The sequence below is a fragment of the Fenollaria timonensis genome, from assembly GCF_001457835.1.
Classification (GTDB): Bacteria; Bacillota; Clostridia; order Tissierellales; family Peptoniphilaceae; genus Fenollaria; species Fenollaria timonensis.
In genome coordinates, this window is sequence record NZ_LN898229.1 from 1 (window position 1) to 230686 (window position 230686).

The following is a 230686-nucleotide window of genomic DNA, read 5'->3' on the forward strand; positions in this document are numbered from 1 at the left end:
TCCTACAAGTCTTTCACTTTCTTTGGATGATTTTTCCAAGATCATTCGGATACTTTCTTAGTATTTCTTTAAGCGGGCTCTTTCCATTTCGCTCGCCGCTACTTTGAAAATCGATGTTTCTTTCTTTTCCTCGGGGTACTTAGATGTTTCAGTTCTCCCGGTATTGCCTCTATATACTATTTTATTCATATATAGATACTTAAGGTTTGCTTAAGTGGGTTGCCCCATTCGGATATCTCCCTTTCGTTTCTTGTTTGCAGATCTAGGGAGCTTTTCGCAGCTTTCTACGTCCTTCTTCGCCTCTTGGTGCCAAGGCATCCGCCCTGCGCTCTTAGTAACTTGACCTATTTTTTTTAAAATCCTTTAACGCTTATTGTTAAAATTTACTGTATTTATTTTCTTTATAAATGTCGTTTCGTTTTCATTTGATTATGGTTATTAAGTTTTATTTGGTTTTGGCTTTTCTTTTGAAATGCCATGGTGGAGATGAGGAGATTCGAACTCCTGACCCCCTGCTTGCAAGGCAGGTGCTCTCCCAACTGAGCTACACCCCCATAAAGCAGAACTCAAAGTGAAAAGAACTAATGTTCTCCTTAGAAAGGAGGTGATCCAGCCGCACCTTCCGATACGGCTACCTTGTTACGACTTCACCCCAGTCATTGACCCTACCTTCGACTGCTGCCTCCAATTGGTTAGCTCACAGGCTTCGGGTATTGCCTACTCCCATGGTGTGACGGGCGGTGTGTACAAGACCCGGGAACGCATTCACCGCAGCATTCTGATCTGCGATTACTAGCAACTCCGGCTTCATGATCTCGAGTTGCAGAGATCAATCCGAACTGGGATCGGTTTTTTGAGGTTTGCTTGATATCGCTATTTAGCTTCTCTTTGTACCGACCATTGTAGCACGTGTGTAGCCCAGGACATAAAGGGCATGATGATTTGACGTCATCCCCACCTTCCTCCGATTTGTCATCGGCAGTCCATCTAGAGTCCTCAGCACTACCTGTTAGTAACTAAATGTAAGGGTTGCGCTCGTTGCGGGACTTAACCCAACATCTCACGACACGAGCTGACGACAACCATGCACCACCTGTATCCAAGGTAGATAAATCTAGGGTTTTTATCTCTAAAAACTTTCCTTGGTATGTCAAGTCCTGGTAAGGTTCTTCGCGTAGCCTCGAATTAAACCACATGCTCCGCTGCTTGTGCGGGTCCCCGTCAATTCCTTTGAGTTTCATACTTGCGTACGTACTCCCCAGGCGGAGTGCTTAATGTGTTAACGTACGGCACCTACTCATTAAAAGCAGACACCTAGCACTCATCGTTTACGGCGTGGACTACCAGGGTATCTAATCCTGTTTGCTCCCCACGCTTTCGTGCCTCAGCGTCAGTTCAAGTCCAGAAAGTCGCCTTCGCCACCGGTATTCCTCCTAATATCTACGCATTCCACCGCTACACTAGGAATTCCACTTTCCTCTCCTTGACTCAAGCATATCAGTTTCAGATGCAATCTATGGGTTGAGCCCTTAGTTTTCACATCTGACTTAATTTGCCGCCTACGCACTCTTTACGCCCAATAATTCCGGACAACGCTCGCCCCTTACGTATTACCGCGGCTGCTGGCACGTAATTAGCCGGGGCTTTCTTCTATGGTACCGTCATTATCTTCCCATAGGACAGAGCTTTACGACTCGAAAGCCTTCATCGCTCACGCGGCGTCGCTGCATCAGGGTTTCCCCCATTGTGCAATATTCCCCACTGCTGCCTCCCGTAGGAGTTTGGACCGTTTCTCAGTTCCAATGTGGCCGGTCATCCTCTTAGATCGGCTACCCATCGCTATCTTGGTGGGCCGTTACCCTCACCAACTAATTAATGGGACGCGAGCTCATCTTACACCGAAATTCTTTAATCACTTCTTCATGCGAAAATGTGATATCATATGGTATTAATCCCGGTTTCCCGAGGCTATCCCTTTGTGTAAGGCAGATTGCTCACGCGTTACTCACCCGTCCGCCACTAATCCAGAGATTCTTCACTCCGAAGAGATCGGATTCTCTTTCATCGTTCGACTTGCATGTGTTAAGCACGCCGCCAGCGTTCGTCCTGAGCCAGGATCAAACTCTCGATTAAATGGTTATTTAATCCCAAGTTATCCTTGGCTCTTAAATTCGAAATTATTTATCAATAAAAATTGATTGGTTTAAATCGTTCTTTTCACTTTTATTCAGTTTTGCTTGTCATATGGTTTTTCCAGATGACTTATCCATTCTACCATTTAAAATCTTATTNCACTCTTGTGAGCAGACACCTAGCACTCATCGTTTACGGCGTGGACTACCAGGGTATCTAATCCTGTTTGCTCCCCACGCTTTCGTGCCTCAGCGTCAGTTCAAGTCCAGAAAGTCGCCTTCGCCACCGGTATTCCTCCTAATATCTACGCATTCCACCGCTACACTAGGAATTCCACTTTCCTCTCCTTGACTCAAGCATATCAGTTTCAGATGCAATCTATGGGTTGAGCCCTTAGTTTTCACATCTGACTTAATTTGCCGCCTACGCACTCTTTACGCCCAATAATTCCGGACAACGCTCGCCCCTTACGTATTACCGCGGCTGCTGGCACGTAATTAGCCGGGGCTTTCTTCTATGGTACCGTCATTATCTTCCCATAGGACAGAGCTTTACGACTCGAAAGCCTTCATCGCTCACGCGGCGTCGCTGCATCAGGGTTTCCCCCATTGTGCAATATTCCCCACTGCTGCCTCCCGTAGGAGTTTGGACCGTTTCTCAGTTCCAATGTGGCCGGTCATCCTCTTAGATCGGCTACCCATCGCTATCTTGGTGGGCCGTTACCCTCACCAACTAATTAATGGGACGCGAGCTCATCTTACACCGAAATTCTTTAATCACTTCTTCATGCGAAAATGTGATATCATATGGTATTAATCCCGGTTTCCCGAGGCTATCCCTTTGTGTAAGGCAGATTGCTCACGCGTTACTCACCCGTCCGCCACTAATCCAGAGATTCTTCACTCCGAAGAGATCGGATTCTCTTTCATCGTTCGACTTGCATGTGTTAAGCACGCCGCCAGCGTTCGTCCTGAGCCAGGATCAAACTCTCGATTAAATGGTTATTTAATCCCAAGTTATCCTTGGCTCTTAAATTCGAAATTATTTATCAATAAAAATTGATTGGTTTAAATCGTTCTTTTCACTTTTATTCAGTTTTGCTTGTCATATGGTTTTTCCAGATGACTTATCCATTCTACCATTTATTTTCTTACTTGTCAAGGGTTTTTTTGAAAAAAGTTAAACAATTTAAAAAATTTTTAAAATATAAATTGCAACAATAAGTTAGCCACCCAGACATCATATAGACTAAATGTATAGTATAGCTTAAAAGTATTTATTTTTATTAAACTAGATACTTTTAAGCTGTTTTATTTCCTTTATGAACTCTTCTTTTGCAGTTTTGTAATTAAAGATTTTTCTTGGCAAATTATTCATCCACTCGTTTATTCTGTATATTTTTTCTTTTGATACTTCTTCTATTGATGTGCCTTTTTGTATAAATCTTCGTATTAATTTATGTTGACATTCACTAGTTCCTCTTTCCCATGATGTATATGGATGACAAAAATATATATCTACATATTCTGCTAATTCTGATAAGCTTGAAAATTCTGAACCATTATCTGATGTTATACTTTTAAATATTTCTTTGTTTAACTGCGCATTATCTTTTAAGAATTTAAGTCCAATGTCTACTGCATCGGGTGTTTTTCCATGTATTTTTATCAGCTTTTCATATCTTGTTTTTCTTTCTACTAATGTAAGTAGTACTGGATCTGTCTTTTTCTTTTTACCTATAACTGTATCTATTTCCCAGTGGCCGAATTCTTCTCTTGTTTGTATTTTATCTGGTCTTTCTTCTATGGATATGCCAAGCTTTTTCTTGTTTTGTCTTGTTCTTCTTGTGCTATTTTTGTTTTTTCTCTTTACTTTTTCTAGTAGATCTATATTTTTTGTTTTCATTAGTGACTTATTTATCCAGTTGTAGAGGCTTTTTGTTGATGGTATTTCTGATGATGGAAAGAGTCTATTTGCTTTTGCGTATCCAACACATACATCTGGAGACCATTTATCTTTTAACATTTTATTGTCTGCCCATTTAAGAAATTCGACTATATCTATATATTTTGGTCTTCTTCCGCAAGAAGATCTATTGTTTATATATACCTCATAATTAGTTAAGGCAAAGTATTTTTCATCGTAGTAAGTATATGTTTTGTTATTACTTTTTATTATTCTCTTTTGCTTTACTGTGCCTTTCTTTATTGCGTTGTTTATTGTCTGCGGGGCTCTATTTAGCCTTCTTGCTATCTCTCTGTTGCTATGTCCATCTATTTTCCATGCCTGTATTAATGACATTTCATGTAGTGATAGATGTGAATTTTTCTTGCGTTCTGTAAATTCTATGGTATAATTTATATGAGTCATGTGTACCTCCGTATAGTTGTTTTTTTGTTTGTTACTAATACTATACCATATGTACACATGATTTTTTTATTTGGTGGCTAAGTTAATTATACAATCTTCCAAAATTTTTAAAAATATTTTTACATTAATATACAAGTCCTTTCTTTGCTACTATACATTGTTGTCAAGCAAATCAATTTACACTATTGTATCAATCGTCTCACACGAAGTACGTATCATAAATCATCCGCTCATCATCACCCGTCACACCCTTCTCCCAAATAAAAAAATACCCTCACTGACTCGCTCGTCAATGAGGGTTCATCTATTATTATTTATTCATCATATCTCTTTGTTCTTTCATCTTATCTAAGTACTCTTTCGTGCTCGGCGTGTAGTCTTCTTTCTTTATCTGCTTTTCAAGTATTGCGATGGCGCTATCAAGGTTGCCGCTGTTGTAGTTTGATATCGCAAGCTGATCCATGTACTGAGCGCTCTGCCTGTCCTTGCTCGCCTCTATCGCGTAGTCAAGCGCCTCTGTGAAGTTACCTGTCATGGTCATAACAACGCTTAAGTAGTAAAAGACTCTGTCATCTTTAGCATTGTCAATGTTTTGTATCAATACATCATATGCTTCCTTAAATTTTTTCACGCCTATATAGTACTCGGCTAGTTCAATTTTGTACTCTTCATAGTCAAGGCTCAAAACGCCCTGAACCTCTTCCTTTTTCTCAAGCTCGTCCTCAAGCTTAAGATATTTTTCGAAGTAGGCCTTGCTCCTGATGTAGTCCTTCTTATATCTATAGTAATATCCTAGCTTGTATAAAGCGTACTTCGCATTCTTATTATCAAGGTAAATCTTTTCAAAGATTTCTATAGCTTCGTCAATGGCCTTTTCTTTATACTTTTCTTCTAGAAGTGAAACATATAAATATACATAATTTACATCGTCGTAATTTTCTTTTAGATAATAGGCGTAGACTAACCTTATATCTATGTCATTGCCTTCGTTTAAACTTTCATGCAATAAGAATTTATCAAAGTCCTTCACAGTTTTGATTGCATCTTCATAAGCAGCTTTGTGCGTAAAATTATTATCGAGTGACAAAACTATGGGCATAGCTCTTAAAAATAGCTTTGCATCTATATCTTCTTTATTCTCTTTTACTATATTTCTCATGTCCTTGATAAGTACAGGATATTCAACGTTCTTTTTGAAGGCGCCATGCTCTTCTTTTAAGTCTATGAAAAATATTTCACTAAGTAAATATTTAAAACTATCGATATTCATTAGTCCATTCTCCTTCTAAATTCTCTCATTCTCATGGATGAATTGTCAAGTATTTTAAATAGGTGGCCTCTATATATAAAGATGATTGGCATTAAGACGTAGCTAACTAGGTCTTTCAAAATGATACCACTTGCAAATATATCACTGTTAAGCGCAAGGACTAATAGTATTGCTGCGAATAGCCATTGAAGGAAGTTATTAAAAAAGAATTTTGCTCCATATGTGAAGATGGCTATGCTATTATTGCCTGTTTGATAAAGTGTTTCAAACGATGCATTAAAAATGAAAACAACGATGAAGTTCACTAGCATTTTGGCATATAATAGGCTGTGGTCCACTTGATATGGATTTGTGAATGAGCCTGAGCTAAATACCATATCCAAAACTAAGCCAAATAAATAAGTAATGAAGACATAGTTAACTAGCTTTGTTAAGTAATACTTATAGCCCATAAATATGCTGTTTAAGCTAATCTTCTCGCCTTCAACTGCTCTTGATAATAGGCTTGCCACTAGTGAAAATTTCAAAAGCATAAGTATATACATAAAGAGACTTATAAGCATTGTGGTAAAGCCGCCTCCAAGCGTAATTACAAGTGCTCCAGCTATCAAGTTTGTCACATAATCAAAGGCAAATAGACCTAGCATCATGACTATAAGCACTAAAAAGTTCTCTTTTATTGTTGTGCCAAGCCTTTTAAACGCTTCTGTGTTTGTATAAATTATATCTTTGAACATAGTCATCACTAATCCTTTCTACGTCCTCGTCAACAAGGTAGGCCGCCCCATCCATAAGTATAATGGCGACTTTATTGACGATGTCTTTATTCTTCTCTTCTATATATTGCCATAAATAAGTTTTTCTAAACTCTTCATCTCGCAAAATGCTGTGTAGCTTGTCACCTCTAAGCTTTGTAAATGGCATAAAGTCAAGCGGTGCCTGTGATTTGACGTTCACCGCATAGTCAAGGCTCAGTGCTTTGACCAGTTCGTCTGATAGAATATTTTTAGCTTTTAAAAACTCATAGACAAGTCTATATAATTTTTCTTTTTTAATGGTCTTATCTACTCCAAAGTTTTCATCGATAAAATTTGCCAGGTCTTCAAACATTGCAAATGGGCTTGTGTACACTCTTTCAAGTATCTCGAGTGTCCTTTTAAAGCTTCCTTCATTATAAATTTTATCAACGACGTAATCAATTTTCTTTAGCTCAATAATTTCATCAGTTGATAAGAATTCATTTTTTAAAACCTCATAAGGTGCATAATCAGTGTACTCATAGACAAAAGTTTCCTCTTGAGAGCGCACTAATGAGCCCTTAAGCATCTTCAAAAAGCCGAGCTGAATTTTTTCTATCTTAAAATCATAAAGATAGTTAAAAGACTTTTTAAAACTATCAAAGTCTTCATAAGGAAGTCCTGCGATAAGGTCTATGTGCTGATGAATAGTCCCCAGCTCCTTAATCATTTTCGAGTGCTCTTTTATTTTATCAAGATCATTGTGCCTTTGAATCGCTTTGAGCGTTTGTTGGTTGATTGATTGAAGTCCTATCTCAAACTGCACCATATCCTTAGGAAGTTTCTTTAAAGTCTCGTAAAATCTGTCACTCATCCTATCAAGAGTGATTTCGAAGTGAAATTTTGTATTCGTTTTATTGTTTTCTAATATATGTTCGATTATATTGATGGCAAAGTCTTCGTTTGAGTTAAACGTTCTATCTATAAACTTAACTATAGACGGCTTCATAGCTATAAGCCTATCTAAATCCATTTTCACTAAGTCACTGGGCTTGTATCTAAGACCCTTTATTGCTGAAGATAAACAAAAAGAACACCTATATGGACAGCCTCTTTGTGCTTCATAATAGAGTGTTCTATGCTCCAAAGCCTCTTCATCTTCATAAGGAAAGCTAAGATCCTTCATGTCGATAAGGGGTGCTTCTTCAGTTTTAATGTATCTATTATCATTAATATAGGCTAGATTGTGAACCTCGTCAATACTTAGCTCGCCTTGCTTGTAAAGAATAAATTCCTTCATGGCCCTCTCGCCCTCGCCATAAATTATGTAGTCGCAAGCAGGGTTAGTCCTAAGAAAACTTTCTTTTTCAAAGCTCACCTCAGGTCCGCCTAGGACTATGGTATAGCTTGGCTTGATCTTTTTAAGCGATGTAATAACTTTTCTGACGTAATCGATATTCCAAATGTAAGTAGAAAACATAAGGACATCGGCGTCTTTCTTATGAAGTTCGTAGACAATCTTCTCCAAAGGCTCGTTTATGGTAAATTCCTCAAACGAAGAATCTACCATATCTTTAAGCTCATTGTTTAAATATCTTATAGCAATATTTGTATGTGAAAACTTTGCGTTAATACCTACAAATATGACTTTCATTACATTCTATCTGGAGTTTGTACTCCTATTAGGTTCATGCCTACTTTGATTGCTTTTTGAGTTATGTCAACTATAGCAAGTCTTGAATTTGTAAGCTTTTCGTCGTCTGTAATTATTTGATTTGCAGCGTAGTACTTGTTGAATGCCTTTGCTATGTCGATGATGTTTCTTGTTATATAAAAGGCTTCGTACTTTTCCATTGCCATAACTATAGTTCTTGGTAGGTCATAAACATATTTTAATATTTCATATGCTTCGTCTTTAACTAGATCAAAATCAACTTTCTCTGGATCAAAGCCGCCGTTCTTGTCGATTAGTGACTTACATCTAGCGTATGTGTATTGAGCGTAAGGACCTGTTTCTCCTTCGAAGGAAAGTGTCTTGTCCCAATCAAAGACATAGTCTTTGATTCTTTGATTGAATAGCTCTTGGAAAACTATAGCTCCAGTACCAACCATCTTAGCTACTTCGTCTTTATTTTCAAGATTAGGGTTTCTCTTTTCAATGATATCTCTAGTCTTTTCTATTGCCTTGTTTAAAACGTCTTCAAGTTTTAAAACTCTTCCTTGTCTAGTTGATAAAGCTCCGTCCTTAAGTGAGATTAAACCGAAGTTTACGTGGATACAGTCATCTGCCCACTCATCTCCCATTAGCTTAAGAACTTGCTTCCATTGTTGGAAGTGAAGGTTTTGTTCACTGGCAACTACGTAGATGTTTTTGTAGAAGTCATAAGTTTTCTTTCTATATCTAGCAGCAGCGATGTCTCTTGTTGCATAAGTTGTTGTTCCGTTGGACTTAACTATGATTAAAGGTGTTAAGTTATATGGCTTTAAGTCAACGATGTATGCGCCGTCGTCCATCTTACCGATATTCTTTTCTTTTATCTCTTCGATAACTGCTGGCATCTTGTCTGAGTAGAATGCCTCGCCCTTGTATGAGTCATATTTAATTCCAAGCATGTCATATACTTTTTCGAACTCAACTATTGACAATTGTTTCATCCAAGTCCAAATTTCAGTAGCCTCTTCATCGCCTTGTTCAAGCTTTTTAAACCAGTCTCTAGCAGTGTCTCTTGCAGCTGGGTCTAGCTCTTGAAGTTTATTGTATCTTACATATAAATCAAGAAGCTCGTCTATAGGATTCTTTTCGATAGCTTCTCTGTCGCCCCAAAGCTTGTAAGCAGCTATAAGCATACCGAATTGAGTACCATAGTCACCTAAGTGATTGATGGCAATTGTATTGTAGCCAAGGTGCTTAAAGATATGATAAAGAGCGTTACCAATAACTGTTGATCTTATATGACCTATGTGCATTGGTTTTGCAATGTTAGGAGATGAGAACTCAACTATAACGTTTTTGCCCTTACCCATATCTGATGAACCATACATTTCACCTTTTTCTTCTATCTCTTTATAAACTGTTTCAAGAAGTTTTTCTTTGTTAATAAAGAAGTTTACATATGGTCCTGCATTTTCTATCTTTTCAAAATATTCGTTATCCCCTAGTTTTTCTTTTATGTCTTCAGCTATAAGATTAGGTGCTTTCTTGTATGTCTTTGCAAGTCTAAATACTGGGAACGCGTAGTCACCCATATCAAACGATGGCGGTGTTTCTACTAGATTATCTATCTCTTCTTTAGATAGTTCTTCAATAACTGCGCTTAAAGCGTCGCTTACTTTTTCCTTAAAATTTATCATAATTACCTCCTACTTAATAACAGCTACGGTAGCTCCTGAACCGCCCTCCGTATAGTCTGCCTCTCTATATTCTATAACATGTTTGCTATTTTGTAAATACTTTCTTACTGCATCCCTAAGTGTGCCCGTGCCTTTACCGTGAATTATCCTGACCTCTTTAAGCCTTGCGAGGTAGGCATCATCAAGGTATTTGTCAAGTAAAAGTATCCCTTCATCAACCGTTCTTCCGATTAAATTAATTTCTGAACTTATATTTTTTGACTTAGCCTTGTTAATGGATTTAGTTTTCTTCTCTACCTTTACTTCCTCTTTTGATTCACTTCGCTCGATATCATTAATATTGCTTCTAACGCTCATGATGCCAACTTGAATATTTAAGTCGCCCTTATCATCAGGAAGCGTCTCTACTTCGCCAAACTTATCAATGCTAATGATTCTAACGCTTTCACCAAGCTTGATGTCCTTAGGAATTTCTTTTGTTCGCTTCTTATTGTCTTTTATCTTTAATCTATTTTCATCTTCAAGCTCCCTTAGATAGTCCTTTGCCTCTTGAAGCCTTCGTCTGTCCTCTTTTTTAGATAAGGATGAGATGTCTTTTAATTCGTCTATTATAAATGCGCTCTCGCTCTTCGCCTTCTTAACTATCTCTCTCGCTTCTTCCTTCGCCTTGTTAATGATGGCTTCTTGCCTATCTTCAAGCTTTTTGTTTTTATTCTCAAGCTTTTCTCTAAGCCTTTCTATCTCTTCGTTCTCTTCATTTATCTTAATTCTTTTGTTTTCAATCTCAGTTCTATCTTCTTCTATGGCCTTAAGAACATCTTCAAAGCGAGTGTCGTTCTCATTAAGGAGTTCTTTTGCGCTATCAATAATCTTTTGATCAAGGCCAAGCCGCTTCGATATTTCAAAAGCGTTTGACTTGCCAGGTATGCCTATGATGAGACTGTATGTTGGTGACAGTGTATCGACGTTAAACTCCATCGACGCATTCTTCACGCCCTCGCTCGTAAGCGCATAAAACTTGATTTGTGAGTAATGTGTCGTCGCCATGGTCCTAATTCTTCTCTCTCTAAAGAGCTTCAGTATGGATATGGCAAGAGCCGCGCCCTCAGTTGGATCAGTACCAGCTCCTAGTTCATCAAATAAAACTAAGTCGTTATACTCAGCGTTTTCAACTATATGAACAATATTTTTCATGTGCGAGGAAAATGTTGATAGTGACTGCTCTATCGATTGTTCGTCGCCTATATCAGCATAAACTTTATCAAATACTGCCACTGATGAATTGTTATCGCATGGTATATTTAAACCAGACTTTGCCATCAGCGTAATAAGTCCAACTGTCTTTAAGCTAACTGTCTTGCCGCCTGTGTTTGGTCCAGTGATTATAAGCGATGTGTACTCATCACCGAGCTCAACTGTTGTTGGCACTACCTTGTCTTTAGCTATTAATGGGTGCCTTGCGTTTTTTAGATTGACATAGCCTTTATCGTTTAAAACTGGCTCTGTCGCCCTCATCTCTCTAGCTAGCCTTGCTCTTGCAAATATAAATGAGATGCTTTTTAAAGCTTCTTCATTCGTTTCAAGATAGGCCTTGTACTCAGATACTTCGCTTGATAGCTCGTAAAGTATTCTCTCAAGCTCTTTTTTCTCTTCGTTTTCAAGTTCCCTTAGCTCGTTATTTAGTTTAACGACTGCCATGGGCTCGATAAAAACTGTTGACCCCTTTTGAGATATATCGTGTATCATGCCCTCAACGCTTGATCGGTACTCGTTTTTAACGGGTATTACATACCTTCCTTCACGCATAGTAACTATGGCATCTTGTAAATATTTTTTAGTTTTATCACTAGTTATATATGAATTTAATTTATCTTCTATTGCTTGATTCTTAAGTTTTTTGCTTCGCCTTATGCTCCTTAAAGTGCTCGAAGCATTGTCCGCTATCTCGTCTCTCGCTACTATAGTCATGCTAAGTTTTTTCTTTAGATCATCAAGTGAGGCTAGACTTTCATATAGCCCTCTTAAGTGCTTTAGCTTTAAGTTTTCATCTTCTATAGATGTTTTTAAATATCTCTTAATTGAGCTCACTAAGAAGATGTTTTGCATTATATCATATAAATCTTCTATAAAGAGCATGGACCCAAGGCTTGCCTTTGACACAAGATGCTTTATGTGCGTTGCGGATGAGTAATCAATGTCGCCGTACCTCACCAAAACCCTGTAGGCTTCTGATGTTTCCTCTTGCATGCGCCTTATCTCATCTATATCATTTGACGGCTCAAGCTTTTCTACCAAGTCTCTTGCAAGCTCGCCTTGAGTCAAGTCTAGTAGCATATCTATTATTTTGTCATATTCTAAAACTTTGAGTGCTTTGTCCATTTATTCACCTATAAAACTTTTTTGTAGTAATGCGCTCTAGTAAAACTTTCTATCGCGTCTATTCCATCTCCATTATTAATTCTTTCTATATATTCATTAATTTTTTTCTTATCGCTTTCATTATCAAGGTCTATGATAATGCTTGTAGCTCCTAATTTTTTGATTTCATCCATCTTATCAAGCATGAAAATTTTTTGCGAATTATAAATCTTTGTATAATTATTTTCGCGAGTAAAGATAAAACGCTCCTTATCCTCATAAACCAGCTCATTTGCCTTGTTTATAGGGCAGGCCTCACATCGTTGGTCACAGTCATCTCTAATATTTGCTAATGGGCAGGCCTTGCTCATCATTACGACTGGGTAACCATAAACCCATAGCCTTGTTTCGAGACCGCAGTTTATGATTTTTTCCATCTGTGCTAAAGTCATCTCAAGTGAGTAGGTAAAGCCTGAAAAATGGCTTTCGCTCATGTATTTAGCAGCTTCTGAGTTAAAGACGTTCATCATGTATGAAGCATAAATCTTTTTATTAAAGCTCTTTAGCCTTTGATAAGCACCTAGCTCACTTATTTCAATTGAGTCAATAGCTTCACCATATTCATTAAGTAAGTCATAGTACTCATCCAGGTCTTCATCAGTCGCCGCATTTGATGTGTAAACTTCTTTATTTATATTAATTTTACTTAAGTAAGTAAGATTGTCTTTGTTTAGATATAGGCTAAGTGTGTCAGCCCTATCTATATCAATGCCTTCAAGGTCTTTATATGAGGAGGCTCTCAGAATAATTATTGGCTGTAAAGCTTTTTTGTTTTCATAAGGAGTCAAGATATCTTTTTTCTTTCTATCTATGTTAACGCCCTTAAAATCTTTTTTAAGAAGCTCATCTATAAGCTCTCTTCTTAATGTTTTAAGCTCTTTAACTGGTATAAAGGCATCTTCATCAAGATCGAGTCTCACGTCTTTTACATTTAAAAAGTCTTTTCCAGTCTTGATGATTGGATCAATAATTTTTTCTCTATCAAGTGAAGCTGTCTTTGCTTTTTGCACTATGTATTCAGACTCCCCAGTATATTCTTCATTCATATAATGAAGAGTTAAAATTATTTTTTCGCCAATTTTTGCTTTTAAATCAAAACTTATATCTTTTTTTGCAAATGAAAAATCATTAAGCTCAAAACCGCCTTCGAAGCGCTTTTTCTCTCTGACAACCATCTTGTCCATACCATCTTTTAAGATATGACCTTTAGTAAAGCCTCTGTTAAATACTTCATCAGGTCTATGAGTATTCTCTATGCCTAAAACTTTATCCTTATATAGCTTAGTTATTAAGTATACATAAGAAGGATTTTTCATGCGGCCCTCTATCTTTAAGCTATCAACAGATCCCACAAGTTTATCAATTGAGTCCAAAGTGTTTAAATCGTACTCAGATATAGCATAAATTTTTTCGCTTAATAATTTTCCTTCGCTATAAACATCATAGATCTTACGGCATGGCTGTGCGCATGTGCCGCGGTTGCCAGACCTTTCGCCTATAAGTGAGCTCATTAGGCATTGACCAGAAACTGCATAGCAAAGCGCTCCATGAACAAAGGCTTCGAGCTCTATATCCTTTTCAGATGCTTTTTCTAAAAATCTGTAGTCCTTTTCGCGCGCTATGACCGCTCTTTGAAAACCATTTTCAATAGCCCAGTCAAGGCTAGATAGATTCGCGATGTTTAGCTGTGTTGACGCATGTACCTCAACGCCTGACAAATATTTTTTGACAAGCGATATTAAACCCAAATCAGTAATAATAAAGGCGTCGATACCCATATTTCTATACTGCTCCATCAAAAAAAGTGCGTCGACTACTTCTTTATCATCTAAAATGATGTTTACCGTCATACAAAGTTTGATACCATATAGCTTTGCTAGCTCTATCATCGATTTTATCTCATCATCTGTAATGCCCTTTGCAAAGCGCCTTGCATTGAATTTTTCACTGCCAAAATAAACCTCGTCAGCACCTGCTTTAAGCGCTGCAATGAACGCTTCGTAGGTGCCGACAGGGCTTAGCACTTTTGTCTTTTTATTTAACATTATTATTGTGATTATTATTGTGATTTTTATTGTGATTGTTTTTTATATTGCTCTTATTTGTAGTTTTTGCTTCACTGTCTTGACTTGTTCCCTCTTTGATACGGCTAAGCTGTTGATAAAGATCCTCTGTATTTAGCTTAGTCTTAACAAGTTCGTCCGCCTTGTTATTAAGCTCTTCTTGAAGCTTTTCTATCTTTTTAAGAGCTTCTTGATAAGCTTCATTGAGATCCATGTACTCCTCTGACTTGTTTATAGGAGTGTTCTCATACTCACTAAGCTTCTTTTGTGCTTTAAATAATTCATCGGTAACGTTGACAGTCGCAAGGGTTGTTGCCATAAGCGAGTCAAGTCTTGGATTATTAGCTAAAAGATCCTTTATTAACTTATTAACATAGTATGCTATATCTGAAACATACTTTTCATCATACTCCGAACGAATATTGAAATCTCTGCCGTTGATATGAACGGTTACTCTCTCTGGCATGTCCTACCTCCTTACTTCCTTAAGATGGCAGCGAATTTTTCTTCAAGTGAAGCCAAAATTTCGCTCTCAACTTTTTGTATATCTTTATCTTTAAGAGTCTTTTCGCCTTGATACTTAATCTTGAAGGCTAGTGACTTCTTGTCAGCTCCAAGCTTATCTGACTTATACACGTCAAAGATTTGTACGTCTTTAACGATATCAAAGCCATGCGATAAAATTTCTTTCTTCACATCGCCAAATGGAACAGCATCGTCTATAACTATGGCGTAGTCCCTCTTAACAGCTGGGAATTTATTTATCTTTACATATTTTCTCTCTAGATTAACTAGTGGATATATCTTTTCTAAGTCAAGCTCCATTACATAAACATCTGTTTTTATGGAGAAATTATCGCAAACAGCGTAGTCAATTTGACCAAGGCTTGCAAATTTTTCGCCACCCACGTAAAAGTCAGCACTTCTACCCTTATGGAATATGCTTGTCTCAGTACTTCTCTTCACTTCGTATCCTTCTATAGCAAGTCCCTCTAGTATTTTAACTAAGATGTCCTTAATCATATAGAAGTCACCATAGCCGTAGAAACCTACGGACATAGTCTTGTTCTCGATATACTTACTGCCTTCTTTTTCAAATGTGTTTCCAAATTCAAAGAAAGCGCCTTTTTCGTTCATATTATTGATGTTTAGTGATAAAACTTTAAGCATATTCGCGATAAGTGTTGTTCTCATCGCTCTAAAGTCTTCGCCAAGTGGATTGATTAATTCGATATATTTTCTAAACTCATGATCTTCTTTTAAATTTAGTGCATCATAGTTCTTTGGACTGACGAAGGAATAAGTTAGTATCTCATCCATGCCTTGTCCTATAAGTAAAGTCTTGATGTGCTTATCAATTTGTCTCTTGTAATCAAGCATACCAACTGATGTCTCTGACTTGATAGGTTTTGCTTCAATATTGTGGAAGCCATAGATACGACCAACTTCTTCAGCAATATCTTCTTCGATAGCAAGGTCAGTTCTGTAATATGGTGACTTTGAAATTAAAAGACCGTCTTCATATTTTGTTTCTATACAAAGTCTTGCTAAATTATCAAGCATTGTATCAGCGCTTAAATCGCTACCAAGTAAAGTATTTATTCTAGCTGGATCAGACTTAATCACTTCGTCCTTTTCTTCGTAGTTAACTATGTCGTAGTAACCATCAACTACTGTTCCTACGCCTAATAGCTCGATTAGATAAGCAGCCCTATCAACTGCTTTCTTTGACATTAGTGGTGAAATGCCTTTTTCAAATCTATTTGAGGCTTCTGTTCTTAGGCCAAGTCTCTTCGATGTGTATCTGATTTGAGATCTGTTAAAGCTAGCTCCTTCAAGCATGATAGTCTCAGTACTATCTGTAATAGATGAGTCAAGTCCACCCATGATGCCACCTAGAGCAAGATTGTCACTTCCGTCTGTTATAACAATGTCTTCAGGCTTTAAATCTCTTTCGATTTCATCAAGCGTAGTGAATTTTTCTTCCTTAGCATTTTTTATATGAATTTCTTTTGTTTTGATTGTATTTACGTCAAACGCATGTAGCGGTTCGCCTAGTTCTAGCATAACATAATTTGTTATATCGACTATATTGTTAATAGGTCTAACACCTGACTCCATAAGTCTTTGTTGCATCCAAAGTGGAGAAAGACCTACTTTTACATCTTTTACGACTCTTGCGTAATATCTTAAGCAGTCCTTTGTATCGATGGAGATGTCTTTGATATAATTTTTTATATCATCAGAATCTTTTGCCTCTTTATACTCAGGTTCTTTTAGTTCTTTATCAAACGTTGCCTTTGCTTCCCTTGCCATACCTAAAACGCTTAAGCAGTCAGGTCTGTTTGGTGTAATCTCTATATCTAAAACTTTTTCATCTAAAGCTAGAACTTCTCTTATGTCTTTGCCTATAGGAGTATCTTCGTCAAGAACTAAAACTCCTTCAGCTACTTTTTTATTGATTACGTTTGTGTCGTAGCCAAGCTCAGCTAGTGAGCAGAACATACCATATGAAACCACTCCTCTAAAGTCATGCTCTTCGATTTTATTTCCGCCAGCAATTATTGCTCCAACTGTAGCAAGTGGCACTATGTCGCCTTCTTCTACATTTGGTGCAGCAGTTACTATGACAATCTCATTCTTGCCATCGTCCACATAGCATACTCTTAATCTATCAGCATCTGGATGCTTTTCTATGCGTTTAATCTTAACAGTGATAACTCCCTCAAGTCCTTTAAACGAGTCAACTATACCATCTACATGAGAACCTGTTAAAGTGATGTCTTCAGCTAATTTTTTATTGTCGCAATCAATATTTACATAATCTTTTAGCCATCTAATTGGTAATAACATATCGTCCTCCTAAAACTCATCTAAAAATCTTTGATCGTTTTCGTAAAGCAATCTTATATCGTTGATACCGTACGAAACCATAGTGATTCTGTCAACGCCGAAACCGAAGGCAAATCCAGAGTACTTCTTTGGATCTATGCCGCAGTTCCTAAGTACATTCGGATGTACCATGCCGCAGCCAAGTAATTCCATGGACCAGCCAGTTCCTCCGCAAAATTCGCAGCCTTCGCCGCCGCACTTGTGACAAGTTACGTCAACCTCCATGCTTGGCTCTGTGAATGGGAAGTGATGCGGTCTATATCTTGTTTGTATTTTTTCACCTAAAAGCTCTCTAACAAATTGATCTATGGTAAATTTTAAATTTGCTAGAGAAATATTTTCGCCTACTACAAGTCCTTCCATTTGATAAAACATCGGTGAGTGAGTGTTATCAACGTCATCAAACCTAAATGTTCTTCCGCATGAAACCATCTTTAGTGGTGCTCCGTACTTCTTCATAGCTCTGATTTGTACTGGCGATGTTTGTGTTCTAAGTAAATTTTCTTTATCAATATAAAAAGTATCAGACATATCTCTTGATGGGTGGTCTTGTGGCGCATTAAGTAAGTCAAAGTTATTTTCTACAGTTTCTATCTCAGGTCCTTCTATAACCTTAAAGCCCATCCTCATAAATAAATCTTCAAGTTTTTCCTTAACCTTTATTAGTGGATGCTCATGTCCTAATGAAACTAGATCTTTGTCAATACTTATGTCCAAAGTCTCTTCATCTAATCTTTTTTCTCTTTCAAGAGCGTTTAAGTCGTCAAATTTATTCTTTAGAAGAGCCTCAATGTCTTCTCTTACTTCGTTTGCAAGTTGGCCCATAACAGGTCTTTCTTCAGGCGATAAGGAGCCCATCATCTTAAGTATAGCTGTTAAGTCACCTTTCTTGCCTAAAAATTTAACTCTTAAATCTTCTAAACTCTTTAAGTCCTCAGCCTTTTCAATCAAAGCTTTGGCTTCGTCTTTAATTTTTAATAGTTCTTCTTTCATATGCTTCCTCCGATACCTATATTATACCATATATTCTTACTATTGCATTAAATATCTTTCATATATAATAATCGAGCTCGCTACAGCTAGGTTAAGCGATTCAAGTTTGCCAGTATTGGCTATGGTGATGGTCTCATCACTCATCTTAAATGCTTCCTCTGTTGAGCCATTGCCTTCATTGCCCATGAGTATGAAGGCCTTTTCATCTGTATAGCGCGTGGTCTTGCCTCGTGGCGATGTCGAGTAAACTTTGTATCCCTGCTCTTTGAATGTATTTATTATACTTAGATCTTCATAATGAACGTCAACTAGAAATATGGCTCCCATCGACGCGCGTAAAACCTTTTCGTTGTACACATCGCAGGAGTTTTTTGATAAGATAAGGGTCTTTACTCCAAATGATGCCGCACTTCTAATTATCGTACCTAAATTGCCTGGGTCCTGAATATCTTCTAAGTATAAAACTGTTTTTTCATCAAAGTCATAAGCTTCATTTAAACTCTCTTTGCAAACGGCGATTATGCCTTGAGATGTAACAGTATCTTGTAAATTTTTAAATAAATTATTTTCGATTTTAATAATTTCATAAGACTTATCAGATATATATTCATCATCAAAGTCTTCGTTAATAACTATGTACACTATAGACGCAGAGCGTTCTATAGCCTCATAAACTAATCTTTTGCCTTCAAGAATAAACATAGAATTTTTCTTTCTATACTTTGGCTTCTTTAAGGAATTGATTAGCTTATAAATTTTGTTGTCCTTGGATGTAATTAGACTACTGCTCATTTTGAGAGTCCTTTTCCAAGGCACTTATATCATCAACTTGACCAAGAAGTACCAAAACGTCTCCTTGCTCAAGACCCTTATCTGGTTTTGGTGACACATCAATCTTGTCATCGTTCTTAATAGCAATAACGTTAACGCCGTAAATGTTTCTTAACTTAAGATCAAGCAAGGACTTGCCTACCCATGACTTAAGTATCTTTACTTCGGCAATAGAATATTCGCTAGAAAGCTCGATGTAATCAATGATGTTTTTGAATGTTAAGTTGTGTGCAAGCCTTGTACCCATATCTCTTTCTGGGAAGATAATTTTGTTTGCGCCTATCTTTGATAGTACTTTACCGTGTGACTCACTAGTAGCCTTGGCAATTATAGTCTTAATGCCAAGCTCTTTACAAGTAAGTGTAGCTATGATGCTTGCTTCAAGGTCAGAGCCTATGCTTATAACGGCAACATCAAAGTTAGATAAACCTATCTCCTTAAGTGCCATTTCATTTTTTGCGTCAGCTTCAACAGCGTGAGTAACATAGTCAGCCACTTCACTTATTAAGGCTGGGTCATAGTCTATCGCTAAGACCTCGTGGCCTATCCTTGAAAGCTCCTTTGAAAGTGCCATACCAAATCTTCCAAGTCCAATAATTACAAATGATTTCATATATCCTCCTATCCAACCATTAGGTTGCCTGGTGCGTTTCTAAAGTCTCTCTTCTTGTTTCTCTTAGCAAAAGCGTATGCCATAGTAAGTGGTCCAACCCTACCTATATACATAGTTAGAGTGATGACAAGCCTGCCAAGAGTGCTAAGCTTATCAGTTATGCCTGTACTTAAGCCAACTGTGCCAAAGGCCGATGTTGACTCAAAAAGCAGATTGATAAACTTGAAAGAGCTATCAGTAATAGTTAGTATGATTGCTGTTGAAAAAACTATAGCTAAGCCAATTAAAAATATAGATACAGCTCTCTTTATCGTTTCGAACGGTAGTCTTCTCTTTAAGCAGTTAACATCTTCCTCGCCCTTTACTACGGATATGGTAGTCAGTACTAGACAAGCAAATGTTGTTGTCTTAACTCCGCCGGCTGTTGATCCTGGCGATCCACCTATAAACATAAGCATAATCATTGAGAATATAGTAGTCTCCCTGATACTAGACATATCTACTGAGTAGAAGCCTGCTGTTCTTGGCGAAACGCTTTGGAAAATTGAGTTTGCTAGCTTCCTTGGGAAATTCATTGTACCTAAGGTGCCTGGATTTGTTCTTTCAAATAGAAAAAAGCTAAGTGTGCCTATAGCTAAAAGTGATCCAGTCATGATAAGCACTACCTTAGAGTGAAGCGTTAGCTTTCTTAGCTTATCCTTTGCTAGTAAATCCGCATATACAGTGAAGCCTAGTCCGCCTAATATAATTAATAGCGATAGTATTAATAAAACGTAGTAATCATTTTGAAAGATAATTAATGAATCTCCAAATATATCGAAGCCTGCGTTACAATAAGCGCTTATCGAGTGAAATATGCTAAATGCCAAGCCCTTTTCTAGTCCAAACATTGGTACAAAGCGAAGCGCTAATAGCAAGGAGCCCATAAGCTCAAGAAACAATGTATAGCCAATAACTTTCTTCATTAGTTTTACTATACCTTGTATTGATTCAGTATTTAGTTGCTCCTTAATCATAAGTCTTTCCTTAAAAGATATCTTCTTGCCCATGATTATGTAGCCGACTGTTGCTAGTGTCATTATGCCAAGGCCGCCAAATTGTATAAGTGTAATGATAACTACTTGGCCAAATGGCGTAAAGTCCTTTGCAGTATTAAGTACTGTAAGGCCAGTTACGCACACAGCAGATGCTGATGTGAACAAGCTGTTTACGTAGCCAATAGGGCTACCGCTAGTCGAGGCTATAGGCAAGTTTAAAAGTACGCTACCTATAAGTATTAAGGATAAAAAACCAAGCGCCAAAACTTGTGGCGGGTTCATTTTGTCTTTAAATAGTTTTTTTCTTATTTCCATATATCTATTTTACTACAAATCAAGAATTTTTGCCATATAGAAAAGAAAAAGTTCCCAAAATTGAGAACTTTAAGCATTCTTTGCCATATCAACTAAATTCTTAAAGCTTTCTTTATCATGAATAGCCATTTCGGAAAGCATTTTTCTGTTTATGTCAATATTTAATTTCTTTAAACCACCGATAAATTTGCTATAGCTCATATCGTTTACTCTGCATTCAGCGTTGATTCTAGCTATCCAAAGTTTTCTGAAGTCTCTCTTTCTGTTCTTTCTACCAATATATGCATAGCTTAATGACTTCATAACTGCTTCGTTAGCAGTTCTATATAGCTTGCTCTTTGCGCCAAAATATCCTTTAGCTTGTTTTAAAACTTTTTTATGATTCTTTTTAGAATTTACTGCTCTTTTTACTCTAGCCATTTTGTCCTCCTACTACATTACCATAGAGTCGATTCTCTTTTGATCGCCCTTTGATACTAATGATCCTTTTCTTAAGTTTCTTACTCTCTTAGCAGATTTCTTACCTGTTAAGTGTCCTTTGTATGCTTTGAATCTTTTTAATTTACCAGAAGCTGTTCTTTTAAATCTCTTTGCAGACGCTCTGTGTGTTTTCATCTTTGCCATTTCTATTCCTCCTAATTTTTATTATTTTGAATAACAGTCATCGACATGTTTCTACCTTCTAACTTTGGTGCTTTTTCAACCATAGCCTCAGGACCTAATAGTTCTAGAAATTGATCAAGAACTTCTCTTCCAAGCTCAGTGTGTCCCATCTCTCTACCTCTAAAGCGAACGGATACCTTAACCTTGTCTCCATTTTGAATAAATTTTTTTGTAGTTTTAACTTTAACGTTTAAGTCATGTTCTTCAATGTTTGGAGTCATTCTGATCTCTTTGATATTGATAACTTTTTGCTTCTTCTTAGCTTCCTTGTTCTTCTTTTGTTGCTCATATCTGTACTTACCGTAGTCCATAACTTTACAAACAACAGGGTCAGCGTTTGGAGAAACCATTACAAGGTCTAGTTTAGCAGCTTCTGCTATCTCTAAAGCCTTATTGTTATCGACGATACCATATTGTGTTCCATCTTCTCCTATAAGTCTTATCTTTTGATTTCTAATCTCTTCGTTGATTAGTAGCTCTTTAATTGTTTACACCTCCATTAAAAAAAACGGGCATGAAAAAATGCCCGTACAATTACAATTAATTAACCTTATGAACAACCGGTTATAAGGTGAGAAAGCATTTTCTTCTTGATAATTATTCTTTACTCATATAGTATATACTCATGCAGAGCATTTGTCAAGTACTTTTTTTGATTTTGCAAAAATATTTTACTATGACAATGGTACTAGAGTCATACTACTAATTTATATTAACATTAATTAGGCCACTTGTCAAGTCGTCGTGACTAATGATGAAACATATCCTTTCCTCTCTAGTCTTGTCTAGGTAGTCATATATCTCTTTCGTCGATTCCTTATCAATGTTTGAGCATATCTCATCCAAAACGAGTACGTCAGGATTTTTTAGTAAGGACCTTGCAAATGATATCTTTTGCTTTTCGCCTCCAGATAGATTTGAGCCGCCCATAAGTATCTCGTCGTCAAGGGACTTCTTCTCAAGTATGGATCTGATGAATTGATTTTCTTCTAAGTCAATATGGCTGCCATCATCAAAGTCAAGTAGAAGGTTCTTTCTTAGTGAGCCATTGACTATAGGTGCGTTTTGTACGACATATTCAATACGATCTCTTATGTCTTCGTTTTTACACTTCTCTATGTCTATGCCATTGACTTTAATTATCTTAACGTCTCTAAACTTTACTAGACCTTTGGCAAATGTACTCTTGCCACTACCATTGGCTCCGTTGATTCTGACTATGTCGCCCTTCTTAAGCTTTGCCTTTGCATTAAAGTCAAGCTTCATGTCTTTAATATTTATGCCATTGACATCAAGTTCTATATCATTAATCACGTCAATGTCTTCACTGCCATCGGCTTCTTTATTAGCTATGAGTTCTTTTTCAAAATCTTTTGCTATATCAAAATTTCTCTTCTCGATATTTGAATTAGTTATGGTCGATACATTGGCAAAGTAAAGTGGGAAGATTAAAGTAACAAGTATGATTGAGTAAATGCTGCTACTATGTGCCATGTAGTCATAAACAACTATTAGTAGTAGAAGCGTTTTTATAATCTCGTTAACGCCTTCTAAGACTACCGTCATCGATTGAGCGTACTCGTTGACGCTCGCCATGCTACCATAAACCTTTTCAGTCGCTGGCTCTAGCTTATTGTAAATCACAGACTTATCAGAAAGCTGCTTTACATAGTCGACCTCTTGTATATAAGAAAGTATTTCTTGAAAGCCCATGCCAGTCATCTTTTGCATCTCTTCGGACTTTTTCTTTAGCATTTTATTTAATAATTTATATCCAAAATAGTTTATAGGCAATGCTAAAAACATTATCAAGGCCAAATACAAATTTACATTTGCAATTAGAATCAAGCATACTAAGGCAACTAAAAGTGAGGAGAATATCTGTATGTAGCCACTCATCATGAAGGAGTAGATGCTGTTAACCGAGATTGATGCCCTCTCTAGTAAGTTCATAGCACCCTTTTCGATTATATGATCGTAATTCATATTGAAAATGTTTTTTATGTAAGAAATGAAATTGCCTTTGTTATACTCCTTCGCAAACTTTTCTCTAAATATTGTGAATAGTATCGTAAGCAGTTTTGAAGCAAGTATAAGTAAGACTATGAATACTATCTTCTTCGTATCAAGCGGCGTGCCATTTGCCTTCCACAGCTGAATGAATATCGGTGCAAGTAGTGCTGATATTGATGAACACAGTATCAAGATAAACATGATTATAAAAAATTTTTTGTACTTCATAAGATCCTCCCTTGTAATGATTTAGCAAAATAAATTCCTCTTAACTATATTATACCACCCCCCCCCTAAAAATTTGCAAGCATTATTATATATTAGTAAATCTTATACTTCCTTCATTAATTATAAGTCTTTCTTATATATGGGCAAAAGAAAACTGAGTAATCTCTTACTCAGCTCCCTCATATTAATTATTCTTCATTACAAAGTCTAAACTTATCGCGTTATTAAGTATCTCTATATACTCTTTATCGCTTACTAGCTCAAGTCTTAATTGCTGTTTGCCTTCAGTCGTTACATTTGTTGCATCCGCTGTAAGCTTAAATGTTTCTTCGTCTATCTTGTCTAAAATCGACTTATATCCTTTCAATGTCAAAGTGATATATTCTTCATTTGCATCGCTTAGCTCCAAATCATCTTTTAGATTATTAAGCTCTATATTAGCTAGAGGCACTTTAATTTCTCTTTCAGCTTCTTCCTCTATCTCATAAGTTACGGATATATTTACGTTCTCATCAAGAAGTGAAACTCCTTGTGGAAGTATTGGCTTAACAATAATTTCGCCTTCCTTCGGCTCGACCGCATCGTTAACCTCTATCTTCTCTGTCTTAATTGAGCTGATGGTGTCTAGACCATCTTGTCCTTTAATAACTATCTTTTGTGGACTAGTCTTGATATTAACTATCTTGTAATTGCTTGGCAGATGGCTTACGAAGTCTGTCTCTATATTAACTGACTTTGTCTTATCTATCTGTGCATTGATATTAACAACTTGTGGATATAGGCTCACTTGGTCTATCTGATTATCCTTGATGTCTACTGCATATAATTTACTTGATATTGTAAATGGCCTATCCTTATTTGTTAAATCGATTTCGGCTATGACTTTATCAACTTTTGCTAAATAGCTTTCTGGTCCAGTTAGCTTAACGTTTTCAACATCCATCGATAGCTCTGACAAAGCGTGATTTTCTTTTATCTCGCCTTTTTGCCTTATCTCTATAGGCTTCTTATATGATTCAACGCTGTCAAGGTTAAATAATACCTCATTTGGTCCTACCGATGTTACTTGCAAAGTATTGTATTGACCGATGATTTCGGCTTTGACTGGTATCCTAACTTGGCCTGCATCGTAGCCTCTAAAGTCAATAGCTGCCTTGATATTGTTTTCGTTAATATTATCAAGTTCACTCTTCTTACCCTTTACTTGAACTGTAACTTTTGCCTCATTTGGTCCGAGGTTGACAAGCTTAGTGTTATTAAGGTACTCAACATTTTTAAATGCTACGTTTATATTTCTATATGTTCTTGTTTCTTCTGGATTGACAAGTCCCATAACGTAGTACCAAAGGAAGATGGCAACGATGACTGAGACTATCTTAGCAATGATATTATTCTTGTTCTTGATCTTGAACTTCTTCATCTTGATCTTCATCTTTTGCCCTCCATTTAAATAATGCTTTATCCTCGCTACTTTCTGGTAAATAAACGCTAAGTAGTTTCTCTCTAAGTGTGTTCTCGTCTAGGTATCTTGAGATAACGCCTTCTTCCGCGGTAGATATAGCTCCTGTTTCTTCTGATACTATAACTGCAAGCGCGTCACTCATCTCAGTTACGCCAAGCGCCGCTCTATGTCTTGTGCCTAATTCTCTTGGAACGTTTTGATTGTCTGTTAGTGGCAAGAAGCATGCAGCGGCTCTTACCTTATCGCTCTTAATAACGACCGCCCCGTCATGAAGAGGTGTGTTCGGTATAAAGATATTGATAAGTAAGTCGCTTGATACAAGACCATCTATATCAGTTCCTGTATCAACTATCTCGTTAAGACCAGTTTTTCTCTCGATAACGATAAGCGCTCCTATCTTTTGTCTCGATAGTGATAGGCATGCGTCAACTATCTCATTAACTGTTCTTGAAAAGTTTTCCTTTTTAAAATCGGAAATGGATTTAGAAAAGAACTTCATCCTTCCTATATACTCAAGTCCACGCCTCAACTCTGGCTGAAATACAACAACTAAAGCGATTAAACCTACATTGAATAGGTTTTCGATAAGCCACCTAAGTGTATATAGGTGGAGTACTTCACTTAGCTTGGTAACTATAAGCAAGGCCAAGAAGCCTTTGGTTAGCTGCTCGGCTCTTGTTTGCTTAACAAGCTTGTATAGTTGATATATTATTAGCGCGATTATTGTGATGTCGACAAGGTAGCTTAGTTTAAAATTCGCAAATAGATCGCTAAATTGCTCGAACATAGCTCCTCCTACATAAGTTCTTCAAACTTATCCATGAACTCGTTAAATGTATCTAAACTGTTTAGTATTGGGTCCTTAGTAGTCATATCCACGCCAGCTTCTTTAAGTATATCGATTGGGTACTCGCTTGAGCCCTTTGACAAGAAGCCAAGATATTTTTCAACTGCTCCTTCTTCTTTAGAAAGCACTTTTCTTGCAAATTCAGTTGCGCAGCTAATACCTGTTGAGTATTGGAATACGTAGAAGTTGTAGTAGAAGTGAGGTATTCTAGCCCATTCGTACTTGATTTTCTCGTCAACAACTACATCGTCACCATAGTAGAACTTATTTAAATCATAGTAAGTCTTGTTTAAGAAATCCGCGTTTATAGTACCGCCTTCTTGAGCATATTTGTGAATTATATTTTCAAATTCAGCAAACATCGCTTGTCTATACAATGTAGTTCTGAATGTTTCAAGATAATTGTCTATGAAATATAATTTTTCTTCCTTAGTCTTAGCATTATCAATCATGTAGTGAGTTAATAGCGTTTCATTCATAGTTGAAGCTATTTCTGCTAAGAATATGCTGTAGTTAGCGTATTGAATCGGTTGAGTAGTGTTTGTTAAGTATGAGTGCATTGAGTGACCCATTTCGTGACAGCATGTGAATAGTGAGTCAACTGATTTATTATGGTTTAATAAGATGTATGGGTAAGTGCCCTTAACACCTGATGAGAAGGCTCCGCCTCTCTTGCCCTTTGTTTCATATACGTCAACCCATCTTGAATGATATCCCTTGTATGCAATGTCTTGATATTCTTTGCCAAGTGGAGCGATTGCTTCTTTGATAATTTCTGTTGCTTCTGGATAATCAATTTCAAATTTTAAGCTGCTAAGCATTGGCATATAGATATCATACATGTGTTGCTCTTTAAGGCCCATGTATTTCTTTCTAAGCTTCATATATCTATGAAGGTAATGAATCTTGTCATGAACTGACTCGATAAGATTGTCATAGATCTTTTCATCAACAGCATTGGCAAATAATGCAGCTTCTCTAGCGCTCTTGAAGTTTCTTACTTCAGCTCTGAAGATGTTTTTCTTAACAGCTGCCTTTAATGTAGCCGCAAGCATATTTATATGGTCAGCGTAATTGTCATAGTATGTGTTGAATGTATTTTTTCTTAATACTTCATCATCTGAAGCCAATAGCTTAGTGAACACGCCAGGGCTTAGTGGATGCATCTTGCCATCTTTATCTGCTACTGAATCAAATTTTAAATCAGCATATGAAAACATTTGGTAGATGTCATCTGGTGCGCTATATAGGTCGCCTGCTTTAGATAGAAGTGCTTCTTCTTTTTCGCTTAGTGTGTGAGCTTCGTATCTAAGTATGTCTTCGAAAGTCTTTCTATACTCTTCAAGACCTTTTTCTTCAGCTATAAAGTCTTCAATCTTCTTTCTTCCTAGCTTTAATATTTCAGGTGATTCAAAGGCTAAGCTTGTTGAAAACTTAATTTCAGCAGTTTGTGCCTTGCCTATAAGCTCTTGACTCTTAGTATCTGTAGTGTCTTGTGAAAATTTTAAGCTTGCATAAACATAAATTAATTCAAGTCTGTGAATTAAATCATATTTTAACTTAGTGAATTCATATAAAGTCTTTGCGCTTTCACCAAGTCTTCCTTCATAATCACTTAGCTTTGTAAAGTCTTTGCAGAAGCTGTCATACTCTTCAGCCCACTTTTCATCGCTTTCAAAGATTTTTGTCAAATCCCACTTAAATTGTTCGTCAATTTGATCTCTTGTTTTTAATTCGTCCATATTAACATCCCTTTCTATTTATTATAATTTTTTATTAGATAATCATTTATCATCTTAGTAATGCCTTGCATTTGATAGCCCATCTTCCTTTGGTCTTCACTCACAACGCAGATGCTGTAGTCAAGCTTATCAGACTGTATAAAGCTTACGAGCCAAGCGTTATACTTACCCTTTCCAAGCTCAGCCGTACCAGTTTTGGCACCTATTGTAAAGCCTTTTCTTTGTAAGGAGCTTGCTGTTCCAGTCCTTGCAGTCTCTATCATCGCCTCTTTAACCTTGTCGGCGTCCTCTTTCTTGCCTATGGTCTTGTATACTTCACTCTTAGTTGATTCAAGCAAAGTGCCCTTATTGTCCTTGACCATCTTGACTAAATAAGGCTTCATCATAACCCCTTCCTTGGCAATGGCACTCGTAGCCATAAGCATGTTGAGTGGACTAACGAGTATCGAGCCTTGGCCAATGGCGTCAGATGCAATCTCAGTTTTGCCGGCGTCTCTATTTAGCTTTGACTTAGCAAAAACTAAATCAAAATCAAAGTTCTTATCGATGTAAAACTCTTCAATCGTATCAAAAAATTCATCCTTATCCATATTCATAACTTTATTTATAAAATATGTGTTTATGGATTTGCTCATGGCAGTGTTTAGATTGACCTCGCCATATTTATTGCCGCCAGAATTTTTGAATATATATGAGTCGACGGTCTCCTTACCTGTATCTGTGTAGCTTAGGTCCTGCTTTGACTTAAGTATCGCCATAGCGCTAACAAGTTTAAATGTCGATCCCGGCTGATATAGGCCTTGTGTTGCTCTATTTAAGAGCTCGCCGTTATTTGAGTTAACAAAGTCGTCCCAGTTTTGATCTATGCTTGATGGATTAAAACCAGGATTTGAGTGCATTGCAAGTATCTCTCCAGTCCTATTGTCCATGACGATGACGGCGCCTTTTTCCCTAGCAAAGTTTTTCTCAATAAGCGCTTCTAAATTGTTATCTATAGATAAAACTAGTGACTTACCAGCTCTGTCGTTAAATATCTTTCTGATGTCCTTGAAGTAATCGTCCTTGTCAGTACCTGTCAAGACATCATTGAAGGTGCTTTCAAGACCTTGCTTGCCATACTTTTTGCTTGTGTAACCAATTACGTGCGAGTACCTTTGTCCAAATGGATATACCCTAGTCTTTTCTTCGCCCTTTACCTTTGTTTCGGCAAGAACCACGCCATTCCTATCGTAAATATTTCCTCTAATAACATTCTCTTCGTCGACCCTATTCCTTCTATTGTAAGGATTGTTTTTAATGTCCTTAGCTAAGAATAATTGGAAATATGTCAAGTAGACTATAATCCCAAAGAAGGCCGTTAAGAATATTAGTAGTGAAATAATAATTCTCTTATTCGTCCTATCCATCGACTTCACCTTCTATGCTCGAAAGCTGCACCATGGCTAGTACTATGAAGGACGCGAGGATCGACGTGCCTCCATAGGCAACGAAGGGCAAGGTAACCCCTGTCAGTGGTATTAGCTTAAGTACGCCGCCTAAAATCAGTAGCGACTGAATTGAAAATAATACCGCGCAGTTGAAGCTCAGCGCCTTGTAGAATGTGTCGTTCGACTTTAGTGATATCTTAAACATCCTCGATATTAGCATGATGAATAGCATTATGATTGCGATGCCAACTAGTGTACCCATCTCCTCGCATATAGCTGCGAAGATAAAGTCGCTTGTCGCAACGGGTATAGTCTTTGGCAGCCCTAGGCCAATGCCTGTTCCGACGAAGCCGCCTGAACTGATGGCGAAGAGCGATTGTGTTATCTGTAGACCTATGCCGTCCATGTAGTCCCATGGATTGATAAAGCTCAAGACCCTTATTCTTACGTGGCTAAATAGCTTGTAGCTCACAACACTCATCACGACTGCTAAAGCTAGGTTCACATACTTTATATACTTTTTCTTCTCAAAGACAAACTCGCTAAACATCATCATACCGTAGATGATAACTGCAGAGCCAAGGTCCTTTTGCAAGAAGAAAAACATTATGAAGCTATATGAGATAAGCGTGAATATCTCTGGTCCAAACTTGATTGAGGCGTACCTCTTATAATTTTTGTAGTAAATCGCCTGCAAGAATATATAGAGTATTTTGATGAACTCTCCCGGTTGAAACCTGATCTTGCCTATCCTAATCCAGTTTCTCGCCCCATACTTCGTCTTGCCAAAGACAAGCGTTATTATAAAAAGTATGTAGATGAGTGCCAAGACTAGGAAAAACATCTTATCAAATTTATTTTTCATTGCCGTCATTATGAAGATGGCTAGATAAAAAACAACTATACCTAAACTTATCCATATAATTTGTCTAAAGCCACTCGCCTCATCAAGCCTTAGTATTTCGAATGTACCTATTGAAAATAGCATTGAGACTATAAGGTTTAAGTAGCGATCCGCCTTTGGCGATATCTTTATAAGCAAAATATTAAGTAAATAGATAAGTACAAGTACGCCAGTCGTATAATATATAAAATTTTTCGTCGGCTTCATGTCCTTGTAAAAGAAGAATAAACTTAGTTCAAGTATTACAAACATGAAGACCAATAGTAAAGGCCTTGATATGTTTACTTTCTTTTTCATTTATATCTCCCTATTAACAAAAACAAATTTAATGTCATTAAGCTCAATGATGTCGCCGTCCTCTAAGATGACTTCGTCCTCGATCTTAGTGCCATTGACATAAGTACCGTTCTTACTATCAAGATCCGTTAAGTAATACTCTCCCTCGTCCTCTTCGATTATGAAGTGATTCTTCGACACAAACTTGTAGTCAAGCCTTATGTCCGAGTACCTATCACGGCCAACGCTTAAGCTCTCTCTGATTGGATATATCTTGTCCTTCTCCTCGTCATCGATGAGCATCAAGTAAGCGCCCTTCCTCGAGACTTGAGTAGACTTAATGTCTTGAAATATCATCTTCGCTATTTGAAAGACGAAGGCATATATAATTATGATGAATATATATTTTAATATCATAGACAGTATTGAAAAAAAGTCCACAGCTTTCACCTCACCTTTATTTTATCACAAATCAATAGTTTTTGCTATGGATATTGAAAAATATTTACTAATCTGTTAGAATTAATTATAGAGGTGTATCATGAACGAGAAAGCTTATAACTATGCAATTAAATATTTGAAGAACATTAAGACGAAGAAGGATGTCTACGATTACTTGATCAGAAAAGGATTCAATGATGAAGAAACGAGTGAGGTCTGTGACTACATAGAAGAAGTAGGCCTTGTCGATGACGATTTATATGTAAAGTTTTTTGTGGAAGATAGTTTTCGCATCAAGAACAAAGGCGCGAGAAAGATAGTCTATGAACTAAAACAAAGAGGCATCGATGACGATAAGATTGAAGAAGCAATAGAAGAAGCAAGTGATATGGAGTATGAGGCGCTTAAAGAGGCTTACGAGAGAAAGCTCGAGGCGACTAAGAGCGAGACTGACCCATACAAGAGAAAGAACAAGATTATTCGCTTTTTAATAAGCAGAGGCTTTGACTACTCCGACATCAAGGACATAGTCGATTTATAATGAATAAGCTTTATTATATCTACATGCTTAGGTGCAAGGACGGCTCCATCTACACTGGCTACACTGATAATATTTATAAGCGCATAGAAAAACATAGGAGCGGTAAGGGCGCTAAGTACACAAGAGGCCGCGGTCCTTTTGAGCTAGTTCACTACGAGAGCTTCCTTACTAAGGAAGAAGCGATGCAAAGAGAGGCAGCTATAAAGAAGCTTACGAAAGAAGCTAAATTAAAGTTAATAGAGGAAGACGCAAAAAAAGAGTAGGCAAATCTGTCTACTCTTGTATTTTTATATGATCTACTCTATTTACTTGTTTCTTCACTCTTAGCTCTTGTACTTACTCTGGTCTTCCTTGACTTTCTCCTCTTAGCCATCGACCCCATCGCTATAGCTACAAAGAGTGATGTAAATGCCGCCGTTAAGGAAATGATGGCAAGTTTCATATCAACGATTGACGCTTGCAATATACTTCTCTTATTGCCCTTTAATAAAACTACTGCAGCAAATATTATTAAGCCTATAGTCGGTATATACTTAACAAACTTATACTTCATAAAGGCTATGTGCAAAAATAAAACTAAAACAGCAAAGACAAGTGCAACTATAAATAGAAGCGATGTCTCTGTCATATACGGTTTTACTTCTGTAAGTATTTTTTCTAAAATTGATTTTATAGTACCCATTACTTCACCTTCGCTATGATTACTAATTATACTACATATGAGCCCTATTTGCAAGCTTAATTATTTTATCTTCTTCACACCAAGCGAGATAAATTTTTCTTTCCACATATCGCCGTATTGGCCGAGTGCCCACTCATTCATTATTATCTTTGAGTTTAAGTCAATGGAGAAGATCTCGTCCATAATCTCATCTCTATATACACTGTAAGCAGCGAGCGTCTTGTCCTTATATATCATGACCATGGACTTGTTTGGCGCACTAAAGGCGTCTTTAAGCTTAGGAAACTTCTCTTTCAATGTCTCGTAATTGAAGTAGAGCTCGTCGAAGCGCACAAGATTTTTATTTGGCTTCTTCATGACGTAGCTGTCCTTATATAGACCCGGATACTTCGTGTCATAGTCCCTCTGCTTAAGTATCCAGTAGCCGTTGTTCCTTACTACTGTTAAGTTTCTCGCATCGTTTAAGCTGTTTTTAAACTCATCCATGCTATAAGTCTTTGTATTATCTGTTTCACCCTCATCTATTAGTTCACGAAGCGCGGCTTTATTGTTTTGGCTGTAATTATCTAAGAAATATATACCTATGTCGCCATTGTCCCTAAGCTTTGACTCTATCTCATATGAGAAATAGTCGTTGCCAACGAAGAGTATCTTTCTCATCCTATCAAGCTCTTTTTCGTTTTGCGCGTCATAAAGTACAAGCGATTCAAAAGTATTGACATGGTCATTAATAACTAAGAAGTCTTCTTGATAGATACCGTCCTTTTCAATTTTGGCGCACTCAATCCTCGCAAAGCCATCACGCCTTGGCACTAGTAGGTAATCAAGCTCATAAGCTTCGCCCTTGTAAGGCTGCATGTATATAGTCTTATATGTCGATGCACCGTCCTTGTCCTCTCTAAGACCTAGTAAAAAGCCAATATTTTCATCTATGGCTTCGCTAGCACCTGCTTCAGTGCTATCAACAAGAGCAACTAGCTCCTTCATGTGCACTTCATCAAGCGCCTTGTCTGTCTTAGTAAGCGTGTAGAGGTACTTACCTAGCTTAATCATCATCTTGTCCTCACTTATGATGAGGTCATATCTAAAGCTATCATCTTCGTAGATGGAGTAAACATCTGCATCAAGGCCACCCGTATCATTAAGCTCTATCTTGTAATTAAAGAATAGATAGTCCTTCAAAGATACTTTTCTATATTTAGTCTTCGCGTCTTTGATGACGTCGTTACCTATAATGTAGTCATCGTCACTGATGTAGATGTAGTCATCTACCCTAAGTGCAGCGTCGACTTCTTTTTGCTTTTCCTCTACGTCCTTTATCTCTTTCACTTGCCAAACGCCATATAGGTCTGGGTTTGATATTGTATTTTTTGGCGCGCATGAAGCGAGTAAGAATGATACTATCACCAGGCTTATCAAGCTAAGAATCTTTTTCATCTTTAATCTCCTTCGCTAGCCTTAGAATAAACTTAGTGCCTTCGCCCGGCTTTGACTCAACGCCCACGCTTCCCTTATGAAGCTCGACTATCTCCTTGACTATGGCAAGGCCAACGCCCGTATGTGATTTAGATTTTTTGCCTGCATAAAATTTTTCGAAGATGTATTTGATTTCGTCTTCATCTATGCCGACGCCTTCATCTATGACTTCTATAAAGAAATTATCCTTATCTTGATATAGATTTATGGTGATAAGACCATGCTCTTTATTGAACTTAACTGCATTATCAAGAAGATTAATCATGACCTGCTTGATCCTATTCTCATCGCCATAATAAATGTAGGAGGCGTCAGATACATTAAGTTCGATTCTCTCCTTGTTCTTCTCAAGCTTTGGAAATACTTGCTTAGTAATATTTTCGACACAGATCTTTAAATCGAAATAATCTTTATTAAGTGAAATCTTTCCTGAGATAAGTCTTGAAAAATCAAGTAACTCTTCTAGTAATGAGCTAAGTCTTTCACTCTCGCTAATCAAAATGTCATGAGCAAGCTCTGTCGTCTCTTCATCGAGGTCACCGTCTTTAAGCGTATATGCCCAGCCAGTTAATGATGTAAGCGGCGTTCTTAGCTCGTGAGAGATGTTTGCGATAAATTCGTTCTTAAGCTCGTCATGCTTGATAATCTCGTCTGATAGTGTGTTCATCGCGTTTGATAGCTCACCTATTTCATTTTTTAGATCAAGCTTGGACTTCTCCTTGTAGTTGCCCTTTGACATGCGATTTGCTATCCTTGTTAAGTACTTAATTGGATTTACAATGGAATCACTTATAAAATTAGAAATAATAATACATAAAAACAAGACTAAAAGGCTTATTGCCGCTATGATGATAGATAGTTTACTAGTAAAATCATCAACTTGCCCTAAGCCGAAAAACAATCTTAAATAATATATAGGCTCCTCATTATGCTTGACAGCCGTACTAACAGTTAGGACCCTATCGCCGCTAGCTGAGTCACGTCCTATCCATGTCGCACTGCCATTATTAATAAGAGAATCAATCTCTGGAACGGCAGTGTACTTATATCCTTCCGAGTCAAATAGTACTGTGCCGTCAATGTCCAAGATCTCAAGCCTTTGATCGATGTTGTTGTAGAAGAGGTTTGGATGCTGGTTAATCGCTTCCTTTATCTTGTCATTGCTTGTAAAGCCATAAAACTTCTTGTCATAGTCCACATACATATCCAAAGTGTCCTTCGCGTTCTTTATGGTTTGCTTATAGTAAAAGCGCTTGAACATATATGAACTGAATATATTTATCAGCACAAGCGAGATAAAGACAAGTAAGATGAAGTTTTGCATCAAGCTCTTCTTCAAGCTATTCTTTGTACTCAAACGTAAATCCCTCTCCCCAAATAGTTTTTAAATGTTCAGGATTTGATGGATCCTTCTCTATCTTCTTTCTAAGTCTAGATATATTGACGTCGACAAGCTTAGTATCCATTAGGTAGTCGTAGCCCCAAACTGTTTTGACTATGTCCTTTCTCTTTACAAGCGTATTTGCATTTTCAATTAGATACTTAATTATGCCAAACTCAGTCGGTGTTAGCTCAATTAAATTGCCATCGACATAAAAATCTTTTAAGTTAAGATCAATTCTAAACTTGCCAAGAACAATTTCGTTCTCTTCCCTCTTGTTGTCTGTGATAAGCCTTCTGCTGATGGACTTGATCCTCAAGATAAGCTCCTTCGGGTTGAATGGCTTTGACAAGTAATCGTCGGCTCCTGATTCAAAGGCGTTTATCTTGTCAATGTCCTCGCTCTTTGCAGTCAGCATGATGATAGCCATGTGTGGATAAACTTCCCTAAGTATCTTTAGTAGCGTAACTCCATCCATCTTCTCAAGCATTATATCAAGGACTGCTATCTCAAAGCTTTGTGTCTTGCACGCCTCAAGTGCCTCCTCAGCGCTCGGAAAGTCGCTGACAAGGTAGCCTTCCTTCTCTAAATTTATCTTAACAAACTTTCTTATAGCCGCTTCGTCTTCGACTAAAAGTACTCTGTAACTCATATAATCTACTCCATATCGATTAATTTATCTCTTGATAGAAGGAATAATTTTGCCCTTGCCTCTTTTTTGAATATCGTCCTCGCAGCCTCCATATACATGGCCATTTGTGTAGCGTAAATGCTCTTTGCGCTTCTTTCGTCAAGGCTAGTGAGCTTGTAGTCGATTATTAGGGCGTGGTCATCGTATACATCCACTCTATCAATAACTCCTGTGTATATTATATCATCTTTAGTATAATAATACTCGAATTCTTTATATGTTTTGGCATTTGTAACTGTTTTGTAAAACTTTTCATAGTTTTTCGCGCATATCATTAGGACTTCTCTTTGCTTTTCGCTAAGCTTATAGCAATCTGCCGTCTCTCTTAAGACCTCGTCAAAGTCCTTGCCCTCATATGCCTCGCAAAATCTGTGAGCCGCTGAGCCAAGATTTTTATTATCATTACTAGCTCCTTCGATAATGTCGCGCTCATCGTCATATACCTTGAATGTGTTTGCACCGAAGTCATATGCGTAGGCAGCACTCGATGGCAGCGGCGCATATGGGCTCTTCCACTTGATCTCTTCCCTCGTTATAAGGTCCTCATCGCTCATAGAAATTTCTTCTTCATCTATATCTAATTCTCTTTCATTAAAGTCAGGCTCTTCACTTATCGCATCGAGCTTATCTATATATGGAATAAAACCGCTCTTGCCACCAGTCTTATAAACGATGAGCTGCTCCTTCGCTCTCGTTAGCATTACATATAGGTTTCTTATCTTTTCTTCTTCATATATGTCCTTGTCATCAGCTTGTGCTTCTTTAAAATTAGAGTAAAGCTCTTTAAATCTTAAAAAGATTTTATCATCAGCAAGTCTTGCAAAACTAAAATCACCAGATCTTTTAAAAGCCATTTGCGCGCAGATAACTACCTTCGCTTCAAGGCCCTTTGCCTTGTGTATGGTCATGATCCTTACTATATCATCTCTTTCGCTGATGTATGACGGCTCTGCTGCGCCTTTCTCGCGTAGTAGAAGAAGCTTATCTGCTAAGGCATCAAAATTCGTTTCGCCCACCTCATAGTAAGCGCTTATATTATCCAAAAAGCTGCGGACATTAGTGTAGCTTTGCGCGCCTCTCTTCCTTATAAGTAGCTTCTCAATATAATGAGTCTCGTCAAAGAAGGCTTTTAAAACCTCATCAAGCCTTTGCTCGTCCCTCATCTTAATATATTTATCTAGCTCTTCCTTGTAATATTTAAAGCCATCCCTATCCTTCGCTAAAAATATTTCGTCGTCATCGATGGTATAAAAGTTTGATCTAAGCAGTGCAATTAATGAAAGTTCGTCCTCATATCTAAGATAATGAATAAAGTTATATATGTCTTCCATTTCATCGCGCTCGTTCAGCGCCTTATTCGCCGTGTTATATACAGGCACTTTGGACCTCTTTAGCGCCTTTTCTATGGCAGCCGAGTCTCTATTGGCACGCACCAAGATAACGATGTCGCCAAAGTTAGTTCCTTGCGCATGCAAATCCATAATCTTGTTAGCAATGGCAGTCGCCTCAAGCTCTCTATCGTTTTTCTCGATGTATTTGATGACCCTTACTTCACTATTATTAATATCGCCCTTAAAAATTAAATCTTCGTACTCATGTATCTCCTCCGCAAAAAGTTTATTCACGCTTGAAATAATTTTTTCGCCAGTCCTATAATTTTCGTTCATGCTTATGGCTGTGGACCTAGTATCATTTAAAAAGTCTTCCTTAACTGACTGATAAAGACTTACGTCCGCGCCTCTAAATGCGTAGATTGACTGCTTAAAGTCACCAACGACGAAGAGCCTGTCTCCGCCAAGTGCCTCGTTAAGCAGATAATAAATTTCCTTTTGTATAGGCGATGTGTCTTGAAACTCATCGACCATGATGTAGCTAAGCTTAGTTTGAAGCGCCTCGCGTACTTCATCACGCTTAAGAAGGTCTCTAAAAAGAATCTCTAAATCGTTAAAGTCAAGTGCCGCCTCTTTCTCTTTAAAGCTCTTGTACTTATTGTGAGCGCTTTCTAATAGAGTAAAGAAATCTTCGTAGCGGCTAAGCATACCCGCTTCAAGCGCTTTAAGTACATAAGAAGCACTTTCTATGATGGCATCGTAATAATCTTTCTTTTTTGCGTTTACACCGATATTATAAGCAAAATCATTAAGCAGATTTAAATCAAGCTGCTCTATCGGCATCTCGCTTAAAGCGTCTATTTCGTCTTTATGTTTATCGATAACGCCATATAGCTTTGAATTTTCTTTTAAATCGTCCCTCACTTCATTAATGGCATCACACATCTTACTAAGAGCAGTTCTTATACTATCTTCATCATATATAGAGCCTACATAATTCAAAGTGTTTTCGCGCAGCTCAGCAAGGTCCATGCCCCTAGTCTTATTAATTATGCTCTTAAAGCTATTAAGAAAATTATCGTCGTAGTTCTTATCAAGTGCCTTAAATAAGTCTTCGTAATTTTTCTCATCAAGCGCCTCTCTCACTGCTCTATCAAGCAGCTCATCCGCTTCATCCTCTTCAATGACATTCGCTCGCGGGTCGATATTTGCAAGTAAAGGAAAGGTCTTTAGCATCTTGAAGGCAAATTGATGAACGGTCGAAACGTTTGCTGAGGGTATATTATTGTAGTAGCTCTTGAAGCTCTCATCAGTCTTTGCCTTCTCGTAGATTAGCTTTGCTACCCTCTCTTTAAGCTCGTTACTTGCCTTCTTTGTAAATGTGATGGCAACTATCGACGAAAGTACTTCGTCAGGCCTTATGCGTGAAAAGTCACCCTTGTCCAAGATATTTACAAATCTATTGACAAGGACAGTGGTCTTACCAGTGCCGGCCGAGGCGTCGAGCAAAACGTTTTTATCTATTGTATCTACAGCTAATTGCTGCTTTTCATTTAAGTTCATCACTCTCTCCCCTTCTTGCACATGCATCTATAATCACAAAAGACTAGGCATTTTTCGTCACTCGCCTCGTCAATGATATTAAAGCTATAAGTCTTAAGCTTTTCCAGTAAAGACCTTATCTCCTCTTCACAAGCATCGGCATCAGCCTTTTTAATATCAAGCTTGCCATTAAGCTTAGTCATAGTAATGAAAGCGGCATCAATATCTACGCCACTATGTTTATAGTAGAGGGCATAGGCCGATAGCTGAAGACTATCTTTATTGATATAATTGCTCTTTTTGTAGTCAAGGACAAGGAGCTTGCCAGACAAAGTATCCTCGTCGACCCTATCGATCTTGCCCTTAATCTTATAACCATCTACGTCTATAGTGATCATTTTTTCTACTTCTTTAACGATGTAATTCGAATTTTTCATTCGCTCTTCATCAAAGACGATAAAGTCCTTGATATAGCTCTCGATATTTTCAAGTTCAAAGCCATAGACATCGGCGTATTCATTAGTTTTTTTAATCATGCTCATGGTCCTATCTAAAAGAGCCTCATCATAGATGACTTTTTCCCCGATAAAGTTTCTGTAATAAAGCTCCAAAACTTTATGCATGTAAGTCCCGATGTTTCTCGCCTTCATATCGACTTCAGCAGGCTCTATGCCATAGATATAGCCAAGTAGCGCCGCATATGGACAGGTCTTGAAAGTCTCTAAAAACGATACAGTTAATTTATTTTTCACAAAATCATCCACCACGCTCATGGCTGAGTAGCTCTCGAGCTTGCCGTTATACTTCGAGATGACGCCCTCTGCCCTAAGCTTATTGATTTCGTCGTAGTTAATGAACTTCGCTGGGCCAATATTTTTGTAAGCATTAATGAATTTCTTTTGCTCATCGCTCGTAGCATGTGAGGCGCTCTTCTCGATAGCTCCAAGGCTCTTCACGCTTATCCACTCATCGATATGAAACTCATTAAAGAAAGATGAGGCACCTTGATCCGCGTCCGCACTCGTTCTTGCCGAGTAAGTCATGGTAATCTTTTCATCAGCTGCTTTAAAAAGTTTTTTCATGAGGTTCTTAGATAGCCTCGACATTTTTTCTTTCTTGTCAAAGCCAGTCTCTGCGTATATATTGTCAAGCAAAAAGTTTTCACTCATGCTCTTAGGAAAGCTATCCATATTCATGCCGATTATGTAGATTAGTTTATAGTGCCTTAGCGTATCAAAGTCAGCTGAGTATATGGATATGCCAAAAGGAAGTCTGTCCTTTTCTCTGTAAACTTCATATTTAAAAGCTAATTTGAGTAGCTCGATCCACTTCTCTTTGCTAATGGCCTTGCCATAGATATCTTCGATTGCGGCGATTATTTTTTTAAATTTATCTAAGAGCATTTCATCAGCTGTGTAAGTATTAATACGTTCAAAAATCGATTCGCCCGTCATATGGTATTCGCTCGGCATATGGCATTCGCCCGACATAAGGCTTCCGCTCGTCATAGGGCTTTCGCTCGCAGCAATATCGGCAAATAATTTATCTTGCCAAACTAGGTCCCTTAAGTGAAATACACTGTTCTTATTCACGGGCATCTCATAGGCGCCTAGCATATCCATTAAAGCTCTTTCCTCTGATTTATCCATTATGTAGATAAGGGCATCGCCATAAGCATAGCCGTCCTTCAATACCTTTTCCTTTATATCGGTCAAGGCATAGTCAAGCTCGGCCTCGATTGAGTCCGCGCGCACAAAATTTATTCCAGCTGTGTGGGTAATCTCTTTATTAAATAAATTTTTCGATATTTTTTCAAAATGACTGTCGCCTTCATCATCAAGATAAAATTCATTTGCTTTTTCTTTTAAGTAAGTGACTAGCTCATCTGAAGCAAAATCCTCTTCGATGAAAAATTTTACATTTTTGTCAAATTTTTTTGCCATATCAATCAAGTGCATTAGCTTTTTACTCATCTCGTTAAAGCCAATAAAGTATATGGCCTTTGCTTCTTTTATCTTTAAGTCATCAAGCTCAACGCTTTCATTCATGCCAAGGTAGCCGCCCTTCTTAAGAAATGCCTCGTAGTCCTCGTAAATCTTCTTGTACTCGCCGCCCTTTTCTAATAAGTCAATATCATTAGCGCTTGCATCCTTAATTGCTTCAAAGATCAAATCCATATACGATGGATAATTTAAAAATGGCATCTCGCCTTTGTTCATCTCAATCACTTGCTTAATGATTAGGCGCATACTAAGCTCAGATAGAAATTTGTAATTGCCCTTTGCTTCTCTTAAATAAAAGTCATCTACACTCAAAACACTTGTGTTTACAAGCGCGCCAAGCCTCTTTAGTCCCTCTTGCACTATGAAGTCTTTGTACTCAGTATTTTTAGTTATAATAATAGTTTTGCCGCCCTCATCCATTTGCATCGTGCTAAATAAATTTTTTACGTCTTTCTTCGTTTCATATACGGTCATCATTTGAACAAAACCTCCTTCACCTTATCATAAGCACTCCAGCTATTAGCATAGAAATCTTTATTCGATAAATAGCTAAAGAAACCATCTAGCTCTGGAAAAGCGATTTTGTATGAGTACAAAAGCTGATTGTTAATTATATGCGCAAGCCTTGCATTAAGCGCCGCATCGCCATACTTCCTGTCACCTACAATCGGGTGCTTAAGCGTTTTTAGATGGAAACGTATTTGATGAGTCTTGCCAGTTAATAAAAGTACCTCAAGCTCAGTAAAATTGTTTTTCATCGCTATGGTCTTAAAGTGCGTGATCATCTCAGCACCATCATCAGAGAGCTTCATCATATTCTTATTCTCGTTCTTTTCGTAGCCCACTTCAAATGTTTCGTCTACATCAAAATTACCTTTGACTATGGTTTTGTAATATTTATTAATCTTTCTATCTTTGATAAGCTTAGTCATCTCTTTAAGTGCTTCGTAGTTTTTGCAGCCAATCAAAAGACCCTTAGTGTTCCTGTCAAGCCTATTGGCAAGGGCGGGTCTAAAAGTATTTTCATTACGAGGAGAGAATTCTTTTTTGTCGATGAGATACTTTATAAAGCTATCGACAACGTTTTTCTCAAAGCCATCCTTAGTCGCGTGACTTAATACACCCTCATCCTTATCGATGATGGCTATGTTTTCATCCTCATAAACTATATTTAAATCAATGATATTTGTGTTGAACTTCTTTGGCGCCTCGCTAAATTTCTCGAAAGTCTCGTCCGAGAAAAATACTTTTATCACGTCACCTGTCATGACCCTCTTGTCACCACTCGCCTTTTTGCCGTTCAAAACTATATTTTTCTTCCTAAGCATCTTCATGAGGAAGGACTTCGTCGCGTTCGGAAAAAACTTCACAAGGAAGCGATCTAGTCTTTGATCATTATCATTTTCATTAATTTTTATCTCTTTCATCATTTTCACCTTTTATTTTGCTATAATATATGATATAATTATAATACAAAGTATAAAAAAAAGAAAGTTTCAAAATAAGAGGTGTAATAATGAATTTTTGGGAAAAATTTAAAGACTTTTTGTATAACTCGATTGATTACATAATTATGCTCATAGTAATCATAGCTGTTGTATGTATAATCAGCTGGAGACTTGACATCTTGTTTGTGAACAACGGTGCTAACTCTACTCTAACAAAAAACATTGAGAATAATAATGACGACAAAAAGGTCGTTGAAAATATAGACGGTAATCAAAACACTGAAGCTAATAGCGAAGATAATGGCGAAAAGCTTCCAGAAACTGCAGGAAACGCTGATGGATCAGATGAAGAAGCGCCTGTAGAAACAGCAGGGGACGAAAAGCCAGCTGATGAAGAAGCGCCTACAGAGACTGCAGGAGACACAAACGAAGAAAAACCAGCCGAGGAAAAACCTCAAGAAGAAAAACCAGCTGAAACAGGTGGAACTATCGAAGTTAATATACCTGCTAAGTCCTTGCCAGGCGAGATAGGTAAGATACTTGAACAACAAGGCGTTGTATCGAGTGCAACAGACTTCGTTAACAAGTGCGTTGAGCTAAAGCTTGACACAAAACTTAAATCAGGTAAATTCACTTTTAATAAGGGAGCAAGCCTTGACGATGTCGTTAAGATTATCGCACAAGTTAAGAAATAAGATAAAAGCCAGAGTTTAGTCTCTGGCTTTCTTAGTATATTACTTTTTGAGTGACTCGCGTATCTTTTGCCGAGTCATCTTTTTTATCTCCATGCTAATGGACTCGCTTGATAAAAACTCATCTACTTTAGCTTTGTCGGTGAAGTATAGCTCACAAAGTAGCCACGCCGCCGCCATATTGACATAGTAAGCGTCTAGGCTTATGCTCTTAAGCGCATCAAGAATTTTTTCTATGTGAGCTGAGTCATTATATTTTTTATTCATTATAACTAGGCCAAGGCGAATAGTGTATTCATCAGAGCTATGCACATAGCTTAGAGCCTTTTGAAAAGCTTTGTTAATATGTGCTTCATCAATAATTATTTCGCCTGCAATTAAGTCCGTCACTTCCCAGTTATCAATGTATGGCAGGAATGCATCGAGCGCGTCCATAGCTTTATCAAAGCTATCGCTCATCTTAAAAAGACATAAAGCATATAAAAGTTTTTCCTCTCTATAATAAAATTTCGCTTCATTAAATATATCAAGATTTTCTTCTTTCCTTATTTCACGAGCTAAGCGTCTTAAGTCCCCCATACGCACGCCGATGATAGTATCTTTCTCGATAGTCGGAACAAGTTTAGCTATAAAGTCCCTATACTTATCATCTGCATTTGCATTTAGCTCACGAACTACGTCTTTATAAGTCATCGTTTTACGCCTTCGCCTTGCAAGTTAAGTCTTTCACGCAAATTTTAAAAACGCGCGTCCTAGGTATAGCGGCTCTTGCATAAACAAATTTTTCACTCGGCATATGATACTTTTGCACTAAAATTTCAAGTGCCGCCTCTTTCTCATCATAATCATGAAGCTCATACACCTCGCCCCTACCTATGATGGACTCATAATTCATAGTGCAGTAGCCACGCTCCTTGTCCATGATAAGCTTGTGATTAGTACTCATTTGGAAGCTCACAGCCGCCCCGTCCTTAAGATAATCATACTTTTTTCCTTCAGTCGCACCGTGAATGTATAAAGTGATTTCGCCACTATTTTCACTCACGCCAAAGTTCACAGCTAAGATGTATGGAGCTACCTCATCATTAAAGGCAAGAACTACATCGTCACAGTCTTTCATTATTCTAAGTATTTCATTTATATCCGTAACTTCTCTATCTGCTCTTCTCATATTGTAACTCCTTAATTAATTTCAATTTTAAGTACCGCTTCAGCGCCCGATGTAACCTCTTTAATAATTTTGCCACCATCAAAATAACAAGCGCCGCCCTTAGATATATATGGCTCATCAAAATCGTAGCAAACAGAATTTACATATAGTACAGGCGATTTTAATTTCTCGGCTTGCACTGCGTACTCAAATTTATCTTCTTCGTTCCAAACGCGCGGCTCGAAGTCCGTATAAACCGGCCAAAGCACTAGATCCTTCTCAATGGCTCCCGCCTTTTCTATGAGCTCTTCGTGCCAAAAGTCACCGCATATACCGACAAGAACTCTTTTGCCACCAAAATTAAATGTGTGAAAGCCATCACCCTCCTTGTAGTGAGCGTCCGCTATTGGCTCCTTCCAGCCATCAGATACGCGTCTAAAGACATCAATTACATCACCAGCCTTGCCAATGGTGATCTGCGATGAGTAAAGAGCTTCATCCGATTTTTCTATCATACCAAAGCTCACCGCAATAGAATTTTCCCTCGCAGCAAATTTTATTTCCTTAATAATATCATCGTCTAGACCTATGGCAATGGTCTTGTCCTTTTCATAGTCCCAAGACAGAGCCTCAAAACCATGTAAGAACGACTCGCCAAAGACAAGTAGGTCCGCCTTGTGAGCGTATTCACGCATTGCTTTTATAATTATGAGTTTGTTATGTTCAAGGTCTTTAGTTTTAAACGCTAAAGACATTAGACTAATCTTCATACTATGACCCCCTTTTATTAATTATATCATAAATGGCATAAAAAATTCGTGAGACTTGCCCACGAATCTTTTTTACATTAAATTCCTACGAATATATTAACTATAGCATCAATCTTAGCAAGCACTTCGCCCTTTTTCTTCTCTCTTAGTCCGCCGCGTCTTGATGTTGGAGGAAGTATACTGTCAAGCTCATCGCCTGCGTAATCAACATATCCCTTGGCGATGGACTTTTCTATAAAACGTTTTGCGTCATTATTAAGCTTTTCATTGCTTATTAGCTCATCAACATTTTTTTCTTTTTCTTTTCTAGCAAATTCGTAAAAGCTTTCGACTATATCGTCATTAGTCTTTAGCTCAGAAAGCCTAGTCGAATTGATATAACTCATGATAAGTTCTTCCTTAGCTCTAGTACCAAGACTTGATCTAATAGCTCTTTTAACCTCGGCTTTAAGGACTTCTATGTCATCATGTTCCTTGTACTTTTCAAGTATAAGCTTAAGAATGTAATCGAGATTGATCTCATCAGTCTTAAGTAAATCGATTTGAAACTCAACGTCAGAGAAATCAATATCGGTTTTTTGTGCATCATCATAATTTCTTCTCTTAGTAATATTCTCTCTAATATCAACATAGACGCTCTTCATGTCCTGCATAAGTCTTTCGGATATAATCTTGTCAACATTTTGAAACTCATCGAAGTTTCTCAAGATGTTCTCAGACTTAAGCAGCTCTCCAAACAATTGAACAAATTCTTTTTTATCTGCGTCAAGCTCTATCTCAGTTGGTTCAGGGAATTTTTGAACAAGCTCATTAGATATTTCGATGTAGCCTTTAATCACCTTACCACTATCTTTATCTTTAAATCCATTCATATAGTCCTCAAAACTATTTTCTAAGATAATGTTTACGCTGTTCTCATCGCCAAAAGTTTTGATGGCGTCCTCAGTCGCTTTCTCTAAATCCCTAAAGCAAACAATGTTGCCAAAGGCTTTTACCTTATTTAATATACGATTAGTCCTTGAAAACGCTTGAATAAGTCCGTGATACCTAAGATTTTTATCAACAAAAAGTGTATTAAGTGTAGGTGCGTCAAAACCTGTTAAGAACATGCCGACAACGATAAGCAAATCGACCTCTTTCTCCTTAACCCTTCTTGATAAGTCTTTATAATAGTTTTGGAACTCGCCCGCTTCAGTTGAGTAATTAGTTCCGAAACTTTTGTTATAGTCAGCAATTATCCTGTCCAAAAACTCTTTTGCACTCGAGTTCATTGCACTTGGATTGAAATTTTCATCAGCTATTTCTCCGATGGATGCTTGCTCTTCATTAGCTTGAAAGCTAAATATACTAGCGACCTTTAATTTTTTATCCTCAGGCAAATCCATTTGCTGCTTTTCAAACTCTTCGTAATATAATTTCGCTGCTTCAACGCTTTGTACCGCAAACATCGCATTAAAACCAAAATACCTTTTTTCTTTTTTCTCGTAACAAACATTCCTGTGAGTTTTTATGTCATATACATCCAAAATATATTTACTAATCTCAGAAATTCTTTCAGGATGAAGAAGCATTTTGCTTTCGTATTTTTTAAGCTCTTTCTCATCGCTTTCTTTTTCAGCCTCTTTGAACTTGCTCTTAATATTGTTGTAGTCAACCTTAAATTTTAGAACTTTTCCATCACGAATCGCGTCAGTAATTACATACGAGTGCAGCTGAGCACCAAATATAGACGAAGTCGTTTCACCCGTTAAAGAGTTTTCTGCAAATATTGGCGTACCAGTAAATCCGAATTGGTAGTACTTTTTAAAACTTCTTCTAATATTTTTTTGTGCATCGCCAAATTGTGATCTGTGGCACTCATCATATATAAGTACACACTCTTTTTCATAAATCTCATGTTCTGGATATTTTTTAACAAATTCATTAAGCTTTTGAATGGTTGTCACCACTATCCTGTTATCATCCTTTTCAATGGATTTCTTTAGCTCTTTAGTATCCTTGCTGCCATTGACAGAGTCCTCTTGAAATTTTTTATACTCATTCATAGTTTGATAGTCCAAATCTTTTCTGTCAACGACAAAGAAAACTTTATCGATGAAGTCCAAGTCAGTCGCAAGCCTAGCTGTTTTAAATGAAGTTAGCGTTTTACCAGAACCAGTTGTATGCCAGATAAATCCGCCAGCCGCAGCTGAGCCATAGCTTTTATTTTCATGAGACGATTTAATCTTCCAAAGAATCCTCTCAGTCGCCGCGATTTGATATGGCCTCATAATCATAAGAACGTTTTGCGAGTTAAATACACAGTACTTAGTTAAAACCTCTAAGATGACCCTCTTCTCAAAGAAAGTCTTAGTAAAGTCGACTAAATCGTGTATAGACTTGTTCTTGGCGTCAGCCCACTCACAAGTGAACTCGTAATTATTTTTGTTTCTCTCAAGAGTGTTCGCAAAGTACCTTGTTAATGTGCCGTTGGATATAACAAAAATTTGTACAAACTTATATAAAGAGCTGTCAGCGTTAAAACTTTCTTTAGAATATCTGTGAATTTCATTAAATGCTTCCCTTATGTTGACGCCACGCTTTTTAAGCTCGATATGAACTAAAGGTAAGCCATTGACTAGTATAGTCACATCATATCTAGTCTTCTTTTTACCTTCTTGAGCAAATTGATTCATCACTTGCATATAATTATTATGAATATTTTTCTTATCAATGATTTTAATATTTTTCAAATCACCGTTATCAAATTTAAAGTCGTAGATGTAGTTCTCTTGAATTTTTCTAGTTTTTTCGACAATACCATCATTAGGCGCATCAAGATACTCACGAAGAAAACGTCTCCACTCGTCGTCAGTAAATGAAACCTTATTAAGCTTTTCAATCTTGTCCCTTAAATTCCTGTAAAGGTCCTCATTCGAGCTCGCCTTAAACCTTTCGTAGCCTTGAGAAATTAAATTTTCAATCAGTTCCCTCTCAAGATCCGCCTCGCTTTGGTATGCCTTGTCATGAGCCGAACTTTCTTTTTCATACTTAGCTAGTATGATGCCGCCCGTCATCTCGGCAATGGCAGACGAGCCATAGTTTTTTAATTCTTCGCTCATAAAATCACCTCATTTATTTTTCAAATGTCAATAGTTTTTCCCTGTAGTACTCATATTGTTTTTCACGTAATTCAATCTCGCGCCTTAAGCCCTCAGTAGTTGATTGGCTTAGCGCCTCAAATTTATCAAGAATTGATACAATATATTCTTGAATTGGCAATGGTGGAATTAATATTTTAATTTTTTCCATATCCTTAGTTGATAGTTCAATAACTTTAACACCTCTTGCCAACATATTCTTTTGTCTTATGAAATAATTTGCTCCATTAAATACATGTGACAAATACTTTGGATTTTCATTATGTCTAAATATAGCTGCATGTCCACCAGTTACAACACTTTCATTACCTAAATATGCCACAGTTTTCATTACATCTTCAATATTTTCAGATGTTTTTGCAATTACTAAATCGCCAGTATAAACTTTTTTAAGCTTCTCTGCATTTTGCACAGTTACTTTCACAATTGGGTTTCTTACACACAAATTATATCTAGTATATATATGTCCATAATGGATTGCTCCAACACTTCCTTTTTCGTTAAATATACTCTTAGGCATTCCCTTTCCATTTTCAAACGTGCCTATCTTACCTAATGATTTATATCTAAGTTCAAAAACTTTTGCTCCAACTAATTTGCCTGCTTGGGTCAATAGTCTTATGTAGTCACTACTTAATACTTGGTACCCCCCCCTAGTACGTTCAGTGTCGAATGTTAAGAGCTTTTCGCGGTAGTGTTCATATTGTTTTTGCCTTTTTTCAATCTCATCTGGAAGTAGTCCACTTACATTTTGAGTAAGCTCTTGAAATTTATCAAGAATTTCAACAACTTGATCTTGTATATAGATGTTTGGCAATGGAATTTTATAATTATCTGTAACCCCAGTTGCAATTTGTGGTAATTTTCCACTTATTGCATTATCCCTAAAATATTTTAAATTATTTTTTAAAATATAATATAAATATTTAATATTTAGCTTGCTCTCATCTAAACTTGAATAAGACCACATTTCATTCTTATGCGTAAATTCTTTATCATAATATTCAAAGTCAATATTACCTCTAGACTTAACAATGACGCTTGGCTTATTAATAACATTTTCTTCACCAACTTCATCTTTATTAAGCATAGCGCTTGTATTGCCCCCAGCAAATACTTTTACGCTTGAAAAATTATTATTTAGCTCATTCATTTCTTTAGCAGTTATCTTAATTCCTCTTTGTCTTAGACATATGTCAGTAATTTTTTCATAAGATAAATACCTTGTGTTATCAGATTTATAATAGTTAATTATTGCTTTATTTAAGTACTCTTCACTCAATAATTTGTCTCTATAAAACTCATACTGTTTATTTCTTAAATTAACTTCTTTTTGTAATTCTTGTTTAATATTTTCTTTATAATTAGTAAATTTATCAAGATAATTTACAATTTTTTCTTGTGTTTTTAATGATGGAATTGGAATTAAAATATTTTTTATAATACTTAAGTTTAAACTAGTAAGCGCACCTTGACCCATTTTTTTTATTTTTTCATAATTACTAGATATATAATAATTATAAATTGCAACAATAAGTTAGCCACCCAGACATCATATAGACTAAATGTATAGTATAGCTTAAAAGTATTTATTTTTATTAAACTAGATACTTTTAAGCTGTTTTATTTCCTTTATGAACTCTTCTTTTGCAGTTTTGTAATTAAAGATTTTTCTTGGCAAATTATTCATCCACTCGTTTATTCTGTATATTTTTTCTTTTGATACTTCTTCTATTGATGTGCCTTTTTGTATAAATCTTCGTATTAATTTATGTTGACATTCACTAGTTCCTCTTTCCCATGATGTATATGGATGACAAAAATATATATCTACATATTCTGCTAATTCTGATAAGCTTGAAAATTCTGAACCATTATCTGATGTTATACTTTTAAATATTTCTTTGTTTAACTGCGCATTATCTTTTAAGAATTTAAGTCCAATGTCTACTGCATCGGGTGTTTTTCCATGTATTTTTATCAGCTTTTCATATCTTGTTTTTCTTTCTACTAATGTAAGTAGTACTGGATCTGTCTTTTTCTTTTTACCTATAACTGTATCTATTTCCCAGTGGCCGAATTCTTCTCTTGTTTGTATTTTATCTGGTCTTTCTTCTATGGATATGCCAAGCTTTTTCTTGTTTTGTCTTGTTCTTCTTGTGCTATTTTTGTTTTTTCTCTTTACTTTTTCTAGTAGATCTATATTTTTTGTTTTCATTAGTGACTTATTTATCCAGTTGTAGAGGCTTTTTGTTGATGGTATTTCTGATGATGGAAAGAGTCTATTTGCTTTTGCGTATCCAACACATACATCTGGAGACCATTTATCTTTTAACATTTTATTGTCTGCCCATTTAAGAAATTCGACTATATCTATATATTTTGGTCTTCTTCCGCAAGAAGATCTATTGTTTATATATACCTCATAATTAGTTAAGGCAAAGTATTTTTCATCGTAGTAAGTATATGTTTTGTTATTACTTTTTATTATTCTCTTTTGCTTTACTGTGCCTTTCTTTATTGCGTTGTTTATTGTCTGCGGGGCTCTATTTAGCCTTCTTGCTATCTCTCTGTTGCTATGTCCATCTATTTTCCATGCCTGTATTAATGACATTTCATGTAGTGATAGATGTGAATTTTTCTTGCGTTCTGTAAATTCTATGGTATAATTTATATGAGTCATGTGTACCTCCGTATAGTTGTTTTTTTGTTTGTTACTAATACTATACCATATGTACACATGATTTTTTTATTTGGTGGCTAAGTTAATTATACAATCTTCCGATATATAATAATATAAATATTTATAATTTAATATTTTTTCATCATTTTCAATCGCTGCTACTGATTGATTACAAGAAGTGTGAAATTCAACAACTGCACTTCTTCCTACTGTAGCTCCAGTCATTGCTAAAACAACACTGTTAGGTCTAATCATTTTGGCTGAAGATTTATTTAAACCTTCTTCAGTAATATTTCTTTCAGAAGATTTAATTACATTAAAATTTATTTCCCCTGATCTTATCCATGGAATGTCCCCATCATAGTATGAGCTAACAGAAGTTTTTGGTGTTCCACCTGCAAAACAATTAGCAACATCCCCAAGCTTTTTCCATTCAACTTTTTCATTTTTTAGCATTTCATCTATTTTACTCATCTTTACAACCCTTTTCTGCAATTTGATTTATATTTTTTATCTCATCTAAATAATCCTTCTCAACTTGTGTTAATGTTTTGTTTTTATACTTAATATATTCTGCTTTAACTTTCTTCTCCATTTGACTTCTTGATATCTTTCCCTTATCTGGAAGTAAATCTTCGCCATTTACTTTCAATATATCATAAGTATAGTCAATCCAATCATTCATAGTCATAGGAATCTCTTTCTTTGCTCTTACCTCAGCAAAATCTAAATAACCCGACACTAAAAGGTTCAACTTGCTTAGCTCATCTTCTTTTAAATAGTTTTTTGCAATCTTTGCTTCACTTAGAGTTGGTAGTTCTCCTTTAAAGTTAGTAAGACCCATAAAAACTTTTTCTGAATCTACTCTTTCAACAATCATCTCACTTGCTGTACTTTGATGTACCGCATAGTGCATCATATTTTGAATAGTAGCAAAAAACCACTTTGCCTCATCTTTATGTGCATCATAATCTATGCTTGTTGCGAATATATCAAGAATTTGTCTATAGAAAACTTTTTCAGATGATCTAATATCTCTAATTCTTTCAAGAAGCTCTTTAAAATATTTCCCACCACCAAAGTTTTTTAGCTTATCATCATCCATTGCAAATCCCTTGATAATATATTCTTTTAATACTGTTGTCGCATATTGTCTAAATTGTACACCACGAACAGACCTTACTCTATAGCCAATTGCTAAAATCATATCTAAAGAATAATAAGCTACGTTATGTTCTTGGGTTTTTTCAGTCATAGCGCCATGTTGAGTGGTTGTCAACTTATAGTTGACAACCACTTTTTCATCTAATTCACCATCATTGAAGATATTATTTATATGCTTACTAATATTTTGTTTAGTAGTTTGAAAAAGTTCAGCGATTTCATTTTGATTTAACCAAACTGTTCCGTCATCATATTTTAAATTAATTTTTGACTTACCATCTTCAGTATTATATATTATAATTTGATTATTCATCTTCAAGCTCCTTAACTATCGCATCTATCGAAGCTCTTAGCTCATCTATCTTTTTAACGGTCTCTTCTAGCTCTTTATTAAGTACTTTTATATTGATTTTCTCTCTAGTGTCTTCTTTTTCAACGTAAGTCGAAACTGACAGGTTATAGTCGTTCTCTTCCACTTCCTTAACATCGACGTATCTAGAGAAGTGTTTTACTTCTTTTCTATCGACAAACTCGTTTAAAATATTGTCAATATTTTTATCTTCTAAAATATTGTTATTTGTTTCTTTTTTAAATTCTTTTGAAGCATCTATAAATAAAATTTTGTTCTCCGTCTTATTCTTCGCCATAACTAAAACGCATGTGGCGATGGATGTTCCGAAGAACAGGTTTTCTGGTAGCTGTATAACGCAGTCGATGAAGTTATTGTCAACTAAATACTTACGGATTGTTTTTTCGGCACCTTTACGATAAAAAATGCCTGGGAAGCAAACTATGGCTGCTCTACCCTTACTTGAAAGGTAGCTAAGCGCGTGCATGATGAAGGCGTAGTCAGCGTATGACTTAGGCGCAAGCTTGCCTGCTGGTGCAAAACGCACATCATTAATAAGTGTCGGATCCTTGTCACCTACCCACTTAATTGAGTATGGCGGATTTGAGACTATGGCATCGAATGGCTTCTCATCGTTATGAAGCGGATTTAATAAAGTATCTCCTCTTTTGATGGAAAAGTTATTGTAATTAACATTGTGCAAAAACATATTCATACGGCAAAGGTTAAAGTTTGTCATGTTTATCTCTTGACCAAAGAATCCCTCGTCTATTATATGTGCATTAAACTGCTTTTTCATTTGAAGTAATAGACTCCCACTGCCACATGTAGGATCATACACCTTGTTAATGGCTGTCTTGCCTTGCATAACAAGTCTTGCGAGTAATTTTGAAACTGTTTGTGGCGTAAAAAATTCTCCGCCTGATTTTCCTGCGTTACTTGCATAATTAGAGATTAAATAAAGGTAGGCATCACCAAAGGCGTCTATATCGTTATCTTCGAAGCGGCCAAAATTTATGCTGTTTATACCATTCAAAATATCTCTAAGCCTTTTATTTTTTTCGGCAACTGTCGCACCAAGTTTATTGCTTGTAGTGTCAACGTCTTCGAATAGTCCTTTTATGTCATCTTCTGACCTAAAACCTATGGCACTTGCTTCTATGGCTTTAAAAATATTAGCAAGGTCTGTGTTAAGGTCTTCATTAGTGCCCGCATCTTTAACGACATTTTCAAATAATTGGCTTGGCAATATAAAGAAGCCTTTGTCTTCAACTGTATTTGGTCTAAAATACTTTTCTGCCTCTTCGTCACTTATCTGTGCATAATCAAAGTCTGGGTCGCCTGCTTCGTGCTCAGCATTGTTAAAAAATTCTGTGATATTCTCTGATATAAAGCGATAAAAAAGTATGCCTAGTATGTATTGTTTAAAGTCCCAGCCATCGACAGCACCACGCACATTGTCTGCGATGGACCAGATCTTCCTGTATAGCTCTGCTCTTTGAGATGTCTCGTTATTCTCTCTAATCTCTGCCATAATTCTCTCCTTATAATTTAATAAAGTTCTACACAAATCAATTATATCACATATAGCTAAGTTTTTACATAAAAAAAACGAACCGTGGAATATTTCCTTGGTTCGTTTAATATATAAGATTTTAGTATTATTATTTTCTTTTGTATCTTCTATACTCAAATTTCATATCTTGATAAGAGTATTCTTCGCTTGTTTGAACTAGCTCAAATGCTTCGTCCTTATCGAGGTTTCTCATCACAGTATCATAAGGCTCGAAGTCTTTCTTTATAAATGTAATCTCTGCCTCGTCCACCTTATCTATGAGCTGGTCTATAAGGCTTGCGCCGCCAACTAAGAAAATTTTCTTATCTGAAAATTTTTCTTTTATCATCTCTCTTAAATCGTCAAGGCTATGAGCAATGTGAGCTCCCTCCATCTCCTTAAGTGAGCGTGATACGATGATCGTTTCTCTGCCAGGAAGTGCGCCTGTCGCGTCAAAGGTTTTTCGTCCCATGACTAAGACGCCGCCCATGGTCATCTCTTTAAAGTGTTTGAGGTCCTCGGGTATCCTTGTTAGCATGTCTCCTTTGTAGCCAATCGCCCATTTGGCGTCGACTGCCATTACGAGTATCATTATAAAGCTTGTTTTGCTGTGATTAAAGCAAGTTTGTAAACGTCGTCTGAGTTACATCCTCTTGATAAATCGTTAACTGGGCTATTAAGTCCTTGAAGTATAGGTCCTATAGCGTCGTAGCCGCCAAGTCTTTGCGCAATTTTGTATCCGATGTTACCTGCTTCTAGTGATGGGAATATGAATACGTTCGCATGACCTGCGATGTCTGAGCCCTTTGCCTTCTTTTCAGCAACTGTTGGTACGAAGGCTGCGTCGAATTGAAGCTCACCATCTACGGGGATGGATGCGTCTTTTTCCTTAACTATTTCAAGTGCCTTGATAACTTTTTCTGTTTCGTCTGACTTAGCGCTGCCCTTTGTAGAGAAGCTTAATAGAGCGATCTTTGGATCAACGCCGAAGCTCTTTGCTGTTATATTTGATAGTATAGCTGTTTCTGCGATGTCATTTGAGTCAGGTGCGATGTTGATGGCGCAGTCAGCGAAGATATATCTTTCGTCGCCCTTAACCATAACGAAAACGCCTGAAGTTTTTTTGTATCCTTCCTTCATCTTAATGATTTGAAGTGCTGGTCTAACTGTATCGCTTGTTGCATGTGCAGCTCCTGATACAAGGCCATCAGCCTTATTCATATATACTAAGATAGTTCCGAAGTAGTTAACGTCCTTAAGAAGTAGCGCCTTAGCGTCTTCTAGAGTTATCTTGCCCTTTCTTCTTTCAAAGAACTTTTGAGCCATATCATCTATATCCTTAGCTTCAGCTGGATCGATGAAATTGATATTAGCAAGGTCCTTGCCTATAGCCTTAGCAGTTTCCTCTACCTCGCTTCTCTTGCCTAGAACTATTGGTTCTAAGATATTTTCTTCTTTTAATCTGAAAGCAGCCTTTAAAACTCTTTCATCTTCACCTTCTGGAAAAACAATCGATGGATGTTTTTCTTTTACTTCAACTTTTAATTCTTCAAATAAATCCATAATAACCTCCTATTTCTATTTATTAATAAATTTATCTTTGCTTAAGGCAATCACAACGCCGCCAATGATGACGAAGATGGGATTGACATCTAAAAACACTACTATTAAAAAAGCTAATATGCTTATTGCGTACTCGAACTTGTTTAGGTGAGCCTTTTCAACTAAGCCTACGAGCGCTGCAAATACTAGTGCGCACACAACTGGTCTAACGCCTTTGAAGGCTGCTTGCACATATGGACTATCTTGCACACCCATAAAGAAGTGCGATATGACTAGTATGATCATAAAGCTTGGCAGTACCGCACCAAAAAAGGCAGCGATCGCACCCCAAAAGCCATATATTCTGTAGCCAACTAGTATCGAGATATTTGCTGCGATAGGTCCTGGTGCTGTTTGCGCAAGGCTTATCGAGTCTATGTACTCTTCGTCTGACATCAGCTTTTTCTTTGTAACTATCTCACGCTCAATGATTGGCAGCATGGGAAAGCCGCCTCCTAAAGTGAAGGCACCTATTTTAAAAAACGTTATAAATAAATCAAGTATCTTCATCTCATCACCTGTAAATCACTATGCCGACTAAAAAGCCTACAGCCATAAGAAGTATGGGGTTAAGCTTTTTGACTCTAACTAATACAAAGGCAACGATGGCTATGATTATAGACTTGTAATCGATGATGGCGCCCTTGCCAATGGTAACGACTGCGGCTAGGACAAGCGCTAAGACGACTGGTCTTATGCCTCTAATCGATACTTTGATTGCATTTGAGTCTCTAAATTTGTTTATCGTCAAAAATATTATGCTCATGATGATAAAGCTCGGTAGTGTTACTCCAAGTGTTGCGACAACGCTGCCCCAAAAGCCTGCTAGCTTGTTACCGATGAAGGTAGCCGAGTTAACTGCGAAGGGTCCTGGCGTTGTTTGTGCTATGGCAACTATGTCGATGAAGTCAGAGTAGCTTATCCAATGAAGTCCATTGATGATCTCCTTTTCAAAAAGTGGCATCATAGCATAGCCCCCGCCGAAGCTAAAGAGGCCTATCTTGAAAAACACTAAAAATATTTCGACTAATAAATTCATATACTCACCAAAGATTATTATAACACAAAGAAAAATATTTTTCTAGACTAGCAATGTAAATTTTAAGTAATATATTCATGCTCTTTGTGATATAATTTATATAAGGGGTGATGGCATAAGCTTAAAAGCTATTGATATGAAGGAGTTGAAATTTAATCCGATGACGCTGATCGGCAAAGAATGGATGCTTGTTAGCGCTGGTAATGAGAAGTCGTTTAACACGATGACTGCGCAATGGGGCCACTTGGGCGCTATATGGAACGGCGATATGCCTACGGCGGTCATCTACTTAAGACCGCAAAGGTACACGAGGGTCTTTGTTGACAAGGAAAACTACTACACGCTAAGCTTTTTTGATGAAGCGTACAAAAAGGACTTAATGTACCTTGGCACTCACAGCGGACGCGATGAAGATAAGCTTGCAAAGACATCTTTGACGCCTGTCTTTAGTGACGAGAGCGTTTACTTTAAGGAAGCAAAGATGGTTTTGGTCTGCAGAAAAGTTTATAAAGGCGTTTTGCACGAGGAAAGCTTTATCGATCAAGACATACTTAAGAAGAATTATCCAGAGCATGACTTTCACCACGTTTACTTTGGTGAGATAGTGAAGGCTTATGTCAATGAAGACTAGATTCTAATCAATGTAAATTAAAAGAGCTATGCGTATCAAGTGATATACATAGCTCTAATTTGTTTTTTCTCTGTTTAGTTTTTAGCTTTCTTTGCTTATTTTACTTTCTTTACTTATTTTACTTTCTTTACTTATTTTGCCTTCTTTACTTATTTTGCCTTCTTTACTTATTTTGCCTTCTTTATCTTTTTTACCAAGTTTGCATTTTTACTTTGTTTAGCATTTTTGCTTTGTTTAGCATTTTTACTTTGTTTACTTATTTTACTTTCTCTATTTGTTTTGCCTATTTTAATTTTTTTGCTTAACTAATAGTTTTTACTTAGCTTACTCTTTTAAGCTATTTTTCTTTTTTAACTATGCGGTCCTTGCCAAAGTACTTTTGTAGTGCCTTTGGTATAGTGATCGAACCATCTTTATTTTGATAGTTTTCTACAAGTGCCGCAAATGTTCTTCCTACTGCAAGGCCTGAGCCGTTAAGTGTGTGAACGAAGTTTAATTTGCCATCTTCATTTCTATATCTAATGTTGGCTCTTCTTGCTTGGAAGTCCTCAAAGTTCGAGCAGCTTGATATTTCAACGTATCTGCCATAGCTTGGCATCCAAACTTCGATGTCATATGTCATTGCAGATGAAAACCCAAGGTCCCCTGTCGATAGTTGAACGACTCTGTAAGGTATTTCAAGCTTTTGAAGTACTGCTTCCGCATCGCCTAATAGCTTTTGTAATTCGTCGTAGCTTGTTTGTGGCTCTACGAACTTAACAAGTTCAACCTTATCGAATTGGTGGTTACGAATAAGGCCTCTGTTGTCTCTACCTGCAGCGCCCGCTTCTTGTCTGAAGCATGGTGTGTACTCAGTTATGTTTATAGGTAAGTCACTCACGTCAACTATTTCGTCTCTAAGCATATTTGTTAGAGGTACTTCAGCTGTTGGCACAAGGAAAAAGTCCTTTGATGGTAAGTAGAACATATCGTCTTCAAACTTTGGCAATTGTCCTGTACCTAGCATCGATGCTCTATTGACCATAAACGGTGTACTCATCTCAGTGTAATCTTGTTCAAGCGTATGAAGATCAAGCATGAATTGTATTAAGCTTCTTTCAAGTCTTGCTCCATCGCCTTTGAATATAGAAAATCTTGATCCAGATATCTTTCCAGCTCTATCAAAGTCAAGTATATCAAGATCTGTTCCTAAGTCCCAGTGAGCTTTTGGCTCGAAGTCAAACTCAGTTGGCGTACCATACTTCTTTACTTCGACGTTATCGCTATCATCCTTACCAAAGACAACCTCCTTGTTAGGAACGTTTGGTATGCTTAGTAGATAGTCAGCTATCTTCTCGTCGATTTCCTTAACTTTTGCATCATAATCTTTGATTTCATTTGATAGCTCTTTCATCTCTTCAAAGATTTGTGTGACATCTTCGCCAGCCTTCTTAAGCTTAGGCACTTCCTTCGAAATCGAATTTTGCTTTTGCTTCATAGTCTCAACAACTGTTAAAAGCTCTCTTCTCTTCTTATCTTCTTCAAGAAGCTCTTCGATTGGGAAGCATCCGTGTCTCTTTTTTAAAGCTTCTAAAACTTCTTCAGGATTTTTTCTGATTCTTTTTATATCTAGCATAAAATCACTCCTTATCTTAATCTTAAATCGCGTCCTTTAAAGCGATATATATAGTAATTTGACAGTATCCTCGACGATAGTCTCTCACCGTACTTTTCTTTTATAGCGTCAACATTTAAGTTACTTGTGATAAGCGTCTTTAGGTTTTTACTAAGTCTATAGTTAATCAAATCGAGTATAGACTTCGAGCTAATCTGTGTGTCTATCTCGGTTCCAAGGTCATCAATGATTAAAAAGTCCGTTTTGTAAAAGAGAACTCTCTTCGTTATTGCATCGCCATCTGCCTTAAATATAGCCTCATTTATGGTTTGGCACATCTCATAAGAACCGATGTATGTAACATTGACAAGCTTCTCTATAAGCCTCTTGGCTAGTGAAACTGCCATAAAGGATTTGCCCGTACCAACATCACCGAAAAAGAAGATGGATTTGTGTTCATAATGGAAATTATCTGCATAATCCTCAAGACTCTTCTTTATCTCAAGCATTTCATCTCTAATATCGTCTGTAAATATATTGGCATCGAAATTTTCAAAGCTCTTCTCCCTCATCTCAGTATTGAGTTCATTCGTCTCAAGCATTTTTTCTCTTAGCATCTCGTCAATGCAAGAGCATCTCTTCGACTGATATATGCCAGTGTCCTCACATTTTTCGCAGTCGTAGTGCACCTTGAAAGCATCTTCAAGCCCATAATCTTTGATTAGCTTTTGCTTTTTAGCTTCTATATTTAGTATCTTTTTATTAATATCTTCATAATTCGTAAAATTCATAGACGCAAAATCATTAAGCACTTCGTTCTTTTCATTTTCAAGGCTTAAAAGCTCTGGGTAGTTCTTGTATATAGCTTGGGCCCTTTCGCTTCTTTCTCTCTCTCTAATGTTCTTAATATTTGCTTTTTGTCTATAAACATCATCTAACAAAGTCATGCTACTTCCTCCAATTGCCTTCATAGGTATCGCTTAGGTAGTCGTCTGGGTATTCTCTCTCGTCAAAGTCCTTTGCCCTCGCCTTTGGCTTCTTAGTATTATTAGTTTTTCTGTCTGATCTATATAGCTCATTCGTTCTCTCAGCGTCTTCAACAGTCTTTATGCCTTCCTTGTGCCACGCCTCAAGTATTGCATCGAGGTAGGCTATAGAAGGTTTTGATGTATATATAAAGTTCTCGGCAGCCTTTAAGATGATGTCATTACCATAATCAAAGTCATCGTACCACTTGTCTATGATCTTCTTTTCAAAATCAGATACATTTTTAAATGGCATTGCTAGTGACTGCATAAGCTTATTGTAATTTCTCTGACTGTCATTCATCACGTTAAAATCGCTCATCACTTGAGAAAGGTTTGTGTAGCCCTTGTCGTACCAGTTCATGATGATGGTCTCAACATAAGCTGGCGACTTCTTCTTAAGTATATCATAAGCGTATGAGTAAGCGTGTGATATCATCTCGCAGCTGATGTTGTAGTCACGAAGCCACTTGATGATTTTGATCTTCTCTTGAGTGTTAAGCGGCCTTCTAACGATGTGAGCGACGTCTTGAAACATCTTTTTAACGCCTTCGTCCTTATTTACTTCTATAATTAATTTAGTGTCGCTGCTTAAATCATCTTCATCAATATCAATCTCGTCATCAAAAGTATTTTGGCTCACACTGCTTGTGCCCTTATCTGAAGAAGCCCCTCCAAGGTATAGCGCCTTTAAATCTTTAAAGATGACATCAAAGTTGTAGCTAAGGCCATCGTCCTCGAAGTCAACTATGCCAACCGATTTCCAAAACCTCCATGCATTGGCGACATCTATAACAGGAATTTTTAAAACTTCGGCTATCTTTTCATTGCTCGCCTCAACATCATCGTCTTGCGCAAATCTTAAAGCAAGGAGATATACCTTGACGAAAGTGCCGTCAGCTTGCGGCATAAACTCGCTTATGAAGATGTTATTAACTCTTGTATCTAATAAATTTGAATTAAATTTCTCTAGCGTGAAGCTCAAAAAACTCACCTCTCTTTATCTCGTAAGTATAGACAAATGACAAAAGCTCCTTGCCATCTTGTCTAAACTCATCTTGATGTTCTATGTATTCTTCTCTAGTCTTGTCAATGTCTTGAATGTTGTATGTATCTAAGTAGTAGGCCTTCTTCGTAAAGCCTAGCTTTTTATATAGGTGTATGGCCTTCTCATTAAAGGCGTTTACGTCAAGCCATATACTTCTCATCTTTAAATCAGTGAAAGCATAAGTCAAAAATTCTTCTAGTATCTTATAACCATGACCATGGTTTTGGTAGCGGGCATCCATAACTATGGATAGTTCTGCGCTTCTTAATATGTAATTTATCTTTTTTAAGCCGATGTAGGCAATGGCCTTGCCACAATAATAAATGGCGAAGTAACGTTTAAAGAAGCCCTTCTTCGTCTTGAGCCACGCTTTTACTTCCCAGTCCTCTTCATAGATGAAGTCGTAATCGTTTAAGAGGTAGTAGTTACCTCGCTCCCAGCCTCTAAACCTGTAGGCGTCTTCAAGCTCGAGTGGCTTTATCCTATACTCATTATCCTTCATAAGCCTTGTTCGAAACGTCAAAGAACCTTGTGTACTCATCCTTCCAGATTAAGTTAACCACGCCAATAGGACCGTTTCTGTGCTTCGAAACGATCACTTCTGCTAAATTTGGATTTTCTGTCTCTTTATTATAAACGTAGTCTCTGTAAAGGAACATAACTATGTCGGCATCTTGCTCTATGGCACCCGACTCTCTTAGGTCAGATAGCTTTGGTCTTTTGTCTGGTCTTTGTTCCAAGGCTCTCGATAGCTGTGAAAGTGCTAAAACTGGTACATCCAGCTCCTTCGCTATGGCCTTAAGGCCTCTAGATATTTGTGAAATTTCTTGAACTCTATTCTCAATCCTTTCGCCAGTCGTCATAAGTTGTAAGTAGTCGATAACAACTAGGTCTAGGCCCTCTTCCATCTTAAGTCGTCTTAGTTTTGCCTTAAGCTCTATTAGGGAAATGGCTGCCGTGTCATCGATATGAAGACTGTACTTTGATAGTTCATTCGATGCAGTAATCAAATTGACAAGATCTTGGCCTTCAAGCTCGCCTTTGAATAGACTCGATAAATTCATTTGTGCGAATGAGGCTAATATTCTTTGACCGATTTGCGTCTTACTCATTTCAAGTGAAAACATAGCGACTTTCTTGCCCGCTTTTGCCGCGTTTACAGCAAGGTTAACCGCAAGAGCTGTCTTACCCATAGATGGTCTCGCCGCTAATAGTACTAGGTCTGACTTTTGGAAGCCACCTAATAAGGAGTTAAGATCAGTAAAGCCTGTAGTTACACCACTTAGCTCGCCTCTGTTTTGAACCCTCTTCATAATTGTTTGAACTGTATCGCTCATAATTACATCAAGAGCAGTTAATGAGTTTCTTAGTCCTCCTTGAGAGATTTCAAAAAGTCCTTTCTCTGCCTTTTCAAGAACGTTCTTAGCAGGCGATTTATCTTCAAGCGACAAAGCCTTGATCTCATCTGAAAATTCTGCAAGGCTCCTAAGTATAGACTTTTCCTTAAGTATATCTATATAAGTATCTTGGTTCGAGCTAAGTCCTTCGTTGTTTGCATATATGCTAGCAATGTACTTAATCGTCTCAGCATCAACATTCTCACTAGTTTCAAGTGTCTCTGTTACTGTCAATAGGTCTATGGGCTTGTTTAAAGAGAATAAAGTCCTAATCGCATTGAATATCTTTCTATGAAGATCATTATAAAAATCCCCTTCATTAAGTCCTTCAATGGCCTTGACAGCAGCAGTCTTATTTTGCATAGCATTAGCTAAAACTTCCTGCTCAACTATTAAGTTGTTAGGTAATTCTCTTAAAACTTCCATAGTACTCCCCTATATACTTATATTTACTCTTAAATTAGCTGTGATTTGTGGATATAGTCTCAAAACGACAGTATATACACCTGCTTGTTTGATATTTTCCTTCATCTCTATCTTTCTTTTGTCGATGTCTAGGCCAAATTCTTCAAGTAAAGCCTTTTGTATGTCTTGTGAAGTAACTGCGCCAAATAATTTGCCAGTTGCTCCGCCTTCAGCCTTCATCTTTAAGACTTTCTTTTCTATATCTGCTTTGATTGCATTTGCTTCTTTAGTCTCTTGTTCAATCTTGGCCTTTAGTTCGGCTTGCTCTTCCTTCCATTGCTTAACGTTCTCATCTGTTGCTTCTAGAGCAAGTTTCTTTGGAAATAAGAAGTTTCTCGCATAACCGTCCTTGCTATTAACCATTTCGCCTTTTTTGCCAAGGCCCTTAACGTCTTCTATAAGTATAACTTTCATTATTTAACACCTTCTTCTTTCTTAGATTCATTTTCTTCGTCTTTATATTCTTTTATTTTTCTCTTTAGTTCTTCAACAGCCAAATCAACTGACAAGTCTATCCTAGTTGCGGCTTGATTCAAGTGTCCACCGCCACCAAGCTTTTCCATAATCAATTGTACGCTTATCTCACCAAGTGATCTAGCTGACACGTGCGTTTCGTTATTTGAGATTTTAACTGCAACGAAAGATGCCTTCATGCCATTGATGCTTAGCATCTCATCAGCCGCTTGTGCCGCTATAAGTATAGAGTTATCAACCTTATCTTCAAGTATACCTATGATGGTATCGTCCATAAATATTTCTGACTGTCTAACTATGTCAGCCCTATTCTTAATAACTAAATAATCTTCCTTAAAGTACTTCTTAACTACTTCTGGGTCAGCTCCGAACCTTCTTAGCATAGATGCCGCCTCGAATGTCCTTACGCCCGTTTGAACAGTGAAGTTCTTGGTATCAACAGTGATGCCAGCAAGTAGTGCCTCTGCCTCGAATTTACTTAAAACTACATTGTCAGTCATATATGTGAATAGCTCTGTAACAAGCTCAGACGTACTCGATGCATATGGTTCTAAGAAGACAAGTTCAGTCGATTCAATAAACTCGCCACTTCTTCTATGGTGGTCAATTACTACTCTGTCCTTTATTTGATCAACTAGGTCTGGTGCCTCGGAGATGGACTTCTTGTGATGATCGACAACTATTAGTAAAGTCTTTTCATCGATTAAGCCAATAAGTTCTCCCTCAGGCTTTACAACACCCTTTAGGCTTTCTTCCTCATTTATCCTTGCCATGATATTTCTAATACTCATATTGACCGAGTTAAGTGCGATATAAGGAGTTTTTCCTCTCATTCTAACAAGCTTCACTACGCCGATGGCTGAGCCGATCGCGTCCATGTCCGCATTTTTATGAGGCATGATAATTACGTTTGATGCATCATCAATAAGTGATCTAAGCGCGCCACCAACGACTCTTGCCTTAACCTTAGTAGTTTTTTCAACAGCCTTCGACTTTCCACCAAAGTACTCATAATTGTGTGCTCTTCTAAGAACAGCTTGGTCACCGCCTCTACCTAAAGCTATGTCCATGGTATTTCTAGCGATTTCGTATTGCTCAAGAGGCGTCTCTCCATCAGTAGTCGCCGCAATTGAAAGAGTTAGTGGTATTATGCTTTGTACCTTTAAATCACGAACCTTGTCAAGAATGTCAAACTTCTTTTGTATAATCTTTTGAAGATTTTCATTATTTGCGATTATTAAATATCTGTCGTCATCATATTTTCTAACAGTCGCATCATAGCCATTGAAGTAGTTAATAATTTCAGTCTCAACATTACCAGTGATAGTCGCTCTAAGGCTGTCTTCAACACTGCTTTTAACTTCATCGAGGTTATCGATGTAAAGAAGTATAGTCGCTATCTTTTCCTTGTCAATAGTGTCCTTCGCTTCTTTAAGGTCAGTTCTGTTAATCCAGTAAAGAAGAAGCATCTCTCCATCCTTACTGTCTTTCGATTTTACCTTATTCACATAAACTTGATAATAATTATCTCTGTATAATATCTTTAATGGTTCATCGCCTGCACCTAATATCTCATTAAGGTTTAGTGACGATATAGCGTCAAGTATGTTGTTCTCTGGCTCATCTTCAATTTCAAGCATCTTTATAAATTTACTGTTATACCAGTTAATTTCACCGTCTTGCTTAATTATAACCATAGGGAACGGCATCTTAAATACCGCTTGCTTTGTTAATGAGTCTATGGTCTCCTCAATATTTTCAAAGTTCTTTTGTCTAAGTGTAGTTTGGTCTTCAAAGTTTTGTAAAAACCTAACGTGCAGTGAGACAAAGATGACAAGGGCGATAAAGCCGATGATGATGTTTAGTATCATGAGCATTATGACAAGAACTAGCTCAAAAATTACCTCTATTAAATTTTCTTTAACGTATACTTCGATTTTTTTGAACATTTTACGCACCCCTTATCCTTGTAGTTCCATCAATAAAGCCGAATATAATATTCATGAAAAACATAATTCCTACAAAAAATATTGAAAATGCAAAGTAAAAATTTGCCGCCGTCTTCTTTTTGTAACGTATCTTTAATAAGAACATTACAAAAGACAGACCTTGTATAGCAAAACTCATGAATATCATCAAAGATATATTGTCAACTATAAGCTGATTTATACCTAAATTTGTTAGCATAAATATCACTAAGATTGCTAGCATTAAGTAAAATGCTGATTTCTTTAGCTTTAAAGCCTCTACGAATGGCTCTGTAATATTGACGTCGCCTCTTTTCCTGATTATATAATGAGGCAGTTTTAGAGCTATAAATGACGCAATAAATGCTAGTAAAAAGACAGTGCTAGCTAAGTATTTCTTAAACTCTTGATAAGCCATCACAACCATGTCCTTGTCAAAGACAAGGTCGCCCTCGTAAGAGCTCACGAGCTCCATCTGCTTATCGAGTCTTGCGTTGAACGCGTCGATGAGATTTACATCGAAAAACTCTCTTAAGGCTATTATATATATTATGCTCGAGACAACCAATGTTAGTGTCATGGCTATAAGTAGCTTGTCGCCCCTCATATTGTTTTTAATCAGCTTAACCGCAATTATTAAGAATGGCAGTCCAAGTATGGCCTTTTCAAATATAAAGACCGGCTCTAGAAATATTACCAAGACGCCAAGTGAAGCCATGTAAAGATATATAGAACTGTAGTCCTTATTCGCGATTGAGTTCATTAGGTAAGCGCCAAGCACAAGTGGCATCGCAAACACGCCTAGGTACCTAGTTAATAGCATAGTCAAAGTTAAAATTACGAATGTTATGGCCGTCTCAAGATTTTTATTCTCTATCTGCATTATCTTTCCTTATAAGTATCAAGATGCTTCATGATCTTTGCGTACATCTCTTCATCTATATATACTTTGCCATCTATCTCTTTATTTCTTAAGTAATCAGCGATGAACTTTATATCAAGTATCGAATAAACTTTAACACCATAATCGTCTTCAAGCTCGTGAATAGCTGACTTGTCGCCAGTACCTCTCTCCATCCTATTAACAGAGATAATCAGAGCCTTAACTTTTGCATCATAGTTTTTAAGTATATCGATGGATTCTCTAACAGCAGTTCCTGCAGTGATTACGTCCTCGATGATAACTACATCTGAGTCAGCATTTGGAGTCTCTCCAACGAAAATACCTTTTTCGCCGTGATCCTTTGCTTCTTTTCTGTTAAATGAATAGCCAATCTCAAGGCCATAGTTCTTGTAAAGACTTACAGCACAAGAAACTACTAGCGGTATACCCTTATATGCTGGACCAAATAGCAAAGGCTTATCTAATTTAATATTGTCCATATAAGCTTTGGCATAAAAATCGCCAAGCTTTGCTATCTCTTCAGAATTGTTAAAAAATCCTGTGTTTATGAAGTATGGACTCATCCTTCCAGACTTAGTCTTGAAGTCGCCAAACTTTAAAACGTCCGATTTAAGCATTAAATGTATAAAATCTTCTTTGTATGACATTATCCTATGTTCACATCCTTAATTAAAATATACTTTGGTCCATAGTAATTATCTATATGAATCATCTCTTTAGAAAAATACATATCTAAGCCTTTTTCCATGATATTAGCAGAAAAAGCGCCGTTGTTGATGATCTTTGTTTCTTTGCCGTCATAGTACTTGGCAAGTCTAAACTCGCCGCCAAATATACCGATGGAAGCATCTGCTTGAAAGCTTGAGAAACTCTTTATTTCAAGGTGTCTAGTCTTTCTCATCTCATCAATTGACATAGAGCCTGGAGCTACTTCGATATTTACTAAATTACCTGTAGCTTCAATGCCCATGTATGAGGCGAATCTTTGACCGGCAGCTACGTTTATCATCTTGCCATCCTTAAATATTTGTGTTTCTTTTAGCTTAACGCCGTCACTATCGTATTTGCTATTGTGAACGGAGCCTTCAATTTCAGGCTTTAGAGTGATATTTACAAGATCCCCCTTAGCACCTTTATGAGCCTCTTCATTTAATTTTAGCTTATTAAGCTTCATGTAGTGAGTAGGGCCGCTTGCTTGATAATCATAAAAGTTAAAGAAGGCTGGAACATCAAGGCCAGTGATGATTACATCAACTGCTTCGATAGGCTCAGCTGGCTTAGACATAGCTCTGTCCTCTGCCTCTTTAAGCTCTTCGTAAATATTTTCTTCAAATTCTTTTTCATTTAGCTTAGAAAAAGTAAACATTCTGTAAACTTCAATCGAGCCCGCTTCTCCACACGCATCAGCAATTGATTCAACAATTATCTCGCTCTTTTTAGACTTGCAGTCGCAGCCTTTTGAGTTCACAAGATTTTCTTCTATATTATTAACAAATATTTCGCATGAGTTTATCTTAGATTTAGTTCCATAGTCCTTATAAACTATGTCCTTCACCTTTTTTATAGTCTCAAGCTCATCTATATATGCTTTTTCATCTACTAATTCAGTGCCTTCAGCTAAAGGAAAGTGCTTGTTCTTTATGAATTTTGCTCTTTCATAAGCAAGAGATACTTTTCTTGCAATTTCTTCATCACTATCCGATGGAGCTGTGTTAAATGAAGAGTCTCCTCTAAATTTTTTGCCATCTTCTTCAGTATCAGCATATATAGTCACGCTCACGTCATCAGTCTCAACGCTTCTGTCCATATCTACCGCATCTCTTATTAAGAAAAGCTCCTTGCTAGATGTTTTCTTCCTAATTAACTTAAAATCAGAGATTTCTTTATTTTCTTTTATTATATCGATAATATTTTTAATTCTGTCCATTAGCTTAATCTCCCCTTAAATTTTAAGTAGCTGCCACCAGTTGAAGTCTTAACCCATTCCTTATAGCCTTTGCCGCAGTAACCAGAGCCATTCATTTCAATTTCTCCAGAAACCATGGATATAGACTCAAGCACATCAGGTACATAGCCTGTTAATGTCGCTGGGCTAAATACTTTTCCAGTTAATTTACCGTCCTTTATCTCTCTTGCCTTCATAGCAGTACATTGAATTCCCCAGTTCTTAGGGTCTTCCATACCATTGTTCATGCCGTCAAGTAAAAATCCGTAGTCAATGGACTTGATCATATCGTCAACGCTGTCTTTACCGCCTTCAAAGAAAGTGTTTGTCATTCTTGTATAAGCCTTTCTTCTGAAAGATTCTCTCTTGCCGTTGCCTGTTGGCTTCACGCCTAAAGACATTGCAGATAGCTTATCAGCCATACCTCTTCTAAGTATACCATTTTCAATAATAACAGTGTCAGACGCTAAAGTGCCTTCGTCGTCAAAGCTATAGCTTGAGCATTCGCCAATGGCTGTGGCGCCGTCATGCATTGTAGTTATGTCACTTGCCACTCTTTTATTGACATAGTCCTTTGCCAAAGCTCTGTCCTTAACAAACATATCCATCTCTACTCCATGGCCAAAAGCCTCATGAGCAAGTAAACCTGTGATGTCTGGCGCACTAATTAAATCATAGTAGCCAGGTTTAACAAGTTCTGAGCCAAGAAGTTCAATCGCATTATGAACCACTTCTTTATAGATATTGTCAAGCTCCTTAAGTACTTCCAAACCGCCTAAACTGCTAACGCTCTTGTAATCATATCTAAAGTCGTCGTCCTTTTGAACGTCAGCTTCAGCCATAACGCTAGTAAAAGTATATGCTTGATTTAAGCACATCTTTTTAGAAACAAAAAGCTTTCTAACTTCAGTTTCTATGTACATAGCTCTCGCAGAAACAACAAGATCAGACTCTTTAAGCATCTTATCCTTAATTTCTGTTAAGTAATTTATCTTCTCTTGAACGCTCATCTCATCAAGAGAAATTTCTAAATCAGATGAAAAATCCTTAATAAATTCTTCCTCATCGATTAAAGAATATTTTCTCATAGAGAAATTGTTCTCTTTATAAAATTTATAATTTTCAGTAATTTCTTTTTTTATCATCTCGTAAAGCTCTTCTGGGCTTTGAAGCTTATCAAAAGAAACTTCACCATAATAATCATTATTATATACACGTGCTACAAAGCCTCTCTCACTGTCCATGCCTTCGCCAACACGTGTTATGCTCTTTGACACCATGTAATTAGTAGAGTCAGTATCAGTAGCTAATATCGATACATAGTCAAAGTCCTTGCTAAGTAAGTCAACTGTCTTTACAAGACATTCCTTTGCATCAACTAAGAACTGTGATAATTTATTTTTCATCAGTCTTTTTCTCCTTTCTCTCAGGCTTACTTGTGCATAAGCCAACGATTAAAAGAATATCAACTATAACTAGCACTGGAACAGTATACGCAGCTATTGGTTTGTATACTACATTAGCTATAGTGAATGCTAGTAAAATAATAAATGCTGTTTTAATTAAATATTTTCCGTTCATACTTCCACCTCTTAAGACATTATATCACATATGAAAGTTATTTATCAATAATAATTATATTTATATTAAAAAGCCTTTCTCTTAATCGTCAAGACATATCTTACACTTAGAAAAATATTATTTTAAAAGCTTGCTTTGGCGTTTTAAAATAATATTTTGAAACGCTTTTGACATAAAAAAAGAACATCGAATCATGTTCTATGTGCTATGCTTATTTAATCCTCTCTAATATTTGTGTTTTACTTCTTAAAATTTGGTCTTGAGAAGCTGTCCTCCCACATGTTGCCGACTATCTTGATTGAGCCGGTGTTATATGCATCAATCGTAAAACCATTTCTTATATATGTTCTGTTAATCGAGTATATGTCATACATAGTTCCAGATGGATAGTCCAAGTGAACATAGTGTAGAGGTGCTTGCTTGTATGCTGGTATCAAATTAGGTTCCCCTTTAGTAACCCAGTATGCATGGTAGTATTTGTTTGGATCACTTTGTGCTTCAAATTGAGTCTCCATGTTTATAGCTTTGCCCTTATAAATGATTTTTTCTCCACTTACACTTGAATCCTTTGTATATGGTCTTATTCTCAATAGGCTTGAATCATCTTTAGTCTTTGATACAAATTTAGATATAGCGTTCTTATTAAATTCACTCTTAATTTTATTTGCTTTTATTCTTTCTTCAATGTATCTTGAATCTTTTGAAGATGATCTCTCTGGTGCATTCTTTGCTCTGTCATATTGAACATTTGGGTCAAAGTATTCTGTTTGCGATTTAATGTTGCCCATTAATTTAAGTGCTGTGGTCTTATTTGGTCTTATTACATCAGATTCACTCTTGAATTGTGGTTCATCATAGTCAGTAACTATCTTCCACTTGTCTCCGCTGTATTTGAAACCATAACCAGATTTCATTTTTTGAGTGTCTTTGCTGTTTGGTACTGGTGTTAGCTTTGCCTTGTCTGTTAATCTCTTAGCAGATGCGTGGTACTCATTGCCTACACCTATTCTATATCTCCATTTTACACGAGGTGCATATTCTGGTGGTATTTCACCTGCTGGTCTTGTTATTTGAGTTTCACCGTCATTCCATTCCTGTATTTGATTATCATCTTCTAAGTAGCAACAAGTTTTCCAACAAGTTTTTGGAACATATACATCTTTCATTATTTCATCACCATATTTATCATATCTACCAGTTCCTTCTTCTTCCCATTCACCACATTCATATGGATGACAATCTTCAATACGTACCCTTTCTCTACCATATATTTCTCTTACCTGTTTATGTTGTCTTCTTATATGTTCCGTAATTTTATATCTAGGTTCTACAAGTAACTTATATCTCATTCCGCATTCAATATTAGTTGAACGTAAATCTTTCCACACCTTTCCGTCTAAATATCTATGAGTAACTATAGGGTTTGGTGCTTTGTTATAAATATTGATATTAGATCCATTATATTTTTTAACCACTGTATCGTTTATCGCTTCTTTCTTCCTTACATACTCTATTGATTCTGGTAAAAAGCTATTTGGTCTATACTCTCTGTCTTCCCAAGAGTCTAATTCTACTGTGTAATATTTATTATCTCTTGTTTTAATTGGTAAACCAGATGATATTACACCCTCTTGGAATGGATTCCAGAACCTATCTTCAGTTTGAAACTTACTTGTCCACAGTTCTTCATTAAATTGAGTTACTAGTGATGGTACTTTGTCTTGCATATTCTTTTGATTTGCTTTTATTGTTCCTGAATATTTTTTAAGTGTTTCTGCAGTTTCAAAATTAAGAAGATTCTTATCATTTTGTTTACAATAATCCTCGTCTTTTATCATTGGTTCTGTAGGTACAGGGTCTCTTGTTGTATATGATGATATTGGAATGTCTTTTGTATATGCTTTACATGCCCCTGGACTAGGGTTTGGTATGCTATTATAACAATTTCCTGGTTTTGTTGGTTTAGGCATTGATGCAAATCTTTCACATAAGTCCCATCCTGGGTCTCCTTTACATACTTTTGTTGGTGGTCTGTTAAATTTTAATACTTGAGTAATTTGAGGTGCAATTTGTTGCTCTGCAGAAATTCTAAATAAAGTCATAGCATCCTTTTCTCATATATTTTTTGTAAAATCATCATATGCTTTTGTACCTGGTTTTAAAGTTGTAGAATGTCGTGCAACTTCTTCAGGGCTTGGTGTTTTTCCTTGTTCTTCACATGCTATCATATACTCAGCTGCATTTTTATACATTATTGCTGCCTCGGACTCAGTTCCAGTCACTACACCTTCAGCTTTCACTGTGGTACCATCAATTTTTGAATTTTTAGCGTATGAATCAGGATCCATGTTTGGGTAATCAACTGTATCATGGTTATGTGTTTCACTATTCCTTTTATCCATTACAGCATCCATATCTGCTTGCATTGTACTAGTATCTATGTTCTTATCAGTTAAATTAAATACAGTTTTAACAATAGGCCTTCCGTCGGCTTGAAACCCTACAACTTCAGCATAACCTTTTCCTACCGGTGTTTCTGCTGGTGCCCTATCATGTAGCTTTGGAGGGTTGTTTTTAAATTGGTAGTTAATACGTGTCTCAACAACATCACCAGGAATTTCAATACAGTTCTCTGCTTTTACTGTACTTATTGTACTAAAAAACAGCATCGTGAAAATCACAAATGCCGTTATATATCTTCTCATATTAAATTCACTCCTTTTTTAATTTGACAATACTGAACCATGGTCACCAACACTGAAATTATTACTTTCATAACTTATATTGTTTTTAGCATAATCTAAGTAATTTATATTAGTTATATCGACAATATATTTTGCCATATCATCAATAATTATTTTATCAATTGTAAAATTTCCAAATCTTTTTACATAATCACTAACAAAAAATCTATCAACTACCCCACCTTCTGTAGTTATATAATACACTGGATTATTTAAGTTGAATGTTAATCCATATTCACTTCCGAATCTTTTGTATATACTTTTAATTGATATATCAAAGACTCCTGTTGCATCGAAAACCCTCATTGATCCATTTGCTATAAAATTCATTTTATCTAATGTATCTTTAGTTGTTTTTTCTTTATTGATATCTTTTAATTGGTTTTTGAAATTCGCTTTATCTATCTCTGTTATATATTCTTTTGTTAAATAATCACTTAAAAATGATATATTGTAAGGTTTATATGGGTCATTAGTTTTTCCTAATGCCTTATCTCTTCTAAATTTAAATAAATTATCATAATCAGAATTACCTTTTGTCACTATAGCTGTGCCTACTCTTATATCATTTTTATTTTCTTTAAATATACTCCAATTGCTAGGTCTTTGACCTATTGTATCAACTTTTTTAAAAGGTACTCCTGAAGTATACTCTATAACTGTACCTTTAAAATATGTTATTGAGCCATCGTTGTTATCAGTAATATCTTCTTCTTTTAGATTAATATTATATACAGTACCCTCAACTGGAAACTTATTTTTTTGATATCTTGCTGTAGGTAGTTCTTCTGGTTTTGGTATTCTTTGTCCGCTTGCTGTTACCCATGCTAGGTTCTTGTTTTGTGTTGGTGTTTGTGTTGTTGGTCTTGCTTGTTGAGCTGTTGTTGTTTGTTTTGCGCCTGGTGTTAGGACTACTTCCTTTGCCTTATTGTCCCAATCAACTTTGAAGCCCAATGTCTCTGCTATGTTTCTTATAGGTAAGAATGTTTTTGATATTGCTGGGTCGATTTGTGCTGGCACGTCTATACTTACTGCTTTGCCATCTGCCCACATAAGTGGTTTCCCTACTGGGTATGATATTGTCTTGCCAGCATATGTGATGTCAACTATGTGATTAGTGCCGTCCCACTCAACATCTGCTCCTTCGATTGCGTTCACTAGGTCTCTTACTCCTACACATGTTCTTCCATTGACTACTCTTAAGCCGTCTGTCATCTTTTGATCGACTCTTACTTTTTCTCCGTCTTTGATGATGAATAGTTTTACTTCGCCTTGGAAGTGTTTTACTTCTTGCTTGATTGGTGCTACTTTGTTAAATTCTTTGATTGCTTCATCTGGTGCTGCTAGGACTGTAGCTGTTAACACTTGTGTGGCTATAATTGTACTTAATAATATTTTCTTTGCTTTCATTATAATATCTCCTTTGTTTTTATCGTTTTACTTTATCTTAATTATACAATATATTTATAAATATTTCTAGTATTCTTTTAAATAATATTTTGTCCTAACTTTACCAAACATGTTCATATTTTTAAATATGAACATAGTTTATTTTGTTTTTGTGTATAGTTTTATGAAATACTATATTTATTGCTAGAATTTGGGGTGTAATGGAAGATTTTTTTCAAGTGTAAGAAAATGGGGTGTTTTTTGTTTAAATTAAATTTTTGTTTTTGCTATAAATTTGATCTTTTTCTATGATTTTATATTAAATGATATATTTTACGCATAAAAATAAGCCTGCATCTCTGCAAGCTTATCGATTACATTTTACTATTTAATTTAATATTAATAAATTTCTTCTAAATCTTATTTTACTTCTTCCATTAACTTACCCATAAGCCAAACGACATCTGAGCGCCATTTCTTATGACGTGGTGGGCAATATATCTTTGCGAATGTTTTTAGTGATTTGCCTTTATATAGGTTTCTTGTTATTAGCTCTCCAAAGTATAGGATATTGTCCTTTGGTGTTTTAAAGCTTAGGTATCCGTTTGATCCTCTTATACCGTAGAAGTTATTTGTATTTGCTTGTCTACCTTCCCAGCCTGCTTCTGCGATTGATACTGCGATGGCAAATATGCCGTTGACTCCATATGTGTTTTCAAGTGCCTTAAAACTTTCTCCTTGTCCAGCTAAAGCTGTCTTCGCTAAGACTTTATTAAATTCTTCCTCACTTAAGTTTGTTGTTTGATAAACGTCGTATGTAAGATTCTTTTCTTCTTCTACCATGACTAAAACTAGTTCATCTAGGTCGCTAATAATCTCACTGTCTCTTCTGTTTATCATGTCTTCTTCATTGTAGTTAATAATCATATCTATATCTTCTTGATTATTGTCTTGATTGTTTTCATCTTCCCTTTGCGCCATAGTCCCTGTACTATTTAATATATTTCCACAAAGAAAAACAAACAATAGTAAAAATGTAATAATAAATTTTTTCCTATTCATTTTGTCCCTCCTATTTTTACAATTGCTATTGTAACAAAATTTAATGTAAATGTCTAGTTAAAGTTTTTTAATTAAATTATGACACAAATATTAAGATATGTTACAAATTCTTCATATTATTTTCCAAGATTTTCGCCAAAGAGTATTGAAATTTCTACGTTTACATTATATAATAATGAAAGAGATATTTCGTACAAATAATCTGTTTTTTATGAAGGAAATTGTTTCAAAAAAATGAAATTATATAATTTTGTTTCATAATAAGGGTTTCGAAATAATTTGAGGTGTAAAATGAGAGATAATTTTAAATATAGAAGAAAAAAAAGAAAAAACAAAAAAACTATTTCTCTTACGATTTTTGTTCTTATTTTATTAGGAATGATATATTTTTTATATAGTAACTACTATTTAAATAGAAATAAAGAAAATATAAATGTAGATGAAATTTTTGATGGTATCAAAAAGACAAATATTGTTAAGGAATTAATTGACAAAGAGATCTACAACTATAATTTTAAGATAAAAGAGAAAGAGCTTCTTGCATATAGAAAGAAGCGTAAGGAAGAAGAACTTGCTAAGCTATTGGCAAAAGGTGAAGAAGTTAATCCTAAGGACTTTAAGAATGTTAAAGTTTCGAAATCTTCTGTAAACACTGTTCCTATATCTGTCTACAAGGAATACTTTAAGGAAGACCTCTTCATTGGTGACTCGATCACTGAAGAGCTTAAGTACTACAAATTCCTTTATGACAACAATGTCTTTTCAAAGATTGGTTTAAATACTGATACGCTTAGAAAACTTATTCCGGATGAGGACTTTGGTATTGAACCTAAAAACATTTATCTAATGATGGGTCTTAATGACTCTGTCTTTGTTAAGACTGAGGAAAAGTTTAAGGAAAGGTATCTAGCGATGCTTGATGCTCTTCAAGCGAAGTTCCCTGATGCGAAAATTTATCTACAAGCCATCTTCCCTGTAAGTAAAGCTTTGGATGAAAAAGAGGATGCAAGGGTAAATAATACTAAGATAAATTCATTTAATGAAGTTATCAAAACTATTGCGAGTGAGAGAGGACTTGATTATTTAGACTTCTCTTACCTATTAAAAGAAAACGAAGACTACTTCGAACCAGATGGCATGCACTTAAAGAGCAAGTTTCACAAGGTCTGGTTGAATGAAGTCAAGAATATTCACTAAAGTATAAAAGGTAGGTTAATTATGAAAAAGATGATTTTATTTATAAGCGTTGCGCTTATGATATTTATGATTGGCTGCTCAAGTAAAGATGTTAGCCTTGCAGATATTAAAAACAAGCTAAAAGATACGATTGATTTTTCAACTTTCTCTAAGGAAGAAGAAAGTACTTTCTTAAAAGATACTTTTGATTTTGATACAGACAAAATTGATGCATATGAAGTATATGTACCACAAACAAATTTAAATACAAATACAGTTTTGCTATTAAATCTTAAAAGTGCGAGTGATGCAAGTGAATTTAAAGAAAAAATTAACGCGTACAAAGAAAATCTTTTAAATATATATAAAGATTACGCTCCTGATCAAGCAGAATTTGTTAAAGACAGCGTATATGAAGAACATGGCAAGACTATCGTATTCGTAATATCAGATAAGTCAGAAGAAGTTAAAAAGGCTTTAGCTGATCTATATAAATAATGGTATTCTCATCACTTTTATTTCTATACGTATTCTTACCAATTGCATTATTCTTATACTATATATCGCCCGAAAAGATAAAGAACTTCACGCTCTTTATCCTCTCCCTCATCTTTTACGCATGGGGCGAGCCGATATATGTAGGGATAATGCTTTTTTCCAGTGTATTTGATTATTGCAATGGAAGACTTTTAAATAAATTTAAAGAAGATTGGAAACGTAAAGCAGTCCTTATATTGAGTGTAATTGTCAATATTGGTCTGCTTTTTTTCTTTAAGTACTATAATTTTGTGATTGACAACTTAAATTATCTATTTTATTTAAATATCAGCGCAAGCACATTGACACTGCCTCTTGGCATATCCTTCTACACATTTCAAACGCTTAGCTACACCATCGACGTATATAGAGGCGAGGTCGAAGCATCAAATAGCTTCTTCGACTACAGTGCCTATGTTGCGATGTTCCCTCAGCTAGTCGCTGGACCTATAGTTAGATACATCGACATCTATAATCAGCTTAAGAATAGGGACTTTTCTGACAGCTCTATCGCTTATGGCATCAAGAGATTTGTTTATGGTCTTGCTAAAAAAGTTTTGATTGCGAATAAACTTGGTGAGCTATATAAGATAATACTTGCGAAAGAGGTGGCAGGACTAGCCTCATCAATGGCGTGGCTCGGCATCATCGCCTTTACTCTTCAAATCTACTTTGACTTTAGTGGCTACTCAGACATGGCAATAGGCTTGGGTCGCATGCTTGGCTTTGACTTCTTGGAAAACTTTAACTTCCCTTACATTTCAAAGTCCATCACTGAATTTTGGAGACGCTGGCACATGAGTTTATCGCTATGGTTCAGAAATTATGTCTACATACCACTCGGTGGCAATAGAGTGAAAGTGCCTAGACAGATACTAAACTTGTTTATCACCTGGTTCCTAACAGGTTTTTGGCACGGAGCTGACTTTAACTTCATTTTATGGGGTCTATACTACTTCACTTTACTTGTCTTAGAAAAATTCGTTTATGCTAAGGCCCTTGATAAAGCGCCAAATTTCATTAAGCATATATATACGATATTTCTAGTAATTATTGGCTGGGTAATATTTGAGTTTAAAGTGGCAGATATAGGTCCATTCTTAAAGGCGATGTTTAATTTTAAAAACTTTGCCTCGTCTGAAGCGCTATTCTACTTAAAAGAATACGGCTTCTATCTAGTGCTTGGCACAGTGCTTTCATTAGGCGCGTGCAAAAAGCTTATTTGCAAGGAAAGAAAAATGACTTACTTAGAAATTGCCTTTTTATTCATCTTGCTAATACTTGTGACTATGTCCTTAATTAGTGAGTCCTACAACCCATTCTTGTATTTTAGATTTTAGGTGATAGATATGAAAGATAAATTACTCAAAATATTATTCTTTATATTTATAGCTTCGGTTTTAGTGGCAAACGTTATTAGTGAAGACAGAAGCTTTAGTCAAAATGAAAATAGAGTTTTGGAAGAGCTACCGAAGTTTTCATTATTTTCACTAAAAAGCGGCGACTTCACTAAGAAGTTCGAAGCGTATTGCAAGGATCAATTCATATTCAAAGATGCCTTAGTTGGCGCTAGATCAAAGCTTGACTACGCTCTTGGCAAGAGAGAATTTAATAATGTCTATATCGGAACGGACAAAAATTATTACGAAAAATATATTTATGATGAAAATAAGGCCCGCAAATTCATTAAGTATGTGAACGATATCGATGTCAAGGACAAATACATCGCCATCTGCCCCGATAAAGGCGAGGTCTATAGAGAGAGACTTCCTAAGGGTGCCATCTTTAGTGACGAAACTAAAGTTCTTAATAGATACAAAAATGAAATCGAAGGCAAATACATCGATTTATACACGCTTATGATGGATCACAAGGACGAATACATCTTCTACAAGTCCGACCACCACTGGCGTGAAGGTGCTTACCTTGCCTACAAAGAGCTTACTAAGACTATGGGCCTAGAAGAGATTAAGGATATAGAGAAAGTGACTTGTGATAATTTTAGAGGCTCACTCGATTCAAAGTCTTCTTATTATAATAGTGCTATCGACGAAATATTATTTTATCTGCCAAAAAATTATGATGAGATAAAAGTCAAGGGAGATGACAAAGAGATCAAGGTCCTTAATAAAGATGAGTTCAAGAACAAAGACAAGTACAAGGCGCTATTCAGCGGTAACTATGGTCTAGTTGAGATAGAAGGCAATCCTGAGTCTGATAAGACGCTACTTATAGTAAAGGACTCGTTTGCAAACGCAGTGGCAAGTCTATTGACCAATGAATACAAAACTATATACATGGTTGACAAGCGTTTCTTTAATCAAAAGATAAATGACTTTATCAAGGAGAATGATATCGATACTTGCTTGGTCCTTGGCAGCGTGAACGGACTTAATTAAAGCTTGAAAAATCCCGCTTTATGTTGTATTATATACTTAGAGGTGAAACTATGAATAAAAGAAAAATATCGCTAATGATGGTATTAGTTTTATTATTTAGCATTTTATCATCTTGCAAACCAAAGCTAAGAACGAAGTTTTCATTTAACTACTTCGACAGCTTCGATACTTTGGTTAAGGCGACTGGCTACTTCTACAGCCAAGGCGAAGCAGATGAATTCGATAAAAAATTAGCTGAAAAATTAAAGTACTACGACCACCTATTCGACTGCCACAAGGAGCACGAAGGCATCAACAATGTCTTTACCATCAACAAGATGGCTGGCAAAGAAAAGGTTAAGGTCGATAAGGCTCTTATAGATCTTATTTCGCAAGCAAAAACACTCGGCCTAAAGTATGACTCTGATGTCAATATTGCTTTTGGAGCAATAATCGAACTTTGGGAGAAGAGCATGACTGAGGCGCTTGAAAATGATGAATTAAAGGCGAATATACCTGATATGAACGAGCTTAAAGAGAGGGCTAAGTACGCCTCAATAAATAATATCATCATCGATAAAGAAGAAAATACTGTATATATCTCAGATGAAAAGACTAAGCTAAATCTAGGCTCCGTTGCCAAGGGATACGCGGTTGAACTTATATGCAACGAGCTTAAGGACGATGGCTTTGACTCAGTAGTTATCAGTGCTGGAGGCAATGTTAAGACCATCGGCCACCCTAACGGCGAAACTGATAGGAAGTGGACTATAGGCGTTGAAAATCCTTACTCTGCATCAGAGATGAAGGAAGGCGACTCTGAAATTTATGACATACTATATACTATGGACAAGGCAATCGTTACATCTGGTGACTACCAAAGATATTTCTATGGCCTTGACAATGTTAAATACAATCACATCATAGATACAAGAACTCTATCAAGCGCAAGAAACTTTAGAGCTGTCACTGTAATCACTAAGGACTCAGGCATAGCGGACTTCCTGTCTACCCTACTATTCACACTGACTTATGAAGAAGGCGTAGAGGTACTTAAGGACTTCCCTGACACTGAAGCTTTGTGGATTAACTTTGATAACACTGAGTTCTACACTGACGGTCTTAAGCACTACTCCAAGGCTTTAGGAGCAACGAAATAATGTTTAAGAACACACTCAGGGCGCTTATCTCATATATAGTAATCACAGTAATTTCAGTACTTATGATGCTTTCACTAAAGAAGCTCAATAACCCACTTATACTAAGAATAGTCATGATCATCTATTCAATAGTAATACTTATGCTATTCTACTTATCAGGCTTTTTAGTAAATACCAAATATAGGAAGAACAAGGCGCTTAAATCGTACAACTTAATCATATTTATAGGCCTAATTATATTTATAGCCTCGCTAATACTTTCGAAGTTCTATATAAAGGCGGAGCTATTCACAGAGAAATATTTCATATTCAATATAATGAATCAAGCTATGTACCTAGTTTTGAAGAGCTTTTTTATACCAGTAAACGCTATCACATCGTTCATTGCGTTTTTAATGACAAAGCTTCTCTACTCACTGGGCGTTCATAGCAAATACAAGTTAAGGAAGTGATAATATGGCAAAAACTATTGACGACAAATTTATGGATCTAATGAAGGAAACTAATGAAAAATTTGATGCACTTAGAAACAAGATTGACAATATACCTAAGATGTCTAAGGCTGGCACAAGACTTATTACTAAGGAAGAAAAAGAACTTATTGAAAATTCAATGAGAGAAGAAAAAATTTCAAAAGAAGAAAATACTGAAGAAAACACTATTGAAGAATAATTAAAGGAGTTAATATGCTTATAGACGGTGAAGTAATTAAAATTGTATATAGAAATGATTTGAACGCGTATACCGTTATGCAAGTTAACTCTGACGGCGAGCTTATCACTTGCGTTGGCACTGCCTTGACTGTTAAGGAGCACGACTACGTTGAGCTTGAGGGCGAGCTTGTCTTTCACGAGAAGTACGGCGAACAAATTAATTTTACTAGGCTTAGCTTTAAGGAGAGAGACACAATTGAATCGATTAGGAGCTACTTGATTAAAAGTGGCATTCCTAAGATTGGTGAAAAAAGAGCCGAAGAGATTATTGACCTCTTCGGTCTTGATTCTATTAAAGTAATTTTTAACGAAACAGATAAACTTCTTCAAGTAAGAGGCATTGGTAAAAAGGCCCTTGCCGATATAAAAGAGTACATAAAATCAAATAAAGAGCGTGAAGAGATACTTCAAAAGCTTGCGAAATACAATCTACCAACGGCTACCCTACTAAAGATATATAATATATATGGAGATGAAGCCATAAATATATTAAAAAATAATCCATATAGACTTATCTACGACAAAATTGGTATCGGCTTTAAAACTGCTGATAAGATTGCTCTTGAAGAAGGCGCCGACGCCAATGGACTTGAACGCTTAAAGTCAGCCATCATCTACCTTTTAAACATATATCTTGCTCAAGGCTCGACCTACATACCAAAGGACAGACTATATGAAGAGCTAAAATTTCTTATGACTATGGACGAGGATAAATTTAATCTCGCCATCAAAGAGCTCGCAACTACTGGAAACATCGCTGTTAAAAAGGAGCGCGGAACTAAATATAATGTCTACCTAAGCCTTTATTACGAAAAAGAGCTTGAGTGCGCGAAGAGACTCTACGACATAAAAAACGCATCCCCATCGACCTATGTCTTCGACTGCGACAAACTTATAGAAAAGTATGAAGCAAGTGAAAATATTATCTTTGATGAAAAACAAAAGCTTGCGATTAAGAAGGCCTTTGTCAATAACATCTCCATCATCACAGGTGGACCAGGTACTGGAAAGACCTCGATTATCGAGGCCATCATCACTATACTAAAGATCTTTAATATATCTTTTGCTCTTGCTGCGCCGACTGGTAAGGCCGCCAAGCGTATGGAAGAAAAAACGGGCGAAGCAGCTATGACTCTTCATAGGCTATTAAACATCGCCCCTATCGATGGCGCGGACTTTTTCGAAAGCTCTGAGGAGATCGAGGCAGACTTTATTATAGTTGATGAAGTGTCTATGATGGATACACTTCTCTTTAGTGAGCTCTTATCGGCTATTGAGCCAGGCAAATCACTACTCCTACTTGGTGACAAGGACCAGCTACCTAGTGTTGGCGCTGGCAATGTCTTAGAGGATTTAATTAATTCAAACGAGGTCGAAACGACTGAGCTCGAACATATTTATAGGCAAAGTGAGAATAGTATGATAGCTATCAATTCACAAGAGATACGCATGGGCCGTATGCCTGAGGTAAATAAGAAGGATAGTGATTTCTTCTTCATAAGCAAAGACTCGGACGATGATATACTTGAAGAGATACTTGATCTTTTAAATGAAAGGCTGATTAATTACTTCAGTTTAGACCCATTCAAAGACGTACAGATACTTACGCCTACTAAAAAAGGCAAGCTTGGCACGCTTAATCTAAATTACATGCTGCAAAACCTACTTAATTCACGCGCTGATAAGCAAACTGTCAGAGCCATGGGCAAGGAGTTTCGTGTTGGCGATAAAGTAATTCAGATGAAGAATAATTACGATATAATTTCACATGAGTATAAGAATGGTAAGTACGAGGAAGTGACTGGCGTCTTCAATGGCGACACAGGCATAATCAGAAGCGTCGATAAAGATAACGAAACCATTGACATAGACTTTGACGACGGCAAGAGCGCTACTTATGATTTCTCCTTACTTGGAGAGCTCTCGCTTAGCTATGCCCTAACCGTTCATAAGTCCCAAGGCAGTGAGTTTGACTGCGTTATCATGCCCATTACCTACGCTAATGAAAAACTATTAACAAGAAATTTATTATATACTGCCATAACGAGAGCGAAAAAGCTACTTATTTTGGTCGGCAGAGAAAAATATCTAAAGCTAATGATTGACAATAACTTCATCAGCACTAGATACACTAGCCTTGAAAAGAGGATACGCGATTTAAAGAAGGTATTCAAATGAAAATCTGTCCTTTTTGTAATGAAGCATTTGAAGGCGCAAAGCCCTACTGCTCTAGCTGCAGCGCAAACATTGAGATAATCAGAAAAACTTTCTTCGTTGATGGCTTTGAGAGGCTCTACTCAATCGTCTACTACAACGACTTTTTCAGAGAGCACCTCTTTAACTACAAGTTTGGCATGCAGAAAAAATATTTATCTGCCCTCGCATATCTATTTGAAGAAGAGATTAAAAAGATTATGATAGATGAAAAAATCGACTACATCGCAAGCGTCCCCATGAACGAGAAAAAGCTAAGGAAGAAAGGCTTTGACCATATGGGCGAAATTGTAAAGATAATCTCTAAGGACTTGGGCCTAAAGCTATATACTTATAAAAAGCTACAAGCGCGTGATATGCACAAGCTGAGCTACTCTGAAAGAGCTCATATGAAGGGCATATTTCAAAAAAGCGCTGATGCAAGTGGCAATGTACTAATAATCGATGATATAATAACAACAGGAACGACTATGAAGGACTCGGCTCGCGCCATGAAGGACGCAGGCTTTGACAAGGTCTTCGGTCTCATCCTGTGCTCAAGGAGGTAAATATGTTTAAATACGCAATAATTGGTGGAACGGCTCTTAAGAGCATGAAGAGCATTGAAACAAAGACAATAGAAAATGAATATGGCCTTTGTGAATGCAATGTTATTAATGAAGATACTATCTTCGTTCCAAGGCACGGAATGAACTACTCAGTTCCCCCTACATTTATAAATTACAGAGCCAATGTTAAGGCGATGAAGGACTTAGGCGTCGAATATGCCTACGCCATCAACTCAGTTGGCTCGCTTAGAGAAGAAGTAGAGCCGCTTAGTATAGTCATGGCGACTGACTTTTTGGACTTCACTAAGAAAAGGGATTACACTTTCTTCACTGGTCTTGATAAAGGCGTTAAGTTCATTGCAATGGACGAGCCTTATTCACTAGAGATGAATAAATTATTCGAAGAAAAATACGATGGCAAGTTGATGACAGGCGTCTTAGTGACTACTGAAGGACCAAAGTTTGAGACTAAGATGGAAAATAAATTTTACAAATCCATAGGCGGCGATGTCGTTGGCATGACTGGTTCACCTGAAGTTATACTAATGAATGAATTAGGCATCAAGTACGCTTCACTAAATGTTGTTGGTAACTACGGTACGGGCGTTACTGATAAGCACGTAGAAATCACTAACGAACAAGAGGACATCGCCTTAAAGGCGGCTCATGTGGTTTTAGATATATTCAAAGCAGGCCTAGATTTTAATGATGGAGCGAAGTTCCTATGATGCCGGATATTGACACATTCACAGCATGGACCGATGAAGCCTGCGAGAGACTACCAGAAGTTTTCTTTAGAGATCTAAATCTTGGCGTAGTCGTCTCAGAGGATTTAAAGATATCGCCCGATGCAATTGACGATGACCTATTTATCCTGGGTCAATACGAGCGCTCAGCTATGGGCAAGGCTATATACATCTACTACGGTTCTTTTATGAAGATGTATGAGAACTGGCCTGAAGATGATATCAAGGACATGATATACCACGTTTTAAAACACGAGTTCACTCATCACATGGAAGGCCTTGCTAATTATAGAGACTTAGAGGTCGAAGATGAGGAGCAGCTTGCAAGATATAAGGAAATGAAGAAACATGATTATAAATAGCGATTGGGAAGAATTTTTACAAAGTGAATACACTAAGGACTACTTCATCAAGATGCGTGACACACTTCGCCGCGAGTACAAGGAGCACACCATATATCCAAAGTACTACGAGATATTCAAGGCGCTTGAGCTATCGCCACTTAAGGACACTAAAGTTTTTATCTTGGGTCAAGACCCTTATCATGAAGTAAATCAGGCCAATGGCCTAGCCTTCTCTGTCAATGACGGCGTGGCTCTCCCACCATCTTTAAGAAATATATATAAGGAGCTCTACGACGATTTAGGCATTGTCAATAGAAGCGGCGATTTAGATGCTTGGGCAAAACAAGGGGTGCTCCTTTTAAACTCGACGCTAACCGTTCGTAAGGGCTATGCCAATTCACATAAAGACATAGGCTGGCAAATATTTACCGATAAGATCATCGAGACGCTTTGCAAAAACAAAGAAAACGTCGTCTATATCTTATGGGGCGCTTACGCGAGAAGCAAGATGAGGTACATCGATACAAGGAAGAACCTTGTAATCACCTCAGCTCACCCATCGCCCTTATCGGCGTATAGAGGCTTTTTCGGATCAAAGCCATTCTCAAAGACGAACGCCTATCTAAAAGCACACAATATTAAAGAAATAGATTGGAGTATAAAATGAAGAAAATTTTGATTAGCTCTCAGCCATATTCGGATGGCAAGAGAAATTATGTACAAATCAATAGAAATTACGCCGAAGCTGTTAGGATGGCGGGCGCAGTTCCTTTCATAGCGCCATACACTGACATTGATGGCGTAAGTGAACTAGTGGCAATGGCTGATGCAGTCATACTTACAGGCGGCCACGATGTAAATCCACTTGTCTATGGCGAAGAACTGCAAAAAGGCATACAAGGCATTTCAAATGTAAGAGACGCCTTTGATCTAAAGCTTATAGAGGAAGCTCTTAAACAAGGAAAGCCTATGCTTGGCATATGCAGAGGGATGCAACTAATAAACGCATACCTAGGGGGAACGCTTTACCAAGACATATACAAGGCAAACGTAGCTAAGCTCGAACACGTGAGCTTCGATACACTTTCTATCGGTGCGCACTACATCACTATCAAAGAGCAAAGCTTTTTACACAGGGCAACTGGCCTTAAGAAGATGCTTGTCAACACAGAGCATCATCAAGCCGTTAAGGATATAGCGGAGGGCTTTAAAGTCACAGCAAAGTCTTCCGATGGCATAATTGAAGCTATGGAGGACGTTCATAGAAAGATCTATCTAGTTCAGTTCCATCCAGAGGCAATGGCTGTGAATAATAATGGAGAAGCAATAAATATATTTAAGGAGTTTATAAAATTACAATGAAAAAGAAATTTGACAGATACGAATACTTCGGTGACAACGAAGAAATTGCTACTACCATCACAGCCATCGTCATAGGCTGCTTACTATCAAGTTTTGCGATAAACTTTTTCTTCATACCAAATAAGCTTTTATCAGGCGGCGTTGGCGGCATCTCCATCATCATAGAACTACTTACTGGCCTACCAGCAGGTATCATGCTCTTTGCTATTAACCTGCCAATATTTTTGTTCGGACTAAAGGAGCTTGACAAGAAATTCTTAGTTTACGCGTTTATTACAACATTTGTATTGTCCGCGACTATGGTACTCTTAAGACCCATGCAAAAGCTTAATACCTTTGATGACATACTTATCAGCGCAATCTTTGGAGGCGTTCTTAATGGTATAGGCATGGGCGTTTTATTTAGGCACGGCGCTTGCCAAGGCGGCCTCGACATAGTTGCCGCAGTATGTAAGAAGCGCTACAACATAAACATCGGCAGCGCACTTATGGCGATGAACGCCATCATAATTAGTTTAGCGAGTATAAAATTTGGTGTTCTTAAAGGCCTTTACACAGTTATATCGATGTTCGTTGCATACCAAGTGCTTGACAAAGTGCAAACAGGCGCTGATGCGACAAAGAGCGTTATGATTATATCGAAGGACTACGAAGAGCTTTCATACGAGCTTATGAACAAGCTTGAGCGTGGCGCAACCATCATCGACTCATACGGCGCTTGGTCAAAGAGCGATCTTAAGATCATCTTCATGCTAGTTAGACCTAGGGAGATAGTTGATGTCAAGAAGATAACTAACGCCATAGACCCGAACGCCTTCATCACTATACAAGACACAAACGAAGTTAAAGGAAGAGGCTTTAAAGGCTCAGACAACTTCTAAGACAATCGTATTGCATATATCAAATAAAAGACCCAGTTCATATGAACCGGGTCTTTTTACGTGGCAAATCGCCTAATTCATCCCATATTTTAGGCGATTCGTCAAGTTTTAGGCGAAAAAATATCTCTCGGTCTCACCAAGAGATATATATTAATAATAAACTTCTTCTAAGACTAGTCCCTTCGCTGGCAAAGTCGGTGCAAGTCCCCTTCTATCGCCCTCGTCTATCGCTCTAGCCATCTCATCTATATCCAAGATGCCAGTACCAACAAAAACGAGTGTGCCCGCCATAATCCTGACCATATTATATAAAAAGCTTCTGCCCTTGACGTCGATGTAGACAAAGTCGCCGTCCCTAATGATGTCGACCGAGTGAATGGTTCTAACCGTCGTGTCAACGTCGCTACCTATGGCCATAAATGCTCTGTAGTCCTTTTCTCCGACCATGTGTTTAGCTGCCTCACGCATCAAGTCAAGATCAAGCTTATAAGGAAAGTTGTATGCAAAGTGCCTGTCGGTCGCTCTGCCAAACTTCCTGTGCTCAAGCGTGTATCTATAGTACTTGCCCTTCGATGAGAAGCGCGCGTGAAAGTCATCTGGCGCCTCTTCACTCTTAAGGACCCTGATGTCCTCAGGAAGCTTGTCATTGATTGGATATATCATCTTTTCGACCGGACATACGGAATCAGTTTTAAAATTCAAAACAAAGCCTCTTGCGCTAACGCCCTTGTCAGTCCTCGAGCAACCGATTACCTTTATGTCTTCACCCAAAGCCTTGCTAATGGATGCGTTCAGCACGTCCTCTACTGTGTGAGCGTTCTCTTGCGCTTGAAAACCAGAATAATTTGTCCCGTCAAAATCTATAAGTAATTTTATGTTCTTCATATTAAATTAAATAGATACTTTGTCGATATTATAAAGCCAAAGTATATCAATATTACAATTATAGCCACTTTATCTGTCTTTGTGTAGATAAGTGGATTTAGCTTGCCTCTGTTGTCACCGCCGTTGTAGCATCTCGCGTCCATGGCGATGGCTAGTTCATCTGCCCTCTTAAGTGCGTTTAAGAAAAGTGGTATCATCAGTGGCAGCATCTTCTTAGCCGTCTCAATGATGTTCTTGCCGCTAAAGCTTGCTCCTCTCGACTCTTGCGCCATCTTGATCTTGTTCGCCTCTTCAGCCAGTGTCGGTATGAATCTTAAGGCTATAGTCATCATCATCGCTAGTTCATGAGTTGGTACCTTGATCTTCTTAAGTGGACTCATCAGCGACTCAAGTCCATCAGTTAGTCTGATTGGCGATGTCGTAAGCGTTAGTAGTGACGAGCCGAGTATTAATAAGAGTAGTCTAAATGACATGAAAAGACCTGTGTTTAGCCCTTCATATGTCATCGACGGCCACTTAAGATTTGAAAATATTTGTGTTCCCGGCGTGAAAAATACGTTGAAGATTAAAGTCATTATGATAATCACGCGCATCGGCTTAAGCCCTCTGAGAATTATCTTTATAGGCACCTTACTCATTAATATAAGCGTGATTATGGTGATCGCCACAAGTCCAAGTATGATGTATGAATCAACGAAGAAAATCGCTATCATAAATACGAAGACGAAGATCAGTTTAACTCTTGGGTCTAGCCTATGAACAAAGCTATCTGTCGGAAAATATTGTCCTATGGATACGTTGTTAAACATTTTTCTTCACCTCGAAATACTCGTGTATATGGCTCCTTGCCTCTTCAACGGTCTTGACATATGGATTTAGGCCCGGATATTTCTCCTGCAAAGTAAACATAAACTCAGTTATCTCAGGCACACCAACATCGTACTTCTTAAGAAGTTCACGCTCCTTAACCGCTTCGTCAGTAGTCTTGTGCATGATAAGCCTTCCCTTGCTTAAAACGACTATCTCATTCGCATAAGTAAAGACGTCCTCCATCGAATGTGAGACCAAAACAACAGTGATCTTAGTCTTTTTGTATATATCATAGATCTCGTCAAGTATTTCTTCCCTGGCCCTTGGATCAAGACCCGCTGTTGGCTCGTCAAGTATAAGCACCTTCGGCCTCATAGCAAGTATGCCCGCTATGGCAACACGCCTTTTTTGCCCGCCCGATAATTCAAAGGGCGACCTGTCCTTAACCCATTCGTAGTCAAGCTTAACGTCCTCAATCGCGTCCTTAACACGCTCCGCCACTTCTTCGTCACTTAGTCCAAGGTTCTTCGGGCCAAAGGCAACATCCTTTGCAACAGTCTCTTCAAAAAGCTGATACTCAGGATATTGAAAGACCATGCCCACGCTCTCACGAAGCTTGTTTAGCTTGATGTCCTTTTGCGTTATGTCCACCCCATCTATAATTATAGTGCCAGATGTAGGTCTAAGTAGACCATTTAATTGCTGCATAAAAGTCGACTTACCGCTACCAGTGTGACCGATGATGCCGATAAAGCTATTGTCCTTGATAGTTAGCGATATATCATCAAGCGCCTTCACCTCAAATGGCGTGTCCTTATTATATATAAATGATAAATTTTTTATTTCAATCATAATTTTGCCACCAATTCATCTATGCTTAGTTCATCACCAGCGACATCGAAGCCGTCTTCTTTAAGTAAATTGCTTAGTTCAGTCACTTGCGGCACATCAAGTCCAAGCGAGTGCACCTTTTTTACATTTGAAAATATATGTCTAGGTGTATCGTCCCAGACCAATTTGCCCTCGTGCATGACCATGAGCCTGTCAGATAGAACCGCCTCGCTCATGAAGTGCGTGATGAGTACTATAGTCTTTTCGTATGTTCTGTTCAGTTTGATAATGGTGTCCATGACTTCCTTTCTGCCCACTGGATCGAGCATGGCAGTCGGCTCGTCAAAGACAATGATGTTCGGGTTGATAGCAAGTATGCCTGCGATGGCTAGCCTTTGCTTTTGTCCACCGCTCAATAGGTTCGGCGCATGCTTTTTGTATTCACTCATCGATACTATCTCCAAAGCTTCGTCGACCCTCTTTCTAATCTCAGGCGTTGGAAGACCAAGATTCTCTGGTCCGAAGGCAACGTCCTCTTCGACTATAGTCGCTATGATTTGATTGTCCGGATTTTGAAAGACAAGTCCTAAGTTTTGTCTTATCTCAAGAAGGTTTTCTTCGTTCTTCGTGTTCATGCCCATGACAGTCGCATCGCCTTCAGTCGGAAGCAAAATGCCGTCCATGATCTTCGCTATGGTCGACTTGCCACTGCCGTTCATGCCAAGTATAGACACGAACTCACCCTTCTCTATCTCAAAGCTCACATCGTCTAGAGCCTTCTTGTCTTTTTCATTTTTGTCGTAAGCAAAACTTACATTTTCAAATTTAATCATGCTATCACCTAAACTTAATAATACCATATTTGCGGCGATTTTACAAGGTTTTTAAGCGATTATCTAAATTAATATTAAGCTCTTTTTCATCACTACGATTATGGTTTTGCGCTTATATATAAAAAACTGTTTCGATAGTAATTTTACTTATCAAACGCCCGTCATAAGACTAGTGATTTTACTTGACAAATGACGCGCGATAGAGATAGTGATTTTGCTTGACGAATGACGCGCAATGACAATAGTGATTTTACTTAAGATATGACGAGCATTTATAAAAGTGATTTTGCTTGTGAAGTGCCGCTCCTTAGCATAAACACGTCCACTATACCTAAGACAAGTCACTAAGCTTCTTTATTTGACTATATGACTAAAACTGTCAAATATACTACAAAAGTAGTATTGACAAGCCCATGTAAATGGTCTATAATTGTCTTAGTCATTCAAGTAGCAATAATTGTTAAGTAGGTAGATGAAAGACAGGTGATAAGATGACAAGAACAATACTTCATTCAGACATGAATAACTGCTACGCCTCTATCGAGAGAAAGTTAAATCCATCCCTTGTAGGTAAACGGCTTGTAGTCTGCGGTTCAGTAGAAGACAGGCACTCCATAGTTCTAGCTAAGAGCTACGAAGCAAAGGCCTTTGGTGTAAAGACGGGAGACAGTCTCTTCGAGGCAAAGATGAAGTGCCCCGGCCTAGTTGCTGTAAAACCGCACTATGATGAGTACTTCAAGTTCTCAAAGCTAGCGCATAAAATTTACTATAGCTATACCAATCAAGTCGAACCCTTCGGCTTAGATGAGTGTTGGCTCGATGTGACAGGCTCCGAGAAACTATTTGGCAGTGGCGAGACCATTGCCCACGAGATTAAGGAGCGTATTAAGAAAGAGCTCGGCATAACAGTCAGCATTGGCGTGAGCTACAACAAGATATTCGCAAAGCTTGGCAGCGACCTTAAAAAGCCCGATGCAGTTACAGTTATAAGTAAGAATGATTTTAAAGAGATAGTTTGGCCACTCTCCACTGACGCCATCATTGGCATAGGCAGCAAAACGAAGAAAAAACTTATGTACATGAACATTAACACACTTGGCGAACTCGCTAAAGCAGATGTAAATCTATTAAAAAGAAAGCTTGGAATAAGAGGACTATATCTATGGCAGTACGCGAACGGCTACGACACTAGCGAGGTTTGCGACTACTACCACCGTGACAAGATCAAGTCCATATCCAGAGGTGTAACCACCAAGGCCGATCTAAACTCATACGATGAGGTGAAAAAGATATTCGAGGAGCTCGCCATTGAGGTTAGCAAAAAATTAATCGAAGAGGATCTCAAGGCAGGCGGCGTGAGGATAACTATAAGGGATAAAAATCTTGACTACGTGAGCTTCCAAAAGGTCTTCACCGAGACAAGCATCAGCGCACTTAGGCTAAATGACAAAGCCATGGAGCTCTTTAAGGAGCGCTACGACTTCAAAGAAGCGATTAGGAGTCTTACAATATCCGCGATAAATCTTACGAGGAACACAAAGACTGAGCAGCTAAGTCTATTCGCTCCAAAAAAAGTCATCAAAGACGATAGACTTGAGAAGGTCTTTAACGAGATCAGAGAAAAGTTCGGCAAAGACAAGATTGGCTACTTAGGTCTTGAGCTCAATAGCAAGATGCCAGAAAAGCCAAGAGTAGTGACCTTGCCAAGTGGCTTTAAAAATATGATATAGACAATGGTAGATAATAGAAAATATCCGTAAGGCTAGACCCTACGGATATTTTTTTCGAAAAAGAAAGACTCTTTCGAGCCTATCTTTCTGGTAAATTTTAATTTGGAGGTTTCTTGAAGTGTATTTTGTCCGCTTTCTTGTAGATATAAGGATACTTAGTAAGTGAAAACGCTAATGACTTTAATTTCATTCAACACACTCCTTTAATTAATTTGAAAATTCCTACACTTATATTATAAGGCATATAACATCTTTTGTGGTTAAGTGCGTGTAAAGTTTAGGTAAATTTTAAATTTGTATTGAATTAGCTTTCTTTCTGTTGTATAATTAGCTTATAAAGGGGGGCATAATTATGGATGAAAAATATGATAAAAAAGCCTTTAAGTTTTACAGGAATTTGATTGCTTTTGGAATAATTTTATACATTTTGCTAAATAATTTGCATATGATTTGGCACTACTTCAACGTTTTCTTAGGCATCATCACGCCTTTCTTAGCCGGAGGCTTTGTTGCTTTTATACTTAATATACCACTTAAGTTGTTTGAAGAGAAAATTTTTAAGAAGTGGCAGCCGAAGAAAAAAGGCGGCAAGCGTGCTGTTTGCTTGCTTCTTACGCTTCTATCTCTTGCTCTCATAATCTTCTTACTTATTTATATAGTAGGTCCAAGGGTTCAAGCCTCACTAATAAGTGTTGTTGAAAAGCTTCCTGATTTTGAAGATCAACTTGTGAAGATACCAGTACTTAAAGACTATGAAGAGAACATTCACGAAATATTCTCAAAGATTAATATCAATAGCGCTCAAAAGGCTCTGATTGACTATATCAAAAATGCTAACACTGATTTATTTAACACTATTGTATCAAGGGTTGGCTCTGTACTAAACACTTTATTTGGTGTCTTAATGGGCTTTGTCTTTGCTATATATGCCTTAATCTCTAAGGAGGATCTGTCTAGAAAGTCTAAGGAGCTTTTATACTCAGCTTTACCTGAGAGATGGGCTGACAAGCTTGTTAAGCTTGGTAAGATTATCTTTGAAAACTTCTACAATTTCTTCACTGGTCAGTTCATCGAGGCCCTTGTCTTTGGCGCAATGTGTTTTGTAGGTATGCTTATATTTAGATTCCCATTCGCTCCAGCCATATCCATAATCATGGGGCTTGGCGCTTTAATACCAATACTAGGTGCCTACATCGGTGTTTTCACCGGCGCACTGCTAATACTTTTGCAATCACCGTTCAAGGCGTTGATGTTCATAGTATTTATAATAGTCTTGCAACAATTTGATGGCAATGTTACTTATCCAAGGATAGTTGGCAACAAGGTCGGCTTACCTGCAATGTTTGTAATTGTGGCAATAACTGTAGGTGGCGCACTATTTGGCGTCACTGGAATGATACTCTTCGTACCACTATTCTCGACTATATATGAACTGCTTACTATATATAAGAACAAGAGGCTTAAAGAGAAAGGTATTAATATAAAAACAAAGTAGCTTAGATAAGAGAAATGCACTTCGCGAACGAAGTGCATTTTTTCTGTGTATTTATGTTTTAATTTGAAATTAATGAACTGCCTTAAGAAGCGCTTTAAGGAATTCCCACATTCTAGCTGTTGACTTGATATCTAGATGTTCTCTGTTTGTATGAACGTCGTAGATGTTTGGTCCAAAGCTTATCATCTTAGTGTTTGGTAAGATTTGTTTTAGTAGACCGCATTCAAGTCCTGCGTGTATAGCGCTTACTTCTGCGTCTTCACCTGTAACTTCTTTATAAACCTTTGATACTAAATCTCTTAGTACTGGGTCTTCATCGAATTCCCATGAAGGATATGCCTCTGATAGTTCAACTTTGCCGCCAAGTACTTCAGTCATTATTCTAACTTGTTCTCTTACTTCAACAAGTGCTGCGTCTGATGAGCTTCTGATCGAGCATAGATAGTTCACGCCATTTCCCTCAGTTCTAAGTACAGCTGCGTTACAGCTTGTCATTACAAGACCTTCTATGTCCTTTGACATGTAGATAACTCCGTGTGGAGCAAGCATTAAGAAGTTTATGATTCTGTTAGTATCCTTCTTAGTCATTACTTTTTCAGCTTTTACTTCTTTAAATTCAAGGCTCATATTTGGGTCTTCTACGTGATAATCTTTTTTGATGTGAGTGAATAAATCATTCATCGCATCTTTAACTTTAGCGTAGTCTGTATGAACTATAGTAGCCTTAGCAACATTGGCGATGGCATTGTGCTTAGTACCACCTTCGATTGAAGCTAATCTTAATTTATCGCAGTTACATTCATTTAATAATCTTGCTAAAACTTTGATAGCGTTTGCTCTTTGCTTAATGATTTCCATACCGCTGTGTCCGCCAGTAAAGCCCTTTAAGCTGATTTCTAGAGCTGCTTCGCTATTGTCTTCAAATTCAACTTCGAATTTTGATTCACTATTGACACCGCCTGAGCTTGATGATAAGAATATACCTTCTTCTTCAGAGTCGATATTGAATAGGTAATCGCCACTTAGGTGCTCATTTGTTAAGTTTACTGCTCCGACCATGGATGTTTCTTCAGCTGTTGTAAACACTGCTTCGATGGCTGGGTGCTCGATGTCGTCTGCATCTAGTACTGCAAGTGCCATAGCAACTGCTATACCATCGTCAGCGCCAAGTGTTGTGTCATTTGCTCTTAGATAGTCTCCGTCAACTATCATCTCGATTGGATCTTTTGAGAAATCATGGTTGCTATCTAAACCTTTTTCGCAAACCATATCCATATGTCCTTGTAGGATAACCTTTGGAGCATTTTCATAGCCCTTAGTAGCAGCTTTGTGTATAACGATGTTTAGCGCCTCATCTTGCCAAACGTCTAAATTTCTTTCCTTAGCCCAATTGTATAGAAAATCAGAAATTCTCTTTTCGTCGCCCGATCCTCTTGGGATTTGGTTAATCTCTTTAAACCAATGAAAAACCTCTTGTGCTGGTAAATCTTTGTAATCCATAATTTTACCTCCTAAAAATTTTCTTCGAAATACTTAATTATATCGTCTGATTCGTAAAGCGGCTTGCCGTCAATGAATAGGCATGGCACTTGATCCTTGCCGCCTCTTTTGATTAAGTCTTCGTTGTTATTTCCCTCTTTGATGTCAACAAGTTCAACGTCCTTGATTTGACAATTGTCCATCATGTAGTTCAATACCTTTTGACAGAATGGACAAGTTTCTTTGTAATAAAGTTCTAATTTCATCTTAACCTCCTAAATACTACCTAATTTAATTATATTTCGAATAAATAATTTATTTTGTATGCGTATAGGAACGATGCCTTCCTCGACTAAGTCCTCGCCGTCGAAGTCCTCGCTCTTTAAGCTAGCAAGGGAGCTCTTCTCAAGGTACTTCACCTTGCGTGCATCCTTCATATAGCCCGTCTTTAACGTAAACTCAAGATGCCTACACTCCTCATCCTCTTCAATGAGGTAGCCTTGTTCCTCTACATAAGTATTAATACCCATATCGGTAGTAAAATCAATCATCAAGATGTCTTTTTTTATGCTGTGCTTATCGAATTTGTATTTGCGTCCGTCTATGTCTATGGTGATCTTCTCATCCAATAGGTCCAGTATAGACATAGTTGCCGGCATATACAATAGGTCATCGTAGTTATGAAGGACGAATCTATCAAAACTTTCTTGATTTTTATTCTTTACATAGTCTTTGTAAAAGCTGATGCACTCACCGCCATTGTAACGGTCTTCTCTAGTGATGCCAAGCTTCTTCTCAATATTCTTTTGCTTAAGCCCATCAAGCTTTAGCGTGTCCTTGTGTAGTCTAAGTTTTTCATACATATCAAAGGAGTCCATGGCTATGGGCTCTATACCATAACGCTCGGCCCTCTTCGCGATGAAAGGAAGGTCAAAGGAGTTTCCGTTATAAGTAACGACTGTCTTGTAGCCCTTAAGCCTCTCCTTCATTAGCTTAAGAATTTCTTCTTCCTCATCTCTATCCTCAGCTATGAGCTGCGTTATATGCATTGTCACCTTCTTTAAGTCAATAAAAACTAGCCCGATGAGGTAGATAAAGCTTCTCATGGGGCTAAGTCCTGTCGTTTCAATATCAAGAAAAACAGCTTCCTCATCGTAGTACTTTGACTTAAAAGTTAATTTTTCATCATATTCTAAAATTTTCATTATACATTAAACCTGAAGTAAACTATATCTCCTTCTTGCATAATATAGTCCTTGCCTTCTAGCCTCATAAGGCCCTTCTCTTTTACTTTGTTCATGGACATCTCGTTGGCTACAAGGTCATCATAGCTAACAACTTCCGCACGTATAAAGCCTCTAGCGATGTCTGAGTGTATCTTAGCTGCTGCGTCAACGGCCTTAGTGCCCTTCTTAATAGTCCACGCCCTCGTCTCGTCTTCACCAGTTGTTAAGAAACTCATTAAGCCAAGTAGCTTATAGCTCTTTCTTATAAGTCTATCTAGACCAGACTCTTTTATGCCCATGTCTTCAAGAAAAGCCTTTCTCTCTTCGTCATCAAGTTCACTCATCTCTTCTTCAATCTTAACTGAGATTGGAACTATCTCAGAGCCTTCTGCTTCAGCGTATTCTCTTAGCTTGTCAACGTATTTATTATCCTTTAAATCATTGATGTAGTCGTCTTCAGATACATTTAAAACGTAGATTATAGGTTTTAAGCTAAGTAAATTAAATCCTCTAAGCATAGCCTTTTGATCGTCGTTAAGCTCAAGCACTCTGGCTGACTTTCCTTCTTCAAGAACCTTTTTCACTTCATTAAGTAAATCAAGTTCTGCTTGTAAAGACTTGTCGCCCTTCACTTGCTTTGTTAATTTTTGTATTCTCGCTTCAACCATATCCAAGTCAGAGAAGATTAATTCTAGGTTTATAGTCTCTATGTCTCTGATTGGATCAATGCTTCCATCGACATGGACTATATTTTCGTCTTCAAAAACTCTTAACACGTGGACAATGGCTTCGACTTCTCTTATATGTGATAAAAACTTATTGCCAAGGCCCTCTCCCTTTGACGCGCCCTTAACAAGACCCGCTATATCATAAAATTCAATTACAGCTGGAATCGTTTTCTTCGATTTATTTACATCTGTTAATATTTTTAGTCTCTCATCTGGCACTTCAACGACGCCGACATTTGGGTCTATGGTGCAGAATGGGTAGTTAGCTACCTCTGCTCCCGCCTTTGTCACGGCGTTAAAAAGTGTTGACTTACCAACGTTTGGTAGTCCTACTATACCTAATTTCATTACTTTACCTCTCTTATCAATATATCTTTAATCATCTTGGCGCTATTGCCGTCGCCATATGGGTTGATGGCCTTATGCATCTTCATGTACTCATCTTCATCTGTTAATAACGTCTTCATATTATTATAAACGCTATCAAACTCAGTTCCGACAAGTTTTGCAGTGCCATATTCAATGCCTTCTGGCCTTTCAGTCTCGCGTCTAACAACAAGAACTGGTACGCCAAGCGCAGGTGCCTCCTCTTGCAGTCCACCTGAGTCAGTGACTACCATGTAGGCATTTTTAAGTATATAAGCCATGTCTTCATACTCAACCGGCTCAGTTAAAATTACATTACTAGCTCCATCTAAATGTTTTTTCGCAAGCTCTCTAACTCTTGGGTTTGGATGCATAGGAAAGACAATGTTCACATCATTAAACTCATCAGCTACTTTTCTCACTGCGCCAAAGATATTTTCCATAGGCTCACCTTGGTTCTCTCTTCTGTGTGAAGTAAGAAGAATTAGCTTTTTACTTAAATCTATCTTCTTAAGATCATCTCTTGTAAATGAATCAACCTTGTCAGCTGTCATCAGAAGCGCGTCAATAACAGTATTACCAGTTATGTAAAGCTTATCCATATCGTAGCCTTCTTTGATAAGGTTTTCCTTCGCCCTTTGTGTTGGGCAGAAATGAAAGTTAGTCATGATGCCAGTTAGCTTCCTGTTCGCTTCCTCTGGGAAGGGGCTAAGTATATTGCCACTACGTAGTCCCGCCTCAACGTGACCTATCTTAACACCGTTGTAAAAAGCTTCAAGCGCTCCTGCAAAGACAGTTGTAGTGTCACCTTGAACCAAGACAACATCAGGCTTTTCCTTCTTGATAACTTCCTCAAGTCCCTTTAGTGACCTTACAGTTATGTCAGTCAAAGTCTGTCCCTTTTCAAATATATTCAAATCATAATCAATTTCTAAATCAAAAACCTTTATTACCGAGTCCAAAAGCTCTCTATGTTGACTCGTTATGCACGTTACAAGCTCAACACCATCAGCATTTTTAAGCTCCTTAATAATAGGCGCCATCTTTATACCTTCAGGTCTTGTTCCAAATATTACTAAAGCTTTCAATTTTCACCATCCTTAAACAATCCAATCTTGTATGCTAAAAAAACTATTATCATAAATATAATTCCTGAAATAAGTACCGAAACAGTATTTCTAAGCTTCATAACAAGTATGCCAAATATTGAGAATATGGCTGATATCGTATATAGTATCAAAACCGTCTTCTTAGTCGAGTACTTTCTTAAGAGTCTGTGGTGCAGGTGTCCCTTGTCCGCCGAGGCGATGGACCTGCCGCTAAGAAGCCTTCTAATCATTGCAAATGTCGTATCAAAGACAGGTAGACCAAGTATCATGATTGGCACTATGATACCGATGGCTGCAACCGCCTTCATCGCTCCTTGTATAGTGATGACAGAGAGCATAAAGCCCGCGAGTAAAGCGCCCGTATCGCCCATAAATATCTTTGCTGGAGCAAAATTATATTTTAAAAAGGCTAGGTAGCTAAAGCCGACACATAGACATAAAGCTGTCAGCGAGTACTGTTCATACGAAACCGATACCACGGCTAAAGTCATTGACGAGATAAAGACAACGCCTCCTGCTAGGCCATCGAGCCCATCTATTAAATTTATGATGTTTGTAACAGCCACTATCCAAAATAGCGTTGCTGGAAGCGATAGGTAGCCAAGCGATAACAAATTATTATCAATAAATGGGTTACCTATGTTCATTATCCTTATATTGCCTAAAAAATATACTACAAGTCCAGCTAATAGCTGAAATAGTACCTTGTATTTCGGTTTAAGGTCATGCATGTCATCGTAGAAGCCAGATAACAATATGATTGTCGCACCTATGAATATGGCTGTGTTCCTTGGCGTAAACTTATATAGTATCATATATGGGATAAAGATCGCGAAGTACATAGCAAAGCCCCCGCAAGTTGGGATGGCATCAGTATGCATACGTCTTTGATCCTTAGGAACATCGATGAAACCGAATTTCTTAGACAAGCGTATTTGAAGTTTAGTAAGTATCAGTCCAAGGACTAAGCTTACAAAAGCCGCAAAATATATTCTCCTCAATTAATTCACCTACTTAGTTCCGAAAAGTCTGTCTCCTGCATCTCCAAGACCTGGAACGATGTATTTATGCTCATTAAGCTTTTCATCAACACTCGCTACGAAGATGTCAACATCAGGGTGATGACTCTTTACGTACTCAACTCCTTCAGGAGCAGCGATGATGTTTACAAGCTTGATATGCTTTGCGCCTCTCTTCTTTAAAAAGTCTATGGCAGCAGATGCACTTCCGCCAGTTGCAAGCATTGGGTCAAGCACTATGACCTCTCTCTTCTCAATGTCTGAAGGGAGTTTACAGTAGTATTCAACTGGTTCATAAGTCTTTGGATCTCTATATAGACCTATGTGGCCAACCTTTGCTGCTGGAAGTAGGCTTAACATGCCGTCAACCATACCAAGGCCAGCTCTAAGTATTGGTACTAGCGCAATCTTCTTGCCAGCTAAGGTATAGCCAGTAGTCTTGCATATAGGTGTCTCTATAGGCATTTCTTCTAACCCTAAATCTCTAGTTACTTCGTAGCCCATAAGCATAGATAGCTCAGTAACTATCTCCTTAAATTGCTTTGTACCAGTTTGCTTCATTCTTAATATGCTTAGTTTGTGTTTAATAAGTGGATGATCAAATACAGTTACCATAATACCCTCCTAACAATTTTCGATTAAATCGACTCTTCTTTTATGTCTTCCTGCTAAAAATTCTTCTGCTAAAAATGTATCAAGTATAGACTTAGCAAGCTCATCACCGATTACTCTTGCGCCAAGAGCTAGCATGTTCGCGTCGTTATGGTTTCTAGACATCTTCGCCATGTATTCGTTAGTGCAAAGAGCGCATCTAATGCCTTGGGCCTTGTTCGCAGCAAGTGAAATGCCTATGCCAGTGCCGCAGATAACAACAGCCTTTTCTACTTCGCCTGCAATTACACCGTTTGCGGCCTTCTTGCCATAAACTGGGTAGTCAACCGACTCAGTTGAATCAGTTCCATAATCAACGACTTCAATACCTTTTTCACTAAGGTAGCTCTTTAACTTTTCCTTTAATTCAAATCCTCCGTGATCTGATGCAATGCCTATCTTTCTCATGATACCTCTCCTTTACAATTTTATCATATAAAATTTTTATTTTCAATACTTTATGTTGTGGCCCGACGACTTGATGATTCTGTTCATAATCGCCATGAAAATGCCCTTGCGCTCGTAGCCTTGTAAGATGATGTAGCCGTAGCCCTTGTCATCAGCCGTTCTTAACAAGTTAAATATATTGTGCGATATGCTGATGGGCTCCTTAATTGATCCTAGTTCCATGGTATTAAGCCCACGGAACTCGTCTTCATACTCCTTAAGCGTGAAGACAACCGGATTCTTCTCAAGATTTGTCTCGTATTCGGCCTTCATCTTTGTAATAAGATCCTCGCCCTCACCCATGATGATGACTACCTTGGCATTTGGCTTGTAGTGCGTGTATTTTTGTCCTGGGCTGATGGGTTTCTTGACTTCTTTATCGTCAGTGATGGCCTCGTCGTACTCAGCTTCAGGTATTATCTTTTGTAAATCCTCTAATGAGATCTTGCCTGGCCTTAAGATGCGGACCTTGTCTCTACTTAGGTCGATGACAGTTGATTCGATGCCAACCTCGCTCATTTCGCCGTCAAGTATGTACTTAAGCTTGCCATGAAGGTCCTTGTAGACGTGCTCAGCGCATGTTGGCGATGGATAGCCAGATATGTTCGCGCTTGGAGCGGCTATGGGTGTGCCCGCATACTCAATCAGCTTTCTCGCTACATCGCTAGATGGCATACGTATAGCGACGCTATCAAGCCCAGCAGTGATTACGCTTGGAACGATGTCCTTCTTCTTTAAGATTATAGTCATAGGTCCCGGCCAAAAAGCATCAAGAAGCGCATCGTATTTACTCTCGTAGTAAGCAAGCGGCTCAATCATCTCACGCGATGCTATATGAAGAATAAGAGGGTTATCACTTTGCCTGCCCTTTGCTTCATAAATCTTTTTTACAGCCTCAGCATTTAGTCCATCCGCACCAAGACCATAAACAGTTTCAGTCGGAAAGGCAACGAGACCGCCTCTTTTAATCTCTTCAGCGCATAATTTTATATTCTCATCAGTAATTTTTAATACTTCAGTCATTATATCAACCTCTAAATTTAATTTTACCACAAAAGCAGTGATTTATCAATACAAAGGCAGGTGAAAATGAGATTATAATTATACAAAATATTTACAAAGCATATAGCCTTGCTAATGGACCCGCGCGTGCCATATATAAGCGCGGCGGATGTATTAGGCTCGGCATGAGTCAATAGCAATGCACATGGCATAAAAAGAGAGACCTTTTACAGTCTCTCTTAGTAAATAGTGGCTCTATGTCAAATATTGGGGAGACTTATTGATTTAAGTCTCTCTTTTTATGTTAAAACTAACATTTGCACGTTTTTAATTTATATACTTAAAATAACACAAATTTATGTAATTTTTGCATGACTAATAAACCTATATAGGCTTATTAGGTTTTTATGATGTTTTATATATATATTTTAGTCTAAAAGCATTATTCTTTTTCTGAACCTCTCGAAGTTTCTCATACCAAAGCTGTTTCTTTTTAGTGTCTTTATCTTTGTATGTTTTCCTTCTAGTGCTCCATTTGAATGTTTGTAGTCAAATGAGTTTGTAATTTCATCAGACCAGTTTGTAAAGGCTGTTATACATGATTTAAACTCTTTAAGTTTTGATTTTTTACATATGTCTATCCATGCGTTTACCTTGTATTGTGCTTGTTCTTTGTTTTTCTGCACTAGAACTTCTTGATAGAAGGATTCTTTTAAGCCATATGCTAGTCTTAGCTCTTCGCTTATCTCTAGCATTAGAGCTGCTTCTCGCTTTTGATCATCATTAAGTTTTGGCATTGGTTTTGTAAGTATGCTTTTACTTCTTTTTAGGTATATTCTCATTTCTGCTGATGTATCTTTTTGTATTCTCTTTCTTACGTTTTCTAAGCTCCAAGAGACTTGTCTTACGAAGTGATATTTGTCTGCTATGTGTACTGCGTTTTTAAAGTATGCGTTTTTAACGTTTTTAAATGTTTTTGACATATCGCTAACAAATATCTTTACATTTTCTCTTTCTTCTTTTGGTATGTTTTTAAAGTATTCAAACAAAATATTTTCTTGCCTACTTTTAACTATGTCTATGATTTCATGTGTTATGCCATCTAGAAGTGAGCATTGATACTTGTATGAACCGCTGTCGCCTTTAAACTCGTCTATTAAAAGTACTTTTGGAAGACTTTTTCTCTCTACTGATAGGTAAGATAGGACTCTTGTAACTGTTGATGTGCTTACTGAGTATCTTCTTGATATTGACTTTATTGAGTAAAGTTCTCTAAACTCTCTAGCTATGGATGCTACTAGTCTTTTTGTCATGGTCATTTTCTTTGCTACTAGTTCTGTTTTGCTATCAATTCTTTTCCCGCAGCACTTACAGTTGTACCTAGTTTTTCTTAGGTTTATTATGCATTTTTTACCATGCATCTGTGTATCTTTTATCTTTTGAGTTCTGTGATCATGAACCCAGATATGTTTAGAACCACAGTATGGGCAGCTTTTTAACTTTTTTGTCTGTGCTTCTATAACTACTACATTTTCACCTTCTTTAAAATTGTTAACAACTACATCTTTACAAGCTAGCAAATTTATGGTATTATATTCTTGCACTTGTACACACCTCCTATGTTGTAGTGGTATTTTAAGTATAGGATAAAATGTGTGCAAGTGCAACTTTTTTTTGTAATTTTATCAAAAAAATATCTATTGAGGTTTTACTCCCCAATAGATATTATACAGCCTAAATAGTTTTTCTACTCTATTAATGAGTTTCAACCCATCTTATTATATTGTATAGCATTACTGCTAGCTCTTCTCTAGTAAATTCACTTTCTGGATTATACATTGTATCTGTTTGTCCATTAACTAAAGCGATCTTTGCCATAGCTACAACAGCATCTTTACTCCAAGCTGGAATCTTGTCAAGATCATTATATGTCCAAGTCTTAACTTCATCCATCTTGATTCCGTGTAGAGCTAAGAACTTTTGTAAGATAAGAGCAAGTTCTTGACGACTAACAAGCTTGTTAGGCTTGAATGATCCATCAGGATATCCTACGAATAAGCCATTACCAGCTGCCCACATAACTGCTTCGTTAAACCAGTCTCCTGCTTTAACGTCAGTAAACTTAGTTTGTGTATTAATGTTCTTATCAACAGATATTCTCATCAATACTGCAGATACCATAGCTCTAGTTATAGGAAGTTCGCCTTGGAACTTGTCATTACCCATACCAGCTAATATACCGCGAGACACAAGTGATCTGATTGCTGTACCAGCCGCAGTGTTTGGAATGTCATTTAATGTTACAGGAAGTAATTCTTCAGTATCAACGATACCGTAGTCTTTCTTTTCTTCCTTAGGTGCAACAACACTTGGCTCTTCCTTCTTTTCTTCAGTTTTGTCTACACTTGGTCTGTATGGTCTATATGGTCTTTCAGGTCTGTATGGTTCATCTGGCCATGATGGCTCATATGGTTCATTACCAGGGTCTGGTGTTGGTGTTGGTGGAACTATATGTTTAGGATTAGCAACCATATCATTAATAGCTTTTGCCTTTGCATAGATATCATCTTGAGTCATTTCATTATCAGGTTTTGCTAGATAATCTTCACCATCTTTAATTAAATCTTCAAGATCTTTTCTGTAGTCATCTGTTAATTTATTGTCAGTATCTAATAGTTTCTTTGCATCAGCAATAGCTTTAACAAGTGGACTTAATAAAACTCTTCCTTCTTCAATAGTATATTTTACTGTAGCTGTAGCTACCTTATCTTCTTCTGTTATAGTAACTTTTTGCATCTTAGGCTCTGCTACATATCCAGTTGGCTCTTTATCAACGTATAGAGTGTATTCGCCTGGTGTTATGTTTATAAACTCAGCCTTATCTGTGTAATAATAATGGTCTTTATCATTAGTATCTTCTAGATAGTATTTAGGTCTACTAGCACTTGGATCAAGTCCTTTTTCTTCTATACTTAACTTATAATCTGTAGTATAGTCTGGTTTATTTGTTCTTCTAAGAGCAAGTTCTATATAGTTGTAGCTTTCTGTAAATGCGACCTCATCAGGATTTCCTTGAGTTCTGTCTCCACCGTTTCCTTTATCTGTAAAGTAGATATAATCCCAACCGTCTTTTAGATTTACAGTCATTTTGTAGATGCCATTAGGAATCAGTTCATAGTAAACTTTTCCAATCGGTACATTTATTTCATGTCTTGTACCGTCTTCAACATTTACTAATGTCAATTGAATATCTTCTCCGTAGTCGGCAGTTTCGGCACCGCCAACACCGAATTCTACAACTGGATTCTTTCTAGCTGATTCTTCACCGATATGGAACCAACGAACATTTAATGTTTGATTTAGTTCATCGACCTTATCATCTTTGTAAATTTCAACTTTATATTCTTCTCTTTCAGGTCTAAATCCATCTTGAACCCAAGTTCTTAGATAGTATGTTCCTTGAGGTAAATTTGTCCAATTTTCAACAAGTTCATCTCTTGAGTTATAAAGTTCATACTTAACACTTGGTTTATCAACATTTTTCTTTGTGAAGAATTCTGTTGTTATTGTCAATGAGCCTGTTTGGTCAGGGTCATTAGGATAAATAATCATTTCTCCTAGGTTCTTTTCATATGATTGTTGATCATAAATAGTGTCAAGAACAAGAATTGGATTTTGTATACCGTATTGCTTCAAATCGAATTTTGAAACAACTTTATATGTTCCTGAAACATTAACATTTATTTCAAAATACACAAGTTCATAACCGTTACCTTTTGTGTAGTTATATGCCGGAGCATTTTCTATTTCAAGCTTATCTCCAGATTCTGTTTCATATACTTCAAAATAATCAGCAAAGTTATTTAAAACTTTATAATCATTTCCTTTATCATCTTTTGCATCAGTTAAATCACTTCCAAAGACATTATTTAATGTTGTTCCATCTGCAACGAAACGATATGAAATGATTTCTCCTGTCCAAATCAATCTTGTTTCGATTTCAGTAGTTTCATTTTCTTTTATGACTAATGTTCTATCGCCAAAAGCCAATTTCGGTGTTTCTTTAGGGTTGTTTCCTTCAACAACTATTTTGTATTCACCTGCAGGAAGTTTTGTTTCGTACATATCCTTTGCATAGTTTGTCTTTCTTGGAACTACATAGTAGTTATCATTTTCATCAACTGCAAAGACTTTGATATCTCCCGGATAGTCTGAGCCGTTTGTAATGATTAAATCAAAGACACCATATTTGCTGTCATCTACTTTTGTAAATATAACTTCAACATTTTGTATTTGATTATCTTCAGATAATGTAAATTCTTTAGGTGTTATTTCCGGAGTATAGCTTGCAAATAAATCTGGATAAAATACTCTATAATCTCCATATTCAAGATTGTTTGTACCATTGACGTTATACCATTTTTCTTCAACTTTAATTTGAAGAATAGGTTCTTCCTTAGGGAATGATGTATCAGCCGGATCACTTGATTTAATATCAAACGTTACTTTTCCATTATTCTTGATATCGGCAAGAGTTCTTTCGAAGTAGTTACCCGCCATATCCATAGCGCCAATCCAAATCTTATCCATATTGTCAGCAAGCTTAAAGTCAGCTTTTAAATTGTCAAATCTTGCATTAAATATTAATGACTTTTCTTCTCCCGGCACTTCTTCATAGCCGTATTCAGTAGCATCGCCAAGTTCAAATACATCCATCCATGCAAGACCTGATCTATCATCAGTTGATTTAAATTTAATAGTTACTGAATTTCCAACTTGATTAGCATCTATCAATTCAATTTCAGGTTTTACTCTGTCTACATAAACAGTCTTTACATATTCTTGTTCACTTGACTTGTTATCTTGAGCGCTTGCCGTAATCTTAACTTTATAATTTCCATCAGGAACTTGTCCGCCGTTTTTGTCTTCACCTCTCCAAGTCCATACCGGATCTTCAGTGTATTTTTGCTTGTAATAATTCTTCTTTATAGTACTTCTATATGGTTCAGCTATAGTCTTTACAACTTCACCAGCTTCATTGATAAATTCAAATTTTAACTTATCTGCATTTCTTAAAAATACTCCGTGGAAACTCATTTCATCCTTGTCAGAGTCTCCGTTAGGGCTTATTGCAAATTCTCCAAGATATTTATCTGACCAAGCTTGGTAGCCTTGAATCATTCTTCCGCCGTCATGCCATTTTGAGTAGAAGTGTGTGAAATTCCATTGGTCAAAATATTTTCCAGGGAAATCATTATAATCAGTTCCTTGATACCAGAACGGAATATTGTCTACCCAAGTTTTTCCTGAAGGTGATTCATCAAAAACTATATCATCAGCAAATCCATCCATTATAGGTAAACTTGCCCAATCGCCATAGAATGCTAAGTATGGTACTGAAAGGTCTGCAAATTCTTTTGCTCCTTCAGCATTAGCTTTGCTTTCGAAGAAAATAAATCCATCTATAAAGAATCCATTTGGTTGATTTTTCTTAGCAGTTTCTAATTTTCCTGTAAGGTCAATGCTGCCAGTAAATGTAGCTTCGCTATTAGCATTTACTGTAATTTCAGCAAAATTTGCTTCTCCAAGTTTTGCTGGTTCAAATGTTATCTTGCCATCTTTAACTTGATCTGTTTGGGCAATACCATGAACTTTATAAGTTGCTGATTTATCTGAATAGTTCTTTAATTTTAAAGTAAAATCTAATTTTTCATCTTTTATTGAACCAAATTCAACAACTGCTTTGCCGTTACTCATCTTGCCACTAGCGTCTGTTAGTGTAACAAGATATGGGTTAACTGCAGCTTCTAGGTTCATAAGACCCGCGCCTTGAACTCTTGGTGAGTTATAGAAACCTTTTACGTTTTCATAAAGAATAGGTGTCGCTGTTGCCATCATTATATTCTTGATGAATTGATGTTTTTCTGCACCTTCAAAATTAAATTTCTTTTCTTGTAAAAATTGATTTACTAGAGCAATGCCACCTGCAACGTGAGGTGTTGCCATGGATGTACCGGTCATGCTTTCGTAACGGCCACCATCAGTGTTTACCGTCGAATAAATTTCTCCACCGGGAGCTGTTATCTCTGGTTTTAGTCTTAGGCTTGGGTTTGGACCCCAGCTCGTTGATTCATTCATCTTGTATTGACCAGGATTTGCCATCTCGTGCTTTTCAGTATTGATTTTTATCATAGGTGTTTTTTCGGCATTTTTAGCATCTGCAATATTTTGTTTAATTTTCATATAGTTTCTATATGTTACAGAATATCCAGGAATCAAGCCTTCTGTTTGAGTTTGCATAATTATAAAGTAATCCGGTTTGTCGGCTTCGTTGTTTCCTAATAAGAAAGCAATGGCACCTCTTGATTGTGCTAGCTTAATCTTTTCAGCAAATGAATTGACACCTCTTTGAGCTAATACAATTCTACCACTTACATCTTGTCCATTGTAGTCAGCTTCAGTATTACCTAATCCAACATCAACAATTTCATATTCTTTCATGGATTCGAAACCGGTATCTACTGCTTTGTCTATAGTATCCATAGCTTTTGCTACAACTTCAATCTCTTTTCCATTTTCATCCTTAATAAATGTTGAGGCATCTGTTACCATGCTGTTATTATTATAGTTAGCAACTGTAAATGCACTTTCAGCTACACCTGGCGTACCCATAACTCCCCAGTCAGGGTTTGTTGCACGCGGATTATCATTGCCCCATGTTGTATAGAAGTCATTACCACCGGCAATAGCTACGATTGATCCTGCCTTTTTTGCATTTTGAAGTGCAAGATCCATACCAAGGTCGATGCCTTGTTCAGAACCTGACATTGAACCCAAACTCATATTCATAGAGTCAGCACCGAGTATAATACTTTCTTCTATAGCTTCGATATATGCTGAAGTGTTTGTAGTTGCTACATCTTGTCCAAAAACTCTCATAACTAAGATTTGAGCTTCTGGTGCAATACCTGTAATTTTTATTCCATTATTCACTTTTGCTTCATCATCATCAGCATTTGCACCAACTGTACCTGAAACGTGCATACCGTGCATGCCAGTGTCCTTGTTGGTATCTTTAAGGTCCATATTATGATCCATAAAGTTATAACCATATGGGAATTTTTCGTTTAGATATTGTCCTTTTAACAAATGTTTACTAATTAATTCATCTATAGCTTGTTTATCATATTTAGCTTTAGTAGCATCTGTAAGTCTCATAGCTGGGTGATTGATATCAGCTCCTGAGTCGATAACAGCTACTACTCTGCCTTCTCCCTTGTATCCAAGTTTCCAAGCTTTATTAGCATTAACCATCTTACTCGAATTATACATGTTAATTTTTTCATCTGGACGATTGTATTTGTAATCAACAAATATTTGCTTAACTTCAGGAATATTTTCTCTTACCATTAAAGCTTCTTCTGTAGTCATCTTCATTGTGAAACCGCTAAATAAAACGTTGAAGTTTCTTTCTTCTTCATCATTATAATTACTTGCACTTCTTGTGCTAAATAATGATATAGAGTCTCTTACGTTTTTTCCTAGTAAACTCTTGATTTTATTCTTAACTTCATAGTTATAATCAAGTTTTCCTAGAGCATCTGACATAGCATTTGCAAATCCTGATTTCATTAAGAAATCATTTCCTCTCATTGCAATATCATTTGCATTTAAAGCTTCATGTGCTTCGTTTAACTTTTCAGCTACCTTAGAACTTTCATCTGTAACGAAGATAAAACTTCTTTCTTCTTCTTTGTCAGTAATCTCATCAAGAGCCTTGACATCGGTAGCATTTTCTAGCTCAGCTGGTCTGCTATGACGTGCTACCCCCCCCCATCTCACTAGCTTGTGCGTTTAATGTTACTACTGGACTAAATAAACCTAGCGCCATTAAAAATGTTAGCACTAAAGCTGTGATTCTTTTGTTCATACTTTTCAAAATATACCCCTCCTTGTATTAAAATTAGTATATATTTATATATATTATACTATATATAGATATGTTTTTCAATTACAATTATTAATTGTGAACAAAATATCTTTTTTTATCAGGCTTTAATAAAGCATATCAATACATTTATGTACAAAAAATAGACTTGCCTAAACAAGTCTACTATAAATACATATTTACTTACTCATATTACATACCGCGTATTGCTTTTTCTACTGCGCTTTGCTCTTCTTCTGAAAGAGGCGCTTGGCTCTCTCCATTCTTAATCATCTTGCCATAGCTAACGCTTTGCTCTCTTCCGTGTATAACTGAAAGCAAAACGCCGTTATTGAATTTATCCAAAAGGCATATCGAAAAGCTTAGCTCTGAAGCGCTATCTTGAAAGGCGTTGTACTTGACGTAGCCGAGCTTTTGTACGCAAAAGCTAAGGTTGGTCTCAAGCCTATTGAACCTATCTTCATTAAGTATCATGTCTCTGTGTATGTCTTTGATGTCTTTACCGAAGGTAGCTAAGAGCTTTTCGACGCTGATGCCGTCCATGCCTTGTGTGAAGGCGTCAAGTCTTTCCTTAAGCTTCTTATACTTCATCATCTGCATGACGATTAGGACTATGGCTGCGATTGAGATGACAGCCAAGCCCATAATTATAATAAATGCATTGTCAATTATAAATTTATTGATATTTTCCATCGTCCGCCTCTTTTTTAATCTTTTTTAATCTTTCGATTGCGTAGATGATTTCGTCTTCTTTATTGAAGTAAGAAAAACTAAATCTTACTGCACCTTTTTTTATCGTGCCAATGGTCTCGTGCGCAAGTGGCGCGCAATGAAGGCCCGGGCGCGTTTGTATGTCGTATTCATCGTCAAGGACATAGCTTAGTATGGATGAGTCAACTCCATTCATGTTCATAGAAACGACTGGCGTCTTTCTCGTCTCATCAAGTAGTCCGTATATTTCAACTCCGTCAATGGTCTTAAGCCCATCGATAAAGGTCTTTGTTAAAGCTTCTTCATGCCTCTTGATATTGTCAATACCTTCTTCTAGAATAAATTCAACGCCTGCTCCTAGGGCTATGATGCCATGGCCGTTTGGTGTGCCCGGCTCTAATTTATCTGGCATATCCATTGGCTGATATACTTCATTTGATCTAGAGCCTGTTCCGCCCTCAAATGTGTGCATTACTAGCTCTGGCTCTCTTGTATACAAAACTCCTGTGCCTTGCGGACCGAATAAGGATTTGTGTCCAGCTGTTGCTAACATGTCTATATCAAGCTTCTTAAGGTCTATATCTACGATGCCTGCTGATTGGGCTGCGTCTATAAGTATGATTATATCTTTATTAATGGCTTTAACTGCTTTTGAAATTTCATCTATATCCTCAACTGTTCCCAGTAGGTTTGATGAGTGCGTCATTACAAGCATCCTAGTATTGTCCTTGATAGCTGCTACTATCTTATCTTTGCCTACCTCACCAGTTTTTTCTGCCTGAACAACTGTTAGCTCTATGACACCCATTTCCTTAAGTGTGAATAGTGGTCTTAGTACTGAATTGTGCTCCATAGATGTTGTGATTACATGATCTCCCTTTTTAAGAGTGCCTTTGATGGCTGTGTTTAGTGCGTATGTCGTGTTCATGTGAAAGCTTAGCTTAAGTGGATTATCAACGTTAAATAGTTTTGCTAAACTTAATCTTGTCTTCATGATCTCTTCCATGGCTCTAAGAGCTAGCTTGTGACCGCTCCTACCAGGATTGGCACCGTAGTCTCTAAATGCTTCATCAAATTTTTTATATACGCTCTCTGGCTTTGGGAATGTTGTTGATGCGTTGTCAAAATAATGCATATAATCACCTCTTTTCTAATTATATCACAGCTGAAATCATTTTTCAATCACTATGAATTTGGCAAAGTAAAAGAGCCTCTCATATGAAAGGCTCTCGATATAAATATTACTTTGTAAATATCTTTTTAATCTTAGCAAAAAAGTTTTCTTTAGGCGCTTCGTCTATTTTATCTCTCTCAAGCTCTTCGTAAAACTTTTCTCTCTTTTCATTTGCTTTTTGCATGAAATAATCTTGAGCGATAAGCGCTTCGCCTTCTACCCCTGGTTTGATGTAGTCGCCTGAGTTAAGAAGTATCCTTCTCTTTGTATTGTCCTTAAGCTGTATATCTAAGTAGCTTACAAGTCTTGCCCTTGCCTCTTCGTCATAGACCGGGCAGGCTATCTCGACTCTCTTCTCTGTGTTTCTAGTCATAAGGTCTGCGCTTGAGATATATATCCTCATATCACTGCCTCTGCCGAATTGGTAGACCCTTGGATGCTCTAGGAAGCGTCCGACTATGGACGAGACGTGAACGTTCTCAGTAAAGCCTTTCACATTAGGTACTATGCAGCATATACCGCGTATAATCAAGTCGACAGTGACAGAATTTTGTGATGCTTCGGCAAACTTTTCCAAAAACTCGTAATCGGTTAGTGAGTTCATCTTGCATCTAATGTAACCGTCCTTGCCCTTAGCTATCTCATTATCCATCTCCTTAAGTAGTCTTGCCTTAAGTGTCGATGGCGATTGTAGTAGGTGTAGGTACTTGCCATTGAGCTTAGCTAGCGACATATTTCTAAAAAAGTCATTCGCATCGAGTCCTATCTCTTCATTAGCCGTCATCAGTGAAAAGTCAGTGTAAATCTTCGATGTGTTTTCATTGTAGTTACCGGTACCTATTTGCGTGATGTGCTTGATATTCTCCCTATCGTCCTTGTATGTGATTAGGCAAAGCTTGGAGTGCGTCTTGTACTCTTCAAAGCCGTACATTATATTGCAGCCCGCCTTAAACAATTCTTCCGAATAATTGATGTTGTTCTCTTCGTCAAAACGCGCCTTAAGCTCCATAAGAGCAGTGACTTCGATGCCATTGTCACAAGCTTTCTTTAGGTATTCAACAAGCTTTGAGTGCTTAGCAAGCCTGTATATAGTTATCTTTATGGAGATGGTCTTGTCGCTCTCGGCCGCTTCCTTAATCAAGTCGAGGAAGGTATCGATATCGTCGTATGGGTAGCTTAATAAAAGGTCCTTTTCTTCTATTCTTTTAATGATAGAGCCGCGCTCTAAGGAATATTTTTTAAATGGAGTAAAGTCATCGTAAGAAACTTTTTTGATGACGGAGCTTGGAATGATGTCCTCAAGACCATAAACGTACTTCATATTGATGGGACTCTTTGTCACGAGTATCATCTCATCCGTAATCGCTAGCTCTTCTTTGAGAAAATCAGTGATGCTCCTTGACTTTATGTTAGAAATTTCAAGGCGAAGAACCTCTTGGCGCGTCCTCTTCTTGATGACTTTCTTCATAAAGTCTTTGTAGTCGGCAATCTCTTCTTCGATATCGGTATTTGTCTCAAAATCAAAATTTCTTGTGACCGCAACTAGTGATTGCTCCTTGATTGTATAGCCTGGGAACATGGTTGGAACGTAGTGCTCAATCACTTTTTCGACTCTGATGTAGTTAAATTCATAGCCTGGCAGTGATAGATAGCGCTCGAATATGTCTGAGATGGCCACAAGCCCATGAGCAATATTGCCATCAGCGTCCCACATCTCAGTCACTATATATAGCTTTTTATTCTCTAAGAATGGAAGCGGATGTGCTGCGTCAACTATTTGCGCGGAGATTAATGGCTCAATCTTGCTAAGGTAGAAGCTTTTTACATAGCTTAGCTCCTCTTCGTTTAAGGACTTCATGTTCTTATTGTGCATATTGTACTTCTCTAGCTCTTTGATGACGTCCTTGTAGACCTTATCCCTCATCTCGTAGTAGTAGGGCATTGTCTTGTAGATGGCATCGAGCTGCTCCTTAGCTGTCATACCCGACTTTTTGTCGATGAACTCTTTTTTGGACTTCATCATATCAAAAAGGGATCCGACTCTAACCATGAAAAATTCATCCAAGTTCGATGTGAATATCGATATGAACTTGAATCTCTCAAGTGGCGGCACGCTCTCATCGCTCGCCTCTTCAAGCACCCTTTGATTAAATTTTAGCCAGCTCAACTCGCGGTTTTGCATGAACTCTTCCATTGCTTCACTCCTTAATTATCTTATCCTTTAAATAACCTTCACGCACGCCAAGCTTTGAGACGTTGACCTTTTCTATGCCAAGGTACTTTAAGAGTCTATATAGCATGATGGCTCCTGGCACTATGCTGTGAAGTCTTTCAGGCACAACCATGACAGTCGTGCGTATAATTTTTTTATTTCTGTCTATCATCTCATAGATATAGTTTTTTACATCGTCAATAGTATATTCTTTATCGTTGTCGTTATCGAGCTCTTCGAAGATATTGCCAAGTGCTCTCGCCGTTCCGCCTGAGGCGACTAGCTTCGTGCATTTGTATGTGGAAACTTTTTCAGCTAGCATCTTGTCGATGGCGTTTATCATCTCATCGTAATCCCTAACGCTTGGTATGGTGTTTTGAACGTAGTCACGGAATAAGGATAGGGATCCCGCCTTTAAAAATGCCATGTCTTTAATCTCTTTATTCTTTAGGTAGCAAAGCTCTGTCGAGCCGCCTCCTATGTCTATGGTGTAGTAATCATCAAAATCGTATGCCATCTTCATGCCTTCAGCTCCATAGAAAGCCTCATCGTCTTCCGATATCAAATCAATGTTTAAATCAAGCTCTTTCTTGACTTTCTTAACTATATCCTTGCCATTGTCCACGTTACGAAGCGAGGCCGAAGCAAAGACATATATCTCGTCAATCGGTAGGTAATCAAGCAGCATCTTTTGCGCGGATAAGACCTTCATCAGCTTTTTGATGCCCTTATCGCTAAGCTTACCGTCTTCGACTAAGCCTGCAAGACCTGCCATGTACTTCTTCGAGAAGACTTCCTTTTGTATATTGTCCTTGTTATAAACGTTTAGGCGTATTGAGTTACTGCCTATATCAATTAGTGCGTATTTCATTTTTCTCCTTATAATAATCATTGTAATACTACTTTGTTAAGAAATTGTAAAGTATGTAATATTTTTCAAAATAAAAAGCAAAAAGCCCTTCACTTGAAAGGCTTTTATCATATATCAGTCTTTTAAATTTTTAAAACCATAACCCAAGACTTCTGATGCGTTCGAAACTGAAATGAAAGTCTTTTGATCAAGATCTCTCAAGAAGTTCTTAAGCTTTAAAAAGTCTTTTCTATCAAGAAGAACCATGATGATGTCGCGCGGCTCTTTAGTGTACATACCATAAGCTTTGTAAATGGTTGCGCCTCTGTCAAGCTCTTTGATGATGAATTCTTCGATAGGTTTAGTGTCTTCAGCAATAATTTTGACCTCTTTATTCATATTCATGCCTTCGATAACGAAGTCTATAAGGAAACCGTTAACGATAACACCGAATAATGAGTAAATACCAATCCTTGCGCCGAAGGCGTTACCAGCAAGTAGAGTTATAACTACGTCTGAAATAAGTACGCCCTTACCTAGATCGATGCCGATGAATTTATTAAGTATCTTCGCGATGATGTCTGTACCGCCAGTTGATGCGCCTTGATTAAAGACTATCGCCATGCCAAGTGCTGTTACAAATACACCGAAGAATAGTTCTACAAAGGTATCTCCTGTCAATGGTTGGAAGTTTGGCATTAGCTTTTCAAGCAAGTCGAAGAAGCCTGATGTAAGTAGCGATGCAATGATGGTTTTAACACCAAATTGCGAGCCGATAGTTAAAAACGCTAGTATAAATAGTCCTATGTTGATAATATACATCCAGTTACCTACACCAATCTCTAAGTAGTGATTAAGAACTACAGCAAGACCGTTTGCTCCACCTACTGATAAATGAGCTGGGTTGAAGAAGAAAAACATCCCTGCTGCTACGATGAAGGTACCAAATAAAATTAATATGTACTCTCTGACCATCTTTGTGATCTCTTCTTTTGTTAATTTCTTTTTAATAAATTTTGCCAATAAGATTACCCCCTTCATTAACATCCATACAATTATACCACAAGATAAAAAGCTTAGTCAATAGCAATGTAGGCGAAAAAGTAAATATTTTTTCTTTTTGCAAAGACATATCTTGAGCTTTTTTTTGCCAAATTTTCATGCAAAAATATCTATGGAGGTTTTGCTCCCCCATAGATATTTACAATAAATATTTTACATCTAAAATTACATATTAGTCGTTTTGCCTTAATAAAAGTCCCAGTTCTTCTTTATTCATCTTTTTAATTGCTCTAAGTGATGAAAGTGGTCCCATCACTGTGCCGATTGCAAATACAGAAATAAATATTATTGCAAGTGTTAAAACATTTGGCGCAAGGAAAGGCATTTTAAAGCTTAGACTAAACCAAGTTCCAAATAAAATTGAAATAACCAAGCCTAGTACACTTCCACATGCAGATCCTGCAAGATTTATGGTAAATATTTCCCACAAAATAATATTTCTCAAATGTTTTTTGCTTGCTCCTAAAATTCTTAATGTGGCAAATTCTCTCTTACGTTCTTTGATTGTAATTGAATAAACAAGTGTGAGTACAAGGAAGACCAAGAGCCATACTAGAGCGATTAAAATATAAACATATTTAATCATATCTTGAGTTGATGTGCTGACCTCGTTCATCATTGATTGGGAAAGAAGAGGATAAACGCCCTCGCCCTTAAATTCACTTCTAATCTTATTTTGTATTTCAACTGGATCAACGTTTTTTTTAAGCTTAATCATTACACATGAAATCATATTTTCATGGTCCTTGTCTTCAAGCTTAAGGATTTTCTCGTATTCCTTGGCAAGGCGTCTAGCTTCATCAAAATTCACAAAAACTGTATTGTCGAAGCCCATGCCTGTTTTTGCCAGTCTACCTCTTATAATAAATTCTTGGTTGAAAAATTTAACATGTTTGTGCATATCGCCAACAATATTGTTACCAACCAAAACTTCTCCTTTTTCCAAGGGAAGTTTGGCTTGAGTTTCTAGCCAAGGTTTTACAACAAAATCTGTATCAGAATCAAAGCCAATAACTTGTATTGGAAATGAGCAGCAACCAGCAGAAAGAGTTGCAATAAATAATTGCGGGCTTGCAATTTCAACTCCATCGATTGCTCTGATTTTTTCAACAACTGACTTATCTAAAAAGAATGTGTTTGGTTCGCCACGAAGGATTGCGCCTCTGATTTTTGAATCATAACCCTCAGGTACAACTATAATATCTGCGCCCATACGATTGGCAAGTGAGTGCATGCCATTTCTAAGTGACAAAATTAAAAAGCTAGATAAAAATAGAACGAGGGTTAAAATTGCTGTTAAAATTATAAGCGAAGCACTTCTTACGCTTTTGTTTTGAATATTTTTAAAGGCAATTTGTTTAGAATCTAATCTCATATTGCCACCTCATTTAATTTACCGTCTGTCATTTCAAGAAGGCGAGACCCATATTTTAATAAATCATTGTCATGGGTTACTATAATAATAGTTGTGCCTTTTTCATTAATTTCTTTTAACATATTCATAATTTCTATTGTAGTTTTTGAATCCAAATCAGAAGTTGGTTCATCTGCAATTAAAATTTTCGGTTCATTCATGAGAGCCCTAGCAATTAAAACCCTCTTTAATTCGCCACCTGATAAATTTTTGCAAAAATCATTTTCCAAATCTAAAATGCCGCACATATCTAGAAGCATCCTAGCTCTTTCGACTCCATCTCCCTCACGATTTTTAAAAAAGTAAGGAAGTCTTACATTGTCAAGTACATTCAATGTTGGTAAAGTTCCAAGCGATTGAGGGACATAACCTATAAATTCATTCCTATATCCGCTTTTTTCTTCATCGTCCACGTCAGATAGATTTTTTCCTTCCACCAAGATATCTCCAGATGTTGGCTCAATAATTGCAGATAAAAGCGTAAGGAGCGTTGTTTTTCCGCTTCCACTTTTACCAATTATATTTATAAAATCTTTTTCTTTAACATCAAAACTTACATTATCAATCGCGAAAAAATCTCTCTCCCCACGTCTAAATGATTTGGATAAATTATTTACATTGATTAGATTCATTGCAAGGCCTATTTAAAATTATAGCAACAATGCTAATAACGATATAAAGTCCGACTAAAATATAAATCATAGGCATAGTTTTTGCTCTACAAGCCATTTCAGGTTTCATGCAGCCGCCAATTAATTTTGCAGGTAATAATATTGCATAAATACCAACTATTACATTAGATATGGCTAGGGTAAAAAACATTTGCTTCTTAGATTTAATAGCTGTATAAATAAGTCCTAGGACGGTCATAACGCCACCAATACCTTTAATAGCTTGTCCCATCCAATGACATTTCATAAATTTTCCATCTGGCATTGCTGGGCATACTGGAGCGAGTGTACCTGGTGTTATGAAAATTAATACGCCAAATATTATAAATAAGATTCCGAAAATTTTATTTTTATTCATATTTACCTCCTAATTTTTTAATTATATATTATAATACTAGAAAAAGCTAATTAAAAATATCTATAGCAAGTTTTTCACTATAGATAATTTTAATATAAGTTTTATTTTGCATCCTTCAATGCATCATTTACAGCTTCTGTGAAAGATTTAAATGTAACAGTCGCCCCAGAGATAGCTTCGACATCTTCGATCTTACCTTTTTCAATTAAAAGCTTTGGATATTCCTTTGAATTTTTAACTGCTTCTTGTGCAATCTTGTAAAGGCCTTGGTTTGTTGCGCCTTCTTTGGCCTTTCCATAGTTTTCGTCTTTTTCACTTCCATCAGCTAGCAAGTTTTTTAAATTTGCTTCAACAATTTTTCCATCCTTGATGGTAATATCTGTTGTAACCTTGCCGCCCCATTCATCAGCTTGGCTTTCTCCGTGGTATGTGCCATCTTTATATGCATCACTACATGAGTCATCAGCACGAGCATCGTCAGGCTTCTTGGCGCATGCTGTCAACAGCAAACTAAGCGCCAATAGTAATAATAAAGTCTTTTTCATATTAAACCTCCAAAACTGGTCTTTGTCTTTTTTGTTTTTCTTCTCTAGCAATTCTTCCATGCTCTAGAAAAACGATTCTTTCTGCCTCAACACCAACCTCTTGGTCGTGGGTAACAACTACAATTGTTGATCCGCTGTTATGAAGTCTTTCTAAAATATCCAAAACAAGCATTTCATTCTTTTCGTCCAAATTTCCTGTCGGCTCGTCTGCTAAGATAAGGGAAGGATGGTTGATGAGAGCACGGGCGATACAAACACGTTGTTGTTCGCCACCTGAAAGCTGATTAGGTAAGTGATTGTGCCTATCTTTTAATCCAACGCTTTCAAGGGCTTGCAAGGCCTCTTCCTTGTCTACCATTGAGTGATAGTATTGGGCCATCATAACATTTTCTAAGGCAGTTAAATAGTTTACCAAGTGGAATTGTTGAAAAATTAGTCCAATCTTATCTCTTCTAATCTCGGTTAATTCCTTTTGAGTTAATTTTGAAACATCAATTCCTTCAAGTAAAACTTCACCTATAGAAGGCTTATCCATACAGCCGATGATGTTCATCATTGTTGTTTTACCGCTACCTGATGGACCCATGATTGAAACCCATTCGCCTTTTTCCACATTTAAGTTTATTTTATCTAGTGCCTTTAAATCTCCGTATATCTTTGAGATATCTTTTAATTCTAATATATTCATTATTCCCCCCTCAATACAAGTGCTGGATCAACTGCAGTTGCAGTTTTAACTGGTATAATACAAGCCACAATTGTAATTGCTATTGATACAATGATTGTAATTGGAACTAGAGCCCATAAAAAATTTACACCTCTTGCAAAAACTCGTCTTGACACTTCACTTGCAAATAAATATCCAAGTAAAGAACCAAGGGCTCCGCCCATTAGTCCAAGTAAAAATCCTTCGCCTAAGAAATCATAAATTATTGATTTATTGTGTGCGCCCAAGGCTTTTTTAAGAGCAATTTCTTTTCTTCTTTCAGTTACAACAGCCATCATTGTTGTACTAACGCATATCATCATGATAAATAAAACAATAATTGTAACAATCCATACAAGGGCTTGAAGCTTTTCAAGTACCACGCCTTGTGATTCTGTAACTCTTTTAACAAGTCTGGCACTAACAGTGCTATCGATTTCATTTATTTTATTTGCAATTGCTTGAAGCTCTTCACTGTTTGCATCAATTGAACATTCGATGATGTTGATATTTAAATCGCCCATAATAGATCTAATATCTTCAATAGACATAAATATTAAATCTTCTTCTTTTCCGCCAGTCGTTACAATTGAAGCAACTTTAAAATCACTGTCTCTCATTTCTTGTGAATTTTCTTTTGGAGTGCTCAGTACAAAAGGATCGCCGATTTTTAGGCCAAGTTTTTTTGAAATTTCATGACCAAGCATAACTGTCCTTTTTTCACTCGGCCAATCACCATCAACCAGCCAGAATGGACTGTTCTTTTTTAAGCCGTCAAAATTTGTAGCTGCAATTACAAAAGGTTGCTCATTGATTTTTGCGTTTTGATAAATATAAGGAGCAATTCCCACAAGTTTGTCGCCTGCAAGTTTTTTTATTTCATCAATATGATTATCTCCAATCTTATCGTCTTGAGATTTTGGAATAACAATCATATTTGCTCCATAACTTCTAAATTCTTTTCCCAATTGTCTTGGAATATCGTAATATATTGTAACAAGACCTGATAAAATCGTTGCGCCCATTGCAATTGCTAGAAGTGCAGTTAGCATACGAGCCTTTCTTCTTGCTATCGATGACTCAACCATCTTCCAAAAGAATTGTACATTTTTTCTTTTAGCCTTTTCCATGAAGCACCTCCGTTGGATTAAGTTTTAGCAAATATCTAATGGCTGGTATTGAGCCTAAAACAATTACAAGTAAAATCAAAATAATCACAATAGGTATTACCATCGGTGTAGGCGGGATACCAGAGCCAAAAACTGTTATACCAATGATTTGAGTAAGACCAAGTCCTATAAAATATCCGACGGTTCCACCCATAATACCCGTGCTAATGTTTTCAGCTAAAATCCTCGTAATAATTCTCGTGTTATTTGCACCAATTGCTTTCTGCAGTCCAATTTCAGCGCGCCTTTCCATGACAGATGCTGTTACCAAATTTGAAATCGCAAGTGCTGCACCAATTAAGCTTAGTGCGGTAATTAAAACCATTAGCAGAGTTGTCTTGTTTAAAATATCGCCTTCACTTTCTGCTACCTGCCTAATAGGCTTTGCGATTGAGTCGGTCATAACTTCTTGAATTTGATAACAAATCGCACTTACATAAGCTGTACAGTACCAAACCTCCCATTCCTTAATTGTAAGAGACTTTGGATTTCTTGCGGCCTTTCTTGCCAAATCGTTATCAGGAGTTGTTAATGCAGAAACTTCTACGCGAGAAACTACATTTGATACCCCATCCAATTCTTGAGCAATTTTTAATGGTAGATAAATGTGTGAGTCTTCATCACTACCTGAATCAAAAATACCTGCGATTGTAAATTCTTTTGTATTAGAAGAACCTTCGATTTTAATTTTATCGCCAAGCTTATAATTGTTTCTAAGAGCAAAGACAGTACCAACCATGACTTTGTCTGTATCTTTGTCTTCAATCCATTCGCCATCGATATTCCACCAAGTTTTTAATTTTCTCATACCTGTATCGATGGACTCACCAGTTGGAAGGTCCATGTGATAATAAAACCATGTTCCTACAACTCTTGTAGATTCTCCATCAACTTTCGCATTGATATTTAAATATGGTGTGTAATCAACGATATTGAAAGACCAAAAGATGGTTTTTATTAAGCCAAGTTCATCTTCTTTCAAATAATTTTTTTGACTATCCTCGCCAATTCCATAAATATCATCAAGCATGGAAGATTCTTTTGGAACAACATTTATATTCGCCCCATAAGCTTTTAATTCTCTGTTGACCTTGTCACCAATGCCAAGCATTGTGTTAAGCATAGCGGTTGAAAGACAAGTGCCAAGCATTACTACAAGTGCAATCAAGACCATTTTTTTCTTTTGCCTAAAGATTGCACCTTTAATCATTCTAAAAAACATATGTCACCTACTTAAATACAAAGCTGTTGGCATCAAGATCTTGCATGTTGATTTTTATTTTTTCATCGTGAACAATGTATGGTATAGGGATTGGATTACATCCGCCCTTAAAACCAATTGTGCCACGATTCATAATAACATCACACAATTTACAAATGACATCGTTGCCACGCTCATAATAACCTGATGGCCCGCAAATTTCACAAGCATCAAGCACAACTCCATATGAACCCTGAGATTTTTTAATTAAGAAAAATCTCATGTGAACTCCATCAGTTGCCGTATATTGATAACGGTGGAGTTTCATATCTTCAAGTTCTGACAGTGGGATAACAATCATATCGTTGTCAATTTCATACTCTTCGGGTTCTGAAAGCTGAATTTCGCGTCCAGAATAAGCCCTTAAATAAGTTAAACTAAAAACGTTAATAACGATTAAAATTAATAAAAATTTTGCCAAATTTCTATTGCATCTCATATGATATTTCTTTTTTCTCAATTCTGCAGGATTTTTAAAAGTTTCCTTAACCTTAATATTATTTAAATATAAGATTATTGGCAGGATTATTAAAAAAATCATTAGACTAAATCCGATGTAATGTGCATGGTTTATTACCCAAGCAATTGTGTTAAATACACTTGCATTTCTCGGTATAATGTCAACTGCGTATAGTCTTTGAAGAACAATAAATATTTGATTTATTCCCCAAATTGATAATGAGATCATTAAAATTTTATCCCTATAAATTTTGTCAACTCGTCTAACGATTTTGAAAATTGCAATACTCGATAAAATCATCAGAACAACTGCAAATACATAACCAATGATTCTGTATAAAACCATGGTGGATACAGCAGATTCTCCATAATAAACAAAATTGTTTAACTGAACAAAAAGAGCTGGCATATAATAGAAAAATGACGCTATGATATAAAGGGACAAAAAACCAACAAAAATATTTTTATATATACTGGATTTTTCTTTTAGAAAATAAAAAATGATAATTCCAATAAAAGCAATTACTATTGGTACCATTGACCAAAATGACAAAGCGCTTCTGTTGACAAAATTTGGAATTTCTCTAATGACTGAAGAGATAATTGCCGCAAGAGTGCCTACAAAGACTGTGCCAAAAATAATTTTATATTTGCTTTTGAAGTTTTCTGTACTTAGATATCCAAGCGCCAGACCCATTATAAATGAGAATCCTACGCCAGCTTCCATTACTTTAACAAATATCTTTAACATAATTCCTCCTATGTACAAGGAGGAAATGGCTAAAAGCCATTTCCAATATTTTTTACCACTTTGGACCTGTCCATTCAAATTCTGGCCATTCAATAACGATTGGCTCTGTCCAGAATCTTCCTGTTACACCTGTTTCTTTGTCAACGTGTAATAGATAGTCGTTTCCTGGAGCAGAAATTTCAAACTTAACATTGTATGTGCCAAGACCTTCTTCAAATTTTATATTTGCACCATAGTGTGGACCATCTGATGCGTTCATTGGCATGAAAGCAACTTCTTGAACCTTGTCTGAACCTTTCTTTTGGATATATGCTTTAACATTTAGCCAAGGAACAAAGTCACCTGCGCCGTAACCAAGAGTTGTACCTTCATCTGTTGCTGAAATATCAGCTTCGATGTGGCAGTCAGCTTCTTCTTTTGATAATGAATTACCTGCTGGTTCCATATCTACTGGTTGGAAATAAACACCAGCAACTGCTAGAGGGCCTGATTCTTGTTCATCGCCAATTGGGAATTCGTCGAATCCTGCGTCTTCACCAGGAGCTGCAACGTCTTTGCTGTCTTCAGCTTTTGTGTCTTCAGTTTTTGTGTCTTCATCTTTTTTGTCTTCAACCTTAGCTGTATTATCATCAGCTGGTTTTGGTGCTTGATTACATCCGTAAGCTGCAACTGCCATAATTGCAAGTGCTAGTGCGAATAATTTTTTTAATTTTGAACTCATAATAAACCTCCTATTAGTTCTTATTTGCATAATCTCTTTCGAGCTCTGCTCTTTTAATTTTGTTACGTTTAATTTGAACGATAAGTGTTACAATAGTTATTACTATTAAAATAACTTGTGCCAATAGAGTTTCTACCCTATCATAAATTCCTAAGATGTCAATTGTAAATCCATTCATCCATGGAATTATTGTCCTTCCGATAAGATCAGCTTCTTGAAGTTCGGAGACTCCTTTTCCGATGAATGAGACACAAAGTACAAACATCAAGATTGATGTAGCTGTGAAGAATGGTTTTAGTGGAAGCTTTACGCTCATCTTTGTAATTAATACATATACAATCGCAAGTACTACGATTGCGCATGCTAAGCCGCCCCACATATATGCTGGATTGTTTGAAATATTATCTCTCATACCTTGGAAGAAAATAATCAATTCCGCGCCTTCACGGGCAACTGCTAAGAATGAGCTGAATACTAAAGCCATAGCACTTCCTTTTGTAATTGAACTTTCGACTTTTGATTGGATGTAATGATTCCAAACTTCAACTTCAGATTTTGATAGCATCCAGTTTGATACATAGAATAAAACAATAACAGCCAAAAACATTCCGCATCCTTCAAAAATCTCTCGGCTAGCACCACTACTGTCCTCGCCAAATTGCTTAGCAATCATATTGAATATAATTGCAAGAATTACTGAAGCAACAATACCTAAAATTGCGCCGATATAAACGCCTTTTACGTATTTTAAATTGTTTGTCTTTACAAGATAAGCAATAAGTGCTGCAACGACTAGAATTGCTTCAAGACCTTCTCTTAAAGTTAGTCCTAAAACGCTAAAGAAAACTCCCCAGCCAGATCCGGTTTTGCCTCTCATGCCGTCAAGGGTCTTCGCATCTTCGTGTAGGTATCTAATTAGTACTTCAACTTCATCTTTAACAACGTCGATATCTTCATTTTGACGCATAGATTTTCTCGCCAAATAAAATTGGTTCTCAACAGTTGATCCACGCTTGCCAGAAATTGTTGTCATAACAATTTTTTCAAAGCCTAATTTTTCATAATATCTAAAATAAGCTTCGTTAATTTTGTCATAGCCTTCCTTGCCTGCATCTGGACCGCCTGCTTCATAAATTTTAAGGGCATCCCTTAAAACGACTTCCATGTCCTTACTTACATCTTCCCAGTCTTTGTATTTTTTATCTGCCATATCCGCAAAAACATTAGTAATGGACATCAAAAAAACTAATGCTGTCACCAATAAAATGCTTAGTTTTTTCATAGTTCCTCCTTTCGAAAATATTTGGCAAATACAATCGCCGTTTAAAAAACATTTCTCAGCCAATATTTAAATTAGCTATAGCTAACTTTTGTTAGCTATAGCTAATATTATACTCTTCAATATGTTTAAAGTCAATACCTTTTTTTAATAAACCTATAAAAATATTTTATATCATTAAATTTTTATAAAATAAAAAAAGTGAGCGAGTGCCCACTTAATTATAATAATTTTTTTCTAATTGTTGATGACAGATAGTCAAAGAATATAATCATGACTGAGCTGACTAGAAGTAGCGAGCCAACTCGATTCCAATTGCGCCACGATATGTTCATCGATAGTAATGTACCGATACCGCCTGCGCCGATAAGTCCGAGCACCGATGAGTTTCTGATGTTTGACTCGAGCCTATATAGAACGAAGCCCAAGAAGCTTCTGTATGTCTTTGGATAAATCATTTTCGTATACATGGTAAAGGGACTTAGGCCAAGCGCCTGCATAGACATGATGCTGTCACTAGGGATGTCCTCGATGTATTCGAAGTAAAGTTTACTAAGCATACCCGATGTGTAGACTGTAAGCGCGAGTGCACCTGCAAAGGGACCCGGTCCTAGACCTCTGAAGAAGATTATGGCTGAGATGATTGGCGGGAAGGTCCTGATTACATTGATAAGCACCTTAAATAGCACTGAAACTTTTTTCGAAGGGGCGATGTTCACAGCAGTAAATGGAGTGAAGATAAATGATACGATGGCTCCCATAAGCGAAGCGAAGATGGCGATGGCAGCTGACTCAACGGCCGCTGGCACTGCTCTTGATAGATAAGCAAAATCTGGATCAAATATCTTTCCTATGATGACACTACCTTGCTTAAGGCCAAGAAGGAAGCGCTCGTATGTGATGTTGATAGAAAACCTGATTACAAGGAAGAGTGCTATTAAAAATATTGCGAAGAATATCTTCTTAAGTATCTTGCTTCTCTTGTATGAAGCTAGGTCATTAACTTTGATTGGGCTTTTTATATCGACCTGTCTAAGCTTTTGGCTCACGAGGTCTATAAGGAAAATTAATATAAGCAGCATAAAGATGATTGACGAGACTCTATCGTAGTTCATATGATTTAACTCAAGCCACAGTCTTTGTCCTATGCCACCTGCGCCAACTAGTCCAAGTATCGACGCGCTTCTAATGTTGCTCTCCAAACATAATAAAAATGTCGATACAATAAATTTTCTCATCTTAGTTAAAATTATCTTGTAATAGATTTTGCCTTTGCCAATACCGAGTGACTTGTAAAAATCAAAATCCTCCTTGTCCATGGCCTCTATGTATTCTTTTATTAGTTTTGTTGACATGAAAAATGAAATGATGCTAAGTGCCAATAGTCCTGAAAAGCGACCAGCTGAGAAAAAGCTCACAAGTAGCGCCGCCCATATAAGTGATGGAAGTGTTCTAAATACTGAAAATACTGCGCTTAGTACTTTTGAGACTATTTGCGAAGGGCTTGTATTGTATGGCAGGAAGAATGTTATGATGCATGCCAAGAAGACTCCGAAGGCCGATGATACAAAGGCCATAAGGAATGTTTCGAAGACTAGGTCCATAACCGAAGCGATGTAAGCAAAATCAAGTGTAAACATTCTCCTGACTAGGTCAAACATATCTGGAAGTCCACGCAAAAAAGAGCTTAAGGAAAATTCTGATCCTAAGCCTGAAGCTATAAGCAAGGCGAAAAATGCCAATGCTAGTAAAATTTTCTTTCTTCTCTTTTTAGATAAATAAGTCTTTAACTCCGTCATAATCTAGTTCATCCGCACTCCTGTCAAAATATACTCTGTGGTCCTTGATTGCAATCACACGCTTTGCGTATTCAAGCGATAAATCAAGGTCATGCATGCTAATGATGATGGTCTTATTATAATCAGTATTAAGCATCTTGAAAATGTCCATGATGGACCTCTTTGTCTCTATATCAAGTGAGGATATAGGCTCGTCCGCGAGGATTAGGTCTGACTTTTGAAATAGGGCGCGAGCTATGGCAACCCTTTGCTTTTGTCCGCCTGAAAGGTCTTTGGCAAGGGCATAAGTCTTTTCTTTAAGCCCAACCATCTCGATGGCTTTGAGAGCATCCATATACTCATCGTCAGTGAACTTCGATAGCATCGCCTCAAAAAACTTTTTCTCGCCAAGACGCGCTAGTAGAACATTATCAAGAACTGAAATATTTTCAATGATGCTTGTGTCTTGAAAGATGAAGGCTATCTTTCGTCTAAGCTTTCTTAAATCTTTCGCGCCAAGGCTGTGAACGTCCTCGCCCTTGTATAAAACGCTTCCCTTGCTAAGTGGGTTAAGTGCGTTTATTGCCTTTAGTATAGTTGACTTGCCTGCACCTGATGGACCTATAAGCGCGACAAAGTCTCCTTCGTTTAAATCGAAAGAGACGTCTTTTATCGCATCAATATTTTTTTCGTACTGTACTGATATATCTTTTACTTCTAATATCATTTCTCTAAATCAACGTTCATAATCTTTGCTGTGTCGATAACGTTTTGGAAGTCATCGTTTGACGCTTCGACAAAGCCTGTTAAGTTGAATATCTTTTCGCAGGCTTCTTTGCCTTCGCCACTTGATAAATCATTTTGGAAGACTTCTTTTATCTTTTGCTTCATATCGTCACTTAGGTCCTTGCTTGCTGCTACGCATACATATGGAATCTTCTCAGTGTATTCAAGTACTTCTAGTCCTTCAAGGCCATCGAAGTCCTTCATAAGCTTTTTTTCAGCGCCTTCATATGTCGCACAGACATCAATGTCGCCGTTTAAAAGCATTTGAACAGCCTTGTCATGGCCACCAGCGAACATATATTCAATATCTTTTTCAAGATCAAGTCCACCCTTAACAAGCATTGCACCTGGATATATATAGCCTGAAGCGCTCTCTGGGTCAACGAAAGCAACTTTTTTGCCTTTAAGTGCTTCGTAGCCGTCCTTTTCATAAGCTTCTTTGATGCCAGAATCTTTTCTTACTAATAATTCACTTCTATAATAATTTTTGCCGTCCTTGTTAAGTGCTGACAAAAGTACTTCTGCTCCGCCGTTCTTATTTGCAAGTACATAGGCAAATGGTGGGATGATTGCAAAATCAACTTTGCCTGAGCCAAGCGCCTCTACTACGCCAACATAGTTTGTTGATGTAAACATTGAAACTTTTTTACCAAGCTTATCTGTAAGTATATTTGTTAATGGTTCTGTTAAGTCTTCTAGTTTATCTTGGTCAACTAAAGGTACGAAGCCTAGTTGAAGCTCATCCTTTTCCTTTGGCTTACATGCAACTAAGCCCATAAGCATAGATAAAATAAGTAGTGTTAAAATAAATTTTTTCATAATGTCCTCCTAAATTTCTGTAAAATCTCTGATGATGATGTCGCTATATTTAGAAATATGTGATAAAAAGTCTTCGTTGTCAAGTACGCCAACCGTTACAAAGCCTGCCTTCTTCGCAGTTTTTAAGTTTTTCGGTAGGTCTTCGAAGACTATTGTGTTCTGCGGCATGATATTGTATTTTGCAATGCACTTTAAATAGATGAGTGGCGACGATTTATCTGAACCGATGTCAGATAGCGTCACTATGTCATCAAAAAGCGTGTGCATATCAAACTTTTTAAGCGTAGTAATAAAAATGTCCTTCTCATTCGCTGTCGCGATTGAAGTTTTTACGCCTTTTTCTCTAAGTCTCTTTAAGTAATCGATGATGCCCTTCTTCGGGACTACATTGTTCTCAAACTCTTCCTTTGCTAGATGAGTCCACTCGCTAACGACATCTTCGGTCGTCATATTAAGTGCGTAGCGCTCTATAGTGTATTTTGCAGCGTCAACAAGTGTCTTGTGCATGATATTATCAAAGTAGTCGTCAGTTAAGAAAAGCGAGTGCCTCGTAAAAAATCTTAGGTCAACGTTTTTCCAAACATTCGTCGAGTCAAGGACAGTACCATCTAGGTCGAAGATGGCTGCCTCGAAGTCCTTAAGCCTCATCTTTAACTATATCCTTGATATATTTTAAGACGTCTTCACGAATCTCGCTTCTTAGAGCAAAATCAAGATTAGACTGTATAAAACCAAGCTTGCTACCAAGGTCATATCTATGGCCTTCAAAGACATAAGCGTAGATATCGTCTTCTTTTAAAAGCTTGTCAATAGCGTCAGTTAGCTGTATCTCACCGTTCTTCCCTGGCTTAGTCTTTTTTAATAGCTCAAAGATATCGTTTTTCAAGATGTATCTACCAAGGACAGCTATATTCGACGGAGCCTTGTCAATATCAGGCTTTTCAATTATGGACTTGACCTTATATAATCTTTCATTCACTTTTTCATCGTAAGCTATGATGCCATACTTAGATGTATCTTCTTTAGCTACAAGGCCTACACCTAAGATGGATTTGCCCGTCTCGTCATAAGCGTTCATCAGCTGCTTTAAGCAAGGCTCTTTCGAGTAAACGATGTCGTCGCCTAAAAGCACTGCGACATCTTCCCCGCCCGCAAAGCTCTCAGCGCACAAAATTGCGTGGCCAAGGCCAAGCGGCGCCTTTTGCCTGATGTAATAAATATTGACCATGTCAGAGATTTTGTTGATTTCCTTAAGTATCTCAAACTTGCCCGAGTCCTCAAGAGACTTCTCTAGCTCGATGTTTCTGTCGAAGTGATCCTCTATAGAATTTTTATTTCTACCAGTTATAATCAGTATATCCGTGATACCTGACTCATAAGCTTCCTCAACTATGTATTGAAGCGTCGGTTTATCAAAGATTGGTATCATCTCCTTTGGCGATGCTTTAGTCTGAGGAAGCATCCTCGTTCCAAGCCCTGCCGCGGGTATTATTGCTTTTCTAATCATATATCCTCCTACTCTACTGTTACGCTCTTTGCCAAGTTTCTCGGCTTATCAATGTCGCGTCCTAATAACTTCGCTGTGTAGTAGCTCATTAGCTGGCCAAACAAAACGCTGTAGATTGGCGTGAAGACTGTGAATGTTCTCTTTAAAGTCACTATGCCCTCGCCCTCATCTTGATTTGTCACGAGTATAGTCTCAGCGCCTCTCGCAACTAGCTCTTCCAAAGTAGTTCTTGTCTTATCGAAAATTTGTCCTTCGTTTGCAAAGGCAATAGCCGATGACTTTTCATCTATAAGCGCTATGCTGCCATGCTTTAGCTCGCCTGCCTTGAAGGCGATTGAGTTGATGTAGCTAATCTCTTTAAGCTTAAGTGAAACTTCAAGAGCCGCGATATAATCAAGGTCACGACCTATGAAGAATATCTTTTCCTTATCCTTAATTCTCTCAGCAACTTCCTTGGCAATGGGCTCAAGCCTTGTTATTTCTGAATCCATTTCCCTAGATATTTTTACTAATTCATCTACAATTTGGCTGTACATGCCGCAGTCGTATCCTGCTAGGCCATCTCTAAAGTATATTCCTAGTAAATATATGCATAGTATTTGCATCATAAAGGCCTTGGTCGATGCAACCGAAATTTCTGGTCCAGCAAAGATGTGTACCTTGTAGTCAGCGATCCTATCAAGCGATGAGTTAATCACGTTTGTGATGGCTAAGACTGTCGCGCCACTTGCCTTTGCTTCTTTTACAAGGCCCATAACGTCGGCTGTTTCGCCTGATTGGCTGATTGCTATAATAAGTGTCTTCTTGCCAATAAAGTTGTATGAGTATCTTAATTCGCTCGATGTTTCAGCAATTATTGGTCTTTCTATGAACCTTTCAAGATAGTTCTTAGCAAGTAGACTTGCGTGATAAGCTGTTCCGCAGCCTGTTACGTAGATATTATCAAAGTCATTTAGATTAAGTCCATCTAATTCATCAAAGTAGACTTTGCCGTCACGAATGTGTCTATCAAGAAGTTCCTTGAACTTCTTTGGCTCTTCATGTATTTCCTTAAGCATAAAGTGCTCGTATCCATCTTTTTGAGTTTCTTCTATATTAATAGTCGACTTTTGAATTTCTCTTTGAACTTCTTTATGAGAATTGTATATCTTGATGCCGTCACTATTTAAAACGCCCATATCACCATCTTCAAAGTAAATAATTTCATTATTTAGCTCAATTGCAGCTGAGATATCGCTTGCAAATAGATACTCATCATTCTTTACACTCATTAGTAGAGGGCAGCCATTCTTAGCAAAATATAAATTTTTAGTCTTTTTATCTAAAACTAAAATCGCGTAGCTGCCTTTGACGTCTTCAAGTGCCTTCATAAAGCTATCCACATTATTTTCCTTCATATTTCTTGCTATATACTCGATAAGGACTTCTGTGTCAGTCTCGCCCTTTGGAGTAAAGTCTGGCATAGACTTTTTTAGCTCAAGGTAATTTTCAATGACGCCGTTATGAACTATCGCATATGAAGCGCTCGCATCAAGGTGCGGGTGCGCGTTTGTTTCAGTCACACCGCCATGAGTCGCCCATCTCGTATGAGCGATGGCAATGCCAGCAGCTTCCTTTGGACAAGCCTTATCAAGCTCCTTTATCCTACCAACTCTTTTATAAACACTTAATTCATTATCTTTGATGTAGGCAATACCTGAGGAGTCGTAGCCCCTGTACTCAAGGCTATATAGACCCTTGATTGCGTACTTTATCGCATCATTCTTGCCATAGTATCCAACTATACCACACATATTATCTTCCTTTCAAAAAGCTTTATATAAAAATTATTACATTCATATTGCGTGAAACGTATCGCGCATAAATATCTATATTAATTATAACATATTTTCATAGCTTTGTAGTAATTTTTTCGCAAAAGAAAAGTGACAGCCGTAGCCATCACTTATCTCGTCATTAAATATATTAAAAAGCAGGGTAAATTTCTCCCTTGTAAGTATCTTCGATAAATTTCTTGCAAGCGTCTGATTGGAATACCTTGATAAGCTTTTGGAACTTATCTTTAGTTTCGTCACCTTTTCTAACAGCAATGATGTTTGCGTAAGGACTATCCTTATCTTCAAGTGCTATCGCATCGGCTGATGGGTTAAGTCCTGCACCAAGTGCGTAGTTTGTGTTTATAGCTGCAAGTGCTGCGTCTTTATATACGTTAGGTATGTTAGCTGCTTCAATTGGAGTAAATTTTAAATTCTTAGTGTTTTGATCAATATCTTTTTCAGTTATATCTTCTTTAGTATCATCTTTTAGTGTGATTAGACCATTCTTTTCAAGTAATAGTAAAGCTCTACGTCCGTTTGATGGATCGTTTGGTATTAAAACTTCGTCTCCGTCCTTTAATTCATCAAGTGATTTGATCTTGTCTGAGTATAGCCCCATTGGTTCTATGTGTACTGAGCCAAGTGATACTAGATTAAGTCCTCTTTCTTTAGAGAAGTTTTCTAGATATGGTATGTGTTGGAAGAAGTTTGCGTCGATGTCGCCTTGGTCAAGAGCTAGGTTTGGTTGAACGTAGTCATCAAATACTTTTACTTCAACATCTAGTCCTTCTTTTGCAAACTCGTCTTTAAGTGCTTCAGTAATTTCTGCGTGAGGTACTGGTGATACACCTATGATTATCTTGTTGTCATCATCTGTTTGTGTTTCTGTCTTTGTTTCAGAGCCTGTCTCTGCCTTATCATTATTTGTGTTTCCTGTAGACTTATTACAAGCTACAAGGCTTGTTAATAGTGTTAATGCTAATAGTAATGTAAATATTTTTTTCATTTTATTCTCTCCTTAATTTTATAAATTTATTTTTTGTTTACTTTTTTGTATATAGTGTTTCCTGTGAATTGTACTATTTGTACGATTATAACTATGAGTGCGACTGAAATCCAAAGTATGTCAAGTTGATTTCTTTGGTATCCGTATCTGATTGCGATGTCGCCAAGTCCGCCGCCGCCAAGCGCTCCAGCCATAGCTGAGTAGCCAACTAAGTTGATGATGGTAGTTGTTACGCCAAGTATAGCTGCTGGTACTGTCTCTTTTAAAAGCACCTTAACTATCTCAAAGTTGCTTGCGCCCATTGATTTAGCTGCTTCTATGACACCCGCATCAACTTCTAGGAAGTAGCCTTCATATAATCTTGCTATGAAGGGTGCCGCTGCAAATGTTAGTGGCACTAAAGCTGCCTCAGTTCCTATTGCCTTGCCAATAATAAATCTTGATAATGGCGCTAGGACTATAATTAGTATAATTGCTGGCATGCTTCTAAATATGTTTATGATGCCATTGGTTATTGTGTATATAAATTTATTTTCTCTTAAACCATTTGGTCTAGTCACATAAGTTAATATGCCCCATGGAAGTCCTATGATTAGAGCGATGAGTGCCGGCACTATAATCATGATTATAGTTTCAGGAAGTGCTGGTAAAACTATGTCCATTATCTCCTTGAATCTCATGCTATCACCTCCGATACTTCTGTACAATTAGCTTTTAGATAAGAAATAACTTTTTGTGTCTCTTCGTCAGAGCCGCGAAGCTCAACGACCATGTAGCCAAGCTCTTCATCCAAAACGTTACTGATGTTACCGTCAATGATGTTGATGTCAACATTAAAGGTCTTCATCGCATTACTTAATACAGGAGTCTTAACTGTGTCCTTCGAGTAAGAAAGTCTAATCAATTTGCCAGTGAAAGCGCTGTAGTCAAGCTCTGTATCAGGCGCCGCCTTTTTGATAAAGCTTTGTGCAAGCTTTGTCTTTGGGTTTTTGAAAAGCTCTGTAGTAGTGTTTTCTTCTATAATTCTTCCATTTTCCATAAGAGCAATTTTGTTTGAAGCATCCTTTGCCGCTTCCATTTGATGCGTTATCATTATGGTAGTCGTATCAAAGTCATCTCTTGCTCTTTTATATAAATCTATGACCATCCTAGTGCTTTCTGGGTCAAGTGCGCTCGTTGCTTCGTCTGAAAGTATAATTTCAGGCTTAGATACAAGGGCTCTTGCTATGGCGACTCTTTGTCTTTGTCCGCCAGATAATTCATTTGGATATGCTTTTTCTTTGTCAAGTAGGCCTACATAATCAAGAAACTTTCTCGCTTCAGCCTTTTTGTCGCCCTTAAAACCATTTAAGTTTAAAGGGAAGATAACATTGTCTAGAACTGTGTATTGACTGAAAAGATTAAAAGTTTGAAAGATAAAAGCGATTCTCTTTCTTAAAGCTAAGAGCTCTTTTTGCTTTAAGTTAAAGATGTTCACTCCATCGATGATTACTTCGCCACTGTCAGCTTCCTCAAGTCTATTGAGTAGTCTAACTAAAGTTGACTTGCCTGCGCCAGATAAACCTATGATGGCTAAGATGTCTTTCTTTTCTGCTTTAAAACTTACACCATCAACAGCGTTAAATTCTTTGCCGTCCACCTTGTAAGTCTTAATCAAATTTTTTGCTTCTATCATAAGCTCCTCCTTCCTTGGATAAATCCAATAAAAAAACCCTTTACCAAAAGATAAAGAGTATCATGAAAAATCGTCATCTCTCGGTATAACCGCTGGAATTAGCACCTTGATTAAACAGGTTGCCGGGCTTCATAGGGCCAGTCCCTCCGCCTCTCTGGATGAATTATATTGTATGCTATTATACAGGCCGTTTTATGTTAAAGATGTGATTTGAATCACAAATATTGATTTTTTTATAAAAAAGTGTATCTTTTTATAAGATTTCTTTATAGATATAGAAAGAGCGAGACAAGTGCCTCGCTTAATTTATATTTATTCTACTATGTTTATGGTGATGGTATCCGACTTATAATCAGTAAGATTTTGTAAAGTCTTATTCATTTTTATAATAACTTTATCACCAACTTTTAAATTTTTGAATATAATTTTATCGCTTTGTGTTTTATCAATGCTTTCTCCTTCTATAACGTAGTCTCCACTTGTCTTAATATCAAGCATAGAAGCTAAATTAATTGATGGTAAAGACTCTCCAAAATAACTTGAATATTCATGTCTTACTGTATTTGAAATTATATTATAAGAAACACTAATTCTTAATGGCTGACCTAAAAGTCCACTTAAAGACACCTTATATCCATCTTCAAGTTCATTGTTGCCAACGCCGAAGCTTATGCCAAGTAAATTTGAGGCAAATTTATTTTTTATAGCATCTTTTCCTGTAAATTCACTAGCAATTCTTTTATAAAAATTTGTTACTTCTTCTAAAGCAATATATTTTTCTTCAATATCTTCGTAATTTTTTCTATATTCTTCTTTTTCCATATTTAAGCTAAATATATTATCCTCTAAATTCTTAATTTCATCTTCTTTTGCTATCATTTTTTCATCATTATCATTAATTTCTTTGTCTTCACCTTTGTTGCAAGAAATTAAAAACAAAGAAATAAATAAAAAAACAATTAAAACATATTTTCTTTTCATTTTATCAACCCCCTATATTTATTATAACACAAGTACCCCCCCCCCATGTGCAACAAAAAACTACGCTCATATACACAAGCGTAGTTAATCTTTATAAAACTGTTGCTGTTTTATTTTTTACTTCAACAAGATGTGAACAATACTTCATAATTTCTTTGTTATGACTAATTATAAAAACAATCTTATCCTTAGTATATTTTAGTATTTCTTTCATAAGCTCTTCTTCAGTTTCTTTATCTAACGAAGATGTAGGCTCATCAAGTATAACTATGTCAGCGTCTTCTGTAAAATATCTAGAAAGAGCTATCCTTTGTTTGTCTCCACCTGATAAATTAGCTCCATTCTCAACTATCATTTCATCTAGATTGGTAAACTTAGCTAAGAATGGCATTGCTTCATATATTACTTTAGAAACTTTTTTGCGTCCAAAATTTAAATTATTATATAAAGTATCTGTAATAATTGGTGTATTTTGTGAGTAATAAGAAACTTTTCTTAGATAATCTTTATTTTTTATCTCGCTTATAGGAATATCATTTATATATATACCATCTGTTTCTCTAAATTTTGGTATAAGTTTTAATAGAGTGCTCTTGCCAGTACCACTCTCGCCCATAACACCAACAATATCGCCTTTTTTAAACTCCATCTTTACATTATTAAGCAGATTTTTATCAAGTATATTTACCTTGTCAATATCAAATTTGATGCTTTCAATTTTCTCTGGCATAGGCTTTGAACCATCTTTTGCTTTGAAATCTATAAGTGTCTTTAAAAAATTATCAGCTGCTTTTACATTGGCAAAACCTAAATTTGTAAAAGATAAACCTCTAATAGCATTAGAAAAGTAAGGAAAAACTAGCATAACAAATATTACTGAGCCAAAATTGTTCTTATCATTAAGTGCAAGAGCAGCTAAGAATATGATTACCAAATTTTGTATGATTTGATTTAAACCAATAAGTAAGCCAGACACGCCATTAGCGACGTAGTTAACTTTCTTTCTAACCCCCTCTGATTTGTGAATATTGTCTTCTATCGATGGCAATAGATTTTCATTCTCTGCATTTTGCTTAATAAAATCAACTTGTGAGATAAGCGAATTAATATTTTTGAATGATTCACTACTTGTGCTTTGCAAATTTATTGATAGCTTTGCAAGTTTCTTATTGAGTGCCTTAAAGCCAAAGTAATGAATTGGGATAATTGCAAGCATAAAAAGAGCTGCAATATAATTAAATGACCAAGCAACTGCTATCGTTACGACTATGGTTACAACATTGACAAGAAGACTTGGTATGACGTCAAAATAAAAACTAGCATATGCTTCAACCGCGTTGTAAGCAAGCTCGCGAAGAGCCGTTGGCCCCTCGTTTATATATTTATCGTAGTCTAATTTAAATATGTCGCTATAAATGAGGCCAGCGCCTTTTGTATGATAATCTTGTATAAGTTGATTCTTTGTGAAAACAGAGATAAAATCAACTATATATCCAAGTGCTAGTATTGATATAACTTTAAGTATATCATATACACCAATCTTGCCAACATTTTCAATAACCGTGTTTAAAGTGATTGGTGCTATGACAAATAATATTGCTGATAATAAGCAAAGTGCAAGTAGCAAAATAAAGCTAGGTATATTAACAAGCTTTAACATTTCTTTTTTCGATTTTTTTAATTCCATATTAAGTCCTCCCTTGTAGTTTAACATAATTATTATATCACAAACACAATTTTTTTACAAAAAAACTACGCTCATATACACAAGCGTAGTTAATCTTTATCTTATTATCATTTCTTCTCTCTTTGGTCCTGTAGAAATGTATTTAAATTTTTTGCCAAGTTTTTCTTCGATGAACTCGATGTAGTCCCTTGCTTCTTTTGGAAGCTCTTCGTACTTTGTTATGCCTCTTATGTCGCATTTCCAGCCCTTAAGTCTTTCTAAAACTGGTTTTGCTTTTTTAAGCTTGGATGTGTTAGGGAATTCATCTGTTATCTCGCCGTCGATGTCGTAGCTAACACAAACTGGTATTTCATCTAGGTAGCTAAGCGCGTCTATAACCATGAAGGCAATGTCTGTTGCGCCTTGCATTTCTATGCCGTACTTTGTTGCGACTACGTCGAACCAGCCAACTCTTCTTGGTCTACCTGTTGTTGCGCCGAACTCACCTTTGTCGCCGCCATGAGTCCTAAGCTCATTTGCTTCTTCATCAAAAATTTCGCTAACGAACTCGCCTGCGCCTACTGCTGATGAATATGCCTTTGTCACTGCAATGATATTTTTTATTTCATACGGTGGCACTCCTGCTCCTATGGATGCGTATCCTGCAAGTGTTGATGAGCTTGTTACCATTGGGTAGATGCCGTGATCTGTATCTTTAAGTGTGCCAAGTTGGCCTTCGAACAAGATCTTCTTGCCATCTTTGATAGCTTTTCTTAGCATCTTGGATGTGTTTTTAACATATGGCTTGATCATTTCGCCATATTCAAGAAGTGTCTTTAAAACGTCTTCCTTCTTAAGCGGCTCTTTATGATAAAGTTCCTTAAGTATAGCGTTTTTGATTGGCAATATCAAATCCAATTTTTCTGAAAGATATTCTTCGTCATAAAGCTCGTTCACTTCAAAGCCTATCTTTTGATATTTATCTGCAAATATATATGCAATACCTGATTTAGTCGATCCAAATGATGCCTTGCTAAGTCTTTCTTCTTCGTACTTATCAAAATCTATATGATATGGCATAACTATTTGTGCTCTGTCGGATACATAGATTGTCGGCTCTTTAACGCCTGCATCCACTATTGATTTAAGCTCGTTAATGAAGAATGGTATGTTTAGTGCAACGCCATTGGCAAGTATATTGACAGTGTTTTCATTAAATACTCCTGATGGCAATAGATGAAGTGCAAATCTACCATAATTATTGATAATAGTGTGGCCAGCGTTAGCTCCGCCTTGAAATCTAACTACATAATCTGCATCACATGCTAGCATATCGGTTACTTTACCCTTGCCTTCGTCGCCCCAGTTAGCTCCTACTATAGCTGTAATCATATATACCCCCCCCTAAACATTGAGTTCAACTTTGATACCGATGCTGTCCTTGTTCTTTTCAAGTATCGGGTCAATAGTTTCACTTACAAATTCTTCAACTTGTGAAGATGCTCTACCGCTAATCTTCGAAGCAGCCTTTATCTCTTCTATGTCGTCCATAGTCAAGTTAAAGTCTTTGTCGTCAGCAATTAGCTTTAATAAATTATTATCCTTGCCCTCTTCTTTAATCCTCTTTTGTGCTTCTCTCGAATGAACTCTGATCTTGTCATGAAGGGCTTGTCTGTCACCGCCACGTTTAACGCATTCCATAAGTATATTTTCTGTTATCATAAATGGAAGCTCTTCGTTTAAGTGCTTCTTAATAACATTTTCATAAACTATAAGTCCGTCACTAACGTTGATGTATATATCTAGTACGCCATCAAGCGCTAGAAAGGCCTCGCTCACAGCTATCCTCTTATTAGCCGAGTCATCAAGTGTTCTTTCGAACCATTGTGTTGCGGCTGTTATTTGCGGATTAAGTGAGTTTACTATGATGTAGCGTGAGATTGATGCGATTCTTTCTGCACGCATAGGATTTCTCTTATATGGCATGGCAGATGAACCGATTTGATTCTTTTCTAGTGGCTCTTCTATTTCTTTTAAATTTGCTAATAATCTTAAGTCGCCTGAGAACTTGTATGCACTTTGAGCGATTAGGCTAAGCACATTAAGTATCTTGGCATCTATTTTTCTTGTATATGTTTGTCCGCTTATAGTTAAAACTTTGTCGTAACCAAGTTTTTTCACTATAAGTTCATCAACTGTCTTTACTTTTTCTTCGTCATTGTCAAAAAGTTCCATGAATGAGGCTTGTGTGCCTGTAGTTCCTTTTGAGCCAAGTAGTTTGTAGTCTTCTAGTAATTTATCTAGCTCTTCTAGGTCCATGTAAAGGTCTTGAAGCCATAGCGAGGCTCTCTTGCCAACAGTAGTTGGTTGAGCTGCTTGATAGTGAGTGTAACCAAGTGTGTCAAGGTCCTTGTACTTCATAGCAAAGTCCCTAAGGTTTTTCATAACAGTAAGAACTTTTTTTCTGATAAGCTTAAGAGCTTCATGCATAGTGATAAGGTCAGTGTTATCACCAACGTAGCAGCTAGTTGCTCCTAAGTGTATGATTGCCTTTGCCTTTGGCGCTTGAAGACCATAAGCGTAGACATGGCTCATAACATCGTGACGCACAAGCTTTTCCCTCTCTTTTGCGACTTCGATGTTAAGATTGTCCTTATTAGCCTTCATCTCTTCGATAGCTTCATCTGATATGTCTAGACCCATCTCCTTTTCAGCTTCTGCAAGGGCTATCCACATCTTTCTCCAAGTTTTAAATTTAAATTCTTCCGAAAATATATACTGCATCTCTTTAGAAGAGTATCTTTCTGAGAACGGCGATATATATTTATTATATTTGTCCATCTTCCACCTCTGTTGGATAATTACCAGTAAAGCAAGCGTTGCAATAGTCACAGCGTCCTTCAACAAGCTCCTTAAGGTCCTCTACCTTTAAGTAGCCAAGCGAATCACAGCCAATGTAGTCTCTGATTTCATCTTGAGTGTACTTAAACGCGATTAGCTCCTTATTTGTCGGCACGTCAGTACCGTAGAAACATGGATATAAGAATGGTGGCGAGGATATTCTGACATGAACTTCCTTAGCACCAAGCTCCTTAAGCTGCTTTACAATATTTTTCATAGTCGTTCCTCTAACGATGGAGTCATCGACCAAAACTATCTTCTTATCTTTAACTTCATCTTTAAGAATATTTAGCTTGATAGAAACGCCTTGTGATCTTTGATCTTGACTAGGTTTGATAAATGTCCTACCAACATAATTATTCTTGATGAAAGCTATGGAGAATGGTATATTAGCTGCTTGTGCATAGCCGTATGCTGCTGGTGTACCTGAGTCTGGAACGCCAACGACTACGTCTGCATCGACTGGATATCTCTTGTGAAGCATCCTACCCGCATTTAGTCTTGCTTCGTAAACGCTGATGCCGTCAATGGCTGAGTCAGGTCTTGCGAAGTAAATGTATTCGAATATGCAAGTTGATTTTTTCGCTTCATATTTATATACGGATTTAACTCCTTCTTCAGTAACTATAACGACTTCACCCGGTTCAACATCTCTAATAAACTTTGCTCCAACTGCATCAAGTGCACATGACTCGCTCGATACAAAGTATGTATCTCCTTTTTGACCTATACAAAGCGGATGAAAACCGTTAGGATCTCTCGCTGCTATTAACTTTTTAGGACTTGCTATAGCTAGTGAATAAGCACCAACTATCTTTGGCATAGCCTTAACAACTGCTTCTTCAACTGATTTTGACTCAAGTCTCGCTCTTGCTATAAGATAAGGAATGATTTCAGAGTCAGAAGTAGTTTGGAAGATGGCTCCTGTTTGTGAAAGTTCTTCCTTAAGTGCTTTTTGATTAACAATATTGCCGTTGTGAGCGATGGCTAGAGTGCCTTTCCAGTAGTTTATAACTAATGGTTGAGCGTTAGAAACGGTAGAATTACCTGAAGTTGAGTATCTAACATGTCCAACACCAAGATTGCCATTAAGTTTAGCTAAATTATCTTTATTAAAAACATCATTAACTAGACCCATGTTTTTATAAACCTGGATGTTTTGGCTCATTTTGGTATCTGTTACAGCAATACCGCAAGATTCTTGTCCTCTGTGCTGTAAAGCGAATAATCCGTAGTAAATCAGAGTTGAGACGTCTTCGTGTTTAAGTGAATAAGCTCCGAAAACGCCGCACTCTTCATGTATTTTATCAAACATTATTCTAGTCCAAGTCTTCTCATGACTTCGTGGTATGCATCTTCAACATTACCAAGGTCACGTCTGAACCTGTCTTTATCAAGCTTTTCGTTAGTTTCGTAGTCCCAAAGTCTCATAGTGTCTGGACTGATTTCGTCAGCTAAGATGATCTTGCCGTCATATCTACCAAATTCAAGCTTGAAGTCAACAAGTCTTATGCCAACAGATTTAAAGTGCTTGCAAAGGTAGTCATTTACCTTTCTTGCATAGTCTTTTATAGTGTCTACTTCTTCTTTAGTAGCAAGACCTAATGCTGTAGCATAATCATCGTTAATGAATGGGTCATCAAGTGGATCTGACTTGTATGAGAACTCAACTATTGGGTGAAGTAATTCCTTACCTTCTTCAACACCCATCCTCTTAGAGAAGCTGCCTGCAGTTACGTTTCTAACTATAACTTCTAGTGGAACTATCTCAACAGCCTTAACCAAAGTTTCTCTGTCGTTTAATTCTTCTAAATATATAGTTGGAATGCCTTCTTTTTCAAGCTTTTGGAAGAAGAAGTTACTCATTTTGTTGTTGACAACACCTTTGCCAACTATAGTGCCTTTCTTCTTGCCGTTAAATGCAGTAGCATCATCCTTGTAAGACAAGATAAATTTCTTAGGGTCATCAGTCTTGAAGACCTTCTTTGCCTTGCCTTCATATACTTGTTCTAACTTTTCCATGTCGTCATCCTCCTTAAAAATTACATTCTAATTATATCACTTAGAAAAACATTTTTCAATCATTATGGAAATATTTTTGCAAAAATATAAGGACTTAATCACTAAGCCCTTATATATCATCTATTTACTTATTTGTTATTTCTTTACTGTCTGTAACAACCCATATATTTAACTTTTCTTTATTAAGTTCAATTTCCTTTTGTTTCAAACTTAATTCAAGGTCTTTATCCTTATCAGCTAAGTTTATATCATAGATAATGTTATTGCCACTGTCTTTTTTATCTTTTACTTCAAACTTGCTATCTGGATATGTTTTAGCTAGATATTCATTAAGAACGCCTTCACTGTCAAATAGATATGGTTTCTTTCCATCTTCCAATTCACTAATTAGTTCATCGTTAATAGCTGGATATAAAACTTCTTCATTATTTGTATTTTTATTGTTAATCAATTTATATGCCGCAAAAATTATTACTATAATTAATATGGCATATATTATTTTTTTAAGGCAAGTATTCATATCTAACGTCAATATAACCGCTTACATTTTTACCAAAGCCTAAATCTCTTGCTAATTCAATAGATAAATCAATTCCTGCTGGATTTGAAACAACTCTTCCAAATTGATCTTTACCATTGTTATATCTATCAAAATAAGCTGCTTGAGCTTCAGGAACTCCTAAACCTAATCCAGAGAACATCCTTCTATCTGTATCCCAGTAATTATCATCCTCATTCCATGGTCCAACGTCTAATATTTCTACATTTTTCACCGATTTACTATTTTTAGGATTATATACATTAACAGTATATGGTGGATTTGAATAACCATTTGGCCATCCTAAATTTGCAAATTTAAGTTTCTTATCTGGTAATGATGCTTCAATTGATCCGCTCTTATTAGGATAATATTGAGTAGCCCAAATATTAGAAACTCTATCAATATCAGCTCTAAGAGAATTTCTATTCATACGATAATCACATTCTTTAATCCACCAGTTGTAAATCCAATCTCTGAACTTTTCTAATTCTTCTGTAGATTTAAAAACTCTAATCAATTCTTGATTTCTTTGATCCGTTAATTTATATATATTATTATTGTATAGCTTAACTGACTCTATATTATTTTTATAAGTATCAATTTTACTATTTTCATTTAATTCATTATCTTTTAAATGTTCATTTAAACCTATTTCTTTTAGCGCAATAAATTGTTCTTCAGATAGTTTTAAATCTGATTTCATATTTCTAACATCATTTATCAGTTTATCATCATTTTCAGTGTAAAGTAAATAATATAATATCTCTTTTCCACTGTCTAATGGATGAGTTCTATTTATTTTATCTATTTTACTTTCTTCCATTGTCAAAGCTTGTGTATTTGTTACAGGAGTAACAAATAACATTAATAAAACTAATATACTTATAATTATTCTTCTTTTCATAACATTTCCTCCTTAACATATTTAAAATTTCTCTAATTGCTGGCACCTAATGGTGCCTTCCTGTCTCCATTTTTATACCTCTGCTGATTATACTTTCTCATACTACACCTCAATATCTATCTAACATAACTATTAATCTGAATATTATATTTTAATTTTTTTCCTTGTTTATTCATAATTACTACCTTATATTCATTATCTTGGTTGGCCTTAACTTTTAATATTGTTTCCTTATCAAATGTCTCATCATAAATAACCCTTTCGTTTTCCTGTATCATTATCTCATAATTCAATCCAGAGCTGCAAGACATCTCGCTCAATTTAATTGTAAAGCCATTATGATATGTTGTATCAGATGAAAACATATTAAATTTATATGTTCTACTTTCAAGTCCATCTAAAATGTCATAATCTTTTATATCAATTTTTCTTAATGCTATTAAATTATCTGACATTTTATTAATTTCTTCATATTCATCTTTATCTATCACCTCTACTCTGTCACTAAGTAGCTTACTTCCTTCGTCCAAAGCTTTTACGCTTGATACCACTTTATCATCCGGTTCGACGTTAAAATAAGCAAATGAATTTAAACTTAAGATAAAAACAAGTGCTAGTGAAAGTACACCAAGTTTTGTAATTCTATATGAACTCATAATCCTCATCCTTTCTAATGTTGGATTTAATTCTGACACGAATTTATTTACATTTTTATTTTCTACGGTAGACAATTTAAACATCGTTTCTAAATAATCTCTTTTTACTAAATTTGATCCGCCCATTTTATTTATAACTAATTTATCACAAAGTATTTCTAGATCTTCATCTATATATTTTAGAGCTAAAAGCACAAATAAATTGTACCAATAAAAACATGCTAGCATATATTTAAAATAGTTTAGCAATATATCGCATTTTTTTATATGCATCATTTCATGATAAATTACATTTTTTAACATAATATCGTCTTTTAAAATGTATGTTTGCAAAATAATCTTTGGCTTGAAAAATCCATAGCTTACTGGTGTTTCGAGCTTATCATTAATTAAAACGTCTACTCTTCTTTTTAGATTAAATGAACTTATATACTCATTAATGTCAAGATTATTGACTTTATTAGCACTTCTCAAAGCTTTATTAGTTTCTATAGCTGTAAATATTAGATATATTAAAAACAATATTGCTGCTATCAATCGTTTTTTTAAATATAAAACATTTGAGAATTTTATAAGTAATAACTCTGTATACTCATTTAATTGCTTGATAAATGAAAAGCACGCATCTAATATGGGTCCATAGCTAGCGTTTTCTATATTTATTTGCAAGCCAAAAGGATTTATTAGATACACAAAAAGTAATGACCACATAATTTTATTGGCATATTTTATACTTTTTCTATTAAATGATTTTCTCAATAATAGTATTGCCGCAATTAGTAATACACTTTTTATCAATTTGTTAACAGCATTTACTTTAATTATTTCAAACACAGCTTACTCATCCTTAATCTCAATTGAAGAAATAATATCTTTCATTTCTTCTAGCTCAGTATTAGTAATTTTTTTATTGTTTACAAATGCTGAAAATAATTTTACAAATGATCCTTTATAAACTGTATCTATAATTTTCTGTATTTGATTGTTTCCAAGATCCTCTCTTTTAATCACAGGTTTTATTTTATAATTTGGATATCTCCTGCTAACCGCATTTTTTTCTACTAATCTGTTTATAAATGTGTAGCTTGAACTTTTAGAAAAATTATATTTTTTATTAAGTATTTTCGATAATTCTAAAGCAGTTATCTCTCCGTTTTCATCTAAACAATCTCCTTTCCATAATTCCTCTAAAACTATTAACTCACTATCTGATAAATTCATATGTACCTCCTTTCTGTATTGTATAAAATGCTACCAATCATTTTAGCTTCTATAAACTTAGTTTGATATGTGCAATCTTAGCCACATAAGCATTAAATTGCACATATCAAGCACTAATTCATTTAAAATTTTACTGCTTTACAATTAATCATCAATTCTAAACGAATCTTTTATTTCTTTATGCATAGGTTTTAATTCTTCAATCATTTCTTCTACGGCACCATCATCACAACTATCTTTATTTATGTGGTAATAAAAAGTTTTATCTCCTTTACTTATAAGCTTTTCTAAATTGCCACCCAAGTCGCTTTTCTTAGAAACAATTATCTCAAACACTGGGCAATATGATCTAATTAAAGACTTTCTATCCCTCTTTTCTAAAATAAAACTTATAGTCTTAGTTTCTTTATTGCTATCTGCAGCATCGCCTTTTGAGTCATCTACGACATCTATCAGCGTAACATCGTACTTCCACTCAGGTATTTCAAGAGTAAATCCATAATCATCGTTTTTGTATAAATACTTTTCATTAGCATCATTATGTTCACGAGTATTAGATTTTTGTTCTTTTCCAATTTCTATATTACAAGCTATAGAAAAACAGAGTACTAATATTGCTAACATTAAAAATATAAAAAGCTTTTTATCTTTCATAGTTATCACTCCAATTTATTTAAATTTTACATCTACAACACAAAATATTATGCATCAATAAATTTAAATGAATTCATAATTTCTTCGTGCATAGGCTCTAGCTCTTTAATTAAACTCTTAATTCTAGCAATATATTTATCGTCACTGTATTTTTTATCTTCTATTTCCTTCATGACATCATCTTCCTTAAGCTCTCTGTAGTAATATATTTTTCCGTCTTTCTCCCCTAATTTTATAAGATTAGAATCCAAATTACTTTTTTCTGATACAATAAGTTCAAAAGCAGTATAAAAACTTATGTCTAAATCTTTTTCTCTCCTTAATATCATAAAATTTATAGTCGTTGCATCATCATATTGCTTCTCGTAACCATATTCTTCTGCACCAGAATCATCGTTAACGTTAAATAATTGAATGTTATAGTTCCACTCAGGTATTTCAAGAGTAAAGCCATAAGTATCATTTTTGTATAAATAATAATCTCTATTGTTTGTTTCCATGCTTTTTTCTTTACGATTACAAGAAATTAAACTTAATATCGATAATAAAAGCAAGGCAAATATAAATACTTTCTTTTTCATAATACTACCTTCTACTTAAAATAGTTAATACATTTTTACTACTTTTTTCAAACTCATATTCACTATTGAATATGGTGTATCTTTATTATATACACTTTTTTATTATTTGTCAAGAATTATTTTAGTCTGCTAATATATTTTTGCAAAAATATAAGGACTTAATCACTAAGCCCTTATACATAATCTATTTAATTTTCTTTCTTTACCTTGATTTTTAATACAAAGTAGGCCTTCTTCGCCTCGTACTCTTCTTCATTCGTAACGTTTACATTTTTAAACTCTATGGTCTCGTCACCATTAAGTTTAACTTTATATACGTTTACACAAGCCGATGGGCCTCCTTCTTTTAATTCGCCCCTAACTTTAAATTCCACTAACGTTTTCTCAGCCACATCGTTCTTTGGTGATATGACCCACTCGTCACAGCAATTCGCTGCTGGCAAGACTATTTCTACTTCATCTTTATTTGTGCCTATGTCTATGGTCTTTTCATCTGGAGTATCGCTTTCTTCTCTTCCGTAGATGTCTTCTTTCTTTTCTATCTCATAAACTTCGCCATCGATCATTGCATAGTTTTGCTCTGGATAGCCTTCCTCATCTTTTGGAAATTTCGAGGCAATATTATTCGAAGCAATTTTATCTGTGCATGCGCTGATAAATAATAAGCTTAGTACTAATAGATATGATACAAAAATTATCTTTCTTTTATTGTCTTTCATAAAACCACCTTCCTCATGCTTTCGTCTGATATATCGTTAACTATATAATATCACTTATCAAAGCAATTTACAAGTACTTAAATCTTACAAAATAGTAACAAAAAAGCTTAGGTAAATCTCCTAAGCCTTTCATCTATAATTTATAATACGCAACGCCTACAAGGCCTCTGCCTGTGTGTACTGCTAGTGTCGGTGCAATTTGTTCTTCAACATATATCTTTGCTCTTGCCACTTCATCTTTAAGTGCATCTTTAACAAATTCGAGTGCTTCAGGATTTGCTCCGTGGCAGATTGATAAGTAGTAGTCCTTTGTGTCTTTTAACTCATCTTTTATTTTGTCTACAAGTCTTCTTTGCGCCTTTGCAAAGCCCCTCACTTTGTCAACATCGTAGTAAACGCCATCTGCGTCACATGTTATGATAGGTTTGATATGCAATAGCTGTCCGATAACGCCTCTAACCTTGCCTATCCTTCCGCCATTGATAAGGTTTGTAAGTTCTGGAATAACAAAGTATGTCCTTGACTTCATCTTGGCTCTATCATCTTCCATAATCTTAATGATCTCATCAGCATTATGGCCTTGATTCCTTAGTTCAGCAGCTCTATATGCATAAAAACCTGAGCCGATGGCTATGTTCTTTGTGTCAAAAACTTTTACTTTGCCGTCGTAGTCCATTGCCACAAGATTTGCTAAGTTATTTGCCCCGCTAAGCCTTGACGATAGCGTGATGATTATGACTTCATCAGCGCCAGATGCAAACTCATTGTCAACTATTTCCTTTATCTCCATTGGTGATGGTGTACTTGTCTTAGGAAACTCCTTGTCAAGAAGTCTGTAGAACTCGTCCTTTTCTATATCAACTTGGTCTCTATACGATTTATCTGAGAAGTGTACCCACAAAGGTAGCATCGCCACATTTAATTCTTCATATGCTTCTTTAGGTAGATCGCAGGCTGTGTCTATAATTATTCCTACTTTACTCATATGTCCTCCTTAGCGTTTAATAGCTCGTATTCTAATAGTTTTTGCGTAATAACTTTCGTGCAAACACTCACTATAGCAAGCGTCAAGCCATTTCTCTTGTCTAGGTCCACGTCAATAGTCGCCGTCATCTTCGTATCGGGATCATCTTGTTTGTCCAAGATATCTATGATGAGCCTCATAACGCTCTCAATCTTGTCGCAAAAGTAATTATACGACTCTTCGATGGAGCTCTTCTTAAGCTCATGGAGTATCCCGCCATCAATCTCGGCTATACTTAGGTTGTTCTTAAAAACTGTAATCACTATGCAGTAAACGATGTGATTACGAAAGTAGCGTTTCTTGATTGGGCTCGGCATAATCTTGTGCTTGACGTAGTTATTGACCATGGACTTCGTTAATTTATTGTCCTTATCAAACATCGCTTCCAGTGCCTTGTTAACTATCTCAACTAGCTGCTCTGAATAAATGCCAAAGTCTGGCAAGTCCTTGTACCTAGGAAGCTTTAGCTCTTTAAGGCCAGTCAATATATTATCTCTCATACTGCCTCCACTTAGTATTTAATACTGCGTCTATAGTTTAGCATAACTAGATTAATCTGTCAAGTACTTTTTTACAAATTCTTTAATATCGTCGTAGCTCGCGTCTGTAAATACCTTGATGTAATCATATTTCTTAAATGAATACTTAGGATCGTAGTAGCTCTTCATCATGTCCTTGATGAGATCAAGGTATTCCCCATCCATGAGCATGTCTGTGTAATTCTCATATCTTTCCTTGCTAATGAATTTTTTAAACTCTTCGAACGTCTTTATGATTTCCTCTTTATTTTCACTTGGCAAATAGTCCTCGCAAATGTTTTTAGCTCTCTCATCTAAAGACGCTTCTATAAGTATTTTGTCTGAGTTAAGCATCTTTTTATATAGTTTTTCATGAAGAACTATATCACCTATCCTTCTTGATTCGCCCTCTGTAATGTATTTAGCATCTGGATTATCTTTAATCGCCTCATATATGTATGAGTCAAACATCTTTTGCGAAACTTTTTCCTTTAAGCCCACTGAGCCAAAGATGGATCCCCTGTGATTCGCGTACTTCTCTAGGTCCAAAACTTTTATGCCATCTTTCTCAAGTCTTCTTATTATATAAGTCTTGTGAGTGCCAGTAAGTCCATAAAGCGTAAGAACCTTGATCCTCTCAAAGTATTCATCGAGCTTTTCCATCACATAGCGCCTATATGCCTTGTATCCGCCACTTAGCTTTGAGATGTGCATGCCAAGCGCACGAAAAGTCCTCTCAAGCACGGTCGATCTATAGCCCCCTCTGTCACAATAGATTACGATCTCATCGCAAGTCTTTTCTAGCTCCAAATATTTTTCATAAAGCTCGGGAAGTTTCTTCGACGCGTACTCGACCGCCTTTATCTTAGCTAAATCGTATGATACTCTGTCATACAAGGTGCCTACTTCGCGCCTCTCATCATCATTAAAGATTGGGATGCTGATGGCGCCTGGTATGTGAGCGTTTTTGTACTCGCCCTCGCTTCTGACATCGACCAAGACGATATTATCTAAATTTTCGATATCTTCGTAATTTAATTCTTCTAACATAATTTCACCTATAAACATAATACAGCAAATCCACGAAAAAATCAATATTTTGCTTCTCTCATCTTGACATTTTTTCTTATTATATATATAATTATATAGTTAGTGATAGATATTTACAAAGGAGGATTACATGGACAGACTCATACTCGCAGCTGCACTTTTCGTTATAACTTACATATTTATGATTAAATTCGTTAATCATAGACCACTAGTTGTCGGCATAAGTGCGCTTGTTTTTATAATTTTAAACATAGTTCCTTTAAATACAGTTTGGGGCGCTATAGACTTTAACGTACTTTTGATGATAGGTGGAACGATGATGCTTGTCTCGCTTTTCTCAGAAAGCTTGATGCCAACTAGGCTCGCTGACCTTATCATAAACAAGGTTAAGGACATAAGACTCATCATACTTTTCTTATCAATGTTTGCTGGCTTCGTCTCAGCCTTTATCGATAACGTTGCTACCGTTTTAATGATAGCACCCGTTGCCATGAGCTTAGCAAAGAAGCTCAAGATATCACCAGTAAAGATGATTATAGCTATATCGATATCATCAAATTTACAAGGTGCGGCAACTTTAGTAGGCGATACATCTTCGATACTTTTAGGAAGTGCGCTAAACATGACTTTCTTCGACTTCTTCGTATATAATGGACACATGGGTATGTTCTGGATAGTTCAAATCTCAGCGATAGTCGCAAGTATCTTTATCTATATATCAACAAAAGAGATGAGAGGTAAAGTCGATGCAATTGAAGTTACAAAAGTTAAGGACATGATGCCAACTTACTTAGTTATACTTATGATAGTACTATTGATTTTTGCATCATTTATACCGCAAGATCAAAAGATAGATATACTAAACGGACTTATCTGCGTATGCGTAGCTATCTTCGGTGTAATCTACCACTTGATAAGACATAAAGACTCATCCATAATCAAGACAGTTGCAAGCGAAATCGACTTCAACACACTTGGCTTACTAGCAGGGCTATTCATAATTATATCCGGTATTGAAAATGCTGGTGTTATCGATGAAATCGCAAAGCTATTCATTAAGCTAGCGGATAAGCCTTTCTTATTATACACAGCACTTGTTTGGGGCAGCGTCTTGATCAGTGCCTTCGTTGACAACATCCCTTATGTCGCAACAATGCTGCCAGTTCTTTCAGTAATTTCAACTCACGTGCCATTCGACATGACGGTATTTTACTTCGGACTACTTAGCGGCGCGACACTTGGAGGAAACATCACGCCAATAGGTGCCTCAGCAAACATCGCTTCACTCGGCATACTTAAGGAAGCGGGCTACACTGTCGAGAACAAAGACTTTATGAAGATGAGCGTGCCATTCACTTTGACTGCAGTCTTAGTCGGCTACATTCTCGTTTGGTTCATATATAGATAATAGTTTAATAGGCAAAGTAAAAGACCTTAGGAGAATTAACTCTTAAGGTCTTCTTTACTTAAGCTTCTTATGATTCTTTAAATTTTCTTTATACAGCTTCTTTAGCATCTCTTATAACTCTTTATAATCAATGTCATCACTGCTCACTTTGTGAGCTTACTTTATAAAGTTCATAGTATGCACCTTTTTTATTCATAAGATCAATATGATTACCAGACTCTATAATCTTTCCGTCTTCTATATAATATATTCTATCAACATTTTTAATGTTTCTTAAACGATGCGATATAAATATAACAGTTTTTTCTTTATAAACTTCAAGTATTGAATCAAATATACTCTTCTCGCTATATGCATCAAGCCTTGAGCTTGGCTCATCAAAAATCAATACGTCATAGGGCTTTATTAAGATTCTTGATAAAGCTAACTTTTGCTCTTCCCCTCCAGAAAGATTTAAACCTCCATCTTCAAGTTCACTCGTAAGGTAAGTTTCACACAGTTTATTAACATCTTCAAATTTATTATCTAAAGCAAGTCGTTGAATTAATTCAAAAGCTTGTTCTTTTTCAATTGTGCTTATATTTTCCGATGAATCCATAAATATATTTTCAATTGCAGTTAGTGAATAAATATTGAAGTCTTGAAGCATTATACCAAATTTTTTATACAAGTCTTTTTGTTTATAAGCATAAGCGTCAGAGCCGTTAATTAAATAATCACCAGAGTCTACTTTATAAAGTCCAGTAATAATTGAAGCTAAAGTAGATTTGCCCGCTCCATTCAATCCTACAAAAGCAACTTTCTCACCCTTATTAATCTTTAGATTAATGCATTTTAAATTCTCATGAGTGCCATCATAAGAAAATGATGCATTTTTTAACTCAATGCTGTCTACTTCATTAAGCTCCATGCCACTTTCTTCATAACATACGGGCGTTGAAAAAAAATTAAGTATATCTTCAACAACAAATGAATTACGATACATACCTGGAAAGATGCTTAAAAAAGATGTTATAGATGAGCTAAGTTGTCCAAAAGAGTTAAAAGCAAAAGCAAACTCGCCAGCCGATATCTTTTTATTAATAAACATATTGACAAGCAGTACAAAACTTAAAGCTAAACTAAGATTAGATAACAAACTTTGTAAATTTAATAATCTCTCATACTTTTTACCGTAGTCTACATTTATATCAGTCTTTTCATCCACTGAACTTTTGAATAATTTAATTAAAGGAACAGCTAACATAGTTGTCTTTAACTCTTTCATATAAAAACGCAGTGAGAAAGTTCTAGATACATATGACGATTTACGCTCAGGATAAACAAGCTCCTTCTGCTCATCATATGATATCTTAGACAATTTAAGATTTATTATAAAGTTTATTATTGATGATATAAAACATATAATTAGTAACTTATATTCAAGACTAATTATAAGAGTAAATAGTATGGAGAGAGAAAAAATTTCTGTAATTAAAGAAGCAAATGAGTTAAAAGCATCAAAAGCAGAAGAAACTCCATTTGATAGTATATAATTATATGTATTTAAAAAGCCAGGGTCATCATAATTTTTAACTGGTAACTTAAGTGCGTGTCTAAATATCTTAAGATTTATATTTCTAGCTATATCATTTAATTTCGATGGTGTATAAACTCTTGAAAAGTGATTTGATAATATCGAAACAGCTAAAGTGTATATAAGAAAACAAATTAGAGTTTCGTAGAATTTCTGAATTGAAAAACTTGATGAGCCTATGTCCAAAGCATCTTTTATAAGATAATTTGAAAATATAGGAGAAAAAGCTCCTAATAATCCCATGACGATAGATAATATAGCATATACTTTATAATTTTTAAAAGCTTTTTTAGCAATGATATAATTGTTTCTTAAAAATTTCATTCTTTTCACTTCCATCAAACTTAGTAATAGAAGGTGCTAAGGGGAAGCACCTTCCGTATCTAAGCTATATCTCTTTTTTCCATAACAGTTTTTGCCCCTAGCATAAATGCTACTGCTAAAACTGCCATGATTATTTGATAAAACACAAATGTATAATCACCAGTACCTGCAATAAGATTTTGAGATTTAATATAATTTGGCATATTATAAGGATTTAAATTAGTAACAAAAAGTACGTCGTATGCAAATAGTACTGCAAAAAATATAGATACTGCACTGTCTTTCATAAGAAGTGATATTAATCCCATAAATGAGAACATAAACACTGTATATAAAATTAGATTTAAGAGTTGTAAGCCAACAACTTTACCTTGAGTAGACAAAGCATATACTTCACTTAAATCACTAGTCATAGGTATCTTGAAAATATTATTTAGTGCTAAATTGTTAACAACAACCTGTCTTTGTGGTAAAAATCCAAATTTAAATCCAGTGTATAAAAATACAAATAAAAGTGGCAATAAAATTACACAAAGGTTAAGCACAAGCCTTGTTATAAATCTAGTGTAGAATAATTTTTTTCTGCTATAAGGCGAAGTTAAATATAGTTTTATTGCACCCGAGGAATAATCGTTCGACCATATATCAAAGTTTAGCAATAGTAACAAAATTGCAAAATATATAAGTTTAAAGCTAAGTTTTCCTTGCAAGGCATTATATGCATCAGGATAGTTTGGATCTTTAAGCCTATCGTCATCATATTGAACCTGTTCAGTCAAGTACCTTTTATACCACTGATTTTTAGAGTAAAAATAAATATTCTCTCCATAAGCGGAAACAAAATCCTTCTTATATATCTCGTCATATATATAAGTATCTATTTCTTTAAGAAATGAATTGTACCTATCTATATCTGGTTTATCAAAATTTGTTAGTGCATTAAAGGCAGTTAATTTTTGATCAAAAAATTTCCAATGATTAACTTCTGCTTGCTTAACTTTTTTCTCTTCTTCAAGTTCTTCGTCATTTTCATCTAAACCAACAACATCATTCACATACATCTGAAGATTTATCCCATCAATCTCATAATTAAGATTATTAACATAATATTTAGACATTTCCTGATAGCTATTTATTTGTGCAGCCATAGTGTCTATATAATTACTGATATCGCCTTTCATCTTAAATACATCCGGTATCATTATAAGAAAAAAGATAATAATGATAATTATATTTTTTACCGAAAAGAATGTTTTAATTTCGTTTTTGATAAGCCCTTTCATCTTATCCCTCTTTTCTCAAGCTCTTATAAAGACTTTCAAGTGTAGGATGATCTTTATATATGTCATTAATGCTTATATTTGCTTGATACAAAATTGAAAGTATCTTATCTATAGCAACATTATAATCAGAAATAATAATGTAATTTTCAAAACCTTTTTCTTTAGATATCTTTGTACTAATTTTGGCAGCATCTAAAACGTCCTTAGCTTTTTCATTGTCAGCTGTATTTATATAGACAAGTCCCGTGTTTCTAAATTCTTCACTTAAATTTCCATTATAAACAACTTTTCCATCTTCTATCATAACAACTCTATCTGAAACTTTTTCAACTTCAGATAATCTATGTGATGAAAAAAGTATCGCACAGCCTTCGTTTTTTAATGACTTAAGCTCTTGTCTCAATTCGAAAACCCCATCAGGATCAAGGCCGTTCATAGGTTCGTCAAGCATAATAAACTTTGGTTTTGATAAAAGTACTAAGCTTAGCATTAGACGCATCTTCATACCCATAGAGTACTTGGATGTTGCTCTTTTAAGGTTATCCTCAAGTCCTGAAAACTCTTCCATTTCCTTTATTCTATCCTTCGATACACCTCTCCATCTTGCGACCATATTGAAGTGATCATGACCGTTTAAACTTGGATAAAGTGCTGGATCTTCAATACTTACTCCCATACACTTTAAGGCTTCTTCTCTGCTTTTTACTATAGAATGGTCAAATACATTTATCTCTCCTGAATTAAATTTGATAAGACCTGAAACGCATTTCATAGTTGTAGACTTGCCTGAACCGTTCCTACCTAAAAAACCTACAATCTCACCTGGTTCAACATCAAAAGTAAGTCCTTTGAGAACATCCTTTTTACCAAAACTCTTATGCATATCATTAATTTGCAAAGCTTTCATTTAAAACAGCCTCCTTTATTTCCTTCGTATTCAAAAAGCTCAAAATACTATTTTTTATTGTTTTCATCTTATTGTCACAGCTTGGCAAGACATTGTTTATCCTTCTATATGGACAAACGCCACCCATGCATAGAGGTAATATCTTACAGTTTGCACATTTAATATCTTCACTTGGATCATAAAGCATATAATCATACGCTCTGTCAATTGTTTTATAATCCACTCCGTCTTTTAGATTACCTATGGCAAACTCTCTTTTACCTATTTCTTCCCAGCATTTATAAAGGTAGCCCTGAGGATCTATAACGTAGCTGTTTAAAGAGTCACATCCGCATACTGCGCTAATTTTTGCTGGATAAGAGTTTCGAGACGTTTGTTTCCCAGTAAGTGAAGCATAATCAGCATTGAATTCTTTTTCTAATAAAGCAAATTCTTCATAAGTTAAACAATTTTTATACACCTTGTCAAGTGGATCATCTATCTTAGCTAAATAAGGACTTGTATAATCAAGTAAATCTTTTTCCTTTAGATAATTTATAAGCTTTATCATGTCTTTATGATTTTCTCTTGTAGTATTAAGTCTTAAGGATATACTTGGCAGCTTATTATTTTTATCATCATACAAGCTTTTAAATGATACAAGATTAGCTATAATTTTATCAAATGAACCACTGCCATCGCTCAAACATCTAGTTTTATCATGCTTTTCTTTAAATCCATCAAAAGGTATTTGTATATTTGATACAGATAAATCTTTTAACTTAAGAAGCGTCTCTTTGTCAAGTAAATAACCATTAGTAGTCATACCTGCAGAATAAAAAACCTTATCTTGGCAAATCTCTTTAAAGTGACTCGTCATCTCCTCAATATCTTTAAGGCATAAAAGAGGTTCTCCACCATACCAAGTGATAGAAAGATTATTTATTCTACCGATGTATGACTTTACAAACTCATATAAGCCTTGTTTAACATCATCTGTAATTGTTAAATTACGCGAACTAGTTCTTTCATAGCAATAAGGACAGTTAAAATTACATGCTAGTGTTGGTGCTATAGTTAAGGAAAGACTTGATGAGTTAAACCTTGCTTTAAACATGTCAAATCTTAATGATTTTATCTCATCAAAACTATCATCTATAAAAAATCCCCCATATGAAAGATTTTTAACTAAATCAGGCTCCAAGATATCTGCGTCTATAGAGATGCTTTCTTTTTCAACAAAGGGAGCTAGCTTATCATATTCATCATCAGATAGCATGGCAAGTGCAGTAGTTTTAGAATTGAATAAGATGTTCTTCCCTTCAAATTTAAATAAAAAATTGTATCTTGATGTTTTCATTAAGTCACCCTCCTATATAAGTGCCTTTTTCTTCTTTAGTACTAATAAATTCAATAGATAAATAACTACTGTATAAGAAGATAATATGATCATAGCTCTATTAAATGTTAGTCGTCCATCTCTTAATACACGTGCTCCTTTCACGATAAACGTTGACACTGGCCATGAAAAAGGATCAAAAATTGAATTTAAATTATATGCATTTAAAAATAGTATCGCTAATGCAGTTGTAAAGAGTAACACAACCCACCTTTTATTAAAGACAGATGCAATAAAAGCAACAGCTACTGCTACAAGTAAGATTCTTAACAAATCAAGTACAACAGCTTTGATAAATACAGTTTTATACTCTTGTATTTGAGGCCTATATGACATAATTAAAACATCACTTCTTCCTGCTGCATATGTAGTATCGTCGGCAAAAAAAGTTGAATAGTCAATAACGTCATAGCCTGCAATCCTTTCAAATCCTTCTTGTGCATTTGCTCCTAGAGTTTTAGTATCACTTAATTCATAATCCTCTGGTATTGTTAGAACAGGTGCCTTAAATGAAAATCCTTCGCCCCCTAAGTTTGCAGCTAATAATAAGCCTACGGGTAATATAACTGTTATAAAAGCTAGGCATAAAAATTCTCTTATATACTTATTAGTCATTGTAAAAAGACTTGTATTCATAGTGTAGTCTAACTTTGGAGCATTGTATTTCTTGTCTTTTAAAACAGTGAGAATAAAAGCAAAAGCTAAAAATATTAAGTGAAAATTATTTTTTCTTATAAGGCCTTGTTGTGAAAAAAGCATATAAACACTAGCAAAGTTTTTACATGTATTTTCTGAAAGAATCAACTTATCTTTAATTTCTTTATGCAATACGTCGAACATTGCCCTAATATAGTTATAATCAATATAGCATTCAATGTCCTGAGCAAACTGATTAATTAACACATCTTTATTCTCAGGTGCTGTAAAGTCATAATCTAGCTTACTTAGTCCATACACTTCTTCAAGTTCACTGCCATATTCATCTAAAGGAGAGATGTAACCCTCATCATTCCTAGCAAATTGCACTAAATCAATAAGTCTTATAGTGTTATCAATCTTCATTATCTCAAAGTAATTGCCCTTAAAATCTTCATTAGCTAGCTGCATTCCTTTTTTTGCTAATTCTATTTTTAATTTAATACTTTTAGCATAATTTTCTCTACTATCTTCAGGTAATTTTTTTGGTATTATAGCTAAATCGTCTAAAATTTTCTTTTCATACTTAACTGGATCAGTATTAAGAGTCTCAATATTCTTAGCTATATTATAATTAAGTAATAGTCTACCTAAGTATCTATCTTTTTTGTTATCTAGATCAAAATCTGGTATATACTTTAAATTTTGCAAAAAAAGAATAACTACAAAAATCAATAAGGTAAATGATATTATATTAAAATATCTTTTAAAAAATTTCATTGTATGTAATTAGAGGGAAAGCTTATTAAGTACACGGCTACATAAAGCTGCCTGTTGAATTTATTTCATTACGGCTTGTTTTGCACTGACATCCAAGCCTGCCACAATAAGTTTCACACCTTGTATCACACCTTGTATCACAGTGTTCTGGGCATAAATATAAATTGTTGCAAGTTAAGAATGGGCAATTATACTGTGGCATACAAATATTATTTAATGTGTTAGGACTACTATTTGGATTAACTAAATATTTCATATATTCACCTCCTTATCTACAGCTAAAATGCTTCCCCTCTAAAACCTCCTTCATTTTATATAATTTAGCTGCTTAAATTATCAAAGTTATTATGTATAATTATACATCAAATATATTTATATGTCAAATAAATATTTCTTATACTAAATAAGTTTGCGTTTATTTTTATAATTAAAATATTTACTAAACGTAGTGTATATAAGTAATATGATAATTGCAATTACAAAAGTCAAACTTCCATCATGTGTAACTTTAATACCACCAACAAGCTCACATGATTATGCTCAGCGATTGTCTTATATTTAATATAAACAAAGTAAAAGACCTTAGGAGAATTAACTCTTAAGGTCTTAATTTATTTAAGCTTCTTATGATTCTTTAAATTATCTTTATATAGCTTCTTTAGCATCTCTTCTAACTCTTTGTTATCTATGTCGTCACCCGTCTTTGCTTTTTTAAGAAGGACTGTCAGTACTTCGATGTAGGCAAAGGCAAGTGATGCCATGATGGCTGAGGCAGTTGTGCCGCTTATGAGGCCTGCGACTACCGTTCCTGCGCCTGGAAAGAATTTTAGCGCGTTACTTACTATAAAGCGTCCAAGGTAGGTCGCGCCCATGGTTCCGCCGAGACCTGCGATGATTGAAGCGAGTCTCTTTTTATTAACTGGCACTCCAAATATGGCAGTGATATGAGCAAGCATAGTTAACTCCATGGGTACCAGAACTGATGCATCGGAGAATGGTATTGGAACGAAACCAACTCCAAAGCTTGAGGCAATGTATTTCTTCGCCCAACTGCGTGCCTTTTCTGCTTTTAGTTTTAAATCTGCATGTTGGGCATTGTTAAAAGATATTTGGTACTCTTCTTCAAGCGCGTCCATACTCATCTGTACAAGGTCCTCAAGTCCATGCGCTAAAATAATATTGTCACGGTTAATCTTAAGGTTCTTTGCAAGTACTGGAGCTATGGCAAACTCACCCATATTCATATTTTTAATGAAGTCATAGAAGTCTTTGGCTTCTTCAGAAAAGAATTTAGTAAGGACGATGATGACTTTATTCTCTTTACTAAGCGTTCTTATGAGCTCTTCCTCTTCCTTCTCTATCCTAAGTCCTTGGGCGTTGATGCAAAAGTAGATGAGATTAAGTTTTTCGTCGTCGCCCTTTAAATACATATCGCTCACAAAATTTGCGACTTCCTTGTAAACTTCAAGACGCGAATCGTTGTCCAGCTCAAGTCCACGCGTGTCGTATAATGTAAGTGGCACGCCATCTTTCTCTACTTTGACGATGTTTTTTGTCATGGGATAGCCGACGCCAGTCTTTAGTATATCCTCACGGAACAAGGCATTGATAAGAGTCGATTTACCCGCACCTGTCTTGCCTAGCACAAGTATCTTAACTTTCTTAAGCTTACCAAGTTCATTCTCGATTTTATCGTATAGTTCATCAGCTAGATTGATATTTTCATTCATATTTTTCATATAATCACCTAATTATATATACCCAAAAGCTATTAATAGATAAGAAAAAGCGTAAAAAGCAATTTGCTTCTTACGCTACATCCTTGATAAAACAAGCATGCTTTTATTTTTTCCTATGTAGGCAATAGCTGATAGTTTTTCTAGTTTCTCAAATGGAAGCAAAAGATATGGTCCATCCAAAATTTCATATGTAATTCCATTATTCTCATATGTGCATTCAACTTTTGATGCTATATATGGAACAAATCTTACATAGCTAAGAGGGATTACTCTATTAATCTTGCACTTGTATTTAACTCCACTTTCTTTTAATTTTTTTAATTTATAATATTCAAGAACTGCTTTGCATAAAAAGGCTATAGAAATAAATAACCACATGAATCCATTTATTAAACATGCAATATTTTTCCAATATATATAAGTAAATAATCCAATTATTGTAAGTGGAATTCCTCCCCATATGCCTAAGAATTTAGATGCTTTAAACCAAGGTCTCTCTACAGTTTTCATAATAATACACCTCTTAATAATATTTTAGTACTTCTCTTTTATAGTAAGCTATGTTATATATACCCAAATGCTATTACTTAGAAAAAGAAAAAGCGTATAAAGCAAATCGCCTCTTACGCTTAATCCTAAACTAATTTATTTTGGAAATTATTTCCTTAAGCTTTCGTCTATCCAAACTTGTGAGAATTCAGCTTCAGACACTTCATCTTTAGCTTCATCAGCTGGTGAGCCTTTAACGTAGCTCTTGATTGGATATTGAGTTCCTCTATCCCAGAAGAATACAACTGGTAGGTCAGCTCTTAAGATTTCTTGAACTTTCTTGTAGTGAACTGCTCTGTCTTCAAGTGTAGTAGCAACGTTACCTAAGTTAAGTTCTGTATCCATTTCTTCGCTTGAATAGTTACCATAGTTCATTGGTCCACCTGTTTGGAATCTTGATCCCATAGCAGCGATGTCTGGTCCTTGGTAACCGCCTAGTACTGTTAATTCAAAGTCTTTCTTTTCTAGAACTTTTTCATCATATGTTGGGTCGTCCATACCATTGTGAGTAAGCTTGATACCAACCTCTTTTAATTGGTCAGCAAGTACTACGCAGAAGTCATCCCATCCTGGGAATGTATCGATTGTTGTTTCGAAGTAGTATCCGTCTTCACCCATAGTGTAGCCAGCTTCTTCGATAAGCTTCTTAGCTTTTTCAATGTCTCTTTCAGGGCTCTTTACATCTTCGTTTATAGCCCACTTGTATTCAGGTGCTATAAAGTATTCTGATATAGCTCCTTGTTCTTTGTAAACTTTTTTGAAGATATCTTCTCTATCGATAGCATATAGCATTGCTTCTCTTAGCTTAGGTTCTGTAAATTTACCGCTAAGCATGTTGAAGCATATATATGATTTATTTGGCCAAGACATTGGAACAAGTCTAAAATTTTCATCTTTAGAAAGTTTTTCAAAGTCTTCTGCTGGTGCACCTGCCATAGTGTGGTCAATTTCATTATTCAACCAAGCTTGGTATTGAGTGTTTCCATCAGGAATAATTCTGTAGATAAGTTTGTCTACATAAGGTCCCTTGCCAAAGAAGTCTGGGTTCTTTTCAAGAGTTACTGATTCGCCTTCTTTTTGTTCTACGAACTTGAATGGACCAGTACCTATAGGTGCGTGGTTTGCTGGGTTTTCTAACCAGTCTGTTCCGTCATATATGTGCTTAGGCATGATATATGTTCCAACCCAAGCGATATAGCCAAGTAAACCTGAGTTTGCTTCTTTAAGTTTGAATTCTACAGTGTTATTGTCAATAACATTAACTGCTTCTACATCAGATAATGAGCTTGATGCGAAACCTTTTTCGCTAATAATCTTATCAAATGTCCACTTAACGTCTTCAGCAGAGAAATCTTCTCCGTCGTGCCACTTAACATTTTCATGTAGGTGGAAGATTAAAGTCTTTCCTTCGTCCTTGTATTCGTAGCTATCAGCAATGTCAGGGATAATTTCTCCATTGCCATTGATTTTTAATAGCTTGTTGAATACGTTTTGAATGATTTGGTATGCAGCGTCATCTGCTGTAGCACATGGATTATATTGACCAGGTTCTCTACTCATACCGATGATGAAAGTACCGCCTTCTTGGATACCATCAGCCTTTTCTGTTTCTTCTGTTTCTTGATTTTCTTCAGCTGTTTTGCTTTCTTCATTAGTCTTTGGTGCTTCTTCAGCCGGTTTAGAGCAGCCTATAGCAAATGAAGCAAATATTACTAATGAAAGCATTAAAGCCATTAGTCTTTTGAATTTCATAAATTCCTCCTATTAAAACTATTATTTATATATAGCTATCTTATTAGATTAAAACAGCTTATATAGTGATTGTCACCTACTTCGATAAATTCTGGATATGAACATTTGCACTTATCAAGCGTTCTATAGCATCTCTTTTCGAAGTAGCAGCCAGGACCCGTGCCTATAGGTTTAGGCACTTCACCTTTCAAATGTATTTTATCTTGTTTTTCTCTCGGGTCGATCGATGAAACGTGTGATAAAAGCGCCTTTGTATATGGATGCGCCGCCTTATTAATCACGGCCTCAACTGGACCATATTCAACGATTTTGCCTAGATACATAACAATAAGTGTATTTACTAAAAATTGTGTAGTTGTTATATCGTGGCTAATGTATAGCATGGATATATTTCTTTCATCTCTGATTCTTATAAGCATGTTGATGATGTCTGCTCGGATGGATACGTCAAGCATACTTACTGGTTCATCAGCTATGATGAGCTGCGGGTTAAGTAGCATGGACCTAACTATGGATATCCTCTGAAGCTGTCCACCTGACAGCTCGCCCGGCTTTCTAGATAAGTAATCATCGATATTCTCAAAGCCTGCCTTAGATAGGCTTTCTTTTATAAGAGCTAGCCTTTCTTCACGACTAGAGCCTATATTATGAATCTTAAGCGGTGAGAGGAGTATCTTTTCTATAGTCATCTTGCTATCGAAGACGTCATAAGGATTTTGAAAAATCATTTGTACGTCTCGTCTAAAGCTAAGCTTATCTTTTTTAAGTATATCCTTAAGCTCTCTTCCATTGTATATAATACTTCCGCTTGTTGCTTCATTCAGCCCTATAAGGAGTTTTGCAAGCGTTGATTTGCCGCAGCCTGACTCGCCTATGACCCCTACTATGGATCCCTTATCTATATTTAAGCTCACGCCATCAAGCGCTTTAAGTGTACCTTCCTTAGTCTTGTAGTGCTTCTTCAAATCTGTAACTTTCAATATTTCATTACTCATCTTTAACACCTTCTTCTAAGAAACAAGCAACTTTTCTGTCGCCATGGCTGATAAGTTTCGGCTCGTGATCCTTACAATAAGGCATTCTGTATGGACATCTATTGTAAAATACACAAGATTTATAAGCTTCCTTTAAATCAGGTAGGCTTCCCTTAATTGACTTTAAGTACTTTTCTTTGTCATTCATCCTAGGGTAGCTCTCAAGTAAAAGCTTGGTATATGGGTGCTTTGGCTTTACAAAGACCTCGTCAACCCTGCCTTCTTCGAGTATTAAGCCGCCATACATAACTATGACCCTCTCAGCTGATGAGCTTACAACTGATACATCGTGCGTAATCATGACTCTAGTCATCTTGATGCTCTCTTCAAGCTCCTTAATTTCATCAAGTATCTGTCCTTCGGTGATTATATCAAGGGCAGTAGTCGCTTCGTCCATAACTAATAGTTTTGGATTAAGCAATATGGATGAGGCTATAGCAACTCTTTGCATCATGCCACCCGATAGCTCATGTGGATACATATTATATACAGTATCAACTAAGTTGACCTTATGAAAGGCCTTTAAAATTTCTTCTTTTACTTCTTTTTTGTTCTTGCTAGGTCCATTGGCTGTGTATATTGAAACTAACTGCTTACCTATCTTATGAACAGGGCTTAGAAAGTTCATTGCTTCTTGAAAAACAACAGAAAAGTCCTTCCATCTGTACTTTCTGAACTCATCTTCACTTAGTTTCATCAAGTCACTGCCCTCATATATTACTTCACCATTAATAGTTGTATCTTTTGATAATAGTCTTAATAGCGCCATAAACAAGGTAGTCTTACCCGAACCTGATTCGCCAACAACGCCATATGAAGTGTTTTCAAGCAAATCAAGATTGACGTCTCTAACAGCATGTACGCTGCCAGAATTTGATTTATAATAAACATTAAAATTTTTCAGTTCTATAAGCATATTAATCACCATCAACCAAGACTTTATTAAAACCGTTTGCAATCATTGAAAAACCTAGTACAACAAAGACTAAGAATAGCCCTGCAAATGTAGTTATCCACCAGGCATTCGTTAAGTAGCTTCTACCATTGTAAATGAGCTGACCCCAACTAACAATATTTCTATCGCCTAAGCCTAAAAATGAAAGTGACGCTTCATATAGTATTGCTGACGAGACTGAAAGTGTTGCATTTACTACGATTGGATATATTCCATGAGGAAGTATATGTTTAAAAATGATGCTCATATCACTCTCGCCCATACATTTACTAGAAAGAACAAAATCCCTTTCCTTTAAACTAAGTGTTTGCGCCCTCATCATTCTAGCAGTACCCATCCAGCTTGTAAGCGCTATGACTATAACAACATTTCTCATCGATGAGCCGTAAAATGACACACATAGTATAATAAGGAAAAATGTCGGCACCATTAGGAATATATTTATTATTTCAGTTACGATTTTGTCAAACAAACCGCCGTAGTAGCCTGAAAGCGCTCCAATTGCCACACCTAAAATGCTTGAGATGATGGCCGCCGTGATGCCCACATAAAGTGAAGCTCTCGTCCCATATATAGTCATGCTAAATATGTCTCTGCCAAGGTTATCTGTACCAAAGTAGTGCTCACTCGATGGAGCATGCAAAAGGTCTTCAGTAAGCGTATCATAGCTGTAATTCGCGATATATGGTGCAAATATTGCTATGAGTATTGTTATGATTATCATTATACTACCCACTAGAAATTCTGGGTTTTTTAATAGCTTCTTCATTACTTTATCCTTATCCTTGGGTCAACCAGTGCATATAAAACGTCTGTGAGTATGGTAAAGAATATCAATGAAACTGATATTACTAAGTAAAGTCCGTTTAAGACCATATAGTCACGGCCATTGATAGAGTCGATGATGAGCCTACCCATGCCCGGCCATGAAAAGACTATCTCTATAAGTGCTGCACCGCTTATGGTAAAGGCAAGTGACATACTAAATGTAGTAAGTATTGGTATTAGCGAGTTTTTCATCACATATTTTCTAAATATCTCTCCTTCCTTCATACCAGCTGCTCTGAATGTCTTGATAAAGCCTTGTTTCATAGTATTGATGACAGATGCTCTCGCTATCCTAAAGTATATAGGCGTTTGTATTATAACTATGCTTAGTATTGGTAGCGTCATATGATACAAAAGGTCTATGAATTTTCTTATGCCGGTGTAGCTCTCTCTCATGTTGTACATGCCAGATGTTGGGAACCAGCCAAGCTTAGATGAAAACACCATGATTAGTATCATCGCTAGCCAAAAGCCTGGTATAGCATCTAAAACATAGCTTATGTATGAAAACACTTTATCCAAGATGCCTCCTTTTTTACGCCCAATCTGCAGTCCAAGAAATCCGCCAAGCAAAGCCGAAAGTATGTTCGACGTAAGAGACAGAGTTAGTGTTGGTGCTAAACGTCTTTTGATTAACTCAAATACGGGCAAATTGTTTCTATATGAAAAACCAAAATCGCCCTTTGCCATGTTCTTTATGTAGTTTATAAATTGTACACCAACAGGTTTATCAAGTCCGTACTTCTCTGTTAAGTGCTCAATTTGCTCTGGATTAGGATTTTCTTTTCCAGCAACTATCCTCATAGGTGTTCCTGGTGCTAGTCTTATTAAGAAAAATGTTAGCACAAATGAAAAGATTATAGTAACTAAACCCATCATAACTTTTGATAATATATATTTTTTCACATCAAACCTCTAATATATAATTAATATAACCTTAATCATTATAACAAGGTATGTTTTTACTGTCAAGAAACTTACAGCTTTTGATGCTATTTTATAAAATAATCAATACTAAAACCATATATCCATAATTTATTTCAATGATAATCTAGCTCAGATAAAGTAGTAACACGTGGTCTGTATATCATGAGTAGTAAATATGAACTCTTTTTATTTATTTTGGCTGTATAATATCTATTGGGGAGTAAAACCTCAATAGATATTTTTTTGATAAAATTACAAAAAAAAGTTGCACTTGCACACATTTTATCCTATACTTAAAATACCACTACAACATAGGAGGTGTGTACAAGTGCAAGAATATAATACCATAAATTTGCTAGCTTGTAAAGATGTAGTTGTTAACAATTTTAAAGAAGGTGAAAATGTAGTAGTTATAGAAGCACAGACAAAAAAGTTAAAAAGCTGCCCATACTGTGGTTCTAAACATATCTGGGTTCATGATCACAGAACTCAAAAGATAAAAGATACACAGATGCATGGTAAAAAATGCATAATAAACCTAAGAAAAACTAGGTACAACTGTAAGTGCTGCGGGAAAAGAATTGATAGCAAAACAGAACTAGTAGCAAAGAAAATGACCATGACAAAAAGACTAGTAGCATCCATAGCTAGAGAGTTTAGAGAACTTTACTCAATAAAGTCAATATCAAGAAGATACTCAGTAAGCACATCAACAGTTACAAGAGTCCTATCTTACCTATCAGTAGAGAGAAAAAGTCTTCCAAAAGTACTTTTAATAGACGAGTTTAAAGGCGACAGCGGTTCATACAAGTATCAATGCTCACTTCTAGATGGCATAACACATGAAATCATAGACATAGTTAAAAGTAGGCAAGAAAATATTTTGTTTGAATACTTTAAAAACATACCAAAAGAAGAAAGAGAAAATGTAAAGATATTTGTTAGCGATATGTCAAAAACATTTAAAAACGTTAAAAACGCATACTTTAAAAACGCAGTACACATAGCAGACAAATATCACTTCGTAAGACAAGTCTCTTGGAGCTTAGAAAACGTAAGAAAGAGAATACAAAAAGATACATCAGCAGAAATGAGAATATACCTAAAAAGAAGTAAAAGCATACTTACAAAACCAATGCCAAAACTTAATGATGATCAAAAGCGAGAAGCAGCTCTAATGCTAGAGATAAGCGAAGAGCTAAGACTAGCATATGGCTTAAAAGAATCCTTCTATCAAGAAGTTCTAGTGCAGAAAAACAAAGAACAAGCACAATACAAGGTAAACGCATGGATAGACATATGTAAAAAATCAAAACTTAAAGAGTTTAAATCATGTATAACAGCCTTTACAAACTGGTCTGATGAAATTACAAACTCATTTGACTACAAACATTCAAATGGAGCACTAGAAGGAAAACATACAAAGATAAAGACACTAAAAAGAAACAGCTTTGGTATGAGAAACTTCGAGAGGTTCAGAAAAAGAATAATGCTTTTAGACTAAAATATATATATAAAACATCATAAAAACCTAATAAGCCTATATAGGTTTATTAGTCATGCAAAAATTACATAAATTTGTGTTATTTTAAGTATATAAATTAAAAACGTGCAAATGTTAGTTTTAACATAAAAAGAGAGACTTAAATCAATAAGTCTCCCCAATATTTGACATAGAGCCTTTATTTTATTAAGTGTTACACTTGTTATTATAAATTATCGCATCAAAAAAGAGACTTATCACAAGTCTCTCATAAATATATTATTTAAAAAATTCTGCTAAATCATCTATCACTAATTGACTTACATGATTTGGCTTGTCATATATCTCTACAGAAAACTCATTTGAGTCCTCAGGCATCATCAAGTGATTAAGCCCGTCATAGAGATTATATATCACAAGTCCTCTATCTCCCAAGGCCTTTTTGAACTTTTCAAACTCATCCTTCTTCACTTGGAAGTCCTTTGAGCCGTGTCCTATAAAGACATCAAAGTCTGAAGCTTTTATGTCTTCTACTGGATTTACTTGGTTGACCGAGTAAACGTATGAAGCAGGCATACTAAAGAAGTTACCCTTAGTCTTTTCAGTCATATTATCGATTTGCTCTTTAATCTTAGTGATTTCTTTCTTTTGAAAATCAGCAACAGATTGGCTTACTTCACCTGAATCAAGATATTCCATTTGCTGCGTATAAATTATATCTGTGAATTTCATAGTCGATGCTGACAGCATTGCGACTTTCTTCAAACCCTCGTCCTTAGCTACTCTTGGTGCAAGCATCGCTCCAAGCGAGTGGCCAAGCACGTAAACATCATCAAATCTTGAGTCTTTCTTAAGCTCTTCTATAGCAAGCTTTGCGTCCGATAAAACCTCTTCATCAACTGTGTAGTCCTTTGGCGCGTTATTTACATATCTTTTGTCAATTCTAAGTGTTGCTACGCCATGCTTTGCAAGTCCATGAGCAAGGTCTTTAAATGGCTTGTTACCACTAATACCAACTGTTTCGTCCATATCTTGCGGACCAGAGCCTTGCATCATAAATACTACTTTCTTAGAAGTAAAATCCTTTGGAATGGTAAGAGCACCATACATCTTGGCTCCATCATTGTCAAGAATAAAGCTTTCTTCTTTGAAATCGTCGTTATCTTCACAGATGGGCTCTTTAAGCATAAAGTATGCGTTGTTCAAACTGCCTGACTTATCAAGCTCGATGATGGATGTCACCATCCTATAATCAAATCTATCTTCACTCGATAAAACGAAAGTATTCTCGATGTATTCGAATTTTTCGTCCTTGCCTTCTTTGAACTCACCTAATTTTTTAATAGTTTGAGTTAAAGATCTTTGAAAATCTTCTTTCTCTATTTGTTTTTGATTCTTAAGCCTAGCTGCTTCGAAAAGCACGTCGCCATCAGCGCTTCTAAGCGCGTCCAAGTACTTATGACTTAAGTCCTTTGCATCGTTGTATTCAATCTTCTTTGTGCATGAAAACACAGTAACGCTCATCAGAAGAACGAGTACTAGTGCTAGAAATTTCTTCATATTAATTGCCTCTGATATAATTTAATGGATTTTGGCTCTTGCCATTAACAATAACTTCAAAATGTAGATGCGGTCCAGTTACTCGGCCAGTTGTACCAACTTTACCGATAAAATCGCCCTTCATCAAAGTTTCGCCCTTCGAAACATTGATACTGCTTAAGTGAGCGTATCTTGTCTTGTAGCCGTTTTGGTGATCAATCTCGATAAGATTGCCGTAAGTACCTAAGAAGCCAGCGTAGCTAACCACACCGCCGTCAGATGCGTATACAGCGTCGCCGTAATCAGCGTCGATGTCAACGCCAGTGTGCTGTCTACCCCATCTTCTTCCATAGCCTGATGAAATGCCGCCTCTGGTAGGTTTTGCAAAGCTGCCATCAGCTAAAGCCTTTCTAGTTCCCACAAGTACAAGCTTCGGAGCAGCTTTTTTCTTCACATTTTCTTCTAAAACAACTTTATTTATAAGCTCATCATTTTCGTAGTAAGCGATGCTCTTAACGGCCTTAAGTCCATCTTCGCCGTCCATTGAAAGAACAGTCTCACCTCTTGGAAGGCTCGGATCGTCTTGACTTTCAACCGGCATAGCGATGACTTCTTCTTGATTTTCTTTCTTTGTTAGTAATACGTTTATAGCCTTGTCATTCTTCAATTTATTGTTCTCTAAAACCTCTTTAAGAGCTGAATTTACAGTTCTTAAATCCTTTAGAGAGATCTTTTCTTTTTTAAGCTCAATATTGTCCTTAATCTTCACGCAAATGGTGTTGTCACTGTAGTAATGGTTCTCAATTGCTGTTAAAAACTCATTTGCAGCGTCTTCATTTTTAAGCGCGTAAAGAGTCTCGCCACTCTTTTGAACGGCATAAGCATTTGCATAGAAAGCGTCCTCAGATATAGCGTTTCTAAGCTCTTTATCGCTTTTTTTGAACTCGTAATTTGCTTTTACAAGATCCGCACCATATCTATCTTCATATTTGGACTTATAATTATCTATAGCTTTATTAAAATTATGTACGCTAGAGTAAACTCCCAAGGACTTTCCAGAAGAGAAAACTTCTACCCTCGAGAAAAAATTCTTATATACAAAAGCTATGATTATAGCAAGGGCCAAAAGCGCTACACTTGCGATAATGCCAAGCTTTTTTTTATTTAAAATCACTTAATTACCTCCTTGTAAAAAATAAAGTGGCGCACTAGAGAGGAATCGAACCCCCGGCACACGCCTTAGGAGGGCGCTGCTCTATCCAACTGAGCTACTAGTGCACGAATATTGTATTGGCGGAGTGGGTGGGATTCGAACCCACGTGGAGCAAGGCCCCTAACGCATTTCGAGTGCGCCCCGTTATGACCTCTTCGATACCACTCCCTATTTATTTCTTAAGTTCTTGAAGAAGTTTTGCAAAAGAAATTTATAAATTTTGCTTTCATTGTAATAAACACACAGCTTGTGATAGCTAAGAGATGAGTTGTGAAGCTGCATTTTGCTAATACAAGCGCCTTTCTTGTAATCAAGTAGACCTATGTATAAATTTTTTATACGCGCTTCCAAAATCGCTCCTAGGCACATCATGCAAGGTTCAAGCGTTACATAGAGCTCGCAGTCTGTGAGCCTGTAGTTATCTAGCTTTTCGCACGCCCGTCTTATAGCAAGCATCTCAGCATGAGCTGATGCGTCCTTCATCGTTATCGTCTCATTATAGGCCTTCGAAATCACTTCTCCATCCTTCACAATAACCGCTCCAACAGGCACTTCGCCAAGCTTGTACGCCTTTATCGCCTCTCTGATTGCCATATTCATAAACCTTTTTTCCATAGATAATATTATATAGTAAATGAGACTATTTGTCAAGATTTAATAAAGCTGCATTTAAACTTGCGTTGAAGTCCTCTTGCGTATGTCTTTCTTCGCGCATGCAAGTGAATCTGTCGCCACCGCAAACGATACAAGTCCTCTTCGCATAGCCAAGCTCAGTCCTCGATATAGGCTTAAGATTAGTATCAATCACGTCAATGTCTACAAAGCGCATAAAGTCATGCTCCTCTTCTAAATGCACAAATTTTTTCTTCTCATCAATTGCCTCGCCCTTCGCTAGGTAGATGGCTGAGTAATTATCCTCGTCCTCATATATGCACTCGTATGAAGATAAATACATTTTCGCCGCCTTGTAAATTGGCTCAAACTCATCTTTATCCTTGTGCATGCCCTTTATATTTAGATTAAGAGTGATGATGGGCTTATTACTATCTTGGATCGCCTTAGTGATAATCCCCCATCTTTCTTCCTTATTATATAGAAAGTCATTCATATAGCTATCTAAAAAATCGTCCATGCGCTTGAAGAAGTAAACAAGCTCGATAGTGTCAGCACAGCCGCCAGTCGAAATGTTCTTCTCAGTGTAAACTTTGTCCATGGCCTCAATCTCTTCGTCAAAATTTTCGCTATCTAAAACTTTTTTCGCATAAGTTTTAGAAAAATTAAGACCAGACTCGCCCACTCTATTTATGGTCGTCGTATCATCAAGAGTCGAGATAATGTAAACATAAGTCCTTAAGAAGTCCTTTGTCTTTTTATAAAAGTCATAAGCATCAAGAGCCGTCTTAAAACCATGATACGCTTCATACCTGATGCCCGAGTGATTAGCATTATTTTGATAGATGCGCATACCATTCGAGTCCTGCATCTCTTTTTTATTAAAATCATCAAAAATATTTGCGCAAAGCTTTTTTACATATTCACTAATTAGATCAATGGTAATGTATTTGTTATCATAATAAAGTTTTCCTATAGCAGAAGCAATGACTCCAAGAGTAAAGATGGCGCCCTTGTGTGTGTTTATGCCACCTGTCGCCTCATACATCATCTCTTCATACTTCATGCCAATGGGCCTAATCGCTTCAAAAGTATCGTCAAAAGTGTTTTTTCTGTTCGACACTTCCATTATCTCAAAAAAATAGCCTTTAAGAGATGAAATGCTCCTTAAAAAAACATCATAATCCATGTCTGCGTGTGGGCCAGAGTCACGTCCATCAACACAGCCAGGCTTAGGTGTTAAATCAAGTTCATCTTTTAAAGACTGTAATAATATTTCTTCAATTGTTTCAAAAAAAGTGCGTGCCTTCATGAGAACACATCCATTCTAATAATATAGGCTGTATAATATCTATTGGGGAGTAAAACCTCAATAGATATTTTTTTGATAAAATTACAAAAAAAAGTTGCACTTGCACACATTTTATCCTATACTTAAAATACCACTACAACATAGGAGGTGTGTACAAGTGCAAGAATATAATACCATAAATTTGCTAGCTTGTAAAGATGTAGTTGTTAACAATTTTAAAGAAGGTGAAAATGTAGTAGTTATAGAAGCACAGACAAAAAAGTTAAAAAGCTGCCCATACTGTGGTTCTAAACATATCTGGGTTCATGATCACAGAACTCAAAAGATAAAAGATACACAGATGCATGGTAAAAAATGCATAATAAACCTAAGAAAAACTAGGTACAACTGTAAGTGCTGCGGGAAAAGAATTGATAGCAAAACAGAACTAGTAGCAAAGAAAATGACCATGACAAAAAGACTAGTAGCATCCATAGCTAGAGAGTTTAGAGAACTTTACTCAATAAAGTCAATATCAAGAAGATACTCAGTAAGCACATCAACAGTTACAAGAGTCCTATCTTACCTATCAGTAGAGAGAAAAAGTCTTCCAAAAGTACTTTTAATAGACGAGTTTAAAGGCGACAGCGGTTCATACAAGTATCAATGCTCACTTCTAGATGGCATAACACATGAAATCATAGACATAGTTAAAAGTAGGCAAGAAAATATTTTGTTTGAATACTTTAAAAACATACCAAAAGAAGAAAGAGAAAATGTAAAGATATTTGTTAGCGATATGTCAAAAACATTTAAAAACGTTAAAAACGCATACTTTAAAAACGCAGTACACATAGCAGACAAATATCACTTCGTAAGACAAGTCTCTTGGAGCTTAGAAAACGTAAGAAAGAGAATACAAAAAGATACATCAGCAGAAATGAGAATATACCTAAAAAGAAGTAAAAGCATACTTACAAAACCAATGCCAAAACTTAATGATGATCAAAAGCGAGAAGCAGCTCTAATGCTAGAGATAAGCGAAGAGCTAAGACTAGCATATGGCTTAAAAGAATCCTTCTATCAAGAAGTTCTAGTGCAGAAAAACAAAGAACAAGCACAATACAAGGTAAACGCATGGATAGACATATGTAAAAAATCAAAACTTAAAGAGTTTAAATCATGTATAACAGCCTTTACAAACTGGTCTGATGAAATTACAAACTCATTTGACTACAAACATTCAAATGGAGCACTAGAAGGAAAACATACAAAGATAAAGACACTAAAAAGAAACAGCTTTGGTATGAGAAACTTCGAGAGGTTCAGAAAAAGAATAATGCTTTTAGACTAAAATATATATATAAAACATCATAAAAACCTAATAAGCCTATATAGGTTTATTAGTCATGCAAAAATTACATAAATTTGTGTTATTTTAAGTATATAAATTAAAAACGTGCAAATGTTAGTTTTAACATAAAAAGAGAGACTTAAATCAATAAGTCTCCCCAATATTTGACATAGAGCCATAATATATAATGAAAGCTATAAAAAAAGCTAAAAAAATAAGCCTATAAAAGGCTTATGGCAGGGGTTGAAGGTTTCGAACCCTCGGCACACGGTTTTGGAGACCGTTGCTCTACCAGCTGAGCTAAACCCCTAAATTGGTGGACCTTCAGGGACTCGAACCCCGGACCTGCCGGTTATGAGCCGGACGCTCTAACCAACTGAGCTAAAGGTCCACATTGTGGCGGAGAAGGAGGGATTTGAACCCTCGCGCCCCGTAAATTAGGACCTACTCCCTTAGCAGGGGAGCCTCTTCAGCCACTTGAGTACTTCTCCAAGAATATTAAATTATTCGATTCGGCCTAAGCCATTTTAGATAAAAAAAATGGCGGAGAGAGTGGGATTCGAACCCACGTGGGCTTGCACCCAAACGGTTTTCAAGACCGCCTCGTTATGACCGCTTCGATACCTCTCCGCATGGCTGGGATGGTAGGACTCGAACCTACGGAAATGCCAGAGTCAAAGTCTGGTGCCTTACCGACTTGGCTACATCCCAACAATGGCGCGACTAGGAGGAGTCGAACCCCCGGCACACGGATTAGAAGTCCGTTGCTCTATCCAGCTGAGCTATAGTCGCATATATATTTAATTATGGAGCGGGTGAAGGGAATCGGACCCTCGCAACCAGCTTGGAAGGCTGGGGCTCTACCACTGAGCTACACCCGCACATGGTGGAAGAGAGTGGATTTGAACCACTGAAAGCTTAGCTAACGGATTTACAGTCCGCCCCCTTTAGCCACTTGGGTACTCTTCCATAGGGCTGAATAAAAGATTTGGAGCCGGCGGGAGGACTTGAACCCCTAACCTACTGATTACAAGTCAGTTGCTCTACCAATTGAGCTACGCCGGCAACTAGATGATATTTATCACCTAATCTTTTATGGCGACCCGGATGGGGCTCGAACCCACGACCTCTAGCGTGACAGGCTAGCATTCTAAACCAACTGAACTACCGGGCCATGCATGGTGGACGATATAGGGCTCGAACCTATGACCCCCTGCTTGTAAGGCAGATGCTCTCCCAGCTGAGCTAATCGTCCATGCATGAATTATAAATCTATTAACTTTTAGTTCTAAAAAGAACTTGGTAGCGGAGAAGAGATTTGAACTCCTGACACTCCGGGTATGAACCGAATGCTCTAGCCAACTGAGCTACTCCGCCACAGATAGAATGTAATCAAGTGTGAAGTAAGCTACTCTCTTTACTGACTACACTTCTATATTAATACATTTTTAAGAATTTGTCAATATAAAATTAATAATTTCTTAATTTTATTATATAAAAATGGTGACCCTACCGGGATTCGAACCCGGGTAACCGCCGTGAAAGGGCGGTGTCTTGAACCGCTTGACCATAGGGCCATATTATATGTATTTTTTGTTTATATATTAAATTGTGTGCTTTCACGGCTCCGCCGTGGCCTGCTTCTGGCATTTTCCTACGGAAAATGAAACGAGACTGGCATCTGACCTAGCTGACATTCGTAAGCTCGCTACGCTTGCTTCTCATGTGCTTAGGTCATTAAAACGGCGTGTGTCTTGAACCGCTTGACCATAGGGCCATATTGTATGTATTATAACATATTTATAATTTTAAGGCAACTAAATTATATAGATAATTATGGTTGCGGGAGCAGGATTTCATTGACCTAACTTAGTGAGCACGCTAGGGCGAACTCTAGTAGGTCAAGTGCAACCGTTTTTCCAAGAGAGCAAGCTTTGCTATGCTCGATTGGATAAAAACGTCTGCTGAACCGTCTTGTTGATAGTCTTTCTCAGGACTTTATCTATCCCCGTAATCTTATGGTTGCGGGAGCAGGATTTGAACCTGCGACCTTCGGGTTATGAGCCCGACGAGCTGCCAGCTGCTCCATCCCGCGATGTCTTTTTGGTGCCGAGGATCGGAATCGAACCGATACGACCTTTAAGGGTCGCAGGATTTTAAGTCCTGTGCGTCTGCCTGTTCCGCCACCCCGGCTCATTTNTCTGCCTTTGTACTCTTTGCACGATTTCCGTCCGTGCTGAGGGAACCTTTGAACGCCTCCGTTACTTTTTGGGAGGCGACCGCCCCAGTCAAACTGCCCAACTGACAGTGTCCCTAAACCGGATCACGGCTCAAGGTTAGAATTCCAGCACTACAGGAGTGGTATCCCACTTTTTGACTCCTCTGATACTTGCGTACCAGGATCTTTGTCTCCCACCTATTCTGTACATGTACTACCGAAATCCAATGTCAGCCTACAGTAAAGCTCCATGGGGTCTTTCCGTCCTGTCGCGGGTAAATGGCATCTTTACCATTACTTCAATTTCACCGGATCCTTTGTTGAGACAGTGCCCAAATCGTTACACCTTTCGTGCGGGTCGGAACTTACCCGACAAGGAATTTCGCTACCTTAGGACCGTTATAGTTACGGCCGCCGTTTACTGGGGCTTAAGTTCTATGCTTCGCTATTGCTAACATTTCCCCTTAACCTTCCAGCACCGGGCAGGTGTCAGCTCCTATACGTCGTCTTTCGACTTAGCAGAAACTTGTGTTTTTGGTAAACAGTCGCTTGGGCCTATTCACTGCGGCCAAATCGCTCTGGCTCCCCTTCTCGCTAACTTACGGGGTCATTTTGCCGAGTTCCTTAACAAAGGTTCTTCCGCGCGTCTTAGGATTCTCTCCTTTCCTACCTGTGTCGGTTTACGGTACGGGTATCTTTTATCTATTTAGCGGCTTTTCTTGACAGTGTGAAATCGGCTACTTCTCTACTTATTTTCGATCCTCATCATAAATTGGCTTAGCCTGGTCATTACTCCGGGCATGCCTTTTTATTTGAGCGTACTCTTCCATCTGGTACGCTTAGCTTATCCTTCTGTGTCCCCGCTTCATTTATACGATAATTGATAGTAGTAGAATTTTTACTACTTGTCCATCGGCTACGCCTTTCGGCCTCGCCTTAGGTCCCGACTTACCCTGAGGGGACGAGCCTTGCTCAGGAACCCTTAGGTTTTCGACGGGAGTGATTCTCACACTCCTTCTCGCTACTTATGCCAGCATTCTCTCTTGTGTTTCGTCCACAGCGCCTTTCGATACTGCTTCTACCTATTACACAATGCTCCTCTACCACTCAAGAATGAGTCCATAGCTTCGGTATCCGATTTAGCCCCGGAAATCTTCGGCGCAAGGTCACTCGACTAGTGAGCTATTACGCACTCTTTAAATGTATGGCTGCTTCTAAGCCAACATCCTAGTTGTTTGGGTAACTTCACATCCTTTACCACTTAATCGGTATTTAGGGACCTTAGCTGATGGTCTGGGCTCTTTCCCTTTCGACTATGAAGCTTATCCCACATAGTCTGACTCCTTAGGTTTGTTTTCTTGGCATTCGGAGTTTGATAGGTTTTGGTAATGTATAAACACCCCGCAACCAGTCAGTAGCTCTACCTCCATTAAACATCCTAAAGGCTAGCCCTAAAGCTATTTCGAGGAGAACCAGCTATCTCCAGGTTCGATTGGCTTTTCACCCCTATCCACAAGTCATCCGATGTGTTTTAAACCACACCCGGTTCGAGCCTCCATTAAATTTTACTTTAACTTCACTCTGCTCATGGATAGGTCACCTGGTTTCGGGTCTACTCCTGTAAACTATGTCGCCCTATTAAGACTTGATTTCTCTTCGGCTTCGAAGCTTAACTTCTTAACCTTGCTTACAAAAGTAACTCGCTGGCCCGTTCTACAAAAAGTACAAGATTGCACTTTTCACGTGCTTTCTTTGCTTGTAAACGCAGGGTTTCAGGTTCTATTTCACTCCCCTTTCGGGGTTCTTTTTACCTTTCCCTCACGGTACTGTTCTCTATCGGTCACCAAGTAGTATTTAGCCTTGGGAGGTGGTCCTCCCGTATTCCCACCAGGTTTCTCGTGCCTTGTGGTACTCGTAAAGCTTATTGAAACACTAATATCTTTTCCTACAAGTCTTTCACTTTCTTTGGATGATTTTTCCAAGATCATTCGGATACTTTCTTAGTATTTCTTTAAGCGGGCTCTTTCCATTTCGCTCGCCGCTACTTTGAAAATCGATGTTTCTTTCTTTTCCTCGGGGTACTTAGATGTTTCAGTTCTCCCGGTATTGCCTCTATATACTATTTTATTCATATATAGATACTTAAGGTTTGCTTAAGTGGGTTGCCCCATTCGGATATCTCCCTTTCGTTTCTTGTTTGCAGATCTAGGGAGCTTTTCGCAGCTTTCTACGTCCTTCTTCGCCTCTTGGTGCCAAGGCATCCGCCCTGCGCTCTTAGTAACTTGACCTATTTTTTTTAAAATCCTTTAACGCTTATTGTTAAAATTTACTGTATTTATTTTCTTTATAAATGTCGTTTCGTTTTCATTTGATTATGGTTATTAAGTTTTATTTGGTTTTGGCTTTTCTTTTGAAATGCCATGGTGGAGATGAGGAGATTCGAACTCCTGACCCCCTGCTTGCAAGGCAGGTGCTCTCCCAACTGAGCTACACCCCCATAAAGCAGAACTCAAAGTGAAAAGAACTAATGTTCTCCTTAGAAAGGAGGTGATCCAGCCGCACCTTCCGATACGGCTACCTTNACTTACCTTTGTCAAGTCTTTTTTAGCTTTTTTTAATTTTTTTTAAATGGAAGATTGTATAATTAACTTAGCCACCAAATAAAAAAATCATGTGTACATATGGTATAGTATTAGTAACAAACAAAAAAACAACTATACGGAGGTACACATGACTCATATAAATTATACCATAGAATTTACAGAACGCAAGAAAAATTCACATCTATCACTACATGAAATGTCATTAATACAGGCATGGAAAATAGATGGACATAGCAACAGAGAGATAGCAAGAAGGCTAAATAGAGCCCCGCAGACAATAAACAACGCAATAAAGAAAGGCACAGTAAAGCAAAAGAGAATAATAAAAAGTAATAACAAAACATATACTTACTACGATGAAAAATACTTTGCCTTAACTAATTATGAGGTATATATAAACAATAGATCTTCTTNACCGGTCATCCTCTTAGATCGGCTACCCATCGCTATCTTGGTGGGCCGTTACCCTCACCAACTAATTAATGGGACGCGAGCTCATCTTACACCGAAATTCTTTAATCTATAGACCATGCGGCTTGTAGATATCATATGGTATTAATCCCGGTTTCCCGAGGCTATCCCTTTGTGTAAGGCAGATTGCTCACGCGTTACTCACCCGTCCGCCACTAATCCAGAAGTTTATCAATCCGAAGATATCAAAACGACTTTCATCGTTCGACTTGCATGTGTTAAGCACGCCGCCAGCGTTCGTCCTGAGCCAGGATCAAACTCTCGATTAAATGGTTATTTAATCCCAAGTTATCCTTGGCTCTTAAATTCGAAATTATTTATCAATAAAAAAATTGATTGGTTTAAATCGTTCTTTTCACTTTTATTCAGTTTTGCTTGTCATATGGTTTTTCCAGATGACTTATCCATTCTACCATTTATTACTTACCTTTGTCAAGTCTTTTTTAGCTTTTTTTAATTTTTTTTAAATGGAAGATTGTATAATTAACTTAGCCACCAAATAAAAAAATCATGTGTACATATGGTATAGTATTAGTAACAAACAAAAAAACAACTATACGGAGGTACACATGACTCATATAAATTATACCATAGAATTTACAGAACGCAAGAAAAATTCACATCTATCACTACATGAAATGTCATTAATACAGGCATGGAAAATAGATGGACATAGCAACAGAGAGATAGCAAGAAGGCTAAATAGAGCCCCGCAGACAATAAACAACGCAATAAAGAAAGGCACAGTAAAGCAAAAGAGAATAATAAAAAGTAATAACAAAACATATACTTACTACGATGAAAAATACTTTGCCTTAACTAATTATGAGGTATATATAAACAATAGATCTTCTTGCGGAAGAAGACCAAAATATATAGATATAGTCGAATTTCTTAAATGGGCAGACAATAAAATGTTAAAAGATAAATGGTCTCCAGATGTATGTGTTGGATACGCAAAAGCAAATAGACTCTTTCCATCATCAGAAATACCATCAACAAAAAGCCTCTACAACTGGATAAATAAGTCACTAATGAAAACAAAAAATATAGATCTACTAGAAAAAGTAAAGAGAAAAAACAAAAATAGCACAAGAAGAACAAGACAAAACAAGAAAAAGCTTGGCATATCCATAGAAGAAAGACCAGATAAAATACAAACAAGAGAAGAATTCGGCCACTGGGAAATAGATACAGTTATAGGTAAAAAGAAAAAGACAGATCCAGTACTACTTACATTAGTAGAAAGAAAAACAAGATATGAAAAGCTGATAAAAATACATGGAAAAACACCCGATGCAGTAGACATTGGACTTAAATTCTTAAAAGATAATGCGCAGTTAAACAAAGAAATATTTAAAAGTATAACATCAGATAATGGTTCAGAATTTTCAAGCTTATCAGAATTAGCAGAATATGTAGATATATATTTTTGTCATCCATATACATCATGGGAAAGAGGAACTAGTGAATGTCAACATAAATTAATACGAAGATTTATACAAAAAGGCACATCAATAGAAGAAGTATCAAAAGAAAAAATATACAGAATAAACGAGTGGATGAATAATTTGCCAAGAAAAATCTTTAATTACAAAACTGCAAAAGAAGAGTTCATAAAGGAAATAAAACAGCTTAAAAGTATCTAGTTTAATAAAAATAAATACTTTTAAGCTATACTATACATTTAGTCTATATGATGTCTGGGTGGCTAACTTATTGTTGCAATTTATAATTTTTTTTAAATTATTTTAACACTTGTATATTACTTATAAAATTAATACTATTTATAGTGTATATATAACAGAAAATAAGTAAAACTACATTCATTGTTTTATTCTTTATCTCATCTAATTACTTTTACTATTAAAATTTCTAATTATTTCTTGGAGCAAAGTTATGTATGAGGCGAAGTGGAGTTTTTTGACAAGCGGATTGTACAAATGTACTAGAGCATTGACAAAAATTGAACGAGCCTCAGACGCAGTTTGAACGAGAAAGAATAGAAATTTTGCCTCGTCACTTATCATCTGCCCGTCACATGCCATTCGCTCATCACTTATTATGCCCTCGTCACATACCATCTGCCTTTGCACATAAAAAAGCAGTGAGTCCACACTCACTGCCATTAATACAACTTATATCATTAAGAAAGTCTTAACTCCTTATATCTAATGAGCTCCACTTCCCCCTTATTCTTAAAGTTCCTCTTCACCGTCTCGTAATAATACATCTCATTCTTCTGCATGACTCTCTTTGATGCTATATTTTCTCTTTCGAATGAGCCGAATACATTCTCTATGCCATGCTCCTTATGAAGCGCTTCCATAAACGCTTTCAGTGCCTCGCTCATGTAGCCTTTGTTCCAGTACTTTGGATTTAGGCAATAACCGAACTCGGCGTCCCTTAGTCCTTCGCCAAAGATTCTCGCGTCTATGGTCCCAATCATCTTGTCATTTTCTTTTAGGACGATTGCCTTGAGCGCGTATGAGTCTTTCTCTTTTGCTTCTTTACTAAGCGAGTCTAATAATTTCTCTGAGTCTTTAACGCTTATATGCGGCTTCCACGAAAGATACTTTGTCACTTCCTCAAGCTTTGCGTACTCAAACATATCTTCGGCGTCGTCTACGTTCGCGTCTCTTAAGATTAGTCTTTCTGTCTCTATGTCTTTCAATTAAAACTATCTTCCTTTATATATAGTTTATTCGTATGCTTGTTCGTAAATATTGATAATGTCTTCAAGTTTTAGATCCGAGTAGCTTGTCTTGTAAACATCTGTCTTCTTTGCCATGGCTTCGATTGAGTCCCTTGGTATATCAAGCTCTTTAAGTGTTGTTGGTGCGCCAATGGATTTGAAGAAGTCTTGAAGCTTTTCAATGGATTTGATTGCGGCTTCATCGTCTGTCATATTAGATGTATCCATCTTCCAAACGTTTTCCGCCCATCTTCTAAATTTCTTTTCATGTCCCTTGTAAACATATTTTAGGTAATTTGGATGCATTACTGCAAGTCCCATACCGTGTGAAACGTCGTAGAAGGCTGATAATGTATGTTCAAGTCTGTGGCTTAGCCAGTCTGAGCGCTTGCCAAGTGATGTTAGACCGTTTATTGCAAGTGTTGATGCCCACATAAGATTTGCTCTTGCTCTGTAGTTTCTTGGGTCTTCTAAAGCTATATAGATGTTTTCAATTACAGTTCTCATAAGTGCTTCACTGATTTCGTCAGTAGTGTTTTCTTCGTCAGGCATTGAGAAATACTCTTCCATGATGTGGCTGAACATATCTACTGTACCGCTGATTAAGTGGTGCTTTGGTAATGAATATGTGTATGTCGGATCAAGGATAGAAAATTTTGGATAGCATGGCTCGCCACCGAAACCTATCTTCTTTTGTTCCTCCCAGTTAGTGATAACGCCGCCGTTATCCATTTCACTGCCTGTTCCAGCCATTGTCAAAACGCTTCCTAATGGAGTTGCATCTAAAACATCGTCTTTGTCAATGAAATATTTCTTCCAAAAGTCTTCGTCAGTCTTTGCGCCAGCAGCTATTGCCTTAGAGCAGTCAATAGTTGAGCCCCCGCCAACTGCTAGGATAAAGTCTATGTCGTGATCCTTTACAAGTTTGATGCCTTCATAAACTTTCTCAACTCTTGGGTTTGGCATTATGTCTGAAAGTTCGTAAACTTCCTTACCTTCAAGCGCTTCCATAACCTTATCGTAGATGCCGTTCTTCTTGATGCTGCCCTTGCCATAAGTAAGTAAAACCTTCTTATATGGCTTCATCTCTTCCTTTAGCGCCCTGATTGATCCTTCTCCAAAATGAATTTTAACCGGATTATAAAAATAAAATGCGTCCATCTTTCTTCCTCCCTTTACTTAAATATCTTTGTGAATAGTTTAGCAGTCTCTTCCTCATCTGCGATGAAGTAGGAAGCGCCGCCCTCGTACTTGTCTGTGCCTGGTATAGTCTCGATCGTAAGCTTATCTTGCGAATATGATGTAAAGACTTTGGCCAGTTCAAGCATTTCATCTATGCTAATGTTTGTGAGTATATGCTCAAGTCCTGCCTGTATCATGCGTGGCAGCTTAGTCACGTTGTTTGCGCTAAGCGTTTGCTTCATAAGCTCCTGGATAAAGTACTGTTGATGAGTGACTCTGCCGACGTCGCCAAGGAATTTATCGCCTTGACCTTTATTTGACTTTCTAAATCTAAGAAACTCCATCGCGCCCTTGCCATCTAGTTTTTGCTTGCCTTTCTTCAAATGAATGTGTAGTGGCGGCGAGTCTGTCGGGTCATCGTAGTCCATGTCAAATGGCACGTCGATCTCAACCCCGCCTATAATGTCGACTATGGCCTTAACGCCTTTGTAGTCAACTGCGATGTAATTAGTGACATCAACGTTTGAAAACTCTCTAAGCGTGTCGATGGCTGCGTATGGACCGTCCTTCGCGAAAGATGCATTGATCTTTCTCATGCCCTCGTGCCCAGCTATCTTAACCTTAGTGTCTCTTGGTATGCTCACTACATTTACTTTACCCGTTTTCTTGTCAATCTTAACAAGCATTATCGTGTCAGATGGGTTTCCTGTAGTAAAATACCTGTCTTCACCAGTTTTGCCATCAAGAGCCGTTAGTTTTTTCTTGATGTAATCAAGACCATGCTCCCCGTCAATACCAAAGAAAGCAAAGACCAACTCGCCCTCAAGCTTCTCCTCAGTCTTTTGATTTATCTTAGTTTCGTCGACTATAACTAGCTTGTTGTCTTTCTTTGACAGCTTTCTGTAATAATATAGCCCGAAGAATAGTATAAAAACTAGTAGCGATATTAAAAATATTTTAAAAAACTTAATGAATTTCTGCATCTAAAATTACCTCATCTCCCGCCTTGCTCATGGCCTTGAACTCTCTAATAACAAAGAACATTGCTAGTAGAAAGGCTATGAAGTCTGCGATTGGTGTTGCATAAAGCGCTCCTAGTATGCCAAAGAAACGTGGCAAAACTATAATAAGTGGCAAATAGAAGAGCACTTGCCTTGTTAATGAGACGAATATACCTAAACGTGCCTTGCCGATTGATGTGTAAAAGTTTGCCGTGATCGGTTGAAGTCCGTTAAGTGCCGTCATAATCATAGTTATACGAAGTAGTATGGTAGTAAACTCCATATATAGCTCGTCGCCTTTACCAAAGATGTTGACAAAGGCATGTGGCCAAATCTCAACTAATAAGAAGAATATCGTGCTGTAAATGATTGAGACTTTAATCGTTGTTAGATAAGTGTCTTTAACACGTATGTAGATTTTGGCTCCGTAATTATAGCCGATGATTGGCTGTCCGCCTTGAGCGAGACCTATGTTGAAGCCGATAAGCACGATGTAGAGCTTTGATGCTATACCGACTGCGGCTAGCGGTATGTCGGGTCCGTACTTACTCATCGCACCGTAGTAAGTCATGACGTTATTCATAACTATCTGAACGACTACCATGGCCAATTGATTGATGCAAGCCGCCGAACCAAGCTTAAGTATGGCGCCTAGCTCCTCTGGATATATCTTAAAATCTTTTTTACGAATTGGCTCGTCTTTTAAGAAAAATATATAATAAAGTGCTAGTAAAAAGCTCACAGTTTGTCCGATGAATGTCGCCCATGCAGCGCCTTTGATGCCCATATTTAATGAAACCATAAATATATAGTCCAAAACTACATTTAGTAGCGCGCCTGTAACGTTGAGCATCATCGCGTACTTTGGTGAACCATCTGCCCTGATTATATGTGATAGAGCTGTCGAAAATACTATGAACACTATGGCCATGGATGTGATTGAGGCATAGTCATATGCGTATTGGAATATGTTTTCGCTCGCGCCGAATAATTTTAGTAGCGGCTCTAAGTATACCATAACCAAGGTAATCTCAAGTCCTGCGAAAAATAAAAGTCCTGTGATGCCTGTCGCGACTATCCTTTCTGCTCTTTCATCCTCGCCTCTACCCTTGTAGATGCTGTAGTTTGACGCGGTTCCTATGCCTAGCAATAGGGCAAGTGCCGTTGATATTGTGGTTATGGGGAAACTGACTGTAGTAGCAGCGTTACCCAAGTGTCCGACTATATTGCCGATAAAGATTTGATCGACTATATTGTATATAGCACTTACCAAGAAGGCTAATATCGATGGAACAGCGTATTTAATTAGTTATTTATATATTGGCTCTCGAACCAAGGGGTTCATGTATCTATCTTCTGTCAATTTTGCCTCCTATACAAAGTTGTCGTATTCTTTATCGTCATGAAGGAGCTTAAACGCGCCTTCATCGTAAACATATATCTTAAGGCTCAGCCCCTTTATGAGCTCAACCTTATTTGTATCCTTTAAGCCAAGTCCTTCTAGTACTGTAGTTATCACTCTTAGCTTGCTGCCGTGAGTCACAACGAGTACCTTCTTATAATCTTTTTTCACGAGTGCTTCAATAAAGGCCTCGGCGTCTTCACGTGCGTCTCTATATGGGTAGATGCCGCCTTCATTAAAAAGGTCCGGCCTCGACATAATCAAGTCTTCGCGCTCAGGGTCAGCCGCAACGCTCTCGGCCCAAGTCATACCCTCGTGGCTAAGCATTGATACTTCTCTAAGTCTTTTGTCAGCTATTATATCTAGCCCAAGCGCTTCGTTAATAATTTTCGCGCTATCCATAGCCCTCTTTTGGTCAGAGGAGTATATGACTTCTATGCCTTCATCTTTTAATCTAGTCCCTAGCTCCTTCGCCTTCACTTTGCCCTCAAGTGTAAGAGGAGAATCAAGTAAGCCTTGAATTCTCCTCTCCTTGTTGTATTTAGTTAATCCGTGCCTTGTAAAATATATTATCATTAATTTGCGTGCTCGATAAGAGCCTTCATAGCTACTGGGAATTCCTCTAAGCTTAAGTCGTAGACAACTTTTGCGTAATCTCTAATTTCCTTTTGCGCGTGTGCGTCCATCCTTTGCTTAACAAAGTGCGCAACCGATTGAAGAGATGCAGTCCAGTACCATCTTACATATAAGCCGTAAGCTGGTAGGAAAAGTCTTGCTTGTTCAGAGCAAATGCCGTCTTCCATAGCTTTTTCGTAAAGTCCTTCGCCTTTTTCTATAAGCTCAAGTAAATCTTTTGTGTATTCAGCTCCTAATTCAGTCGCAACTGGATCGCCGCTGCCTTGCTTTTTGTTGTCAGGCATGCTTCTCCATTCATTTTCGCTTGGCACATAGAAAACTGGTTCTTCAGTAACATAGCGTCTTGAAGATTCATTCCAGCCGTTCATTGTGTCGCCAATGCCTTCCATGTGAGATGAACCAACGATGTACTTCCACCATTGTCTTGCTACCATAAGTGGCGCATACACTTCGAATTGTAGCATCGCATGTCTAAATGGCGATGTGTGATCATTCTTAGCTAAAAAACTAATTAATTTCTCGTCATTTTTATCTAATTCAAAAGATTCTTTTTGATAAGAAACTCTTGCCGCGTTTACTATAGTAAGGTCGCTACCTAAGTGGTTTACAAGCCTTACGTATCCTTTATCTAAAACATTTTTCATTCTTTCCATATCTTAGTCCCTATAGCTCTTTGGGGAATAGTTAGGAGTTTCCTTAGTTATAGTGATATCGTGTGGATGGTTTTCAATTAGTGATGCACTTGTAATTTGAACGTATTTTGAATTTGTCTTTAAAGTAGGAATGTCTTTGCATCCAAGGTAGCCCATACCTGATTTTAAGCCGCCAAGTAATTGATAAATAACTTCTCCAACTTTTCCTTTGTAATGAACTCTACCTTCAACACCTTCTGGTACGTACTTCTTAGCCTTTGATTGGAAATATCTGTCAGATGAACCAGCTTTCATTGCTGCAAGTGAGCCCATGCCTCTATATTCCTTATATCTTCTGCCTTCGAAGATAACTTCTTCTCCTGGTGATTCGTCAGTACCTGCGAATAGTGATCCCATCATAACAACATCCGCACCAGCAGCTATAGCCTTAGTGATGTCTCCTGAGTATTTGATACCACCATCAGCAATTATAGGTATGCCAGTTTCTTGAGATGCCTTGTAAGCCGCCATGATAGCACTTACTTGAGGAACACCGATACCAGTAACAACTCTAGTTGTACAGATAGATCCAGGTCCGATACCAACTTTAACGCAGTCAGCACCAGCATCCATAAGAGCCTTAGTGCCTTCGTAAGTTGCCACGTTTCCTGCTATGACTTGTAAGTCAGGGAATTCCTTCTTAATGCTTCTAACCGCGTCAAGTACACCCTTTGAGTGACCGTGAGCAGTATCTAGAACGATAACGTCAACCTTTGCTTCATAAAGAGCCTTAACCCTTTCAAGCATGTCCTCAGTTATACCAACAGCCGCTCCGCAAAGAAGTCTGCCTTGTTCGTCCTTAGCCGAGTTAGGGAATTCGATGGATTTTTCTATATCCTTAATAGTGATTAATCCTCTCAAATGGAAGTCGTCATCAACTATAGGAAGCTTTTCAATCTTATGAACCTTCATTTCCTCTAAAGCTTCGTCCATAGATACGCCAACCTTGCCAGTTACAAGGTTTTCCTTAGTCATGACATCGTCAATCTTCTTTTCCATATTAGTTTCGAATCTCATGTCCCTGTTAGTGATGATACCAACAAGTTTGCCGTCTTCATCAGTTATAGGCACACCAGAAATCTTGTACTTTTTCATAATAGCTTCAGCGTCAGCAATCTTGTGTTCAGCAGATAAATAGAATGGATCAGTGATTACACCGTGTTCACTTCTTTTTACCCTGTCAACTTCGATAGCTTGGTCCTCGATCGACATGTTCTTGTGAATGATACCAATACCGCCTTCTCTCGCCATCGCGATAGCCATCTTTGATTCAGTAACAGTATCCATACCAGCACTCATCATCGGTATGTTTAGCTTGATCTTTTTAGTTAATCTTGTTTCAGTATTAGTTTGTTTTGGCAATATCTCCGAAAAATTTGGTACTAGTAGTATATCGTCAAATGTTAATGCGTCTCCAATAAACTCCATCTTTACACCCCTCTTTTTAATATTAATATCCTAAATATTTTTGTGCTTCGATAGCGCAAGTGCAGCCCTCAGCTACAGCAGTTGCTATCTGTCTTATCTTTTTATCTATAATGTCGCCACAGGCAAATACACCTGGGATAGATGTCTTAACTCCGTCAGTCTTGATATATGGACCAGCCATCTCAACGCTGTCCTTGATTAATTCAGTGTTTGGCCTTTGACCAATGTAGGCAAATATTAAAAATTCGTCCTCGCCATTCTCAAATAGTTTTTCTTCCTTTTCAGCCGAATCGTAAATACAAACTTCAGTGATCTTGTCCCTAGTTCCGCTTGCACTCACAATCTTGGAGGATGTCATCGCCTCGATATTGTCAGAAGCTTCAATCTTTTCTTTGAACTCATCAATCATGCCAAGCTCGTCCTTTTCTTCGACAAGGTAGACCTTCTTCGCAAGCTTTGATAGATATAAAGCTTCCTTAGCCGCTCCGTCCGAGCCACCCGCCACGAAGATGATTCTGTCCTCAATCTCCTCATCAAGCCCCAAAGCAGAGTGTTCAACCCCGATCTCCTTTTCATTTTCAAGACCTAAATCCTTTGGAGTAGATCCCATCGCAAGTATAACCGCCTTGGCATTGTATGAATTTTGTCTAGTCTTAACCTTTTTTAGCTCATATCTTAAATCAAGCTCGATAACCTCTTCGTACTTTAGCTCGATGTCCGCGTCCGCGATTTGAGCCTCAAGCTTTTCCCTGAACGTTTCGCCCGATTCGTCCTCAGATAAACCCACATAGTGAGTCACGTGCGAAACACTTTTTATAAGACCGCCAACTTCGTCCTTTTCAAGCAAAAGTACATTGAAGCCGCGGCTCTTAGCATATAGAGCAGCAGAGACACCTGCAGGGCCGGCGCCCACTACAATTATATCGTACATTTTATCCTCCTTTGCTTTTTGATTAAAATTATTCTCCTATCATTTTATCATATATTGCGCTTTTTGTAAAGCAGTCAGAGAGATTATTTTGATAATTTTCACCATGCTTATGGCCTTGCCACGAATAGTTTTTTCTTACGCTAATGGCCTCGCCATCTTAAGTTATTCTGCTAAAGAAAAGCGCGGCAGATATATGACGCGCGGCGGATGTATAGTGCGCGGCGGATGTATAGCGCGGCACTTGTATAGCCACGCCCAATAAAAAAGAGGAGCTCATCACTCCTCATAAGTCTACTTATATTGTGCTCTTTCTCCGCCTATTAGCTTAGGTCTTCTTCTAACAAGTGTTAGATGCGCTTCACCTATCTCCTTAATGCTGACTCTAACAGGCACTGCAACAGCTTTGATGTGCATACCGATAAATGTATCGCCGATGTCAAGGCCGCCATGTGCCTGAATCCATTCAACTACGACTGGATTAGCTAACTTTTTGTAGGCGATAGTCGCCATCGATCCGCCCGCGTGCATCTTAGGCACCACGCTCACTTCTTCAAGGAAGTATTTCTCCATGCACTCCCTTGTAGTAACTATGGCTCTGTTTAAGTGCTCGCAGCATTGAAATGCAAGGAAGATTTTGTTTTCTTCCGCAAAATCCATAAAGACATCGATAAAATCTTTAGCGACATCCATTGACGATGCTTTGCCTATACGTCCGCCAACGACTTCACTTGTTGAGCAGCCCACGACAAGTATCTCGCCTTCCTTTAAATTCGCCTCAGCTTGAAATTCATCAAGTACCTTCTTAAGCGTTTCTTTATATTCTGCCATGTATATCACTCCTTATATCATTTTCTACTTACATTTTATATCAAAGAATCTTCTTTGTCAATCGCAGAAAAAGGTCCGCATCATATGATGCAGACCTCGCAATATCTCATATTAATTAATGTTCGCCGTCAGCGGCCATTTGCGCTTGAGTTAAGTTAAAGTACTTCCTATGTTTATTAGTAGTGTCATTCCAAGTTACGTCGAAGTATTTCCACTCGCCATTGACCTTTGCTCTGTTCCAAGCGTGATCAGCATTTGTAACAGTTTCTGATTCAATGCCGCATAGCTCACACATACGGTTAAAAAGACTCGAGTACGCTTCGCATACACCTTTGCCTTTGTCCATGATGGCTTGCCAAGAATAGTAATAAAAACCATTCTTTGTAGTCATGTTATCACCTTGAGCGCTGTTAAGCACTTCGTAGTAGTAGTCAGACTTACCGATTATGTAGTCGTTGATCTTTTCTATTTTTTCTATGTCGCTGAGATTCTTAGGCCAAGATTCAACCACATTTTTTAATTCCTTTGCATAGCCATCAGTTTTAGCTTTCTTAACATTTAATATGCTAATATCTTGCTTAAACTTAGGCTTAATGGTCAGCGTCTGCCTCGACTTACTATAGCTAGACGAAATATTTTTAAAGTCCGTGACACCAAACTTACAGTCGCTTCGTCCTTTAATTATGTCATAAACTTCTTGTAAAGCAGCGTCCCATTCGGAGTCGTTCTTGATAAGTACTTTCTCGAACTTAATTTCGCTTTCGCAGTTGTTGATTCCTTCCACTAGTTTATTTTGTTCCTTCATAGTAGGAAAGAATACGAATATGAATATTTGTACAATAAATAAAGTTTCAATCAGTAGCATATCATCACCCCATATCTATATTTTCTCTAATATTTTGTGTAATCCTTTACTGATTTAAATCATTCTCCTTTGATTTACATATATTATACCACAGAACTTTATTTTTGTAAAGTGAAAATGTGCGGAATACGAATGTATAAGAAAATATCATAGTAAAGCACGTTTTTGTAAAATTTTATCAATGTATCATTTATATGTATCTATAGTCTCCCATGCAAAATATATTTTATCCTTTATATATAATACTAAACTATCATTATTAAAAAAACGTTTTACGCGCGTTAAGGCTAAGTAAATAGGCTGTATAATATCTATTGGGGAGTAAAACCTCAATAGATATTTTTTTGATAAAATTACAAAAAAAAGTTGCACTTGCACACATTTTATCCTATACTTAAAATACCACTACAACATAGGAGGTGTGTACAAGTGCAAGAATATAATACCATAAATTTGCTAGCTTGTAAAGATGTAGTTGTTAACAATTTTAAAGAAGGTGAAAATGTAGTAGTTATAGAAGCACAGACAAAAAAGTTAAAAAGCTGCCCATACTGTGGTTCTAAACATATCTGGGTTCATGATCACAGAACTCAAAAGATAAAAGATACACAGATGCATGGTAAAAAATGCATAATAAACCTAAGAAAAACTAGGTACAACTGTAAGTGCTGCGGGAAAAGAATTGATAGCAAAACAGAACTAGTAGCAAAGAAAATGACCATGACAAAAAGACTAGTAGCATCCATAGCTAGAGAGTTTAGAGAACTTTACTCAATAAAGTCAATATCAAGAAGATACTCAGTAAGCACATCAACAGTTACAAGAGTCCTATCTTACCTATCAGTAGAGAGAAAAAGTCTTCCAAAAGTACTTTTAATAGACGAGTTTAAAGGCGACAGCGGTTCATACAAGTATCAATGCTCACTTCTAGATGGCATAACACATGAAATCATAGACATAGTTAAAAGTAGGCAAGAAAATATTTTGTTTGAATACTTTAAAAACATACCAAAAGAAGAAAGAGAAAATGTAAAGATATTTGTTAGCGATATGTCAAAAACATTTAAAAACGTTAAAAACGCATACTTTAAAAACGCAGTACACATAGCAGACAAATATCACTTCGTAAGACAAGTCTCTTGGAGCTTAGAAAACGTAAGAAAGAGAATACAAAAAGATACATCAGCAGAAATGAGAATATACCTAAAAAGAAGTAAAAGCATACTTACAAAACCAATGCCAAAACTTAATGATGATCAAAAGCGAGAAGCAGCTCTAATGCTAGAGATAAGCGAAGAGCTAAGACTAGCATATGGCTTAAAAGAATCCTTCTATCAAGAAGTTCTAGTGCAGAAAAACAAAGAACAAGCACAATACAAGGTAAACGCATGGATAGACATATGTAAAAAATCAAAACTTAAAGAGTTTAAATCATGTATAACAGCCTTTACAAACTGGTCTGATGAAATTACAAACTCATTTGACTACAAACATTCAAATGGAGCACTAGAAGGAAAACATACAAAGATAAAGACACTAAAAAGAAACAGCTTTGGTATGAGAAACTTCGAGAGGTTCAGAAAAAGAATAATGCTTTTAGACTAAAATATATATATAAAACATCATAAAAACCTAATAAGCCTATATAGGTTTATTAGTCATGCAAAAATTACATAAATTTGTGTTATTTTAAGTATATAAATTAAAAACGTGCAAATGTTAGTTTTAACATAAAAAGAGAGACTTAAATCAATAAGTCTCCCCAATATTTGACATAGAGCCAGTAAATAATCGCATCACCAATAGTAAAGCCCGCCATTACCATAATCAAGGTAAAAGAAAAGCCCCTATGTATCACTACATAGAGGCATCTCTTATCTATCTACAACCGTCATCACTATGAGCCTTTGATTCTTGGCCTCATAAGTGCATGTGACTAGATTAATGATCTGGTCATCTTCCTTAAGCTCGTAGCCCGTGTCGTACACGGCGTGCTTCTTAAGAAAGCTGTAGAGTTCTTTTCTTTTTTCAAAAGTCTTGTAATCCTTTGGATTGATATACGTCTCGCCCGAGACCCTGGCCGCAAGGACGCAAGTGGTTCTAAAATCTTGCTCCCTTGTGTATATAGTAAAGCCAGTCTCAGTGGGATTCTTCTTAAACTCATGAAGCGAAGCGAACATCGTACCGTTCTTGACCACGTGTCCGTAGATCATGATCATCGGGTCCGCCATCGATTCGTTTCTGTAGTCCATGAAGATGGATCCGACCAAATTCCTTTGGCCAGTGACCGCGTGATAAAGGTAGTAAGTATTGTTCTTGCCCTTTACGACAGGGTAGTCAATACTTCCCTCATCCGACTCGATCCATGAGACGATGTCCTTGCTAATGGACTCAAGCGCATCAAAGTCGACCTTCTTTGCGTCATCATCACTTTCATCAGCACCGTTATAGGCATCACCATGGTCCTCGTCCGCGTCCTTAGTCCTCTTAAGACCTATATCTTCAATCTTCTTATAGATGTCCACAGACTCTTTCTCTTGTCTTTTTACGTCAATGTATGAGTAGACCTTGTATATTAAAAATAAACTTGTTATAACAATGAGTATATTGATTAATATCTTTGATCTCTTCATACTAACTCCTTATTTTACAAGATATCTCTTTTTGATAAATACTAAGCCGAGTAATAATACGAAGGCAAAGTAGATGCTAGCTAAGTCTTCAGCTACACCAGTCTTAGGTAATCTGTTCTTACCTTGATCACGGTCTCTGTCATTTTCGTCATCGTGAGGCTCGTCCTTCTTAGGCTCTTCCTTATCCTTTGGTTCTTCATTTGGCACTTCTTTATTTAAGATAGTTATGCTACCATCTTCATTAGTGCTGTAAATTACTTCAAACTTTCTATCACCAATCATAGTAATATTATTTTCTGAACCAACTTCAACTACAGTGTAGATGATGTCATTACCGTCTTTATCCTTGGCTGGAAGATCTTTAAAAGTAGCGCTCCAGTTACCTTCGCCTAATGTGAAGATCTTGCCAGTAGCATTACCATTAGCATAAAGCTCAACTTGAATGCTTGGTTTTGATCCGTTATTAAGAACTTCCCAAGCCTTGTTAACACTTATACTTACAGTAACTTCCTCAGTTTCTTTCTTAGGATTGTCGCCTGGATATTCTGGTTTTTCTGGTTTTTCAGTGTTAGTTGCTTGCCATACAAAACCAAGTTTATCGTCATCAATCTTATAAACCTTTGATTCAAAGCCTGGCATTGCAGCTTCTTCAAGCTCATACTCGTAATTAATTTGATTTACAGTAACATTACCTTTTTCATCAACAGTAGTTGTCTTCTTAAAGATTGGTAAATGATCAAGCATGTCAGTAAAGTCATTTGCCTTATTAGCTTTTAACTCGCCAACTTTTTCTTTCTTAATAACATTGCCATTTTCATCTTTAATGATTTGGTATACATCAAATTTTGCTTCTAAGTTATCAAGATTCTTTAGCTTTTCGCCATTAGCTGCAAGGAATTCCTTGAACACTCTGATGAATCTTTCTTTTTCAAGATATACAGTAACAGTATTTGAATCTTTAACTGTGTTCTTAGCGATTAATTCTTTTTCTTTATCAGTTAAATCTTTCAAGTTAAAGAAGTCTTCTGCCTTGCCAATAACTTTCTTGTCTCCGTCTTCGCCAGTGTAGTATACATCACCCTTGTCATCAATCTTTGCATCGATTTGAGGTATCATCATCGGTATATCAAAGTGATTAGTAGCGCCATTTTCAAATTTTCCTTCTAGTATAACGCTTGTTACGTCAGAAAGTTTTACTTTTTTATCTGCAACTGCCTTTTTAAGTTCTTCTTCACTATAAGATTTATCACCTATCTTGTATATAACCGAATACTGTTCAAGATCACTTGTAATGTAATCTCTTAGAACTGGTTTTAAACCATTGTCAGTAACTTTAGCAAATATATCTTCAATCTTTATCTCAGACTTGTTATTCGCAGTTCCTGGGACGTCAATAACTCCTGTGTTGTTAAAGTACTCAATTCTATAGTTAAACTTGTCTCCAAATTTTAATTCAGTACCACCCATGAACCAACCATCGGCTTTATCTTTGTCAATAACATTGCCATCTTTATCTAAGACTTGAAGATATTTATTGACTTTGCCTTCGTGGTCTTCATGAATATTTATTGTAGTACTACCAAAGTAGAACTTAGCCTTGTCACCAAAAGCGGCATCATTAGTATAGTTTGTACCAATAACATTGTCTTTGAAGTCTTTATATTTTTTCTTGTCTACAAAAACATTTGAAAGTTTAAATGTAAATTGATTTTCAGAACCATGTGGTGCTTCAAACTTAGGTATCCAAGCAAGAACTGCTTGTACTTTTTGACCTTCTTTTATCTTGCCATTTGCTCTAGCATCTTCGATAGCCTTTTTAAGAACTTCTGCCTTTTCCTTATCTACTTTGTCTGATGATTTACTTAGTCTCTTATATTCAGCTTCTAAGTCATCAGTGTAGAAGTACTCAATGCCTTTTTGCCATTTTTCGAATTCTTTTTCATCTGCAAAATCCTTATTAGCTCCGTTGGCCATTAATTTTTCTCTGTTAGCTTCAAAACTTAGTTTTGTTCCATCTTTTAGCTTAAAGATTTCTGGTAATATATCAATGATTAAAGAATTTTCATATTCATAGTAGCCAGTCTTTTCATTATAATGCTTCTTTGCTTCATTAGCTTCTGCTTCAGCCTTTGCCTTTTCTTCTTCAGTCATCTTCTTATCATCATCTGGTGTTAAGGCATCCGCTATATCTTTTTGTTCTTTAGTCATCTTATCAACTGTTACATCGATAGTGAAGTCAACTGATTTTTCATCTTCACCAGTAATATCTACTGTCTTGTCTTTATCTTCAGTTTTCTTGTCAACCTTTGGATTTTCTTTATCTGGTCCATCATTTGTAGGCTCATATGTTAATTCAAAATCGGCTCCTTTATTGTCTTCAGTTCCGAATTTTCCTTCTTCCGGATTTGTTCCCGGAGTTTGGTCTCCGCCTGCTTGTTCAATGCAGTAACCAATTCCTGGATAACATATCTTCTTGTGCCAATCACTGTCTGATCCAAATATACCGTCTTTTTTATCTCCACCAGATAGCTTATAGCTTGCTTGGTTTGCATATCTGCCTCTATCGTATCCTTGCTTTGACATATAGTAAGCAGCTATGTCGATAGGCATGTCACGAAGAGCTTTATATTCATCTTTGTTTTCGTATTTACCTTTGCCAAATTTTTCTTCGAATCTTTTTTCAACTGATTTAGCATTATCGCCTTCACCGATATACCATGGATTGATGGCATAGCCATTCTTATTCTTTAGGCTTTGATCGTTAACAGCTAGGTCTTTATAATCAAGCTCACTGCCTTTTGTAACAGTGTACTTTTCCATACCGACTTTATCTTTATTAGCTTCATCAATAGTTACAAGATTTTTAATTTCGATTTCATTTTTATTAATCTTAGCATTAACTCTCTTGTAGGCTTCGATCATGATTTCTCTAAACTTTTCTTCGTTTTTCAAATCATCTTTTTTGTAAGTCTTCTTGTTTGCGTCTTCACCAATACCATTTTTCAAAATGTTTTCGATTTCAGCTTTTACATACATGTCTTTGTTTGTAAGTGGATTACCGAATTCATCTGTGTAAGGTATATCAATATCTGGAACGATAACTGATGTGATACCAAGTTTTTTAATATTTTGTGGTGTCAATGCTCCGCCGATAGTGATGTTAGGATTTAAACCGATACGGATTGCGTTAAAGCGCATATCGTCGTATTTGTAGTTGGCGTCATTCTTTTTAGAATCAAGGTAGCCTAGTTGAATCTTTTGGATTTCTTTCTTAAGATTTGCTTTGAAAGCTGCAAGTTTAGTAGCATCATTTTTAACTTTATTAAACTCTTCTGTAAGTTTTTCTTTGATAATACCAAAACATTCTGATTTTTCATCATGAAGTGCCTTAACAAAATCATCGATATTATTTTCGTTTAGATTGTCAACCTTTTCTAATAAACTACTTATTTTATCTTGATAAACTTTTTGTACAGGACTTTCGAATTTGTGTGTTGGATCATTTTTTACCTTCTTATAGAAAGCGTTCATCACTTTTATTCTTACTTGTCCATTGGCTTTATCGCGAGTGATTTTAAAGTCAATACCATTCTTTGTGATAGTAGCCTCATTGCTGCCTTCTGTTAATTCGTTAAGCTTGTCAATAATCTCTTGACCAGTAATCTTGAAGTTTTCTCCCAACGGAACAAAACGTCCTTCGATATAGTTTGGACTTACTCCGAAACGAATGTCTTTAATTTGATCTAAGAAGAAATATTCTTCGTTGCCAAATTTTTTGCCTTCGTTTTCAGACTTTTCTTCAAAAGCCTTCTTATATTCATCCCATTTTTCTTTAGTATCATTCACGATGATTTCATCATAGATCAAACGATTGTCCATGTTGTTGTCTTCGATAATGATTTCAGTATCTTTATTTTCTGGGAACAAGCTTCCTTCTTCGTTGTTAAAACCAACTTCCCAAAGAAGTGAACGCATTTTGTTTAATTCATCATCTTTAATTATATTGTCTTCTTTATCTTTTATAACTAAAGTCTTTTTACCTTCTTGAACTATAGTGTCAAATTTTGCACCATTATAAAGTCTCTTAAGTTCTTCTTTAAACTTAGCTATAAGAGCTAGCTTTTCCTTATTTGCCTTAACAAATTTGTCATATGCATCTTGAGCAGCTTTTTTAGCATCTTCCCCATTTGCATTTTCAATTGCTTTTTTAGCTTCTTCAGCTTTTGCTTCTGTATCTAATAAATCAATGATTAATTGATCTCTAGCTCTATCATCAGCATTTCTGTAGAAAATGTTGAAGAAATGAAGATTTACTGCAGGATCCTTTGTTAATTCGTCTGGTGCATCCTTAAAGAACTTAGTATTTGTTTTCTTTTCGTTCTTTAGTGTAAAGAATTTATCGATTTTCTTAATACCATCTTTTTCACTAAATACATTAGTATCTTCGAGCTCGCCGTTTTTTGCTGGATTTGGCTTGCTATATGTTGCCTTAACTTCTGCGTGTACATTGTATACAACATTTTTACCAGCTAAGAAGCCTGGGAATCTTAAAGCAAATTTTGCATTTTTAATTGCGTTAAAGATATCTGTTTCATCAGTAACTTTTTCTATGGCATCGTCACCATTACCTAAAACTTGAACTATTTTGGCAATAGTTTTTTCTGTTAATATCTCGTCAGTCTTATCGGGATTAGCTGAGATATAGATATCGCCTTTTTTTACATAGACTTTACCGTCAACAATGTAGTAATCTTTTGGATTTAAACTGCCTTCATATTTTGTTTTCTTTTCAAAATCTTCAATATCTACATCGTTTTTACCATCGTTGTAAATGTTTTTAATTGTTTTATTAAGATCTGTAGGTGTATAGTCAGCAAGGAATTTATTGCCTTTTAGTCCATCGCCTGTTGCTGAAATAAATTTTTCTCCATCGTAGTAATATTTATTACCTACAATAGTGTATTTATTGCCCGTATTAGCAATAACTTCGTTTTTACTGTTAACTAAGATTTGACCATTTTCATCAATTGAAACTATTATAGTTCTGTTGCCATCTTTTCCGCTATTCTTAGTTTCTGTTGTTGTCTTGTCCCCCTTTTTCACTGTTCTAGTGAAAGTGTAAGTTCCTTTAGTGTCGTCTTTAGAAACTTCTATATTCATCTTCTTACCGAACTTGTCGATAAGTGATAGACCCTTGTTATATTCAAGACCGTCAACGATGTAGTCACCATTAAATACAGCGTTACTAACTATACGATAAGTTTCTCCGTCTTCAACAAAGTATTTATAAAGTAATTTTCCGTTATCATCTTTTACTTCAGTTAATTGTTTTCCTTTAGAACTTACAGTTGATTTTTTACCTGTTGAGTCAATTACTTGATCTCCTGCTACGCCTTCATATGTGTTATCATTAAAGATTTTACCGTTTTTATCATATTTAGCATCTGTAACTATAGTTCCGCCATAAGATTTTTCTGTCTTACCATCCTTTGTTGTTTCGATAGTAACTTGCTTTCCTTTATATGTTGGTGTTACGTCTAGATCTGCTTTGCCATCTTTATTAGCTACATATCCGTCATAAACATCATACTCGTTAGTATAAGTTATTAACTTATTACCATCTAAAACATAAGTTGTTCCATCTTTTTCAATCTTGCCATTAACAAAAGTTCCGATTACTTCATATTCATTTGAAGCGTTCTTTTTAGAAAGTGTTCCACCTTCAACTTTGTAGTCTCCGCCTTCAAGAACTTCGCTTGTGATGATGTTATGGGTCTTGCCATCACTATCAACATAAACTTTTTTGCCAGCATTTTCTAAAACAACGTCTTTTAGATTTGCAGCTGTAAGTTCTTGATTATTATACATCAATTTTCCATCTTCAGTTTTAGTAAGATTGCCACCAAAGACTTTTGTCTTTAGCTTTAATTGATACTTGCCATTTCCTAAATCGTAATATTCAAGTCCTGATTTGTGAATCATTTCAGCAAAATTACTTTCGCCAGACTTAGGAACTGTGATTGTGATATCAACTGAGTTTAGTGGAAGTGACTCACCATTGCCTGAGTTGAATGTTACTTGATCGATGTAGGTATTTGATTTCTTTAAATAAGTAAAGAAGTCAAATACTTTATCAGTATCTTTATCAACTATAGCATTTTCAGTCTTACCTGCATCTATCTCTGGAATATCTTTTGGATTTTTATCAGTATCTGATCCTTTTCCATCGATTTTAGCATCGTCCTCATAACCTTTTTTAGTAATTCTAAATTGCTTAGTAACTTTATTGTTATTTCCTAAATCCATTTCAAGGTCAAAACCGTTATGAAAAGCTGCTTTAAAGCCTGGAACGTTAAATCTTAACTGAGCGATACCGAAGTTCATATTGGCGGAGCTTACTGTAAATGAATAAGATCCGTCTTCGTTTTTCTTAAGCTCAACTGGATTGCCATTTAGAAAAGCAAGATTTTTGGCTTCTTCGCCTTTAATCTCTACTCCTTTATCTAAAGCTCTGATTGTAAAAGTGAAATCTTTTGGTTCATCGTCTTTACTTACATGAACTAATAAATTGATGTCTGTATTATCTGGAATGTAATAGGTATTGTCTTTTCTATCAAGTTCATCACCAACTTTACCTGAACTATCCAATGGAAAGACTTTTACTGTTGGCTCTCCATTTGTATACTTTGGTGTAATTGAACCATCTTTTATACCATCTTTTAATTCCTTCTCAGCTTTATCGAAGTCTTCTAATAGTTCCTTTAATTCTTCTGCTGTTGTTGTTCTAGCTTTTTCTGGGTCAAGTGCATCTTTTAAGGCCTTTTTTGCATCATTATATGCTTTTAGCTTTGCTTCTGCATCTTGTGTAGCTCCAGCTTGTAAGCCTGGTACATCAACAGATTCTGCAAGCTTATCTTGAGCGCCTTTTTCATCATTATCCAACTTACGTGGTACTTTATACTCACCTAGCTCTTTATTCAGTGTATCTAACTTTGCTTTGATCTCATCAAGTTGTTTTTGATTTAGCTTCTCGTTCTTAGCTTGAGCTGCTAATTTATCGTACTCGTCTTTAAGTTCATAATATCTTTGAGTTCTGTCTTTGTCTGTAAAACGATTTAAGATATCTTTATTAAGCTTTTCAGACTTACCGATTTCTTCCAAATACTTATCATTGTACTTCTTTTGAAGTTCAGCTTTTTTCTTTGGATCTTTTTCAGCATTGATTTGATCTTGTAAAGCTTTTAGATCAGGGTTAGCATCTGGATTAACTTCTTGTTTAGGTTCTTCACCTTCACCAGTTTTTCCTTCACCTTCTCCTGCCGGTGCTCCTGGTGCCTTTGCTGGTGCTGCTCCGTCTTCTGCGCCATTACCTTTTGCGCTTTCCTTATTTTCTTCTAGTGATTTTTGTGCATCGGAATCTTTACCTTCTTCAGCCTTTGCTTCACCACTTTCTTTTGGAGTGTCAGCTTTTTCACCATTGGCATCACCTTTAGCTGCGTCTTTTGCTTTATCAGCGTTTTCATCTCCAGCCTTATCATTTTGATTAGCATCTGGAGTTTCTCCTTCATTATCGGGATTTGTTACCCCCCCCATGTCGGTTTTTTCGCTGTCTTTAGCATCTATAACATCACTTTCTGTGTTTTCTTCTGTATTGTCAACTAAAGGCGCCTCCTTATCACCGTTAGCAATTGGTTCTAAATTTCCTTCATCTTTGGGAGTTTCTGTTTGAGAAGCTTCTGTAGTGTTCACGTCTAAGTTGCCTTTTGCCATCAAACGTGTGCCTCCAAACATAAGAACAGTTAGAACCATTGTGAGTATTATTACTCTTAATTTTCTGTTCATTTTTCTCCCCTCCTTTCTTTTTTAAATTTTATTATAATATCTCTATTATAATATGAGTATTATATCACTTATTAATATTTAATGCAAGGCGCTTTATGGTGATATTGACACAAAGAAAACGCTACTTTAGTGCTATGTACTCATTAAGTAGCGTTTGTGCTTTGCTTTGTAAAATTTCTTACAATTTCGTCATATTTAGAATTTATTTATAATATCTAGGTATCTGTCTCTTTGCTCTTTATTTTCTTCTTCAAAGACTTTTGTCTCTTCGTCTAATTTCTTTTGAATCTCTTCAGAAAGGTTTTTCATGGCGAATGGATAGACGACTTTATTCTCTTTGTCTGCGTGGCGTATTAATAGCGAGCGATAGCTCATTAGGTGGCCGATGAGTTCAAGGCGCACCTCGTCTGTTTGATTTTCTTCATAGTGTTTAAGGCTTTCATCTATCATCATTCGTTCGTAGCGAGCTAGGTCGTGCTCAACTAGCATGCCGCTTGTAATGAGTTTTTCTGCAAGCTCGCCAAGATGGTCTAACATGGCTCTAAAGACTAGGTCCTCTTCTTTTTTGTGGTGGTAGCCGTCGGCGTAATTTTTAATCACGTCTGTTATGGTCCTTATGGCACTAGCATTAACATGGCCATGCATTATATCTTTAGAGACTTCTAGTATGTGGTCTGTGAGCTTAATTATATATTCATGCTCTTTCTTAAGTGTATCTATATAGTACATTTTATCAACTCCTTATGTATTTTACCCTTTTTCTTGACTTTTATTTCACCTTATAATATAATCTTTTTAGTATTATTTAAAGGAGATTTATTATGGATAAATATTTTACGAGGGAGGCGATTGTTGCCTTTGGTCTTGTCTTTCCGGGACTAATGACTGCTTTGGGCGCGGTGCCTGTCTTTTTCACGAAGAATGTTTCGCAAAAGCTTCTTGACATGATGCTTGGCTTTGCTGCGGGTATCATGCTTGCGGCAACTTGTTTCTCTTTGGTTATGCCATCGATTGAATATGGTGGTGGGGACTTCAAGGCGGTTATGATTACTTCTTTGGGTATCATTTTTGGCGCCTTTGTCATTGACATGATTGATAAGTTCTCGCCGCACGAGCACCTTATTGACAAGAGACGTGAGGGCGCATCGTCTTCTTTAAGTCAAATCTGGTTATTTATCATCGCGATCACCATTCACAATTTTCCTGAGGGTATGGCGACTGGCGTTGGTTTTGGAACAGAAAATATTAACGATGGTCTTGCGCTTGCTCTTGGTATCGGTATTCAAAATATGCCTGAGGGTCTAGCTGTTGCCTTGAGTCTTGTGCGTGAGAATTACACTACTAAGTACGCCTTTATGGTGGCTGCTCTGACTGGTCTAGTTGAGCCGGTTGGTGCTCTCCTTGGTTACAGTCTTGTAAATGTATTTAAGCCTGCACTTCCTGTAGTGCTTGCTACGGCTGCGGGTGCGATGCTTTTTGTTATCTGTGACGAGATCATTCCTGAAACGCACTCTAAGGGTTACGAGCGTGAAGCGACTTACGGTATCATTTTCGGTTTTGTAATTATGATGATACTGGATATATTACTTGGATAATGGTTTTTACAGCATAAATACAAGAAACTGCCTTTGATTGACAGTTTTTTTATATATGTACAAGGGGCGCCAAGGGGGCTCAACGCTCCTTGATAAATTACTTCATTAGTTTTTCTGCTAGCTCTCTGCACTTTGCTAGTGCTTCTGCATCTGGATGATCGTATGCGATAAGTGCGTCTATAACAGCTATGCCGTTTTCAGCGCATTCGTTTTTCCAAAGGTCCATCCACTCTCCACTGTTCCACTCGTATGAACCGAATATGGCAATTTTCTTGTCTTTGATTATCTCTTTGATGCTGTCGAAGTACGGTCTGAAGTAGTCCTCTTCAAGCTCTTCTGCGCCCATAGCTGGGCAGCCAAGTGCTAGAACGTCTGCTTCTTTGGCATCATCTGTGCTTGCATTTTCTACTGATATAAGATTAGTATCTGCGCCAAGCTCTTTTAATTTTGAAGCGATTTCATTCGCCATGGCCTCTGTGTTCCCAGTGCCTGACCAGTATATAACGCTTGCTTTCATCTATAAAACCTCCTTTATTAGTTAGTCATTGCTAACTAATTTGATTATACAATATTTTTTCATTAAATGCAATATAAATTTTAATATTGGCAAAAATATTATTATAAAATGGCAAAAAAATACTTCCTATCATCTGACAGGAAGTAATATCTGAGTAACTACTCCAATGCTCCGCCTCATGAGGATCCGCTGCCGGCTGTACATGTGTAGCAATGGTTCATAGTTCTGATTTTTCGTCCGATTAAATCGTCTTTTTCTATATCGAAGATGGTTTTGTGAGGACCTGCGATACCCATTCCGAGAGCTAAATTAAAGTCGCAGTCGTGAAGGCTGCCGTCGTAGTCGACGGATAGCGTGTCAAGGCACATAAGCTCATCAACGGTCGCTGGATTGAAAGCATCGCAAAGCCTTGTAAGATACCTTTGCATATTGCCTGATCTATCGAGCCACTCGCCGAAGCGGCCTATGGGTGAATTGGTCATGCTGAATAGATTGTTAAAGTCTATGTCGTACTCGTCCTTAAGCTTGGTCCTATATATGGCCTCGAGCTCATCTTGCCCCGCTGGTATCATGGCGCCGCTCGGATTGTAGACAAGGTTCAGCTGAAGTGCCTCATCTCGCCCGTAGCCAAGTGCACAGAGCCTTTGAAGCACTTCGATGGAGTCATGAAAAACGCCTATGCCTCTAACTTTATCCGTTCTTACTTCTTCGTAGAATGGCAGTGAAGCGACGATCTCGACTTTTCTTTCTTTCAAAAACTCTGGCAGATCTCTATAGGCATCTTCATTAAAGATAGTTAAATTAGATCTGCTCATGATTTTCTTATCCATGGACGCGGCTGTATCTATAAGGTACCTATAAACCGAGCTCATCTCAGGTGCTCCGCCTGTTATATCAAGCGTAGTGAAGTCCCATTCTTTAAGTATCTGCATAGCTCTTTCGGCCGTACGCATATCCATATCCTCGCTTCTTGCGGGTGAGCAAGCCACGTGACAATGTTTGCATGCCAAGTTACACTTCCTAGTTATATTTAACTGAAGTGTTTTGGGGTTCTTCGCAAGTATATCGCGGCCTACGGTCTTAGCAAAGGGCTGAACTGCCTCTTGTAAGCTCTTTAGGTATGACAATTACATCTCCATATCGTCTGCAAGCTTCTTCATTTGAGTTGAGTAAGCAAGTACTGCACCGCCTGTGATTGAGCTAGCTACATGAACTGCTTCCATCATCTCTTCTTTAGTGTAGCCTTGATCTAAGCAAGCTGTTGTGTAGGCTTCAATGCAGTATGGGCAATGAATTGCGTGTGCAACGGCTAGTGCGATAAGTGATTTTTCTCTACCGCTTAGCTTGCCATCTTGATAAACGCTTCCGTAATAAGCCATGAAATTATCCCATAGCTCCTTATTTAATTCACCTAAAGCACCTCTACCAAACTCTTGTAAATCTTTTCTTTCAAAATATTCGCTCATAATTTTTCCTCCTTAATATTATTATGGTCTAAATCCTATTTACCCAAAAAAAGAGCAGTTATATCAATAACCGCTCTTGTATAAATATTTTTAATAGTTTACGCCATAAGTATAGATAAAATTATCTAAATCTAACGCTTGCGCCGCTTTTATTATTTGATTTTTCAAGTATTTCTACCCAATCAAGTGACTTTCCTGTACCAATGGCAACGCATTCAACTGGGTCTTCAGCGACTTTGCATGGTATGCCTGTTTGCTCTGTAACAAGTGTGTCAAGGCCCTTTAAGCAGGCGCCGCCGCCTGTAAGTATGATGCCGCTACCGGAGATGTCGGCTGCTAGTTCTGGCGGTGTTCTTTCAAGAACTGTGTGAACTGCTTCGATAATCTCTTGAACTGGCTCTTTAAGTGCTTCGAGCATGTCTGAGGATGATACTACTACGTTCATAGGTAGGCCGCTCATAAGGTTTCTGCCCTTTACTTCCATGTATTGTTCTTCTTCGAGCGGATAAGCGCAGCCTATAGTTACTTTAAGCTCTTCGGCTGATCTTTCGCCTATCATCATCTTGAATTTCTTTCTTATATACTTTGTGATTGCTTCGTCGCAGTCGTCGCCCGCTACTTTGATGGATTTGCTCACAACGATGCCGCCAAGTGAAATAACGGCGATGTCTGTTGTACCGCCACCTATATCGATAATCATGTTACCATTGGGCTGAGTGATATCAAGTCCAGCGCCGATAGCTGCCGCAATCGGTTCTTCGATTAAATAAGTTTTGATTGCGCCTGCTTCATTTGCAGCCTCGATAACCGCTCTCTTCTCAACTTCTGTACAGCCGCTTGGCACGCAAACTACAAGTCTTGGCTTGAAAAGCATTCTGCCAAGTGCCTTTTGTATAAAATACTTAAGCATTCTTTGTGTAACGCTGTAGTCTGAGATAACTCCTTCTCTAAGCGGTCTGATTGCAACGATGTTGCCTGGTGTTCTACCAAGCATCTTTCTTGCTTCTTCGCCAACTGCTAAGAATTTATTTGTATATTGGTCTATCGCTACGACAGACGGTTCTTTTAGTACTATGCCTTTACCTTTTACATAAACAAGTACACTCGCTGTACCTAAGTCTATGCCTACATCAGATCTTAATCCCATGCCTATCCCCCTTATTCCTCTACTCTATAGACTTTTGCGCCTAAGGATCTAAATTTCTCTTCAAAATCTTCATATCCTCTGTCGATATGATATATGTCTGAAAGCTTTGTCTCGCCCTCTGCACATAGGGCTGCTATGACAAGTGCGGCTCCAGCTCTAAGGTCTGTCGCCTTTACTTCTGCTCCGTGAAGCTTTGCTACGCCCTTAACTGTGGCAGTTCTGTCCTCTACGTCAATGACTGCGCCTAGCTTTCTTAGCTCATCTACGTGCATAAATCTGTTTTCAAAAACTGTTTCTATTACCTCGGAATTTCCTTCGATAATGGTTTCAAGCGCCATGAATTGGGCTTGCATATCTGTTGGAAATCCTGGATATGGTAGTGTTTTTACCTTTATCGGCTTAAGCTTTTTAGTCGCTATAATTCTTAGTGAATCAGCCTCTTCATATATTTCACAGCCTGTTTCACGCAGCTTTGCTATAACAGGTCTCATGTGACTAACGATAACGTTATTTAATATGATGTCGCCGTGTGTTGCCGCCGCGGCCACCATAAACGTGCCTGCCTCTATCCTATCCGGCATGATTTGATGTGTTGCGCCAAGAAGTTTTTCAACGCCTCTTATACGTATCGTCGATGTGCCTGCACCATAGATCTTTGCGCCCATCTTATTGAGGAAGTTTACCATATCAACGATTTCTGGCTCCATTGCCGCGTTATCGATGACTGTCTCGCCTTGAGCAAGTACTGCCGCCAAGATTATGTTTTGTGTTGCACCAACTGATGGGAAGTCAAGATATATCTTATTGCCAGCTAAATTATCTGCGTGAGCAAAGATATCTGTGTACTCGTCCGCCTCTTCAACATCGACGTTGACGCCAAGTGATCTAAAGCCTTTTAGGTGCAGGTCAACTGGTCTTGCGCCTATAGCGCAGCCGCCCGGCATCGAGGACCTCGCCTTACCCATCCTGCCGATGAGCGCTCCCATAGCTATGAAGGATGCTCTCATCTTGTGCATCAATTGGTAGTCAACTTCGTATTTATTTATAGAATTTGAATTAATTTTTACTCTATGTTCATCTAATTTCTCAACCGTTGCCCCAAGTGACTGAAGTACTTCGCACATGACTTCAACGTCTTTTAGCTTAGGTAAATCCTCTAAGATGATGTCTTCAGTGCCAAGTATAGTCGCAGCAAGTATCGGTAGTGCAGCGTTCTTCGCGCCGCTGACTCTTACTGTGCCTAGCAAGGGATTCGATTCTTGTATAAGTAATTTTGCCAATGCAATACCTCTTTCTATATTAATCAGTACTATTTTATCACATATGAGCAAATATTTCTACTCTTTTTACAAAAAAATTCCTATACGCTTATGGTATAGGAATCTTTTAAATATTTTTTATCTTTTTTTAATTAAAATTCGATAAACTTTGATTTAGGTGCACCACAGATTGGGCACTTTTCTTCTTCGCCTGTAAGTGAAATGAATCCGCATACTGGACATACATAGATCTTTTCAGCTTCTAGGTCTTTACCAGCATCAACTGCTTCTTTTGCTTTTAAGAATAGTTTTTCATGAACTTTTTCTGCTTCGATAGCAAATTGCATTGATTTTTGAGCTGCTTCTTCGCCTTGTTCTTTAGCGACTAATATGTAGCTTGGATACATTTCAGTAAATTCAAAACGTTCTCCGCCTGCTGCTGCTTCAAGGTTTTTAGATGTTCCGTGGTCACCAAAACCTGCTCCAGATGTAACTGCGAAGTCACCTGATAGGTCTTTCATCGCTCTAAAGTGTGAGTGAGCATGAACTCTTTCTGCTTCAGATGTAGCTCTAAATAGTCTTGCTACGTTCTTGAAGCCTTCTTTTTCTGCTACATTTCCCCAGTATAGGTAACGCATGTGCGCTTGTGATTCTCCTCCAAATGCTGATTGAAGGTTTGTTTGTGTCATTGCTTTCATAATATACCTCCCAAAAAAATATTTTTATAGCTCTGCTATATATATTTAAAGGGTGCACTTAAGCACCCCTTATAAATATCTTAAGATTATTCTCTTCTACCTAGTTCCTTATCATATAGATATAGACCTGTGTAGCCGTCTTTTAAGTTTTCTAATACTTCAACAATAGTTCTCATATTGTCTTCTTCTTCAACTTGTTCTTCTAAGAACCAATTTAAGAATTCTACTACAACGTAGTTCTTTTCTTCTAGTGCTAAGTCATAGATATTTTCGATTCTCTTAGTAACTTCTTTTTCATGATCATAAGCTGTTTCGAATATTTCAAGAACCGATTTGTATTCTTTCTTTGGTTCAGGAATTGCTTTTAGTTCAACTCTTTCGCCTATTTCTTCGATGAAGCCTTTGAATTTAGTAGCGTGTTCGTACTCTTCATGAGCTTGTTTGTCCATGAAGTGAGCGAAGCCGTCCCAAGCTTTGTCCTTTAAGTCATGTACCATAGCTAGATAAATATAGCCACTTTCCAATTCAAAGTTGTATTGTTCAACTAAAGCATCTACAACATTCTTACTAATTTTCATATCAAATTACCTCCTAAATGTAATTAATTTTTATATCTTTGAAGCCAAGGCCTTCAAGCAGCTTTCTTAAGAGCTTGTCAGCATTTGCTTGAGCTCTCTCGAGTATGCCGTCTTTCTTAGCCTTTAGCTCTCGAGCATTCAATTCTTTCTTAAGTGTCTCTTGGTAATCACCCAAGTCTAAAGGATTAAATATATTGTTCTTTTGATCAAGTATGACCATGGACTTTTCATCAAGAACGCTGTCTGTGATGGCTGCAACCGGCACGTCAAGCTCAAGGCTTGTCTCGCCTACTTCTTTAACAACAGCCTTTGCTAGGTCAACGCCGGCCTTGATGTAGCCGTTATATTTTATGATGTAGCTCTTGTCTGTGAATGGTATCTTCATATCCATAAGAGTTAAGCTGTCCTTATACGTTAAAACATCGGTGTAATTATACTCGACAGTTACAAGCTCGCCCAAGTCTTCGATAGACGCCTTGATATTGTCAACTCTTTCTTCTTTGCTTACGCCTATGAATTTCTTTCTGAAGAAGAAAAAGTATACGGCGATTAGGGCTACAAGCAAAAGTACAAGTATTCTGTAAAAACGCAGTCTTCTCTGCTTTTGTGTTAACTTCGCCATACTAAACCACCGGTGTATACATCTCAAACACGCTATATACAGGCACTTTCTCATCGATAAGTGCCTTTAATATGGCTGGGATGTTCCTTATCTCAGTTTGTATTTGAAAACCGTTGTACCTAAAGACAATGTCTTCAGAGCTAATGTCTTCCAAGCCGCATAATATCCTAACTATATTGTATTCTGAATAATCTTCACTTTTGTAATCGACAATAAAAAAGACCTTCTTTTTCTTATCGTATTCTTTCTGTACATCTATCCTATTAATAAGAAGAACGTCATTCATAATATTCATCCTTTCTGTACACTTAATATCATCTATTATTAGTATACCCACTGAAGAATTAAAATAAACATAAAATTTTTAATTATAATTATGGACTAGTTTTGATAAAAAAATAAGCTTAAGTAAAAACTTAAGCGTGGTGCCCAGAGCCGGAATCGAACCAGCCACACGTAGATTTTCAGTCTACTGCTCTACCGACTGAGCTATCTGGGCAAATTGGTGGACCTTCAGGGACTCGAACCCCGGACCTGCCGGTTATGAGCCGGACGCTCTAACCAACTGAGCTAAAGGTCCCAACAAAGGATATTATACAATAATGAAAAGAAAATGTCAAGAATTTTTTAATTATTTCTTGACATAAAATAAAGGCAGCCCATGTGAGCCGCCTCTATAGTTTTAATGATAATACTATTTATTCATAATAATAAAAATACTCCTTAATCTCATTGAATAGATCTTCATCATAATCGTTATTATCATAGTCTTTCATATCAAGTATGCCTGCTGCGTTATAAATTTCATCCGGAAGCATTAGTGAACCATCTTTTAAACTTACAAATGGACTAAACTTTGTTTCGCCACTTTCGCTTTCTATGCAAATCTCTCCATTAGGTGCAATGTCTGAAATATTTTGACAGATAAGAACTGGACCAGTATATGATTTGCCATCGATAAAGTCATTAGGAACGGGATAAAGATTTCCATTTTCAAAAAGTTCAAGCTCTTTTAGTGAAATTTCATCAGCTTTATACTTTGGAATCACGATGTAAAACTCTTGGGCCATGAGATAAGTATTATCTGCCCCCTCTTCCTTTTTAAGCATAAAAAGCTGGTTTAGGTCTTTGACATCATAATACTTTGAGCTCCATAGTTTTAACTTTGATAAAACATCTTTAAGAGTCTCTTGATCATAAGCGTTGCCCAAAGGGATAATCATGGCCTTTTTTCTCTCGTCCGTTATGCTTAAGCCGCATTTGTCTGCCATGACTCTATATAAATCAGAATATTTTTTATTCTCTTCTTCGTCTTTTCTTTTCGCTTCTTCTTTTGCTTCTTTTAATTCTTTATCTTTTTCTCTCAATCTTCTTTCTAATAGTCCGATTCTTCCCTCAAGATCTATACGGCGCCTCATTTCTTTTCTTAGTGAACTTGACTTTCTTATATACCCAAAAGACACAATACATAATGCAACAAGCAGTATACATATTATAATTGTCATAAATTGTTTATTTTTCATAACATCACTTCCTTTGTTATGATTATACCACCATTATCATGAAAAAACGCTCTTGTAACAGATACTTAACAAAAGGAAAGCCCCATCATATAGATGAGGCTCAAGTAAGAATATAATATATAATATTAGATTTATAGTCATGTATAGAAAAATATATTAGTCTATATTTTTCTTATTTATATATAAATATAGACTCATTTAGCTTAATTTTATCCTTTCTATCAACCTTATTTAACCACAATCTCTCAACATTATTAATATCTTGTTCAGTAAACTCTTTTCTACATATTTTATCGAAAAAAGTTTTTTCTCTAACTTTTGGTATTTGATATATTTCTTTACAATAGTCAAACAAGTTAACATAATCTATTAAATGTATATCTAAATTTAAATATTTACCATAGTCAACATCTAATCTTACTAAAGTAGAAAATAATCGTATATCTGAATCAGTTATATGATCACCAAATATAAATCTTAAGTTTGAAAGTCTTTGTTCTAAATCTTCCATAGCTTTATAAAATACACCATAAGCAATTTTATATTGCGTTTTATTGGCTGCAAAACACATCCTATAAATTGCATTATTAATGTTATCATATAACCATGATCCCATATTCACTATCTCTTCTTCATCATTTATTGGCAATAAGTTTGGCACACCTTCGCCATGATATGGTTTAAAGTCTCTCTCTAAATAATAAGTCATATTTTGATGATCATTATTTGCTATTACTTGTCTTTTATAATCAAATAACAAAGGTACAGACGGCCTGCCAATAAAATTATTATCGCTTCTGTAATAAAGCTCTCCAACAAATCTAGCGTTGCTTTCTTTATTTACACAATCTTTTGAATTTACGCATTCCCATCCAACTGGCAAATCTAATTCAGTCCAATCAACAATTTCTTCCTTAATTGATTCGTACAAACCCAGTAATGAATAAATTATAGCAACGCGGTTAGACCAAGCACAATCTTTCGCCCAAAAAAGTGTATATCTATCTTTTTCTACAGGGTTTTTATATGATTCTCCAAAAGGCTCCCTGAACCATGGAATCTGCCTTACATAAGCACCATTGACATCAATTTCATAGTCCTTTACAGCTGGCCTGACAGATATTTTTCTTCCGTTATATTCAATATAGTTCATAAATAATACTCCTTTATTTTACCTGAAATTTATTTAAAAATTTCTTTAACCTTTCAGACTTTGGATTATCAAAAATTTCTTCAGCAGAACCTTCTTCTATTATCTCTCCATTATCAATAAATATAACTTTGTCAGCTATATGTTTAGCAAATTTCATCTCATGTGTTGCAATTATCATAGTTGTTTTTTCTTTAGCTAATTCATATAAAAGCTTTAAAACTTCTCCTACCAATTCAGGATCAAGAGAAGATGTTGGCTCATCTATTAGCATAAGCTTAGAATTAACTGCCATCGCTCTTCCAATTCCTATTCTTTGCTGCTGACCACCAGATAGTTGAGTCGGATAATTGTTTTGCTTATCTAATAGCCCAATAGATTTTATAATATCCATAGCTTTTTCTTTGGCTTCATTCTTATTAAGTTTTTGAACAGAAACCATTGGTTCCATTATATTTTCTAATGCAGTTTTATTTAAAAAAAGGCAATAATTTTGGAATACCATCGAGGTTAAAGATCTCAGCTGATTAATTTCTTTTTTATTGGCTGTTTCGCAGTTAACAGTGCAATTGTCAATTTTAATAGTTCCCTTATTGGCTCTCTCTAAAAAGTTAATACATCTTAAAAATGTTGATTTTCCAGAACCGGAAGGCCCAATCAAAACCGCAACTTTTCCTTCTTCTAGTGATAGCGAAACGTTTTTTAACACTTCAAAATCATCAAATTTTTTGCATAAATTTTCTATTTTAATCATTCTTGTCTCCTATTTATAGTTCAAGTTAAGTTTATCTTCTAACTTATTTTGTGCATATGATAATATTGAAATTATTATCCAATAAATAACTATTGCAACAGTATATCCTTCCAAAAATCTATATACTTTAGAAGTTTCCAAGCTAACTGCAGCCATCATATCTTTATATCCAATCATAAATCCAATAGATGTAGACTTGAATATTCCGATAAAATGGTTAGATAATCCAGGTGCAGCAACTCTAGCTGCTTGAGGTATTATTATTCGTTGTATAACCTTTAGCGGAGACATACCTATAGATAAGCCAGCTTCATACTGAGATCTACTTACTGAATTCAATGCTGCACGTATATCTTCAGACATAAATGCTGCATAATTAGCACTCATACATATTACTAAAGCTTGAAATGGATTCATTGATTTTATAGATTCGAATACTTGTGCCAATCCATAATAAAACCAAAATAATTGTGCAATAAAAGGCGTGCCTCTAAAAAATGATACATATATTGATGTTAAAGTGTATAAACCCTTTATTTTATATTGTCTTATAATAGCAACAATTAATGCTATTATTAAAGAGAAAAATATAGTTATAAATGCCAGCTTAAAAGTTTCTGGTAAATATCTTAATATTTTTGGAAATAGTTTAAAAAAGAGATTTATATTAAAACGATCCATATAAATATCTACTCAGCCATTGGATCAAAGCCAAACCATTTTTTGGCTGTTTCGCCTAAAAAACCTTCCTCTTTTAATTCTTTAATTACTTTATTAACTTCTTTTAAAAGTTTCTTGCCTCTTTCATCTTTATGGAAAGGATATGCAGCATCTTCTGTATAAACAGTATCTCCAACGCCTTTTATTTTTAATCCAGATTTTTCTTTTACATCGTTAATATGCATAGCTGACATTAGTGATGCGTCTATACGTCCTAACGCTACGTCTGTATGAACTGCAGTACTTACATCATATTCAACATATTCAATTTTTCCTTCTGGATCAAATTGATCTTTAAATGCATAAGCGATATCATTTGTAAGTAAGCCTAGTTTCTTGCCATATACATCTTTGATTCCATGAATAGTATTATTATCTTCTGCTACTACAACCTTATATGGAACATAGAAATATACATCACTAAAATTATATGTCTTTTTACGTTCATCAGTAACTCCAATTTGATCAGCTACAGTATCAACACGACCTGATTCTAATAGCTCAAGAATTCCAGGGAATCCTGCTATCTCCCATTTAATTTCCCAATTATTTCTTTTTGCAATTTCATTCCAAACATCTATTTCATAACCTTGAAGTTCTCCGGTTTTTTCATTAGTTTCAGAGAAAAATGCATGGTTTCCAGTTGTTGATATTTTTATAACTTCCTTTTCACCATTGGTAGCTTCTTCTTTTGATTCTTCAGATGTTTTTGTTTCATCTATACTTGCTGTTGTTTCTTCTTTAGGTTTATCATCGCTTGTGTCATTATTCTTTGTGCAAGCTACTGAAAATATCACTAAAGATAGCAACAAAATTAATAAAATACTAGTCCTAAATAATTTCTTTTTCATAAAAAACCTCCTAAAGTTCTGTTACCAACTAATGTCAGTACATTAAAAATATAACATTATTTACATGTAAAGTCAAATAAATATTATCTATAATAATGCGTTTTAATAGGCTGTATAATATCTATTGGGGAGTAAAACCTCAATAGATATTTTTTTGATAAAATTACAAAAAAAAGTTGCACTTGCACACATTTTATCCTATACTTAAAATACCACTACAACATAGGAGGTGTGTACAAGTGCAAGAATATAATACCATAAATTTGCTAGCTTGTAAAGATGTAGTTGTTAACAATTTTAAAGAAGGTGAAAATGTAGTAGTTATAGAAGCACAGACAAAAAAGTTAAAAAGCTGCCCATACTGTGGTTCTAAACATATCTGGGTTCATGATCACAGAACTCAAAAGATAAAAGATACACAGATGCATGGTAAAAAATGCATAATAAACCTAAGAAAAACTAGGTACAACTGTAAGTGCTGCGGGAAAAGAATTGATAGCAAAACAGAACTAGTAGCAAAGAAAATGACCATGACAAAAAGACTAGTAGCATCCATAGCTAGAGAGTTTAGAGAACTTTACTCAATAAAGTCAATATCAAGAAGATACTCAGTAAGCACATCAACAGTTACAAGAGTCCTATCTTACCTATCAGTAGAGAGAAAAAGTCTTCCAAAAGTACTTTTAATAGACGAGTTTAAAGGCGACAGCGGTTCATACAAGTATCAATGCTCACTTCTAGATGGCATAACACATGAAATCATAGACATAGTTAAAAGTAGGCAAGAAAATATTTTGTTTGAATACTTTAAAAACATACCAAAAGAAGAAAGAGAAAATGTAAAGATATTTGTTAGCGATATGTCAAAAACATTTAAAAACGTTAAAAACGCATACTTTAAAAACGCAGTACACATAGCAGACAAATATCACTTCGTAAGACAAGTCTCTTGGAGCTTAGAAAACGTAAGAAAGAGAATACAAAAAGATACATCAGCAGAAATGAGAATATACCTAAAAAGAAGTAAAAGCATACTTACAAAACCAATGCCAAAACTTAATGATGATCAAAAGCGAGAAGCAGCTCTAATGCTAGAGATAAGCGAAGAGCTAAGACTAGCATATGGCTTAAAAGAATCCTTCTATCAAGAAGTTCTAGTGCAGAAAAACAAAGAACAAGCACAATACAAGGTAAACGCATGGATAGACATATGTAAAAAATCAAAACTTAAAGAGTTTAAATCATGTATAACAGCCTTTACAAACTGGTCTGATGAAATTACAAACTCATTTGACTACAAACATTCAAATGGAGCACTAGAAGGAAAACATACAAAGATAAAGACACTAAAAAGAAACAGCTTTGGTATGAGAAACTTCGAGAGGTTCAGAAAAAGAATAATGCTTTTAGACTAAAATATATATATAAAACATCATAAAAACCTAATAAGCCTATATAGGTTTATTAGTCATGCAAAAATTACATAAATTTGTGTTATTTTAAGTATATAAATTAAAAACGTGCAAATGTTAGTTTTAACATAAAAAGAGAGACTTAAATCAATAAGTCTCCCCAATATTTGACATAGAGCCTTTTAATATAAGTTTTCTTAATAAATTTAATCAAAAAGCCCCATCAATTGATGAGGCAAAAAAGAAATGAGGGTAGAATAAAGTATATTCTAATCATATATTTTAAATTATAACTCTAGTCCTTGATTGTTTGTTTCAAAGACAAGAATAAAAATGCTAGGCCGATAGTGACTGTTACGTGTCCCGCGCCTGCTGTCCATGATATAACAAGGTCAAGTATCTTGTTATCAAGGCCTATGACTTGGTACAAGCCTCTACAGAATATCATAGTTGCTGATAGACCAACGCCGATGTTGTAATAAAAGTAGAAGCGATCGAAGTACTCGCTCTTAGTAATTTCTGTTGTTGATGCAAGTGCAGTAACTATTAAAAACATAAGCATACCTAGGGCAAATAGGTGTGTGTGTGCTTTGCCAAGTGATGTTACTCCAGTATAGCCCATGTATTTAGTGAACTCTCTGTAGAAAGCGCCTGCAAATAGACCAGCTACAGCATAGTATGCGGCTGTGTTAACTAATTTCTTCTTCATATTTTTCTCCTTTCGTATATAGGTATATTAAATAGCTATATATTAAATAATGTAAATATGATTATACCACGAGCGAGACGCTTTGTCAAAAATTTATAATATATTTAATAATTAATTAATGGCGTCAGATAAAAATACCCTCTGCTTAATAATATTGCAGAGGGTAATATGATTTTTCCTTGATATATTTTTTAATTCTGCTCGCAAAGTCAATGGATGAAGCGTAATTTAGTGAGTAGCTCCGCCAGTAACTTTTATATCTTCCTCATTCTTTACAATCGCTTCTATTGCCAAAGTAAGTCCCTTAACTATAGTCTCAAGCGCCATCGATGGCATATTCTTCTTATCAACTACTTGCTCTGGTAAGAACGGAATGTGTATAAAACCTGTTCTCATCTCAGGATGCTTAGTAGCTTGTATGTGTGCTACTCCGTAAAGAACGTGATTACAGATGAAAGTGCCTGCTGTGTTTGAAACGCTCGCTGGCACGCCGCCATCTTGTATATTTTTAACCATGGCCTTGATAGGTAGTGTCGAGAAATATGCCGCTGGGCCGTCTTCAGCCACCTTTTCATCTATAGGTTGATTGCCTTCGTTGTCCTTAATTCTGCAGTCGTCGCAGTTGATGCCGACTCTTTCAACAGTGATGTCTGGCCTGCCGCCTGCTTGACCGATGGACAAAACAACGTCTGGGTGCACTTCTTCAATCTTTGCTTTGATCTTGTCTACAGATTTACCGATTACAGTAGGTATCTCAAGCTTAATTATTTCAGCTCCTGCAATTGTATCAGGAAGTTTCTTTACCGATTCAATCGCTGGGTTTATCTTTTCTCCACCAAAGGGGTCAAAGCCTGTTACTAATATTTTCAAAATATCGTCTCCTTTCAAAAATTTCTTCTAATTCTATCTAAATCCAATCAATAACATTAATATAATGTGTACTACTATTAAAGGTATAGCAACTGGTGCTTGTGCCTTGATTATAGTGTATTTATCTTTTGTTTCAAGTATAGCTCCTGGAACTATATTGAAGTTAGCAGCCATAGGTGTTAGTAGTGTACCGCAGTAGCCGCAAGTCATACCAAGCGCGCCTATGATGGCAGGGTTACCGCCATTGGCAATAACGAACGGAACGCCAACGCCAAGTGTAATAACTGTAAATGCTGCAAAGGCATTACCCATAATCATGGTAAAGACTACCATACCAACACAATAAGCGATTACACCTAAAACTTTTGCTTCAGGTGGAACTATAGCTGAAACGCCTGAACCAATAATTTCGCCAACGCCTGCCGCTGCGAATACTGTTCCTAGTGCTCCAAGTAGTTGAGGAAGTAGTGAAGAACTGCCTATTTGCATAAGCATCTTAGCTGTATCTTCCTTTGTTTCAGAGTATTTTGCCTTTGTTATGATTAAAGCGATGATGATGGCAAGTACTGATGATATACCAAGTGTTTGAGCTGATGTAAATCCAAAGAATACATCTGCGCCATCTTTTACATCAACAGCAACTTTAAAGCTCTTGAATTGCGCCATGATCATGGCGATGATACCTATTGCAAGGGCTGGGATGAATATCTTGTTGCCAACCTTTTTGCCATAAGCAATTTTTTGTTCTTCTGATTGAGAATTGAACTCGCCTATTTGTACTTGATTTGTAAGTGTTAGTGCTCCTAGTAGCATCAAGCAGCCGCCTATGATGGCTCCGCCATATTCAAAGCTGTCGATAATAAACTTACCTGCTCCAAAAAGTATACCTAAAAGTGTCCAGAAAACAAAGGTACCGATAGGAGCTTTTTTATTCTTTAAGCCTCTAATTCCAGTCATAATGCAGACGATACCACATAGAATGTAGATGACTTCGTCAACCATAGCTGAATTAGCATAAATAAATTTAAACATTCTTTAGCTCCTTTCTTAAACTTTTTTCAAATAGGTAGCATTGTACTAGTGATAAAATCACCATTGCAACACCGGCTAGTATTGAGCCTTGAGCGATTTCAGCGTTAGTAACTTCATAACCAGCTCCTGCTAGTGTGCCTTGAATTAATAAAACACCGCTCGCTACAGGGAAGATGTTTTGTCCGAAGAAGTTTCCGTAGTTTTCTGCGGCACCTGCAAGTCCCTTAAGCTCTTCTAATTTCTTTTCTGATAGGTCAACAGTTTTTGCTGCAGCACCTTCAGCCATAGGTAGTATAAGTGGTCTAACGAATTGAACGTGTCCACCAAGTCTTAAAGAGAATATAGCTGCCACCCATCTAATTAAGATGTATAAACCAACAACGCCACCTGCGCTTGCTGATTTGATCTTCTTGATGGCTTCAGCTGCTCTGTCTTTAAGTCCATACCTTTCCATGATAGCGATTAGTGGTAGACTTAGGAAGAAAAGTGACATGTATCTGTTTGTTACAAATCCCTTTCCGATTAAGTCTAATACTTCTACTAATGACATACCTGATACCAAGCCAGTTACTAGGCCAGATATCAAAACGACTGCTACAACATCAAGCTTTAGTGCAAAGCCGACAACTATTAGCAGTACGCCGATTAAAACTAAGTAATTCATAAATATACCTCCTTTTTTATAATATACCCAGTCTAAATCATTAATATGCTAAAATTAATTATTTTTTTATTTTGCTTGACATAAAATTTTTAATTATCTATCTTCATATAAGAAAAGAGCGCATATCATTTGATACGCACTCTTTATTGATATAGTTTATTCTATTGTTTAAGCTTATCTAATAACATTGTATTGGAACTTCTTTTGATATATTAACAAATCATCCGTAACAATGTTAAATGTAATATTGTCCATGACAATAGTATTAGCCTTGTAATATCTGCCATCTGTCAACAATGTGTTACTTGCGCACAAGATGTCTTCATATAGAGGCATGCTTGGATTGATGTCGTTGTAATTTATCATGTTCTTAACATTTCTTTGCAAGTAAACTTTGTCAAGAACTCTGTCAAAGGCCTTGTTAGATACAGCCGCTACTTCTTGTCTAGTTATAGGAGCGTTCGCATCGAATGTCGCTATGCCTGATGTGTATACATCTAGCCAGCCAGCTTGGTATGCTGCTTCTATCTCTTCAGTAGCCCAGTGACCCATGCTTAAGCCCATGTCGTTGCCGCTAACTTTCTTTAAGTCTTGGAACCTTCTAAGTGTTGCCACCCACTCAGCTCTAGTAATCTTACCTTCTGGTTTAAAAGTACCATCGCTATATCCTTGGAAGACACCCGCTTGAGAAACTATTCTAACAGCTTCTGTGTACCAAGAGTCGCCAATGTCAGTGTAGCTTATAGGGTAGAATGGATCGTAAGCGTAGCCATCAGCCTTTAGTGCGTTGGCAAGTATTTGAGCAGCTTCAGACCTTCTTAGACCGTCATATGGTCTAAACTTGCCGTTGTAGCCTTGCATATATCTGATTTCCTTAAGTCTTTCGTTGTCTTTGATCTTAACAATCTTTTCAACAATCTTTTCTTTTTCTACGATTCTGTCTCTGTAAATGATTTGTGGTTCGCTTGGACGTGGATCGTTCTTTCTTTGAACAAATACTTTTACATCCACTAAAGTTTTAGTACCGTCATCGTATTCGACCTCGATTGTAGCAGTAGATACGCCTGGACGTGAGACATCAGGTTTTTTAATAATTGTGATATCGTTAATAGTTTTGCCATATGGTGCATCTATCTTATCAAGATAGTCTTTCTTACTAGGTTGTACTCCCTCTTCTGTAATTACATCATCAGCGCTAGGCTTTTCAACTTCATCCTTAGTGTATTTTGCTAGGATAATAGTCTCATCTCTAAATTGATCTGTAATTGTAGTTCTATATTCAGTTCCATCTTCAGCATCAACTTTCCAGTAATCAAAATTCCAAGTTCTATTATCTGTTATATCCTTTATTCCAGTTGGCTCATTGACATCAATAGTAACTTCTTTTGAAGGATTAACCCAGAAAGTTCTTTCAAAAGCTGTTTCATCTGTAGCTCTTTCTACTTCTTCTTGAGTACCATCTTCTTTAACAACTTTTTCTTTTGTCTTTACAATAACTTTTACAAAATTTTCTGGTACATCAGGTTTTTTATCTGGATCAGTTTGTTCAACATAATCAGGTAGAACTTTTACTAATACTATAAGCTCTTGTGTTTTACCATCGTCGTAAACAACTTGTATCTTTGCAGTAGTGTAACCTTCTTTACTTGTGTCTGGATCCTTTAATATATTTATGCCTTTAACGTCAGCAATGTCTTTTCCTTCAGCATCTTTTGGAACTATTAAAGCATCTTCATATTCTTTTACAGAAACTTTGTCTCCAATGTTTTTAACAATTTCCTTGCTTTCAAATTCAACATTTACTTCTGGTTCTCCATTTTTTTCATAGAAAGCATAAATTTCTGTATCGACTGTAAATTGATACTCTTTTGTAAAGTCATAAATTTCGTCATTATTTGATAAGTTTATTTCTTTGTTATTTGTTGTCCATTTCTTAAATCCATATTCTTTTTTGTCTTCTTCCTTTATTAAAATTTCAGGAATTGTAACTTTTGCCAATGGATTTACATAGTAAACTTTGATTTTTTGATCATCTTCATCATAAGCTTTAGGATTTACAGTAACTTTTACATAATTATCTGGTGTTCCAGAAGTCTTGTCACCGTTTGTATCGCCAGGATATATATTGTCATATACCTTAACTGGAACTGTAACTTCTTTTACCTGTCCATTCTTAAACTCAACCTTAACTTTTGCTTCGCTCATGCCTGGCTTACTTACATCTGGATCCTTTATTATTTCAAAACTTGAAACATTTTCGTCAAATGATAAGCCAGTCTTATCAAGCATCATCTTTAAAGCTTTTTCATAATCGCCAAGTTCAGGTTCTCTTCCAACATAGGTTTCTACAACACTTGCATCAACACTAGGTTCTGGAATAGTCTTTTCATACTTGGCAGTAATTGTAGTTTCTTTTCCTGTGAAAGTAGCTGTCAAAGGACTTGACCATTCTTTAAATTTCCATTTGATTTCCTTACCTGCAGCGTCTGTAACTACATTTCCCTTATCATCTTTAACAGTATCACCTGTTGGATTTGTAACTGGAATAGTAACTTCTTTTGTTGGGTTAACCCAGAAAGTTCTTTCAAACTTTGTGTTTTCTGTAGCTTTTTCTATTCCATCTTCTTTTGTTGTAACAACAACTTTTACAAAACTATTTGGCACATCAGGTTTCTTATTTGGATCTTCTTGTTCAACTACATCCTTTGAAAAATCTGGTTGAATTATGGTATCTTTTTTAAACTTATATCTTTGTTTCACATTATCTTTTTCAAAGATATATTCTCCCTTTGTATTTACATCATCATTATCAGATGTCCAACGAGTAAAACCTAATTCTTCTTTTTCCTTATCTGTCAATTTTATTTCAGGAATTTCTACCCAAGCTTTTGGGTTTACATAATAAATCTTAGAGTCTTTTTCGCCAGCTTTTCCTGTAGGATTTACTGTAACTTTTACATAGTTTCCAGTTATATCTGCTAAGTCGCCACCAACTGCAGTTGCGTCTTTTAAAACTTTTGGCATTGCTCCCGTTGTAAGCCCTTCGTAGACATTTTTATAAATTTTTACTGGAATTTCAATATCTTGTATTGAGTTATTTGCAAATATTACTTTTGCCTTGAATTTTACAGTTCTTACAAGTTCATCTGAGTCAAACTTTCCTAGTTCTTTTACTTTTTCATAGATATCATTTTGAGTAAGCTCTTTTCCATTTTCATCAACGATAGTAACTGTAGCATCCTTTGGCAAATCACTTTCACTGCCGTCTTTATTAACCCACTTAACTTGTGCCTTTAATTCATCAAGACTAGGAGCAAAGTCATTGTTCCACTTTCCATCAGGATCTTTATAAGATTCTGTTTTTACAAGTTCATTTACCTTTATTCCAGACCAGTCAAAGTAGGCTGTAAAGGTGTAGTTCTTGTCTATAGTAGTGTTGCTATTTAAAAGTTTTTCCTTATCCCACTTGATAAATTTCTTTCCTGCATCAGGAGTAATATAATACTTGCCTTCAACTTTATCTTCGCCTTCTTCCAATTTTTCTGGAACTGGAAGTAGGTCTGACTTTAATCCTACTATTACATCGTAGTAAAGTTCCTTGACTTCATTGTCTGTAGCATCTGTGAAGTTTCCGCCCTCTTCTGCGACAAATTTTACTCTTACATAGCCCTTTGGCACTGGATCTTCAGGATTTTTAACTTCTATAACTCTAACATCCTTGTAGAAGAAATTAATTTCATCAAGGCCACTTTCGTTTATACCAGCAAAAGTATCTGTGTCTTCATAAATGTCAAAGAATAATTGTTGTTGTGGCTTGTCATTTAAAACCCAACCAGGAATTCTTCTGTAGTTTCTTGCATCATAATGACGCTTACCATTTACTACTCTTTCATTAGTAATAATGGCATATTTTTCTTTAATTATTTTAAAAGCAGCTTTGTTATCTGCAAGAAGTTTTTTATATGCGTTGCTCTTGTCTTGCGGAGTCATTGAAGTATCAATTTTGATTTTTTGATAAGCAGCTTTCGATTTTTTCATAAAGTCTACAACTTCATCTTTGCCTCTTTGGTCAAGATAATTTACTTCGTAGACTCTTTCTTTAAATGGCTTGTAGAAAAATTCAAAACGATTGTTATCAAAATTAGGGTTATCTACAAGATCCCCTTGCTCATTGTGAATTTTTTCTGGCTCAACTTTTAAAATTTGATTGTAACTGTTTGTTCTTTTTGTATCTTCTTTATATTTTTTATAGTCAGCATTTGCATTTTCAAGTGCTTCCCACTCAGCTTGTGGAACTAAGAGGTACTCGTCTCCTTGCCTACTTGCTAGACCTGTTGTATAGGACCCAACTCTTCTGTTATAAAGATTTTGTACTTCCTTAGATTTTTCGCTATAATCTGCATTCAAGAAGTGGTGGATAGCCTTTACTGTTACAAGGTCTTGTTTGTTCCAAATTGCCCTAAGGTGAACATTGCCAACAACTTCGTTACCAAAGTGATACATTTCAGGCACTTTATATAAGTCTTTATAGCTTGTGTCTACAACTTCCGTGTCATTGCCATTTTCATCTTTTGTATATCTTACAAATTCCCAACCGGCAAAGTTGTAGCCAGGTCTTGTTGGTTCAATGATATTTTTAGTAGCATCTTTTGGTTCTTTTAAAATCATCTTATGGACAAAATTAAATGTATTTTCTCCATCAACTTTCTCCGGATAAGTGTGAGTTTCGCCATCTTTTTCAAGCTCTTTAGATTCATCAGATATATTTTTTGTGCTTAAATCAGCTAAACGTCCTCCATTTGGATCAATTTTTACCTTCCAAATAGTATCCGGTTCTGCCCATTTAGCAAAGAGAACTTGGTCATAATGAAGTTTTGTTTCATCGCCCTCTTTTACCAAGTTGTCACCAGAAGGATCAAGAGCCCAACCTTTAAAAGTCCACGTTTCAGGTACCCAATCAGGTCTTTCAGGCACATGATTTGTATCTAATTTCAAATCCTTTAATGGTTTTTCATAAGGCACATCTAAAATATTGCCATCACCATATTCACTGTCATTTTTTACAGTCTTTGGATCGTTATTTAATTTTAACTTGTACTTGTTGCGAAAGTAGTTTGCATAATTGTAGGCATTTTTTCCATTAAAGAGTTTCTTGCCCCAAGGAAATTTAGGGATGTATTTTATCTTGTCAGCGTCGCTTCTAAAAGGCGTTTTCTGATTTCTCGCATTATTTAAGTCGTTAATCGTTCTATAACTATGATCTGTTGGTTTCTCCAATATCCATTCTGCTTCCCTTTGCTCTTGTTTAAGGGTAAAGCCTTGAAGGTGAGGCAAAATGAAGGCATACTCGACTGCATTCGTATCGCTCTTCCAATAGGACATATCATAATCGATTTGTTCCTTGCCATTGAAATCGTCCTTTATAATATCAATGTGGTGGACAACGGCGACGTCCAAGGATGTCGATCCAAGGGAAATCTCATACTTATCTCTTGTTTTGGTTTGCCCATCCTTTATAGGTATCTCATCTGCGTGACCAAATCCCTCAAGTTCTCCTTCACCCACTACATCTTGACTGTCGATAAAATCTTCTGCACTTAAACGATATGGTGGCGTATCGCGGTAAACTGTTTCACCCGCGTTATTGTTAATTATCCAACCTATTAGGCCGATGTCTCCTTCTGGATCGCTACTACCAGGCGGAAGATTTGAAACTTCCGCATCCTTTGGCCATATTCCATCCAAGCTTTGGTTGAAGCGAACATCTACTTTATAAGGAGATCCTTCTTTCCCTATGACTTTTCCATCTCTTGTTATAATAGGCCAGAAGCTACCTGCATTTTCAAATGCCAGTTCATTAGCAGCTGTAAAGTAGAGGATATAGACTCTGCGGTCGTAGTAGATATTGTAGACCGTTTCCCCGGTAGATAAAACGGATTTTTGAACGTTCGGATTTTCTTTCGATGCGTTTTGCTTTTTAGTCAAGTCTTCATTTAAGAAGTAATATCTTTCAAATTCTTCTTTATTATTTTGAGCCTTTTCCAAGCGTCCGTCATTTAAGTCGGGGAATGTAATGCCATCGATGGATAAGTTTGTAAGATCCGGAGTAGAACCGGTGTCGGCTTCATCTATTCTTCTTGCACCGATAAAGTCGTAGCGTTCACGCAAAGGGAGCTTGTCGTCTTGGTCATTGTAATCTGGTTTTTCAGTCCAAAATTGGATTACATAGTCTGCTTTAGGTTTATCTGTCCACTCTGCAGTAAAGGTAAGAGTTTCTGCAGGCATGGCATTTTTTATACCATCCTGGAATTTTCTACCTGCTTCAAAGTCTTCCTTATTAATAAGAGTATCTTTAGAAAGAGTTTGTTTATTTCCAGCTTGGTCTATATAAGTTATATCTTTATTCACCTTCCAACCTTGTAACGTCGCTCCCAACTTTTTAATATCAAAGTTTAATTTTGGTATTGTTTGTCCATAGAATAATGTCATTCCTGGCAGTTCAGTTCCACCCTTGGAATCAAATTTCACATCATATATAGCACGGTTGTAACGCATTTCTATTTCAAATTTAGCTGAATTTTGTGGAACTTGGGTTGTAAGCACATTAACTTCAGGAACATAGCCGTTGATTTTCTCTCCAGCTAAGGCCTTTATAGTGACAGATGTTCCTGTAACACCTGTTTGGGATGTGTAAATAAAGTCAGTATCTCCATCCCTATAACCATACTCTTCTAGATTTTCGAGCTTTTGAAAACTGTGTTTAATATTTATAGTTCCTTGCTTTGCCTTATAAAGATATGGATGTTTACCCTTTTTTTCGTTGCCATCTAAGTTTCCTTTTTCTGCGTTGTTTTTAATGTATTCATAATTTACAGTAAAGCTTGGTGTTGGCGAAGTATAGCCATCAATGTCTGGCAAATTTATTTTTTTCTTTATCTTAGATTTTTCTTCGTCTGTTAGAACTTTTTGTCCTTCATTGCCATCTAAATCAGTATATGTGTATTCATCATCACCGACAGTAGCTATATAAGGCTGATAAGCAATGACTTCTTCATCATTTCTTGGAACCTTATAGTCTGCACGCATAGTGTAAAGCTTTGGCATATCAGGATTTTTTATAATATCCTCTGCTGGCTTCCCATTGGTCTGTGCAACTGTCAAAGGTGTCTTGTTCAAGTCTTGAACTGAAGCTATTGCTGTCTTGTCATAATTCTTACTCTCAGCAAATACATTTACTGGTACTGATGTTATGAGCATCATTGCCACGAGCACCAGTGTTAAGAATTTTTTCATTTTAAATGTTTTCATAATAAGCCCCTCTCCTTATCAATAATATCTATTCTGTAGTATAAATCTAACTACTCTATCTTGTATTATACCACAAATTGTATGATAATAAACACATTTTCATCATCTTCTTGTAATAAATAAACAAACTTTGATTACTATGATGCTCAAATAGATTTGAGCATAAAGAAGCCCTCTCTACTCATATGAGTAAAGAAGGCTTTATGTCCTACTGCATTTATCTTATAAATTAACTTTGTCTAACTCTTTTAGATTGTATTTGTCAATGATTTGCTTTAATTTCGCTGGATAGCTAGGGTCTGTCGCATAGCCGCATCTCTTGATTGCGTAGACACCTCTTTGGTCGTTGAACATAACTTTTCTAAATGGCGTATACCATTTCTTTGCGAAGAATAATTCAGTGTGATCTCTAAATGATTCGTCGGCCGATTTATATGCTCTGAACTTATCGTCAACTGTGTATCTAACATTATTATAAACTTCAGTTGTAGTTATGGTTACGGTGCCATTGGAGGCGCTGCCCTTGATACCAAATAGGTTATTCGAGAACTTTCCTGTGTACTTATCGACTGGCACTGATTGGCCCCAGCCTGATTCAAGTATTGCTTGCGCTGTAGTGATGGCGCCGCTTAGGTCTGTTCTTAAAAACTCGCGTCTAGCAATCTTTTTTGTGTAGTCCAAAAACTTGTCCTTAGCCATTAGTGGTTGTTTTGTATATATCTTTCCAGTGTATATCCTAAATTTAATGCTCTCGCCCTTGATAAAGGCGTCAATTTGATTGCCTGTTACGCTGATTTCATTCTCGCCTTCATCGTCTTTAGTGACGTTGTATCTAAACTTTTGGCCATAAGGCACGTTCTCAGCTATGGTCTTAGTCTTGCCTGTTCTAAGATTTTTGATGTAATAGTTTACGCTGTTGACTCCAACGTTTGACACGGCATTCAAATCCACATACTTATGAACGATGCCGCCAGGAGCAACGCCTTCAAGTATAAGCTTCGAGTCTCCCTTGATCAAAACAAGTTTGTGTTCGCTCTCCATAGTCTTTCCACTCGCGTCTATGCATCTGACGAAGACTTCCTTTTGTCCCGCGTCGTTAATGTTCGGGAAGAACTTGCATGCGCCGTATGATTTTGACTCGATAACTGTTTCTTGTCCTGTCAATGGGTCTCTTAAAACATAATCAGTTCTCATTACATCGAAGTTTCTTTGCGCGTTAAGCGTAACTTGACCTGAGATGACGCCATCCTTCGGTACGCCTGTTATATTTAGATATGGATTTATGCTCATGGTGAAAGTCTTTGTCTCGCCAAAGTGCTCTCTGCCCAGTTCGTCAAAAGCCGATAGCATTATGGAGTAGCTGCCCGCATCTAAATAGCTTGGCTTGAATAAGAATTCTCCTTCTGGATCAAGATTGTCTTTCACTTCTGTCTTGCCCGTAGTTAAATTACTTATAGTCGCCTTCATCTTTGAAGCAATAAAGTTTATGTCAGGTGTAATCTTTAGTTCGTCTTGCACAAAGCCGCCACTCTCAACGCCTGAGTAAGTTACTCTTGGAAGTACGTTTAAGTTGACTTTGGCGCCTGCCGCATCAATTAGATTGCCATTTGCATCGTAAAGTGCAAGAACCAATTTTTTATTTCCTTCATCCTTAAGGCTTGGTAAAAACTCAAGCGTCTCAGCAGCACTTGTCTTTACATCTTGTATATAGCCTTCGTTTTTGTCGTTTAATAGCAATAGCTTTGCCTTTGCAAAATTCTTATTTGTTACGAAAGAAAAATTCATCTTAGTATTTATTGTTTGATTTGGCATAAGTCCAACTATTGTAGTGTTCTCTTCAACTGGATTATAAGTAGATGAATCAATAGTAACCGTTGAGCTTGCTTTATCGTAGCCGACTCCTATATTCATAAGCTCAGCTATGGCTCTAAGCGGTAGATAAGTTTTACGATTAACAATGCAAGGCGCAACGTCAGTAAACTTAAGCGTTCCGTCACTATTGTCAATAATCTTTGAGTCGATATATAGCTTGAAGCTAGCGTTCTCGTCACTAACTGTAACGCTCTTTTCGTCGTTGTTCCAAAGAACTTCCTTACCTAAGGCTTCCCCGATGAAACGAAGTGGAACCAAAGTCCTTCTGTTCTTGACAATGGGGCTCGCGCTCTTTGTCACGTTGTTTCCGTCTATGATTAAGTTAAGTGATGCCGCCTTAGCGCCTGCATTCATAAGGCCTAGAAGCAGTATCGATAGTATAAATAAATTTCTAATTAGCTTTTTCATTTCTTCACCTCTTTTTTAATTATATCATAAAAATTTTTTCTTAGCAATTTTAAATTATTATAATTTTTGTTTTAAATTTTATTATATGGGTATTAATTTAATGAAATAAATTGATGCAAACCACTCTATTAATTTTAAAAAGGAGGATGTTAATATGATGAAATCATTCCAAAGGTTTATCGCAATTTATATAATGAAGTGTTTTACATTTGAAATATTTAATAGTTTCATTTTTGGAAAAGTGGAAGATATAAGTACGATAATACAAATAATAAATGATAGGATTAATAATCCAAACGCCGTTCCTTTAGGTGACTCAGGATATCTTCACGCTGAAAGGCAACTTATATCTCCAATTCCCACTTTATCAATAATAGCTAATATACTTATGATAGCTTTTTATGTTGCTATGGCAAGAGAATTATATTTAATGTATAAGTATGGGAAAGATGAGTTGCAAGTAAAAAAAGAAAACGAAATTAAATAATTACAATTTAAATTAAATAGTCCAGTAAATCTACATAAAAGTAGTTTACTGGACTATTTTTTTTGGCTGTATAATATCTATTGGGGAGTAAAACCTCAATAGATATTTTTTTGATAAAATTACAAAAAAAAGTTGCACTTGCACACATTTTATCCTATACTTAAAATACCACTACAACATAGGAGGTGTGTACAAGTGCAAGAATATAATACCATAAATTTGCTAGCTTGTAAAGATGTAGTTGTTAACAATTTTAAAGAAGGTGAAAATGTAGTAGTTATAGAAGCACAGACAAAAAAGTTAAAAAGCTGCCCATACTGTGGTTCTAAACATATCTGGGTTCATGATCACAGAACTCAAAAGATAAAAGATACACAGATGCATGGTAAAAAATGCATAATAAACCTAAGAAAAACTAGGTACAACTGTAAGTGCTGCGGGAAAAGAATTGATAGCAAAACAGAACTAGTAGCAAAGAAAATGACCATGACAAAAAGACTAGTAGCATCCATAGCTAGAGAGTTTAGAGAACTTTACTCAATAAAGTCAATATCAAGAAGATACTCAGTAAGCACATCAACAGTTACAAGAGTCCTATCTTACCTATCAGTAGAGAGAAAAAGTCTTCCAAAAGTACTTTTAATAGACGAGTTTAAAGGCGACAGCGGTTCATACAAGTATCAATGCTCACTTCTAGATGGCATAACACATGAAATCATAGACATAGTTAAAAGTAGGCAAGAAAATATTTTGTTTGAATACTTTAAAAACATACCAAAAGAAGAAAGAGAAAATGTAAAGATATTTGTTAGCGATATGTCAAAAACATTTAAAAACGTTAAAAACGCATACTTTAAAAACGCAGTACACATAGCAGACAAATATCACTTCGTAAGACAAGTCTCTTGGAGCTTAGAAAACGTAAGAAAGAGAATACAAAAAGATACATCAGCAGAAATGAGAATATACCTAAAAAGAAGTAAAAGCATACTTACAAAACCAATGCCAAAACTTAATGATGATCAAAAGCGAGAAGCAGCTCTAATGCTAGAGATAAGCGAAGAGCTAAGACTAGCATATGGCTTAAAAGAATCCTTCTATCAAGAAGTTCTAGTGCAGAAAAACAAAGAACAAGCACAATACAAGGTAAACGCATGGATAGACATATGTAAAAAATCAAAACTTAAAGAGTTTAAATCATGTATAACAGCCTTTACAAACTGGTCTGATGAAATTACAAACTCATTTGACTACAAACATTCAAATGGAGCACTAGAAGGAAAACATACAAAGATAAAGACACTAAAAAGAAACAGCTTTGGTATGAGAAACTTCGAGAGGTTCAGAAAAAGAATAATGCTTTTAGACTAAAATATATATATAAAACATCATAAAAACCTAATAAGCCTATATAGGTTTATTAGTCATGCAAAAATTACATAAATTTGTGTTATTTTAAGTATATAAATTAAAAACGTGCAAATGTTAGTTTTAACATAAAAAGAGAGACTTAAATCAATAAGTCTCCCCAATATTTGACATAGAGCCTTTTTTTTGACTATATTTTGTACAATATAAAAAAAGTAAAATTACAAGATAGGGAATTAAGTCCAAGAGCTTGTAGTTAATGGCCGCCACGCTTTGAAAGGAGCCCGCAAGATAAGTAAAGACTGCGTAGACAAGGCTTGCGATTGGCGTTAGAGCTGGGTGTATGACTGAGAAGCCTTCAAGTGCCAAGCATATGTAGCCCACATTTTGTGAGATATTCTCCGTAAAGTATGAAAAATACGATAGCGATAAGAAGCTTCCAACGAGCGCCGCAAAAACTGATGCAAAAAGAATCGCATCACGGCGCGCCCTAGCTATATTTAATTTTCTAAAGCTAGCTTTTTCTTCATCAAGGCCCACGGCTCTTAGCTCAAGCCCAGCCCTCGTCTTATATAGATATATATAATAGATAAGGCTTAGTACTAGACCCAAAACTATAAATATGTCGATGCCAAAGATTTTCAGATCAAAATTAACGTTGACCGAAGTCGACATAGCGAGGTCGCCCGCATACAGATAAAGTATAAGGCCCGATAGACCGCGAAGAATGAGGTTCATCGCTATACCATAAACAATGTCTGAGACGCCTCTTCGCTTTGTTAGATAAACAAAAAATGTATTTACCAATAGCGTTATGACTGTCGCGACCAATATTGTCAAGATAAATGAATGCGTTTCGCTATAGACCACAAGCGCCGTTATCGCCGAGATATTAACAAGGCCGTCTGCGTGTAAGAGACAAAGGCCGAGCATCCGCATCGAGTTGATGGCTAGACACAAAAGAAATATGCGTAAAAAAGCTCTAATAATTTCTGTCATCGCGCGCCTCCAATATCGATATAAAAATCAGAACGCCTTGCATTAGGTACATCACAGACGAAACGAAGGAAAATTCGGTCTGCATGACAAGGCTTAATAGTCTTATGTATGTAATTAATATGGCTGGGTAGGCAAGTTTTTTAAAGTCGCCACGTGCTAGAAGCGTTACAGTTATCGCGTCAAAGCCGTAGCCCGTGAAGCTTTGAAGTGAAAAGCGATTGTAGTTTAAAAATAAATATAGAAAGGCTGCCACAGATGTTAGAAGCACAAGGCAAAGGTCTATCGTCCTCTTTTCTTTTTTTATCTCAGTTCCAGTCGAGATCAATATGCTTGGCGCGTCCTTGATTATTTTTAGCTTAGTTATGAGCGAGGTCTTTACTGCAAATATTATAAAGGCAATGAGG

The 230686-nt window shown here is 36.6% G+C and carries 195 protein-coding genes, 19 tRNA genes, 3 rRNA genes, 1 pseudogene, 1 riboswitch and 2 other annotated features (1 of these 221 cut by a window edge); of the genes and pseudogenes, 30 read left to right on the plus strand and 188 right to left on the minus strand.

The annotated features are described in order from the left end of the window. From BN3004_RS08405 to BN3004_RS00170, 26 genes are all read right to left on the minus strand, one after another. A 23S ribosomal RNA gene (locus BN3004_RS08405) occupies positions 1-345 on the minus strand; the annotation flags it as partial. 133 nt (positions 346-478) lie between these two features. Further along, a tRNA-Ala gene (locus tag BN3004_RS00050) sits at positions 479-554 on the minus strand. 43 nt (positions 555-597) lie between these two features. Further along, positions 598-2133: ribosomal RNA gene (locus tag BN3004_RS00055) — 16S ribosomal RNA — on the minus strand. Between the two features lie 145 nt (positions 2134-2278). After that, positions 2279-3130: a sequence feature (16S ribosomal RNA rRNA prediction is too short), on the minus strand. Between the two features lie 293 nt (positions 3131-3423). Continuing rightward, the gene (locus BN3004_RS00060; protein ID WP_058259272.1) at positions 3424-4503 is read right to left on the minus strand and encodes an IS30 family transposase; all 1080 of its coding nucleotides are present in this window, start codon (positions 4501-4503) and stop codon (positions 3424-3426) included. Positions 4504-4813: 310 nt separating this feature from the next. Continuing rightward, positions 4814-5773, minus strand: coding sequence for a tetratricopeptide repeat protein (locus tag BN3004_RS00065; RefSeq protein ID WP_058259273.1), 960 nt, complete (start codon positions 5771-5773; stop codon positions 4814-4816). Beyond that, positions 5773-6510: a hypothetical protein gene (locus BN3004_RS00070; RefSeq protein WP_058259274.1), complete on the minus strand. Its 738-nt coding sequence runs from the start codon at positions 6508-6510 to the stop codon at positions 5773-5775. The genes BN3004_RS00065 and BN3004_RS00070 overlap by 1 nt, the downstream gene beginning before the upstream one ends. Next, the gene (locus BN3004_RS00075) at positions 6470-8164 is read right to left on the minus strand and encodes a B12-binding domain-containing radical SAM protein (protein ID WP_058259275.1); all 1695 of its coding nucleotides are present in this window, start codon (positions 8162-8164) and stop codon (positions 6470-6472) included. Before BN3004_RS00075 ends, BN3004_RS00070 begins: the two co-directional genes overlap by 41 nt. Further along, positions 8164-9858 (minus strand): arginine--tRNA ligase, encoded by a 1695-nt coding sequence (gene argS / locus BN3004_RS00080; RefSeq protein WP_349267114.1) that lies wholly within the window; start codon positions 9856-9858, stop codon positions 8164-8166. Before argS ends, BN3004_RS00075 begins: the two co-directional genes overlap by 1 nt. A 12-nt stretch (positions 9859-9870) precedes the next feature. Beyond that, positions 9871-12240, minus strand: a complete 2370-nt coding sequence (locus BN3004_RS00085; RefSeq protein WP_058259277.1) for an endonuclease MutS2 — start codon at positions 12238-12240, stop codon at positions 9871-9873. An 8-nt stretch (positions 12241-12248) separates the two neighbouring features. Then, positions 12249-14324, minus strand: a complete 2076-nt coding sequence (locus BN3004_RS00090; protein WP_058259278.1) for a U32 family peptidase — start codon at positions 14322-14324, stop codon at positions 12249-12251. Further along, positions 14314-14808, minus strand: a complete 495-nt coding sequence (locus BN3004_RS00095; RefSeq protein WP_058259279.1) for a cell division protein ZapA — start codon at positions 14806-14808, stop codon at positions 14314-14316. The genes BN3004_RS00090 and BN3004_RS00095 overlap by 11 nt, the downstream gene beginning before the upstream one ends. An 11-nt stretch (positions 14809-14819) precedes the next feature. Continuing rightward, positions 14820-17195 (minus strand): phenylalanine--tRNA ligase subunit beta, encoded by a 2376-nt coding sequence (pheT, locus tag BN3004_RS00100; protein ID WP_058259280.1) that lies wholly within the window; start codon positions 17193-17195, stop codon positions 14820-14822. A 9-nt stretch (positions 17196-17204) separates the two neighbouring features. Beyond that, complete coding sequence (gene pheS / locus BN3004_RS00105; protein ID WP_058259281.1) at positions 17205-18227, minus strand: phenylalanine--tRNA ligase subunit alpha; 1023 nt, start codon at positions 18225-18227, stop codon at positions 17205-17207. 39 nt (positions 18228-18266) lie between these two features. After that, positions 18267-19019 carry a TrmH family RNA methyltransferase gene (locus BN3004_RS00110; RefSeq protein ID WP_058259282.1) on the minus strand — a complete coding sequence of 251 codons (753 nt, stop codon included), beginning with the start codon at positions 19017-19019 and terminating at the stop codon, positions 18267-18269. Beyond that, positions 19009-19671 (minus strand): potassium channel family protein, encoded by a 663-nt coding sequence (locus tag BN3004_RS00115; protein WP_058259283.1) that lies wholly within the window; start codon positions 19669-19671, stop codon positions 19009-19011. The genes BN3004_RS00110 and BN3004_RS00115 overlap by 11 nt, the downstream gene beginning before the upstream one ends. An 8-nt stretch (positions 19672-19679) precedes the next feature. Next, entirely contained in the window at positions 19680-21023 is a 1344-nt protein-coding gene (locus BN3004_RS00120) for a TrkH family potassium uptake protein (protein WP_058259284.1), read from the minus strand. Between the two features lie 69 nt (positions 21024-21092). Beyond that, positions 21093-21443, minus strand: a complete 351-nt coding sequence (gene rplT / locus BN3004_RS00125; protein WP_058259285.1) for a 50S ribosomal protein L20 — start codon at positions 21441-21443, stop codon at positions 21093-21095. Between the two features lie 12 nt (positions 21444-21455). Next, positions 21456-21647 carry a 50S ribosomal protein L35 gene (rpmI, locus tag BN3004_RS00130; RefSeq protein WP_019214968.1) on the minus strand — a complete coding sequence of 64 codons (192 nt, stop codon included), beginning with the start codon at positions 21645-21647 and terminating at the stop codon, positions 21456-21458. Between the two features lie 11 nt (positions 21648-21658). After that, positions 21659-22171: a translation initiation factor IF-3 gene (gene infC, locus BN3004_RS00135; protein ID WP_058259286.1), complete on the minus strand. Its 513-nt coding sequence runs from the start codon at positions 22169-22171 to the stop codon at positions 21659-21661. 217 nt (positions 22172-22388) lie between these two features. Further along, entirely contained in the window at positions 22389-23927 is a 1539-nt protein-coding gene (locus BN3004_RS00140; protein ID WP_058259287.1) for an ATP-binding cassette domain-containing protein, read from the minus strand. Between the two features lie 184 nt (positions 23928-24111). Continuing rightward, complete coding sequence (locus BN3004_RS00145; protein ID WP_058259288.1) at positions 24112-25359, minus strand: CdaR family protein; 1248 nt, start codon at positions 25357-25359, stop codon at positions 24112-24114. Next, positions 25316-26176, minus strand: coding sequence for a diadenylate cyclase CdaA (gene cdaA / locus BN3004_RS00150; RefSeq protein WP_058259289.1), 861 nt, complete (start codon positions 26174-26176; stop codon positions 25316-25318). Before cdaA ends, BN3004_RS00145 begins: the two co-directional genes overlap by 44 nt. A gap of 8 nt (positions 26177-26184) precedes the next feature. After that, a complete protein-coding gene (gene pepF, locus BN3004_RS00155; RefSeq protein WP_058259290.1) occupies positions 26185-27978 on the minus strand; it encodes an oligoendopeptidase F in 1794 nt (597 codons plus the stop codon). 14 nt (positions 27979-27992) lie between these two features. Further along, positions 27993-29384: a peptidoglycan D,D-transpeptidase FtsI family protein gene (locus BN3004_RS00160; RefSeq protein ID WP_058259291.1), complete on the minus strand. Its 1392-nt coding sequence runs from the start codon at positions 29382-29384 to the stop codon at positions 27993-27995. Then, positions 29377-30606: an FtsW/RodA/SpoVE family cell cycle protein gene (locus BN3004_RS00165; protein ID WP_058259292.1), complete on the minus strand. Its 1230-nt coding sequence runs from the start codon at positions 30604-30606 to the stop codon at positions 29377-29379. The genes BN3004_RS00160 and BN3004_RS00165 overlap by 8 nt, the downstream gene beginning before the upstream one ends. Next, complete coding sequence (locus BN3004_RS00170; protein ID WP_148344887.1) at positions 30607-31002, minus strand: FHA domain-containing protein; 396 nt, start codon at positions 31000-31002, stop codon at positions 30607-30609. Positions 31003-31126: 124 nt separating this feature from the next. Here BN3004_RS00170 and BN3004_RS00175 point away from each other — a divergent pair, with 124 nt between their 5' ends. Further along, positions 31127-31567 carry a regulatory protein RecX gene (locus BN3004_RS00175; RefSeq protein WP_058259294.1) on the plus strand — a complete coding sequence of 147 codons (441 nt, stop codon included), beginning with the start codon at positions 31127-31129 and terminating at the stop codon, positions 31565-31567. Then, positions 31567-31830 carry a GIY-YIG nuclease family protein gene (locus BN3004_RS00180; protein WP_082244020.1) on the plus strand — a complete coding sequence of 88 codons (264 nt, stop codon included), beginning with the start codon at positions 31567-31569 and terminating at the stop codon, positions 31828-31830. The genes BN3004_RS00175 and BN3004_RS00180 overlap by 1 nt, the downstream gene beginning before the upstream one ends. A gap of 38 nt (positions 31831-31868) precedes the next feature. On the opposite strand, the gene BN3004_RS00185 is transcribed toward BN3004_RS00180, so the two are convergent. The 7 genes from BN3004_RS00185 to BN3004_RS00215 are packed head-to-tail and all read right to left on the minus strand — an operon-like array spanning position 31869 to position 42100. Then, positions 31869-32249, minus strand: a complete 381-nt coding sequence (locus BN3004_RS00185; RefSeq protein ID WP_058259296.1) for a hypothetical protein — start codon at positions 32247-32249, stop codon at positions 31869-31871. A gap of 60 nt (positions 32250-32309) precedes the next feature. Further along, positions 32310-33686 carry a hypothetical protein gene (locus BN3004_RS00190; protein WP_058259297.1) on the minus strand — a complete coding sequence of 459 codons (1377 nt, stop codon included), beginning with the start codon at positions 33684-33686 and terminating at the stop codon, positions 32310-32312. Continuing rightward, positions 33670-35082: a sensor histidine kinase gene (locus BN3004_RS00195; protein WP_058259298.1), complete on the minus strand. Its 1413-nt coding sequence runs from the start codon at positions 35080-35082 to the stop codon at positions 33670-33672. Before BN3004_RS00195 ends, BN3004_RS00190 begins: the two co-directional genes overlap by 17 nt. Then, on the minus strand, positions 35066-35758 hold the full coding sequence (locus tag BN3004_RS00200; protein ID WP_058259299.1) for a response regulator transcription factor: 693 nt from the start codon (positions 35756-35758) through the stop codon (positions 35066-35068). The genes BN3004_RS00195 and BN3004_RS00200 overlap by 17 nt, the downstream gene beginning before the upstream one ends. Positions 35759-35763: 5 nt before the next feature. Continuing rightward, positions 35764-38691 (minus strand): UvrD-helicase domain-containing protein, encoded by a 2928-nt coding sequence (locus BN3004_RS00205; RefSeq protein ID WP_058259300.1) that lies wholly within the window; start codon positions 38689-38691, stop codon positions 35764-35766. After that, a complete protein-coding gene (locus BN3004_RS00210) occupies positions 38691-41150 on the minus strand; it encodes a PD-(D/E)XK nuclease family protein (RefSeq protein WP_058259301.1) in 2460 nt (819 codons plus the stop codon). The genes BN3004_RS00205 and BN3004_RS00210 overlap by 1 nt, the downstream gene beginning before the upstream one ends. Beyond that, positions 41147-42100 carry a pseudouridine synthase gene (locus tag BN3004_RS00215; protein WP_058259302.1) on the minus strand — a complete coding sequence of 318 codons (954 nt, stop codon included), beginning with the start codon at positions 42098-42100 and terminating at the stop codon, positions 41147-41149. The genes BN3004_RS00210 and BN3004_RS00215 overlap by 4 nt, the downstream gene beginning before the upstream one ends. 89 nt (positions 42101-42189) lie before the next feature. Here BN3004_RS00215 and BN3004_RS00220 point away from each other — a divergent pair, with 89 nt between their 5' ends. Next, positions 42190-42816, plus strand: coding sequence for a hypothetical protein (locus BN3004_RS00220; RefSeq protein ID WP_058259303.1), 627 nt, complete (start codon positions 42190-42192; stop codon positions 42814-42816). Positions 42817-42855: 39 nt separating this feature from the next. Here the strand turns inward: BN3004_RS00220 and BN3004_RS00225 are convergent, their stop codons facing one another. The 13 genes from BN3004_RS00225 to BN3004_RS00285 all read right to left on the minus strand — a co-directional run bounded on the left by BN3004_RS00225 (position 42856) and on the right by BN3004_RS00285 (position 56265). Next, on the minus strand, positions 42856-43506 hold the full coding sequence (locus BN3004_RS00225) for a DNA alkylation repair protein (RefSeq protein WP_058259304.1): 651 nt from the start codon (positions 43504-43506) through the stop codon (positions 42856-42858). A 4-nt stretch (positions 43507-43510) separates the two neighbouring features. Further along, positions 43511-43984 (minus strand): pyridoxamine 5'-phosphate oxidase family protein, encoded by a 474-nt coding sequence (locus tag BN3004_RS00230; RefSeq protein ID WP_058259305.1) that lies wholly within the window; start codon positions 43982-43984, stop codon positions 43511-43513. Positions 43985-43995: 11 nt separating this feature from the next. Further along, on the minus strand, positions 43996-44733 hold the full coding sequence (locus tag BN3004_RS00235; RefSeq protein WP_058259306.1) for a carbon-nitrogen hydrolase family protein: 738 nt from the start codon (positions 44731-44733) through the stop codon (positions 43996-43998). Between the two features lie 77 nt (positions 44734-44810). Beyond that, positions 44811-47834: a type I restriction endonuclease subunit R gene (locus BN3004_RS00240; protein WP_058259307.1), complete on the minus strand. Its 3024-nt coding sequence runs from the start codon at positions 47832-47834 to the stop codon at positions 44811-44813. A 13-nt stretch (positions 47835-47847) separates the two neighbouring features. Continuing rightward, positions 47848-49407 (minus strand): restriction endonuclease subunit S, encoded by a 1560-nt coding sequence (locus BN3004_RS08175; RefSeq protein WP_349267115.1) that lies wholly within the window; start codon positions 49405-49407, stop codon positions 47848-47850. Positions 49408-49476: 69 nt separating this feature from the next. Beyond that, on the minus strand, positions 49477-50556 hold the full coding sequence (locus BN3004_RS00250; protein ID WP_058259272.1) for an IS30 family transposase: 1080 nt from the start codon (positions 50554-50556) through the stop codon (positions 49477-49479). 66 nt (positions 50557-50622) lie between these two features. Continuing rightward, positions 50623-51030, minus strand: coding sequence for a restriction endonuclease subunit S (locus tag BN3004_RS00255; RefSeq protein ID WP_058259308.1), 408 nt, complete (start codon positions 51028-51030; stop codon positions 50623-50625). Next, positions 51023-52033 (minus strand): virulence RhuM family protein, encoded by a 1011-nt coding sequence (locus BN3004_RS00260; RefSeq protein ID WP_058259309.1) that lies wholly within the window; start codon positions 52031-52033, stop codon positions 51023-51025. Before BN3004_RS00260 ends, BN3004_RS00255 begins: the two co-directional genes overlap by 8 nt. Beyond that, on the minus strand, positions 52026-53603 hold the full coding sequence (locus BN3004_RS00265) for a type I restriction-modification system subunit M (protein ID WP_058259310.1): 1578 nt from the start codon (positions 53601-53603) through the stop codon (positions 52026-52028). Before BN3004_RS00265 ends, BN3004_RS00260 begins: the two co-directional genes overlap by 8 nt. 130 nt (positions 53604-53733) lie before the next feature. After that, positions 53734-54216, minus strand: coding sequence for a dihydrofolate reductase (locus BN3004_RS00270; RefSeq protein WP_082244024.1), 483 nt, complete (start codon positions 54214-54216; stop codon positions 53734-53736). Further along, positions 54216-55187: a phosphate acetyltransferase gene (gene pta / locus BN3004_RS00275; protein ID WP_058259312.1), complete on the minus strand. Its 972-nt coding sequence runs from the start codon at positions 55185-55187 to the stop codon at positions 54216-54218. Before pta ends, BN3004_RS00270 begins: the two co-directional genes overlap by 1 nt. Before the next feature lie 15 nt (positions 55188-55202). Beyond that, complete coding sequence (locus tag BN3004_RS00280; RefSeq protein ID WP_058259313.1) at positions 55203-55736, minus strand: chromate transporter; 534 nt, start codon at positions 55734-55736, stop codon at positions 55203-55205. Between the two features lie 4 nt (positions 55737-55740). Then, positions 55741-56265, minus strand: a complete 525-nt coding sequence (locus BN3004_RS00285) for a chromate transporter (RefSeq protein ID WP_058259314.1) — start codon at positions 56263-56265, stop codon at positions 55741-55743. Positions 56266-56401: 136 nt separating this feature from the next. Between BN3004_RS00285 and BN3004_RS00290 the strand changes: the two genes are divergently transcribed. Continuing rightward, entirely contained in the window at positions 56402-56896 is a 495-nt protein-coding gene (locus BN3004_RS00290; RefSeq protein ID WP_058259315.1) for a flavin reductase, read from the plus strand. 337 nt (positions 56897-57233) lie between these two features. Here BN3004_RS00290 and serS read toward each other — a convergent pair whose 3' ends face one another. The 16 genes from serS to BN3004_RS00370 all read right to left on the minus strand — a co-directional run bounded on the left by serS (position 57234) and on the right by BN3004_RS00370 (position 74491). Next, on the minus strand, positions 57234-58511 hold the full coding sequence (serS, locus tag BN3004_RS00295) for a serine--tRNA ligase (RefSeq protein ID WP_058259316.1): 1278 nt from the start codon (positions 58509-58511) through the stop codon (positions 57234-57236). 11 nt (positions 58512-58522) lie between these two features. Further along, positions 58523-59437 (minus strand): ATP-binding protein, encoded by a 915-nt coding sequence (locus BN3004_RS00300; RefSeq protein WP_058259317.1) that lies wholly within the window; start codon positions 59435-59437, stop codon positions 58523-58525. 1 nt (position 59438) lies between these two features. Continuing rightward, the gene (locus tag BN3004_RS00305; RefSeq protein ID WP_058259318.1) at positions 59439-60500 is read right to left on the minus strand and encodes a DnaD domain protein; all 1062 of its coding nucleotides are present in this window, start codon (positions 60498-60500) and stop codon (positions 59439-59441) included. Then, entirely contained in the window at positions 60475-61065 is a 591-nt protein-coding gene (locus BN3004_RS00310; protein WP_058259319.1) for a GNAT family N-acetyltransferase, read from the minus strand. Before BN3004_RS00310 ends, BN3004_RS00305 begins: the two co-directional genes overlap by 26 nt. Beyond that, the gene (gene dnaB, locus BN3004_RS00315; RefSeq protein WP_058259320.1) at positions 61055-62386 is read right to left on the minus strand and encodes a replicative DNA helicase; all 1332 of its coding nucleotides are present in this window, start codon (positions 62384-62386) and stop codon (positions 61055-61057) included. Before dnaB ends, BN3004_RS00310 begins: the two co-directional genes overlap by 11 nt. A 9-nt stretch (positions 62387-62395) precedes the next feature. Continuing rightward, a complete protein-coding gene (gene rplI, locus BN3004_RS00320) occupies positions 62396-62839 on the minus strand; it encodes a 50S ribosomal protein L9 (protein ID WP_058259321.1) in 444 nt (147 codons plus the stop codon). Continuing rightward, a complete protein-coding gene (locus BN3004_RS00325; protein ID WP_058259322.1) occupies positions 62839-64848 on the minus strand; it encodes a DHH family phosphoesterase in 2010 nt (669 codons plus the stop codon). The genes rplI and BN3004_RS00325 overlap by 1 nt, the downstream gene beginning before the upstream one ends. Position 64849: 1 nt before the next feature. After that, positions 64850-65749, minus strand: a complete 900-nt coding sequence (locus BN3004_RS00330) for a DUF2232 domain-containing protein (protein WP_058259323.1) — start codon at positions 65747-65749, stop codon at positions 64850-64852. Then, positions 65749-66420 (minus strand): orotate phosphoribosyltransferase, encoded by a 672-nt coding sequence (gene pyrE, locus BN3004_RS00335; RefSeq protein WP_349267116.1) that lies wholly within the window; start codon positions 66418-66420, stop codon positions 65749-65751. The genes BN3004_RS00330 and pyrE overlap by 1 nt, the downstream gene beginning before the upstream one ends. Next, positions 66417-67697, minus strand: coding sequence for a metallopeptidase TldD-related protein (locus BN3004_RS00340; RefSeq protein ID WP_058259325.1), 1281 nt, complete (start codon positions 67695-67697; stop codon positions 66417-66419). The genes pyrE and BN3004_RS00340 overlap by 4 nt, the downstream gene beginning before the upstream one ends. Then, entirely contained in the window at positions 67697-69121 is a 1425-nt protein-coding gene (locus tag BN3004_RS00345; protein WP_058259326.1) for a TldD/PmbA family protein, read from the minus strand. Before BN3004_RS00345 ends, BN3004_RS00340 begins: the two co-directional genes overlap by 1 nt. Further along, entirely contained in the window at positions 69111-69296 is a 186-nt protein-coding gene (locus BN3004_RS00350) for a hypothetical protein (protein ID WP_058259327.1), read from the minus strand. The genes BN3004_RS00345 and BN3004_RS00350 overlap by 11 nt, the downstream gene beginning before the upstream one ends. A 239-nt stretch (positions 69297-69535) precedes the next feature. Then, positions 69536-71398, minus strand: a complete 1863-nt coding sequence (locus BN3004_RS00355) for a hypothetical protein (RefSeq protein ID WP_058259328.1) — start codon at positions 71396-71398, stop codon at positions 69536-69538. Between the two features lie 12 nt (positions 71399-71410). Next, positions 71411-72001: a hypothetical protein gene (locus tag BN3004_RS00360; RefSeq protein WP_058259329.1), complete on the minus strand. Its 591-nt coding sequence runs from the start codon at positions 71999-72001 to the stop codon at positions 71411-71413. Positions 72002-72019: 18 nt separating this feature from the next. Further along, positions 72020-73450: a copper amine oxidase N-terminal domain-containing protein gene (locus BN3004_RS00365; protein ID WP_058259330.1), complete on the minus strand. Its 1431-nt coding sequence runs from the start codon at positions 73448-73450 to the stop codon at positions 72020-72022. 399 nt (positions 73451-73849) lie between these two features. Continuing rightward, entirely contained in the window at positions 73850-74491 is a 642-nt protein-coding gene (locus BN3004_RS00370) for a glucosaminidase domain-containing protein (RefSeq protein WP_058259331.1), read from the minus strand. Positions 74492-74782: 291 nt separating this feature from the next. Here BN3004_RS00370 and BN3004_RS00375 point away from each other — a divergent pair, with 291 nt between their 5' ends. The 14 genes from BN3004_RS00375 to BN3004_RS00440 are packed head-to-tail and all read left to right on the plus strand — an operon-like array spanning position 74783 to position 86550. Beyond that, positions 74783-75688, plus strand: a complete 906-nt coding sequence (locus BN3004_RS00375; RefSeq protein ID WP_058259332.1) for a GDSL-type esterase/lipase family protein — start codon at positions 74783-74785, stop codon at positions 75686-75688. 21 nt (positions 75689-75709) lie between these two features. Beyond that, positions 75710-76165 (plus strand): DUF4358 domain-containing protein, encoded by a 456-nt coding sequence (locus tag BN3004_RS00380; RefSeq protein ID WP_058259333.1) that lies wholly within the window; start codon positions 75710-75712, stop codon positions 76163-76165. Beyond that, entirely contained in the window at positions 76165-77544 is a 1380-nt protein-coding gene (locus BN3004_RS00385; RefSeq protein WP_058259334.1) for an MBOAT family O-acyltransferase, read from the plus strand. The genes BN3004_RS00380 and BN3004_RS00385 overlap by 1 nt, the downstream gene beginning before the upstream one ends. A gap of 9 nt (positions 77545-77553) precedes the next feature. Further along, entirely contained in the window at positions 77554-78603 is a 1050-nt protein-coding gene (locus tag BN3004_RS00390; protein ID WP_058259335.1) for a DHHW family protein, read from the plus strand. Positions 78604-78653: 50 nt separating this feature from the next. Next, positions 78654-79742: an FAD:protein FMN transferase gene (locus BN3004_RS00395; RefSeq protein ID WP_058259336.1), complete on the plus strand. Its 1089-nt coding sequence runs from the start codon at positions 78654-78656 to the stop codon at positions 79740-79742. After that, a complete protein-coding gene (locus tag BN3004_RS00400) occupies positions 79742-80194 on the plus strand; it encodes a hypothetical protein (RefSeq protein WP_058259337.1) in 453 nt (150 codons plus the stop codon). The genes BN3004_RS00395 and BN3004_RS00400 overlap by 1 nt, the downstream gene beginning before the upstream one ends. A 4-nt stretch (positions 80195-80198) precedes the next feature. After that, positions 80199-80414, plus strand: a complete 216-nt coding sequence (locus BN3004_RS00405) for a hypothetical protein (RefSeq protein ID WP_058259338.1) — start codon at positions 80199-80201, stop codon at positions 80412-80414. 14 nt (positions 80415-80428) lie between these two features. Next, the gene (gene recD2, locus BN3004_RS00410) at positions 80429-82633 is read left to right on the plus strand and encodes an SF1B family DNA helicase RecD2 (protein ID WP_058259339.1); all 2205 of its coding nucleotides are present in this window, start codon (positions 80429-80431) and stop codon (positions 82631-82633) included. Next, positions 82630-83217 carry a ComF family protein gene (locus BN3004_RS00415; protein ID WP_058259340.1) on the plus strand — a complete coding sequence of 196 codons (588 nt, stop codon included), beginning with the start codon at positions 82630-82632 and terminating at the stop codon, positions 83215-83217. Before recD2 ends, BN3004_RS00415 begins: the two co-directional genes overlap by 4 nt. 2 nt (positions 83218-83219) lie before the next feature. Beyond that, entirely contained in the window at positions 83220-83945 is a 726-nt protein-coding gene (locus tag BN3004_RS00420) for an MTAP family purine nucleoside phosphorylase (protein ID WP_058259341.1), read from the plus strand. Next, the gene (locus BN3004_RS00425) at positions 83942-84325 is read left to right on the plus strand and encodes a metallopeptidase family protein (RefSeq protein WP_058259342.1); all 384 of its coding nucleotides are present in this window, start codon (positions 83942-83944) and stop codon (positions 84323-84325) included. The genes BN3004_RS00420 and BN3004_RS00425 overlap by 4 nt, the downstream gene beginning before the upstream one ends. After that, a complete protein-coding gene (locus tag BN3004_RS00430) occupies positions 84312-84974 on the plus strand; it encodes a uracil-DNA glycosylase (RefSeq protein WP_058259343.1) in 663 nt (220 codons plus the stop codon). Before BN3004_RS00425 ends, BN3004_RS00430 begins: the two co-directional genes overlap by 14 nt. Continuing rightward, positions 84971-85669, plus strand: a complete 699-nt coding sequence (locus BN3004_RS00435) for a gamma-glutamyl-gamma-aminobutyrate hydrolase family protein (protein ID WP_058259344.1) — start codon at positions 84971-84973, stop codon at positions 85667-85669. Before BN3004_RS00430 ends, BN3004_RS00435 begins: the two co-directional genes overlap by 4 nt. Further along, complete coding sequence (locus BN3004_RS00440) at positions 85666-86550, plus strand: YitT family protein (RefSeq protein ID WP_058259345.1); 885 nt, start codon at positions 85666-85668, stop codon at positions 86548-86550. Before BN3004_RS00435 ends, BN3004_RS00440 begins: the two co-directional genes overlap by 4 nt. A gap of 150 nt (positions 86551-86700) precedes the next feature. On the opposite strand, the gene truA is transcribed toward BN3004_RS00440, so the two are convergent. Genes truA through BN3004_RS00460 form a run of 4 tightly spaced genes read right to left on the minus strand, consistent with a single transcriptional unit; the run spans position 86701 to position 89909 of the window. Continuing rightward, the gene (truA, locus tag BN3004_RS00445; protein ID WP_058259346.1) at positions 86701-87435 is read right to left on the minus strand and encodes a tRNA pseudouridine(38-40) synthase TruA; all 735 of its coding nucleotides are present in this window, start codon (positions 87433-87435) and stop codon (positions 86701-86703) included. Further along, on the minus strand, positions 87432-88244 hold the full coding sequence (locus BN3004_RS00450; RefSeq protein ID WP_058259347.1) for an energy-coupling factor transporter transmembrane component T family protein: 813 nt from the start codon (positions 88242-88244) through the stop codon (positions 87432-87434). The genes truA and BN3004_RS00450 overlap by 4 nt, the downstream gene beginning before the upstream one ends. Continuing rightward, the gene (locus tag BN3004_RS00455) at positions 88237-89100 is read right to left on the minus strand and encodes an energy-coupling factor transporter ATPase (RefSeq protein ID WP_196792468.1); all 864 of its coding nucleotides are present in this window, start codon (positions 89098-89100) and stop codon (positions 88237-88239) included. Before BN3004_RS00455 ends, BN3004_RS00450 begins: the two co-directional genes overlap by 8 nt. Next, the gene (locus BN3004_RS00460; RefSeq protein ID WP_058259349.1) at positions 89094-89909 is read right to left on the minus strand and encodes an energy-coupling factor transporter ATPase; all 816 of its coding nucleotides are present in this window, start codon (positions 89907-89909) and stop codon (positions 89094-89096) included. Before BN3004_RS00460 ends, BN3004_RS00455 begins: the two co-directional genes overlap by 7 nt. A 491-nt stretch (positions 89910-90400) precedes the next feature. Between BN3004_RS00460 and dinB the strand changes: the two genes are divergently transcribed. Further along, on the plus strand, positions 90401-91639 hold the full coding sequence (gene dinB / locus BN3004_RS00465; protein WP_058259350.1) for a DNA polymerase IV: 1239 nt from the start codon (positions 90401-90403) through the stop codon (positions 91637-91639). A 352-nt stretch (positions 91640-91991) separates the two neighbouring features. After that, positions 91992-93134, plus strand: coding sequence for an AI-2E family transporter (locus BN3004_RS00470; protein ID WP_058259351.1), 1143 nt, complete (start codon positions 91992-91994; stop codon positions 93132-93134). Between the two features lie 69 nt (positions 93135-93203). Here BN3004_RS00470 and BN3004_RS00475 read toward each other — a convergent pair whose 3' ends face one another. The 52 genes from BN3004_RS00475 to mnmH all read right to left on the minus strand — a co-directional run bounded on the left by BN3004_RS00475 (position 93204) and on the right by mnmH (position 149278). Then, positions 93204-94634, minus strand: a complete 1431-nt coding sequence (locus BN3004_RS00475; protein ID WP_058259352.1) for an aminoacyl-histidine dipeptidase — start codon at positions 94632-94634, stop codon at positions 93204-93206. Between the two features lie 11 nt (positions 94635-94645). Continuing rightward, complete coding sequence (locus BN3004_RS00480; RefSeq protein WP_058259353.1) at positions 94646-94879, minus strand: glutaredoxin family protein; 234 nt, start codon at positions 94877-94879, stop codon at positions 94646-94648. A 9-nt stretch (positions 94880-94888) separates the two neighbouring features. After that, complete coding sequence (locus tag BN3004_RS00485; RefSeq protein ID WP_058259354.1) at positions 94889-95818, minus strand: ribonuclease H-like domain-containing protein; 930 nt, start codon at positions 95816-95818, stop codon at positions 94889-94891. Next, positions 95818-96915, minus strand: a complete 1098-nt coding sequence (gene ychF / locus BN3004_RS00490) for a redox-regulated ATPase YchF (RefSeq protein WP_058259355.1) — start codon at positions 96913-96915, stop codon at positions 95818-95820. Before ychF ends, BN3004_RS00485 begins: the two co-directional genes overlap by 1 nt. Beyond that, positions 96915-98021 (minus strand): non-hydrolyzing UDP-N-acetylglucosamine 2-epimerase, encoded by a 1107-nt coding sequence (gene wecB, locus BN3004_RS00495; RefSeq protein WP_058259356.1) that lies wholly within the window; start codon positions 98019-98021, stop codon positions 96915-96917. The genes ychF and wecB overlap by 1 nt, the downstream gene beginning before the upstream one ends. Beyond that, a complete protein-coding gene (locus BN3004_RS00500; protein WP_058259357.1) occupies positions 98018-99043 on the minus strand; it encodes an MraY family glycosyltransferase in 1026 nt (341 codons plus the stop codon). Before BN3004_RS00500 ends, wecB begins: the two co-directional genes overlap by 4 nt. Before the next feature lie 9 nt (positions 99044-99052). After that, the gene (upp, locus tag BN3004_RS00505) at positions 99053-99676 is read right to left on the minus strand and encodes a uracil phosphoribosyltransferase (protein WP_058259358.1); all 624 of its coding nucleotides are present in this window, start codon (positions 99674-99676) and stop codon (positions 99053-99055) included. A 9-nt stretch (positions 99677-99685) separates the two neighbouring features. Then, positions 99686-100120, minus strand: coding sequence for a ribose 5-phosphate isomerase B (gene rpiB / locus BN3004_RS00510; protein WP_058259359.1), 435 nt, complete (start codon positions 100118-100120; stop codon positions 99686-99688). 42 nt (positions 100121-100162) lie between these two features. After that, the gene (locus tag BN3004_RS00515) at positions 100163-101182 is read right to left on the minus strand and encodes an L-threonylcarbamoyladenylate synthase (RefSeq protein ID WP_058259360.1); all 1020 of its coding nucleotides are present in this window, start codon (positions 101180-101182) and stop codon (positions 100163-100165) included. A 407-nt stretch (positions 101183-101589) separates the two neighbouring features. Continuing rightward, positions 101590-102765, minus strand: coding sequence for an ISL3 family transposase (locus BN3004_RS00520; RefSeq protein WP_058259271.1), 1176 nt, complete (start codon positions 102763-102765; stop codon positions 101590-101592). 151 nt (positions 102766-102916) lie between these two features. Then, positions 102917-109003, minus strand: coding sequence for a S8 family serine peptidase (locus BN3004_RS00525; protein ID WP_058259361.1), 6087 nt, complete (start codon positions 109001-109003; stop codon positions 102917-102919). Then, positions 108975-109100, minus strand: coding sequence for a hypothetical protein (locus BN3004_RS08585; RefSeq protein WP_278315437.1), 126 nt, complete (start codon positions 109098-109100; stop codon positions 108975-108977). Before BN3004_RS08585 ends, BN3004_RS00525 begins: the two co-directional genes overlap by 29 nt. 201 nt (positions 109101-109301) lie before the next feature. Further along, positions 109302-109802: a DUF4446 family protein gene (locus tag BN3004_RS00530; RefSeq protein ID WP_058259362.1), complete on the minus strand. Its 501-nt coding sequence runs from the start codon at positions 109800-109802 to the stop codon at positions 109302-109304. Continuing rightward, positions 109786-110955 (minus strand): aminotransferase class V-fold PLP-dependent enzyme, encoded by a 1170-nt coding sequence (locus tag BN3004_RS00535; RefSeq protein ID WP_058259363.1) that lies wholly within the window; start codon positions 110953-110955, stop codon positions 109786-109788. The genes BN3004_RS00530 and BN3004_RS00535 overlap by 17 nt, the downstream gene beginning before the upstream one ends. A 106-nt stretch (positions 110956-111061) precedes the next feature. Next, a complete protein-coding gene (gene ppk1 / locus BN3004_RS00540) occupies positions 111062-113188 on the minus strand; it encodes a polyphosphate kinase 1 (RefSeq protein ID WP_058259364.1) in 2127 nt (708 codons plus the stop codon). A 4-nt stretch (positions 113189-113192) separates the two neighbouring features. Further along, complete coding sequence (locus tag BN3004_RS00545) at positions 113193-114077, minus strand: Ppx/GppA phosphatase family protein (protein WP_058259365.1); 885 nt, start codon at positions 114075-114077, stop codon at positions 113193-113195. Between the two features lie 114 nt (positions 114078-114191). Then, positions 114192-115079 (minus strand): YitT family protein, encoded by an 888-nt coding sequence (locus BN3004_RS00550; protein WP_082244029.1) that lies wholly within the window; start codon positions 115077-115079, stop codon positions 114192-114194. Between the two features lie 211 nt (positions 115080-115290). Then, positions 115291-116493 (minus strand): ABC transporter permease, encoded by a 1203-nt coding sequence (locus BN3004_RS00555; RefSeq protein ID WP_058259366.1) that lies wholly within the window; start codon positions 116491-116493, stop codon positions 115291-115293. Further along, positions 116490-117164 (minus strand): ABC transporter ATP-binding protein, encoded by a 675-nt coding sequence (locus tag BN3004_RS00560; RefSeq protein ID WP_058259367.1) that lies wholly within the window; start codon positions 117162-117164, stop codon positions 116490-116492. Before BN3004_RS00560 ends, BN3004_RS00555 begins: the two co-directional genes overlap by 4 nt. Next, positions 117142-117561 (minus strand): DUF4418 family protein, encoded by a 420-nt coding sequence (locus tag BN3004_RS00565; protein ID WP_058259368.1) that lies wholly within the window; start codon positions 117559-117561, stop codon positions 117142-117144. The genes BN3004_RS00560 and BN3004_RS00565 overlap by 23 nt, the downstream gene beginning before the upstream one ends. Positions 117562-117662: 101 nt before the next feature. After that, the gene (locus BN3004_RS00570) at positions 117663-118106 is read right to left on the minus strand and encodes an FMN-binding protein (RefSeq protein ID WP_058259369.1); all 444 of its coding nucleotides are present in this window, start codon (positions 118104-118106) and stop codon (positions 117663-117665) included. A 1-nt stretch (position 118107) separates the two neighbouring features. Then, complete coding sequence (locus BN3004_RS00575) at positions 118108-118794, minus strand: ABC transporter ATP-binding protein (protein ID WP_058259370.1); 687 nt, start codon at positions 118792-118794, stop codon at positions 118108-118110. After that, positions 118794-119942 (minus strand): ABC transporter permease, encoded by a 1149-nt coding sequence (locus tag BN3004_RS00580; protein WP_058259371.1) that lies wholly within the window; start codon positions 119940-119942, stop codon positions 118794-118796. The genes BN3004_RS00575 and BN3004_RS00580 overlap by 1 nt, the downstream gene beginning before the upstream one ends. Then, positions 119929-121191, minus strand: a complete 1263-nt coding sequence (locus BN3004_RS00585) for an ABC transporter permease (RefSeq protein ID WP_349267112.1) — start codon at positions 121189-121191, stop codon at positions 119929-119931. Before BN3004_RS00585 ends, BN3004_RS00580 begins: the two co-directional genes overlap by 14 nt. Before the next feature lie 19 nt (positions 121192-121210). Beyond that, positions 121211-122452 (minus strand): DUF2318 domain-containing protein, encoded by a 1242-nt coding sequence (locus tag BN3004_RS00590; protein ID WP_196792448.1) that lies wholly within the window; start codon positions 122450-122452, stop codon positions 121211-121213. 52 nt (positions 122453-122504) lie between these two features. Beyond that, on the minus strand, positions 122505-123173 hold the full coding sequence (locus BN3004_RS00595; protein ID WP_058259373.1) for an iron transporter: 669 nt from the start codon (positions 123171-123173) through the stop codon (positions 122505-122507). A 13-nt stretch (positions 123174-123186) separates the two neighbouring features. Beyond that, on the minus strand, positions 123187-124455 hold the full coding sequence (locus BN3004_RS00600) for an FTR1 family iron permease (RefSeq protein ID WP_058259374.1): 1269 nt from the start codon (positions 124453-124455) through the stop codon (positions 123187-123189). A gap of 218 nt (positions 124456-124673) precedes the next feature. Next, entirely contained in the window at positions 124674-126251 is a 1578-nt protein-coding gene (locus BN3004_RS00605) for a PhnE/PtxC family ABC transporter permease (protein WP_058259375.1), read from the minus strand. After that, positions 126223-126957, minus strand: coding sequence for a phosphonate ABC transporter ATP-binding protein (gene phnC, locus BN3004_RS00610; protein ID WP_082244030.1), 735 nt, complete (start codon positions 126955-126957; stop codon positions 126223-126225). Before phnC ends, BN3004_RS00605 begins: the two co-directional genes overlap by 29 nt. Continuing rightward, positions 126954-127835 carry a phosphate/phosphite/phosphonate ABC transporter substrate-binding protein gene (locus tag BN3004_RS00615; RefSeq protein ID WP_058259376.1) on the minus strand — a complete coding sequence of 294 codons (882 nt, stop codon included), beginning with the start codon at positions 127833-127835 and terminating at the stop codon, positions 126954-126956. The genes phnC and BN3004_RS00615 overlap by 4 nt, the downstream gene beginning before the upstream one ends. Before the next feature lie 9 nt (positions 127836-127844). After that, the gene (locus BN3004_RS00620; protein WP_058259377.1) at positions 127845-128483 is read right to left on the minus strand and encodes an HAD family hydrolase; all 639 of its coding nucleotides are present in this window, start codon (positions 128481-128483) and stop codon (positions 127845-127847) included. Further along, positions 128473-129342: a UTP--glucose-1-phosphate uridylyltransferase GalU gene (galU, locus tag BN3004_RS00625; RefSeq protein ID WP_058259378.1), complete on the minus strand. Its 870-nt coding sequence runs from the start codon at positions 129340-129342 to the stop codon at positions 128473-128475. The genes BN3004_RS00620 and galU overlap by 11 nt, the downstream gene beginning before the upstream one ends. Positions 129343-129350: 8 nt before the next feature. Next, the gene (glmS, locus tag BN3004_RS00630) at positions 129351-131135 is read right to left on the minus strand and encodes a glutamine--fructose-6-phosphate transaminase (isomerizing) (RefSeq protein ID WP_058259379.1); all 1785 of its coding nucleotides are present in this window, start codon (positions 131133-131135) and stop codon (positions 129351-129353) included. Positions 131136-131307: 172 nt separating this feature from the next. After that, positions 131308-132165, minus strand: coding sequence for a MetQ/NlpA family ABC transporter substrate-binding protein (locus BN3004_RS00635; RefSeq protein WP_058259380.1), 858 nt, complete (start codon positions 132163-132165; stop codon positions 131308-131310). 26 nt (positions 132166-132191) lie between these two features. Beyond that, positions 132192-132845 carry a methionine ABC transporter permease gene (locus BN3004_RS00640; RefSeq protein WP_058259381.1) on the minus strand — a complete coding sequence of 218 codons (654 nt, stop codon included), beginning with the start codon at positions 132843-132845 and terminating at the stop codon, positions 132192-132194. Continuing rightward, the gene (locus BN3004_RS00645) at positions 132842-133840 is read right to left on the minus strand and encodes a methionine ABC transporter ATP-binding protein (protein WP_058259382.1); all 999 of its coding nucleotides are present in this window, start codon (positions 133838-133840) and stop codon (positions 132842-132844) included. Before BN3004_RS00645 ends, BN3004_RS00640 begins: the two co-directional genes overlap by 4 nt. A gap of 70 nt (positions 133841-133910) precedes the next feature. Continuing rightward, a riboswitch (SAM riboswitch) is annotated at positions 133911-134005 on the minus strand. A gap of 147 nt (positions 134006-134152) precedes the next feature. Then, the gene (locus tag BN3004_RS00650) at positions 134153-134821 is read right to left on the minus strand and encodes a hypothetical protein (protein WP_058259383.1); all 669 of its coding nucleotides are present in this window, start codon (positions 134819-134821) and stop codon (positions 134153-134155) included. Positions 134822-134912: 91 nt separating this feature from the next. After that, the gene (locus BN3004_RS00655) at positions 134913-136508 is read right to left on the minus strand and encodes an ATP-binding cassette domain-containing protein (protein WP_058259384.1); all 1596 of its coding nucleotides are present in this window, start codon (positions 136506-136508) and stop codon (positions 134913-134915) included. Positions 136509-136604: 96 nt separating this feature from the next. Continuing rightward, positions 136605-137879, minus strand: a complete 1275-nt coding sequence (locus BN3004_RS00660; protein ID WP_058259385.1) for an adenylosuccinate synthase — start codon at positions 137877-137879, stop codon at positions 136605-136607. Positions 137880-137891: 12 nt separating this feature from the next. Continuing rightward, a complete protein-coding gene (gene purB, locus BN3004_RS00665) occupies positions 137892-139328 on the minus strand; it encodes an adenylosuccinate lyase (RefSeq protein WP_058259386.1) in 1437 nt (478 codons plus the stop codon). Next, positions 139315-140703, minus strand: a complete 1389-nt coding sequence (gene purF, locus BN3004_RS00670; RefSeq protein WP_058259387.1) for an amidophosphoribosyltransferase — start codon at positions 140701-140703, stop codon at positions 139315-139317. Before purF ends, purB begins: the two co-directional genes overlap by 14 nt. Continuing rightward, the gene (gene purC / locus BN3004_RS00675) at positions 140703-141410 is read right to left on the minus strand and encodes a phosphoribosylaminoimidazolesuccinocarboxamide synthase (protein WP_058259388.1); all 708 of its coding nucleotides are present in this window, start codon (positions 141408-141410) and stop codon (positions 140703-140705) included. Before purC ends, purF begins: the two co-directional genes overlap by 1 nt. A 124-nt stretch (positions 141411-141534) precedes the next feature. Next, complete coding sequence (locus BN3004_RS00680; RefSeq protein WP_148344890.1) at positions 141535-141861, minus strand: hypothetical protein; 327 nt, start codon at positions 141859-141861, stop codon at positions 141535-141537. Between the two features lie 52 nt (positions 141862-141913). Further along, positions 141914-142855, minus strand: coding sequence for a DUF8814 domain-containing protein (locus BN3004_RS00685; RefSeq protein WP_058259390.1), 942 nt, complete (start codon positions 142853-142855; stop codon positions 141914-141916). Between the two features lie 116 nt (positions 142856-142971). Next, entirely contained in the window at positions 142972-144345 is a 1374-nt protein-coding gene (locus tag BN3004_RS00690; protein WP_058259391.1) for a M56 family metallopeptidase, read from the minus strand. 3 nt (positions 144346-144348) lie between these two features. Further along, positions 144349-144732, minus strand: coding sequence for a BlaI/MecI/CopY family transcriptional regulator (locus BN3004_RS00695; RefSeq protein ID WP_058259392.1), 384 nt, complete (start codon positions 144730-144732; stop codon positions 144349-144351). Between the two features lie 144 nt (positions 144733-144876). After that, positions 144877-145386 carry a hypothetical protein gene (locus BN3004_RS00700; RefSeq protein WP_058259393.1) on the minus strand — a complete coding sequence of 170 codons (510 nt, stop codon included), beginning with the start codon at positions 145384-145386 and terminating at the stop codon, positions 144877-144879. Between the two features lie 47 nt (positions 145387-145433). After that, positions 145434-145967 carry a hypothetical protein gene (locus tag BN3004_RS00705; protein WP_058259394.1) on the minus strand — a complete coding sequence of 178 codons (534 nt, stop codon included), beginning with the start codon at positions 145965-145967 and terminating at the stop codon, positions 145434-145436. Between the two features lie 188 nt (positions 145968-146155). After that, positions 146156-146686, minus strand: a complete 531-nt coding sequence (locus BN3004_RS00710) for a hypothetical protein (RefSeq protein WP_058259395.1) — start codon at positions 146684-146686, stop codon at positions 146156-146158. Positions 146687-146819: 133 nt separating this feature from the next. Next, positions 146820-147671, minus strand: coding sequence for a DegV family protein (locus BN3004_RS00715; RefSeq protein ID WP_058259396.1), 852 nt, complete (start codon positions 147669-147671; stop codon positions 146820-146822). Beyond that, entirely contained in the window at positions 147668-148210 is a 543-nt protein-coding gene (locus BN3004_RS00720) for a DUF1836 domain-containing protein (protein ID WP_058259397.1), read from the minus strand. The genes BN3004_RS00715 and BN3004_RS00720 overlap by 4 nt, the downstream gene beginning before the upstream one ends. Positions 148211-148261: 51 nt before the next feature. Then, a complete protein-coding gene (mnmH, locus tag BN3004_RS00725) occupies positions 148262-149278 on the minus strand; it encodes a tRNA 2-selenouridine(34) synthase MnmH (RefSeq protein WP_058259398.1) in 1017 nt (338 codons plus the stop codon). Between the two features lie 130 nt (positions 149279-149408). On the opposite strand from mnmH, the gene BN3004_RS00730 reads away from it, so the two are divergent. Then, a complete protein-coding gene (locus BN3004_RS00730; RefSeq protein WP_058259399.1) occupies positions 149409-150686 on the plus strand; it encodes an ArsB/NhaD family transporter in 1278 nt (425 codons plus the stop codon). A 136-nt stretch (positions 150687-150822) separates the two neighbouring features. Here the strand turns inward: BN3004_RS00730 and BN3004_RS00735 are convergent, their stop codons facing one another. The 12 genes from BN3004_RS00735 to BN3004_RS00790 form a co-directional block, all read right to left on the minus strand. Continuing rightward, complete coding sequence (locus tag BN3004_RS00735) at positions 150823-152586, minus strand: ABC transporter ATP-binding protein (protein WP_058259400.1); 1764 nt, start codon at positions 152584-152586, stop codon at positions 150823-150825. Positions 152587-152645: 59 nt separating this feature from the next. After that, positions 152646-153869, minus strand: coding sequence for an ABC transporter permease (locus BN3004_RS00740; RefSeq protein WP_058259401.1), 1224 nt, complete (start codon positions 153867-153869; stop codon positions 152646-152648). A 1-nt stretch (position 153870) separates the two neighbouring features. After that, a complete protein-coding gene (locus BN3004_RS00745; RefSeq protein WP_058259402.1) occupies positions 153871-154776 on the minus strand; it encodes an ABC transporter ATP-binding protein in 906 nt (301 codons plus the stop codon). After that, positions 154757-156115 (minus strand): radical SAM/SPASM domain-containing protein, encoded by a 1359-nt coding sequence (locus tag BN3004_RS00750; protein ID WP_058259403.1) that lies wholly within the window; start codon positions 156113-156115, stop codon positions 154757-154759. The genes BN3004_RS00745 and BN3004_RS00750 overlap by 20 nt, the downstream gene beginning before the upstream one ends. A gap of 12 nt (positions 156116-156127) precedes the next feature. Further along, the gene (locus BN3004_RS00755; RefSeq protein WP_148344891.1) at positions 156128-157570 is read right to left on the minus strand and encodes a hypothetical protein; all 1443 of its coding nucleotides are present in this window, start codon (positions 157568-157570) and stop codon (positions 156128-156130) included. Positions 157571-158181: 611 nt separating this feature from the next. After that, positions 158182-159309, minus strand: a complete 1128-nt coding sequence (locus tag BN3004_RS00760) for a YcjF family protein (protein ID WP_058259405.1) — start codon at positions 159307-159309, stop codon at positions 158182-158184. A gap of 75 nt (positions 159310-159384) precedes the next feature. After that, positions 159385-159819 (minus strand): hypothetical protein, encoded by a 435-nt coding sequence (locus tag BN3004_RS00765; RefSeq protein ID WP_058259406.1) that lies wholly within the window; start codon positions 159817-159819, stop codon positions 159385-159387. A 147-nt stretch (positions 159820-159966) separates the two neighbouring features. Beyond that, positions 159967-161610 carry an ABC transporter substrate-binding protein gene (locus tag BN3004_RS00770; RefSeq protein ID WP_058259407.1) on the minus strand — a complete coding sequence of 548 codons (1644 nt, stop codon included), beginning with the start codon at positions 161608-161610 and terminating at the stop codon, positions 159967-159969. A gap of 35 nt (positions 161611-161645) precedes the next feature. Then, positions 161646-162605: an oligopeptide/dipeptide ABC transporter ATP-binding protein gene (locus BN3004_RS00775; RefSeq protein WP_058259408.1), complete on the minus strand. Its 960-nt coding sequence runs from the start codon at positions 162603-162605 to the stop codon at positions 161646-161648. Continuing rightward, on the minus strand, positions 162598-163560 hold the full coding sequence (locus tag BN3004_RS00780; RefSeq protein WP_196792449.1) for an ABC transporter ATP-binding protein: 963 nt from the start codon (positions 163558-163560) through the stop codon (positions 162598-162600). Before BN3004_RS00780 ends, BN3004_RS00775 begins: the two co-directional genes overlap by 8 nt. Before the next feature lies 1 nt (position 163561). Then, on the minus strand, positions 163562-164368 hold the full coding sequence (locus BN3004_RS00785; protein WP_058259409.1) for an ABC transporter permease: 807 nt from the start codon (positions 164366-164368) through the stop codon (positions 163562-163564). Then, positions 164368-165333 (minus strand): ABC transporter permease, encoded by a 966-nt coding sequence (locus BN3004_RS00790; RefSeq protein ID WP_058259410.1) that lies wholly within the window; start codon positions 165331-165333, stop codon positions 164368-164370. The genes BN3004_RS00785 and BN3004_RS00790 overlap by 1 nt, the downstream gene beginning before the upstream one ends. Before the next feature lie 349 nt (positions 165334-165682). Between BN3004_RS00790 and BN3004_RS00795 the strand changes: the two genes are divergently transcribed. Then, entirely contained in the window at positions 165683-166858 is a 1176-nt protein-coding gene (locus BN3004_RS00795) for an ISL3 family transposase (RefSeq protein ID WP_058259271.1), read from the plus strand. A gap of 258 nt (positions 166859-167116) precedes the next feature. Here BN3004_RS00795 and BN3004_RS00800 read toward each other — a convergent pair whose 3' ends face one another. The 6 genes from BN3004_RS00800 to BN3004_RS00825 form a co-directional block, all read right to left on the minus strand. Next, positions 167117-168397 (minus strand): alpha/beta hydrolase family protein, encoded by a 1281-nt coding sequence (locus BN3004_RS00800; RefSeq protein WP_058259411.1) that lies wholly within the window; start codon positions 168395-168397, stop codon positions 167117-167119. Position 168398: 1 nt separating this feature from the next. After that, positions 168399-169550 carry a peptidoglycan DD-metalloendopeptidase family protein gene (locus tag BN3004_RS00805; protein ID WP_058259412.1) on the minus strand — a complete coding sequence of 384 codons (1152 nt, stop codon included), beginning with the start codon at positions 169548-169550 and terminating at the stop codon, positions 168399-168401. 27 nt (positions 169551-169577) lie between these two features. Further along, a tRNA-Arg gene (locus BN3004_RS00810) sits at positions 169578-169654 on the minus strand. Between the two features lie 13 nt (positions 169655-169667). Beyond that, positions 169668-169757 (minus strand) — tRNA-Ser (locus tag BN3004_RS00815). Then, positions 169758-170189: a nucleoside deaminase gene (locus BN3004_RS00820; RefSeq protein WP_242854173.1), complete on the minus strand. Its 432-nt coding sequence runs from the start codon at positions 170187-170189 to the stop codon at positions 169758-169760. 40 nt (positions 170190-170229) lie between these two features. Continuing rightward, on the minus strand, positions 170230-171513 hold the full coding sequence (locus tag BN3004_RS00825; RefSeq protein WP_058259413.1) for a triphosphoribosyl-dephospho-CoA synthase: 1284 nt from the start codon (positions 171511-171513) through the stop codon (positions 170230-170232). 157 nt (positions 171514-171670) lie between these two features. Between BN3004_RS00825 and BN3004_RS00830 the strand changes: the two genes are divergently transcribed. Next, positions 171671-172846: an ISL3 family transposase gene (locus BN3004_RS00830; RefSeq protein WP_058259271.1), complete on the plus strand. Its 1176-nt coding sequence runs from the start codon at positions 171671-171673 to the stop codon at positions 172844-172846. Positions 172847-173080: 234 nt separating this feature from the next. On the opposite strand, the gene BN3004_RS00835 is transcribed toward BN3004_RS00830, so the two are convergent. From BN3004_RS00835 to BN3004_RS00915, 15 genes are all read right to left on the minus strand, one after another. After that, a tRNA-Trp gene (locus BN3004_RS00835) sits at positions 173081-173156 on the minus strand. 4 nt (positions 173157-173160) lie between these two features. Beyond that, positions 173161-173237, minus strand: a tRNA-Ile gene (locus tag BN3004_RS00840). A gap of 6 nt (positions 173238-173243) precedes the next feature. Beyond that, a tRNA-Ser gene (locus BN3004_RS00845) sits at positions 173244-173337 on the minus strand. 50 nt (positions 173338-173387) lie between these two features. Further along, positions 173388-173476, minus strand: a tRNA-Ser gene (locus BN3004_RS00850). Between the two features lie 3 nt (positions 173477-173479). Further along, a tRNA-Gln gene (locus BN3004_RS00855) sits at positions 173480-173557 on the minus strand. Positions 173558-173561: 4 nt separating this feature from the next. Next, positions 173562-173638, minus strand: a tRNA-Arg gene (locus BN3004_RS00860). 15 nt (positions 173639-173653) lie between these two features. Continuing rightward, a tRNA-Gly gene (locus BN3004_RS00865) sits at positions 173654-173727 on the minus strand. Positions 173728-173730: 3 nt separating this feature from the next. After that, a tRNA-Tyr gene (locus BN3004_RS00870) sits at positions 173731-173815 on the minus strand. A gap of 20 nt (positions 173816-173835) precedes the next feature. Beyond that, positions 173836-173911: transfer RNA gene (locus tag BN3004_RS00875), tRNA-Thr, on the minus strand. Positions 173912-173942: 31 nt separating this feature from the next. Continuing rightward, a tRNA-Asp gene (locus BN3004_RS00880) sits at positions 173943-174020 on the minus strand. A 5-nt stretch (positions 174021-174025) separates the two neighbouring features. Then, a tRNA-Val gene (locus BN3004_RS00885) sits at positions 174026-174101 on the minus strand. Between the two features lie 45 nt (positions 174102-174146). Next, positions 174147-174223: transfer RNA gene (locus BN3004_RS00890), tRNA-Met, on the minus strand. 124 nt (positions 174224-174347) lie between these two features. Then, positions 174348-174423 (minus strand) — tRNA-Glu (locus BN3004_RS00895). Between the two features lie 449 nt (positions 174424-174872). Further along, positions 174873-177352, minus strand: a 23S ribosomal RNA gene (locus tag BN3004_RS08180). Positions 177353-177485: 133 nt separating this feature from the next. Beyond that, positions 177486-177561 (minus strand) — tRNA-Ala (locus tag BN3004_RS00915). 233 nt (positions 177562-177794) lie between these two features. Here BN3004_RS00915 and BN3004_RS08410 point away from each other — a divergent pair. Next, a pseudogene (locus BN3004_RS08410) lies at positions 177795-177953 on the plus strand (helix-turn-helix domain-containing protein); the annotation flags it as partial. A gap of 79 nt (positions 177954-178032) precedes the next feature. Continuing rightward, positions 178033-178360: a sequence feature (16S ribosomal RNA rRNA prediction is too short), on the minus strand. A 347-nt stretch (positions 178361-178707) separates the two neighbouring features. Then, positions 178708-179787, plus strand: a complete 1080-nt coding sequence (locus tag BN3004_RS00925; protein WP_058259272.1) for an IS30 family transposase — start codon at positions 178708-178710, stop codon at positions 179785-179787. A 497-nt stretch (positions 179788-180284) separates the two neighbouring features. Here BN3004_RS00925 and BN3004_RS00935 read toward each other — a convergent pair whose 3' ends face one another. From BN3004_RS00935 to BN3004_RS00980, 10 genes are all read right to left on the minus strand, one after another. Further along, positions 180285-180812, minus strand: coding sequence for a GNAT family N-acetyltransferase (locus tag BN3004_RS00935; RefSeq protein WP_058259417.1), 528 nt, complete (start codon positions 180810-180812; stop codon positions 180285-180287). A 27-nt stretch (positions 180813-180839) separates the two neighbouring features. Further along, positions 180840-181994, minus strand: coding sequence for an iron-containing alcohol dehydrogenase (locus BN3004_RS00940; RefSeq protein WP_058259418.1), 1155 nt, complete (start codon positions 181992-181994; stop codon positions 180840-180842). 14 nt (positions 181995-182008) lie between these two features. Beyond that, the gene (locus BN3004_RS00945; RefSeq protein WP_058259419.1) at positions 182009-182998 is read right to left on the minus strand and encodes an LCP family protein; all 990 of its coding nucleotides are present in this window, start codon (positions 182996-182998) and stop codon (positions 182009-182011) included. After that, positions 182982-184322 carry an MATE family efflux transporter gene (locus tag BN3004_RS00950; RefSeq protein ID WP_349267117.1) on the minus strand — a complete coding sequence of 447 codons (1341 nt, stop codon included), beginning with the start codon at positions 184320-184322 and terminating at the stop codon, positions 182982-182984. The genes BN3004_RS00945 and BN3004_RS00950 overlap by 17 nt, the downstream gene beginning before the upstream one ends. A 66-nt stretch (positions 184323-184388) precedes the next feature. Continuing rightward, positions 184389-184994 carry a histidine phosphatase family protein gene (locus BN3004_RS00955; RefSeq protein WP_058259420.1) on the minus strand — a complete coding sequence of 202 codons (606 nt, stop codon included), beginning with the start codon at positions 184992-184994 and terminating at the stop codon, positions 184389-184391. Then, a complete protein-coding gene (thyX, locus tag BN3004_RS00960; RefSeq protein ID WP_058259421.1) occupies positions 184994-185707 on the minus strand; it encodes an FAD-dependent thymidylate synthase in 714 nt (237 codons plus the stop codon). The genes BN3004_RS00955 and thyX overlap by 1 nt, the downstream gene beginning before the upstream one ends. Before the next feature lie 3 nt (positions 185708-185710). Continuing rightward, positions 185711-187174 carry an IMP dehydrogenase gene (gene guaB / locus BN3004_RS00965; RefSeq protein ID WP_058259422.1) on the minus strand — a complete coding sequence of 488 codons (1464 nt, stop codon included), beginning with the start codon at positions 187172-187174 and terminating at the stop codon, positions 185711-185713. Positions 187175-187196: 22 nt separating this feature from the next. After that, a complete protein-coding gene (locus BN3004_RS00970; protein WP_058259423.1) occupies positions 187197-188105 on the minus strand; it encodes an NAD(P)/FAD-dependent oxidoreductase in 909 nt (302 codons plus the stop codon). A 291-nt stretch (positions 188106-188396) separates the two neighbouring features. Then, complete coding sequence (locus BN3004_RS00975) at positions 188397-188933, minus strand: TIGR01440 family protein (RefSeq protein ID WP_058259424.1); 537 nt, start codon at positions 188931-188933, stop codon at positions 188397-188399. Positions 188934-189048: 115 nt separating this feature from the next. Beyond that, positions 189049-189798 (minus strand): transglutaminase domain-containing protein, encoded by a 750-nt coding sequence (locus BN3004_RS00980; protein WP_058259425.1) that lies wholly within the window; start codon positions 189796-189798, stop codon positions 189049-189051. Between the two features lie 429 nt (positions 189799-190227). On the opposite strand from BN3004_RS00980, the gene BN3004_RS00985 reads away from it, so the two are divergent. Next, on the plus strand, positions 190228-191403 hold the full coding sequence (locus BN3004_RS00985; protein ID WP_058259271.1) for an ISL3 family transposase: 1176 nt from the start codon (positions 190228-190230) through the stop codon (positions 191401-191403). A 269-nt stretch (positions 191404-191672) separates the two neighbouring features. Here the strand turns inward: BN3004_RS00985 and BN3004_RS00990 are convergent, their stop codons facing one another. From BN3004_RS00990 to BN3004_RS01000, 3 genes are all read right to left on the minus strand, one after another. Continuing rightward, on the minus strand, positions 191673-192431 hold the full coding sequence (locus BN3004_RS00990; protein WP_058259426.1) for a class B sortase: 759 nt from the start codon (positions 192429-192431) through the stop codon (positions 191673-191675). A 9-nt stretch (positions 192432-192440) separates the two neighbouring features. Further along, complete coding sequence (locus BN3004_RS00995; RefSeq protein ID WP_058259427.1) at positions 192441-200273, minus strand: Cna B-type domain-containing protein; 7833 nt, start codon at positions 200271-200273, stop codon at positions 192441-192443. Positions 200274-200468: 195 nt separating this feature from the next. Continuing rightward, a complete protein-coding gene (locus BN3004_RS01000; RefSeq protein ID WP_058259428.1) occupies positions 200469-201002 on the minus strand; it encodes a hemerythrin domain-containing protein in 534 nt (177 codons plus the stop codon). A 92-nt stretch (positions 201003-201094) separates the two neighbouring features. Here BN3004_RS01000 and BN3004_RS01005 point away from each other — a divergent pair, with 92 nt between their 5' ends. Further along, the gene (locus BN3004_RS01005; protein ID WP_058259429.1) at positions 201095-201868 is read left to right on the plus strand and encodes a ZIP family metal transporter; all 774 of its coding nucleotides are present in this window, start codon (positions 201095-201097) and stop codon (positions 201866-201868) included. Positions 201869-201965: 97 nt separating this feature from the next. Here the strand turns inward: BN3004_RS01005 and BN3004_RS01010 are convergent, their stop codons facing one another. From BN3004_RS01010 to BN3004_RS01085, 16 genes are all read right to left on the minus strand, one after another. Next, on the minus strand, positions 201966-202385 hold the full coding sequence (locus tag BN3004_RS01010) for a flavodoxin (RefSeq protein WP_058259430.1): 420 nt from the start codon (positions 202383-202385) through the stop codon (positions 201966-201968). A gap of 176 nt (positions 202386-202561) precedes the next feature. After that, the gene (gene arsS, locus BN3004_RS01015; protein WP_058259431.1) at positions 202562-203512 is read right to left on the minus strand and encodes an arsenosugar biosynthesis radical SAM (seleno)protein ArsS; all 951 of its coding nucleotides are present in this window, start codon (positions 203510-203512) and stop codon (positions 202562-202564) included. Beyond that, complete coding sequence (locus BN3004_RS01020; protein ID WP_058259432.1) at positions 203513-203851, minus strand: arsenosugar biosynthesis-associated peroxidase-like protein; 339 nt, start codon at positions 203849-203851, stop codon at positions 203513-203515. Between the two features lie 121 nt (positions 203852-203972). Next, complete coding sequence (locus tag BN3004_RS01025) at positions 203973-204998, minus strand: rod shape-determining protein (protein ID WP_058259433.1); 1026 nt, start codon at positions 204996-204998, stop codon at positions 203973-203975. Positions 204999-205009: 11 nt separating this feature from the next. Continuing rightward, entirely contained in the window at positions 205010-206278 is a 1269-nt protein-coding gene (gene murA, locus BN3004_RS01030; RefSeq protein WP_058259434.1) for a UDP-N-acetylglucosamine 1-carboxyvinyltransferase, read from the minus strand. Positions 206279-206409: 131 nt separating this feature from the next. After that, positions 206410-206955 carry a rubrerythrin family protein gene (locus BN3004_RS01035; RefSeq protein WP_058259435.1) on the minus strand — a complete coding sequence of 182 codons (546 nt, stop codon included), beginning with the start codon at positions 206953-206955 and terminating at the stop codon, positions 206410-206412. A gap of 86 nt (positions 206956-207041) precedes the next feature. Beyond that, positions 207042-207533 carry a ferritin gene (locus tag BN3004_RS01040; protein WP_058259436.1) on the minus strand — a complete coding sequence of 164 codons (492 nt, stop codon included), beginning with the start codon at positions 207531-207533 and terminating at the stop codon, positions 207042-207044. 13 nt (positions 207534-207546) lie between these two features. After that, the gene (locus tag BN3004_RS01045) at positions 207547-208155 is read right to left on the minus strand and encodes a DUF4230 domain-containing protein (protein ID WP_058259437.1); all 609 of its coding nucleotides are present in this window, start codon (positions 208153-208155) and stop codon (positions 207547-207549) included. A 1-nt stretch (position 208156) separates the two neighbouring features. Then, positions 208157-208441 carry a hypothetical protein gene (locus tag BN3004_RS01050; RefSeq protein ID WP_058259438.1) on the minus strand — a complete coding sequence of 95 codons (285 nt, stop codon included), beginning with the start codon at positions 208439-208441 and terminating at the stop codon, positions 208157-208159. Positions 208442-208578: 137 nt separating this feature from the next. Beyond that, positions 208579-208654 (minus strand) — tRNA-Phe (locus BN3004_RS01055). A 4-nt stretch (positions 208655-208658) separates the two neighbouring features. Then, positions 208659-208735, minus strand: a tRNA-Ile gene (locus BN3004_RS01060). A gap of 118 nt (positions 208736-208853) precedes the next feature. Further along, a complete protein-coding gene (locus BN3004_RS01065) occupies positions 208854-209678 on the minus strand; it encodes a hypothetical protein (RefSeq protein ID WP_058259439.1) in 825 nt (274 codons plus the stop codon). 172 nt (positions 209679-209850) lie between these two features. Beyond that, positions 209851-210831, minus strand: coding sequence for a glutathione S-transferase C-terminal domain-containing protein (locus BN3004_RS01070; protein ID WP_058259440.1), 981 nt, complete (start codon positions 210829-210831; stop codon positions 209851-209853). 13 nt (positions 210832-210844) lie between these two features. Continuing rightward, entirely contained in the window at positions 210845-211582 is a 738-nt protein-coding gene (locus BN3004_RS01075) for an amino acid ABC transporter ATP-binding protein (protein ID WP_058259441.1), read from the minus strand. Positions 211583-211591: 9 nt separating this feature from the next. Beyond that, positions 211592-212263, minus strand: coding sequence for an amino acid ABC transporter permease (locus tag BN3004_RS01080; RefSeq protein ID WP_058259442.1), 672 nt, complete (start codon positions 212261-212263; stop codon positions 211592-211594). Between the two features lie 8 nt (positions 212264-212271). Continuing rightward, positions 212272-213153: a transporter substrate-binding domain-containing protein gene (locus BN3004_RS01085; RefSeq protein WP_058259443.1), complete on the minus strand. Its 882-nt coding sequence runs from the start codon at positions 213151-213153 to the stop codon at positions 212272-212274. A 239-nt stretch (positions 213154-213392) separates the two neighbouring features. Here BN3004_RS01085 and BN3004_RS01090 point away from each other — a divergent pair, with 239 nt between their 5' ends. Continuing rightward, a complete protein-coding gene (locus BN3004_RS01090; RefSeq protein ID WP_058259271.1) occupies positions 213393-214568 on the plus strand; it encodes an ISL3 family transposase in 1176 nt (391 codons plus the stop codon). 292 nt (positions 214569-214860) lie between these two features. Here BN3004_RS01090 and BN3004_RS01095 read toward each other — a convergent pair whose 3' ends face one another. The 6 genes from BN3004_RS01095 to BN3004_RS01120 form a co-directional block, all read right to left on the minus strand. Continuing rightward, complete coding sequence (locus tag BN3004_RS01095) at positions 214861-215274, minus strand: DUF2871 domain-containing protein (RefSeq protein ID WP_058259444.1); 414 nt, start codon at positions 215272-215274, stop codon at positions 214861-214863. 228 nt (positions 215275-215502) lie between these two features. After that, positions 215503-216144, minus strand: coding sequence for a pyroglutamyl-peptidase I (pcp, locus tag BN3004_RS01100; protein WP_058259445.1), 642 nt, complete (start codon positions 216142-216144; stop codon positions 215503-215505). A gap of 33 nt (positions 216145-216177) precedes the next feature. After that, a complete protein-coding gene (locus BN3004_RS01105; protein ID WP_058259446.1) occupies positions 216178-217176 on the minus strand; it encodes a DUF979 domain-containing protein in 999 nt (332 codons plus the stop codon). Further along, positions 217169-217840 carry a DUF969 domain-containing protein gene (locus BN3004_RS01110; protein ID WP_058259447.1) on the minus strand — a complete coding sequence of 224 codons (672 nt, stop codon included), beginning with the start codon at positions 217838-217840 and terminating at the stop codon, positions 217169-217171. Before BN3004_RS01110 ends, BN3004_RS01105 begins: the two co-directional genes overlap by 8 nt. Before the next feature lie 174 nt (positions 217841-218014). Beyond that, positions 218015-225148 (minus strand): S-layer homology domain-containing protein, encoded by a 7134-nt coding sequence (locus tag BN3004_RS01115; protein WP_058259448.1) that lies wholly within the window; start codon positions 225146-225148, stop codon positions 218015-218017. A gap of 222 nt (positions 225149-225370) precedes the next feature. Next, entirely contained in the window at positions 225371-227428 is a 2058-nt protein-coding gene (locus BN3004_RS01120; RefSeq protein WP_058259449.1) for a glucosaminidase domain-containing protein, read from the minus strand. A 154-nt stretch (positions 227429-227582) separates the two neighbouring features. Between BN3004_RS01120 and BN3004_RS01125 the strand changes: the two genes are divergently transcribed. Both BN3004_RS01125 and BN3004_RS01130 read left to right on the plus strand, forming a co-directional pair. Continuing rightward, a complete protein-coding gene (locus tag BN3004_RS01125) occupies positions 227583-227915 on the plus strand; it encodes a hypothetical protein (protein ID WP_058259450.1) in 333 nt (110 codons plus the stop codon). Between the two features lie 195 nt (positions 227916-228110). Then, positions 228111-229286, plus strand: a complete 1176-nt coding sequence (locus BN3004_RS01130) for an ISL3 family transposase (protein WP_058259271.1) — start codon at positions 228111-228113, stop codon at positions 229284-229286. 144 nt (positions 229287-229430) lie between these two features. Here BN3004_RS01130 and BN3004_RS01135 read toward each other — a convergent pair whose 3' ends face one another. Together BN3004_RS01135 and BN3004_RS01140 are read right to left on the minus strand one after the other, a co-directional pair. Continuing rightward, entirely contained in the window at positions 229431-230282 is an 852-nt protein-coding gene (locus tag BN3004_RS01135; RefSeq protein WP_058259451.1) for an ABC transporter permease subunit, read from the minus strand. Beyond that, positions 230266-230686 carry the end of an ABC transporter permease gene (locus BN3004_RS01140; RefSeq protein ID WP_058259452.1) on the minus strand. Its footprint extends 545 nt past the window's final position, so 421 of the gene's 966 nt are visible here — the last part of the coding sequence; its start codon lies beyond the right edge, outside the window — the gene reads right to left on this strand; the stop codon is at positions 230266-230268. Before BN3004_RS01140 ends, BN3004_RS01135 begins: the two co-directional genes overlap by 17 nt.

Excerpts from the sequence above, each read along its gene's own strand:
- BN3004_RS00060 (WP_058259272.1), bottom strand. The coding sequence starts at position 4,503 with ATGACTCATATAAATTATACCATAGAATTTACAGAACGCAAGAAAAAT.
- BN3004_RS00065 (WP_058259273.1), bottom strand. The coding sequence starts at position 5,773 with ATGAATATCGATAGTTTTAAATATTTACTTAGTGAAATATTTTTCATA.
- BN3004_RS00070 (WP_058259274.1), bottom strand. The coding sequence starts at position 6,510 with ATGTTCAAAGATATAATTTATACAAACACAGAAGCGTTTAAAAGGCTT.
- BN3004_RS00075 (WP_058259275.1), bottom strand. The coding sequence starts at position 8,164 with ATGAAAGTCATATTTGTAGGTATTAACGCAAAGTTTTCACATACAAAT.
- BN3004_RS00085 (WP_058259277.1), bottom strand. The coding sequence starts at position 12,240 with ATGGACAAAGCACTCAAAGTTTTAGAATATGACAAAATAATAGATATG.
- BN3004_RS00090 (WP_058259278.1), bottom strand. The coding sequence starts at position 14,324 with ATGTTAAATAAAAAGACAAAAGTGCTAAGCCCTGTCGGCACCTACGAA.
- BN3004_RS00095 (WP_058259279.1), bottom strand. The coding sequence starts at position 14,808 with ATGCCAGAGAGAGTAACCGTTCATATCAACGGCAGAGATTTCAATATT.
- pheT (WP_058259280.1), bottom strand. The coding sequence starts at position 17,195 with ATGTTATTACCAATTAGATGGCTAAAAGATTATGTAAATATTGATTGC.
- pheS (WP_058259281.1), bottom strand. The coding sequence starts at position 18,227 with ATGAAAGAAGAACTATTAAAAATTAAAGACGAAGCCAAAGCTTTGATT.
- BN3004_RS00110 (WP_058259282.1), bottom strand. The coding sequence starts at position 19,019 with ATGAGCAGTAGTCTAATTACATCCAAGGACAACAAAATTTATAAGCTA.
- BN3004_RS00115 (WP_058259283.1), bottom strand. The coding sequence starts at position 19,671 with ATGAAATCATTTGTAATTATTGGACTTGGAAGATTTGGTATGGCACTT.
- BN3004_RS00120 (WP_058259284.1), bottom strand. The coding sequence starts at position 21,023 with ATGGAAATAAGAAAAAAACTATTTAAAGACAAAATGAACCCGCCACAA.
- rplT (WP_058259285.1), bottom strand. The coding sequence starts at position 21,443 with ATGGCTAGAGTAAAAAGAGCAGTAAATTCTAAAAAGAATCATAAAAAA.
- rpmI (WP_019214968.1), bottom strand. The coding sequence starts at position 21,647 with ATGGCAAAGATGAAAACACACAGAGCGTCTGCAAAGAGATTTAAAAGA.
- BN3004_RS00140 (WP_058259287.1), bottom strand. The coding sequence starts at position 23,927 with ATGAAGTACAAAAAATTTTTTATAATCATGTTTATCTTGATACTGTGT.
- BN3004_RS00145 (WP_058259288.1), bottom strand. The coding sequence starts at position 25,359 with ATGAAGATCAAGATGAAGAAGTTCAAGATCAAGAACAAGAATAATATC.
- cdaA (WP_058259289.1), bottom strand. The coding sequence starts at position 26,176 with ATGTTCGAGCAATTTAGCGATCTATTTGCGAATTTTAAACTAAGCTAC.
- pepF (WP_058259290.1), bottom strand. The coding sequence starts at position 27,978 with ATGGACGAATTAAAAACAAGAGATCAAATTGACGAACAATTTAAGTGG.
- BN3004_RS00160 (WP_058259291.1), bottom strand. The coding sequence starts at position 29,384 with ATGGATAGGACGAATAAGAGAATTATTATTTCACTACTAATATTCTTA.
- BN3004_RS00165 (WP_058259292.1), bottom strand. The coding sequence starts at position 30,606 with ATGAAAAAGAAAGTAAACATATCAAGGCCTTTACTATTGGTCTTCATG.
- BN3004_RS00170 (WP_148344887.1), bottom strand. The coding sequence starts at position 31,002 with ATGATATTAAAATATATATTCATCATAATTATATATGCCTTCGTCTTT.
- BN3004_RS00175 (WP_058259294.1), top strand. The coding sequence starts at position 31,127 with ATGAACGAGAAAGCTTATAACTATGCAATTAAATATTTGAAGAACATT.
- BN3004_RS00180 (WP_082244020.1), top strand. The coding sequence starts at position 31,567 with ATGAATAAGCTTTATTATATCTACATGCTTAGGTGCAAGGACGGCTCC.
- BN3004_RS00185 (WP_058259296.1), bottom strand. The coding sequence starts at position 32,249 with ATGGGTACTATAAAATCAATTTTAGAAAAAATACTTACAGAAGTAAAA.
- BN3004_RS00190 (WP_058259297.1), bottom strand. The coding sequence starts at position 33,686 with ATGAAAAAGATTCTTAGCTTGATAAGCCTGGTGATAGTATCATTCTTA.
- BN3004_RS00200 (WP_058259299.1), bottom strand. The coding sequence starts at position 35,758 with ATGAGTTACAGAGTACTTTTAGTCGAAGACGAAGCGGCTATAAGAAAG.
- BN3004_RS00205 (WP_058259300.1), bottom strand. The coding sequence starts at position 38,691 with ATGAACTTAAATGAAAAGCAGCAATTAGCTGTAGATACAATAGATAAA.
- BN3004_RS00210 (WP_058259301.1), bottom strand. The coding sequence starts at position 41,150 with ATGATGACCGTATATGAAACGAAGAAAGACGTAAAAAATTTATTTAGC.
- BN3004_RS00215 (WP_058259302.1), bottom strand. The coding sequence starts at position 42,100 with ATGAAAGAGATAAAAATTAATGAAAATGATAATGATCAAAGACTAGAT.
- BN3004_RS00220 (WP_058259303.1), top strand. The coding sequence starts at position 42,190 with ATGAATTTTTGGGAAAAATTTAAAGACTTTTTGTATAACTCGATTGAT.
- BN3004_RS00225 (WP_058259304.1), bottom strand. The coding sequence starts at position 43,506 with ATGACTTATAAAGACGTAGTTCGTGAGCTAAATGCAAATGCAGATGAT.
- BN3004_RS00230 (WP_058259305.1), bottom strand. The coding sequence starts at position 43,984 with ATGAGAAGAGCAGATAGAGAAGTTACGGATATAAATGAAATACTTAGA.
- BN3004_RS00235 (WP_058259306.1), bottom strand. The coding sequence starts at position 44,733 with ATGAAGATTAGTCTAATGTCTTTAGCGTTTAAAACTAAAGACCTTGAA.
- BN3004_RS00240 (WP_058259307.1), bottom strand. The coding sequence starts at position 47,834 with ATGAGCGAAGAATTAAAAAACTATGGCTCGTCTGCCATTGCCGAGATG.
- BN3004_RS00250 (WP_058259272.1), bottom strand. The coding sequence starts at position 50,556 with ATGACTCATATAAATTATACCATAGAATTTACAGAACGCAAGAAAAAT.
- BN3004_RS00255 (WP_058259308.1), bottom strand. The coding sequence starts at position 51,030 with ATGAGTAAAATAGATGAAATGCTAAAAAATGAAAAAGTTGAATGGAAA.
- BN3004_RS00260 (WP_058259309.1), bottom strand. The coding sequence starts at position 52,033 with ATGAATAATCAAATTATAATATATAATACTGAAGATGGTAAGTCAAAA.
- BN3004_RS00265 (WP_058259310.1), bottom strand. The coding sequence starts at position 53,603 with ATGGCAGAGATTAGAGAGAATAACGAGACATCTCAAAGAGCAGAGCTA.
- BN3004_RS00270 (WP_082244024.1), bottom strand. The coding sequence starts at position 54,216 with ATGATACTCGTAATGGCAGTCGACGCCAAATGGGCGATTGGCTACAAA.
- pta (WP_058259312.1), bottom strand. The coding sequence starts at position 55,187 with ATGGATTTATTTGAAGAATTAAAAGTTGAAGTAAAAGAAAAACATCCA.
- BN3004_RS00280 (WP_058259313.1), bottom strand. The coding sequence starts at position 55,736 with ATGAAGATACTTGATTTATTTATAACGTTTTTTAAAATAGGTGCCTTC.
- BN3004_RS00285 (WP_058259314.1), bottom strand. The coding sequence starts at position 56,265 with ATGAATTTATTAGTCGAAATATTTTTAGTGTTTTTCAAGATAGGCCTC.
- BN3004_RS00290 (WP_058259315.1), top strand. The coding sequence starts at position 56,402 with ATGAAGGAGTTGAAATTTAATCCGATGACGCTGATCGGCAAAGAATGG.
- serS (WP_058259316.1), bottom strand. The coding sequence starts at position 58,511 with ATGCTAGATATAAAAAGAATCAGAAAAAATCCTGAAGAAGTTTTAGAA.
- BN3004_RS00300 (WP_058259317.1), bottom strand. The coding sequence starts at position 59,437 with ATGACTTTGTTAGATGATGTTTATAGACAAAAAGCAAATATTAAGAAC.
- BN3004_RS00310 (WP_058259319.1), bottom strand. The coding sequence starts at position 61,065 with ATGAAGGATAATGAGTATAGGATAAAGCCACTCGAGCTTGAAGACGCC.
- dnaB (WP_058259320.1), bottom strand. The coding sequence starts at position 62,386 with ATGGAAGTTTTAAGAGAATTACCTAACAACTTAATAGTTGAGCAGGAA.
- rplI (WP_058259321.1), bottom strand. The coding sequence starts at position 62,839 with ATGAAAGTTATACTTATAGAAGACGTTAAGGGCCTTGGCAAAAAAGGC.
- BN3004_RS00325 (WP_058259322.1), bottom strand. The coding sequence starts at position 64,848 with ATGTTCAAAAAAATCGAAGTATACGTTAAAGAAAATTTAATAGAGGTA.
- BN3004_RS00330 (WP_058259323.1), bottom strand. The coding sequence starts at position 65,749 with ATGCAGATAGAGAATAAAAATCTTGAGACGGCCATAACATTCGTAATT.
- BN3004_RS00340 (WP_058259325.1), bottom strand. The coding sequence starts at position 67,697 with ATGGACAGAATTAAAAATATTATCGATATAATAAAAGAAAATAAAGAA.
- BN3004_RS00345 (WP_058259326.1), bottom strand. The coding sequence starts at position 69,121 with ATGAAAAATAAATTATCACAGTTCTTAGTTGATGCAAAGGAATGTCTT.
- BN3004_RS00350 (WP_058259327.1), bottom strand. The coding sequence starts at position 69,296 with ATGAACGGAAAATATTTAATTAAAACAGCATTTATTATTTTACTAGCA.
- BN3004_RS00355 (WP_058259328.1), bottom strand. The coding sequence starts at position 71,398 with ATGACTTTATTTAGAATTTCTGCAGAGCAACAAATTGCACCTCAAATT.
- BN3004_RS00360 (WP_058259329.1), bottom strand. The coding sequence starts at position 72,001 with ATGAGAAGATATATAACGGCATTTGTGATTTTCACGATGCTGTTTTTT.
- BN3004_RS00365 (WP_058259330.1), bottom strand. The coding sequence starts at position 73,450 with ATGAAAGCAAAGAAAATATTATTAAGTACAATTATAGCCACACAAGTG.
- BN3004_RS00370 (WP_058259331.1), bottom strand. The coding sequence starts at position 74,491 with ATGAATAGGAAAAAATTTATTATTACATTTTTACTATTGTTTGTTTTT.
- BN3004_RS00375 (WP_058259332.1), top strand. The coding sequence starts at position 74,783 with ATGAGAGATAATTTTAAATATAGAAGAAAAAAAAGAAAAAACAAAAAA.
- BN3004_RS00380 (WP_058259333.1), top strand. The coding sequence starts at position 75,710 with ATGAAAAAGATGATTTTATTTATAAGCGTTGCGCTTATGATATTTATG.
- BN3004_RS00385 (WP_058259334.1), top strand. The coding sequence starts at position 76,165 with ATGGTATTCTCATCACTTTTATTTCTATACGTATTCTTACCAATTGCA.
- BN3004_RS00390 (WP_058259335.1), top strand. The coding sequence starts at position 77,554 with ATGAAAGATAAATTACTCAAAATATTATTCTTTATATTTATAGCTTCG.
- BN3004_RS00395 (WP_058259336.1), top strand. The coding sequence starts at position 78,654 with ATGAATAAAAGAAAAATATCGCTAATGATGGTATTAGTTTTATTATTT.
- BN3004_RS00400 (WP_058259337.1), top strand. The coding sequence starts at position 79,742 with ATGTTTAAGAACACACTCAGGGCGCTTATCTCATATATAGTAATCACA.
- BN3004_RS00405 (WP_058259338.1), top strand. The coding sequence starts at position 80,199 with ATGGCAAAAACTATTGACGACAAATTTATGGATCTAATGAAGGAAACT.
- recD2 (WP_058259339.1), top strand. The coding sequence starts at position 80,429 with ATGCTTATAGACGGTGAAGTAATTAAAATTGTATATAGAAATGATTTG.
- BN3004_RS00415 (WP_058259340.1), top strand. The coding sequence starts at position 82,630 with ATGAAAATCTGTCCTTTTTGTAATGAAGCATTTGAAGGCGCAAAGCCC.
- BN3004_RS00420 (WP_058259341.1), top strand. The coding sequence starts at position 83,220 with ATGTTTAAATACGCAATAATTGGTGGAACGGCTCTTAAGAGCATGAAG.
- BN3004_RS00425 (WP_058259342.1), top strand. The coding sequence starts at position 83,942 with ATGATGCCGGATATTGACACATTCACAGCATGGACCGATGAAGCCTGC.
- BN3004_RS00430 (WP_058259343.1), top strand. The coding sequence starts at position 84,312 with ATGATTATAAATAGCGATTGGGAAGAATTTTTACAAAGTGAATACACT.
- BN3004_RS00435 (WP_058259344.1), top strand. The coding sequence starts at position 84,971 with ATGAAGAAAATTTTGATTAGCTCTCAGCCATATTCGGATGGCAAGAGA.
- BN3004_RS00440 (WP_058259345.1), top strand. The coding sequence starts at position 85,666 with ATGAAAAAGAAATTTGACAGATACGAATACTTCGGTGACAACGAAGAA.
- truA (WP_058259346.1), bottom strand. The coding sequence starts at position 87,435 with ATGAAGAACATAAAATTACTTATAGATTTTGACGGGACAAATTATTCT.
- BN3004_RS00450 (WP_058259347.1), bottom strand. The coding sequence starts at position 88,244 with ATGTTTAACAACGTATCCATAGGACAATATTTTCCGACAGATAGCTTT.
- BN3004_RS00460 (WP_058259349.1), bottom strand. The coding sequence starts at position 89,909 with ATGATTAAATTTGAAAATGTAAGTTTTGCTTACGACAAAAATGAAAAA.
- dinB (WP_058259350.1), top strand. The coding sequence starts at position 90,401 with ATGACAAGAACAATACTTCATTCAGACATGAATAACTGCTACGCCTCT.
- BN3004_RS00470 (WP_058259351.1), top strand. The coding sequence starts at position 91,992 with ATGGATGAAAAATATGATAAAAAAGCCTTTAAGTTTTACAGGAATTTG.
- BN3004_RS00475 (WP_058259352.1), bottom strand. The coding sequence starts at position 94,634 with ATGGATTACAAAGATTTACCAGCACAAGAGGTTTTTCATTGGTTTAAA.
- BN3004_RS00480 (WP_058259353.1), bottom strand. The coding sequence starts at position 94,879 with ATGAAATTAGAACTTTATTACAAAGAAACTTGTCCATTCTGTCAAAAG.
- BN3004_RS00485 (WP_058259354.1), bottom strand. The coding sequence starts at position 95,818 with ATGAAAATTTTAGAATATGATGAAAAATTAACTTTTAAGTCAAAGTAC.
- ychF (WP_058259355.1), bottom strand. The coding sequence starts at position 96,915 with ATGAAATTAGGTATAGTAGGACTACCAAACGTTGGTAAGTCAACACTT.
- upp (WP_058259358.1), bottom strand. The coding sequence starts at position 99,676 with ATGGTAACTGTATTTGATCATCCACTTATTAAACACAAACTAAGCATA.
- rpiB (WP_058259359.1), bottom strand. The coding sequence starts at position 100,120 with ATGAGAAAGATAGGCATTGCATCAGATCACGGAGGATTTGAATTAAAG.
- BN3004_RS00515 (WP_058259360.1), bottom strand. The coding sequence starts at position 101,182 with ATGACTGAAGTATTAAAAATTACTGATGAGAATATAAAATTATGCGCT.
- BN3004_RS00530 (WP_058259362.1), bottom strand. The coding sequence starts at position 109,802 with ATGGAAAATATCAATAAATTTATAATTGACAATGCATTTATTATAATT.
- BN3004_RS00535 (WP_058259363.1), bottom strand. The coding sequence starts at position 110,955 with ATGCATTATTTTGACAACGCATCAACAACATTCCCAAAGCCAGAGAGC.
- ppk1 (WP_058259364.1), bottom strand. The coding sequence starts at position 113,188 with ATGGAAGAGTTCATGCAAAACCGCGAGTTGAGCTGGCTAAAATTTAAT.
- BN3004_RS00545 (WP_058259365.1), bottom strand. The coding sequence starts at position 114,077 with ATGAAATACGCACTAATTGATATAGGCAGTAACTCAATACGCCTAAAC.
- BN3004_RS00555 (WP_058259366.1), bottom strand. The coding sequence starts at position 116,493 with ATGAGATTAGATTCTAAACAAATTGCCTTTAAAAATATTCAAAACAAA.
- BN3004_RS00560 (WP_058259367.1), bottom strand. The coding sequence starts at position 117,164 with ATGAATCTAATCAATGTAAATAATTTATCCAAATCATTTAGACGTGGG.
- BN3004_RS00565 (WP_058259368.1), bottom strand. The coding sequence starts at position 117,561 with ATGAATAAAAATAAAATTTTCGGAATCTTATTTATAATATTTGGCGTA.
- BN3004_RS00570 (WP_058259369.1), bottom strand. The coding sequence starts at position 118,106 with ATGAAAAAGACTTTATTATTACTATTGGCGCTTAGTTTGCTGTTGACA.
- BN3004_RS00575 (WP_058259370.1), bottom strand. The coding sequence starts at position 118,794 with ATGAATATATTAGAATTAAAAGATATCTCAAAGATATACGGAGATTTA.
- BN3004_RS00580 (WP_058259371.1), bottom strand. The coding sequence starts at position 119,942 with ATGGAAAAGGCTAAAAGAAAAAATGTACAATTCTTTTGGAAGATGGTT.
- BN3004_RS00585 (WP_349267112.1), bottom strand. The coding sequence starts at position 121,191 with ATGATTAAAGGTGCAATCTTTAGGCAAAAGAAAAAAATGGTCTTGATT.
- BN3004_RS00590 (WP_196792448.1), bottom strand. The coding sequence starts at position 122,452 with ATGTTAAAGATATTTGTTAAAGTAATGGAAGCTGGCGTAGGATTCTCA.
- BN3004_RS00595 (WP_058259373.1), bottom strand. The coding sequence starts at position 123,173 with ATGAGTTCAAAATTAAAAAAATTATTCGCACTAGCACTTGCAATTATG.
- BN3004_RS00600 (WP_058259374.1), bottom strand. The coding sequence starts at position 124,455 with ATGAAAAAACTAAGCATTTTATTGGTGACAGCATTAGTTTTTTTGATG.
- BN3004_RS00605 (WP_058259375.1), bottom strand. The coding sequence starts at position 126,251 with ATGACGGAGTTAAAGACTTATTTATCTAAAAAGAGAAGAAAGAAAATT.
- phnC (WP_082244030.1), bottom strand. The coding sequence starts at position 126,957 with ATGATATTAGAAGTAAAAGATATATCAGTACAGTACGAAAAAAATATT.
- BN3004_RS00615 (WP_058259376.1), bottom strand. The coding sequence starts at position 127,835 with ATGAAAAAATTTATTTTAACACTACTTATTTTATCTATGCTTATGGGC.
- BN3004_RS00620 (WP_058259377.1), bottom strand. The coding sequence starts at position 128,483 with ATGAGGCTTAAGGACTTCGAGGCAGCCATCTTCGACCTAGATGGTACT.
- galU (WP_058259378.1), bottom strand. The coding sequence starts at position 129,342 with ATGATTAGAAAAGCAATAATACCCGCGGCAGGGCTTGGAACGAGGATG.
- glmS (WP_058259379.1), bottom strand. The coding sequence starts at position 131,135 with ATGTGTGGTATAGTTGGATACTATGGCAAGAATGATGCGATAAAGTAC.
- BN3004_RS00635 (WP_058259380.1), bottom strand. The coding sequence starts at position 132,165 with ATGAAAAAAATATTTACATTACTATTAGCATTAACACTATTAACAAGC.
- BN3004_RS00640 (WP_058259381.1), bottom strand. The coding sequence starts at position 132,845 with ATGAGATTCAAGGAGATAATGGACATAGTTTTACCAGCACTTCCTGAA.
- BN3004_RS00645 (WP_058259382.1), bottom strand. The coding sequence starts at position 133,840 with ATGATAGAAGCAAAAAATTTGATTAAGACTTACAAGGTGGACGGCAAA.
- BN3004_RS00650 (WP_058259383.1), bottom strand. The coding sequence starts at position 134,821 with ATGAAAAGAAAATATGTTTTAATTGTTTTTTTATTTATTTCTTTGTTT.
- BN3004_RS00655 (WP_058259384.1), bottom strand. The coding sequence starts at position 136,508 with ATGGAATTAAAAAAATCGAAAAAAGAAATGTTAAAGCTTGTTAATATA.
- BN3004_RS00660 (WP_058259385.1), bottom strand. The coding sequence starts at position 137,879 with ATGATTACAGCTATAGTAGGAGCTAACTGGGGCGACGAAGGCAAGGGT.
- purB (WP_058259386.1), bottom strand. The coding sequence starts at position 139,328 with ATGGACAAATATAATAAATATATATCGCCGTTCTCAGAAAGATACTCT.
- purF (WP_058259387.1), bottom strand. The coding sequence starts at position 140,703 with ATGTTTGATAAAATACATGAAGAGTGCGGCGTTTTCGGAGCTTATTCA.
- purC (WP_058259388.1), bottom strand. The coding sequence starts at position 141,410 with ATGGAAAAGTTAGAACAAGTATATGAAGGCAAGGCAAAGAAGGTCTTC.
- BN3004_RS00685 (WP_058259390.1), bottom strand. The coding sequence starts at position 142,855 with ATGAAAAGAAGAATAATTATAAGTATATTAGTTTTATTAATGTTATTT.
- BN3004_RS00695 (WP_058259392.1), bottom strand. The coding sequence starts at position 144,732 with ATGAATTTATCAGATAGTGAGTTAATAGTTTTAGAGGAATTATGGAAA.
- BN3004_RS00700 (WP_058259393.1), bottom strand. The coding sequence starts at position 145,386 with ATGAAAGATAAAAAGCTTTTTATATTTTTAATGTTAGCAATATTAGTA.
- BN3004_RS00705 (WP_058259394.1), bottom strand. The coding sequence starts at position 145,967 with ATGAAAAAGAAAGTATTTATATTTGCCTTGCTTTTATTATCGATATTA.
- BN3004_RS00710 (WP_058259395.1), bottom strand. The coding sequence starts at position 146,686 with ATGAAAGACAATAAAAGAAAGATAATTTTTGTATCATATCTATTAGTA.
- BN3004_RS00715 (WP_058259396.1), bottom strand. The coding sequence starts at position 147,671 with ATGAGTAAAGTAGGAATAATTATAGACACAGCCTGCGATCTACCTAAA.
- BN3004_RS00720 (WP_058259397.1), bottom strand. The coding sequence starts at position 148,210 with ATGAGAGATAATATATTGACTGGCCTTAAAGAGCTAAAGCTTCCTAGG.
- mnmH (WP_058259398.1), bottom strand. The coding sequence starts at position 149,278 with ATGTTAGAAGAATTAAATTACGAAGATATCGAAAATTTAGATAATATC.
- BN3004_RS00730 (WP_058259399.1), top strand. The coding sequence starts at position 149,409 with ATGGACAGACTCATACTCGCAGCTGCACTTTTCGTTATAACTTACATA.
- BN3004_RS00735 (WP_058259400.1), bottom strand. The coding sequence starts at position 152,586 with ATGAAATTTTTAAGAAACAATTATATCATTGCTAAAAAAGCTTTTAAA.
- BN3004_RS00740 (WP_058259401.1), bottom strand. The coding sequence starts at position 153,869 with ATGAAAGGGCTTATCAAAAACGAAATTAAAACATTCTTTTCGGTAAAA.
- BN3004_RS00745 (WP_058259402.1), bottom strand. The coding sequence starts at position 154,776 with ATGAAAGCTTTGCAAATTAATGATATGCATAAGAGTTTTGGTAAAAAG.
- BN3004_RS00750 (WP_058259403.1), bottom strand. The coding sequence starts at position 156,115 with ATGAAAACATCAAGATACAATTTTTTATTTAAATTTGAAGGGAAGAAC.
- BN3004_RS00755 (WP_148344891.1), bottom strand. The coding sequence starts at position 157,570 with ATGAAATTTTTTAAAAGATATTTTAATATAATATCATTTACCTTATTG.
- BN3004_RS00760 (WP_058259405.1), bottom strand. The coding sequence starts at position 159,309 with ATGAAAAATATGAATGAAAATATCAATCTAGCTGATGAACTATACGAT.
- BN3004_RS00765 (WP_058259406.1), bottom strand. The coding sequence starts at position 159,819 with ATGAAAACTGTAGAGAGACCTTGGTTTAAAGCATCTAAATTCTTAGGC.
- BN3004_RS00770 (WP_058259407.1), bottom strand. The coding sequence starts at position 161,610 with ATGAAATTCAAAAGACTAATGGCTTTAATGCTTTCATTAGTAATATTT.
- BN3004_RS00775 (WP_058259408.1), bottom strand. The coding sequence starts at position 162,605 with ATGAGTAATGAAATATTGAAAGTTACAGATTTGAAGAAGCACTACAAG.
- BN3004_RS00780 (WP_196792449.1), bottom strand. The coding sequence starts at position 163,560 with ATGCTTATAGAACTGAAAAATTTTAATGTTTATTATAAATCAAATTCT.
- BN3004_RS00785 (WP_058259409.1), bottom strand. The coding sequence starts at position 164,368 with ATGAAGAAGCTATTAAAAAACCCAGAATTTCTAGTGGGTAGTATAATG.
- BN3004_RS00800 (WP_058259411.1), bottom strand. The coding sequence starts at position 168,397 with ATGAAGAAATTTCTAGCACTAGTACTCGTTCTTCTGATGAGCGTTACT.
- BN3004_RS00820 (WP_242854173.1), bottom strand. The coding sequence starts at position 170,189 with ATGAATATGGCAATCAGAGAGGCGATAAAGGCGTACAAGCTTGGCGAA.
- BN3004_RS00825 (WP_058259413.1), bottom strand. The coding sequence starts at position 171,513 with ATGAAGGCACGCACTTTTTTTGAAACAATTGAAGAAATATTATTACAG.
- BN3004_RS00925 (WP_058259272.1), top strand. The coding sequence starts at position 178,708 with ATGACTCATATAAATTATACCATAGAATTTACAGAACGCAAGAAAAAT.
- BN3004_RS00940 (WP_058259418.1), bottom strand. The coding sequence starts at position 181,994 with ATGGACGCATTTTATTTTTATAATCCGGTTAAAATTCATTTTGGAGAA.
- BN3004_RS00945 (WP_058259419.1), bottom strand. The coding sequence starts at position 182,998 with ATGCAGAAATTCATTAAGTTTTTTAAAATATTTTTAATATCGCTACTA.
- BN3004_RS00955 (WP_058259420.1), bottom strand. The coding sequence starts at position 184,994 with ATGATAATATATTTTACAAGGCACGGATTAACTAAATACAACAAGGAG.
- thyX (WP_058259421.1), bottom strand. The coding sequence starts at position 185,707 with ATGGAAAGAATGAAAAATGTTTTAGATAAAGGATACGTAAGGCTTGTA.
- guaB (WP_058259422.1), bottom strand. The coding sequence starts at position 187,174 with ATGGAGTTTATTGGAGACGCATTAACATTTGACGATATACTACTAGTA.
- BN3004_RS00970 (WP_058259423.1), bottom strand. The coding sequence starts at position 188,105 with ATGTACGATATAATTGTAGTGGGCGCCGGCCCTGCAGGTGTCTCTGCT.
- BN3004_RS00975 (WP_058259424.1), bottom strand. The coding sequence starts at position 188,933 with ATGGCAGAATATAAAGAAACGCTTAAGAAGGTACTTGATGAATTTCAA.
- BN3004_RS00980 (WP_058259425.1), bottom strand. The coding sequence starts at position 189,798 with ATGCTACTGATTGAAACTTTATTTATTGTACAAATATTCATATTCGTA.
- BN3004_RS00990 (WP_058259426.1), bottom strand. The coding sequence starts at position 192,431 with ATGAAGAGATCAAAGATATTAATCAATATACTCATTGTTATAACAAGT.
- BN3004_RS00995 (WP_058259427.1), bottom strand. The coding sequence starts at position 200,273 with ATGAACAGAAAATTAAGAGTAATAATACTCACAATGGTTCTAACTGTT.
- BN3004_RS01000 (WP_058259428.1), bottom strand. The coding sequence starts at position 201,002 with ATGTACTATATAGATACACTTAAGAAAGAGCATGAATATATAATTAAG.
- BN3004_RS01005 (WP_058259429.1), top strand. The coding sequence starts at position 201,095 with ATGGATAAATATTTTACGAGGGAGGCGATTGTTGCCTTTGGTCTTGTC.
- BN3004_RS01010 (WP_058259430.1), bottom strand. The coding sequence starts at position 202,385 with ATGAAAGCAAGCGTTATATACTGGTCAGGCACTGGGAACACAGAGGCC.
- BN3004_RS01020 (WP_058259432.1), bottom strand. The coding sequence starts at position 203,851 with ATGAGCGAATATTTTGAAAGAAAAGATTTACAAGAGTTTGGTAGAGGT.
- BN3004_RS01025 (WP_058259433.1), bottom strand. The coding sequence starts at position 204,998 with ATGGGATTAAGATCTGATGTAGGCATAGACTTAGGTACAGCGAGTGTA.
- BN3004_RS01035 (WP_058259435.1), bottom strand. The coding sequence starts at position 206,955 with ATGAAAGCAATGACACAAACAAACCTTCAATCAGCATTTGGAGGAGAA.
- BN3004_RS01040 (WP_058259436.1), bottom strand. The coding sequence starts at position 207,533 with ATGAAAATTAGTAAGAATGTTGTAGATGCTTTAGTTGAACAATACAAC.
- BN3004_RS01045 (WP_058259437.1), bottom strand. The coding sequence starts at position 208,155 with ATGGCGAAGTTAACACAAAAGCAGAGAAGACTGCGTTTTTACAGAATA.
- BN3004_RS01050 (WP_058259438.1), bottom strand. The coding sequence starts at position 208,441 with ATGAATGACGTTCTTCTTATTAATAGGATAGATGTACAGAAAGAATAC.
- BN3004_RS01065 (WP_058259439.1), bottom strand. The coding sequence starts at position 209,678 with ATGAAAAATAAACAATTTATGACAATTATAATATGTATACTGCTTGTT.
- BN3004_RS01070 (WP_058259440.1), bottom strand. The coding sequence starts at position 210,831 with ATGAACTATATTGAATATAACGGAAGAAAAATATCTGTCAGGCCAGCT.
- BN3004_RS01075 (WP_058259441.1), bottom strand. The coding sequence starts at position 211,582 with ATGATTAAAATAGAAAATTTATGCAAAAAATTTGATGATTTTGAAGTG.
- BN3004_RS01080 (WP_058259442.1), bottom strand. The coding sequence starts at position 212,263 with ATGGATCGTTTTAATATAAATCTCTTTTTTAAACTATTTCCAAAAATA.
- BN3004_RS01085 (WP_058259443.1), bottom strand. The coding sequence starts at position 213,153 with ATGAAAAAGAAATTATTTAGGACTAGTATTTTATTAATTTTGTTGCTA.
- BN3004_RS01095 (WP_058259444.1), bottom strand. The coding sequence starts at position 215,274 with ATGAAGAAGAAATTAGTTAACACAGCCGCATACTATGCTGTAGCTGGT.
- BN3004_RS01105 (WP_058259446.1), bottom strand. The coding sequence starts at position 217,176 with ATGTTTAAATTTATTTATGCTAATTCAGCTATGGTTGACGAAGTCATC.
- BN3004_RS01110 (WP_058259447.1), bottom strand. The coding sequence starts at position 217,840 with ATGAATTACTTAGTTTTAATCGGCGTACTGCTAATAGTTGTCGGCTTT.
- BN3004_RS01115 (WP_058259448.1), bottom strand. The coding sequence starts at position 225,148 with ATGAAAACATTTAAAATGAAAAAATTCTTAACACTGGTGCTCGTGGCA.
- BN3004_RS01120 (WP_058259449.1), bottom strand. The coding sequence starts at position 227,428 with ATGAAAAAGCTAATTAGAAATTTATTTATACTATCGATACTGCTTCTA.
- BN3004_RS01125 (WP_058259450.1), top strand. The coding sequence starts at position 227,583 with ATGATGAAATCATTCCAAAGGTTTATCGCAATTTATATAATGAAGTGT.
- BN3004_RS01135 (WP_058259451.1), bottom strand. The coding sequence starts at position 230,282 with ATGACAGAAATTATTAGAGCTTTTTTACGCATATTTCTTTTGTGTCTA.